Origin of the sequence: Streptomyces sp. NBC_00234, assembly GCF_036195325.1 — a bacterium.
Taxonomy (GTDB): Bacteria; Actinomycetota; Actinomycetes; order Streptomycetales; family Streptomycetaceae; genus Streptomyces.
On the sequence record NZ_CP108101.1, the window covers coordinates 4,513,872 to 4,736,769 of the forward strand.

A 222,898-nucleotide genomic window follows, 5' to 3' on the forward strand; every position below is an offset into this window, starting at 1 on the left:
GATCGCCTCGACGGTCTGCTCGTACGTCGCGTCGGTGTGCCCGATCGCCGCGATCACGCCGTGCTCGGCGAGCAGGCGCACCGATTCGATGCCGCCGGGCAGCTCCGTGGCGAGGGTGAACATCTTCGCCGTGCCGTGCGCGGCGTCCATGAGCTTGCGGACCTCGGCCGGGTCCGGATCGCGCAGCAGGTCCTCGCTGTGGGCGCCCTTGCGGCACGGGGAGATGAACGGGCCCTCGAAGTGGATGCCGGCGAGGTCGCCCTGCTGGACCAGCTCGGAGAGGATGCCGGCCCGCTGGACGAGGAAGTCCATCTCGCCGGTGACGGTGGAGGCCACCAGCGTGGTGGTGCCGTGCTCGCGGTGGGTACGGACGCCGGTGAGGACCTCGTCCACGGTGCCGGAGGTGAAGGACGCGCCACCGCCGCCGTGGTTGTGCATGTCGACGAAGCCGGGCACCACCCAGTGGCCGGACAGATCGACGGTGCGGGCGCCCTCCGGCGTGCTGCCGGCGATCCTGCCGCCCTCGACGATCACCCGGCCGTTCTCGACCGTCCCGGTGGGCAGTACCACCCGGGCTCCTGCGAGAACTGTGCTGTCTGCGCGTCCGGCCATCAGGCGGATACCTCCGTGGAGAGAAGATCCCAGGCGAGCAGCCCTGCGCCCAGGCATCCGGCGGTGTCCCCGAGGGCCGCCGGGACGATGTGAGGCAGCTTCTGGAACGTGACCCGTTCCTCGACAGCCGCACGCAGTGGTGTGAACAAGGTTTCCCCCGCCTCGGCCAGACCGCCACCGATGATGAGCATGCGGGGGTCGAGCAGCGTGAGCGCGGTGACCAGTCCGGCGGCGAGCGCGTCGACCGCGTTCTGCCAGACCTGTACGGCGGCGGGGTCGCCGGACTCGACGGCCTTCGCGCAGTCCGCGGCGTCCGCCTCGGGGTCCCCGGAGGCGAGGGCCCAGGCCCGGGTCACCGCGGATGCGGAGGCCAGGGTCTCCAGACAGCCGCGCTGGCCGCAGCCGCAGTCCGGGCCGTCCGGCCGGACCACGATGTGGCCGATCTCGCCCGCGCAGCCGTGGGCGCCCTCCTCGATGGAGCCCGCGATGCCGATGGCGCCGGCGATGCCGGTGCCCAGCGGTACGAAGAGGAAGCGGTCGGCGCCCCGGCCCGCGCCGATCCGGCCCTCGGCGAGGCCGCCGGTCCTGACGTCGTGGCCGAGGGCGACGGGTACGCCGAGCCGCTCGCCGAGCAGGGCGCGCATGGGTACGTCGCGCCAGCCCAGGTTCGTCGCGTACACGGCGATCCCGTTCTCGGCGTCGACGATGCCCGGTACGGCGACGCCCGCGGCGACCGCGGTGGTGCCGAAGTGCTCCTCGCCGTACGCGCGCAGCTCGGCGGCGAACGCGAGGATCGTCTCCACGACGGCCTCGGGACCGCGCTCCCTGCCGGTGGCCCGGCGTGCCTCGTGGAGCAGGGTGCCGTCTGCCCCGACCAGGGCGGCCTTCATTCCTGTGCCGCCCACATCGAGGGCGATGACATGTCTCACGGAAGACAGTTTCGCCCGCCGACCGCAAAAGGTCTAGTCCACTATCGTGGTTTGTTGCGGCTGCATACAAAATGAGGTCCGTACCGATACGTTGCCGAAGCGAGACTCCTGTGGTGTAGACCTCTTGGTGAACGTGGGGGAAAATCACCATTCGGTGGGGGCGTGCAATCAACGAGGATGGGCGAGGCCGTGCAGCGGCGCTTTATCGGTGTGACCGCGGCAGTGGCCGCACTTGGCATGACGGCAACGTTGTCGGGCTGCTCGAACGGCGGCGAATCCGGTGACGTCACCCTGAAGTTCGTGGCCGCCGACTACGGCACCGGCCCGGAGAACTCGTCCGAGACCTACTGGAACGACCTCGCCCGGAAGTTCGAGACCGCTCACCCCGGGATCAAGGTCGACGTCCACGTCTACGCGTGGAAGGACGTCGACCGCGAGGTCTCCGAGATGGTGAAGCAGGGCAAGGCCCCGGACATCGCCCAGATCGGCGCGTACGCGGACTACGCGAAGCAGGACAAGCTCTACACGACCGACGAGACGCTCGCCATCCGCACCCAGGCCAACTTCCTCCCCTCGCTCAGCGATGCGGGCAAGGTCAACGGCAAGCAGTACGGGCTGCCCTTCGTCGCCAGCACCCGGCTGCTCTTCTACAACAAGAAGCTGTTCAGCCAGGCCGGGCTCGACGCACCCAAGACCTGGGACGACATCCAGAGCGATGCCGCGCAGCTCGACCAGCGCGGCGTCAGGTACCCCTTCGCCCTGCCCCTCGGGCCGGAGGAGTCGCAGGCCGAGACCCTGATGTGGCTGCTCAGCGGCGGCGGTGGCTACACCGACGACGTCGGCGCGTACTCCATCGACTCCCCGGAGAACGTCGCCACGTTCACCTGGCTGAAGGACAACCTCGTCGGCAAGGGGCTCACCGGCCCCGTCGCGCCCGGCAAGCTCGACCGGGCCAAGGCGTTCGAGGCGTTCACCCGCGGCCAGGTCGGCATGCTCAACGGCCACCCGACGCTGATGGAGGACGCCCAGAAGCGGGGCATCCAGGTCGGCATGGTGCCGCTGCCCGGCGTCGACGGGCCGACCCAGGGCTCGATGGGCGTCGCCGACTGGATGATGGGCTTCAAGCAGAACAACCACCGCACGGAGATCGGCACGTTCTTCGACTTCGCGTACAACGACGAGAACGTGCTCGCCTTCGCGGACGAGTACGACCTGCTGCCCGTCACGGACAGCGCCTCCGCGGCGATGGAGGCGGACCCCCGGCACAAGCCGCTGCGCGAGTTCCTGGCGGCGCTGCCGAACTCGCAGTTCTACCCGTTCGCCAAGACGTCCTGGGCGCAGGCCAGCGAGGCCATCAAGGAGCGCATCGGCGCCGCGGTGGCGCCGGACGGCAATCCGGAGGGCGTGCTCGGCGAGATAGCCAACAAGGCCACCGAGGCGGAGCAGGCGGAGTAGGCGGCGCCGGGGGAGTGGCGCGGGTGTCCGTCCGGGCGATTAGGTTGTTCATATGACCGAAGACGCCCCGCTCTCCGACCGGGACCGGGCCCTGCTGGCCCTGGAGCGGCGCTCCTGGGCGGGGCCCGGTGCGAAGGAACGGGCGATCCGCGAAGAGCTGGGGATGTCGCCGGTCCGCTACTACCAGCTCCTGAACGCGCTGATCGACGACCGGCGCGCACTGGAGGAGGACCCGGTGACGGTGAACCGCCTGCGCGGCGTACGGGCCGCGCGCCGGGACCGTCGCTGACGGAAGGCGCTCTTCGACGGTCCTCGGCGGCGGCATCGCTATAGGGTCGACCCATGGGCAGTCACCTCGATCACCTGCCGACCCCGACCACCCCCGCCGGCCGCGAAGGTCTCGCCGCTGTTCTCGCCCGGCCCGACCGCGCCGTGGTCGCTCTCGACTTCGACGGCACGCTCGCCGACATCGTTCCCGATCCGGAACAGGCACGCGCCCACCCCGGCGCCGTTCCCGCGCTCGCCGCCCTCGCGCCGCGTGTCGCGTCCGTGGCCGTGATCACCGGCCGGCCGGCCGGGGTCGCCGTGCGGTACGGCGGCTTCGCCGGGGTGGCCGGGCTCGACCATCTCGTCGTCCTCGGTCACTACGGCGCCGAACGCTGGGACGCCGTGACCGGCACCGTGCACGCCCCCGCCCCGCACCCCGGCGTCGCCGCCGTGCGAGGTGAACTCCCGGGAGTGCTGCACGAGTTGGGTGCCTGGCACGGCACCTGGGTGGAGGAGAAGGGGCAGGCCGTGGCCGTCCACACCCGCCGTGCCGAGGATCCGCAGGCCGTCTTCGAGTCGCTGCGCGGCCCCCTCGGCCAGCTCGCCGCCCGGCACGGGCTGATCGTCGAACCCGGCCGCATGGTCCTGGAGTTGCGCCCTCCCGGCATGGACAAGGGCGTCGCGCTCGCGGAGTACGTACGCCAGACGGACGCCGAGTCCGTCCTGTACGCGGGCGACGACCTCGGCGACCTCGCCGCCTACGCCACGGTGGAGAAGCTCCGCAGCGAAGGCCCGGACGGCATCCCGGGCCTCCTCGTGTGCAGCGGCAGCGAAGTGCCCGAACTGGCCGAGCGGTCCGACCTGTTGCTGCCCGGACCGGAGGCCGTCGTCGGCTTCCTGTCAGCCCTCGCGCAGCGCGTGTAGCTGGTCCAGGAACCACTGCTGAGGCGGCAGCGCCGTCGCCGCCTCGGCCAGCGCCTTCGTGCGGTCCGCCCGCTCGTCGTGCGGCATCGACAGGGCCTGGTGCAGCGCCTCGGCCGTGGCGGACACGTCGTACGGGTTCACCACGATCGCGGCGTCGCCCAGCTCCTCGTACGCCCCCGCCTCCCGGGACAGCACCAGTACGCAGCCGTCGTCGGAGACCACGGGCACCTCCTTGGCGACCAGGTTCATCCCGTCCCGGATCGGGTTGACCAGCGCCACGTCGGCCAGCCGGTACGCCGCGAGCGAGCGCGCGAAGTCGTCCTTGACGTGGAGGACCACCGGGGTCCAGTCGGGCGTTCCGTAGGCCGCGTTGATCTCGTCGGCCAGGCTCTGCACCGCCGCCGTGTACTCCTGGTACACCGTGAGGTCCTGCCGCGAGGGATAGGCGAACGCGATGTGCGTGACCCGCCCGCGCCACTCGGGATACGCGTCCAGGAGCGCCCGGTAGGCGAGCAGGCCGCGGACGATGTTCTTGGAGAGCTCGGTCCGGTCCACCCGCACGATCGTCCGGCGTCCCGGACCCACCTCCTCCCGCAGCGCCGCCATCCGCTCGTCCACGTCCGCCTCGTGCGAGCGCCGGCGCAGGAACTCCGCGTCCGCCCCGAGCCCGTGCACCCCGATCCGGGTGTGGCCGGTGCCGCCCAGGATCTCCGTGCAGCAGCCGATGAAGGCGTCCGCCCAGCGCCGGGTGAGGAACGCCGCCCGGTCGGCGCCCAGGATGCCGCGCAGCAGCTGCTCGCCGATGTCGTCGGGCAGCAGGCGGAAGTAGTCGACGGGCGCCCACGGGGTGTGCGAGAAGTGGCCGATGCGCAGGTCGGCGCGGAGCTCACGGAGCATGCCCGGCACCAGGGCCAGGTGGTAGTCCTGCACGAGAACGGCCGCGCCCTCGCCCGCCTCCTGGGCGAGTGCTTCGGCGAAGGCCCGGTTGTACGCCTCGTAGGAGGCCCACTGGCGCCGGAACTCCGCGTCGAACGCGGGCTCCAGGGGCGTCTGGTACAGCATGTGGTGGACGAACCAGAGCACCGAGTTGGCGATGCCGTTGTACGCGTCGGCGTGGAGGTCGGCGTCGATGTCGAGCATCCGGACGCCCGGTTCGGCGACCCCGCGCCTGACCGCCTCGCGGTCGCCGTCGCTCAGCGCCGCGCACACCCAGAGCTTGTCGTCGACGGCGCTGAGGCCGGAGACGAGGCCGCCCCCGCCCCGTTTCGAAGCGAGCGAGCCGTCCTCGCCCTGTGTGTACGACACGGGGCCGCGGTTGGACGCGACGAGGACCTGGGCTGCGTGCTCGGAGACCATGTAGCGGAATCTAGCCCGTTCCGTAACCCCCCAAACGTGAGTACGGCCGCACTCCGGGGCGGGAGTGCGGCCGTGGGGGCGGGTCCGGTCAGCTGTGGTCGCGTCCGCGTCCGCGGCCCCGGGCCGCCGCGCGGGCGACCGTTCCGGCCGCCGTCAGGGCCAGCGCCAGGCCGCCGAGCAGCCACAACCGCTCACCGTTGCTGCCGGTCGCGGCCATCGAGCCGGGCGCGGAGTCCGCGGGCGTCGGCCTCGGCTGCACCGTGACCGAGGGGGAGGCGGACGGGGCGACGGAGGGTGACGGCTCCGGGGCGGGGGAGTCGGACGGGGACGGGCTCGGACTCGGGTCGGGGCGCTCCACCTGCGGCGTCACTCCGCAGGCCGGGTCCGTGCTGTCCGCGTCGCAGTTGGAGCGCGGTGACTCCACGTCGATGTCGTTGCGCAGCTTCCCGTCCCCGGTGATCGGGTCGTTGACGGTGACGGAGTACGTCACGGTCGCCGTCCGGCCGGCGGGGATGTCACCGAGATAGCCGATCCTCGGCGCGGTGTACGAGACGTCCCCGAGCGTGGCCGAGGCGTCCTGGTTGTAGACCGCGTCGTCGAGGTTGTCGGTCAGGTCGTCGCTGAACTTGGCGTTCGGGTAGTCGAGCCGGCTGATGTTCTTCGCCCGCACCGTGTACGTGATCGTCCCGCCGGGAGCGATCGCGCCGCCGGGCGAGACCGTCTTGGTGATCTCCAGGTCCGGTACGGGGACGGAGAAGGCCAGCGCGGAGGGGACGTAGGTGTCGCCCTTGGTGCCGAAGGTCAGCGTCGTGGAGGTGTCGCCCGGCTGGATCGTCCCCTCGGGTACCTCGAACTCCTTGGCGTCGATGCTGAGGTTGTTGACGTACTTCGGGTCGACCGCCCCGTCGTCCTCGCTGACGAAGAAGTTGTTGGTGTTGCCGGTGTGCGCCTCGGTGACGTTCTTGTCCTCGACGAGGAAGCGGTCGCCGGGGGTGTTCCAGTCGCCCTCGTACGCCGTCACGGAGGCCCGGACGCTGCCGCCGCCCGCCCGGTAGAAGCCGTCCACGCCGATGGTCGTCGCGGGGGAGGTGGAGCGCTGGAGGACGTGGCCGCCGTAGACGTAGACGTTGCGTCGGTCGGGTGCGTACGTGTCGTCGGGGGCGTCGTAGGCGTAGACGACGGTGAGCGACCAGCCCGCGACGCAGCCCCGGCCGTTCGCGGCCCATAGGTCTCCGACGGCCACGGGGAGCGGGGCTCCGTCGCCCGTCATGCCGGTGAACGCGGCGGTGACGTCCGCCTCGCCCGTGTAGTAGTGCGGGCCGTTCGTGCTCGCCGGGTCCTGGACCAGGTGCTCGGGGGCGACCTTCGTGGGCGGGGCACCGGCCAGGCCGAGGGACGGGACGGCTTCGAGCGGCCCGCCGGGGGAGCCGGTCACGTCGGCGCCGGAGATGTCGCAGCGTGCCAGGGTGGCCCCGCTGGGCCCCCGGTAGGTGCCGTCGTTGCCGCCCCAGAAGAGCCGGGCGTAGGCGATCCGGGCGCCGGGCGGCACGGTGACCGCGCCGGTGCTCGACCCGTATCCGTCGGTGGTGCCCGCCGTGTTCAGGCGCCGCATCTCGAAGGTGTTGTTGTTGTCGCCGCCCTGGCCCCCTGCCGAGACCGCGCAGCGGGCGGCCAGGTCGGCGGGGGCCGTGGGGCAGCCCATGACGGTGTTGCCGATGGTCCGGAAATCGCCGTACAGCGACTCGTCGTACCGCTTCTCGAACGGGGCGACGACATCGGCGGCGGCCTGGGCGGGGGCGATCAGCCCGGTCGCCGCGGAGCTCAGCAGGGCCAGGGCTGCGGCGTATACGGGCAGTCGGCGCCTGCGGCGCAGAGCAGCCCTGGTGCGAGAGAAAGCCATAAAAGGGGAATCTATGTACTTTTATGACTAAATCGGTTACGCCGCGCGGCGGGACACGTACTCCGCGATCTCGCGCATCGGGGGCCGCTCCTCCGTGTCCACCGCATGGGTGAGGGGGACGAAGCCGCTCTCGCCCCGCTCGAACTGGGTGAGCGCGGGCCGCACCAGGTGGCCCCGGGAGAGCCGGAGCTGTGCGGTGCGGTAGATCGTCGCCGCCATCCGCCCCAGCGCCTGGCCGTCCTGGTGGCGGTGCCTGCGGACGCCGACGTCGACCTGGCCCAGCGCGTCCAGGCCCACCGTGTGCAGTGCGTCGATGAGCAGGCCCAGCTCCACTCCGTAACCGACGGGGAAGGGCAGCTGTTCGAGCAGGGAGCGCCGCACCGCGTACTCGCCGCCGAGCGGCTGGACGAATCCGGCCAGTTGGGGCCAGTGCAGATTGAGCAGGGGGCGCGCCACCAGCTCCGTGACGCGACCGCCCTGGCCGGTGGTGTTGCCCAGCGGGCGGTCGTACATCGCCTTCACGAACTGCACCGAGGGGTCGGTGAGCAGTGGCCCGATGGTGCCGGAGACGAAGTCGGCGGAGAAGTCCTTCAGGTCCGCGTCGACGAAGCAGACGATCTCCCCGCTCGTGACCAGGAGTGACCGCCACAGGACCTCGCCCTTGCCGGGGACCGCGGGTATCCGGGGCAGGATCGCGTCCCGGTGGACCACTCGGGCACCGGCTTCCGCGGCGACCCTCGCGGTGGCGTCGGTCGAGCCGGAATCGATCACGACCAGCTCGTCGACCAGCGGAACCCGTTCCATCAGCTCGCGCCGGATCGTCGTCACGATCGCGCCGACCGTCGCCTCCTCGTTGAGGGCGGGCAGGACGACACTGACGCTCGCGCGGTGCGGATCCCGTGTCCTGGCGGCTGCGAGACGATCCAGCGGGCGATCGGCAGCCGACCAGGAACGCCTGGTCAGCCAGCGTTCCACCTCTTCCAGCACGGTCGATACTCCCTGTATGTGATCCATCTCGCGGTTCGGACGACTATCTCAACAGTCCGAGGCTTCGGTTACAGTCTTGAACAACGCGGAAGGCCCTTGCATCTCGGGGTCCACCCGCCGACAAATGCCTGGATCGATGATCCAGTGCCACAGCGCTCATCCAGAGGGACTGAGGGAACGGCCCGTTGAAGTCCCGGCAACCCCCCCATCGACCGAGAGGTCACGGTGGGGAAGGTGCCAAATCCGTCTTGTGGCGAAATGCGCCATGAGGAAGATGAGGAGAAAGGGCCTCCGCCAGCATGGCTGTGCAGACTGATCTGACGAACACCCCTTCCACTGTGGACCTCGGTCCCGCCGCGGCGCTTTCCTGCCGCGAGTGCGGCGAGCGATTCGAGCTCGGTCCCCTTTTCGCCTGCGCGTCCTGTTTCGGGCCGCTCGAAGTGGCGTACGACCTGCCGAGCGGCTCCCCCGACGAGCTGAAGAAGCGCATCGAGGCCGGACCCAACAACATCTGGCGCTACGCGCCGCTGCTGCCGGTCCCCGCCGATGTCGCGGACAAGCCCAACATCAACCCCGGCTTCACCAAGCTGGTCAAGGCCGACAACCTCGCCCGCGAGCTGGGCGTCACCGGCGGTCTGTACGTCAAGGACGACTCCGGCAACCCGACGCACTCCTTCAAGGACCGTGTCGTCGCGATCGCCGTCGAGGCCGCCCGCGCCTTCGGCTTCACCACCCTGTCCTGCTCCTCCACCGGCAACCTCGCCGGTGCGGTGGGCGCCGCCGCCGCCCGTGCCGGCTTCCGGTCCTGCGTGTTCATCCCGCACGACCTGGAGCAGGGCAAGGTCGTCATGGCCGCGGTGTACGGCGGTGAACTGGTCGGCATCGAGGGCAACTACGACGACGTCAACCGCTTCTGCTCCGAGCTCATCGGTGACCCGCTCGGCGAGGGCTGGGGCTTCGTCAACGTCAACCTGCGTCCGTACTACGGCGAGGGCTCCAAGACCCTCGCGTACGAGATCTGCGAGCAGCTCGGCTGGCAGCTGCCGGACCAGCTCGTGATCCCGATCGCCTCGGGCTCGCAGCTGACGAAGATCGACAAGGGGCTCCAGGAGCTCATCAAGCTCGGTCTGGTCGAGGACAAGCCGTACAAGATCTTCGGTGCCCAGGCCGAGGGCTGCTCCCCGGTCTCGGTGGCCTTCAAGGCCGGTCACGACGTCGTGCGCCCCCAGAAGCCGAACACGATCGCCAAGTCCCTGGCGATCGGCAACCCGGCCGACGGTCCGTACGTGCTGGACATCGCCCGCCGTACCGGTGGCGCCGTCGAGGACGTGAACGACGAGCAGATCGTCGACGCGATCAAGCTGCTCGCGCAGACCGAGGGCATCTTCGCGGAGACCGCGGGCGGGGTGACGGTCGGCGTGACGAAGAAGCTGATCGAGGCGGGTCTGATCGACCCGACCCTGACCACCGTCGTCCTGAACACCGGTGACGGCCTCAAGACGCTCGACGCGGTGGCCGCGACCTCGCAGGCGACCGCGACGATCCGGCCGAGCCTGGACGCGTTCCGCGCGGCCGGCCTCGCCACCAGCTGACCACCCGAGACCGAAGGAAGGCACCCGCCATGAGCGTCAAGGTCCGCATCCCCACCATCCTCCGCACCTACACGGGCGGTCAGGCCGAGGTCCCGGCCGAGGGCACGATCCTCTCCGAGGTCATCGACTCCCTGGAGAAGAACCACCCGGGCATCGCCGCCCGCGTCCTGGACGACCAGGGCAAGCTCCGCCGCTTCGTGAACGTGTACGTCAACGACGACGACGTGCGCTTCGAGGGTGGCCTGGACGCGGTCACGCCGGACGGTGCCGGTGTCTCGATCATCCCGGCCGTCGCAGGCGGCTGCTGACTTCGCAGCGTCACCCCTGTTGCCCCCTCCGCGAGAGAAGCGGAGGGGGCAATTCTGCATGGTTAGACGCGGTAGAGTTGGGAAGTCCCCTCCGCTGCCTGTGCCGCCCGCATATGAGAATGCGCCCGGACCCGATAAGAAGCAGCCAAAGTGGTCGACCCCCTTGCCTCATAAGTGGCCTTTGTCAGGCCCGACTTGCCCAGGAATCTCATGAATTCCTCATATAGGGGCGATCGAGCGTGCCCAGAATTCTCGTCCGATTGACCTGTTGCAGAGGGCAGTTGGGCAGATACATTCGGCCGCGGTCGACGCGTTCCGGCGCACGCACCCTCTCCTGTCGGAGGGTGTGAGTTCTGACCCGGGCCCGCGAAGTGCGGTCCTGTGCAAGGGCCAGTAATAGGGGAGTTAGGCATGGCTCAGGGCACCGTCAAGTGGTTCAACGCGGAGAAGGGGTACGGCTTCATCGCGGTCGACGGTGGTGCGGATGTTTTCGTCCACTACAGCGCGATCCAGATGGACGGGTACCGCACCCTCGAAGAGGGTCAGCGAGTTGAATTCGAAATCTCGCAGGGCCAGAAGGGGCCGCAGGCGGACATGGTCAAGCTCGCCGTCGGCTGAGCTCGGCGCGGTCGGCCAACGACACTACTCACGCGCGTAGGGCCCGTACCCCCAGGGGTACGGGCCCTCCGTGCGTCCGCGTCTTTGTCCACATCCCGAGGGGGACGCTTGCACTCGCAGGGGTCGAGTGCTAATCATTGGCGTTAGCACTCTCCAGGTGAGAGTGACAGAAACTTGGACCGGGCCGGTGAGGCCCGCAGGCTGCGTGGGGCAAGGAACCACACAGCACGCTGGCCGTCCGTCGCGGGCGCCTCTCGGTCCGGAGAAATCCACCCCTGTCCGGGAGGACCACTTCACATGGCCAAGATCATCGCGTTCGACGAGGAGGCACGGCGCGGTCTCGAGCGCGGGATGAACCAGCTCGCCGACGCCGTCAAGGTCACCCTCGGCCCCAAGGGCCGTAACGTCGTCCTCGAGAAGAAGTGGGGCGCGCCCACGATCACCAACGATGGTGTTTCCATCGCCAAGGAGATCGAGCTCGAGGACCCGTACGAGAAGATCGGTGCGGAGCTGGTCAAGGAGGTCGCCAAGAAGACGGACGACGTCGCCGGCGACGGTACGACCACCGCCACCGTTCTCGCCCAGGCTCTCGTCCGCGAGGGTCTGCGCAACGTCGCCGCGGGTGCCAACCCGATGGCTCTGAAGCGTGGCATCGAGAAGGCCGTCGAGGCCGTCTCCGCCGCTCTGCTGGAGCAGGCGAAGGACGTGGAGACCAAGGAGCAGATCGCTTCGACCGCCTCCATCTCCGCTGCTGACACCGAGATCGGCGCCAAGATCGCCGAGGCTATGGACAAGGTCGGCAAGGAAGGCGTCATCACCGTCGAGGAGTCCCAGACCTTCGGTCTGGAGCTGGAGCTCACCGAGGGTATGCGCTTCGACAAGGGCTACATCTCGGCGTACTTCGCCACCGACATGGAGCGTATGGAGACGTCGTTCGACGACCCGTACATCCTGATCGTCAACTCCAAGATCAGCAACGTGAAGGACCTCCTTCCGCTGCTCGAGAAGGTCATGCAGTCGGGTAAGCCGCTGCTGATCATCGCGGAGGACGTCGAGGGCGAGGCCCTGTCGACCCTGGTCGTCAACAAGATCCGTGGCACCTTCAAGTCCGTCGCCGTCAAGGCTCCGGGCTTCGGTGACCGCCGCAAGGCCATGCTCGGCGACATCGCCATCCTCACCGGTGGCACCGTCATCTCCGAGGAGGTCGGTCTCAAGCTGGAGAACGCCGGCCTGGACCTGCTCGGCAGCGCCCGCAAGGTCGTCATCACCAAGGACGAGACGACGATCGTCGACGGTGCCGGCGAGAGCGACCAGGTTCAGGGTCGCGTCAAGCAGATCCGTGCCGAGATCGAGAACTCCGACTCGGACTACGACCGCGAGAAGCTCCAGGAGCGCCTCGCGAAGCTGGCCGGCGGCGTGGCCGTCATCAAGGCCGGCGCCGCGACCGAGGTCGAGCTCAAGGAGCGCAAGCACCGCATCGAGGACGCGGTGCGCAACGCCAAGGCCGCCGTCGAGGAGGGCATCGTCGCCGGTGGTGGCGTGGCTCTGCTCCAGGCCACGGCCGTCTTCGAGAAGCTCGACCTGACCGGTGACGAGGCCACGGGCGCCAACGCCGTGAAGCTCGCGCTGGAGGCCCCGCTCAAGCAGATCGCCGTCAACGGTGGTCTCGAGGGTGGAGTCGTCGTCGAGAAGGTGCGCAACCTGCCGATCGGTCACGGCCTCAACGCCGCGACCGGTGAGTACGTCGACATGATCGCCGAGGGCATCATCGACCCGGCGAAGGTCACGCGCTCCGCTCTGCAGAACGCCGCGTCCATCGCCGCGCTCTTCCTCACCACCGAGGCCGTCATCGCCGACAAGCCCGAGAAGGCCGGCGCTGCTGCCCCGGGCGGCATGCCGGGCGGTGACATGGACTTCTGATCCCTCAAGGATCAGTAGCTCCATAGCTGTTCAGCTGTTCGCAGCGGAAGTAGTCGTACGTTGCCGACCCCGGCCCCTGGGATTCGTCCCGGGGGCCGGGGTCGTTCTGTCGGTCCGCCCCGGCCGTGCGGTGAGGAGCAGCGGGACCGTGAGGACCGGCAGGAACCAGACCAGGACGATGAGGCGCTGACCGGCCAGCATGTCGAGGTTGGGGTGTCCCGCCTGGTTGAGTACGCCGCCCGCGGCCGTGGCGGCGGCGATCAGGCCGAGGTGCGTGGGGCGCCGGATCATGGAACAGGCGGCCAGGGCCAGCATGATCAGGAGCAGCGGGTCCCTCAGCTGGTGGTCCGTCCAGGCCGACCAGAACGTCCCCTCCGCGGCGAGGAACCTGGGCCAGGGGTCGGGCACGTCCGGGCTTTGGTAATGGTGGGTCAGGAGATCCTGGGCGCTGTCGTATCCGGACGGCCAGTCCAGGACGTACGTGGTCAGCTGCATCGCCAGGGCCAGGCCGCCGCAGAGCAGGAAGAGGCGCAGCGCGGCTCGGTGCGAGCGGCCGTGGCGCCTGCGGTGCAGAGCCAGTCCGGCGCAGGCCGCGGCGAGCGCGACGGCCAGCAGGAGCGCTTGGGAGTAGCGCGCCAGGAAGGCCACGAGGAGACCGCCGGTGACGAGGGCGGTCCCGGCCGTCCTGCGCTCCTCGTCGAGGACCAGCGTGCAGCCGAGTGCCACCGCCGCCGTGCAGGCCAGGGTGAGTCCGTCGGCCATGGGGAGCATCGCGATGGCGGCGTTGGGCAGCGTCAGATAGAGGATCTGTCCGCACAGCGCGGCGGGCCGGTTGGCACCGGCGGCGCGCAGCGTGGCCAGGACGAAGAGGCTGCCCGCCAGGGTGACGGTCACACCGGCCAGCCAGACGCCCAGGACCAGGCCGAAGGCGGCGATGAACGGCACGAGCAGTAAGGGATATCCGGGGCGGGCTTCATAGATCGCCATGAAGCGGGAGTTGAAGAAGGGCCCCGTCATGCCGGAGGTATTGCCGTGCCGCGTCCAGTACGCGGCCGAACGGGTCAGCTTCCGCTCGCATTCCTGTACGAGTCGGCTGTCGGGTTCGTCGGCGCAGGTGTAGTCGATGGCTTCGGCGGTGGCCGCGTCACGGCTCTCGCCGCTCAGCCGGAGGGCGTAGGAGAGGTAGTTCTTGGAATCGGGGGAGTCCCGTCCGGTCAGCGACGTCAGCTGGAAACCGACGAAGACGGCCATGACGAGCAGCGCGCAGAGGATTCCGGCACGGGACCTGGTGGTGCGTCGGCGCATGGGCGTCCTCTGAACGGGGGCATTCGTCGACACCGCCAACGACGGAATCGACGGCAGGTGGTGGCCACGAGTAATTGTCCGCTATCTGACGGTTCGTTGAGGCCGTTCGGGCTGTCGGGGCAGGAGATGTCCGGCGGGTCTCCCCGGCGGCGGGCCGGTGCGCCGGTCGGGCCCGTGGTCACGCCCCGTGTCGAAACGGTGCTGGTCACGGAGGGTTGTTCTGCCTGGTCAGGGGCATGGTGGCTGCCCGTTCGGCCTAGTGTGCCGCGCTGTACGGCGCCGCCGCTCCTAGGGTCGGGTCGAGGCCATCAGGCCAAGGAGGTTCCCCGTGAACTGTCGTACCGCTGTGGCAGGCATAGCGCTGGCTTTCTCTTCCGTCCTCCCTCTCTCCGGAGTCGCGTTCGCGCAGGATCTCAACTGCATCGACTTCCGCTACCAGGAAGACGCGCAGGCCGAGTTCAACAGAGACCCGAGCGACCCGAACCGTCTCGACGAGGACCGGGGCCTGGACGACCAGATCGCCTGTGAGTGGCTGCCCCGCCGCAGCACCGCGTCCCCGCAGTCGGTCGCGCCCACGGCGACCCCCCAGTCGGTCGCGCCCACCGCCACCCCCGAGCTGGTGAACCCCACCTCCACGACCCGGCCCGCCAGCCCGAGCGCCAGTCCCACCGCGGTGCCGTCGCGGGGATCGCAGGGTGGCCTCGGCGGCGCCTCGACGTCGACCGATGACGAGACCGGTTTCGGCCTCGCCCTCGCGATCGGCGGAGCCGCCGGAGCTGTCGGCTACACGCTCACCCGGCGTCGCCGTCACTGACGGGGTGCGGGCGCGGTCACGGCGCGGTCATCGGTAGCCCCGCTCCGACCGGGGGACCAGTGCCGCCCGGACCGCGCTCACGCGGCCCCGCACGTCCGGGGCCTGTACGGCGCCGGGCGGGCCGACGTGCAGGTCGGTATCGGCGCCCCGGCAGGGAGCGCACCGTCCGCCGAGGAGCGCTTCCGGGCGGCCCGGGGCGCGGCACTCGCTGCATTCCAGGGTGCGCAGGACGGTCCGGTGGACCGGGGCGACCCGCTCGGGCGGCATCTTGTCCCGCAGTCGCCTGCGGACGAGCGAGGCGGCGTGATGGACCGGGGTCGGCAGGCCGGCCGTCAGTGCGTGGAGCAGCTCCGCTTCGGTGGCGCCTCGCTCGAACCACTCGCTGACCTGCGGTTCAAGGTCCACGCACTCCGCCGAGGAGAGCGTCAGGGTGGGTGCGGCCCGGCCGAGCGAGGCCAGCAGGATGAACGCCCGTGAGCGGGTGGGCCGTTGCTGCTCCTCCGGTACGTCGCCCCTGGTGAACGCCGTCCACCAGGCGTCGTCGCGGGCGGTGCGGGAGAAGAAGGTCCGGGTCACCCAGAGCAGCACCTCGTCGGTGGCGACGCACTCGCTGCCCCGGCGCAGATGGCCGGCTTCCTGGAGCCGGTTGAGCGTGGTCCGCACGGCGCACTGCCCGTACGGAAGTGCCTTGGCCAGCGCCTTCACGGAGATGTCGGAGCCGTCGGGGAGCCGGTCGATGTAGGCGGCGACGGCGGCGTCGCGGGGGAGCAGATGCGCGAAGTCGCGTTCGGTGCGGGGGCGTTGGTACGGCGCCGAGCGCTTTCCGTAACCCGGGTTGGCCATCGGGTGCGGGGTGGCGGGCGGGGGTACGTGCGGGGCGCAGGGGGCAGCACTAAGCTGGTCGACAGCCATGGGGGATTCCTCTTTAATCCTCGTTGGTCAGACCCCTGTCAGGTGTTCCAGCACCGGCGGGGGTCGATTTTTTTGTCCGTGACGCACGCTAGAGCGTGATGACCTTCCGTGGCAAGCCGGTCACGAAAAGTCAACTCGCCAGGCAGGGTGGGTGGGTGGGACAACTGATCCCTCCACCCCATCCCTGTTAAGAGCGCTCGGAACTCGCCCCTTGAGCTCCGGGCGCATTCCGGAGGAGCGCGATCAGTCGGGCCAGGTGGCGGCCCGCTGACGCCGCCCGTCAGTACCCGGCGGTGAAGCGGGAGCGGTGGTGCTCGGGGTGTTCGGCCTCGTCCAGGAGCGCCACCGCCAAGTCCTCCATGGAGAGGGACGAGGTGCCCTCGGCGTCGACCAGGAGTTCGTCCGTGCCGAGCCTGAAGGTGCCGGTCCTGCGGCCCGGCTCCAGGAGGGCGCTCGGGCTCAGATACGTCCAGTCGACGTCTGTCCCGGTCGTGCGGACGGCGTCGAACTGGGCGTTGGAGGCCAGCGCGATGTGCCGCCAGGCGGTGGGTACGTAGGCCGGGTCGTCGATCGCGAGAACGCCCCGGGTGCCGGGCACCGTCAGGCTGCCCGCTCCGCCGACGACGATCAGCCGGACGCCGGTGCGGTCGAGGCCGGAGAGTAACGCCCGGCTGACGGCCGCGTGTTCGTCCTCGCGGCCGGGGGCGGGACGGGTCGCGTTGACCACGAGATCCTGCCCGGCGCTCAGCTCGGTCACCTGCTCCGGGTTTCCGGCGTCGCCGGTGCGGTGGGTGGCGCCGGGGTGCAGGGCGGCGAAGCGGGCGGCGTCGCGGACGACGGCCGTGACCCGGTGGCCTCGGGCCAGGGCTTCGGCGACCACGCGGGTGCCTACGTTTCCGGCTGCGCCGAAGACGGTGATGCGCATGGGGATCGACTCCTCGTGTACGGGGTGAGGGGGTGGGGTCCGGCGTCCGGGCGGGCTGGTTCAGGCGTCCGGGGGCGTGCGCCGCCGGGCCGGGCGGAGGTTCTGGCCGACCAGGACACTCGCGATCACCAGGGCCAGGCCGCCGATCTGCCAGGCGGTCAGGGTCTGTCCCAGGAGGAGCAGCCCGGCGAGCGTGGCGACGACCGGGTTCGTCAGGCCGAGGAAGGAGACGGAGGAGGCCGGGAGGCGTTCGATGCCGCGGAACCACAGGGCGTACGCGACCGCTGTGCCGATCAGGCCGAGGTAGGCGTAGCCCGCGATGTTCGCGCCGGTGAAGTGGTCGGGCAGGCCCTCGGCGGTGAGCGCGATCGGCGCCAGCACCAGGCCGCCGGCGGTCAGCTGCCAGCCCGTGAGGGCGAGCAGCGAGACGCCCTCGGGGCGGCCCCACCGCTTGCTCAGGACGACGGCGAGGGCCATCAGCACCGTGGCCGTCAGCATGGCCACGATCCCCGCGAGGTCCACCTCGGCGCTCCCGCGCAGCACGAGCAGCCCGACGCCCAGGACCCCGACGAGCCCGGCGACCAGGGTGCGGCGGGTGGGCCGGACCTTGAGCACGCCGGCTCCGAATCCGGCGACCAGAAGTGGCATGACCGCGCTGACCGTCGAGGCGACGCCGCCGGGCAGGCGGTAGGCGCCGAAGAACAGCAGCGGGAAGAACGCCCCGAAGTTGAGCAGTCCGAGCACGGCCGCCTTCCACCACCAGTCGCCGCGCGGCAGGCGCCGGGTGAGGGCGAGCAGGATGAGCCCGGCGGGCAGGGCGCGCAGGGCCGCTGCGAGCAAGGGGCGGTCGGGGGGAAGGAGCTCGGTGGTCGTGACGTAGGTGGTGCCCCAGGTGGCGGGTCCGACGGCGGCGAGGGCGGCGATGCCCAGGGCGGCCTTGGTGGAGACGGGGGCGGGAGTGGAGGTCCGGGGGTCCTGGGCGACCGGGCGCCGGGTCCGGGTGGTGCCGGGCGTGGTGCGAGTGACGGGTGTGGTGCGGGTGGTGGACATGATGCTCCCCCTCGACTTCCTCAACGCTGTTATTCTCAACGTTGAGATAAATATGAACCCGAAGGTCTGCGAACGTCAAGTATCTGAACGTTGAGAGATCTGGTTCGGCTGAGGGAGGAGCGCGGGAATGAGCGAGCGTGAGGCGGACCGGCAGCCCGGTGCGGAGGCCGATGCCATCGACGAGCTGCGCGCCCAGTGGCGCCGCGAACGTCCGGACATGGGCCTCGACGGACTGGACGCGATGGCCCTGGTGGGCCGCATCAAGCGAGCCGACCACCTGTTGAGCAAGGGCATGAAGCCGGTCTTCGCCGAACACGGTCTGGAATTCGCCGAGTTCGACGTGCTCGCCACGCTGCGCCGGGTCGGCGCCCCGCACGAACTCACCGCGGGCGGTCTCCTGAAGTCCGCGATGGTGACCTCCGGCGCGATCACCAACCGCCTCGACAAACTGGAACGCAAGGGCCTGATCGAGCGGCTCCCCGACCCCGCCGACCGCCGGGCCATCCGCGTCCGCCTCACCGACGCGGGCCTGGACCTGGTCGACCGTGCCGTGGTCGACCACGTGGCGAACGAGGAACGGATGCTGGCGGGTCTGACGACCGAGGACCGGCGGGCGCTCGATCAGGCGTTGCGGCGCTTGCTGATGTCCCTGGGGGACACGCACCTGGGCTGAGCGGAATCAGACCGCTCGGTGAACGAGCGTCCAGGTCTGGCCGGGGTCGTCCCCGCACGTCGTGGAGAAGACGTCCCGGCCCCGCGCGGCGAGGCAGAAGCCCGTCCCCGCGTTGACGACCCGCTCGTACGTGTGCGGCCTCCACGTCAGGAGGGGGAGGTCCAGGCACTCCCCGGGGGAGACGGTCCCGGCCTCGTCGCTGTGCAGACAGACGCCCGTGCCGACGTTCTCGAACTGGCCGTCGTCGTTCGCCATCCACAGCTGGGAGTCGGAGCCGTCGCAGCCGAGCACGGCGAGCGTCGAGCCGTCGGTGTCGAGACAGCGGCGGCTCTCGTTGCTCCGGAGGACGAAGCGGGGATCCTCCTGGGCGGGGGAGGCGAAGGCCGTTACCTGGGACGTCGGCACCAGCAGCGCGACGGTCAGGGCGGCGGTGAGCAGGGGTGCGAACACGGGGACTCCTGTTCGGTCGGGTGACGGGTACAGGGCGTGGGGGGACATCGCCCCGTGCCGGTCAGCGTCCCGCGCGGTCGCCACGCGATCACCCCGGCACGCGTACGAGCCCTTCCCGCGCCACCTCATCGGCCCCCGCCCGTCCGGGCACCGGTCCGGGCGCCGGTCATGACCTGACAGGTAATCGACCCCGGTGGCCCGCACTGACAAGCTCGGCGTACGGAGACCGACCGACCGGAAGGACACCATGCCCGCCTACGTCATCGCCCGCCTTCAGGGCGCCGCCCCGCACCCGGACATCGCCGACTACATCGAGCGCATCCCCGGCACCTTCGAGCCGTACGGCGGACGCTTCCTCGTGCACGTCACGCCCCACGAGGTGCTGGAGGGCAGCTGGTCCGGGGCCGTCGTGATGATCGGGTTCCCCGGGATCGCGGAGGCGCGCGCCTGGTGGGACTCGCCCGCGTACCAGGAGATCGCACCGCTGCGCTCGCGGCACATCGAGGGCGACATCATCCTGATCGAAGGCGTTCCCGAGGGCTACGACGCGACCAATACCGCGAAGGCGGTACGGGAGGCCCTGCCGGCCGAGTAGCCGTCGGAGCGCCTGGCTAGGATCCCGCCCATGGACAGCATGGGTGGGGACCTTTCGCGTCAGGACGCAGAGCGTGGCACGGCTGTGGAGTTCGTCTACCGGCCGACGGCCGTGGACTTCGAGGAGGCGCTCCGCGCCCGGGCCCGCCGCACACCGGCGGGCCGCGCCCAGGCCCTGCTGGCCCCGGGCGTCGCGACTGTCGCCGTGGTGGTCTTCTGCGTGCTCCGGGACGCCCACCCGGTCGCGTGGGTCATCTCGCTGGTGCTCTCCGTGGGAATCGCGTGGTGGGGCACCGCACGGGGCCTGCGCACCATGGCCCGCCGGATGTTCAGCATCGTGGAGCCGTACGGCGAGTGCCGCATGGTGGCCGACGACAACGGCGCGGTCAGCACCGGCGAGCGGGTGTCCTTCACCGCCGACTGGTCGGTGTTCCGGGAGTACCTGGAGACGCCCGGCCTCTTCGTCCTGCTGGGCGGCGACCGCGCGGCCGGCGTCGCGGTGGCGCCGAAGCGGGGAGCCCAGGACCCGGCGGACGTGGACCGGCTCCGGGCGATCCTGGACCGGAACCTGAAGCGGCTCTAGGGCCGTGACGGGCTTGGATGTCCAAGCCCGTCCGGCAGTTGAGAACCGTCAGTCGCTCTTGAGGCCGCTCACGAACGTCGTCCATGCCGCAGTCCGGAACACGAGCGCCGGGCCGTCGGTCATCTTGGAGTCCCGGACGGGGACGGCGTCGGGGACGTTGTCGAGGACTTCGAGGCAGTCGCCGCCGCTGCCGCCGCTGTACGTGGACTTCCGCCAGGTGGCGACTTCGAGGCAGTCGCCACCGTCGCCGCCGCTGTACGAGGACTTGTGCCAAGTCGCCGTCGACAGGTCGTAGTCAGAGCTGCTGAGCTTCATGGTCGTAATCCTCCGCCACCGATTCGATCAAGGCCAGAGACGCTGCCGGTGAGGATGCGCTGGCCACCACCAGATCGTAGGTGAGTTCGTACCGGCGGACCGAGGCCGGATCGTCCTGCAACTGGCCTGTGCCCAGGCCCTGGAGGTACGCGAGCGGCGGAGCGTCAGGGAAGGCCATGAGCTTGAGGGAGCCTTCGAGCGCCATGTGGGCCCCCTCGCTGAACGGCAGCACCTGCGCGATGAGCCGATGCTGCCTGACGAGCGCAGCAATGTGACGCAGAACCCCGGCCATTCCCGCAGGTCCGCCCACCCTTCGTCGTAACACCGCTTCGTCCAGCACCACCCACAACACGGGCTTGGTTGGATCGGCGAGGAGTTGCGCACGTTCGAGCCTTGCTGCCACCAGCTCGTCGATCGTGCTTTCCGCGGCGGTCGGCTGGTACTCCCGGAAGACCGCTCGTGCGTACGTCTCCGTCTGCAAGAGGCCGGGGACGAGCTGGGGCGCGTACTCCTTGATGGACTCCGCGCGCGCCTCCGCCTCCGCCGCTTCCGCGAAGTGCTCCGGGTACCTGGACTTCTTCAGCGCCGCACAGTTCCGCACGAAGAAGCCGTCCGAGCCCAGGAGTTCGTCGAACTTCTCCGCCTGATCCAGCTGCATCCGCCGTACCCCTATCTCCAGCTGCCCGATGAACGAGCCGCTGACGAAGAGCGGGGCTCCGAGGTCGTCCTGCGAGAGGCCCGCTCGCTCCCTTCGGTGACGGAGCTCCGCGCCGAGGAGGGCGCGGGGTGAGGAGGAGGGGTCGAGCTTCCGGGGACCGGGCATGGCAACTCCCTGTGACACACGTGCGGTTGTTGGAACTGCGCCTCTTCCAGGCTAGCCACGCGTTGGACACTCTGGGTAGGCATTCCCATTACTCAGAGTGGAAGGTGGAACGGCATGACAGGGACGGAGCGGCGCCGGGCGGCGGCAGTCAGGGTGCGGAGGGCGGAAGACGCCGTGGCGCGGCTGCGGGACGGGCTCGCGGAGGTCGGGGTGAAGCTGCCGTCGCTGCGGATCGACCCGGTGTCGTGCGCGGGGAACGAGCCGTCGCCGCTGGTCGACCTCGGTTGCTGCAACCTCGATACGGCACAGCGGCTGAGCGAGGTACTGGAGGAGAAGGCGGACGGCCATGACGGGTGAGGAGGCGCTTGAGCCGTGTACGCCGGAGCCGGGGTCGTTCGCGGTGGACTCCCGGGACGGACGGGTGGGACGGGTGATGGGGCGCGTCGGACCGTACGTACAACTACGGCCCCCGGGCGGTGGCGCGGAGTGGGACTGTCCGCCCGCCGTCGTACGGCCGGCGCCGCCGGGGGTGGTGCTGCGGGCACGGGTGACGGAGATCAACCGGGAGGGTCAGCTGCCGCGGTGACGGGGTGGTCGGTGCCGTAAAGGTGTCGACGGGGCGCCGGTCGCGCTGGCAGGCTGCGGGCATGACCTATGGAATCGAGACCCACCCCGCCCTGTGAGCCCCCAGGAAGAGCGCGACGCGCTCGTTCCCCCGCTCGCTCTCCATGACCGCGCCCTGCGGCTGTTGCGTGAGGACCCCGACGGGGCTCCGGCACGGCGCGGTTTCACCCTCTCCGAGAAGTCGTCCGGGACATCCCGGACGGACGAGACCCGGCTGCAGCGAAAAGAGCTGGCCGCTGCCGTCCGGGATGCGCTGAACCCCCTGCCCGGCGACTCCGCCGCCGTGCACCGCCGCCTGGACCGGCTCGGTGTGCGGAAGAGGGGTGTGTACATGATCCAGTCCGCTGTCACCGCACTGCCGCTGCCGGAGGAGCAGCGGGAGGCGGCCCGTGCGCTGGCCAGGGAACTGATCCGGACCGGAACGACCGTCCCCGCCGTCACTGTCGGCCTCTATCTGCTCATCCGCCTCGGTGAACCCGAGGACATCGCCCCTGTCTCCGCCCTTGCGCTGTTCCGGGAGCTGGCGGGCCCGGCCGTTCAGACGCTGGAGCGGCTCGATCGCCCGCGCGCGGCCGTGCTGTGGCTCGTCCACCGTGCCCGGTACGAGGAACTGGGCCCGCTCGTCGCCGCGTTGTGGTCCGGGGACCAGGAGACCGTGCGGAGGGAGCTGGTCGCTTTCCCCGCCGTCTACCGGTTCCTCGACACCCGCCTGACCCGCCGGATCGCGGAGGCCGCTCACCTGGCCGAACTGCTCGCCCGGTACCCGGCCGACTCCGCCCTGTCGGCGCGCGCGGCGAGACTGCTCGTCCGGATGGGGTGCTCGAACGACGACCCGACCCAACTCCTCTTCTACCGCGACGCGATCACCGTCTACGAGAGCGTCGTGGAACGTGCCGGTGCGCTGCCGCCGACGCTCGCCCACCACGCCACCCTGCTCTCGCTGGCCTTCGATCTGAGCAGCGGCGTCGGTGTGCTGCTGGACTGGGCTCCGGGGCGGAGGGAGGCGCTGTTGGCCTCGCTGGGCCGGCTGCTGGCCGAGCCCCGCTGGGTCGCGGTGGTGGATGCCGCCGGGAGCGAGGCGGACCGGCGGCTGCGGGCCGGATGGATCCGGCGCACGGGGCGGCAGCCCTTCGAGCGCCCGGAGGTGCCTGCCCGACTGCGTATCGAGGTGGTGGCGGGCGATCCGGTGGACCGGGAACCCGTCGAGACCCGCGTGCTGGTCGACGGGCGGCCGTTGGTCCCGGCGCTCTTCTCCCGGGGGCCTGCCCGCATTCCCGATGTCCTGCTGGACGAGGGGGAGTTGAGGGCCGGTCCCGAGCCCCGCGAGGTCATGCTCGCGGAGGCGGACTGCACCGAGGGGTGCTGTGGCGCGCTCCATGTCACCATCCGTCGCGACGGCGACGAGGTGGTGTGGGAGGGCTGGCGCAGGCCCCCGTACGCGTCGGTTACGCGGGACGCGCCCGCGCCGCCCGCGTACCGTTTCGACGCCGCCGCCTACGACGCCGAGCTGGCGCGCGCGGAGGCGGACGGGTCGTGGTCCTGGCCGGCCCGCACCGTCGCGCGGCTGATCAAGGCGGGGCTGAGGGAGCGGCCGGAGATCCTGGGTCGGTGGGACGCCCGCCGGGGCTGGATCGGCGGCGATGTCGAGGAGCCGGACACCACCGTGGTGACCTTCTGGTACGCGCCGGGGCTCGCCACCGCGGACTCGCTCCGGGACGCCTTCCAGTTCCGCTGGGTCCTGCCGGACGACGGCCGCCCGCCCGAGGCGCAGGCCGCCGCAGCACTGCGACGGCTGGCGGAGGAGGACCCCAAGACATACGCGAAGGTGTCCTGCGGCAGCCCCGAGCGGGCGAAGGAGCTCGGTTTCCCCTGGCCCGGGAGCGACTGAGGTCGGGGGTTCAGACCGGAGGAGCGGCTGCCGCGACGGCGGGGGCCGCTCCTCGGCGGTTCCTGAGACGGCGCGTCAGGACGACGACGGTGGTGACCAGGACGGCGGCCAGGGGCGCGCCGAGCAGGGTGTGGTGCAGACCCACCGGGTGGAGGAGGAGCGGGAGAGCCGCGCCCGCACGTGTCCGTAGATCGCCTCCGCTCTGCCCGACGTCCAGGACTCCGTCCGTCAGGACCGCTCCGTAGATCACCGTTCCGGCGGTGTAGCAGGCCGCCGTACGGATCAGGAGGGCGACGGGTGTTGCCGTCCGCGTGCGAAGGCCGCGCCTGGTCAGCAGGGCGTAACAGGCGACCGCCGACAGGACGAAGCAGGTCTGGTAGGCGTAGAGGCGCGCGTAGGGGAAGACGACGCGGGCCGCGGGTCTCCATGCCGTGTCGGCGTACTGCGGCAGGGAGTGCTGTGCGCCCTGGCCGAGGAAGTAGGTGCAGCTCGCGGTGTCGGGTGAGTCCGTGCACCAGAGCCCGGCCACGCTCCGCGCGGCGTCGGCGGCCGTCTGCGAGTCGAGGAGGGTGAGCACCACGCAGCAGGTCAGGCCCGTGGCGACGGAGACGCCGATACGGCGGTGGAGCGAGCCCGCGGTGCCCCGCCAGGACGCCAGGTGGAAGAGGGCGATGCGGCGCAGATCAGGGGAGTTGGGGCCGTTGGCCGTGGCGACGCGGTGCACGGCGGCTGTGCCCGCGGCTACCAGGGCGAGGAGGAGGGTGTGCGGGGCGGCGACGCGCGCGTCCTGGAGCGTCTGGGCCAGCTGATCGCCGCTGCCGGACCCGGTCAGCTTCGGCAGCCGGAGGATCAGGAGTGCGGCGAGCGAGGCCAGGGGTGCGACGACGACGAGGGCCACCGGCAGGTGCAGGGGGACGCGCGGCACGGTGCTCATGCGCCGGGCGGCGGCGGAGGACGCCAGGCACAGGACGAGGAGGAAGAGCGCCAGCCAGCCCGCCTCGTACAACACGCCCTGTGTTGCCGTGTACTCCCCGTACATCCAGGTGGGGGAGACGGTCAGCAGCCGCAGGGCGTCGAGGGGGCCGAGTTCGGCGCCCGGTGGTGGATGGCCCGGGTAGACGGGCGGCAGGAGCAGGTTGTCGGCCCAGTCGATCTGGGCGGGCAGGATGCCGCCCACCTGTACGAGCGTGACGGCGAGGCAGACGAGGGCGAGCGGGGACCGGCGCAGTGTCATGCGGGGCCCGACGAGACGCGGAACGGGACGCCGTCGTTGTCGATCGAGGCCGTCCGGGTTTCCTTGCCGTCCCACCAGGTGACTTCGGCCTTCCAGGAGCAGTGCGCGCGCTCGGTCATGCCGATGAGGAAGAAGGAGTAGAAGTCGTCCTCGGTGATGGTCTTGGGGAGCTGAATCGGCTCTCCGTACGGCAGCGCCGCCTTGGCGGTTCCCTTCTGGCGGGGGCTGTCCTGGAGGCGGAGTACGGAGACCGAGCGACCCACGGCGATGGCGTCGAGGTTGACGGCGATGGCTTCGGGGACGTTGAAATCGCCTCCTCCGCAGCCGTGCTGGCGTACCGCCTTCTTCCCGGTGGCCGGGTCCGTGCGGTCGGTCACGGTGACGGTCACGTCGCGGATCTGCACGGCCTTGTCCGTGTTGCCGTGGACGGTGATCTGGGCGGCGACCGTCTTCATGTGCACGATGCGGCCCTCGCGCTCCCAGCGGGTGAACTGCCGCTCGTCGCCGTCTTTCAGCTTGCTCTCCAGCGCGGCGTTTCCCTTGCGCAGGATCCAGTCGCTGAAGCAGGGGTCGTTCTCCTGGGCCGCGTCCATGACGACCGCGTCCTCCGGGAAGGCCGCCTTCCAGGCGGCGGACACGGGCCCGGCGAGGACGGGAGCGATGCCGACGGCGGCGATGGCGAGCCCGATGAGGGTCAGCTTCCGCTCGACCCCGAGTGCGGCCACGCGGCGAAGGGTGCGCCGGACGCGGTTGGGGGGTGTGGGTGCGGGGGCCGGCGGGGGTGGGGGTGCGGGTGCCGGGGGCGGCTCGGGTGCCGGGGCCGGGGCCGGGGTCGGCTCGGGTGTCGGTGTGGGGTCCGGGGCGGGTGCCGTGTCAGGCGTCTGCCTCGTGTCTCCGGCCATGCGCGTTCCCCCCGGCGTGTGCGCGCGTCGGGAAGGAGCGCAGGTGGGCGCGACGATGCGCCGGCTGCCCCGACGATCATCATTTTATGCCCTCAACTCCATGGTGATCCCATCGAGTTACCACCCTCGGACATGCCTGTTGCGGAGCCCTTGGCGCGTACGACGCGCCGCGGACTCCGCAACAGAGGGGAAAGCGGGTCAGACCGCTGCCGGTTCCTTGGAGGGGGTGCCGGTGGTGGGGTCCGTCGGGCCGGAGGCGGCGATCTTCGACGCGGCCGGTTCCTGGGAGACGTTGAACTCCGTCAGGAGGTCCTTGCTGAAGCCGAAGAAGTACGTCGCGACGAACCCTGCGACGTAACCGACCAGCAGGCCGCCCGCGTAGATCGCGATCGTCGAGCCCAGGCCGTGGTTGCCGTCCAGGAGCGGGAACAGGGCCCAGCCGGACGGGCCGATGGCCGTGGAGCCGACCGTGTCGCCGAGCTGGTTGAACAGTCCGACGAAGCCGCCGCCGAACGCGCCGCCGATGCACGCCGTGATGAACGGGCGGCCGAGGGGGAGCGAGACGCCGTAGATCAGGGGCTCACCGACACCCAGCAGGCCCGCGGGGAGGGCCGACTTGATGGTGCGGCGGATCGACTCGTTGCGGGGGAGGCGGAGGTAGACCGCCATGGCCGCGCCTACCTGGCCCGCTCCGGCCATCGCGAGGATCGGGAGCAGGACGGTGTAACCCTGCTGCTCGATGAGCGTGGTGTGGATGGGGATGAGGGCCTGGTGCAGGCCCAGCATGACCAGCGGGAGGAAGAAGCCGCCGAGGAGGAAGCCCGCGCCGGCGCCGCCGTTGGAGAGCAGCCAGTCGGCGAACGTACCGATCGCGGTGGAGATCTCCCCTGCCACGTACATCAGGCCGAAGATCGTCACCAGGCCGGAGATCAGGACCGTGAGCGTCGGGGTGACCAGGACGTCCAGGGCCTCGGGGACCCAGCGGCGGCACCACTTCTCCACGTACACCGCGAGCACCGCGGCGCCGAGCGCGCCGAGCACACCGCCCTGGCCGGGCGAGAGCTGCTGGCCGAACGCCTCGATGTTGGCGACGCCGGGGAAGACGATGATCGCCGCGACGGCACCGCCCAGGATCGGCGTACCGCCGAACTCCTTCGCGGTGTTGTAGCCGACGAAGACCGCGATCAGCGCCATGAACCCGGAGGTCATCGCGGCGAGGGCGGGGGTGACCGCGGGCAGCCACTCCAGGTTGACCAGCAGGCCGTTGAGACCGGCGATGATGCCGCAGCCGATGAGGGCCGGGATCAGCGGAACGAAGATGTTCGCGATCTTGCGCAGGAACAGCTTGAAGGGGGTGGCGTTCTTCGCCTTCTGCTGGGCCTTGATCGCCGCGCCCTGCGCGGCCAGCTCCTCGGAGGTGTGGACGGCGGGAGCGGATTCCCGCCCCTCCTCGACCAGCTGCTCGAACTCCGGGGTGACCCGGGCGACCGTACCGGGGCCGAGGACGATCTGGTACGTGTCGTCCTCGACCACGCCCATGACGGCGGGGATCGCCTTGAGCGCTTCGTCGTCGACCAGCGAACGGTCGTGCAGGCCGAGGCGGAGCCGGGTCATGCAGTGGGCGATGGAGCTGACGTTCGCTGCGCCACCGACGAGCGGAAGGATCGCGGCGGCGGTGGCGCGGTTCTTGTCTTCAGTAGCCATGGGGCGTGGTGCCTTGCTGTGCGGGGGGTGCGGGCGTGGTGCGGTGGGTCAGGTGGTGCGTACGGCGGCGAGGGCGGCGCGGAGGTGGCCGTCCGACTCGCTGAGGAGGGTGGCGGCGGTGGGGCCGTCGACCTGGCCGAGGATGGTCAGGATCGCGTCCTTCACCTCGCCGTCGGTGGCGGCGAGCGCCGCCTCGATCTCCTGGTCGGAGGCGCCGGTGGCCAGCGAGACGATGCGGCGCGAGCGGGCCCGCAGCTTCTCGTTGGAGGCGCGGACGTCGACCATCAGATTCCCGTACGTCTTGCCGAGCCGGATCATCGTGATCGTCGAGATCATGTTGAGGACGAGCTTCTGCGCCGTACCGGCCTTGAGGCGGGTGGAGCCGGTGAGCAGCTCCGGGCCGACGACGACTTCGAGGCCGTGCTCGGCGGCTGCGGCGAGTGCCGAGTCCGCGTTGCAGGACAGGCCGATGGTCAGCGCGCCCCGGGTGCGGGCGTGCTCGACGGCACCGATCGCGTACGGCGTGCGGCCGGAGGCGGAGATGCCGACCACGGTGTCGTCCGCCGTGAGGCCGAGTGCGTCGAGGTCCTCGGCGGCCAGCTCCTTGCTGTCCTCGGCGCCCTCCACCGCCTTGACCATGGCGGTCGGACCGCCCGCGATGAGGCCGACGACCTCGGACGGGTCGGTGTTGAAGGTGGGCGGGCACTCGCTGGCGTCGAGGACGCCGAGGCGGCCCGCGGTGCCGGCGCCCGCGTAGATCAGCCGGCCGCCGCGCGCCATGCGCTCGGCGGTGGCGTCGATCGCGGCGGCGATCTGCGGCAGCTTGTCGGCGACGGCGGCGGGGACGGTGCTGTCCTCGCCGTTCATGATCCGCGCGATCTCCTCGGTGTCCAGGCGGTCGATCTCGGCGAGCTCCGGGCGGAACGCCTCGGTCGTGAGCGTGGCGAGTTCGGCGCGCAGCTCCCCGTATCCGTCGGGGGTGGTTGCTCCGGCGCCCGTGGCGGTGTCGGTGTCAGTGGATGAGGTCATGGAGAGCGGCTCTGCTTTCTCGAACTCGTGCGTTCAGCGGTTCAGCGGGTGCGTGGTCAGCGCGTGCGCGGGTTGTGGCGGTGGGCGAGCGCCTCGTACGAAGCGGCGAGGGCCGGGGCGGCCGTCTCGTACGTGCGCTGCGCGATGCCTATGAACAGGCAGTCCACGACGAGGAGCTGGCTCGTCCGGCTCGACATGGCGGCCGGACGGAGCTCGCTCTCGCGGGCCGTGGACGTGGTCAGGAGGTGGTCCGCGTACTGCGAGACCGGGCCGTCGGGGCGGCCGGTGATCGCGACGGTCGTCGCGCCGTGGTCGAAGGCGACCCGGAGCGGCTCGATGACGTCACCGGTGGAGCCGGAGTGGGTGATCGCGATGGCCACGTCGCCGGAGCGGAGCTGCACGGCGTTGGTGACGGCGAGGTGCGGGTCCGTGTGGGCGTGGGCGATCAGGCCGATGCGGAGCAGCTTCTGCGCCAGGTCCTGGCCGACGAGGGAGGAGGCGCCCGCGCCGTAGATGTCGATGCGGCGGGCGGTCGACGCGGCGGCCACGGCGGCGCCGAGCTGCACGGTGTCGAGTCCGGCGGCGGTGTCGGCGAGGGTCTGCTGTTCGTCGTAGGCGAGCTTGGCGACGACGTCGGCGATCGGGTCGTCGACCGTGATGTCGGCGGTGACGGCGGGTGCCCGGCCGGACAGCTGGTGGGCGGCGAGACCGGCGAGCGCGAGACGGAGGTCACGGTAGCCGGGGTAGCCGAGGAGACGGGCGGTGCGGACCACGGTGGCCTCGCTGGTGCCGGTGAGCTCGGCGAGACCGGTGACGGTGAGGGCGGCGCACCCGGCAGGGTCCCCCGCGACGGCTTCGGCTACCCGCTGCATGGAGCGGGTCATGGACGGGGCGAGGGTCCGGACCTTGGCCGCCAGAGCGGCAGGGGCGGGCGGCGAATCGCCCTTGAAACTTTCCTTCACGTCATTGGTCACCTTTGAAAGATATTTTCAAAGGTGTGGTCCGTCAACCCCCCTTTTCGCCCCCTTCCTTCGGGGGACAATGGCTGCATGGAGATGAACCCCTTGGAACAGGCACTGCACACGGCCCGGGCCCTGGTCATGGCCGATCTTGTCGCAGGTGACGTCGCCGAGGCCGAGATCGTCTCGCTGGTCGAGGACGCCGTGACGCACCGGCGCTGGTGGGTCGAGCAGTGGCCCGAGGGCGCGGACTTCGTCGTCGGTCTGATCGCCCAGGACGTGCAGGACGCCCTGCTGGAGAAGTACGGGCGCTGGCCCCTGTGCCCGGTGTGCGTCGAGGAGGGCCCGCACGCACTGGACGTCGAGCCCGAGCTCGGCCCCGACCCGCACTGGGTCTGCACGAAGGCGACCGTCCAGGTGGCCGCGGTGGGCGGGCTGAGCGGGGTGCTGCGGCGTTGACGCTCTACATCGACCCGCCGGACTGGCCGGGGCACGGGATGCTCTGGTCGCATCTGGTCAGCGATGTCTCGTTCGACGAACTGCACGCCTTCGCGGCCTCGATCGGCTGCCCGCCGCGCGCCTTCGAACGCGACCACTACGACGTGCCGGCCGCGCGCTACGCCGACGCGGTGCGTGCCGGGGCGCGGGAGGTCGGCTCGAAGGAGATCGTGCGCCGGCTCACCGCCGCTGGTCTGCGGAGACCGAAGGGACGGCCGGCGCCGGGATAGCGGGGCCGCTCGCGGCCTTCGCCGAGGCGACCAGCCGGGACGGGGTGGCCGAGCGGCGGTGCAGCCGGAGCGAGAACACGACGGCCACCAGGGCCAGCACCGTCATCGCGGCACCCGCCCACGCCGTCGCCGCGAAACCGAAGTCCGCGTCGATCACCGTGCCGCCGAGCCACGGGCCGCTCGTGTTGCCCAGGTTGAACGCGGCCGTCGTCGTCGCGCCCGCCAGGGTCGGGGCCGCGCCCGCCACGTTGAACATGCGGGCGTTGAGCGCGGGCGCCGTGAAGAACGCCGAGAGGCCCAGCAGGAAGGCGAGCGCCACTACGGCGATCTGGCTGGACGCGAACAGGGCCAGCGCCGCCAGGAAGACCGTGGAGGCCGTGATACCGCTCAGCAGCACCCCGAAAAGGTGCGCGTCCGCGACCCGGCCGCCGATCGTCGTACCGATCAGCGCGCCGACGCCGAAGAGCCCCAGCACCCACGGCACCCAGCCCGAGTCCAGCCCCGCCACATCAGTCAGCAGCGGCGCCAGATAGCTGAACGCGCAGAAGACACCCCCCGCCGCGAGCGCCGTGATCACGACCGAGAGCCAGACCTGCCGGTCCCGGTAGATCGACATCTCCCGCTTGAGCTGCGGCTTCTCGTCCGGGAGCGGGATACGGGGGATGAGCGTCGCCACTCCGACCAGCGCCACCGCGGACGCCGCGCCCACCGCCCAGAACGCCGAACGCCAGCCCAGGTGCTCACCGAGGAAGGCGCCCAGCGGCACGCCCAGCACATTGGCGATCGACAGCCCGCCGATCATCACGGCCATCGCCCGGGCCCGCGCGTTCACCGGCACCATCGCGATGGCGACCGCCGCACCGACGGCCCAGAAGCCCGCACACGCGAAAGCGCTGACCACCCGCGAAACGAAGAGCACCTCGTACGACGGAGCCAGCGCACCCGCGATCTGCCCGAGACCGAAGACCGAGATCAGGGCGATCAGCGTCGTGCGTCTCGGCAGCCTGAGCGTGGCCACGGCGAGCAGCGGAGCGCCGACCACCATGCCGATCGCGAAGGCCGATATGAGAAGCCCCGCCTGCGGAATGGACACGTCCATGTCCTCGGCGATCGGTGGCAGGAGTCCGGACAGCATGAACTCGCTGGTACCGAGGGCGAAGACCGAGAGACCCAGGATGTATACGGCCAGGGGCATACGGGCGCGGGCACGGGGACGGCTGGAGGCGGAGTCGGGCATGACAGTCAGCAACACGCATTTCGTCGCTCACATTCCCGTGAGCAGCTCCAGCTCGGTCGTGAGGTTCTGCCGCGCCCGGGGCTCCCACTCCGCGATCCCGTACGGCGTACGGAACAGCCGCGGCAGCCCCAGGAGCTGCCGCAGCACCGCCGCGCGGCCCTCCCGGAACGCCTCGTCGGGGACGAACGCGTACTCCTCGCGCACCTGCGCCGCGTACTCCGCGTACTCCTTCGGGGCGGACGCCAGGATCGCCAGATCCGCGTCGCACAGCACCTCGCCGTCGGTGTCCCCGTCCGCCGGATCGTGGGTGACCGTGAGGCGCACCAGGCGGGCCACCTCCGCCGTGACGCCGGCGGGGACACCGGCCTCGGGCAGGGCGCGCTCGGCGAGCACGGCGCTGCGCTCCTCGTTCTCGGAGCGGTCGGGGCGGTAGACGGCGTCGTGGAACCAGACGGCGAGCCGCACCACGTCCGGGGCCGCCGCATGGTCCGCGAGCGTGTCGACGCGGTCCAGGACCGCGGCCAGGTGGGCGGTGGTGTGGTAGCGCCGCTGGGGTTCGGCCCAGCGCGCCAGGAGGTTGTCGGCGTACGGCAGCGGGTCGGGACCCTCGGCGCCGCCCCGGACGGCTACGAGGGCCGCGTGCCAGCGGGTACGGAGGCTGTTGGTCATGGGGACGACCCTAGGGCCTCTCGTTCGGATCATGCCGGGCTCGCGTGCCCTGGCGCGCGCTCCCCCGAGCTCTCGGCTTCGCTCGAGCAGGGAGGGGCCCCCTCCGGCGTTGTCGTCGGTCGCCGACGCTCCGCGTCGACTCCCTCCTCCGCCTTGCAGCTGCCCACGCCAGACCCCGCTCCCTGATCCGGCCTGATCCAAACGAAAGACCCTAGGGCCTGTCGTTCGGGTCATGCCGGGCTCGCGGGGTCCGGCACGCACATCGGGGTTGAACGCCGTCGGGGCGGCGTACAACCGACGCGGTGTCGGGGTACGCCGCCCTCGGGCGGGACGAGCAGGCGGTACGCCTGCTTACTTCGGGTCGCGGTTGAACTGTGCCTTGGACCAGTAGTAGCCGAGGGCGGAGAGCGCCAGGCACCAGGCCACGGCGAGCCAGCCGTTGTGGCCGATCTCGGTGCCGAGGAGGAGGCCGCGGAGGGTCTCGATGGCGGGGGTGAAGGGCTGGTACTCCGCGATCGGCTGGAACCAGCCGGGCATCGTGTCGGCCGGGATGAAGGCGCTGGAGATGAGCGGGAGGAGGATCAGCGGCATCGCCATGTTGCTGGCCGCCTCCGCGTTCGGGCTGGCCATTCCCATGCCGACGGCGATCCAGGTGAGTGCCAGGGCGAACAGGGCGAGCAGTCCGAAGGCGGCGAGCCATTCCAGGGCGGTGGCGTCCGTGGAGCGGAAGCCGATGGCGACGGCGACGGCGCCGACGAGGACCAGGCTGGCGAGGACCTGCATCACGCTGCCGACGACGTGCCCGATGATCACGGAGCCGCGGTGGATGGCCATGGTGCGGAAGCGGGCGATGATGCCCTCGCTCATGTCGGTCGAGACCGATACCGCGGCTCCGATGACGGTGCTGCCGATGGTCATCATCAGGATGCCGGGAACGATGTAGGCGATGTAGTCGGAGCGGTCCGCGCCGCCGATCCCGGCGCTCATGACGTCGCCGAAGATGTAGACGAAGAGCAGCAGCATCATGATCGGCGTAAGCAGGAGGTTCAGGGTGAGGGACGGGTAGCGCCGGGCGTGCAGGAGGTTGCGGCGGAGCATCGTGGACGAGTCGCGGACGGCGAGGGCGAGAGAGCTCATCGGACGGTCTCCTTCGGCTGGGCGGGGATGTCGGTGGCGGTGAGGGCGAAGAACACGTCGTCGAGGTCGGGGGTGTGCACGGTCAGTTCGTCGGCCTCGATGCCGGCGGAGTCCAACTGGTCGAGGAGAGCGCGCAGTTCGCGCTGGCTGCCGTCGCTGAGGATCTGCAGGGCCAGTGCCTCGTCGTCCCGGGTGGCCTCGTTCAGGGCGGTAGCGGCCGACTGGTAGGCGGCCGGGTCGGTGAAGCGGAGGCGCACGTGGCCGCCGGGGACGATGCGCTTCAGTTCCTCGGCGCTTCCCTCCGCGGCGATCTTTCCGTGGTGGAGCACGGCGATGCGGTCGGCGAGTTCGTCCGCCTCTTCGAGGTACTGGGTGGTGAGGAAGACGGTGACGCCGCCCGTGACCAGCTCGCGGATGATGCCCCACATGGTGTGGCGGGAGCGTGGGTCGAGTCCGGTGGTCGGTTCGTCGAGGAAGATGATCCGCGGGTTGCCGACCAGGGTCATGGCGATGTCGAGGCGGCGCTTCATGCCGCCGGAGTAGGTGGAGGCGGGCTTCTTGGCTGCCTCCACCAGGTCGAAGCGTTCCAGCAGTTCGGCGGCGACCCGCTGTCCCTCGCTCTTGGACAAGTGGTGCAGGTCCGCCATGAGGAGCATGTTCTCCTCGCCGGTGATCAGCCCGTCGACCGCGGAGAACTGACCGGTGACGCCGATGGAGGCGCGGATGGCCTGCGGGTCGGTGGACAGGTCGTGGCCGCCGATGTGGAGGGTGCCGGAACCGGGGTCGGGGGAGACGAGGGTGGAGAGGATGTTGACGGCGGTGGTCTTGCCGGCGCCGTTCGGACCGAGCAGCGCGAAGACCGTTCCTTCGGGGACGGTCAGATCGATGGAGTCGAGGACGGTCTTGTCGCCGTAGGTCTTACGCAGCCCGTTCGCCGCGATGGCCAAGCCGGTCATGGAGGGTTCTCCTTGTAGAGGTGGGGAGTTCAGGGGCTGCGCGCGTTCGGAGGTTGCGGAGTCGGAGGCTGCGGGGTCAGAGGCTGCGGGCGGTGATGTCGCCGTGGGCGGTGGTCGCGTGGATGTTCAGGGCGGCGGCGCCGTCGGTGTTCTTCAGGGCGTTGTGCAGCCGGCCGTAGGTGGTGCCGGCGTCCAGGGAGGCGGAGACGCCGCGGGCGGCGCCGACCGTGATGTCGCCGGACTCCGTGCGCAGCGTGACCGTGCCGTCCACGGCCTCGGTGATGTGGAGGTCGCCCTTCAGCGTGCTGATCTCGGCGGGGCCGCCCAGGCGGCCGACCGAGATGTCACCGGCCTGGAGGGTGAGGCGGGCACTCGCGGTCTCGTCGAGCTTGACCGAGCCCTGCGCACCCTCGAAGGCGACGTCGCCGAGCCGTCCGACGCCCCGGAGTTCGGCGCTCGCCGCCTTCGCCTCGACGCGGGAGCCGGCGGGCAGTTGGACGGTCACCTCGACGGAGCCGGACGTGCCGAGGATCCGGTTCTTCGCCGGGGCGGTCTCGATCCGCAGGACGCCGTCGCCGTATTCGACCGTGGTCTGCTCGGCGGCCTTCACGTCGCGGCTGTTCGAGGCGTCCGCGGGAAGAACCTCGACGGCGGTGTCGGTGCGGTCGGTGGCGATGAGGCGGATGTGTCCGGCCGGGATGTCCAGGACGGCGGTGATCGGGGCGGTGGTGGGGAAGTTCGACATTTTGCTCTCCATCGGTTCGTTCGGTTCGGTGTTTCCGATGAAGGAAAAGCTACGTTGCGTTCACGAGTCCGGCAACAGTCTTGTTGGCCCAACTCCCCATAACCGCAGGTGAAAGAAGGGAAATTGTTGCAATGGTTTTCGAGCTTAATGCAACGATGGCCGTCCTTTCGTTGCAATGGAATGGAAGTGAACGCTAGGGTGACGGCACCCGAGGAGTACGAAGGAGAGCGCGATGCCAGGCGGCAGGCTCACCCCGCAGGAACGTCAGCAGATCGCGTCGGGGCTGGCCGACGGCCTCGCCTACGCGGAGATCGCCCGACGCCTCGACCGTCCGACGTCGACGGTCACGCGGGAGGTGATGCGTAACGGCGGCGCCGGCGGCTACCGCGCGGACCTGGCCCACCGCGCCACCGAACACCGTGCCCACCGGCGCGGTCAGACCGCCGCGCCCCGGGGGTCGGAGGCGCCCCCGCAGGCCCACGGGCGCGACGCCGAGGCCGTGCGCGCGTACGAGGAGGTGCTCACCACCGTCCTCGTCCAGACGGGCATGCCCAAGATGATGGCCCGGGTCATGGCCTGTCTCTTCATCACCGACGCGGGCAGCCTCACCGCGGCCGAACTCGTCCAGCGGCTCCAGGTCAGCCCGGCGTCCGTCTCCAAGGCGATCACGTTCCTCGACGACCAGGGGATGATCCGCCGGCAGCCCGACGAGGGCCGCCGCGAGCGCTATGTCATCGACGCCGACGTCTGGTACCAGTCGATGATGGTCAGTGCCCGGGCCACGGCGCATCTCGTCGAGACCACACGGGAGGGGGCCGGCGTCCTGGGCCCCGGCACTCCGGCCGGCACCCGCATGGAGAACATCGCCCGCTTCCTCGACTTCGTCAGCGAGAGCATCTCCCGCGCCGCGAACCAGGCCCGCGACATCCTCCACACGAAGCCCGAAACGACCTCGGACGGCACGGCCTCGGACACTCCCTAGCGCGAACGCCGAACGGCGGCGGGGCCGCCGTGCAGCCCCACCGCCGTTCGACGAACGCGCCTTCTATGCCCCGGCCTTGAACCCCCGCAGGCGCAGGGAGTTGCCGACCACGAAGACCGAGGAGAACGCCATCGCGGCCCCCGCGATCATCGGGTTGAGGAGTCCGGCGGCGGCGAGCGGCAGAGCGCCCACGTTGTAGGCGAAGGCCCAGAACAGGTTCGTACGGATCGTGCCGAGCGTCCGGCGCGACAGCCGGATGGCGTCCGCCGCGGCCCGCAGGTCTCCGCGTACGAGGGTCAGGTCACCGGCCTCGATCGCGGCGTCCGTGCCCGTGCCCATCGCCAGACCCAGATCGGCCTGGGCGAGGGCGGCGGCGTCGTTGACCCCGTCGCCGACCATGGCGACCGAACGGCCCTCCGCCTGGAGGCGCTTGACCACGTCGACCTTGTCCTCGGGCATGACCTCCGCGTACACCTCGTCGATCCCGACCTCGGCCGCGACCGCCTCCGCCACGGCCCTGTTGTCGCCGGTGAGCAGGATCGGGGTCAGCCCCAGGTCCCGCAGCCGGCGGATCGCCTCCGCGCTGGTGTCCTTCACCGCGTCGGCGACTTCGAGGACCGCCCGTGCCTCGCCGTCCCAGGCGACGGCGATGGCCGTACGGCCCGCGGCCTCCGCCTCGGCCTTCCTGCGGGCCAGTTCCGCCGGCAGGTGGATCTCCCACTCGGCGAGCAACTGCTCACGGCCGACGAGGACGGCGTGGCCCTCGACGATTCCCTGGACGCCGAGGCCCGCGATGTTGGCGAAGTCCTCGGGGGTGGGGAGGGTGCCGACCTGCGCGGCGGCGCCTGCGGCGACGGCCTGGGCGATGGGGTGTTCGGAGGAGTGCTCCAGGGCTCCGGCGATGCGCAGGACGTCCGTTTCGGTGGTGCCGTCGGTGGTGTGGACGCCCAGCAGGGTCATGCGGCCGGTGGTGACGGTGCCGGTCTTGTCGAGGACGATCGTGTCGACGCGGCGGGTGGTTTCGAGGACTTCGGGGCCCTTGATGAGGATGCCGAGCTGGGCTCCGCGTCCGGTGCCGACCATGAGCGCGGTGGGTGTGGCGAGGCCGAGGGCGCAGGGGCAGGCGATGATCAGGACGGCGACCGCGGCGGTGAACGCGGCGGTGAGGCCCGCGCCGTTGCCGAGCCAGAAGCCGAGCGTGCCCAGGGCGAGGGCGATCACGACGGGGACGAAGACCGCGGAGATCCGGTCGGCGAGGCGCTGGGCCGCCGCCTTGCCGTTCTGGGCGTCCTCGACGAGCTTGGCCATCCGGGCGAGCTGGGTGTCGGCGCCGACCCGGGTGGCCTCGACGACGAGCCGGCCGCCCGCGTTGAGGGTGGCCCCGGTGACGGAGTCCCCGGTACCGACCTCGACGGGGACGGACTCGCCGGTGAGCATCGAGGCGTCGACCGCCGACGAGCCCTCGACGACGGTGCCGTCGGTGGCGATCTTCTCGCCGGGGCGGACCAGGAAGCGGTCCCCGACCCGGAGGTCGGCGGTCGCGACGGTGACCTCGCCGCCGTCGCGCAGGACGGTGACCTCCTTCGCGCCGAGCTCCAGGAGCGCCTTGAGCGCGGCCCCCGCCTTCCGCTTGGAGCGGGCCTCGAAGTAGCGCCCGGCCAGGATGAACGCGGTGACCCCGGCGGCGGCTTCGAGGTAGATGTTCCCTGCCCCGTCGCTGCGGCCGATGGTCAGCTCGAAGGGGTGCGTCATGCCGACCATGCCGGCGGTGCCGAAGAAGAGCGCCCACACCGACCAGAGGAACGCGGCCGAGGTGCCGACCGAGATCAGCGTGTCCATCGTCGCGGCGCCGTGCTTGGCGTTGGTCCAGGCGGCGCGGTGGAAGGGCCAGGCGGCGTAGGTGACGACGGGGGCGGTGAGGGTCAGCGAGAGCCACTGCCAGTAGTCGAACTGGAGCGCGGGGATCATCGCCATCGCGATGACGGGCACGGCGAGCGCGACGGCGGTCAGCAGCCGCTGCCGCAGCGGACGGAGCTCGTCGGCCTCCGTCTCCTGCGGGGCGCCCTCCCCGGCGCGTACCGGGGGAGCGGGTTCCTGCGCGGTGTACCCGGTGGCCTCGACGGTGGCGATCAGGTCCTGCACGGAGACGTCCGCGCCCCGGTAGCTGACCTTGGCCTTCTCGGTGGCGTAGTTGACGGTGGCCTCGACCCCGTCCATCCGGTTCAGCTTCTTCTCGATCCGGGCCGCGCACGAGGCGCAGGTCATGCCGCCGATGGCGAGCTCGACCTCGGCAGCGGTGCCGGTTGCGGCGTCGGGTGTGGCGGTCTGCGCGGACACGGGGTTCCTCCCTGGCGTCTGGTACCTGTCTCAGATACCGATTGGATACCCCCTGGGGGTATCCGCTCCTCTTATGTATACCCCCCACCCCTATGAAACGCAAGGGATGATCCACGGGGCGGCCGTGTGGCTCGCACATCACCTCCCCCGCGCGTTTACATGGGGAGCCGCACCTTCCGTCGTGCGACCCGTAGGCTGGCCATTGGACTAGACCTATAGCTGTTATCTGGAGGAATGGGGACCCATGAGCAACCGTGCAGTCCTGGAGGTGATCGCCCTCGACGCGCAGGACGCGGTCGCTGCCCAGGCGGGTGGTGCGGACCGCCTCGAACTGGTCACCGACATGGCCGCGGACGGCCTGACGCCGTCCCGTGAGACCTTCGCGGAGATCCGGGCCGCCGTGGACATTCCGCTGCGCGTCATGCTCAGGGTCGCGGACGGGTTCGCGGCCGGGGACATCGACGTACTGGTGGAGAAGGCGCACGAGATGCGGGCCGAGGGCGCCGAGGAGTTCGTCCTCGGCTTCCTCGACGAGGAGGGGCACCCCGACCTGGTCGCCGTCGAACGGATCGTCGCCGAGCTGGACGGCTGCCGGTGGACCTTCCACCGGGCGATCGACCGCTCCGTCGACCGCGACGGCCTGCGCAAGGCCCTCGCCGACCTGCCCGGCCTGGACACCTACCTCACGGCGGGCGCGGCGGGCGGCGTCGACGAGGGCATCCCGACCCTCCTGGCGGAGGCGGCCCGCTCGGGCTCGCCGGGCTACGAGCCCCAGATCCTGGTGGGCGGCGGCCTCCGCCTGGATCACCTCCCCCGGCTCCTCGCCGGCGGCATCGAGGCCGTCCACATCGGTGGAGCGGCCCGCCCCGGCGGCTGGTCGGCGCCGGTGGACGCGGCGGCGGTACGGGAGTGGCGGGCGGCCCTGGACGGCTGAGCGCAGGACGTGAAGAGCCCCTGGCGGGCGGGTTCCCGGTGAGGGAATCCGCCCGCCAGGGGCTTTGTCACGCATGTGCCGGACCGCGCGCCCGTCCGTCCGTCCGCCTGGCAGGGCGTCAGGGCGTCAGGGTCGGGTCAGGGTGTCAGAGGCACTCGGAACCGTCGGAAGCGCTGAAGATGTAGCCGCCCTTCCAGTTGATCAGGTTCGAGGTGCCGGCCTCGTTCTTCATCAGCGCGGACAGGCCGACGCAACGGCCCCCGGCGGCGGCGGTGCTGCTGTAGACCGGGCCCGCGTACTCGGAGAAGGAGCCCTTGTCGATGTCGGCGCCGCCCGTGTTGTCGCCCGCCCAGATCCGCAGGTCCATGTAATTGGCGCTGCCCGGCGTGTTGTTGTCCAGGATGGCGCAGGCGCTCGTGGCACCGGCGTTGCTGTAGAAGAACAGCGTGCCGTGACGCGTCGTCGAGTTGGGCAGCGGCTTGGCGTCGTCGAGCTCGTACGTGGAACCGCAGATGTTGGCCGCGGCCACCACCGCCGCGCTCTGGCTCTTGGCGATGGCGCGCGTTTCGGCGTCGGCCCTCGGGGACAGCTTGACGGCGGACACCTGCGCCGCGGCCTTCCCCTCGCCCGCGAAGGCGTGCGGTGCCGCCACGAGCGAGGTGGCACAGACGGTGACGGCAGCGGCGAACACGCCTGCCTTGCGAAGAGTGCTCATGTGGTTTCGCCTTCCCCTGTTGTGCATCGAACCTTGCGGATCAGGGCAGCCCCCCGCCGCGAACCAGATAGATGATTAAGGGCAGTTGGGCATCCGACAAGGCCCCGATGGGGCGGATTGTCGGCATATGGCGGCATCGACGATCAAGGATTTTACTGCACTGTGATCCTGCTCGTGCATCCGCGCGTGCGCGCACAACTCCTGCTGCAGAAGCGGAAGTTGGCCGGATTTCGCTCCGGCGCAACCTACGCCTACGCCTGCCCCAGTGCTGCCGGCAACGGCGCCGCGTGCAGCACCACGAGCCCCGAGACCGCACGGGTCAGCGCCACGTACAGGCGGCGCAGGCCGGTGCGTTCGTCGGGTTCCCCGTCGACCACCGCCGCCGGGTCGTCCAGTACCACGTAGTCGTACTCCAGGCCCTTCGCCAGCGAGGCCGGGACCAGAGTCAGGCGCGATTCCGCCGTCGTCTCCTCGCCGGGGGAGAGGTGCACATGACCCGCCGCCTCCAGCGCCGCGGCGAGAGCCGGGATGCGGGCGTCGGCGGCGATCAGGCCGATCGAGCCCTCGTGGGCCAGCGACTCCTCACAGGCCGCGAGGACCGCCGCGTCCAGATCGGCCGGGTCCGCCACCTCCCGTACGGCCATCGAACCCGGCGACTCACGCACCGACTCCACCGGGGCCAGACCCGGTGAGATCGCGGGCAGCAGCCGTGAGGCGTACGCGATCACCTCGCGGGGCACACGGAAGCCCGCCGTCAGCTCCTCGACCAGCGCGTCCGGCTTGCCCAGGTGGAAGAGCGCCTGCTCCCAGCTCTCCGTGGACCACGGCGTCGTGCCCTGCGCGAGGTCGCCGAGCACCGTCGCCGAACCGGTCGAGCAGCGGCGGCCCACCGCGCGGTACTGCATCGGCGACAGGTCCTGCGCCTCGTCGATGACGACATGACCCAGCGAGTGCGTGCGGGCCACCAGGTCGCCCGCCTCGTCGATCAGCACCGCGTCCGCGAGCGACCACTTGGCGGACTTCACGCTGCGCGGCGGCTTGGACCAGAGAATCGTCTTCTGCTCGTCCGCGCCGAGCACGCCGTCCGCGTGCGCGGCCAGGAAGTCCGGGTCGGAGAGGAGCCGCAGCACGAGCTTGGCCGGGTCGACCGCGGGCCAGGCCGCCTTCACGGCCGCCTTCACCGCGGGGTTGCGGGCCACCGCGTTCTGCACCCGGTCGTCGGGTGCCTCGCCCGCCTCCTCCATCCGGGTCAGGACGCAGTGCGCGATGCGCTGGGGGAGCGCCTCGTGGGCGGCGCCGTAGCGGATGTCGCGGGCCAGCAACTCCTTGACGATCTCTTCGAGTTCGTACGCGGGCACCCGCCAGCGGCGCGAACCGCGCACCACCATCACCGGCTCCGTCGGCAGCGTCACGTGCGAACGGATCGCCCGCCGCAGGATCTCCGCCATCCGGGCGTCGCCCTTGACCACGGCGGCGGCTGCCTCGTCCGTGCCCCGGACCTCGACCTGCGCCGTCACCAGGTCGTCGACGGTCGCCTGCTTCACCTCCAGCTCACCCAGCGCGGGCAGCACCTGCTCGATGTAGTGGAGGAAGGAACGGTTCGGTCCGATCACCAGGGTCCCGGTGCGGGCCAGCCGCTCGCGGTGCGCGTACAGCAGGTAGGCGACACGGTGCAGGCCCACGGCGGTCTTGCCGGTGCCGGGTCCTCCCTGCACGCACACCGTCCCGCCGAGCCCGCTTCGTACGATCTCGTCCTGCTCGGGCTGGATCGTGGCCACGATGTCGCGCATCGGACCCACGCGGGGCCGCTCGATCTCCGCCTGGAGGAGCTTGCTGGTCTGCGCCGCCTCGGCCGGGTCGCTGAGGTGCTCGTCCTCGTACGCGGTCAGCTCACCGCCCGTGTAACCGAAGCGGCGCCGCTGGCCGACGTCCTGCGGGTCCTTCTTGGACGCCCGGTAGAACGGCTGGGACACCGGCGCGCGCCAGTCGATGACCATCGGGTCGCCGGCGGCGTCGTGGACGTGGCGCCGTCCGATGTAGAACTGCTCGCCCTCGGCGCCCTCCGCCTGCTCCGCGCCGACCTTGTGCAGATAGTCCAGGCGTCCGAAGAACAGCGGGGTGTGGGAGAGGTCGGCGAGCGCCTTGATGCGGTCGTCGATCTGGGCCTGGAGGACGACGGAGTTCACCCAGTTCGCGGTGACGTCGCGGATGTCGAGGGACTGGACGTCCTCGCGCATGGCGCGCAGCGCGGCGCGGGACTCGGCGAGGTGGGCGCGTTCGCGCGCCAGGGGGTCCTGGGGGGCCAGAGGCTCGGTGGGGTGGTCGCTTGCTGCTTCGTGCGCGGGCACGGTGTTGCCTCCGACTTTTCAACGCAGGACGGCGGACCGCGCTCTCCTCCACGAAGGGAGGCGGCGCGATCCGCTCGGATCCGCTCAGGGATGTATGCGAAGGTGTCGGCCGGTTTCCGTCCGGCCGGCGGCGCTCCCCCGGCTGCCGGCGGAGGCCGGTACCACGGTGCGGGAGGCGGGCAGACCGGCGATTGTAGCCAGCGCGGCCCGCCGGGGCGAACGGTTTGCACCGGCTCCACCCCGTAGGGGACGCCGTGCGACCCGAGGGGGACCCCCGCCCCCGCGGGGTTCAGCCCGCAGGCCGACGCCTCGCCGGGCCGGGCGGAGCACCATGGAATACATGAGCACCGTTTATCTGAACCCCCGCAGAACAGGCCCCGCGCACGGCGCGACCGCGGTCACCGGCCGCCACCCCGGTCACCGCGTCGGCGACGCGTTCCGTGCCGTCACCGTCTTCGTCCGTACCGGGTTCCGGGTGGCCGTCCTCGGCGAGTACGCGGAAGAGGCCGGCGTCCGCCGCCCGCGCTGAGCACGCTGGGCCGGAGCCCCGCGCGGCGGGCCGGCCGCCCGGCTGTCCGCTCAGCTCTCCGCGAGCAGTTCGTCCGCGTCCATGATCCGGTACGCGTACCCCTGCTCGGCCAGGAACCGCTGGCGGTGCGCCGCGAAGTCCTGGTCGATCGTGTCGCGCGCCACCACCGAGTAGAACCGGGCCTCGTGCCCGTCGGCCTTCGGCCGCAGCACGCGCCCGAGCCGCTGGGCCTCCTCCTGACGCGAGCCGAACGTTCCCGACACCTGGATGGCGACGGTCGCTTCCGGCAGGTCGATCGAGAAGTTGGCGACCTTCGACACGACCAGGACGTTGATCTCGCCCTGACGGAACGCCTCGAAGAGGATCTCGCGCTGGGCGTTGCTCGTCTCGCCCTTGATCACCGGGGCGTTCAGGTGCTCACCCAGCTCGTCGAGCTGGTCGATGTACTGGCCGATCACCAGGGTCTGCTCGCCCTTGTGCTTGGCGACCAGTGCCTCCGTGACCTTCCGCTTCGTCGCCGTCGTGGCGCAGAACCGGTACTTCTCCTCGGCCTCGGCCGTCGCGTACGCCAGCCGCTCCGAGTCCGTCAGATTGACCCGTACCTCGACACAGTCGGCGGGTGCGATGTACCCCTGCGCCTCGATCTCCTTCCACGGCGCGTCGAACCGCTTGGGTCCGATGAGCGAGAAGACGTCCGACTCGCGGCCGTCCTCCCGGACGAGGGTCGCCGTGAGGCCGAGCCGGCGCCGCGCCTGGAGGTCGGCGGTGAACTTGAAGACGGGCGCGGGCAGCAGATGCACCTCGTCGTAGATCACCAGACCCCAGTCACGGGAGTCGAACAGCTCCAGGTGCGGGTAGATGCCCTTACGGCGGGTCGTCAACACCTGGTACGTGGCGATGGTGACCGGCCGGATCTCCTTGCGCGTACCGCTGTACTCGCCGATCTCGTCCTCGGTCAGCGAGGTGCGCTTGATCAGCTCGTGCTTCCACTGCCTGGCCGAGACCGTATTGGTGACCAGGATCAGCGTGGTCGCCTTGGCCTCCGCCATCGCACCGGCCCCGACCAGGGTCTTTCCCGCACCACAGGGCAGGACGACGACACCGGAGCCGCCGTGCCAGAAGCCTTCGACGGCCTGCTTCTGGTACGGGCGCAGGGACCAGCCGTCCTCGGCCAGCTCGATGGGGTGGGCCTCCCCGTCGACGTACCCCGCGAGGTCCTCGGCGGGCCAGCCGAGCCTGAGCAGCGTCTGCTTGATCTGCCCGCGCTCGGAGGGATGCACCGCGACGGTGTCCGGGTCGATGCGCTCGCCGACCAGCGGCGCGACCTTCTTCGACCGGAGGATCTCCTCCAGGACGGGACGGTCGGTGGTGGTCAGGACCAGGCCGTGCACCGGGTGCTTGGAGAGGGTGAGGCGGCCGTACCGCGCCATCGTCTCGGCGATGTCGACCAGGAGCGCGTGCGGCACGGGGTAGCGGGAGTACTCCACCAGGGCGTCGACGACCTGCTCGGCGTCGTGCCCGGCGGCGCGGGCGTTCCACAGGCCGAGGGGGGTCACCCGGTAGGTGTGGATGTGCTCGGGCGCACGCTCCAGCTCCGCGAAGGGGGCGATCACACGGCGGCAGGCGTCAGCCAGCTCGTGGTCGACTTCGAGGAGCAGCGTCTTGTCGCTCTGGACGATGAGGGGTCCGGTCACGCGCTTCGGCCCTTTCTGCTCTGCTGCTGGGAACGGCCAAACGTCCAGTGTGCCGCATGCGGAGCGATTGAGGCCGGGTGTGTGACGGAGGCGTCCGTACCCCGGCCGCCGCGAGCCGTCGCGCCCGGCCGCTCAGGCCCGGGAGACCTCCGGCTCCAGGGAGATCGCGACGAGCCGGTCGCTCATCCCCGCGGGGGGCTCGCCGGCCACCAGGGCGCGGTGGTCGCGGATCGCCGGGTCGGTGAGGGTGAGGGTCAGTACGGGGCAGTCGGAGGAGTCGTTGGAGAGCTCCGGCGTGCACCGGGCGACGTCGTTCAGGGTGTAGCCGGGGCACACGGCACCGGCCGGCAGATCCACGTCCAGGAGCAGTTCCTTGCCGGGAGCGACACGGAAGCTGCCGGACTTCGGGGGCCGGACCGGTGCCCCCTCGAAGCTCGCGTCCACCACCACGGCGGAGAGGCCCCGGGCCGAGGCGCGGCGGCCCTCGCCGTGCGGGCCGAAGACATCGAGGGTGACGTTGCCGGCGCGGAGGGGCGCGGCCAGCAGCAGCGGCAGCTGATCGGTGCGGACGGCCAGGTGGACGGTGAAGCGGGCCTTGCCCGGCTGGTCGGGCCCGGGGTCCACGAAGCCCCAGCCGCCGAACGCCAGCTGCGGGTCACGGCTCTTCTCGCCCTTGCCGTGCGCCACCGGCCGCGGCCAGTCGTCGACCCCGCATGCCGAGAGCAGCGCCGTCGGATCGCCCCTGCCCGGGAGCGGGGTGTCCTTGAGCGGTTCGGAAGGGAGGCCGAGGCGCGGCTGTGCGGGCTGCTCGGACGCCGCCGGCCGGTACACCTGCCAGGCCGTCAGGACGAGGAGCGCGAGTACGGGCACGGCGAGGAGGAACACGGAACGCAGGGAGGGACGGAACATGTCTCTTTCTGCGCACGGGAAGCCGAGAACGTCACTTCCGCCAGGTCACGCGCCCGTGTCGTCGGCCAGCTCCGCCACACCCGTGATGCGGTGCAGCGGGTACGTGCGGACCTCGTCGGCCGTGTGGTCGAAGGCCGTGACGAAGCCGCCCTCGACGCGGACCGGGGCGATCACGCGCTGGCTGGCCGCGCCGTCCGCGTTGACGTAGCCGATCCAGACGGCGGAGCCCGTCATCGCGGCGGCCTGGACCGTCGCCAGGGTCTCGGCGGAGGTCGTACGGGGGAGGGAACCGGCCACCGGCACCTCGGTGCCGTCCTTGCGGACGACCGTGGCCGCCGTGTCCCCGGCGCGGATCGCCCGGACCGCGGCGCCCAGCAGGGTGTCGTCGGGGACGGGCGGGCCTTCGGGGACGGGGGCGGGGGCCGAGCGGGGCGGGGTGCGGCGGGCGCCCGCGCGGGTGATCAGGACGTCGCCCTCGGCGGATTCGGCGGCCGGCGCGTATCCGATCTCGCGCAGCCCCTCCAGGAGGGACGCCGGGTCGGTCTGGGCGGCCAGGACGGTCGGCGCGAGCCGGCGCAGCCGCAGGTTCGCCGAACGCTTGTCGGCGAGGATCTCGTTGAGGACGGCCTCGTCGTCGCAGCGCACGTACGCGGAGGCGGCGCCGATCCGCAGGTGACCGTGGCGGCGGGCCACGTCGTCGATGAGGTAACTGAGCGGCTGCGGAACCGGCGTACGGCTGTGCGCGGCCAGGAAGGCGTGCAGATCGGTGGCCGCCTGCCCGGCGTCCAGGGCGCGGCGTACGGAACCGGGGGTGAAGCGGTAGACGGTCGCCCCGCCCTTGGACTCGATGTCCGCGAGCACCGAGAGCATCTCGGCCAGGGGGCGGTTCAGCGGGCCGGGGGCGACGGCCGTCAGGTCGGCCTGGAGCAGCACGTGGTCCAGCGGTTCGGGGACGAGCGGGGCGAGGCGGGCGGCTGCCTCGTCCGGGCCGTCCTCCAGCAGCGCGCGGGCCTGCGAGGAGAGGGCGCCCCGGCCGGTGATGCCGAGGAGTTCCGACTCGTTGAGCGTCCACAGCGCGATCCGGGAGCGCAGGTCGGCGGTGTCTCCGGGGGCGGTGGCCGCGGCGGGGGAGGCGGGAGCGCCGTAGGTCGTCCCGGCCGCCCTGGACGGGGTGCCGGCCGAGGTGCCGGCCGCTGTCCCGCCCTTCGTTCCGGTGCGCAACGGGCGTTCCCAGCGCAGCCGGGCGAGGAGGCTCGCCGGGTCGGGCGCGGTGCCCGGGGGCAGTGCGCCGAGCAGGGCCAGCACCCGGCGGCGTACCTCGGGCGCGGTGGAGCGGTCCAGTTCGGGGCCGAGTGCGGAGAGCGCCCGGCCCTTGGCGTCCTGGCCGCCGACCAGGCCCGCGGTGCGGGTGGCGGCGAGCCAGGCGGTGGCGAGGTGCACCCAGCGGTCCTGGGCGGGGAGTTCGAGCCAGTCGTCGTACGCGGGCGTCGCCGCGTACCGCTCGTCCGTCTCGCCGTCGGAGGCCAGCAGTCCGGCCGCGTAGGCGAGTTCGACCCAGAAGGCGGCGACCGGTTCGGACACGTCCATCGCGCTCGCGGCCCGCTTGAGCTCGCGCACGCTCAGGCCGCCCGCCCGGAGGATGGCGGGGCCGCCGCCGTTCCAGAACTTCAGCAGCTCCTCGATCGTGGACATCGCCATGAACGCCTGGCCGGCGGCGGCTCTGTCCACAGCCTGGGGATCGCGCTCGGCGGTGGCCTCGACGGGCGGCGCCACCGGTTCGGGGACGCGGTGGGCGCGACCGGCCCGCAGATGGAGGGCCGCCTCGCGCGGCAGCACGACGGTCCGCGTCGACACGGGCAGGAGCAGTCCGCGGTCGCGGAGCCACTTCACGGGAGGCGTGGGGTTCGGTGTGACTTCCCCGTACGGCGGGCCCCACACCAGCCGGTCCAGTACGGACAGGGCCTCGACCGGCGCGGTGTCCAGCAGCGCGCCCATCCGGGTCCGGTCGGTGAACAGGCCGGAGAGCGCGGTCACGGCGGAGACCGGGTCGTGCGTGGCGGGCAGCCCGGCGTCGGTCAGGATCTCCTGGAGCCGGCCGGGGGACATGCCCGCCGTGGCCTCGGCGACGGTCGGACCGAGCCCGGTGGGGGAGGGGTGCTGGGGAGAGGGGGCGAGCAGCTCGCGAGCGGTGCGCACCAGGTGCAGCCGCTCGTCCTCGCCCCAGACGAGGGCCTGTTCGCGCAGGTCCTTCAGGGCGACGGGCAGCGCGGCGGCGATCGCGGCGCCCATGTCGTCGCGCTGGTCGCCGTCGTCCTGGCCGTCACCGGTCAGGAGGGAGAGCAGCGTGTCGTACGGAGCCGGGTCCGGCGCGACGGCCAGCGCCTCCGCTGTCTGCAGCGCGAAGCGGTCCAGGTGTTCCAGCGCGCGGACGACGGAGGCCCGGGTGCCCGCACGGGTGGCGAGTTGGGTGATGTCGTTCGGCACGGGGTTGAGCAGGTCGGGGCGGGCACGCAGAAGCCGTGCCAGCGATTCGTCGCCCCTGGCGCGCAGGGCTTCGGCGAGCGTGCGCGGTGGTGTGGTCGTCCCCATCCGTCCCACGGTAGCCCGTCGGAGACCCGGGACCGGAGTGCCGGGCTCGCCGCGATGCGGTGAGGGAGGGTGCCGGGGGCATCGACGGGGGCCCGCGGACCCCCGATCCGTCACCCGCGTTGGGCGATGCCGAGACAGCCGGGGCGCTCCACGCCGTACCTGCGGGATGCGGTCCCCCTGCGGGGAAGCCCTGGGGTTCCTCCACAAGAATCCGCCGAAACGCTACGGTCGGGGCAGGGCGGGTAGAGGGGAACGACCGCGTGGGGATCGAGAGCGACCAGCTCGTCTACGACTATCTGAGCCGGGTCGGGGACCTGGCCCAGCAGCAACAGCTGTCCTCGGGCGCCCGGATGAGACTCGTCTCGACGCTGCGGGGCGAGATCGAGCGGCAGCGCGGGACGGCCGGCGCGGACTCGCCCGCGGTGGTGCGGCGCATCATCGGCAGGCTCGGTACGCCGGACGAACTGGTGGCCGAGGCAGCCGAGTCGGCCGACGGAACGGTGACGCTGCCGTCGCCGCGCACGGCGGCGGAGACGGACGCGAAGCGCCCCCGCGCCGTGCCCCGGCCACGGCGCGGAATGCTCCGCAAAGACACTTCCGGCAAGGGCGCGTCGGCGGAGGCCCCGGCCGAGGAGAGCACCGGCCCGGTGCCGGGCTGGCCGTCCGCGCAGGCACCCCACATGGCGGGCCTTGACCAGGCACCGTCCGGGGCCGGCGCGGACGCGGAGTGGTGGCGCATCGAACCGGGGCCGTTCAGCGAGGGGGTGAGCGTGCCCGGCTTCGTCGGCGGTGTGGAGATCCCCGAGATGCTGAAGCCGCCGCCTCCGGTGCGCCCCGACGAGGCCGAAGAGGAGGAAGCGGGGGACGAGGAAGAGGGCGGCGAGGCCGAGGAGGCGGAGCCCCGCCCCCGCAGGAGACTGCGCCCGCGCCTCCGCAAGAAGGCCGCGCCGGAACCCGAGGAGGCAGCGGCGCCCGCCCGCGCCGGCTTCTCGCACCCTCTCCTGCTCCTGGCCGCCGCCCTGCTGGTCGCCGGCGCGGTCATGGGCTCCTGGCTGGCCCTCGCGGGCGGCTGGCTGCTCGCGTACAGCTCGCGCAAGCTCTCCCGGGCCGAGGCGAAATGGGCGGCCATGGGCCTGCCCGGAGTCGTCGTGGCCGGAGCCCTCGTCTGGCTCTGGGGCCGCCTGGACGGCAGGTGGGGCGCCCCGATCCCGGACGACGGAATGGGCGAGGCCCTGGCCTCCACCTGGCCGGTGGTGGTCCGCACGGCGGCGGTGGCTTCGGCGCTCTATCTGGTGTGGCGGGCCCGGCGGCGTACGGACTGAAGGGGCCGTGCGGCGTCACGTGGCAGCACATGGCACACCGCGTGGCACCGCCCGGCGCCAGCTGGTGTCATCCGGTGCCGCGTGGTGCCATCTCGTGCCCCCGTAGGCGCCGTGACACGCGTGGCGCCACGATTGCGCACCTAGGTGCCAGCATGTTTTCGCAGGTCAGAGCGTTGGTCTCGGTGGTGAACCCGGAGATGTCCCTTCATGGCTTGCGCGTGGCGCCATAGTGGTGCCATGATGGCGCTATGGACCTCACCCCGTATGTCGACTCCCTCCGCCGCGAACTCGCGGTGGCTGCCGAAGCCGGCGGCAACGAAGCCCGCGAACTGGCCGAGAGGCTCACCGCTCCCCTGGAGTCGGCGACCCGCCTGACCATGCTCAACGTGCTCTCCGCCGCGATGGACGAGATCACCCGTGAACTCGCCCCCGGCTCGGTCGACGTACGGCTGCGCGGACTCGACCCCGACTTCGTGGTGACGCCGCCGCCCACCTATGGCGGCGCACCCGCGGAGCCGGCCGGGCCCGCCGAACCGTTCAGGGCCCCGGCCCCGGCCGAGGGCGACGAGGGCGGCACCGCCCGCGTCAACCTGCGTCTGCCGGCCCACCTCAAGGCCCGCGCCGAGGAGGCCGCGGCCCGCGAGGGTCTGTCCGTCAACGCGTGGCTGGTGCGCGCCGTGTCGGCCGCGGTCGACGGCGGCACCCGGCCGCGTACGACGGGGAAGGCCCAGAGCATCGGACAGAACTTCACGGGCTGGGTGCGCTGACCGCATCCCCGCCCGCACCACTTCACCCGCACCACTTCACCCACAGCACGTCCCACCAGCGGGGACGCCCTGAAGACCCAAGAGGACGGGACAGCCATGCCTTCTTTCGACACCCCCGAAGCGATCTCGGCCACGACCCATGTGGAGGCCGGTTCCCTTCAGTTCACCGCAAGCGACCGCCTCGACACCGTCGTCGAGGTGCGGCCCCGCGACCCGAAGAAGGACCTGGACGTGCGGGCGGCCGACCAGACCCAGGTCGCCTGCTCCGGCGGCGCGCTGACCATCAGGACGCCCAAGTCCGGCATGTTCGGCCGCACCGGCGTCGTCGACGTGACGGTCGAACTGCCCACCGGCTCCCGCATCGACGCGACCGGTGCCTGGACCCAGGTCCTCGGCGAGGGCCGGCTCGGCGAGGTCCGCGTCAAGACCTCGTCCGGCGACGCCCGCTTCGACACGACCGGCCCGCTGGTGCTGACCGCGTCGCACGGATCCATCACCGTGGACCGGGTCGAGGGCCTGGCCGAGATCACCACCAGCTCCGGCAGTGTGCGCGTCGACTTCGTCGACGGCCCCGCCGTCCTGAAGAACTCGCACGGCACCACGACCGTCGGTGCCGTGACCGGCGAGCTGCGGGTGAGCGGCGCCAACGGCGACATCCATGTCCAGCGCGCCGAGGACTCGGTCACCGCCACCACCGCCCACGGCACCCTGCGCGTGGGTGAAGTGGCGCGCGGCGCCGTCAAGCTGGAGACCTCCTACGGCGCCATCGAGGTCGGTATCCGCGAGGGCACGGCCGCCTGGCTCGACGTCAGCTCGGGCTCCGGCCAGGTGCGCAACGCGCTCACCGCGTCCGAGACCCCGGAGGAGACCGGGGACACGGTCAAGGTCCACGCCCGCACCAAGTACGGCAACATCGACATCCGCCGCGCCAAGATCTGAGCGCCGCCTTCCGGGCCGTCTCGCCCCCGCTTCCCTCGCTTCGGCACCAGCCCGCTCCATCACCAGCCCGCTCCATCACCAGCCCGCTCCATCTCCCGCCCGCTTCAGCTTCCGAATGGAGGGCTCCATGCCTTCTTCTGTCATGTCCACGCCCATCGGGTCGGACGGTCAGCCGTCGTCCGCCGCCGTCTCCGCCGTCGGTCTGCGCAAGTCGTACGGCGACAAGACCGTCCTCGACGGCATCGACCTGAGCATCCCGGCCGGGTCCGTCTTCGCGCTCCTCGGACCCAACGGCGCCGGCAAGACCACCGTCGTGAACATCCTCTCCACGCTCATCACCGCCGACGGCGGCACGGTCCGGATCGCGGGCAACGACATCACCACCGCACCGGACGCGGTGCGTGCCGCGATCGGCGTCACCGGCCAGTTCTCCGCGGTGGACGGGCTGATCACCGGCGAGGAGAACATGCTCCTCATGGCGGACCTGCACCACTTGTCCAAGAGCGAGGGACGGCGGGTCGCCGCCGAACTGCTGGAACGCTTCGACCTGGTGGAGGCAGCCAAGAAGCCCGCCTCCACCTACTCCGGCGGCATGAAGCGCCGCCTCGACATCGCCATGACCCTGGTCGGCAACCCGCGGATCATCTTCCTCGACGAACCGACCACCGGACTCGACCCACGCTCCCGCCACACCATGTGGGGCATCATCCGCGAGCTCGTCTCCGGCGGCGTCACCGTCTTCCTCACCACCCAGTACCTCGAAGAGGCCGACGAACTCGCCGACCGCATCGCGGTACTGAGCGACGGCAGGATCGCCGCCGAGGGAACCGCCGACGAGCTCAAGCGCCTGATCCCCGGCGGCCACGTCCGCCTCCGCTTCACCGACCCGGCCACCTACCGGTCGGCCGCTACCGCCCTGAACGAGGCATCCCGGGACGACGAGGCACTGGCCCTGCAGATCCTCAGCGACGGCAGCCAGCGCGAACTCCGCTCCATCCTCGACTGGCTCGACTCCGCCGGCATCGAGGCGGACGAACTGACCGTGCACACCCCCGACCTCAACGACGTGTTCTTCGCCCTGACCGGCGCCACCGTGCCCACCCAGCCGAACCAGTCCAAGGAGACCGTCCGATGAGCTCTCTCGCCCTCGCCGTCCGCGACTCGTCCACGATGCTGCGCCGCAACCTCCTGCACGCCCGGCGCTACCCGTCGATGACCCTGAACCTGCTGCTTACGCCGATCATGCTGCTGCTGCTCTTCGTCTACATCTTCGGCGACGCCATGAGCGCCGGGATCGGCGGCGGCGACCGCTCCGCCTACATCGCCTATCTCGTCCCGGGCATCATGCTGATGACCATCGGGTCCACCACGATCGGCACGGCGGTGTCCGTCTCCATGGACATGTCCGAGGGCATCATCGCCCGCTTCCGCACGATGGCCATCCACCGCAGTTCCGTGCTCGTCGGACACGTCATCGGCAGCGTCCTGCAGTCGATCGCCAGCGTGGCCCTCGTCGGCGCCGTCGGCGTGGCCATCGGCTTCCGCTCCACCGACGCCACCCTCCTGGAGTTGCTGGCGGCCTTCGGACTGCTCGCGCTCTTTGCTCTGGCGCTGACCTGGATCGCGGTCGGCATGGGCCTGGTCAGCCCCAACGCAGAGGCGGCCAGCAACAACGCCATGCCGCTGATCTTCCTGCCCCTGATCTCCAGCACCTTCGTGCCGGTCGACTCCATGCCCGGCTGGTTCCAGCCGATCGCCGAGTACCAGCCCTTCACCCCCGCCATCGAGACGCTGCGCGGCCTCCTCCTCGGCACCGAGATCGGCCACAACGGCTGGCTGGCCGTGGCCTGGTGCCTCGGACTCACCGTCCTCGGCTACGTCTGGGCGACCTCGAAGTTCGACCAGGACCCGAAGTAGGCACGCGAAAGCAGCCACGCGAACCGGCTGCTCGTCCCGCCCGAGGGCGGCGTACTCCGACACCGCGTCGGGCGTACGCCGCCCCGACGGCGTTTCTCCCCGCCCACGGGGCCGAAGCCCCTCGGCTCATGCCGCCGGCGGAGTCCAGGGTGCTCCCGGGACCACCAGCGGTGAGCCCGTCACGGGGTCCGGGACGATCACCGCGTCCAGGCCGAAGACCTCGCGGACGAGTTCGGCGGTGACGACCTCCGAGGGGTGGCCCTCGGCGACGATCCGGCCCTCCTTCATGGCGACCAGGTGGTCGGCGTAGCGGGCGGCCTGGTTGAGGTCGTGGAGGACCGTGACGACCGTACGGCCGCGGGTGCCGTCCGGGGCCGGGGCGGCGAGCTGACGGACCAGGTCGAGGACCTCCACCTGGTGGGAGATGTCGAGGTACGTCGTCGGCTCGTCGAGCAGCAGGAGGTCCGTGTCCTGCGCCAGGGCCATCGCGATCCAGACGCGCTGGCGCTGGCCGCCGGAGAGCTCGTCCACCGAGCGGTCGGCGAGCGCGCACACGTCCGTACGCGCCATGGCCTCCGTGACCGCCCGCTCGTCCTCGTCCGACCACTGCTGCCACCAGTGCTGGTGCGGCTGGCGGCCACGGGCGACCAGGTCCGAGACGGTGATCGCCTCCGGGGCCACCGGGGTCTGCGGGAGCAGGCCGATCGACTGCGCGATCTTCTTCGTGGGGATCTTCGAGAGTTCGGTGCCGTCGAGGAGCACCGCCCCGCCGCGCGGCTTCAGCAGCCGGCCGAGCGCCCGCAGGGTCGTCGACTTGCCGCAGGCGTTCGGGCCGACGATGACCGTGACCTGCCCGTCGGGGATCGCCAGGTCGAGCTCGTGGACGACGGTGCGGTCCTCGTAGGCGAGGGTCAGCGCGCGCACCGTGAGCCGGCTGGTCCTGGTGTCGGAGCGGGTGCCGGTGCCGGTTGTGCTCATGCGGTTCCTCCACGGCGGCCACGGTGGCCACGGACGATCAGCCAGATCAGGTACGGGGCGCCGACCGCCGCCGTCAGGACGCCCACCGGCATTTCGACGGGCGAGAAGAGCCTGCGGGCGAGGAGATCGGCGAACACGACGATCACCGCGCCGAGCAGCGCCGAGCAGAGCAGCGGAATCTGCGCGGTACGCGTCATCCGGCGGGCGATCTGCGGGGCCAGCAGCGCCACGAAGTCCACCGGGCCCGCCGTCCCCGTCGCCACGGACGCCAGGACCACACCGGTCATGACGAGCCCCAGCCGTACGCGGCCGAGCCGTACGCCGAGCGCCGTCGCGGTGTCGTCGTCCATCGAGACGGTGCGCTGCGCACGCGCCGCCCACAGCACGGCCGGGAGCAGGACCAGCAGCGTCCAGCCGATCGGCGCGGCCTCGTTCCAGCCGCGCCCGTTCAACGAGCCCGTCATCCAGATCTGCGCCTGCTGGGCGACCAGGTAGTCGCCCTTCGTCAGGAACAGGGTGGTGACCGACCGCAGCGCGATCGCGAAGCCGATCCCGATGAGGACGAAGCGGGTGGCGTGCAGCCCGCCGCGCCACGCGAAGGCGTACACGAGGGCCGCGGCGGCGACCCCGCCGATGACCGAGAGGTAGGGCAGGACGGCGTACGAGGTGATGCCGAACGTCATGGACCCGACCGTCAGCGCGCTCGCGCCCTGGCTGATGCCGATGATGTCCGGGCTGGCGAGCGGGTTGCGGGCCACGGTCTGGATCAGCGCCCCGGCGATCCCGAAGGCAAGGCCGACGAGCAGTCCCACGACCAGGCGCGGCAGCCGCAGCGTGCCCACGACGAGTTCGTCGGGCGACGGCTGCCCGAAGACCACCTTCAGCACCTCGCCGGGCGCGACGAAGTTCTCGCCGACGCACAGGTACGCGACGGAGACCGCCGCGAGGAAGAGCGCGAGGGCCACTGCGACGACGCCGGAGCGCCGGTGGAGCAGGAACCGTCCGCGGGACCCGATCCGTACGAGGCCGTAGCCGGCGGGCCGTACGGGCTTCACGGCCGAGGTCGTGGCGCTCATGCGGGCACCGCCTTCCGGCGCACCAGGGCGACCAGGAACGGCACCCCGATCAGCGCGGTCATCACGCCTGCGGGGACCTCGCTCGGCGGGAACACGATCCGGCCGATCACGTCCGAGACGAGCAGCATCACGGGGCCGATCAGCGCCGCCATCGGCAGGACCCAGCGGTGGTCGCTGCCGACGACGGCGCGGGCGATGTGCGGGACGGCGAGTCCGATGAAGGCGATGGGCCCGGCCGCCGCGACCGCGGCGCCGGTCAGCACGGTGGCCCCGACCCCGCCGACGATCCGTACCGTCGCGACCTTCTGCCCGAGCCCCTTCGCCACGTCCTCGCCGAGCGCGAGCGCGTCCAGACCCCGTGACACGGAGAGGACGAGTACCGCGCCGACGAGGAGGAACGGCCAGATCTGCTGCGCCACCTCGGCCTCGCGGCCGGCGATCGAACCGACCTGCCAGAAGCGGAACTCGTCCATCGCCGAGGCGTTGGTCGTCAGTACGGCGCTGGTCACCGACACCAGCAGGGCGTTGATCGCGGCGCCGCCCAGCGCGAGCTTGACCGGCGTCGCACCACCGCGCCCGCTCGACGCGATGGCGTACACGGCGACGGACGCCGCGGCGGCCCCGGCGAACGCGAACCACACGTACCCGGAGAGCGTGTGGATCCCGGCGTACGCGATGGCCAGCACCACGCCCACCGAGGCGCCCTGGCTGATGCCGAGGATGCCGGGGTCGGCGATCGGGTTACGGGTGATGCCCTGGAGCACCGTGCCCGCGAGGGCCAGCGCCGCGCCGACCATCAGTCCGATGACGGTGCGCGGCACCCGCATGTTCCGGATCACCTCGGCGGCGTCGGAGTGGCCGCCGTGCACGAGGGCGTCGTACACCTCGGAGGGCGGAATGGACCGTGCGCCCACGGCCAGGCTGAGCAGGATCGCCACCAGCAGCGCCACGACGGCCGCCGCCGTCGCGGTTGCGCGTCTGGAGAGGCGTGGAGCGGCGGCTGACATCTGAACCAATCGGGCGGAGTGCACGGCGTGGCGAGGCGGTAAGGCGGACCTAAGTCTAAGCGCCGCCCTACGGCCGAACGGGTGAGGGGGCGCCGCTCGGGGTCGGCACAATGGCCACCATGACCGCACCTGCCCAGACCCCGCCCAAGACCCTGCTCACGGTCGGCTTCGACCTCGACATGACGCTCATCGACTCCCGGCCCGGCATCGGGGCCGCCTTCCGGGCGCTGTCCGCCGAGACGGGCGTCCCCATCGACGCCGACCTGGTCGTCAGTCGGCTCGGACCGCCGGTCGAGGACGAAATGGCGCACTGGTTCCCGGCCTCCGGGGTGACCGCCGCCGCGGACCGCTACCGCGAGATCTATCCCCTGCACGCGATCACCCCGACCCCGGCACTGGCCGGCGCCCGGGAGGCCGTCGCCGCGGTGCGGGCGCTCGGCGGCCGGGCGATCGTCGTCACCGCCAAGCACGAGCCGAGCGCGAAGCTGCACCTCGCCCACCTCGGCATCGAGCCGGACGCGGTCATCGGCCGGCTCTGGGCGGAGGCCAAGGCGCAGGCGCTGCTCGAATACGGTGCGCAGGTCTACGTCGGCGACCACACCGGGGACGTACGGGGCGCGCGGGCGGCTTCCTGCCTGTCGGTCACCGTCACGACGGGCCCGTGCGACGCGGAGGAGCTGCGGGCGGCGGGCGCGGACGTCGTCCTGCCGGACCTCACCGGCTTCCCGGCCTGGCTGTCCTCCTGGTCGGCCTCAGGTGCCGGACGGGTCTGACCTGCTCAGCCACACCGACCGGACGACCCCCGCCCCGGCGATCAGGAAGCCCACGCCCATCAGCATGGAGACCGCGTAGGCGATGGCCGGGAAGGGGTCGGTGCCCAGGAACAGCGGGGCCACAGTGACCAGAGTGGCCACTGCGCCGACGAAGAAAACGATCGCGCCGACCTGTACGAGCCGGTCACCGGCGCCAGAAGGAGTAGTACTCACCCGGCCAGGGTAGTTCCCAGCCCGGAGGAACCATCCGGCGACGTCTTGTCACCGGCCCCTGGGCCATTAGCCTTGGGCATGGCGGGTCATGGGACCCGCTGTACTGCTATCCGGAGCCGATTCCCGGCTCTCCCGCGCACCGACGAGTACGAGGACGAGGACAGACGTGCCCACGGGTAAGGTCAAATGGTTCAATTCGGAAAAAGGCTTCGGCTTTCTTTCGCGTGACGACGGCGGCGACGTCTTCGTCCACTCGTCGGTCCTCCCCGCCGGCGTCGACGCACTCAAGCCCGGCCAACGGGTCGAGTTCGGTGTCGTCGCAGGTCAGCGCGGTGACCAGGCCCTCTCCGTCGCGATCCTCGACCCCACCCCGTCCGTCGCCGCGGCGCAGCGCCGCAAGCCGGACGAGCTGGCGTCGATCGTGCAGGACCTGACGACGCTGCTGGAGAACATCACGCCGATGCTGGAGCGGGGCCGCTACCCCGACAAGGCCGCGGGCGCCCAGATCGCCGGTCTGCTCCGCGCGGTCGCCGACCAACTCGACGTCTAGGGCCTCCCGGGCCTTTCGTTCGGCCCTCAGGGCTCAGAGAGACGTCAGCGCGTCGCGGCCGAGCGGCGGTACCAAGCCCTCGGCCGCGGCGCGCGTCAGCAGTCCGCGGATCGCCGCGTAGCCGGCCTCGCCGAGGTCCGCCGTGAACTCGTTGACGTACAGCCCGATGTGCTGGTCCGCCACGGACGGGTCCATCTCCTGCGCGTGCTCCAGCACGTACGGCCGGGACCGCTCGGGGTCGTCCCAGGCCATCCGGACCGACGTACGGGCCGAATCGGCCAACTTTTCGAGCATTTCCTTGCCCAGCGACCGCTTGGCGATGATCGCGCCGAGCGGGATCGGCAGGCCCGTCGTCCGCTCCCAGTGCTCGCCCATGTCGGCGAGGCTGTGCAGACCGTAGTTCCGGTACGTGAAGCGGGCCTCGTGGATCACGAGCCCGGCATCGACCCTGCCGTCGCGCACGGCGGGCATGATCTCGTCGAACGGCATGGCGACGATCTCGCCGACCCCGCCGGGCACGACCTCCGCCGCCCACAGCCGGAACAGCAGGTACGCGGTGGAGCGCTCGCTCGGCACGGCGACCGTCCGCCCCGTCAGATCGGTGCCCGGCTCCTTCGTCAGGACCAGCGGACCGCAGCCCCGGCCGAGCGCGCCGCCGCACGGCAGCAGCGCGTACTCGTCCAGGACCCACGGCAGAACGGCGTACGACACCTTCAGCACGTCGAACTCGCCGCGCTCGGCCATGCCGTTGGTGATGTCGATGTCCGCGAACGTGACGTCGAGGGCGGGTGCCCCGGGGACTCTGCCGTGCGCCCAGGCGTCGAAGACGAAGGTGTCGTTCGGGCACGGCGAGAAGGCGATGCGCAGCTTCGCGTCGGCGGGCACGGAGTCAGTCGAGGTGTCGGTCATGCAGAGTCCAACCTTCCAGTACGGGGGCGATCTTCCCGAACGCCTCGGTGAGCGCGGCCAGGGCCTCGCCGATGCGCCAGGCGGCCCGGTCGCGCGGACCGACCGCGTTCGAGACGGCCCGCAGCTCCAGCACCGGTACGCCGAGCAGTTCGGCGGCCTCGGCGACACCGAACCCCTCCATCGCCTCGGCGACGGCACCCGGGTGCGCTGCGAGCAGCTCCGCGGCACGCGCCGCGCTGCCGGTCACGGTGGAGACGGTGAGCACCTCGCCGGAGACGGCGCCGGTGGCCGCGGCCACCGCGCGTACCAGCGAGCGAGGCGGCAGATACCAGTCGCGGCCGAAGCCGAGACCGGTCACCGGGACGAACCCGTCGGGGGTCTGCGCCCCCAGGTCCGCGGCGACGATGCGTCTCGCCACGACGAGCGAGCCCACGGGGGCGGCGGGCGCGAAGCCGCCGCCGATGCCGGCGGAGACGATCAGTTCGTACGGGGTGGGGGCGGCGGCCAGCGCGAACGCGGCCGAGGCCGCGGCGGCGGCCGGACCGGCTCCGCCCGCCAGGACGTCGAGGCCACCGGCCCGGTGGATCTCCGCACCCGGCACGGAACGCACCCGCGGCCCGTCCCCGAACGCACGCGTGACCGCGTCCCTCTCCACGGGGACAGCGGTCACGACGAGCACACGCGCGAGGGAGTCCCGCAAGGTCAGTCGGTCTTCTTGAGCTGGAACTGCCAGATGCCCGTGAGCCGCTTGCCCGTGGTCTCCACGATGCTGATCTGCGTCTTGTTGGTGGTCTCGCCGGTCTGGCTGGCGAAGAAGGCGCTGCCCGGGATGGACCGGTAGGTCTTCTTGTAGGGCTCCTGCTCGGCCTGCTGGCCGTTGATGAAGAGCGTCCAGCCGTTGTCGGCGATCTCCGGGTCGACGCCGAAGCGGACCTTGTCGTCCATCGCGACGTCGATGCTGTGCTCTGCCTTCTTGTTCAGGCAGCCCTGGATCAGCGATTCCTTGATGGGATCGCCGTCGTTGTAGCAGGACGCCTCGACGGCCACCGACTTGTCGCCGACCGTCACGGTCGCGAGCGGCGTCGGCTTGTCGCAGGCGGACAGGACGAGGAGTCCCGCGGACACGGCACCAAGAGCGACGCCGATTCGACGGCTCTTACCTGAGAAGAACGCAACGGTCATGGGCGGAAGGCTATCGGTCGCCCGGGCTCACGCCACGCGGGGGTGCGGCGTGCCGCGCCGCGCGGCGCCCAGCAGCCCCCGTACGGAGGTTGCGGCGCCCAGGCCGAGGATGCCCGCGGCGACCGACATGCCGAGTACTCCGTTGAGGGGGAGGGCGATGCCGATACCGCCGCCCACCACCCAGGCCATCTGCAGCAGGGTCTCGGACCGGGCGAAGGCGGACGTGCGCACTTCCTCCGGTACGTCGCGCTGGATCATGGCGTCCAGGGACAGCTTCGACAGGGCCTGGGTGAAGCCCGCGACCGCGCCGAGCGCGGCGACCATGAGGGTGGAGAAGAAGACGGCGGCCAGCACGGCGACGCCGAGTGCGAGACCCAGCACGGTCGCGATGATCACCTCGGGGCCGCGGGCCCTGAGCCAGGAGCCCACCGCCGTACCGCAGGCGTTGCCGACACCGGCCGCGACGCCGACGATGCCGAGGGACACGGCGGCGCTCTGGCCGGCCAGCGGGTGCTCGCGCAGCAGGAACGCCAGGAAGAAGATGAGGAAGCCGGAGAGGGCCCGGTGGGAGGCGTTCGCCTGGAGTCCGTGCAGGACGGACGGCCCGACGGACCGCAGCCCCGGTGGTTTGTCCCGGCCCCGCTTCTCGCCCTCCCCCTTCCGGCTGCCGTCGACCCTGCTGCTTCCGGTCCTGCTCCCGGCCTTCTCGCCCTTGCCCGTCGGACGGTTCCCGGTGGCGGTCTCGCCGTGCGGAACGATCAGCCGGGCCCTGCGCTCGCCCTTCGCCGAGTCCACCTTGTGCGGCAGCGTGAAGGCCAGGAAGGTCCCGGCGAGGAAGATCACGCAGGCTCCGTAGAGCGGCCAGGCGGATCCGATGCTCTGGAGGCCCGCCCCGATGGGCGCCGCCACCCCGGTCGCCAGGAGGCCGGCGAGGGTGACCCGGGAATTGGCCTTCACCAGGGAGAAGCGGGGTGGCAGGAGCCGTGGCACGACGGCGCTGCGCACCACCCCGTACGCCTTCGAGCAGACCAGGACGCCCAGCGCCGCCGGATACAGCTCCAGGCCGCCCGTCGCCACCGCCCCCGACATGGTGATCGCGAGCAGCGCCCGGGCGAGCATCGCGCCCGCCATCGCCGCGCGGCGGCCGTGCGGCAGCCGGTCGAGGAGGGGACCGATCACCGGGGCGAGGAGCGTGAACGGAAGCATCGTGATGGCGAGGTACAGGGCCACGCGCCCGCGCGCCTCGTCCGTCGGTACGGAGAAGAACACCGTGGAGGCGAGCGCGACGGTGATCATGACGTCGCCCGCGCCGTTCACGGCGTGGAGTTCGATCAGCTTCCCGAGCCCCGACTCACCGGCACCATGGGCGTGCGTCGCCTTGCGGATGCCCTTCGCCGTGCCGGTGAACGGCCGGTGCAGGGCACGACCCATCGACCGGCCCGCCGTGCGGAGCGGGCCGGGACCGTCGTGCGACCTGGCGGCAGCCACGTCGTCATAGTGCCCCAACCCGCGCCGCGGTGAACCATGATCGGCGCGGGCGCGCGGAGGACGACGCCCTGTCGGGTCAGTGGTGGAGCCGGGCGAGGGGTGGCCCGGGGTGGTCCGGCGCGGATCGCGAGGCAATTTCCGTGGGGAGAAATCGCCCCCGAACCCGCCCCGGAACGGTCGCGCCGCGGACACGCCGGGGGACGTGAGGCCGGACACGGCACCGGATACGGCCTTCTTTGGGACACGCAGGTGGGCGGAGAGCGGCGGAGAGGGTAGCGTGCGTAACGCGCCACCGGCGGTTGTTCTTGGCCGCGCGCCTCTCGGCGATCCCGCAGAATGGGTGACAGAAGGCGCGCCCGAGGCAGGCACAACGGGTGTGGACGTCGACGCGGCCCCCAGGTCCGCTCCGCCCACAGCTGTCATGGCCGAAATCGGCAATCGTGTAGCAGCTGGCGCGCTCGAGACGGCGTATGGAGAGAAGCGAGACCTGTGAGTGCTGCGACGACGCGAAGCCGTACTGCCCGTACCCCCGCGCCCGACCGCCTGTGCGCCGAGGCGGTAGACCTCGCCCGTGCGGCGGCCGAAGAGGCTGCCGCGCCCGGTGTGGTCGGTGAACATGTGTCCCTGATCGCCGAGGGGGACCGGGTCGTCACGCACTTCTTCGAGTGCAAGGAGCCCGGGTACCGGGGCTGGCGCTGGGCGGTGACGGTCGCCAGGGCCTCCCGCGCGAAGAACGTCACGCTCGACGAGACGGTCCTGCTGCCCGGTTCCGACGCCCTCCTCGCCCCTGAATGGGTGCCGTGGAGCGAGCGGCTGCGCCCCGGCGACATGGGCCCGGGAGACCTGCTGCCCACCGAGGCGGAGGACCTTCGCCTGGAGCCCGGATACACCGGCGAGGACGAGCCCCCGCCGAACTCCGTCGAGTCCGAGGAGACCGAACTCTCCGAGGACCTGGCCGATCTCGTCGACACGGAGGACGCGGAGCTGACGACGCGCCCCGGTACGACGAGCCGCGGCTCGATCGGCGCGGTCGCGGACGAGCTGGGCATGCGGCGTGCGCGGGTGCTGTCCCGGTACGGACTGCATGTGGCCGCCGACCGCTGGGACGAGGCGTTCGGCCCGAAGACCCCGATGGCACAGGCGGCACCAGCCGCGTGCGACACGTGCGCCTTCCTCGTCCCGCTCGCGGGCTCGCTGAAGCAGGCGTTCGGTGTGTGCGCCAACGAGTTCGCCCCGGCGGACGGCCGGGTGGTCTCGCTGTCGTACGGGTGCGGTGGTCACTCGGAGGCGGCGGTCATGCCGAAGCCGCCGAAACCGGCGCCGCACGCCCTGGACACGCTTCAGGTGGACGAGTACCCGCTGCGGCCGGCGCGGGACAGTGGATCGGTGCCGGTGGACGCGGACGTGGCACCGGAGGATCTGGGCCACTCCTAGGGTCTTTCGTTCGGCTCCCGTTCGGTTCATGCCGGGCTCGCGGGGTACGCGTGCGGGGACGCCGGCCCCTGGGTCCGAGGGGCGCCGGCCCCCGGGTCCCGCTGTTCTCGACCGCCGGACGGCTTGATTCCGGCTGAGTGCCCCGCGTCGCCCGCGGCGGGCTCGCGGTACCTTCGGGCGCACACTGGCGTCATGGGTACACCGCGTACCCGCCGGAGAGAGCGGAGTCAGAGCGTGGGCATGAATGCGACCGAGGGCGCCGATCCGTTCGGAACGGCACGGCTGCGGCGCGGGGTGCTCGATGCCTGGGGCGCCGGTCCCGCCCGGTTCCGGGAGGACGCCAACGCCGAGGAGGACCTCGCGCTCGGCGGCTACCGTGACCGCCTCGTCGTCGAGCTGGCCCAGAACGCCGCCGACGCCGCCGCCCGCGCGGGAGTACCCGGCCGTCTCCGTCTGACCCTGCACCCGGCGGCCACCGGCCCCGGCGCACAGGACACCCCCGCCGTCCTCGCCGCCGCCAACACCGGCGCCCCGCTCGACGCGACCGGCGTCGAGTCGCTGAGCACTCTGCGCGCCTCCGCGAAGCGGGAAGGGCACGAGTCCGCCGTGGGCCGCTTCGGCGTCGGGTTCGCCGCCGTCCTCGCCGTCAGCGACGAGCCCGCCGTCATCGGCCGGCACGGCGGCGTCCGCTGGTCCCTTCCCGAGGCCCGCGAACTCGCCCGCCAGGCCGCCGTCGGCAGCCCCGGCCTCGGGGACGAACTCCGCCGCCGCGACGGCCACGTACCGCTGCTCCGGCTCCCGCTGCCCGCCGAGGGCACCGCCCCCGAGGGGTACGACACGGTCGTCGTCCTCCCGCTGCGCGACGGCGGCGCCGAGGACCTCGTCGTCCGGCTCCTCGCCGCGGTCGACGACGCCCTGCTCCTCACGCTCTCCGGGCTCGACGAGATCGTCATCGAAACCCCCGAGGGCGTAAGGGAGTTGCGCCGCTCCCAGCACGGCGCGTACACCCACGTCGACGACTCGGTGCACGGCCTCAACCGCTGGCGCACCGCGTCCGCCCACGGCCCCGTCGAGCCCGCCCTGCTCGCCGACCGGCCCGTCGAGGAACGGCTGCGCCCGCACTGGTCGGTCACCTGGGCCGTCCCCGTGGACGCGGAAGGGGCGCCGCGGACTCCCCGCACCGCCGCCGTCGTCCACGCCCCGACGCCCACCGACGAACCCCTCGGCGTGCCCGCCCTGCTCATCGCCTCGCTGCCGCTCGACACGGCCCGCCGCCACCCCGCCCCCGGCCCGCTCACCGACTTCCTGGTGCAGCGCGCGGCCGACGCGTACGCGGAACTGCTCGCCCAGTGGCAGCCCGTGTCCACCGCCACGATCGGACTGGTCCCCGGCCCGCTGGGCCAGGGCGAACTGGACGGCGCACTGCGCGGCGCCATCCTGGAGCGGCTGCCCCGCATCGCGTTCCTGGAGCCCGCCGCGCCCCACGACCCGTCCGTCGAACCCGACCAGTGGGACAGCTGGGAGGGCCCCGGCGAGGGCGGCCCCGGCCGGACCACCACCGCGCTGCGGCCCATCGAGGCCGAGGTCGTGGAGGGGGTCGGTGCCGAGACCGTGCAGGTCCTCGCCGAGGTGCTGCCCTGTCTGCTGCCCGCCGGACTGGAACGCCGCACCGAACTGCGCAGCCTCGGCGTCGCCCGGGTCCCGCTGACCGAGGCCATCGACCGTCTCGCCGGACTCGAACGGGATCCTGGCTGGTGGCGGCGGCTCTACGACAGCCTGGCCGGTATCGACCCCGACCGGCTCTCCGGGCTGCCCGTGCCGCTCGCCGGGGAGCCCGGCGCGTCGGCCCAGGAGGCCCCGCGCACCACCATCGGCCCCCGCCAGGTCCTCCTGCCCCTCCCGGACGCCCTCACCGGGCCCGTCCTGGCCCGGCTGGCCCGCCTCGGCCTGAAGGTCGCCCACCCGGACGCCGCCCATCCGCTCCTGGAGAAGCTGGGCGCCCTGCCCGCGACGCCGCGTGCCGTCCTGACGACCCCGCAGGTGCGGGCCGCCGTCGCCGGTTCGCTGGACGCGGGGGAGGTGTGGGACGAGGACGCGCTGGACGGCGACGAACTGGCCGAGACCGTCCTCACGCTCGTACGGGACGCGGAGCTCTCACCCGGCGACGAACCCTGGCTGGGGGCGCTCGCGCTCCCCGACGAGGACGGCGAGCCGGCGCCCGCCGGTGAACTCGTGCTGCCCGGCAGCCCGTTCGCCCAGATCATGCGGGAGGGCGAACTCGCCCTGTGCGACGAGGAACTGGCCGACCGCTGGGGCGAGCAGCCGCTCACCGCCTGCGGGGTGCTGGCCACGTTCGCGCTCGTACGGACCACCGACGTGGTCCTCGACCCGGACGAACTGGAGCCGCGCGACAGCGACTTCGCCGAACCGGACGACGCAGGGCTGCTCGACGCCGTGGACGTGTGGTGCGAGGACGTGCTCGACCAGCTGCCGGACACTCCGGTGCCGCCGGTCGCCACCGAACTCGTCGCCGTCCGCGACCTGGACCTCGTCGACGACGACGCCTGGCCGCAGGCCCTCGCCATGCTCGCCAGGCCCCCGCTGCGCGACGCGCTGACCCAGCCGGTGCGGGTGCTGCTCCCGGACGGTACGACCCAGTCGGTGCGCCCGTACACCGCCTGGTGGCTGCGCGACCACCCGGTGCTCGACGGCCGCCGGCCTGCGGGCCTGCGGGCGGCGGGCGGCGACCCGCGGCTGGACGGGCTCTACGACTCGGTCGACGCGAGCGGTTTCGACGACGCCCAGGTGCTGCGTGCGCTCGGGGTGCGGACGTCGGTCGACGCGCTCCTCGACGAACCGGGCGGCTCGGCCGAGCTGTTGGGGCGTCTGGCGGACGAGGACCGTCCCGTCGGACCCGTACAGCTGCACGCGCTCTACACCGCCCTCGCCGAACTCGACCCGGACCAGGTCACGCTGCCGGAGGAGCTGCGGGCCGTCGTCGACGACGAGGTGCGGGTCGTCGACGCGGCGGACGCGGTGATCGCCGACGCACCCGACGTGCTGCCGCTCACCGGCGGGCTTCCGCTGCTGCCGGTGGCCCCGGTGCGCGCTGCCGAGCTCGCGGAACTGCTCCAGGTGCGGCGGCTCGGCGAGACGATCGAGGCCGAGGTGACGAGCGAGGGCGAGGAGCACCGCGTACCGGAATCGGTACGGATCCTGCTCGGCGCCGGGACCCCGGACTCGTACATCGAGCACGGGGAACTGCGCGCGGGCGGCGTCGAGCTGGACTGGCGCCGCACCCCGGACGGAGTGGTGCACGCCGCCACGCTGGAGGGGGTCGCCGCAGGGCTGGCCTGGGCGGCGGGGCAGTGGCCGCGCCGCTTCGAAGTGGCCGCGCTGCTGGAGGACCCGTCCCGCACGGAGGAGCTGGCGCGGGACCGCTGGTTCGACTGAGAGCGTGTGATCTTCACGCCATATCCATCACTCGTACAACCTTTCGGTGCGGGGACTCGTCTGTTCTTTCGAGTCAGCAGACTCATAGACCACACGGGTCCCGCAGGGTGAGCCACATACCGCGGGTCCCCTTTCTCCACTGGGGAACACATGCGTATTCGTGCCACCGTTGCCGCTGTCTCCGGCGCCTTGGCTCTGTCGGCCCTCGTCGTTCCGGCCGCGCAGGCCGATGACGGCCGCTCGTGGTCCAACGACCACCACTTCTCCGTCTCGAAGCCGAGCGGCGCCGAGCGCTTCTCCGGTACGACCGCTGCCGCCGCGGAAGAGCTCCCGGTCTTCACCAAGGCTGTCGTGAACGGCGGCAAGCCCGTCGTCGTGGGTACGAAGTCGAAGCAGACGTACAGCCTCGCCATCACGGCGACCCACCCCTCCGGTGTGTCCGACATCTTCGGTTACGTCTGGACCGGTGCGAGCATCGACGACGAGTACAGCTACGGCATCAACCAGAACGAGGAGACCTCCTCCTGCACGGCGGTCAACGCGACCACCACCACCTGCAAGATGACGGTCACCTTCGACCCGGCCTATCTGATCAACTCGGACTCGGGCACGTGGAAGGTGGGCGCCGCCGCGCTCGCCAACGACGGGGAGATCGGCGACAGCGAGTACATCTCGAAGACCTACCTCCAGCGCTTCTCGAAGCTGACGGCCAACGCGGGTCCCGAGCCCGTGGCGAAGGGCAAGGCCCTCACGGTCACCGGCGCCCTGACGCGCGCGAACTGGAACACCGGCACGTACATGGGCTACACCAACCAGCCCGTGAAGCTCCAGTTCCGCAAGGCCGGCACCTCGACGTACACCACCGTCAAGACGGTCACGTCGAGCTCCACCGGCACGCTGAAGACCTCGGTCACGGCCTCGGCCGACGGCTACTGGCGCTACTCGTTCGCGGGTACGTCCACCACCCCGGCCGTCTCGGCCGCCGGTGACTACGTCGACGTGCGCTAACCAGCGCTAAGCGGGGAAGCGGCGGCTGACCAGTCGCCAGGCGAACTCCAGGGCAGCCGCCGCAACCGCCGCGATCCCCACCGCCGTCCAGGGCATGGGAGCACCCACCAGCTTCAGGGCGAAGAAGTCCTGGAGCCACGGCACGACCAGCACGATCAGGAACGCCAGCCCCATCGCGGCGACCAGGCAGACCCGCCAGAGGGTGTACGGGCGGGCGATGATCGCCAGGACCCACATCGAGACGAGGAACAGCGTGAGTGTGGCCGCGCTCGTCTCGGCGCTCAGGGCGCCCGTACCGGCGTAGTAGTGCCGCGCCACCAGGTAGGTGGCGAAGGTGGCCGCCGCCGCGATGACGCCGGACGGAATCGCGTACCGCATCACCCGGCGTACGAAGTGCGGCCGGGCCCGCTCCTTGTTCGGGGCCAGGGCCAGGAAGAACGCGGGCACGCCGATCGTGAGCGTCGACAGCAGTGTCAGGTGCCTGGGCAGGAACGGGTACTCCACCTGGAAGCAGACGACGAGCACCGCCAGCAGCACCGAGTAGACCGTCTTCGTGAGGAAGAGGGTGGCGACCCGGGTGATGTTGCCGATGACCCGGCGGCCCTCGGCCACGACGGACGGCAGCGTCGCGAAGCTGTTGTTCAGCAGCACGATCTGGGCCACGGCGCGCGTCGCCTCCGAGCCCGAGCCCATCGAGACCCCGATGTCGGCGTCCTTGAGCGCGAGCACGTCGTTGACCCCGTCGCCCGTCATCGCGACCGTGTGGCCGCGCGACTGGAGTGCCGCCACCATGTCCCGCTTCTGCTGCGGGGTGACCCGGCCGAAGACCGCGTTCTGCTCCATGGCCGAGGCCATCTCGTCGGGGTCGGTGGGCAGCCGGCGGGCGTCCAGGGTGTGCTCCGCGCCGGGCAGGCCGAGCTTCTGGGCGACGGCGCCGACCGAGACGGCGTTGTCGCCGGAGATGACCTTCACGGAGACGTTCTGGTCGGCGAAGTAGGCCAGGGTGTCCCCGGCGTCCGGCCGCAGCCGCTGCTCCAGCACGACGAGCGCGGCCGGTGCGGCGCCGTCGGCGACGTCCGGGGCGTCCAGCTCGCCGACCGCCCGCGCGAGGAGCAGCACCCGCAGGCCCTGCTCGTTGAGGTGCTCGATCTCGGCGAGCGCCGGGTCCCGGTCGGGCAGCAGCACGTCGGGGGCGCCGAGCAGCCAGGTCGAGGTCCGCCCGTCGCCCTCGGCGAAGGCGGCCCCGCTGTACTTGCGCGCCGACGAGAACGGCAGCGTCGCGGTGCACTCCCATCCGCCGCCCTCGGGGTAGGCGTCGATGATGGCCTGGAGGCTGGCGTTGGGCCGGGGGTCGGAGGTGCCGAGCGCACCCAGCACCCGCTGGACGTACGCCTCCTCGGAACCGTTGAGCGGCCGGGTCTCCGTGACGTCCATGCCGCCCTCGGTGAGGGTGCCCGTCTTGTCCAGACAGACCACGTCGACGCGGGCGAGGCCCTCGATGGCGGGGAGTTCCTGCACGAGGCACTGTTTGCGGCCGAGGCGCACGACCCCGATCGCGAAGGCGACGGAGGTGAGCAGGACGAGACCCTCGGGGATCATCGGGACGATGCCGCCGACGGTGCGGGCCACCGAATCCTTGACATTGTTGTCCTTGACGACGAGCTGGCTGATGATCAGGCCGATCGAGGTCGGCACCATCATCCAGGTCACGTACTTGAGGATCGTGGAGATGCCGCTGCGCAGCTCGGAGCGGACGAGGGTGAAGCGGGACGCCTCCTCGGCGAGCTGCGCCGCGTACGCCTCGCGGCCGACCTTCGTGGCGGTGAACGCGCCACCGCCCGCGACGACGAAGCTCCCCGACATCACCTGGTCGCCGGGCTGCTTGAGCACGGGGTCGGCCTCGCCGGTCAGCAGCGACTCGTCGATCTCCAGGCTGTCGGCCTCGGCGACGGCGCCGTCCACGACGACCTTGTCGCCGGGGCCCAGCTCGATGACGTCACCGAGGACGATCGAGGAGGTGGGGAGCTCGGCGGCGACCCCGTCGCGCCGCACGGTCGGTTTCGCCTCGCCGATGACGGCGAGACCGTCGAGGGTCTTCTTGGCGCGCCATTCCTGGACGATGCCGATTCCGGTGTTGGCGATGATCACGAAGCCGAAGAGGCTGTCCTGGATCGGCGCGACGAACAGCATGATCACCCAGAGGACGCCGATGATCAGGTTGAAGCGGGTGAAGACGTTCGCGCGGACGATCTCGGTGACCGAGCGCGAGGAGCGCACCGGCACGTCGTTGACCTCGCCCCGCGCGATCCGTTCGGCGACCTCGGCCGTCGTGAGGCCCTCGGTGCGCCGGGCCGAGGCGGGTGGCCGCATCGGGTGTACGGGGTCGAGTTCCGAGCCGGCGTCGATCATGGCCGGCCGGGGATGTCCGGGGGTCTGTTCGCCGGAGGAGTCCAGTGCCCGCTGCGTCATGGTTCCGACCGTAAGGGCGGAACGCCTCATTCACCCGCCGGGAGTGGTCCCGGTCACGCTCACTCGGCGGGGGTGTCCTGCGGCGGGGCGTCGGCTGCGCGCTTGAGGGCGGCCTCGCGTCCCCGTACGTACCAGATACCGATCAGGCCGAGGCCGGCACCGGCCAGCGGAGTCCAGACCCACCAGGTGTGTCCGTGGTCGTCGAACCAGCCGTAGAAGGGGAGCTGCACGAGGAAGAGGACGAACCAGAGGATCGTGCCGCCCGTGATGGTGGCGACGACGGGGCCCTCCAGGGGCTCGGGCGCCTCGTGTTTCGGTGTCCACTTCTCCATGACCTCAGTGTATGGGGCCGCCGTACGGGGGCTGTCGGGCCGGTCGGCCCAAGGGTCTACGCGCGGAGATAGCGATCTTCGACTTATGTATTCATACTGAATCTGCTTCGGAGTGTCTCGATTTATTCGTCTGAACCTCCAAAGCTGACTGCTTTTCACCCCCCTACGCACGACTGAGGTCATACATGTCCCCCTCGGCCACCGCTCAGGTCGACTCCGAGCAGCCGCCGGCTCCCCAGCCGCACGGCGGACTGGATCGCTTCTTCAAGATCTCCGAGCGGGGGTCGTCGGTTGCCCGCGAGGTCCGTGGTGGTTTCGCCACCTTCTTCGCGATGGCGTACATCATCGTGCTGAACCCGATCATCCTCGGCAGCGCCAAGGACATGTACGGGAACCAGCTCGACAACGGTCAGCTGGTCACCGCCACCGTGCTGACCGCCGCGTTCTCGACGCTCCTGATGGGTGTCATCGGCAACGTGCCGATCGCGCTCGCCGCCGGTCTCGGCGTCAACACCGTCGTCGCCCTCCAGCTCGCCCCCCGGATGAGCTGGCCGGACGCCATGGGCATGGTCGTCCTCGCGGGCATCGTCGTGATGCTCCTGGTCGCGACCGGGCTGCGGGAACGCGTGATGAACGCGGTGCCGAAGTCGCTCCGCAAGGGCATCGCGATCGGTATCGGCCTCTTCATCATGCTGATCGGTCTGGTCGACTCGGGCTTCGTCTCCCGTATCCCGGACCTCGCGCACACCACCGTGCCGCTCCAGCTCGGCAGCGACGGCCACCTCAACGGCTGGCCGGTCCTGGTCTTCGTCCTCGGCTCGCTGCTGACCCTTGCGCTCATCGTCCGCAAGGTGCCGGGCGCGATCCTCATCTCCATCGTCGCCATGACCGTCGTCGCGCTGGTCATCGACGCGGTCGCGGACCTGCCGGGCGAGGCGTGGGGGCTGACCGTGCCCGAGTGGCCGGGCAATCCGGTCGCCTCGCCCGACTTCGGGCTGATCGGCCAGGTCAGTCTGTTCGGCGGCTTCGAGAAGGTCGGCTACCTCACCGGCATCCTCTTCGTCTTCACCGTGCTGCTGTCCTGCTTCTTCGACGCGATGGGCACCATCCTCGGTGTCGGCGACGAGGCGAAGCTGATGGACAAGGACGGCAACTTCCCGGGCATCAACAAGGTGCTGTTCGTCGACGGCATCGCCGTCGCCGCGGGCGGTGCGAGCTCCTCCTCGGCGTCCACCTGCTTCGTGGAGTCCACGGCGGGCGTCGGTGAAGGGGCCCGCACCGGACTGGCGAGCGTCGTGACCGGTCTGCTGTTCTCGGTGGCGCTGTTCCTGACGCCGCTGGCGACGATGGTTCCGTCCCAGGCGGCCACCCCCGCGCTGCTGGCGGTCGGCTTCCTGATCCTGGCGGGCTCGGTGCGGGACATCGACTGGAGCGACTACACGCTCGCGATCCCGGCGTTCCTCGCCATGATGATGATGCCGTTCACGTACTCGATCACCAACGGCATCGGTATCGGCTTCATCGCGTTCTGCGTGCTGCGGCTGGCGGCCGGACGGGGCCGCGAGGTCCCGGTCGCCATGTATGTGGTGTCGGCGGTCTTCGTCTTCTACTACGCGATGCCGGCGCTCGGACTCACGTAACCGGCCTCATCCTGCTTCACCCCTACGGGGCGGATCTCCGCTACGTGACCCGGTCTGCCGGGTCCGCGTGGCGAGGATCCGCCCCGTAGAACTTTTCCGTCTCGTCGACGGCCGCCTTGAAGCGTTCGTCGAAATCGTCGCGGACGAGCGTCCGGACCACGTAGTCCTGGACGCTCATTCCCCGTCTGGCGGCGTGCTGCCGGAGCCGGTCGAGCAGCTCACCGTCTATCCGCAGGCTGAGCACTGTCGATCCCATGGGAAGCAGGGTTACGGCCCCGAGGGCCCCTTCGCGTTACTTTCCGGATTCGGCTCACTCGTTTGGGTGATCAGTTTCTTGTTTGCGTACGGCCAAGTGGTCTTTAGAGTAGGTAATGAGTTACGCTAACGAACATGCCTGACCTGATCCACGACGGCGACAGTGCAGCCGCCGTGAGCTCCCTTCGCTCCGCCGTGATGCTGCTGAGCCGACGTCTGAAGCACCAGCGCGTCGACGAGTCGCTGAGCCCCACCGAGATGTCGGTGCTCGGCACTCTCGCCCGCTGCGGTTCCGCCACCCCTGGTGAGCTGGCCCGCAAGGAGCACGTACAGCCCCCGTCGATGACCCGCATCGTCGCGTTGCTGGAAGCGAAGGGACTGGTCCGGCTGGAGCCGCACCCCGACGACCGTCGGCAGAAGATGGTCAGCCAGACCGAGCAGGCGGAAGCCATGCTCGAAGAGAGCCGCTCCAAGCGGAACGTCTGGCTCGCCAACCTCGCCGAGGGCCTGGACGAGGACGAGTGGGCGACGCTGCGGGCCGCAGCGCCCGTGCTGGAGAAGCTCGCCCACATGTGACCTACGGGCGCCACCGGACCGATCACCGGAGCGCCCGCTGTCACGTCCCCGTCACGCAGCACGCCGTATATGCCCGAGGAGGCGAACCCTTTTGAGTACGGGATCCGGAGCAGACTCCGCCCCCGCACCGACTTCCACCCACGAGAGCAAGCCCGGCGGGACCTTCTCGTCGCTGAAGATCCGTAACTACCGCCTGTTCGCCACGGGCGCCGTGATCTCCAACACCGGTACCTGGATGTCCCGCATCACGCAGGACTGGCTCGTCCTGAGCCTCACCGGGTCCGCCACCGCCGTCGGCATCACGACGGCGCTGCAGTTCCTCCCGATGCTTCTCTTCGGTCTGTACGGCGGTGTCATCGCCGACCGTCTCCCGAAGAAGCAGATCCTGCTCGTCAGCCAGGCCATGCTCGGCCTGTGCGGCCTCGCGCTGGCCGCCCTCACGCTCTCCGGCGCCGTCGAGGTCTGGCACGTCTATCTGATCGCCTTCCTGCTCGGCATGGTCACCGTGGTCGACAACCCGGCCCGCCAGTCGTTCGTCTCCGAGATGGTCGGTCCCGCGCAGCTGCGCAACGCGGTCAGCCTGAACTCCGCCAACTTCCAGTCCGCCCGGCTGATCGGCCCCGCCGTCGCGGGTGTACTGATCACGACGGTCGGCAGTGGCTGGGCCTTCATGTTCAACGGGCTGTCCTTCCTCGCCCCGCTCGTCTGCCTGCTGATGATGCGGGCGAGCGAGATGCACGCCTCCGTGACGGTGCCGCGCGCCAAGGGGCAGCTGCGGGAGGGCCTGCGGTACGTCTCCGGCCGCCCGGAGCTGATCTGGCCGATCGTCCTGGTCGGCTTCGTCGGCACCTTCGGTTTCAACTTCCCGATCTGGCTGACGGCCTTCGCGGACGAGATCTTCCACGGCGGCGCCGGGATGTACTCGTTCTTCAACATCCTCATGGCGCTGGGCTCCCTCGCCGGGGCGCTCCTCTCCGCCCGCCGCCGTTCCACACGGCTGAGGATGCTGGTGATCGCGGCCACCGCGTTCGGTCTCCTGGAGATCACCGCGTCCCTGTCCCCGTCCGTCTGGCTGTTCTCGCTCCTGCTGGTCCCGATCGGCATGCTCGGCCTGACGACGAACATCACCGCGAACACGAGCGTCCAGATGGCCGCCGATCCGGAGATGCGCGGCCGGGTGATGAGCCTGTACATGATGGTGTTCGCCGGCGGTACGCCGGTGGGGGCCCCGATCGTCGGCTGGATCAGTGACGCCTACGGCGTCCGGACCGGTATGGCGGCCGGCGGTGTCTTCTCGCTGGTCGCAGCCCTGGGCGTCGGCTTCATGCTGGCCCGCGTCGGCGGCCTGCGCCTGAAGGTCGACCTGCGCCCCGGCCACCCGCACGTGCGGTTCGTCCCGCGCGAGCAACTGGCAACAGCGGCGTGATCCGCTGAACGAACGGCGGCTGCCCCCTCCCGGACCGGGAGGGGGCAGCCGCCGTTCGCGGGCGGAGAGGTCAGTCGCGGGGGAAGTCGCCGGTCTTCAAGGTCAGGCCGACCACGGTTCCCGTCAGGTCGATCGGATCACCGAAGCCGAGGCTCAGCACACTGTGATACCCGTCGTCCTTCGGGAGCGTGTGGAGGTGCCATGTGCCGGTGTAGGGGTCGGCGACGAGGTAGACGGGCACGCCGGCGACCGCGTACGTGGCCTTCTTGGAGCCGTAGTCGTTGGCGGCAGTGTCCTTCGAGATCACCTCGGCCACCAACTCGATGTCCTGATAGCGCCACCGGCCCTTCTCGTCCTTCGCGGCACCCTCCGCCAGGGCGACGACGTCGGAGGCGAAGCCATTGAGCCGCCCGGGGAAGTCGATGCGTACGTCGGACTTCAGTTGCTTCCGCGCGTACCCGGCTCGCAGTTGCTCGACGATGTCGAAGATGATCTCCCAGTGGGTGTCCCGCTGGGGCGACATGAAGATGTTCCCCTCGACGATCTCGACCTTGAATCCCTCGGGGGTGGGCTCAAGCCACTCGAACATCATGTCGAGTGTGCGCTCGTCGCTCTCTTCGGCCATCTCGATCCTGTCGGTGTCGACGACGGTCATCGTGGCGCTCCTCCCCGCCGCCGCACGGGCGCGCGGACAGCCGCGTAGTACAACGATACGCACGGTGACCCGGACACGCCGGGAGCTGCCAGACTCCGCGCATGAGACTGTTCGCCGCCGTCCTGCCGCCCGCCGAGGCCGTCGAGGAGCTGCACCGGGCCGTTGTCCCGGTCCGGGCGCTGCCCGGTGCCGTCAACCTCCGCTGGACCGCCCGGGAGGGCTGGCACTACACGCTCGCCTTTCTCGGCGAGGTGGACGAGGAGCTGCTCCCCGAGCTGTACGGGCGGATGGAACGCGCCGCCCGGCGCACCGAACCATTCCCCCTGCGCGTCCACGGCGCCGGCCGGTTCGACGGACGGGCGCTGTGGGCCGGGGCCGCGGGCGGGCTCGACAGCCTGCGGCGGCTCGCCGAACGGGCCGACGCGGCGGCCCGCAGGTCCGGTGTGCCCATGGAGGAGCACCGCCGCTACACCGCGCACCTGACGCTTGCCCGGAGCCGGGTCCAGGCCGACCTGACCCCGTACACCGCCGCCCTCGAAGGCTTCGAGGGGATGCACTGGGAGGCCGACGAGCTGAGTCTCGTACGCAGCAGGCTGCCCGTGGACGGGGTGCCGGGCGAGCAGCCGCGCTACGAGGTCGTGCGGGCCTGGCCGCTGGGACGCTGAGCGGTGCGGTTACGCTCGACGGGTGGACCCGAAGACCAGAAACCGCATCATGGCCGCCGTGCTCGTGCTCATGTTCGTCGTCGTAGCCGTGGCGGCAGCCGTCGGAGCATGACGACGGCCGCCCGGCCGTATCCGACTACCAGGCGAAGTTCTCCGGGGACGGCCCCGGGCCCGGGAAGATCTCTTCCAGTGAGGCCAGCACCTCGTCCGGAAGCTCCAGCTCGATCGCACGCAGTGCCGAGTCGAGCTGTTCCTGTGTGCGCGGGCCGCTGATCGGCCCGGTCACGCCCGGCCGGGTCAGCAGCCAGGCCAGACCCACCTCGCCGGGTTCGAGACCGTGCTTGTCGAGCAGGTCCTCGTACGCCTGGACCTGCGCCCGCACCTTCGGATCGGCCAGCGCCTCGCCGGACCGCCCCGAGGTGGACCGGGCGCCGCCGCCCTCGCGCTCCTTGCGGAGCGCGCCGCCGAGCAGCCCGCCGTGCAGCGGCGACCACGGGATCACCCCGAGGCCGTACTCCTGCGCGGCCGGAATGACCTCCATCTCGGCACCGCGCTGCATCAGGTTGTAGATGCACTGCTCGCTGACCAGACCGTACGAACCGAGCCGCCTGGCCGTCTCGTTCGCCTGGGCGATCCCCCACCCGGGGAAGTTCGACGAGCCCGCGTACAGGATCTTGCCCTGCTGGATCAGTACGTCGATGGCCTGCCAGATCTCCTCGACCGGGGTCGACCGGTCGATGTGGTGGAACTGGTACAGGTCGATGTGGTCGGTCTGGAGCCGCTTGAGGCTGGCGTCGACCGCCCGGCGGATGTTGAGTGCGGAGAGCTTGTCGTGGTTCGGCCAGGCATCCCCGTCGGCCGCCATGTTGCCGTAGACCTTGGTGGCGAGGACGACCTTGTCGCGGCGGTCGCCGCCCTCGGCGAACCAGGTGCCGAGGATCTCCTCGGTGCGCCCCTTGTTCTCGCCCCACCCATACACGTTGGCGGTGTCGAAGAAGTTGACCCCTGCCTCCAGGGCGGAGTCCATGATCGCGTGGCTGTCGGCCTCGTTGGTCTGCGGTCCGAAGTTCATCGTCCCGAGGACGAGCCGGCTGACCTTGAGTCCCGTGCGTCCGAGCTGCGTGTACTTCATGAGGGCCAAGCCAACGCCTTCGAGCGCGCTCGAAGCAAGAGGCGGACCGGGCCCGTCGGCCGCGTTACGCCTCCTGCGCGAACCGGTCCAGCGCAGCCAGCACCGCCCGCCTGGTCGCCGTCCCGCCCAGATGCCCCGCGTCCTCGATCACCGTCAACTCGGCGTCCGGCCACACCTTGGCCAACTCCCAGGCGGTGACCAGCGGACCGGCCAGGTCGAACCTGCCGTGCACCAGCACCCCGGGAATCCCCGCCAGCCGTCCCGCGTCCCGGATCAGCTGCCCCTCCTCCAGCCAGGCGCCGTGCGAGAAGTAGTGCGAGCAGATCCGGACGAGCGCCGTCTGCGCGGGGCCCGGCCGGCCGCTGTACGGGGGAGGTCCCGTGTACGCCTCCTGGGAGAGCACCGCGTCCTCCCAGGCGCACCAGTCGGCCGTCGCCCGCGCGCGCACCTGCGGATCGGGGCTCTCCATCCTGCGCGCGTACGCGGCGACGAGATCACCGGGCCCCGCCGCCTCTGGCACGCCCGCCCGGAACAGGTCCCACGCCTCGGGGAAGACGGCCCCGGAGCCCCGGTACAGCCAGTCGATCTCGCTGCGCCGGGTCGTCGTCACCGACGCGATCACGATCTCCGAGACGCGCTCCGGGTGCTGCTCGGCGTACGCCAGGATCAGCGTGGAGCCCCAGGAACCCCCGTACAGGAGCCACCTGTCGATCCCGAGGTGGACGCGCAGCCGCTCCATGTCGTCGATCAGATGGCCGGTCGTGTTGAACCGCATGTCGGCGGCCGGGTCGCTCGCGTGCGGGGTGGAGCGCCCGCAGTTGCGCTGGTCGAAGAGGACGACCCGGTACCGCTCGGGGTCGAAGTACTGGCGCGACCGGGCGTTGCACCCCGACCCCGGCCCGCCGTGGACCACCAGCGCGGGCTTGCCGGCCGGGTTGCCACAGACCTCCCAGTACACGAGGTTGCCGTCGCCGACGTCGAGCATGCCGTGGTCGTACGGCTCGATGGGCGGGTACTTCTCGTCCGGCTCGCGGTCCACGGTCAGTAGCCCTTGCACTCGGTCAGGTCGGGCAGGCCGGGCGGGTTCGCCCGGCCCGTGAGCGGAGACAGGTGCTTCGTGTACAGGTCCTCCCAGACCCGGCCGGCCAGGATGCCCTTCAGGGTGGCGCACACCTCGCTCTTGAGGAGCGGGGACTTGGGCCGCATGCCCACGCCGTAGCCCTCCGCGCCCCCGACGTTCTCCAACTGGCGCACCTTGCCCGGGTTCTCCTTGACGTACCCGGCGAGAATGACGTCGTCCGTGGCCACCGCGTAGATGTCCGAGGTCCTGTCGAGGAGCTTGTCCAGGCAGTCCTGGTAGGTGTTGGGCGGGGACTTCACCAGCTTGAACCCGGCTTCGGGCAGCCACTTCTCGTACGTGGAGTCCCGCGCGGTGCACACCTCGACCTGAAGTGTCTGGAGGTCGCTGGTGTCCCGGATGGTGTACTTGCTCGACTTCTCACGCACCAGGAATCCCCGGCTCGCCTCGTAGTACGGACCCGCGAAGTCGACGCTGTACTCGGTGGGCGGTGCGGTCTTCCGTTCCTCGGTGATGCTGTACGAGGCGATGACGAGGTCCACGAGTTTGACCTTCAGAGCGGTGCTCCGGTAGTCCGTGGCGACGGTGGTGAAGTCGACCTCGTCCCGCTCGTATCCCATGCGGCGGGCGATCTCGTAGGCCAGGTCGATGTCGTAACCCGAGTACTTCTTGGTCTTCTTGTCGTACTTGCTCAGGCCCGGCTGATCGTCCTTGACACCGATCTTCAGCATCGGGTGGGTGTCCTTCCACCGCTCCTTCCCGCTGCCCTGACCCGATCCGGCGCCGGTGCTCTCCTTGCCGTCCGGCTCGTCGTCGGCGGACAGGGCGAGCCAGCCCGCACCCAGGAGGGCGACGCACAGCGCCAGGACCCCCGCCTTCAGCAGGGTCCGGCCGCCCGGCCGTCGCGGGCCACCCGCCGGAGCGGGACCGGATGCCGGAACCGGGACGGGCGGGGCGACCGCGGCCGGGACGGGTGTGGCGGGCCTGACCGCCGACGGCGGGTCGAGGACCTGCTGGAGCATCTCCTCGGCCAGGGCCGCGCTCAGGCGCTGCTGCGGATCCCTGGTCAGCAGGCCCTCGATGACGGGCGCCAGGGGGCCCGCGTACTGGAAGGGCGGCACGGGCGACGTCTCGATGGCCACCTGCACCTGCCACTGGTTCGGGCCGGGGAAGGGCGTGCGGCCCTCGACCATCTCGTACAGCGTGATGCCCAGCGCCCACAGGTCGGACGCGGGAGTGGCCGCCGGCGCCGAGGAGTCGAAGAGTTCGGGAGCCAGGTACTCGGGGGTGCCGATGACCGTCCCCGCCTGGGTGACCGGCAGGGCGCCGTCGAACTTGGCGATGCCGAAGTCCACCAGGATCGCGTGCCCGCCCTCGCCGACGACCACGTTGTGCGGCTTCACGTCACGGTGGACGACCTCGGCCCCGTGCACCGCGCGCAGGCCCTGGAGCACCTGGAGGGCCAGGCGTGCCGCCTTCGGAACGGCGAGTGTCCCCTCGCTCCGCAGCAGCTCCGCCAGGCTCTTGGCGTCGACGAGCTTCATCACGATCCAGACCTGGTGATCGGTCTCCACCTGGTCGTGAACCGTCACCACGTTCGGATGCTCGATCTTGGCGATGGCCTGCGCCTCCTGGCGGGCCCGCGCCATCGCCTCGGCCTGCGCGTCACCGGTCAGGGCACTGCGGTCGAGGAGCCCCTTCACGGCGACGAAGCGGCGGAGCTTCGTGTCCTGGGCCCTCCAGACCTCGCCCATGCCGCCGTGGCCGATCAGCGTCAGCAGCTCGTAGCGGCCGTTGATCACCATGCCCGGCACCGGAGGTCCCGTGTGCCGCGCCGTCTCCGGCGGAGCCTGTGCGACCCGTTCGTCGTCCGCCCGCTGGAGACGGGCGTCCGCCCAGCCGTCGGAACCGCTGGCGGAACCGTCGCCCGCACCGCCGTCGGCCATGTCTTCGTCGGGCATACGACCCCCCCTGTGCACTCCGTCGATCACGCCACCCTAGACGTTGTCCAAACCCACGGGCTCTGCGACGACTTGCGATTCGGCAACGACCCGAACGAGTCCCCCGTTCCCCCGTCGATTCCCGAACGGCCCGTTCGCCGAAGGCATCTAGGAGGCCGAACCGCCGTTGCTCTTCAGCAGCTGGCCGTTGACCCACTGGCCCCGGGGCGAGCAGAGGAAGTCCACGAGGTGCGCGGTGTCCCGCGGGGTCCCCAGACGGCCGAGCGGGGTGGCCGTGCGGCAGGCGTCCCGCACCTCGTCGGACATCCAGCCGGTGTCCACCGGACCGGGGTTGATGACGTTGGCGGTGACCCCGAGATGGGCGAGTTCGTGGGCGGCGGCCAGGGTGATCCGGTCCAGTGCGCCCTTGCTCGCCCCGTAGGGGAGGTTGCCGACGGTGTGGTCGCTGGTGAGCGCGACGATCCGGCCGGTCCCGGTGGCGGCGCGGAAGCGGAGACCGTACTCCCGGATCAGCAGCCAGGTGGCGCGGGCGTTGACGGCGAAGTGCCGGTCGAAGCTCTCGACGGTGGTGTCCAGCAGCCCGGAGTCGACGGACTCCGCGTGACTGAGGACGAGCGCGGTGACGGGCCCCAGACCGCGCTCCGCCTCGTCGAAGATCCTGGAGGGGGCGTCCGGGTCCGAGAGATCCGCCTCGATCGCCACGGACCGCGCTCCGGCGGTGTGAAGCTCCTCGGACACGGCCTCCGGGGCGCCTTCCTCGATTCCCCATGTCATGCGCCGGTCGTAGGGCGTCCAGTAGGTGAAGGCGATGTCCCAGCCCGAGGAGGCCAGCCGTCGCGCGATCCCGGCCCCGATGCCGACGGTACGTCCCACGCCGGTGATCAGGGCGATGGGGCGAGGGTGTTCGGTGGTAGTCACGGCAAGCGATCATCCGGGAGGGCCCGGGCGGCGGCAACCCTAGACCGACCGGCACATGGGGGGCGGCGTCGCGGGGCTGGGCACGCACATCTGCAGCGTTGTCGTCAGTCACCAACGCTCCGCGTTGACTCCCTCCTCCGCCTTGCAGCTGCACGCACCCAGCCCCGCTCCTTCTCCCACCCCCCATGTGCCGGTCGGTCTTATTCGGCCCCCCGGGCGTAGCCTGGACGCCGTGAACGCGACCCCCCACGTACTGGCCGTACTCGACGACGTCCTCGCTTCCGTCGCTCCGGGCGACCGCGGTTCTCTCTGGCAACTGGCCGAAAAGAGTCGCGAATTGGACGCGAATCTGGTGCATCTGCCAGCGGATACGGAGGTGGCGGAGCACCAGGAGAACACCCTGGACGTCCTCCTGGTCGTCCTGGCGGGCTCCGGCCGTCTGCTGACGGGCCCGGACACCCTGCCCCTCACCCCCAGCACGGTCACCTGGCTTCCCCGCACCTCGCGCCGTGCCCTGGTGGCGGGCCCGGAGGGCCTCTCCTACCTGACGGTCCACCGGCGCCGCCCCGGTCTGTCCATCGCGTCCCCGGCCACGGCGCCGGTCACGTCCTCCGCCACGGCCGAGGGCGGCGAGGCGCCCTGCCTGCTGGACCGGGTCTGCCCGGGGTGCGGCCGGGTCGCGGAGGGGGCCTCGGTGAACTTCTGCGGCTGGTGCGGGGAGCGGCTGGCGGGGTACTGAGGGGCGGGGCACCGCAGCACCCGCCGCCGTCCCGGCTGTCGCGTTCAGGCTGTCGCGTTCAGAAGCGGAACACGGGCCCGGTCGCCGCGTCCATCACGCAGGCGTTGGGATAGGTCTTCCGCCAGGACACGGGGCGGCCCTGATACGTGCCGGCCGCCTCGGCGGTGACCGGGTCGAACTCCTTCGTGCACAGGTGGGGATCGCCGGGCAGCGCGTCGAAGTCCCCGCGCGCCTCGACCACATCGGCGCAGGCGGCCAGCGGGTCGGGGTGACCGCCGTCGTCGTCGGCGGCCGGACAGGCGAGGACGACGGCACGCGACCGGACCCCGCCCGTTCCGCCGACCGAGAGGGTCAGCTCGAACTCCTCGGCGGCGAAGGACGGGCCAGAGGGGGTGCCGGGCGATGCGATCGCGGGTGTGACGGAGAGCGCGGGGCCGGGGGCGGGGGTGGCGTGGGCCGTACCGGCCAGACCGGTGCCGAGGAGGACGGCCGCGACAGCGGCGCTGATCTTGTTCATGGACGGCTAACGATCTGGCCGTGAACACGTCACCCCGTACGCAGGACGCCGAAGCCGTTGCTCCCGGCCAGCGGGTTTCCGGAGCAGTCGCCTGCGGCGGTCCCGGCGGTGGCCAGGCACAGGGGGGGGCTCGGCTCAGGCGGAGGCGCCGGCCGCGAATCCGACGAAGGACGCCCAGGCGGCGGGGGAGAGGGTGAGGGAGGGGACGGCGAGGTCCTTGGAGTCGCGGACGTGCACGGTGTGGGGGCAGGTGGCGATCTCTACGCAGTTGCCGCTGTTCTCGCCGCTGTAGCTGGACTTTGACCAGGCGAGGGCGATCTCTACGCAGTCGCCGCCCTCGTTGCCGCTGTAGCTGCTCTTGAACCAGTGGAGATCGGTGGTCATTCGGCTGCCATCTTTTCGATCCGTTCCATGGACTCTTCGGGGCCGAGAGCCTGCGCCCGCAGAATGCCATACTTCCCGAACAGATTGCCCAGGGACGGCTGTTCACTGACCAGGAAGCTGTGATCCTGCGCTTCGAGGTAGGCGAGCTGGCGTCGCTCCTTGGTCTCCAGCAGGACGAACGGACCACTGAGCCCTGCATGGGTCTCCCGGTCCGGCGACATCACCTGCATCTGTACATGCCTCAGCTGGGCGATGTCCAGAATGTGGCGGAGCTGTTCCCTGTGCGCGCGGCGGCCTCCGATCGGATGGGAGAGCGCGCTCAGTTCGAGCACGAAGCTGATGGCCGCCGGATTCTTGCGAGTCAGCAAGCTCTGGCGTGCCAGCCGAGCCTGGACCCTTCCTTCGATCTCCTCGTCGTCGACGGGCGGGTAGCCGCTGCCGAGGACGGTGCGGGCGTAGGTCTCCGTCTGCAGCAGACCGGGCACCACGTGGGTCTCGTACTCGTGTCGGGCGGAAGCCGTGGCCTCCTCCTCGGCGAAGTGCTCGAACCACGAGGCCAGATGGCTGAAGGTGAGCTTCTCACTCGTCGCGATCAGTGCACCACGTGCACCTAGCGCCTCGTCGGCGAGTCCGATGAAGCTTCCTCTGGGTGGACGCTGCCCTCGCTCCACCATGGCCACCTGCGACTTGGAGAAGCCGAGCTTCAGGCCCAACGCCTCCTGGGACAGTGCTGCCTGTTCGCGGAAGAAGCGGAGCAGCGCGCCGAACATCTCGGCGTTGCTGCTGCCTTGACCAGTGGAGTGCACAGCCCCTCCTCGTGTACACGACGGTGCACAGACTCTGCACGGCCCTGGTAACAGTACGTGTGGGTCGTAACGCTGTGCGTATGGAACAGCGAAGTTCACTAGATCCGGTCCCGACCTGGGTGCCCGCCTCCGGCCACGCCCTGCGGCACGCGGGAATCCACTTCGACGCGGTACGGGCGATCGGCATGCTCGGTGAGGAAATCGCGTACGAGATCATGCAGTTCACCGACTTCCGGGCGGGGCCGATCGTCCGCTCGGGGATCGGCGAGCGGAGCATGTTCTTCCTCGTGCCGCCGCAGACCGTGGCCGCCTATCGCTGGCCCCCCGGAACGGAGGCCCTGGGCCGGGACGGGCGGGGTGCGGCGTTCGTCGGGGTGCCGGCGCTGGACGGGGCGACCTGGCCGCTCGACTGGCGTTCCCGGCCGACGGCGGATGTGCCGTACGTCGACGCGGAGTTGCTGTACGAGCTGACGCTGGGAGTCGTGGCGCAGCAGAGGTGATGCCGGGGATTCCGTATATCGCGGGCATATCGAAAAGCGCATACGCCCCTGCAACGGCCCTCCGTCTCCAATGGGGGCATGGACCACAACGCATCCCTGTCGGCCCCGCCCCGCCGCACGCGCAGGATCGTGCTGCTCGGCCTGGCGATCCTCGGAATGGCGGGCGCTGTGTTCGTCGTGCGGGGGCCGCTCATGATGGCCGCTCCGAGGTGCATGGCCGGGCGGTGGCACGGCTGCTTCGACACGTTCAACGGTGTGGTGCTCATGACCCTGGTCGCGCTGCCGTTGGCCGTGCTGGCGGTGTGGGCTCTGGCGCACCGTCGGCGGGCCGCCGGCGTCACGTCGGCGTGGCGGATGTCGCTGGCCGAGGTGGGCATGGTCCACGGGACGGTGCCGTTCGTCTGGATGACCATGATGCCGGGCGCCGGGGCCGGTGTCGTCCCCCCGCGGGTGAGCCTGGTGCCGCTGCGGGACCTGGTCGCGATGGGGCCCCTCGGGATCGTGGGCAACCTGCTGGTCTTCGCGGCGCTGGGGTTCTTCGCCCCGATGCGGTTCGCGGCGCTTGCGTCCGTGCCGCGAATCCTGGCTCTCGGGGCGGGCTGCTCGGTCCTGGTCGAAGCCGCGCAGTACGTCCTGGACCTGGACCGGGTGTCCTCCGTGGACGACGTCCTGGTCAACGCCGCAGGCGCGGTGCTGGCCGGGCTGGCGTCGCGCCGCTGGTGGCGCACCGCGGCGGACGGGCCGTCCGACCGGCTTCGCCCGGCGCCGGCACTGGCAGGCAGGGGAACCTGATCCGAGGTGCCGACATCGAAGGGTGGAACACGAGAGCTTCGCCACGGGCACGGTCTCAATTCCCGTGCTGAGCGAGGGCGAGGCCACTCGGCAAAGAGGAAGGCACTCCTCTTCTTTGCGGCGTCTACTGAGGGGGAAACACATGAGCTGGACCAGGCGATCCGCCGGCTTGCTGGTAGCGGCGGCCATGGTGATGTCAGTAGCCGCGTGCACGGCCGACGGCGGTGGCGATGGAGCCTCCTGCGTCGCTCAGTACACCTACCAGGACATAACGTATCAAGACGTGGGGAACGTGAAGTTCACGCTCGGGAAGAAGCTCGGAGTCGCCACCGAACCGCCCTGCGAAGACACCGGCGGCCGGGGCAAGAGCGAGGAGCCGGCCGGTTCGACGGAGACTGCCTACGAAGTGGACGGCATCTCTCCCGAGGTCGCCATCGCCGTTGGGGGCACGCCGGAGACAGCCAGGTTCTTCGCCGTCGACTCCGGCTCAGGGCTCCCGCCCGAGGTGCGGAAACTGATCGACGGTTCCTGATCCGGAACGCGGGGTTCGGTGTGGTTCCACACCTCACCGAGACCGCCGATTGATCACGACTCGATACGCGCCCTAGACGCCTCCGATGCGGCTCTGAGCCGCCGGCACCACCTTGCCGATCGTAGTGGCGAGCGTGGCTCCGAGGGCGCTGACGCCGACCAGGGTCAGCCAGATCGCGGCTGCCCCGATGGACAGCAACCCGGAGAGTGCGGCCGGAGCGACCGCTCCGGCGACAGTCACGGCGAGCTGGTTGAGGGCCAGGTACCGGCCGCGGAGAGCGTCCGGGGCGCTCTCCGCGGCGACCGTCGACGTGATGGGGCCGCCGAGGATTTCACCGAAGGTGTAGCTGCCTGCGCCGAGCAGCACGACGCCGACCGCGAGGGCGAGCGCAGCCACGCGGTCGGCGGCGAGGAACAGGAGGTAGCCGGCCGCGAAGCAGGCGTGTCCGGCGACGAGGACGCGGCTGCGGATCCGCCCGCTGAGCCACCCGACGACGATGCCTTGGCCGAAGCCGACCATCAGGGCGTTGAGCGTGAAGACCGCGCCGGCAGTCCAGCCAGGCAGTCCCAGCACATCCACGGCGTAGACCGGTATCGCGATGTTGAGCACGAACAAGGAGATGGCGAAGCACAGTTGATGCGCGACCAGTGCCAGGTACCGCCGGTCCCGGAGCACGTGCCCCCAGCCTCCGGCAGCGTCCTGGCCCGCCTCGGGACGGATATTCGGCACGGCCCGCATCAGAAGGAAGGCAGTGACATAGGACAGGGCGTTGACGACCACGATCGCGGTATAGGCGCCGTGAGTACCGAAACTGATGGCGACGGCGCAGAGGAGGCCGCCGAGTGCGTAGCCGAGGTTGCGTACCGACCCCAGGAGACCGAACCAGCGCTCGCGTTGGCCGGGCGCGGCCAGCGCCGTGACGGTCACGCCGTAGCAGCTGAACGACACCGCCCGCCCGGCACTGTTCAACCAGGCGCAGATGACGATCTGCCATGTCTGGTCCACGAGGAGGTATCCGGCGAAGCCGAGCGCCTGGGCCAGGTTTGCCGCCTGCAGTACCGGCTTGGCGCCGTACCGGTCGGCCAGTCCTCCGATCAGAGGGCCAGCCGGGAGCGCCAGCAGCCCGGCCGTCGTCAGTGCCGCGCCCACCTGCACCAGCGTCAGCGGCGTCGTGGCCAGGAAATACAGCATCGAAACGGGGACGAAGACGCCGGTGCCGATCGAGTCGATGACGATCGCTGCGACGAAACGGCCGTGCCGGGCTATCGAGGGACGGACCGCGCCATGGGGAGTAGTCACCAGCCGGACGGTATAGATTCTATACCGGTATCTACAACGCTACCGGGAGTCGTGCATGGGTAACGCCTACAACGTCATGGCCGCGACCTGCCCCAGTCGCACCGTTCTGCACCGGATCGGGGCGCGCTGGACGGTGTTCGTCGTCAACGCGCTGGACGACAGGCCGAAGCGATTCACCGAGCTCAAGGCGCACATCCGGGGGATCACACCGAAGGCGCTCACCGAGACGCTTCGCGCGATGGAGTACGACGGTCTGATCTCTCGCACGGAGATTCCCGCGAATCCCCCGCATGTCGAGTACGCCCTCACCGACCTCGGGCGGTCGCTGCTGACACCCCTACGTGCCGTCCGGGAATGGGCCGAGAGCCACGTCCCCGACATCGAACGCGCCCGCGCACAAGCCGATGCGCAACGGTAATCCCGTTCGCCGATGAGTGCGGTTGGCGGTCCTGCCCATGCCCGAGGGGCAGAAACGCCTCCGCAACCGGGCGCAGGCCGGCCCGCGAGAACTAACGTGGTGCCACCGCGGCCACATGATCCGCCGGGCCGGGCTCAGTGATCAAGCCAGTTGAGACGATCTCCTAGGGTTCGGACATGCGCGTACTGATCGTGGAGGACGAGCCCTACCTGGCCGAAGCCGTCCGTGACGGCCTGCGGCTGGAGGCGATCGCCGCCGACATCGCAGGCGACGGCGACTCCGCTCTGGAAATGCTCAGGGTCAACTCCTACGACCTCGCGGTCCTCGACCGGGACATCCCCGGCCCCTCGGGCGACGAGGTCGCCCGGCGCATCGTCGCTTCCGGCAGCGGCATCCCGATTCTCATGCTCACGGCCGCCGACCGGATCGACGACAAGGCTTCCGGGTTCGAGCTCGGCGCCGACGACTACCTCACCAAACCGTTCGAGCTGCGGGAGCTCGTCATGCGGCTGCGGGCGCTCGACCGCAGACGCGCGTACGCCCGGCCCCCGGTCCGCGAGATCGCGGGCCTGCGGCTCGACCCCTTCCGCCGGGAGGTCTTCCGCGACGGACGCTACGTCGCCCTCACCCGTAAACAGTTCGCCGTGCTGGAAGTCCTCGTCGCCGCCGAGGGCGGGGTCGTCAGCGCCGAAGAGCTGCTGGAGCGGGCCTGGGACGAGAACGCCGACCCCCTCACCAACGCCGTGCGCATCACCGTCTCCGCACTGCGCAAACGGCTCGGCGAACCATGGATCATCGCCACGGTGCCCGGCGTCGGCTACCGGATCGACATCGAGCCGGGGGCCGGACACGCGGGAGGAGACCGTGGATAGAGCTCCTGGTCCGAGTGTTCGCCTCAAGCTCACCCTCAGCTACGCCGCCTTCCTCATGATTGCCGGCGCCCTGCTGCTCGCCGCGGTGTGGGTGTTCCTCCTGCGGTACGTCCCCGAGCAGGCGCTCATCGTCCCCGGTTCCACCGGCAACCCCACCGATGGTGTCTTTCCCGTCCGTTCCAACCTCCTGCACGTATTCGCTCCGAGGGCAGCCGCCGTCCTGGCGTTCCTGCTGGTACTCGGCCTCCTGGGGGGATGGCTCCTCGCCGGCCGGATGCTCGCGCCCCTCACGCAGATCACGGATGCGGCACGGGTTGCCGGGGACGGGTCGCTGTCCCACCGGATCCGCTTGAAGGGCCGCCAGGACGAGTTCCGTGAACTCTCCGACGCGTTCGACTCGATGCTCGACCAACTGGAGTCCCACGTCGCCGAGCAGCAGAGGTTCGCCGCGAACGCCTCCCACGAACTGCGCACCCCGCTGGCGATCTCGCGGACGCTCCTCGACGTCGCCCGCAAGGACCCCACGCGGGACCGGGGCGAACTCGTCGAACGCCTGCAAGCGGTCAATACGCGGGCGATCGACCTCACCGAGGCACTCCTGCTGCTCAGCCGCGGCGACCGCGGGAACGTCACCCGCGAGAGCGTCGACCTCTCCCTCGTCGCCGAGGAAGCCGCGGAAACCCTGCTGCCCCTCGCCGAACAGCGCCGGATCACGCTCGACGTCACCGGCGGGGCGGCCCGGACCAGCGGCTCCGCGGAACTCCTGCTGCGGATGGTGACGAACCTCGTCCAGAACGCCATCGTCCACAACCTCCCCGCAGGTGGCACCGTGACGGTTCACACCGAGGTGCAGGGCGACACGAGCGTGCTGCGGGTCGAGAACACGGGCCCTCGGCTCCCACCCGACCTCGTACCGACCCTCACCGAACCCTTCCAGCGCGGCACGGAGCGCGTACGCACCGACGCGTACGCCGGGGCCGGCCTCGGTCTGGCCATCGTCGAGAGCATCGTCCGGGCCCACGACGGGTCCCTCGGCCTCGTCCCCCGCCCCGACGGCGGTCTCCTCGTCACGGTCGGGCTGCCCTCGTCCCCACCGGGCGACTCCCGCTCCGTACGGGAGAACCTCTAGCGGCTCGAACTCCCGCCCCGCGCCTCAGCTGTTGGTCAGGGTGCGGCCGAGGAGGGCGAGCAGGCGGTCCCAGTGGCGCTGCAGCGCGGCGGGGTTGAAGGCGTCGGTGTCGGCCATGGTGAAGCCGTGGACGGTGCCGGGGTAGATCTCCGCGGTGTAGTCGACACCTGCGGCATCCAGGGCCCGGGTGAGCTCGCCGAGGCTCTCCGGCGACATGTCGTTCTCGGAGATGCCGAAGTGGACTTCGGCGGCGAGCCCGGAGGCGAGGCGGTGCGGGCTGTCGGGCGCGTCGGTGACGAGGAACCCGGGGTGGAATCCGGCGAGGGCGGCCACCTGGCCGGGATGGGCGGCCGCGGTGCGCATCGCCAGGACGGCGCCGATGCAGTAGCCGATCACGGCGACCGGTCCTGCGCCGACCTCGGGCCGGGTGGTGAGGAACCCGAGATAGGCGTCGGCATCGCGCAGGACACGCTCGGTGGTGTGCTTCTCGACGAAGGGCATCAGCTGGTCGACGACCGCGGGCCGGATGTCTGTGCCGATGTGCCCGGGAAGGTCGATCACCGGCGTGGGGCCGTGCCGGTAATAGAGGTTGGGCACGAGCACGTAGTAGCCGTGCCCGGCCAGTTCGCGGGCCCTTTCCTCCAGCACGGGCCGCACGCCGAAGACGTCCGTGTACAGCAGCACTCCGGGGTGTCGCTCGCCGTCGTCGGGGAAGGCGGCGAAGGCGTCGGCCCGGCCGTCCGCGGTGGGAATCTGCACTGTCGTGGTGGGCAAGATCTTCCTCTCCTGGAGTTTCGCTCCAATAGCGTTAGTGGCACTAACAGTTCGGCGCGAGTGAAGGTATATCGTTAGTGGGACTAACGCAACGCGGAGGATGGGTCCCATGAGCAGAGCCGAAGCCGCGGACGTGCCCGACGACGGCGCGCTCAAGACGCCCGACAGGCTGCGCCGTTGGGCGAGTCGGCTGTTGTCGCAGCTGACCATGCGGTCGGACCGGCTGATGACCGAGGGGCTGGCCCGGGCCGACGCCCGCAAGTGGCACTACGCCGTGCTCGCCTCGCTGGAGGAGCACGGGCCGGGCAGCCAGGCGGAGCTGAGCAGACGCTCCGGCATCTACCGCAGCGACATGGTCGGCGTGCTCAACGAACTGGCCGAACGCGACCTCGTCGAGAGGGCGCCGGATCCCGGCGACCGGCGCCGCAACGTCATCACCATCTCCTCGGAAGGGCGCCGGCGGCTACGCCGCCTCGACACGGTCCTGGACGACCTCCACGACGAACTGCTCGCGCCGCTGAACCCGGACGAACGCGCGCAGTTCGTCCATCTGCTCACCCGTCTTCTGGAGCACCACACCCGGACCTCCTGAGTCGCACCCGGAGGGCGCCGGCAGTCCAGGTACGGGCCGTCGAGGGTGTGGCGGAGCCACCGCCGGGGCGGTGGGGCGAGGAGAATGTGGGGCTCCCACGGTGGGGGCGATACGGCCCTCTCCTGTGCCCGTGATCCCGAGGAGGACCGGTGATGGACACCAGGGTGAAGCAGCGGACCGGAGCGGCGGGGGGCCGGGTCCGGTCCCGTGTTCGCCAGCAACTGCTCGATGCGGGCCTTGAGTTGTTCGGTGTGCAGGGGTACGCCCACACGACGGTGGGCGCCTTGTGCGAGGAGGCCGGTGTGCCGGAGGAGGTGTTCCGGGAGGAGTACGACTCCCTGGAGGGCCTGCTGATCGCCCTGCACAGCCGGGTGACGACGAACGGGATGCGGGCGGCGGAGAACGTCCAACTGGCCGAGGACATCGACGAGTGCGGGCCGCAGGAGCGGGTGCGGCGGCTCTTCGACGCCTACGTGGACGCCGTGACGCGCGATCCCCGCGAGGCGCGCGTGACGTTCGTCGAGGTGCTGGGCGTGAGCCCGGCCGTGGACGAACACTGCCGGCGCTGGCGGGACACGTGGGTCGAGTTCTACGCCGCCGCGACGGAGCGGGCGGTGGGGCGGGGCGAGGCGGTGAACACGGACCACCGGGCCGACGTCATCGTGATGGTCAACACGATCCACGAACTCATGGCCCACCACGCCCGCCGCCCCCGCCGCGCGAGGCCGGAGGACGTGTCCGGCGAACTGACGTACCTGGCGCTGACGTTGCTGACGGCGGAGTAGGACGGCCGGAGTTACGCGGTGTCCTCGCCCGGGGACGGTCCGGCGGCCTTCGCGCGGGACTTCGCGGCCTTCTCGGGCGTGCCCGCCTCCTCGTAGGCGGCAGCCGAACGGAGCCACGTCTCACGGATCTGTCCGGGGTCGCCGTCGGCCGCCGTGAGGGTGGTGGCCACCTCGCGCAGGGCCTGTCCGGTGAGGAAGTGGTCGTGCGTGTCGATCAGGAGCTCCGCCGCCCGATTGCCCGCGGCGAGTGCCTCGTCGAGACGGCCCAGGGCCCGCAGGACGGTGCCGAGGTTGTTCCACGCCTTCGCTTCGCCGTGGCGATCGCTGGTGTCCAGGTAGATGGTCCGCGAGGTCTCGTGGGCGGTGATGGCCTCCTCGTAGCGCTCGACCTCCTGGAGGGAGAGGCCGAGGTTGTTCAGGGCCTGGCCTTCGGCGTGCTGGTTGCCGGTGGTGCGGTGGATGGTGCGGGCGGTCTCGTGGGCGGTGATGGCCTCCTCGTACCGGTGCACCTGGTGGAACGTCGATCCGAGGTTGCTCCACGCGCTGCCTTCGCCGTGCTGGTCGCCGATGGTCCGCCAGATGGTGCGGGCGGTCTCGTGGGCGGTGATGGCTTCGTCGTAGCGGCCCACTTCGTGCAGCGTGACGCCGAGGTTGCCCCAGGCGCTGGCCTCACCGTGCTGGTTGCCGGCCTTCCGGCAGATGGTGCGGGCCGTTTCGTGGGCGGTGATGGCCTCCTCGAAGCGGCGCACTTCCTGGAGCGCCACCCCGAGGTTGCTCCAGACGCCGCTGATGCCCTCCTGGTCGCCGGACTTCTCGAAGATCGTGCGGGCGGTCTCCAGTGCGGCGATCGCCTCCTCGTGACGGCGCGTCTGCTGCATGGCGGCGCCGAGGTTGGCCCACGCCTGGCCTTCGCCGTAGTAGTCGCCGACGCGTCGGTGGGCCGCCAGCGCCAGCCCGGTGAGGGTGATGAGCTCGCCGAAGTGGCGGCGCCAGGTCAGGTAGTGGGTCAGCCGGTTGGGGAGCAGCATGACCGTCGAGGTGTCACCGAGGGCGTGCGCCATGTGGGTCGCGTTGATCAGGTTGGAGCGTTCCGCGTCCATCCAGTCCAGGGCCTGGAACCGGTTCTCGAACAGGCCGGACAGGGCGACCGATCCGGGCGGCCGGAAATGCGTGCTGGCGGCGTCCGTCATGCGCAGGTAGTACGTCAGCAGCCGGGCGCGGGCCTGTTCGTAGCGGCGCTTCGTGGGGCGTCCCCGGGCCGCGTGCAGGCGCGCCTGCTCCGTCGCGTACTCGCGTACCAGGTCGTGCATCTGCCACCGGCCGCGCAGCGCGCCGCGGTCCAGGAGGTGGGCCTGCGTGAGCCGGGTGAGGAGGCGGTCCACCTCCGTCGCGGGACGGTCGGCCAGGGCGGTGGCCGCCGTGGTGGAGAGGTCGGGGCCGGGGTTGAGGCTGATGAGGCGGAAGAGGTCGGCCTCCTGTGGGGTCAGGCGGTCGGCCGACTGGTCGAAGGCGGCGCGGAGGTTGCGTTCGCCGTCGTCCAGGCCGGACAGCCGGTCGCCCGCGGTGGTGAGCGCCTGGACGCGTTCGGCGAGGGGCTGGCCGGGGTCGCCGGCCATCAGGGCGGCCGTGATCTGCAGGGCGAGCGGCAAGTAGCCGCAGGCCAGCGCCAGTTCCTCGGCGTCCGTCGGAGACCGGTCGACCCGGTCGTCGTCGGGGTCGGCCACCTGGAGGACCTTGCGCAGGACGTCGACCGCCGCCTCGGGCTGGAGGGTGTTGAGGTTCTTCAGCCGGGCGCCGATGCCCGGGAGGGTGTGGCGGGAGGTGATGAGCGCGGCGTGCGGGCGGGCGGGCAGCAGCGTCCGTACCTGCTCGGCCGTGGAGGCGTTGTCCGCGATCAGCAGGATGCGCTCGTTCCTGCGCGCCAGTGCGTCGAGCTGGGAGCGGTAGAGCGCTTCCCGTTCGCTGAGCGTCGGCGGGATGTGTTCGGCGGTGACCCCGAGGGAACGCAGCAGGGCGTCGAGGGCCTCTTCGGGCCGTACGGGTGCGGGGTCGTAGCCGCGCAGGTTGATGCGCTGGACCCCGGTGAACCAGTCGCGGCCCACGGCCGCGTGGGCGACCGCGTGGGCAAGTGTGGTCTTGCCGACGCCGGGGAGTCCGGCGACCGCACCGGCCACCGGCCCCGTACCGCGGGCCGGGTCGAGGAGGGTCATCAGGTCGTCGATCTCGTGGTCGCGGCCCGTGAACTCCTCCGGCAGCGGGGGCAGGGAGGCCAGGGCCGTCGGCACCGGTGCGTACTGCTGCACGTACGTGTTGTTCTGCGTCCCGTCGCCCTGGACCGGGCCGTTGAACGCGCCCTGCCGGAAGTCGTTGGGGCGGCCGGGACCACGCCCGCCGTACCCCTGCCCTCCGGCGGCCCTGCGCCGGCCGGACTTCTTGGCGCCCATCTGCCCCGGCCGCCCTACCGGTTGAACGTGTTGTGCTGGGTGCCGCTGCCCTGCACCGGGCCCTCGAACTTCGCTCCCCGGAAGTCGTTGTGGACCGCTCCGGGAGTGACCGCCTCCGGGTCGATGGCCCGGACCGCCTCCTCCAGCTCCGCCGCCGCCTCCGGGTCCGCGGTGAGCGAGGCATGGAACATCGCCTCCCACACCCGTACCGCCCGGGCGAACGCCTCGTCCGCCTGGACCTGGGCGCGCAGTGCCTGTTCGAGCTCGCCGGCGCGGTTCCGGTCCTCTGGCCGGCCCTCCAGCGCCGTCAGCGCGGTCTCGGTGGTGTCGGGCTCCGCGGGCCCACCGTCCACGGCGTCCGGGCCGGGGTCGCGGCGGCGGCGGACCAGGCCGGTCAGGCCCACCCATGCCTGACGGCCGATCTCGCCGCCCGCACCGCCGGCCAGCGCGGCCAGCACACCCAGTGAAATCGGGTCCATCGAACCCACCCCCGCAACAGATCGACCACAACCGGTGAGGTACCACCGTACGATCGGCCGCCGAGGGGCCGCAGGCGAATTGCGCAGCCTGGAGGGCCTGTTACCCGGCCGCGTAGGGTCCGCCGACGCCCCATGCCTGATGCATCGCGTCGGCGAAGGCGCCGGCCAGCCGGTGTTCGCCGCTCGGGCCGGGATGGGTGCCGTCGTACGTGTCCTCATGGATGTCGTACGCGGTCGGGCGCGAGGCCAGCAGTACGGGCGACATCGGCTGATCGAGGTCGGCCACGGCCTTGGCGAGGAGCACGTTGAAGCGGTCGCACTCGGCGGCGAAGGGGGCGTCGGACTCGGCCCGGATGTTCGGTATGACGGGCAGGAGGACCATCCGGACGTGCGGATTGGCGGCGCGGGCCGCCGCGATGAACGCCCGCGCGTTCGCCGCGGTCTGCTCGCTGTCCGTGTAGAAGCCGAGGTCTATCAGGCCCAGGGAGACGAGCAGGACGTCGGCGCGGGTCGTGGTGACCACGTCCGCGATCGCCGGGGCCATGTGGAGCCAGCCCTCGCCCCAGCCGGCCAGATGGCGGCGGGCGGCTTCGGGGAAGGCGGGGTCGCCGTACGCGTACGAGACGGGGGCGTTCGCCCCGGCGTCGTACAGCTCGGTGCGCGGGCCGACGATCGCGTATCCGCCGGGCAGCGTCGCTTCGAGGTGCTGCCACATCCGGTAGCGCCAGGTGAAGTCGCCGGAGCTCCCGATGGTCATGGAGTCGCCGACGAAGAGAAAACGCATGGCGCAATCATTGCCGATCAACGCTCCGGCCTGCGACGTGACGATGGACACTTGTGCCATGCGTGCCTATCTGACTGCTTCCGGTGCCGCCCTCCTGCTGGTCCTGACGGGGGCGGTCCCGGCCGTGGCCGACGACGGGGCCGACCGGAGCTTCACGATCGAGGACCCCCGGATCACGGAGTCCAGCGGCCTCGCCGCCAGCCGTCTCCACCCCGGCGTCTACTGGACGCACAACGACAGCGAGGACGGTCCCTACGTCTACGCCGTCGACTCCCGGACCGGGAAGACCGTCGCGACGATCACCATGCAGGGGGTGGGAGAGCCGCGCGACGTGGAAGGGATCTCGATCGGGCCGGACGGAGATCTGTACGTCGGTGACATCGGCGACAACCTCGACGGGTCCTGGGACCACGTCTGGATCTACCGCTTCCCCGAGCCGAAACAGCTGCGGGACGCCACGGTGCGCGCGACACAGTTCGACGTGACGTACGCGGACGGGGCGCGCAACGCCGAGGCGCTGATGGTGCACCCGAAGACCGGACGGGTCTACATCGCCTCGAAGAACGAGGACGGCGGCGGGCTGTACGAGGGGCCCGCCCGGCTCTCCACCGGCGGGAACAACGTGTTCCGACGGGTGGGCGAGGTGCCGTGGGTGACGGACGGGGCGTTCTCGCCGGACGGCACGCAGCTGGTCCTGCGGTCCTACTTCAGCGCGCGCGGGTACGCGTTCGAGAACGGCAGGCTCGGTGCCGACCACGGGGTGAGCGCACCGTTCCAGGGGCAGGCCGAGTCGGTGACGTACACGGCGGACGGTTCGGCGCTGATGTTCGGCTCGGAGGGGTCGGGCAGCGACGTGGTGCGGGTGGACGTGGACGGCGGGAGCGGCGGTGACGACACCGAGGCGCCGTCGGACGCTCCCGGGGGCGGCGCCGCCACGAACGGCGGGTCGGACGGGGGCGCGAACGCGGACGGGGGCGAGGGCGGCGAGAAGGGGAGTGCCGCGCTCGGGGCGGTGATCGTCGCCGCGGCGGCGGTCGGCGCGCTGGCGCTGAGGAGGCGCCGCCGGGCGGGCTGAGCCGGCCGGCTCACCAGGGCCTCCCGCTCGGATCACGCCGGGCCTGCGGGGGTCACCCTGCGGCACGCCGCTCGACGAGGACGTCGAAGCCGTCGATCAGGCGCGCGAGCCCGAACTCGAAGTGGTCGAACTCCGAACCGAACGCGTCGTCGGAGAGCTCGGCCATCCGCGGGTACTCCCCGCTGAGCATGGCCCGTTCCAGGTAGGGGCGCTGGCTCTCCCAGAAGGCGGCGTCGCTGAGGCCGGTCTGCCGGGCGGCCTCCGTGGCGTCGTTCTGCGTGCGGGCGAGGCCCTCGACGAAGCTGTTGACGGTGATGATCACGCCGATCAGCTCGGGGTCGCTCAGCCCCATGCCCCCGAGGCCGGCCAGGGCCGAATCGAGGCCGCGCAGGGCGCTGGGGCCGAGCACCGAACGGGCTTGGTTGATCTTGAGCAGCCAGGGGTGGGCGCGGAGGTTGGCCAGGTAGGTGCGGGCCATGAGATCGACGGCCGTCCGCCAGTCCGCCGGCACCTCGGAGGCTTCCGCGGCGAGCGGTTCGCCCAGGACGCGGTCGAGCATCAGATCCAGCAGCTCGGCCTTGCCGGGGACGTACCGGTAGAGCGACATCGTGCCGGTGCCGAGCTCGGTGGAGAGCCTGCGCATCGAGACGGCGGCCAGACCTTCGGTGTCCGCGACGGCGACGGCGGCGGAGACGATCCGGTCGAGGGTGAGGCCGGGCTTGGGGCCGCGGCTGGGACGGTCGCCGGTACCCCACAGGAGTTCCAGACTCCGCGCGATGTCCCCGCTTCCGGTGGTCGTGCCGTCTGCCGCCGCCGCTGGTCCGCTCTTCGTCATGGGCTCAGCGTAATGCTCCGAGAAAGAATTGAGTACGGTGTACTCTCAGTTGGGTACGGTGTACTCAGTTCACCGTTCGTCATGCATCGTTCATGAGGGGAGAGCCATGACCGCGTCCGGATACGCCGTACTGGCCGAAGGGGTCGTGAAGCGGTACGGGGGGAAGCGGGGTGACGCGGAGAAGCGGGCGCTCGACGGCTTCGACCTGGCCGTCCGCCCCGGCACCGTCCACGGTCTGCTCGGGCCGAACGGGGCCGGCAAGACCACCGCCGTCCGGGTCCTCGCCACCCTGCTGCGGTTCGACGGGGGCAGAGCCGAGGTCGCGGGCGTCGACGTGGCGCGCGAGCCCCGGCTCGTACGGAGCAGGATCGGGCTCACCGGGCAGTACGCCGCCGTCGACGAGGTGCTCACGGGCCGCCAGAACCTGGAGATGTTCGGCCGCCTCTTCCACCTCGGCCATGCCGGGGCGCGCCGGCGGGCGGGCGAACTGCTGGAGAGGTTCGACCTGGTGGACGCCGCGGGGAAGGGCGTCAAGGAGTACAGCGGGGGCATGCGGCGGCGGCTCGACCTGGCCGCCTCGATGATTCTCGCGCCGGCGGTGCTGTTCCTGGACGAGCCGACGACCGGGCTCGACCCGCGCAGCCGGGGCGAGGTCTGGGACGCCGTGCGCGCCCTGGTGGCAGGCGGCACGACGGTGCTGCTGACGACGCAGTATCTGGACGAGGCCGACCGCCTCGCCTCGCACATCACCGTCATCGACCGGGGCCGGGCCATCGCCGACGACAGCCCGGACGGACTGAAGGACAGGGTCGGCGGGGACCGGATCGAGGTCGTCGCCGCCGAGCCGGCGGACCTCCCGGCGGTGGCGGAGGCCGTGGACCGGGTGGCCGGCGGCGGGCTCGTCGTCACGGACGCGCCGGGCCGCCGGGTGCACGCCCAGGTCGCCGACCGGGTGGCCGCACTGACCGAGGTGGCGAGAGCCCTCCAGGACGAGGGGATCGCGGTCGACGACATCGGGCTGCGCAGGCCCAGCCTGGACGACGTGTTCCTGCGCCTGACCGGACACAGCACGGATCTGGAGGTCGCGGCATGACCGCGCTCGAACCGCTCGCCCCCGCCGTCCGCGAGCGGAGCCGGCTCCACTGGGCCCTCGCCGACTCCTGGAACATCACCCGGCGCAGCCTCACCCACTACCAGCGCCAGCCCCTCGCCATCATCTGGCAGCTCGGCTTCCCGATCATCTCCGTACTGCTCTACGGATACGTCTTCGGCAGCGCGATGAAGGTTCCCGGGGGCGGCGACTACCGGGAGTTCCTGATGCCCGGGATGTTCGCGACGACCATGACCATGGGCTTCATGAGCACGGCCATGGCGGTGGTCACCGACGTCGGCAAGGGCGTCATCGACCGCTTCCGCTCCATGCCGATGGCCCCGTCCGCCGTCGCCGCGGGACGCGGGGTCGCGGACCTCGTGGTGGCCACCGCCGAGCTGACGATCCTCGCGATCACGGCACTGGCGATCGGCTGGCGGGCGGGCGGCGGCCCGATGGAGGCGGTGGGGGCGTTCGGACTGCTCCTGCTGCTCCGGTTCAGTCTGATCTGGGTGGGTGTCTGGCTGGGGCTCCTGGTCCCGAACGCCGAGTCTGCGGGCGGGCTGTACGCCATCGCGTTCCCGGTCACGATGATCTCCAGCGCCCTGGTCGCCCCCTCGCTGATGCCGGGCTGGCTCGGCACCGCCGCCGCGTGGAACCCGGTCTCCTCGACGGTGACCGCGGCCCGGGAACTGTTCGGCAACCCCGTGGCGAGCGGGGGCACCTGGGTCGAGGAGCACGCGCTGCTGATGGCCCTGGTGTGGCCGCTGGTGATCACGCTGGTGTTCCTGCCGCTGGCGGTGCGCAGGTTCCAGCGGCTCAGCCGCTGACCGGCCGGGGACGGGCCCGGCATAGGGTCGGCTCCCTATGACGACGACCACAGGGCCCGAGCCCTTCTCCACCCCCCGCCTCGACGCGCTGCCGCTCGACACCGCGTACGCCGACGAGATGGCCACCGTCCTCGCGGACCCCGCCCTGCACACCTACACGGGAGGTGCTCCGGAGGACGCGGGTGCCCTGCGCGCCCGCTACGCACGGCAGCTCGCGGGCTCCCCCGACCCCGCCGAACGGTGGTGGAACTGGGTGATCCGGGTACGCGCCGACGGCCGCCTGGCCGGCTACGTCCAGGCGACCGTGCGCGGCACGCGGGCGGAGGTGGCCTGGGTGGTGGGCGCCGGGTGGCAGGGCCGGGGGTACGCCAAGGAGGCGGCGGAGGGCCTGGTCGCGCACCTGCTGGGCGGGGGAGAGGTCCGTACGGTCGTCGCGCACATCCACCCGGACCACGCCGCGTCCGCCGCCGTCGCCGCGGCGGCCGGGCTCGCACCGACGGACGAGTGGGAGGACGGCGAACTGCGGTGGCGCGCGGGCGCGTCCGGCATCTAGGGTGCGCCACCATGACCGAAGCCGACTTCCTGAGCGCGACCCGCGCCTCGTACGACACCTTCGCCGACGCCTACGCGGCCACCTTCCAGGACGAACTGGCGGCCAAGCCCATTGACCGGGCGGTACTGACGAGCTTCGCCGAACTCGTACGGGACGGCGACCGCGGACCCCTGGCCGACGTGGGCTGCGGGACGGGCCGGGTGACGAAGTATCTGCACGAGCTGGGCGCGGACGTGTTCGGCATCGACCTGTCCCCGGGGATGCTGGCCGTGGCCCGGCGCCACTGCCCGGACCTGCGGTTCGAGGAGGGGTCGATGCTCGGCCTCGACCTGCCGGACGGCGGACTGGGCGGGCTGTTGGCCTGGTACTCCACGATCCACGTACCGGACGAGGAACTGCCCCGTGTGTTCGCCGAGTTCTTCCGCGTGCTCGCCCCGGGAGGCCACCTCCTGCTGGGGTTCCAGGCGGGAGACGGGGTGAAGCACCGGACGGAGGCGTTCGGGCACGACATCGACCTCGCGTTCCGGCGTCGCCAACCGGATTGGGTGGCCGGGCTGCTGGTCGAGGCAGGGCTGACGATGACGGCCCGCACGGTGCGCGAGATCGACGAGGAGAGCGACTTCCCCGAGCTGACCCCGCAGGCGTTCCTGCTGGCGCGCAGGCCGATTGTCAGTGGTGCTTGCGAGGATGGTTCCACCGACTGAGGGGGAGCCATGGGGACCTGGGACACCGGCCACTTCGACAACGACACCGCCGCCGATTTCGGCGGCGAGCTGGACGACGCGCCGCCCGGCAAGCGCGAGGCCCTGCTCAGGGACGCGCTGACGGCCGCGGCGGGGACGGGCCGCGAGGACTACCTCGACTCCGACGAGGCCGTGGTGGCGGTGGCCGCCGCCGCGCTGGTCGCCGCGCAGTGCCCGGGCGGAGCCCCGGTGACCACGGCGTACGGACCGGACGACCCCCTGCCGCCGCTCGACCCCGAGCTGCGCGGCCTGGCGGTGCGCGCCCTGGACCGGGTGGTGGGCGAGGAGTCCGAACTCCCGGAGCTGTGGGGCGAATCCGGGGACGGCGCGCAGTGGACGGCGGGCATCGCCGAGCTCAGGGCGGTGCTGGCGGGGGCGGCAGGGGGGTGAAGGCGGACTCAGGCGGGGCGGTGGGTGCCGGTCGCCCCGTCGATCAGTTCGCGGACGATGTCCATGTGGCCGACGTGGCGTACGACGTCCTCCAGCATGTGGATGAGGACCCAGCGCATCGACACCGTCCTCCCGTTCCAGGAGGTGCCCGTGTCGTCCAGGCCGATCTCCTCGATCGCCCGGTCGGCGGCGGCGCGGGCGCGGCCGTAGAAGGCGAGGATCTGCTCGGTCGTCTCGTCCGGGGCGAGCGCCATGTCCTCCGTGGACGGGTCGAACCAGAGCTTCTCCGTCTCGCGGCCGAACGTCGCGCAGAACCAGCCGTACTCGACGGTCGCGAGATGCTTGACCAGGCCCAGCAGATTGGTTCCGGTGGGGGTCATCGGGCGGCGCAACTGCTCGTCGTCCAGACCCTCCAGCTTCCACAGCACCACGTCACGGTGCGCGTCGAGACTGGTGTGCAGGGATTCCTTCTCGCCGCCTGCGGTGTACGGCACGGTCTTCGTCATGGGCGGGAAGGTAGCAACCGCCACTGACAGGGCTTACGGACGGGGGTGGCCCGCCCGGACCAACTCGGCCACGTCAAGGGCGACTTCGGCGCCGATGGAAGCCGGGAGAGGGGCTTCCTGCCCGGGGGCGTACACCTCGTGACGGTCGTATCCGCCGGCCAGGGGCTCGGTCAGGACGTGAATCCGGTCGTGCTTCCGGTCGACGATCACATAGACCGGAACCTTGGCATCGGCGTAGGCGACCACCTTGTTGCGCAGGTCGTTCTGGTAATTGCCGGACGTGACCTCGAGCACCAGGCGGAAGACGGCGGGGTCGTAGCAGTTGTTCTCGATCAGGTGCTCGTCGAGGTCGGCGTCGACGATGGCCAGGTCGGGGATGGCGTAGTCCTCGGGTCCGCCGGGCAGCCACAGGCCGATTCCCTGGAGGACCTCCGATTCTCCGTCGTCAAGCCCAGCAGCGATGAAGGGGCGCATCAGCTTGGTCAGGGCACGGGCGTGCGGGCCGTCCGGGGGTGGGGCCACGGTGATGACGCCTCCGATGATCTCGACGCGGTAGCCCGGAAGCTGCTCCATGAGTCTGTTGGCTGTTTCGAGCAACGCTTCCGGCTCACCGTCACAGGGGTGCTCGACTGCTGCTGCAGACATTGCGGGCCTCCTGGAAGGGCGGGTGTCGAGACCATCATCGTAGGACGGGGCGCGCGCCCATGTCCTGCGCGCGATGCGCCACCCGGTCGAGTGATGCGGAAACGGCCCTGCCCGCCGAAGCGTGCAGGGCCGTTCCCGTAGGCGTAACCGCTACAGCTTCTCGATCACGTAGTCGATGCAGGCCGTCAGCGCCTGGACGTCCGCCGGGTCGATCGCCGGGAACATCGCCACGCGCAGCTGGTTGCGGCCCAGCTTGCGGTACGGCTCGGTGTCGACGATCCCGTTGGCGCGCAGCACCTTCGCGATCGCCGAGGCGTCGATCTCGTCCGCGAAGTCGATCGTGCCGATGACCTGCGAGCGCTTCGCCGGGTCGGTGACGAACGGGGTCGCGTGCTTGGACTCCTCCGCCCAGCCGTACAGGTTCCGCGCCGACTGCGCGGTGCGGCCGGTGGTGAAGTCCAGGCCGCCCTGGGTGTTCATCCACTTCAGCTGCTCGTTCAGGAGGAACAGCGTCGCCAGGGCCGGGGTGTTGTACGTCTGGTTCTTGAGCGAGTTGTCGATCGCCGTCGGGAGCGAGAAGAACTCCGGGACGTGGCGGCCCGACGCGTGGACGCGCGCGGCGCGGTCCAGGGCTGCCGGGGAGAACACCGCGATCCACAGGCCGCCGTCGGAGGCGAAGGACTTCTGCGGGGCGAAGTAGTAGACGTCCGTCTCGGTGATGTCGACCGGCAGGCCGCCCGCGCCCGAGGTGGCGTCCACCAGGACCAGGGAGCCCTCGTCGGCGCCCGCGACACGCTTGATGGGTGCCGCGACACCCGTCGAGGTCTCGTTGTGGGTGAAGGCGTAGACGTCGACGCCCGCCTCGGCCTGCGGCTCCGGGTGGGTGCCCGGGTTGGAGGCGATGACGGTCGGGTCGGCCAGCCACGGGGCGAGCTTGGCGGCCTTGGCGAACTTCGACGAGAACTCGCCGAAGTTCAGGTGCTGGGACTTCGAGTCGATCAGGCCGTGCGTCGCGACGTCCCAGAAGGCGGTGGAGCCGCCGTTGCCGAGGACGACCTCGTATCCCTCGGGGAGGGAGAAGAGGCTGCGCACACCGTCACGTACCTCGCCGACCAGGTTCTTGACCGGAGCCTGGCGGTGGGACGTACCGAGGAGGGAGGTGCCGGTGGCGGCCAGCGCGTCGAGCGCCTCCGTCCGCACCTTGGAGGGCCCGGCGCCGAAGCGTCCGTCGGCGGGCTTGATGTCAGCGGGGATCTGGATATCGGCCACGAGCCGGAGCGTAGTCGGTCCGGTGGACGGTCGAGGACCGTGTCCGTCGGATGAGACGCATGCTCCAGCTCGTGGACGAGGTCCAGGTCAGCCCAGGTCGACCGGGAGTTCGAACAGGTCGTTCTGGGTGACGATCGGCTTGTTGCGCAGTTCGGAGGCCGGCACCGCGAGGTCCAGCTCCGGGAAACGCTCGTACAGCGCCGGCAGGGCCACCCCCGCTTCGAGGCGGGACAGCGCCGCGCCCGGGCAGACGTGCGGGCCGTGGCCGAAGGCGATGTGGCGGTTCGGGGAACGGGTGACGTCGAACTCGCCGGCCGTCGGTCCGTACTGCTCCTCGTCGCGGCCGAGCGCGCCGAAGGAGACGATCAGCGCCTCACCCTTCGGCAGGACCCGGTCGCCGACCTGGACGTCCTCGGTCGCGAAGCGGATCAGGACGTGCGAGGTGGGCGTGTTCCAGCGCAGCGTCTCCTCGATCACGCTCTCCCACGCGACCTCGCCGTTCAGCACGCGCTTGCGCTGCTCCGGGTGGGTCTGGAGGGCCTCCACGACGTTGACGATCAGGCTGATCGTCGTCTCGTGACCGGCCGCGATGATCAGCTGGAGGGTGTTGACGATCTCCTCGTCGCTGAGGTGGTCGCCGTCCTCGGAGGCCGCGATCAGGGCGCTCGTCAGGTCGTCGCCCGGGTTCGCGCGCTTCTCGTCCACGATCTTCGTGAACAGGGCGCCGAGGTCCGCCATCATCTGCGGGACCTCCTCCGGCGGGGTCTGCGTCGAGAAGAACTTCTCGAACAGCTCCTTGAGGCGGGGGTGGTCCGCGGCGTCCACGCCCATCAGCTCGCTGATGACGTTCATGGGCAGCGGGTAGGCGAACTCCGCCTTCAGGTCGACCGTCTCGCCCTTGGGGAGCGCAGCCAGCCGGTCCAGGCTCGCGTTCGTCAGCGCCTCGATCCCCGCCCGCAGCCGCTCCACCCGCTTCACCGTCAGCGCCTGCGCGACCAGCGTGCGCAGCCTGCGGTGCTCGGTGCCGTCCACCGTCAGCATGGAGCGGCCCGGGTTGGCCAGACCGATCAGCGGCCAGTCCATGGGTATCTCGCCGCGCTGCCAGGCGCCCCACACGTTGATGTCCTTCACCACGCGGCTGTCGGTCAGCAGCTGGCGCGCCTCCGCGTGGCGGGTGACGGCGTAGCAGTGCACCCCGCCCGGCAGTTCGACCTCGGCGAGCGGGCCGGCGGCACGCAGCGCGGCGCTCTCCGCGTCGAGGTCGGTGACGAAGGGGTCGAGGACGATCCGGGTCATTTCTGGCCTCCGAGGGCAGGCGTGGGAGTGAAGCGGACCGGCAGGTCGGTGAGACCGCGCAGCCACGGGGACGGGCGCCGCGTCAGCTGCTCCTCCGGGACCGCGAGGTCGACGTCCGGCAGCCGGTCGAGCAGCACCTCGATGCCGGTACGGGCGACGACCTCGGCCGTCTCCTGTGCGGGGAACGGGCAGCGGTGCTCGCCGTGACCGAAGGAGAGGAACGCGTTGTTGCCGCCGGTCAGCGCCGATCCGTCGGTCCGCACCTGCGGGTCGCCGTTGGCCGCGGCGATCCCCAGGAGCAGCAGGTCGCCCGCCTTGATGTGCCGGCCGCCGAGGCGGGTCTCGCGGGCGGCCCAGCGGCCGGCCACGTTCTGGGTGGGGGTGTCCTCCCAGAGCACTTCGTTCATCGCCTCGCCGATGCTGTGCCGGCCGCCGGAGAGCGAGGCCGCGAACCGGTCGTCGGTCAGCATCAGCCGCAGCGAGTTGCCCATCCAGTCGGCGGTCGGCTGGTGGCCCGCCGCCATCATGACCATCAGGTCCTGGGCGATCTCCTCGTCCGAGAAACCGTCGGTGTTGGCGAGCATCCGCGTGACCACGTCGTCGCCGGGCTCGGCGTGCTTGTCGGCCAGCAGCTGGATCATGGACGAGGCGAGATGCATCTGCCCGGCGAGCGCCCGCTCCCGGCCGTCGATCATGTCGTTGATCGAGCCGACGAGCGCGGACCCGGTCTCGTCGGAGAAGCCGTAGATCTTCGCCAGCACGCGGGCCGGGAGCAGCATCGCGTAGTCGGCGATGATGTCCGTACGGCCGGTGGAGCAGAACCGGTCGATGAGATCGTCGGCGAACTCCTCCGCGTACCGCTTGAGCGCGAACGGGTCCACGCCCTCCAGCGCCTCGCTGATCATCGCCGCACGCCGGCTGTGCCGTTCGCCGACGGTGTAGAGGATCGAGGGCTGCTTGCGGCCGATCATCGGCAGCAGGGGCCAGTCGTCCGGGATGCGGTCCCACTGGTTCCACAGGTCGGAGTCCCGGCTGAACAGCACCGGGTCGCTGGTGACCTGGTGCAGTTCGCGGTAGCCGAGGATCAGCCAGGCGGGCACGTCGCCGTCGAGCACGACCGGGGCGACGGCGCCGTGGTCGCGGCGCATGTCCCGGTAGAGCTGTACGGGGTCGGTCTGGAACCGCGGACCGGACAGCGGCACGGAGCCGTGGGACACGGGGCACTCGTTCACGGGGTGGGCTCCGGAGTCATGGATGCCGGGGCTGCCGCCAGGGCGGCTTCCCGGGTACGGGCGGCAGCCAGCTGCTGGAGGTGCTCGACCAGGGTGATCAGCACGTACTTGCTGGACGAACGGTCCCGGGCGTCGCACTCGACGAGCGGTACGTCCGGCGAGAGGTCCAGGGCGTCCCGGATCTGCTGCTCGCTGTGGAGTGGGCCGCCGAAGTCGTTGCACGCGACGATGAAGGGCGTCCCGTGGTGCTCCAGCCGGTCGATGGCGTACCAGGAGTCGGCGAGCCGCCGGGTGTCGACGAGGACGACGGCGCCGAGGGTGCCGGAGAACAGCCGGTCCCACAGGAACCAGAAGCGCTCCTGTCCGGGCGCGCCGAAGAGGTACAGCACCGAGCGTGCGTCGAGAGTGATCCGGCCGAAGTCGAAGGCGACCGTGGTGGACGTCTTCGACTGGACGCCGTCGAGGTGGTCGACGGCCTCGCCCGCGCGGGTCATGGTCTCTTCCGTGTTGAGCGGACGGATCTCGCTCACGGAACGGACCATGGTGGTCTTGCCGACCCCGAAGCCGCCGACGACGACGATCTTCAGTCCGTTGTCGGCCGTCGCCTGCAGGGCGGCACGGTCAGAGGTTGCGGAGTCCAACGAGCACCTGTTCCAGGATGTCGGGGTCGGGGAGCCGGTCCGCGACACGGGCAGTACGGGGGTGCCGGGCGCTGATCCGGCCGGTGTCGAGCAGATCGCACAGCATGATGCGCACGATGCTGACGGGCAGGTCCAGGCTCGCGGCTATCTCGACGACCGCGGAGGGACGCTCGCACATCCGCAGGATCGCGACGTGCTCCGACTGCATGCCGGGGGACGGCTCGCACTCGGAGACGACGAGCGTCACCAGGTCGAAGGCGGCCGAGTCGGACCGGCTGCGCCCACCGGTGAGGGTGTAGAGCCGGTCCGGGTCGTCGTCGCGGCCGGGGCGGCGACGGGGCGCCGCCGTCATACGTCCGCGGTTTCCGCGGCCGAGGCGTCGGCAGCCGCTTCTGCGGGGGTGCGGGGCGGGGCGACGAGGTGCTCGCCGAGCTGCTCGACGAGTTCGCTCATGTTGTGGCCGACGAGGCCGACGTCGGAGTCCTCCGAGGCGACGACCGCGAGATGCGCACCCGCTCCCGCCTCCACGATGAACAGCACCCCGCCGTAGAACTCGGCCATCGCGGACCGTACGCCGCCGGTGCCGTCACCGAACTCGATGGACGCGCCGTGCGACAGGCTCTGGATACCGGCGGAGATCGCGGCCAGCTGGTCGGCCTGGTCGACGGAGAGCTCCGGGGTGCGGCACAGCTTGAGGCCGTCCCGGGACAGGACGAGGGCGTGCCGGGTGCCGGGCGTGCGTTCGAGCAGCCCCTCCAGCAGCCAGTTGAGCTTCTCGTCGGTGGTCGCGGTCATCGGGTGTTGCCTTCCGGGTGCGGGGAGTTGGCTCGTACCGCCTTGCTGAAGGTGCTGAAGCGGGCTGCCTGGACCTTCGGGTCGGTGGTACGGGGCCGGGAGGTGTCGGCGTCGGAACCGACGCCGCCGGTACGGGATTCGGCGGCGGCGAGGGTGCGTCCGCGGCGGCGCTTGGGCAGGCCGCTCTCGCCGAACTGGGGGAGTGAGCCCGTGGTTTCCGACGCGGAGTCGTGCTCTTCGCGCGGCTCGGACCCCTCGGCGGGTTCCGGCGCCGCCCCGGTGTCCGGGGCCGGCGTGGACTCCGCGTCCGGGGTCCGGTCGGATTCCGGCTCCGGATCGGGCGTCGCGGGGAGCTCCGGGGCCGGCGCGAGCGCCGAGGCGCGGGAGATGAGTTCCTGCGGAAGCATCATCAGCGCGCCCGTGCCGCCGCGCGCGGACGGCCGGAACGAGACGGTGAGGCCGTGCTTACGGGCCAGCCGGCCGACGACGGCGAGGCCGAGCCGGGTGCCGGAGATGCCGGTGAGGTCCTGGTTCTCGGACGACACGGCACGTTCGGCGCGGCGCAGCTGCACGTCGCTCATCACCAGGCCGCTGTCCTCGACGGTGATGACGATGCCCGCGGGCACCTCCTCGACGTACACGTGCACCTCGGCGGTGGGCGGCGAGAAGTTCGCCGCGTTGTCGAGGAGTTCGGCGAGCGCGTGCATGATGCCCTCGGCGGCGTGCCCGGCGATCGCGACGTCACTGGTGGAGTGCAGCCGGATGCGCTGGTAGCTGCCGATACGGCCCATCGCGCCGCGCAGGATCGACTCCATGACGATCGGCTTCGCCCAGCGGCGGCCGGAGCGCGCGCCGGTCAGTACGGCGATGGAGTCGGCCAGCCGGCCCGCCTGGGCGGTGCGGTGGTCCAGGTGCAGGAGATCACCGAGGACGTCCTCGGCGGTGTGCCGGTGCTCCATCTCGCGGAGGTCGGCCAGCATGCTCGTGGCGAGGGCCTGCATCCGGCCCGCGGCGTTGGCACAGGCCGCCACGGCGGCGGAGCGCTCGGTCTCGCTGCGGGTGGCGCGGGTGGTCAGCTGCTTCACCTCGGAGGCGAGGCGCTCGCACTCCGCCGTGGCCTCGGAGGTGATCCGTGCCGTCTCGGCCGTCGCCTGGGCGTTGACCCGGGCGGTCTCGGTGGCGGCGGCGGCCCTGATCCGGGCGGTCTCGGCGGTGAAGCGCTGCGCCTCGGCGGCGGACGACGAGACGAGCCGGGAGGTCTCGGCGGTGAAGCGCTGGGCGTCGGCGGCCCGCAGCGCGCGCAGACCGCGCGCCGTGAGCAGGGAGTGGACGGCGACGGTCACCGCGGCGGTCAGCAGGACGGCGGCTGACCCCGCTCCCCAGGCCAGCGGGGTCCGTACCGATGCGGGAGCGGCGGCTACGGCCCACAGACACAGGGAACCGGTGACGGCTGCCGAGACCAGCAGGGCGAGTGCGGTCGGCCGGAATATAGGGCGCAATCGGAGTCCTTGGGGCGGACGGTACGGGGCGGGCAATAGGGGCGCTTCAGTTCATGAAGGGGCGCAATGTCATAACTGGAGCTGACTATTCCTGATCAAGTCTCGGCAACTATAGGAGAATTGACGACTTGTTTGGGGATTCCCTGTGGTCATTTCTGTTTGATTTAACGGCGAAGGCTCCAAGGGGCGGGGTTTCGCCGCCCCTGTGCGCCCGGCGCACGGGCGCCGAGATGTGACGATCTCCGCCCGACGCCGGAACGGCGGTCAAGCCGGGCGGATAGGCTGATGGGCCCGATGGAGGAAGCAGGGGAACCGTGGACGCGCAAGGCCGTGGTCGGGGCGAGGCTGTCGACCCCGCTGACCAGTGGGTACTCAACCCGGACACCGGCGATTACGAACTGCGACTGACTCCCTCCGCAGGGCAGTCGTCCGCCTCCTCGGCGCCGGGCCGCGCCGCGCGCCGCCGGACCGGAAGCGGTGAACGGACCATCGTGCCCGGCCAGCGCGGACGTTCGGACCCGCAGGCGTCCCGTCCGTCCCGCGGGCGCTCCTCCCGGCAGCAGGCCGAGCAGCAGACCGGCCGGCGCCGGCCCAAGCAGAAGAAGAACGGCGGGAAGAAGGCGCTGATCTGGACGGGCGGGGTCATGGCCTTCCTGCTGGTCGCCGTCGGAACCGGCGGCTACCTCGTCTACCAGCACTTCAACGGCAACATCACCGCCGTACCCGACGACGGTGCGGGGACCGGGGGCTTCAGCAAGGACCGGGCGATCAACGTCCTCGTGATCGGCACGGACAAGCGCACGGGCGCGGGCAACGAGGGATACGGCGACAAGGGGAGCGTCGGCCACGCCGACACCACGATCCTGCTGCACGTCTCCAAGGACCGTACGAACGCCACCGCGCTGAGCATTCCGCGCGACCTGATCACCGACATCCCGGACTGCCCGACCACCCAGAGCGACGGCACGACGAAGGACATCGCGGGAACGCCGGGCAAGCGGTTCAACGAGAGCCTGGGGCAGTACGAACGCACGCCCAGCTGCACCATGCGCACCATCACCGACCTGACGGGCGTCAAGGTCGACCACTTCATGGTCGCGGACTTCAACGCGGTCAAGACGCTGACCACCGCGGTCGACGGTGTCGAGGTCTGCCTGGCCAAGGACATCGACGACGAGAAGTCCCATCTCAAGCTCTCCGAGGGCAAGCACACGCTCGACGGCGAACAGGCGCTGGCCTTCCTGCGCACCCGCAAGTCCGTCGGATTCGGCGGCGACCTGAGCCGTATCGAGATCCAGCAGCAGTTCCTCGGCTCGCTGATGCGGAAGCTGAAGTCCAACGAGACGCTCACCAGCCCCACCAAGATGTGGAAACTCGCCGAGGCCGCGACCGAGGCGCTCACCGTCGACGACAAGATCAACGACATCAACCAACTCCGCAAGCTGGGGATGGAATTGAGCTCCGTCGAGATGAACAACATCACTTTCACGACGGTGCCGGTCATCGACAATCCGGCGGAGACGGTCAAGGCCACCGTCGTCCTGGACAAGACGCGGGCTCCGCAGCTCTTCTCGATGATCCGCGAGGACATCTCCCTCACCGAGGTCAAGAAGCAGAAGAAGGCCCAGGCCGCGGCCAAGCTCAAGGGCGCCCGCGCGGCGTCGGCGGACGTCCGGGTGGACGTCTACAACGGCGGCGCCCCGTCCGGTTCCGCGCAGGAGGCCATCGACTGGCTGCAGAACAGCGAGGGCGTCCTGAAGTCGAGCAACAAGGCCAACGCGCCGGAGAAGGTCGCGAAGACCCAGCTCGTCTACGCACCCAACCAGGCGGACCAGGCCCGGCAGCTCGCGGACCTGATGGGCCTGTCGGCCTCGGCCCTGAAGCCGACGAAGACGGACGCGGGCGAGATGGAGCCGATGCGGCTGACCCTCGGCCCGGACTTCACGGAGGCGGGCACCCCGCTGACCCCGCCGAACAAGGCTCCGGAGGGCATCCAGCGGGTGGAGGCGGACAAGTCGGTCTGCGCGAAGTAGCGCCGCGTCGTCCCGGGGCACCCGGGTCGTCACCTGCCCGGTGGTGGGTCGGGCGGGGCCCCTCCGGAGTGTCTCCTCGGGACGGGCGCGGCACCCGGGTACGGAGCGAACGAACCCGGCTCCTACGCCCGCCCCTGCGGGGACCCTCCTGCACGGCCCCACCCGCGTATCGCGGTCATCTGCACCCCGGTGGCACGGCCCGCAGCGACCCTCCGGCACCGATCCCGTCTCCGCTCGCCCGGTGGCACGGGCCGCAGCTGCGTTCCGGCCGGTCCGGGGCCGTGCAGGAGGGTCCCCGCAGGGTGACGAACGGATACCCGGGTTCGTTCGCTCCGTACCCGCCGAACGTTCGTTGCCCGAGGAGACACTCCGGAGGGGCCCCGGACCACCCCCGAACCGGCCACCACGGACCGGGGCACCACAACCAAGCCCGTCCGGCGCTTGAGGACAAAACGGCACCCAAGGGGGCCGGACCCCGAACAGGCCGTCCGGCGTTCAGGGACGGCGCCCCCGGACACGCCATGCTGACCCCATGGCCCGCTCCGACCTCGCCCACGCCCTCGCCGAAGCCCTCCGCGGAGAGGTGGACTTCGGTACCTCCGCCCGCGCGCTCACGACCATGGACGCCTCCAACTACCGCCGCGTCCCCCTCGGCACCGTCGCCCCGCGCGACGCCGACGACGTCGCCGCCGCGCTCGCCGTCTGCCGCGAGCACGCCGTGCCGGTCGTGCCGCGCGGCGGCGGGACCTCCATCGCGGGGCAGGCCACCGGCACCGGCGTCGTGCTCGACTTCACCCGCCACATGCGGTCGATCGTGGACCTGGACCCGGAGGCACGTACCGCCGTCGTCCAGCCCGGCGTGGTCCTGGACGACCTCCGGGACGCCGCGGCCCGGCACGGGCTGACCTTCGGACCCGATCCGTCCACCCACAGCCGCTGCACGCTCGGCGGCATGATCGGCAACAACTCCTGCGGCGCGCACTCCGTGGCCTGGGGCACCACCGCCGACAACGTCCACGACCTGTCCGTCGTCCGCTACGGCGGCGAGCGGCTACGGCTCGGTGCGCCAGGGGCCTCCCAGGAAATCCCCGGGCTCCGCGAGCTGATCGACACCAACCTCGGCCCCCTGCGCACCCGCTTCCCCGACCTCCCCCGCCGCATCTCCGGGTACGCCCTCGACGCCCTGCTCCCGGAGCGCGAGCGCGGTGCCGGCCTCGTCCGTGCCTTCTGCGGCAGCGAAGGCACGCTGGCCGTGCTGACGGAGGCGACCGTACGACTCGTCGAGGCCCCGAGAGCGCGTGCGCTCGCCGTGCTCGGGTACGCCGACGAGTCCGCCGCCGCGGAAGCCGCCTCCGGACTCCTCCCGTACCACCCGCTCACCGTCGAAGGCATGGCCGCCGACCTCGTCCGCGAACCGGCGGGGCTGCCGCGCGGCGCGGCCTGGCTCTTCGTCGAGACGGGCGGTGACACCCCCGCCGAGGCACGCGCCCACGCCGAGCGGATCGTGCGGGCCGCCGACGCCGTCGACGCCGCCGTCGTCATGGGCGCCGCGGAACGGCGTGCCCTCTGGCGCATCCGCGAGGACGCGTCCGGCACCGCCACCCGGATGCCCGACGGCAGCGAGGCGTGGCCGGGCTGGGAGGACTGCGCCGTCCCGCCCGCCCGACTCGGCCCGTATCTGCGCGAGTTCCGCGCCCTGCTCACCGCGCACGGTCTGCGCGGCACCCCGTACGGCCACTTCGGCGACGGCTGCATCCATGTCCGCATCGACTTCGACCTGCTCAGCCCGCGGGGCGTGGCCGGCTTCCGGCGCTTCTCCGAGGACCTGGCCTCCCTCGTCGTCGCGCACGGCGGCTCGCTCAGCGGGGAGCACGGGGACGGGCAGGCCCGCGCCGAACTGCTTCCCCGGATGTACGGAGACGAACTCGTCGCCGTCTTCGCCCGGTTCAAGGACCTCTGGGACCCGGACGGCGGGATGAACCCCGGCATCCTCGTCCGCCCCGCCCGCCTCGACGAGAACCTCCGCTTCGCCGTGCTGCCGAGCCGCCCGGTCGACGTGGCCTTCGGCTACCCGCAGGACGGCGGTGACTTCTCGGCGGCGGTCAGACGGTGTGTGGGCGTCGCGAAATGCCGTACGGCGGAGGCGACGGGACCGGCCGTCATGTGTCCCTCGTTCCGCGTCACGGGGGAGGAGGCCCACTCGACCCGGGGCCGGGCCCGTCTCCTGCACGAAATGCTGGCCGGGGACGTGATCACGGACGGCTGGCGGTCGGAGGAGGTGAAGGACGCGCTCGACCTGTGCCTGTCCTGCAAGGGCTGCCGCAGCGACTGCCCGGTGGGCGTCGACATGGCCACGTACAAGGCGGAGTTCCTGCACCAGCACTACAAGGGACGGCTGCGGCCCGCGGCCCACTACGCACTGGGCCGGCTGCCCCGGTGGCTGCGCCTGACGGCCCCCTTCGCGGGCGTCCTCAACGCGCTGGCCCGGATCGGCCCGCTCGCCGCGCTGGCGAAGCGCCTGGCCGGGATCGCCCCGGAGCGCGCCCTCCCGGTGCTGGCGCGGGAACGGTTCGGGCGGTGGGCGCGGAGGCGCGGACAGCGTGGCGCGGTGATCCCCTCGGACGAGCAGGTCGTGACGGTGTGGCCCGACACGTTCACCGAGCACCTCTCGCCCGAGGTGGGCCGGGCGGCGGTCCGCGTCCTGGAAGCGGCGGGCAGTTCCGTCCGGTACCCGGAACGCGGGGTGTGCTGCGGACTCACGTACGTGTCGACGGGGCAGCTGGACACGGCCCGCCGGGTCATGCGCCGCACCCTGGACCGGATGGGCCCCTCCCTCGGCGAGCCGCTCGTCGTGCTCGAACCGAGCTGCGCCGCCACGCTCCGTACCGACCTGCCGGAGCTGCTTCCCGACGATCCGCGCGCCGCCGAACTGGCCGCGTCGGTGCGTACGTTCGCGCAGTACCTGGAGGAGTACGCGCCCGAGTGGACCCCGCCTCGGCTGGACCGTCCCGTCGCGGGCCAGACGCACTGCCACCAGCACGCGGTCCTCGGCGACGCGGCCGAACGCCGGCTGCGCGCACGGGCGGGTCTCACCGGCGAGCTGAGCGGCGGCTGCTGCGGGCTCGCCGGGAACTTCGGCTTCGAGCGGGGCCACTGGGAGGTGTCGGTGGCCTGCGCCGAGGAGCAGCTCCTGCCCTCCGTGCGGGCGGCGGCGCCCGGCACGGAACTCCTGGCCGACGGCTTCTCGTGCCGCACCCAGCTCGACCAGCTGGCGGGACGCCGGGCCCGGCACCTGGCGGAGGTGCTGGCGGAGGGGCTGGAGGAGTCGGGCCCGGCCGGCGGCTGAGCGGGTCCTTCAACCCTCCGTCCCGTGGGGCTGTTGCCGGGCTCCGCCGACGATCTCCCGTGCCAGGGAGGCGAGTTCCGGCAGTGCCGGGTGCCCGGGGCCGTCCCGCCTGGCGAGGAGGACCGGGACGGCGGGGGCGTCGTCGAGCGGCCGGTAGGCGACCCCGGCGTGCGGGTGCATGGCGGCGGTGGACGCGGCGGAGACCCCGGAACCGCGGCCCGCCGCGATGGCGGTCAGCCAGTCGTCGGTGTTCGCGACGGTGAGGGTGATCGCGGGCCTGTCGTGCGGGGGCCAGAGTTCGAGGGTGGTGATCCCGGAGACCGTGTTGAGGACCACGGGGCCGTCCGTGAGGTCGGAGAGGCTGAGCGAGGTGCGGGCGGCGAGCGGTCCGTCCGCGGTCACGGCCGCGACCCGGTCCTCGGTGAACAGCACCTCGGTGATCAGCCCCGGTGTCCCGACCGGTCCCCGCAGCAGCGCCGCGTCGACCTCGCCGCGGGTCAGGCCCGCGGTGCGGTCGTCGATCCGCAGCAGTTCGAGCGGGGTCCTCGGGTGGCGCTCCTCCCAGGCCCTGAGCAGCGGTGTGGTGTACGGGCCGAAGGCGGACCAGGCGTGCCCGATCCGCAGCGGCCAGTGGCGCAGCCGGTCCGGGTCGATCGCTTCGTCGAAGGCGGCGACCGCGGCGGTGGCCTTGTCGCGGAAGGCGGCGCCCTCGGGGGTGAGGTCGAGGTGGTGGGTGGAGCGGTCGACGAGCCGGACGCCCAGGTGTCTCTCCAGGGCGGCGAGGGTGCGGGAGACGGCCGGCTGGGTGAGGTGGAGGCGGGCGGCGGCGCGGGTGACGTTGCCCTCGTCCGCGACGGCGAGGAAGGCGCGCAGATGCCGGAGTTCGATGGAGCGGCCGGCGGCGGGTCCCGTGTTCATGCGTGCGGAGCATAACCGGAGCGCAAACGGCATTTCACGCGAACCGCCCGGCTCCCTACGGTGGAGGGATGAATCCTGCGCGTTAAGTGCAGTATCTTGGATCGAAGAGTGCAGTGAAGTGCACCGAATCTCTCTTTCGGAAGGCCGGACCCAGGTGGACGTCCCGCGCAGTGCCGCAGAACCGGCAGCAGTCGCCGTACCCGAGGCGGTCGCCGCGCTTCCCGGGTCCGATACCGCCCGGCGGGGCCGGCCCGGTGGCCGGGGAGCGGCGCTCGGCCCGGTGGCACTGGTGGTCGCGGGCGGTCTCTCGGTCCAGTTCGGAGCGGCGGTCGCGGCCCTGCTGATGCCGAGGGCGGGCGCCCTCGGCGTCGTCACCCTCCGGCTCGTCGCCGCCGCGGTGGTGCTCCTGATCGTGTGCCGCCCCAAGCTGCGCGGCCACTCGCGGGCCGACTGGGGCACGGTGCTGGCGTTCGGTGGCGCGATGGGCGCCATGAACATCCTCTTCTACCAGGCACTCGAACGGATTCCGCTGGGCGTCGCGGTCACCCTGGAGGTGCTGGGTCCGCTCGCCCTCTCGGTGATCGTCTCCCGCCGCCTGGTCAACCTCGTCTGGGCGGCCCTCGCCGTCGCCGGGGTCTTCCTGCTGGGCGGCGGCGGTGGCTTCGGCAGCCTGGACCCGGTCGGCGCGGCGTACGCACTCGGCGCGGGCGCCATGTGGGCCGCCTACATCGTCTTCAGCGCCCGCACCGGGCGGCGCTTCCCCCAGGCCGACGGCCTGGCCATGGCGATGGTCGTCGCCGCGGTGCTCTCCCTGCCCCTGGGCATCCTGGACGCGGGCTCGAAACTGCTGGTCCCGTCCACGATCGCGCTGGGTGCCGCGGTGGCCCTGCTGAGCTCGGTCCTCCCGTACACCCTCGAACTCATCGCCCTGCGCCGCCTGCCCGCTCCCACCTTCGCGGTCCTGATGAGCCTGGAACCGGCCATCGCCGCCGCCGCCGGCTTCCTGATCCTCGACCAGGCCCTGTCCTCTACGGACGCCCTGGCCATAGCGCTGGTCATCGGCGCGAGCATGGGCGCGGTACGCAGCCAGGTGGGCGGTCGGCGCAAGGCGTGACCCCCGCCCTCGGGCTCAGTCGTCGACGGGGAGGACGCGGACGGCGGTGAGGCCGGGCGCCAGGGGGTGATCGCCCGGACGTCCGGTCGAGCGCTTCGGAAGCAAAGGCTCCGTTTGCGACTGGGTGCAAACCTCTGGCGTGCGCTCCGCGCTGCCCCTCCAATAGGCATGCACGGCGGAGTGACGGCATGAGCGAGAAGAGGCGAGGGACCATGTCTGTGTACATCAACCCGCGTAGTACCTGGGCCCCGTACGTGGACGAGGAGCACCGGGCGCATGCTGCCGCGCCTCCGGATCCCACCGAGCAGCGCGCGTGGACTCCCCAGGCCGGTGGGGTGTTCATCCACCACCGCGGGGGCGGCAGTGCCGCCGACCTCACGACGGAGGAGGACTGCAGAAGGGACATCGCCGAGGTCTACGCGGACTGGAGAGGCGACGGCGAGGCGGACGAGGACGGCGTCCCGCCCGACATCTGCTACAACTTCCTGATCTGTATGCACGGCAACATCTATGAGGGCCGTGGATACGAACGCGGCGAAGCCAACCACGAAGGTTACGTGGACGGCCTGGGCCGCAACGCCGGGTTCTACTCGATCTGCAGCCTCATGCGCTCCGACGACCTGGCCGACGAGGACACGCTGCGGTCGATGAGGAACCTCATCGAGCACCTGCGCGAGGAGGCTCCCCGGCCGGCCGGTACCCAGATCCGTCCGCATTCGTTCGAGTACGACACCGAGTGCCCCGGGAACCTGCACCTCTACGCGCGGCCGGGTACGACGATCGACCCCGCCGCCTCGTGGCGCGGCGTGGCGGACATCTATGTGTGGGCCGTGCAGAAATGGGTGAACGCCGCCTACGACGGAGTGGCCCCCGGATATGTGCGATGCCCGGACTTCGGATACACGGGCTGGTCCACCGTACTCTCGCTGACCCAGGGGCTCCAGCACGAACTCGGGATATCTCCCACGACGCAGAACTACGGGCCCGGCACCTTCGCGGCGGTCAAGAACCGCAACACGCTGCCCGGCAGCGAGTTCAACGCGAACCTCGTCCGTCTCTACAACAGCGCCTTATGGTGCAAGGGCTACTGGACCTCAAGGAACCTCGGGGTGTGGACCGACGAATCCGAGAGCGCGCTGAGCGATCTCTACGGCGACATCGGCCTGTCGTACGGAAATCTGTCGCAGCGCAACGCCATGTGGCCCCACGTCTCCAAGGCCCTCATGCGCATGGACCAGTTCCGGCTCGTGCCCACCGGGGACATCAACATCAAGAACGTCCAGATGTGGCTGAACTCCCGCTACGTCGCCGGTGTCGGCATCCCCGCGATGAGCCTCGTGCCCTGTGACGGCATCTACTCCCGTGACGTCCAGCAGGGCTTCATGATGTCCATCCAGTACGAGCTGGGCATCGCCCCGTCCGCCATCACCGGGTACTTCGGACCGGGCACCCAGGCGGGACTGAGGGAGAAGGGCTCCGGCTCGCTGACCGGCCATCTGCGCCACCAGTTCCGTGCGGCGTGCTACTTCAACTCGCCCACGATCCTGCCGAACGGCGCACCGCTGATGTACCGGCCGGAAGACATCGGGACGGACACCGAGACCAGTACGCACCTGGAATGGGTGCGCTCGTTCCAGGAGTTCTCGCAGATTCCCGTCACCGGTACCAACGACTACACGACGTGGGCCCAGCTCCTGGTGTCCTCGGGCGACACGGACCGCCCCGCGACCGGCTGCGACTGCATCACCGAGATCACGGCCGCCCGCGGCGAGGCCCTGCGGGCGAGCGGTTACCGGATCGTCGGCCGCTATCTCGACGAGCACCTCCCGCCCTCGGACCCCTACTACCTCGGCAAGGCCCTCAAGCCGGGGGAGCCGCAGCGGATCTACGACGCGGGCCTGCGGCTGTATCCGATCTTCCAGTACAACGGGACGCAGCTGGCGAACTTCACGTACGACAAGGGCTACGACCAGGGCAAGAAGGCCCACGCGAAGTCCGTCGAGCACGGCATCGGTGCCGGTGCCTGCATCTACTTCGCCGTCGACTACGACGCGATGGACTCCGAGATCGAGAGCAACATCCTGCCGTACTTCAACGGTGTCGCGGCCGGTCTCGCCGAGCTGGGCAACCGCTACGACTTCGGTGTCTACGGCTCCCGCAACGTCTGCATCCGCGTCTCGCACGAGGGCGGCGCCCGCTGGTCCTTCGTCTCGGGCATGTCGTGGGGCTTCTCCGGGAACCTGGGGTACCCGCTGCCGGCGAACTGGTCGTTCAACCAGATCAGGGAGTACGAGTTCCAGCCGGGCTGGGGACTGGACCACAACGTCTGGCGCTCGGGCGGCGACCCCGGCGTCTCCGCCGTCTCCTAACGCGTGCGATCGACCCCTCCGCCTCCGCCGAAAGGACCTCAGTGATCACCAGACGTGGCTTCCTCGGTGCCGCCGCCGGCACCGGAGTGCTCGCCCTCGCGCACGGCACCCTGATCCCCGCCCCGGCCGCCGCGGCCGAGACCCGTACGGGCCCCGGCCGGTGGCGCGGCGACGTGTCGGCCAATGGCTGGCCCATCGACCCGGACGCCATCCGTACCCTGCGCATCGAGGGGTCCGGCGCCTCCGCCGCCCTGTGCGAGGGCGCCGCCGCCACGGTGCTGCTGCACGTCGCGCGCCGCTGGCACTACGAGATCGCCCCCCTGGACACCGGCGAGGGCGGCGGCATCACCGCCCACACCGAACGCCGCGCCATCGGCGCCGACTTCGAGTCGAACCACCTGTCCGGCACCGCCGTCGCCCTCCATCCCACCGCCTACCCGCTCGGTGGCGGCGAAGGGATGTGGCCGCACCACGAGTTGATCGTCCGCGACATCCTCGCGGACTGCGAAGGGACCGTGACCTGGGGCGGCGACCTCGACCCCGTCAAGCTCTCGCACTTCCACCTCCGGGCCCGGCCCGGCAGCCCCGTGCTGGCCGCCGTCGCCGCCAGGCTCGACACCGCTCACCACACCGCGTCCCGGCTGCGGACGGCCGGCGCGGCGGAGGATCCGGGCGCACCCGCCCGCCGCGCCGAGGCGCGCCGCGTCAGGCGCGACGGGGCCGGCTGACCCCGGGAGCCGTCACCAACTGCACGGGCGGTCCAGGTCGTTGATCGAGTCCGCCAGCTCGGCGGGGTGGACGGGCCAGCCCGTGCTGTGCCAGTGGGCGATCCGCCAGGAGAGCCGCCGGGGCCACAGGGGGGTCGTGGGGAGGTCCCGCACGGGGACCCACTCGGGGCGGCCCCCGTAGTTGTCCAGGGTCTCGGCGGCGCCGACCTCCCCTTCGGCGGCCATGAGGTAGTAGTGACCCCGGCGGTTCTCCCGCCAGGTCCTGGCCACCTCGCGCACCGGCGTGCCGTGCAGTGCGGTCTCCTCCCGCAGCTCGCGGACCGCCGCCGTCTCCGGGGTCTCGCCGGCCTCGACCCCGCCGCCCGGGATCTCGTAGTGCGTGCCCTCGTCCTCGCACCGGATCAGGAGCATCCGGTCGTCCCGGATCACGACGCAGCCCGCGCGGACGCGGACGGGCGGGACGGTCGTCGGGTCGTAGTGGGGCGCCGTGCCCCGGGGCGGCCGGCCCGTGGACCAGGCGCGCAGGACCTTCTCGGCCGTACCGATCGGGTGGATGCGGGCGTGCAGGGCCTCGGCCCAGGGGAGTGCGGCGCGCGGTCCGGGCGGCTCCGCGGTGTCCGTGAGGGGGAAGGTGTAGAAGGTGCCTGCCTCGTCCCGGTGTTGTTCGAGGATCAGTTTGTCGCCGTCGAAGTGCACGTCCACGGTGTGCGGTTGGTCGTCCATCCCTGAATTGTTCCGTATGTTCCCCGGCGGGGTCCGGCCGAAAAATCATGCAAGCATGCTTGCTTGTTTATCCGCTCGCTGACATGCTCCTGTGCACGCCGCCACGCCCCGAGGGAGTGCACCGTGTCCGATGCCGCAGCCGTTTCCGTGCTCGACGATCTGCGCGAGGAGAGCGACGAACTCGACGCGCTGGTCGCCGGGTTGAGCGCAGAGGCATGGGCGGGACCCACGCCCGCCGAGCGGTGGACCGTCGCCCATCAGATCGCGCACCTGGCCTGGACCGACGAGGTCGCGCTGCTCGCCGTCACCGATCCCGGCGCCTTCGCGGACGAGGTCGGCACGGCGATGGCCGACCCCGACTCCTTCGTCGACCGCGCCGCCGCGGACCTGGTGGCCGTACTGGAGCCCGACGCGCTGCTGGCGCGGTGGCGGGACGGGCGGAACCGGCTCCAGGAAGCGCTGCGGGCGGCTGCGCCCGGCACCAGGTTCCCCTGGTACGGGCCGCCCATGGGGGTGGCCTCCATGGCGACCGCCCGGCTCATGGAGACCTGGGCGCACGGACAGGACGTCGCCGACGCCCTCGGTGTGACCAGGGCCCCGACCGGCCGGCTTCGGCATGTCGCGCGGATCGGGGTGCGGGCCCGCGACTACGCCTACTTCGTACGGGGGACCAAGGCGCCGGAGGAGGAGTTCCGGGTGGAACTCTTGTCGCCCGAAGGTGAGTTGATCACGTACGGGCCCGAGAACGCGGAGCAGCGGGTCACCGGGCCGCTGTACGACTTCTGTCTCCTCGTCACCCAGCGCGCGCACCGCGACGACCTCGCCGTCCGGGCCGTCGGCACCGATGCGGACCAGTGGCTGGACATCGCCCAGGCGTTCGCCGGACCGGCCGGGACCGGCCGCCCCGCACGGAAGGACCGCTGATGCGAGCCCTGCGGATCGGGAACGCCTCCGGGTTCTACGGCGACCGCTTCGACGCCGTGCGCGACATGCTCACCGAAGGCCCCCTCGACGTCCTGACCGGCGACTATCTCGCCGAACTCACCATGCTGATCCTCGGACGGAGCCGGCTCAAGGACCCGGGGCGCGGATACGCCACCACCTTCCTGCGGCAGCTGGAGGAAGGGCTCGGACTGGCGCACGACCGCGGGGTGAAGATCGTCACCAACGCCGGAGGGCTCAACCCGGCCGGACTGGCCGACGCCGTCAGGGAGTTGGCCGAGAAGGTGGGCGTGCCCGTGCGCGTCGCCCATGTCGAGGGCGACAGCCTCCCCGTACCGGACGGGTTCCTCACCGCCAACGCCTACCTCGGCGGCGCCGGCATCGCCGCGTGTCTGCGCGCCGGGGCCGACATCGTCGTCACCGGGCGGGTCACCGACGCCGCCCTCGTCACCGGGCCCGCCGCCGCCCACTTCGGCTGGCGCCCCGAGGACCACGACGCGCTCGCCGGTGCCGTCGTCGCCGGGCACGTGCTGGAGTGCGGGACCCAGGCAACCGGCGGGAACTACGCGTTCTTCGGCGACCACGACATCCGCAGGCCCGGCTTCCCGCTCGCCGAGATCCACGCCGACGGGTCCTGCGTCATCACCAAGCACGACGGTACGGGCGGCGTCGTCGACGTCGGCACGGTGACCGCGCAGCTGTTGTACGAGACCAACGGCGCACGGTACGCCGGGCCCGATGCGACCGCCCGGCTCGACACCGTACGGCTGACGCAGGACGGGCCCGACCGGGTCAGGATCTCCGGGGTGCGCGGCGAGGCCCCGCCGCCCACCCTGAAGGCCGGGCTCGTCCGGCTCGGCGGATGGCGCAACGAGGTCGTCTTCGTCCTCACCGGTCTCGACATCGAGGCCAAGGCGCGGCTCGTACGGGACCAGTTCGACGACGCGTTCGCCCGGTCCGGCAGCCGGCCCGCCGAGGTGCGGTGGGAGCTGGCCCGTACCGACCACACCGACGCCGGAAGCGAGGAGACGGCCAGCGCCCTCCTCCGCCTCGTCGTCCGCGACCAGGACGCGGAGACCGTCGGCCGGGCCGTCTCGGGCGCCGCCGTCGAGCTGGCCCTCGGCAGCTACCCCGGCTTCCATGTCACCGCCCCGCCCGGAAAGGGCGCACCGTACGGGGTGTTCGAGGCCGCGTCCGTGCCCGCGGCCGAGGTGGACCACGTGGCCGTCCTGCCGGACGGCGGACGCGTGCGGGTCGCCGAACCCGTCGCCACGCAGGTGCTCGCCGCGGTGGCGGAGCCCGCGCTGCCGCCCGCACCGCCCGAGGAGGAGACACGGCGCGTCCCGCTCGGCCGGATCGCCGGTGCCCGCAGCGGGGACAAGGGCGGCGACGCCAATGTGGGGGTGTGGGTGCGCGACGACGACGCCTGGTGCTGGCTGGCCCACGAGCTGACCGTCGAGCGCTTCAAGGAACTCCTTCCGGAGACCGCGCCGCTCACCGTCGTACGCCATGTCCTGCCCCGGCTCCGCGCCCTGAACTTCGTCGTCCACGGGCTCCTCGGCGAAGGCGTCGCCGCGCAGGCCCGGTTCGACCCCCAGGCCAAGGCGCTGGGGGAGTGGCTGCGGTCCCGGTACCTGCCCGTCCCCGTATCGCTGCTGGACACCACGGAGGTGAACGCATGACCGTCCTGCCCACCGCACTCGACACCACCGGCCCCGAGTACGCCGCGAACCGCGAAGCCATGCTCGCGAAGCTCACCGAGCTCGACACCGAGCACGCCAGGGCGCTCGCGGGCGGCGGCGAGAAGTACGTGGCCCGGCACAGGAAGCGCGGGAAGCTCCTCGCCCGGGAGCGGATCGAGCTGCTCATCGACCCGGACACCCCGTTCCTGGAGCTGTCGCCGCTCGCCGCCTGGGGCAGTGACCCCGCGTACGCGGTCGGTGCCTCCCTCGTCACCGGGATCGGAGTGGTGGAGGGGGTGGAATGCCTGATCACCGCCAACGACCCGACCGTGCGCGGCGGGGCCTCCAACCCCTGGACGCTGAAGAAGGCCCTGCGGGCGAACGAGATCGCCTTCGCCAACCGGCTGCCCTGCATCAGCCTCGTCGAGTCCGGCGGCGCCGATCTCCCCTCGCAGAAGGAGATCTTCATCCCCGGCGGGGCGCTCTTCCGCGACCTCACGCGCCTCTCGGCCGCCGGTATCCCGACCGTCGCCGTCGTCTTCGGGAACTCGACCGCCGGCGGGGCGTACGTCCCCGGCATGTCCGACCACACCGTGATGATCAAGGAGCAGTCGAAGGTCTTCCTCGGCGGTCCGCCACTGGTGAAGATGGCGACCGGCGAGGAGAGCGACGACGAGTCGCTCGGCGGCGCGGAGATGCACGCCCGGACCTCCGGTCTCGCCGACCACTTCGCCGTCGACGAGCAGGACGCGGTCCGCCAGGCCCGGCGCATCGTAGCCCGCCTCAACTGGCGCAAGGCGCACGCCGATCCGGGACCGGCCGAGCCGCCCGCGTACGACGAGGACGAGCTGATCGGGATCGTGCCGGGGGATCTGAAGGTCCCCTTCGACCCGCGCGAGGTCATCGCCCGGCTGGTCGACGGCTCCGACTTCGACGCCTTCAAGCCGCTGTACGGAAGCAGCCTGGTCACCGGATGGGCGCGCCTGCACGGCTATCCGGTCGGCATCCTCGCCAACGCCCAGGGCGTGCTGTTCAGCGAGGAGTCGCAGAAGGCCGCCCAGTTCATCCAGCTCGCCAACCAGCGCGACATCCCGCTGCTCTTCCTGCACAACACCACCGGCTACATGGTCGGCAAGGAGTACGAGCAGGGCGGCATCATCAAGCACGGCGCGATGATGATCAACGCGGTGGCGAACTCCCGGGTACCGCACCTGTCCGTGCTCATGGGCTCCTCGTACGGCGCGGGGCACTACGGCATGTGCGGGCGCGCCTACGACCCCCGCTTCCTGTTCGCCTGGCCGAGCAGCAAGTCCGCCGTCATGGGGCCGCAGCAGCTCGCGGGCGTGCTGTCGATCGTCGCGCGCGCCTCCTCCGCCGCCAAGGGCCTGCCGTACGACGACGAGGCCGACGCCGGGCTGCGCGCCATGGTGGAGCAGCAGATCGAGTCGGAGTCCCTGCCGATGTTCCTCTCCGGGCGGCTGTACGACGACGGGGTCATCGACCCGCGCGACACCAGGACCGTCCTCGGGATGTGCCTGTCCGCGATCCACACCGCACCGGTCGAGGGCGCCCGCGGCGGCTTCGGCATCTTCCGGATGTGAGGACGAACGTGATCACCACCCTCCTTGTCGCCAACCGGGGCGAGATCGCCTGCCGGATCTTCCGCACCTGCCGTGAGCTGGGCATCTCCACCGTCGCCGTGTACTCGGACGCGGACGCCGACGCCCTGCACGTACGGGAGGCCGACACCGCCGTACGCCTGCCGGGGGCCGCCCCGTCCGACACCTATCTCCGCGGCGACCTCGTCGTCGCCGCCGCGCTCGCCGCGGGCGCCGACGCCGTCCACCCCGGGTACGGCTTCCTCTCCGAGAACGCCGGATTCGCCGCCGCCGTGCAGGACGCCGGGCTCCTCTGGGTGGGACCGCCGGTCAAGGCCATCGAGATGATGGCGTCCAAGACCCGCGCCAAGGAGCTGATGGCAGCCGCCGACGTACCGCTCCTCGCCCCCGTGGACACGGCCCACGCGACCGACGGCGATCTGCCGCTGCTGCTCAAGGCGGCGGCGGGCGGCGGCGGGCGCGGCATGCGGATCGTGCGGGACCTGGGCGCGCTGGCCGCCGAGCTGACCGCCGCATCGGCCGAGGCGACCGCCGCGTTCGGCGACGGCGAGGTCTTCGCCGAGCCGTACGTCGAGCGCGGCCGGCACGTCGAGGTCCAGGTGATGGCCGACGGACACGGGACGGTCTGGGCGCTCGGCACCAGGGACTGCTCGCTCCAGCGCCGCCACCAGAAAGTGATCGAGGAGGCCCCCGCGCCCGGACTCGACGACGCGCTGAGGGACCGGCTGCACGACGCCGCGGTCGCCGCCGCGCGGGCCGTCGGGTACCGCGGGGCGGGCACCGTCGAGTTCCTCGTATCGGCCGACGGGCGCCCCTACTTCCTGGAGATGAACACTCGCCTCCAGGTCGAACACCCGGTGACGGAGGCCGTGTTCGGGCTCGACCTCGTCGCCCTGCAACTGCGGATCGCCGAAGGCGGGCCCCTGCCGGCGGACGGGCCGCCGCAGCCGCGCGGCCACGCCGTCGAGGCCCGCCTCTACGCCGAGGACCCGGCCCGCGACTGGCAGCCGCAGACCGGAGCACTGCTCACCCTGGACGTACCCCGGGAACCCGGGCTGCGCCTCGACACCGGGTACACCGGCGGCGACACCATCGGCGTCCACTACGACCCCATGATCGCCAAGGTCGTCGCCCACGCCCCGACCCGCGCCGAAGCCGTACGCCACCTGGCCCGTGCCCTGGAACGCGCCCGCATCCACGGACCCGCCACCAACCGCGACCTCCTCGTACGCTCCCTGCGCCACCCGGACTTCGCCGCCGCCCGCCTCGATACCGGCTTCTACGACCGCCACCTGGACGAGCTCACCCAGCGGCCGGACGGCCGCGAACTCGCCGCCCTCGCCGCCGCCCTCGCGGACGCCGCGGACCGCCGCTCCGGGGACACGGGCCCCGGCCCCGCCCGCTTCGGCGCCTGGCGCAACGTCGCCTCGCAGCCCCAGACCAAGCGCTACCGCGCCGAACCCGACGGCACCGAGACGGAAGCCTCCTACCGGACCACCCGCAACGGCCCCGTCCCGCTCGCCGACGTCCGGGTCGTCGCCGCCCGCCCGGACCGCGTCACTCTCGAAACCGACGGCGTCACACGGCACTTCACCGTCACCGCCCACCAGGACCGGGTGTACGTCGACACGGCCACCGGCGCGCACACCTTCACCGCGCTGCCCCGCTTCACCGACCCCGCCGAACGCACCGAACCCGGCTCACTGCTCGCCCCCATGCCCGGCACCGTCGTCCGCCTCGCGGACGGCCTCGCACCCGGCGTGGCCGTCGAGGCCGGGCAGCCCCTGATCTGGCTGGAGGCGATGAAGATGGAGCACCGCATCCTCGCTCCCGCCTCCGGCACCCTCACCGCACTCCACGCCGAACCCGGCCGTCAGGTCGAGGTCGGCGCCCTGCTCGCCGTCGTCACCGATCCCGCAGCACCGGAGGAGAACGTATGAGCACCGCCCTCGGCACCGAAGAGCACAAGGACCTGCGCGCCGCCGTCGCCGCCCTCGGCAAGCGCTACGGCCGCGACTACATGACCGCCCTCGTCCGCGACGGGGAGCACCCCCGCGAACTGTGGGCCGAGGCCGCCAAGCTCGGCTACCTCGGGGTGAACCTCCCCGAGGAGTACGGCGGCGGGGGCGGCGGCATGGCCGAACTGTCCCTCGTGCTCGAAGAGCTGGGCGCGGCCGGCTCGCCCCTGCTGATGATGATCGTCTCGCCGGCCATCTGCGGCACCGTCATCGCCCGCTTCGGCACGGAGGCCCAGAAGCAGCGCTGGCTCCCCGGCCTCGCCGACGGCAGCATCACCATGGCCTTCGGCATCACCGAGCCCGACGCCGGGTCCAACTCCCACCGCATCACCACCACCGCCCGCAGGGACGGCGACGAGTGGGTGCTCACCGGGCGCAAGGTCTTCGTCTCCGGAGTCGACATAGCCGAGGCGACCCTGATCGTCGGCCGCACCGAGGACGCCCGCTCCGGCAAGCTCAAGCCCTGCCTCTTCATCGTGCCGCGCGACGCACCCGGCTTCGGGCGCTCGCCGATCGACATGGAACTCCAGGCGCCGGAGAAGCAGTTCGAGCTGGTCCTCGACGACGTACGGCTGCCCGCCGACGCCCTCGTGGGAGGGGGTACCTCCCGCTCGAGCGAAGCCGAGAGTGGGGGAGAGGACGCGGGGCTGCTCCAGCTGTTCGCCGGGCTGAACCCCGAGCGCATCATGACCGCCGCGTTCGCCCTCGGCATGGGCCGCTACGCGATCGCCCGCGCCGTGGACTACGCCCGCACCCGCCAGGTGTGGAAGGAACCCATCGGCGCCCACCAGGCCATCGCCCACCCGCTCGCCCAGTCCCACATCGAACTGGAACTGGCCCGGCTCATGATGCAGAAGGCCGCGCGGCTCTACGACGAGGGCGACGACATGGGCGCGGGCGAGGCCGCGAACATGGCGAAGTACGCCGCCGCCGAAGCCTGCGTGAGGGCCGTCGACCAGGCCGTCCACACCCTCGGCGGCAACGGGCTCACCCGCGAGTACGGCCTCGCGTCGCTCGTCACGGCGGCGCGCGTCGCCCGGATCGCCCCCGTCAGCCGGGAGATGATCCTCAACTACGTCTCCCACCAGTCGCTGGGACTGCCCAAGTCGTACTGACGGCGGACGGTCGCGTCCAGGGGCTCCCCAAGCGGTACGGCAGGCGCGATTCTGGCACTCCGCACCTGTGGAAACACCCGTCGAAACACCGGTCGAAGGGGACTGTCATGGTGTTCAGCAGCGAGTACGCAGACGTTACGGCCCTCGAAGTGCCCATCCACGAAGCCGTACTCGGCCAGGCCGCCGAGTTCGGCGACACCGTCGCCCTGGTCGACGGGACGAACGGCCTCACGGTCACGTACGCCCAGCTCGACACCTTCCACCGGCGCATCGCGGCGGCCCTCGCCGAAGCGGGACTGCGCAAGGGCGACGTCCTCGCCCTGCACAGCCCGAACACCATCGCCTACCCGGCCGTCTTCTACGGGGCGACCAGGGCCGGGGCCGCCGTCACCACCGTCCACCCGCTCGCCACCGCCGAGGAGTTCGCCAAACAGCTCGACGACTCCGGGGCGCGCTGGATCGTCACCATCTCCCTGCTCCTGGACACCGCGCGCAAGGCCGCCGCGCTCGCCGGCTCCGTCCGGGAGATCTTCGTCTGCGACCAGGCGGAAGGGCACACCTCCGTCCTCGACATGCTCGGCTCCACCGCCCCCGAACCCCAGGTGGCGATCGACCCCGTCGAGGACATCGCCGCCCTCCCGTACTCCTCGGGCACCACCGGCGCCCCCAAGGGCGTCATGCTCACCCACCGCTCCATCGCCACCAACCTGGAACAGCTGCGCCCCTTCATTCCGATGGGCCCCGGCGACAGCATCCTTGCCGTGCTGCCGTTCTTTCACATTTATGGGTTGACGGCTCTGATGAACGCCCCGCTGCGCTGCGGCGCCACCGTCGTGGTGCTGCCCCGCTTCGACCTCGCCCAGTTCCTCGGCGCGATCGAGAAGCACCGCATCAGCGGGCTGTACGTGGCCCCGCCGATCGTTCTCGCCCTCGCCAAGCACCCCTCCGTCGGGGAGTACGACCTGTCCTCGCTGGAGTACATCGTCAGCGCCGCCGCACCCCTGGACGCCGGCCTCGCCACCGCCTGCTCCGCCCGCCTCGGCCTGCCGCCCGTCCGCCAGGCGTACGGCATGACCGAGCTCTCGCCCGGCACCCACGTCGTCCCGCTGGCCGCCGACAACCCGCCGGCCGGAGCCGTCGGGAAGCTGCTCCCCAACACCGAGATGCGGATCGTGGCCATCGACGACCCCGGCAAGGACGTCGGCACCGGAACCGACGGCGAAGTCCTCATCCGCGGCCCGCAGGTGATGAAGGGCTACCTCGGCCGCCCCGAAGCCACCGCCGACATGATCGACAGCGAGGGCTGGCTGCACACCGGGGACATCGGGCGCGTCGACGAGGAGGGCTGGCTCTTCGTCGTCGACCGGGTGAAGGAACTGATCAAGTACAAGGGCTACCAGGTCGCCCCCGCCGAGCTGGAGGCGCTGCTCCTGGGCCACGAACGGATCGCCGACGCCGCGGTCATCGGGGTGTACGACGCCGAGGGCAACGAGGTCCCCAAGGCGTACCTGGTGCGCCGGCCGTCCGACGGGGACCACGACGATCCGACGGCGGAGGACATCATGGCCTACGTCGCCGAGCGCGTCTCCCCGTACAAGAAGGTGCGGCAGGCCGAGTTCGTCGACGCCGTACCCCGCGCGGCGTCCGGGAAGATCCTGCGGCGCGAACTGCGCGACCGCGAGAAGCCCCCCACCCCTGATGAGGAGAGCACCGCATGACCCTCGCCGCCCCGACGCACACCCAGGGCATCACCACCCTCACCCTCGACTCACCGGCGAACCGCAACGCGCTCTCCGCGCGGCTCGTCGGTGAACTCGGCGAAGCCCTGGACGCGTGCGCGGCCGACGACACCGTACGGGCGGTCGTCCTCACCCACACCGGCACCACCTTCTGCGCCGGTGCGGACCTGACGGGACCGCCCGACCCGGCGGCGTTCGTCGCGCTCATGCGCCGGATCGTCGCCCTGTCCAAACCGGTGGTCGCCCGGGTCACCGGACACGTCCGGGCCGGCGGCCTCGGGCTGCTGAGCGCCTGCGACATCTCGGTGGCCGGGCCGGACGCCTCGTTCGCCCTCACCGAGTCCCGCCTCGGCCTAGCCCCCGCGGTCATCTCACTGCCCCTGCTGGCCCGCACGGACCAGCGCGCCGCCGCCCGCTACTTCCTCACCGGCGAACGGTTCGACGCCACGGAAGCCGCCCGCACCGGATTCGTCACGCTGGCCGCGGAGGACGTGGACAAGGCGCTCGAACCGGTACTGGACGGACTGCGCAGGGCCTCGCCGCAAGGGCTGCGGGCATCCAAGGAGCTGGTCACGGCTACTGTGCTGAAGGATTTCGACCAGTACGCCGAAGACCTCATCGCCCGCTCGGCAGCCCTCTTCGCCTCAGCCGAGGCACGGGAAGGGATGACGGCCTTCCTCGAACGACGGGACCCCGCATGGGTGTTGTGACACCCCCGAAGACACCGAAGCAGGACCGGAGCCGCGCCACCCGCCTGCGACTCCTCGAAGCGGCCGTCGCCTGCCTCGCCGAACACGGCTGGGCGGGCTCCACGGTCTCCGTCGTCGCCGAACGCGCCGGGGTGTCGCGCGGGGCTGCCCAGCACCACTTCCCGACCCGCGAGGACCTCTTCACCGCGGCCGTCGAATACGTCGCCGAGGAACGCTCCGCGGCCCTGCGCGCCCTGCCCGTGCAGGGCCGCACGGAGGTCGTCGCCGCCCTCGTCGACCTCTACACCGGACCGCTCTTCCGCGCCGCGCTCCAGCTCTGGGTCGCCGCGTCCAACGAGGAACAGCTCCGCCCCCGCGTCACCGAACTCGAAGCCCGCGTCGGCCGCGAGACCCACCGCATCGCCGTCGGACTCCTCGGCGCCGACGAGGAGAGGCCGGGCGTGCGCGAGACCGTCCAGGGACTCCTGGACATGGCCCGCGGCCTCGGCCTCGCCAACCTCCTGACCGACGACACGGCACGCCGCCGCAGGGTCGTCACCCAGTGGGCGGCCCTGCTGGACGGCGTGCTCGACTGACCGGAGCAGGTTCCCCGGCCCGCGGCGTCAGTTCCCCAGATCCGCGATCTGGTCGTAGCCACCGATCTCACGCGGGTCACGCGTCCCCGGGCCGATGTACGTGGCCGACGGACGCACCAGCCGGCCCGTCCGCTTCTGTTCCAGGATGTGCGCCGACCAGCCCGCCGTACGGGCACAGGTGAACATCGACGTGAACATGTGCGCCGGAACCTCCGCGAAGTCCAGCACGATCGCCGCCCAGAACTCCACGTTCGTCGCGAGCACCCGGTCCGGGCGCCGCGCGTGCAGCTCCTCCAGGGCGGCCTTCTCCAGTGCCTCGGCGACCTCGAAGCGGGGCGCGGCCAGTTCCTTCGCCGTACGCCGCAGCACGCGCGCCCGCGGGTCCTCCGCCCGGTACACCCGGTGCCCGAAGCCCATCAGACGCTCACCCTTGTCCAGGGCCTGCTTCACGTACGCCGACGCGTCGCCGGTCCGCTCGATCTCCTCGATCATGCCGAGGACCCGGGACGGGGCGCCGCCGTGCAGCGGACCCGACATCGCGCCCACCGCGCCGGACAGCGCCGCCGCCACGTCGGCGCCGGTCGAGGCGATGACGCGGGCGGTGAAGGTGGAGGCGTTCATGCCGTGCTCGGCGGCCGAGGTCCAGTAGGCGTCGACGGCCTTCACGTGCTTCGGGTCCGGCTCGCCGCGCCAGCGGATCATGAAGCGCTCGACGACGGACTCCGCCTTGTCGATCTCGCTCTGCGGCACCATCGCGAGCCCCTGGCCGCGCGCCGACTGGGCGACGTACGACAGGGCCATCACCGCGGCCCGCGCCAGATCGTCGCGCGCCGTGCGCTCGTCGATGTCCAGCAGCGGCTTGAGGCCCCACACGGGCGCCAGCATGGCCAGGGCGGACTGCACGTCCACCCGGATGTCACCGGAGTGGACGGGGATCGGGAAGGGCTCGGCGGGCGGCAGGCCGGGGTTGAACGCCCCGTCCACCAGCAGGCCCCAGACATTGCCGAAGGACACATGGCCGACGAGGTCCTCGATGTCGACGCCGCGGTAGCGGAGCGAGCCGCCTTCCTTGTCCGGTTCGGCGATCTCCGTTTCGAACGCGACGACTCCCTCGAGTCCGGGTACGAAGGCGGACATGGGGCGGCTCCCTCAGTTCGGCGGCTGGTTCGGCGGCTGTGCGGCGACTGGATTTCGGAACGTCGGCTGTACGAAGGCCACAGGGGCCTGCCCCAAGATATTGGCGGGTTCCCACGATGCGGGGAAGCGTGACATCCGGCACAGGGCCCCATTTCGCCGGTGGACGGTTACGACACCTCCCCGCCGGGCACACTCGGCCCCTGCGGCAGGATGGCCCCGTGCCCACCCCAGACTCCTCACCCTCCTCCGCTCGCACCCCTCGTCACGATTGCACCACCGATCCGGCCGTGATGCGCGAGCACTACCGCTCCGAGGACTTCACCGAGAAGGACCTCGCCGCCGACCCGATGGACCAGTTCGCCCACTGGTTCAGCCAGGTCGCAGCGGGCGGCGTGCTCCACGAGCCGAACGCGATGGTGGTCTCCACGGCCACACCCGAGGGCCGACCGTCCTCCCGCACCGTGCTGCTCAAGCAGTACGACGGGCGGGGCTTCGTCTTCTTCACCAACTACGACTCCCGCAAGGGCCGTGAACTGGCGGCCAACCCGTACGTCTCGCTGCTCTTCCCCTGGCACCCGATGGCCCGCCAGGTCATCGTCACCGGCAGCGCGGCCCGCGTCAGCCGCGAGGAGACGGTCGCCTACTTCCGCACCCGCCCCCACGGCTCCCAGCTGGGTGCCTGGGCGAGCGAGCAGTCGACGGTGGTCGGCTCCCGCAAGGAGCTCATCGACCGCTACGAGGAACTGGCCGCCCGCTACCCGGAGGGCGAGAAGGTCCCGGCGCCCCCGCACTGGGGCGGCTTCCGCGTCGTACCGGACACGATCGAGTTCTGGCAGGGCCACGCGAACCGCCTCCACGACCGCCTGCGCTACGTGCGCTCCACCGAGGACCCGGCCGCCTGGCACGTCGAACGCCTCTGCCCGTAGGGCCCGCGTTCCCGGCCCGGACATGCAGAAACCCGCAGGCTCTGGTCCCTCCTTGCGGAGGAGCCGGCCGGACTTACCGGCGAGCCTGCGGGTCGGTGACTGCTTGGTTTTCGGCAGACAGCCTGCCGAGGTGCACAGTGTGCGACGACGGGCTGTCAGCCCGCAGCCACCTCACGAATCCGATAAGACTGCACTTTTCGGATCACCTCCTTTCAACGTGTACCCCCACCGTAGGAAGGCCGCCGGCTCCGCACAACCGAATTAACAGGCCCTCTCGATTTCCGAATTTCCGGGAAGGGGATGTGCCCTGGGTCACGTTCGAGTTGAATGGTGGGACGTGCGGCAATGGCGAACACCTCCTGCAGGGGGTACGGGATGAACGCTTCCAGCAGCAGTGGGACCACGGACGCCCTCGGGTCCGACGGCGAGCCGGAATCAGGGCCGCCGACGGAGGCGGTTCCCGGGGCGGAGCTGCTCGCGGCCCTGCTCGACGGCATGGACGCCGCGCTCTGCGCCTTCGACGCCGACGGCACGATCACCCACTGGAACCGCGAGGCCGAACGCGTCCTCGGCTGGACCGCCGACGAGGCCGTGGGGCGGAGCGGCTTCGCGGGCTGGGCGGTGCGCAGTGCGGACGCGGGAGACGTGCAGGGGCGGCTGATGGCCGCCATGGACGCCCCCGGCCGCTCGGTCCACGAGTTCGCGCTGCTGCGCAAGGACGGCGGGCGGGTTCTCGTACGGACGCAGTCCGCCGGGGTGCGGGGTGCCGACGGGAAGCCCGCCGGGGTGTACTGCGCGTTCAGCGAGGTGCACGCGCAGATCGACCTGGAGCGTGCGATCGCGCTCAGCGAGGCGCTGTTCGAGGAGGCGTCGTGGGGTGTCGTCCTCGTCGACGTGGACCTGCGCCCGACCGTCGTCAACGCCCATGCGGCCCGCGCGCTCGGCGGGGGCCGTACGGCCATGCTGGGCCGCCCGCTCGGTGATCTGATCGTGCAGGGCGTGGAGGACCTGGAGGGTTCGCTGCACCACGTCCTGGCCGAAGGGCCGCCGGCCGCACCCGCAGAGCTGTGGGTGACGCTGCGGACGCCGGAGGGCGACAAGCGGCGCTGCTGGCGCAGCGGCTTCCTGCGGCTGGCCTCCCCGCTCGCGGAGGAACCGGTTCCGCTCGGCGTCGGCTGGCTGTTCCAGGACGTGACGGCGGCGAAGCTGGCCGAGCAGGAGGCGGACCGGCTGCGTTTCCGGTCGAACCAGCTCCACAGGGCCGCGGCCTCGGCGGCCGAGTGCGAGGACCCGATGGAGGCGGCGACGGCCACGCTGGACTACGCGCTGGCCGGATTCGCCGACCACGTCGTGGTGGACCTGCTGGCGCCCGACGCCGACGCCGAGGACCCCCGTCCGGTGCGCGCGCTCTCGACGCCCGCCGACGGTCCGGGCCCGTGCCTGCCGGTCTCCGGCGGCTCGGGTCCGGTGCGGTACGCGGCCGGGCACCCGGCTCTCCAGTCACTGGACCGGGCCGGTTCGGTACGGGCGAGCGCGGGCGCCGGCACGAGCACCGCCGCCGAGGCGTGGGCGGTGGAGCGCCAGTGGCCCCGGGACTCGGTCCACGCCCTGTGCGCGGTGCTCCGCAGCCGGGGCCGGACGCTGGGCGTGGTCACCTTCCTCCGCGCGGCGAACCGCACCGCTTTCGAACGCCCGGACGCGACGTACGCGGAGACCGTGGCCGCCCGGGTGGCCACGGCGGTGGACCTGTCCCGCCTGACCGCCTAGGCCGTGTCCGCAGGACCCGGACGCCCGGGGTACCGCTCACGCTCAGTGGCGGTAGAAGATCCGGTCCGCGTACTCCGTCATCACGCGCCCGTTCCACTCGTGCCCGCCGTCGACGTTCCCCGAGCGGAGCATCGGGGGCTCGACTCCGCGGGCCACCAGTCCCTCCGCGGCAGCTGCCATCATCGCCTGCATCACCGCACTGGTGACCACAGTCGACGCGGGTGCGAAAGGCGCCTCGACGCCCGGCGTCGTCAGCTCCGCGTCGCCGATCGGGATCTTGCTGTCGAGGACGATGTCGCAGTGGTCGCGCAGGAATCCGCCGGAGGCGTGCCGGGACCTGGTCTCCTCTGCGTACGCCACCGACGTGACGCCGATGACCGTCAGCCCGAGGGCGCGCGCGTTCTGGGCCATCTCCACCGGCAGCGCGTTGCGCCCGGAGAGCGAGATGATCACGAGGAGGTCGCCCGAGCGTGCGGGGCTGGAGTCCAGCACCGCTCCGGCCAGCCCGTCCACCCGCTCCAGCGCGGAGCCCAGCGTGGCCGGCATGACGTCGACCCCCACGGTGCCCGGTACGGCGAGCAGGTTCATCAGGGCGAGCCCGCCCGCCCGGTACACGACGTCCTGGGCGGCGAGCGAGGAGTGCCCGGCGCCGAACGCGAAGAGCCGGCCGCCCGCGGCGACCGTGTCGGCGATCGCGGCGCCGGCGGCGGCGATGCTCTCGGACTCCTCGTCGCGTACGCGCTCCAGCAGGCCGATCGCTGCGTCGAAGAACTGACCGGCCAACTTGCTCTCGCTCATCGCGGAGGGCCCTTTCAGCGGGAGGGAATGTCCGTGCCGCCGATCACGTTGCGGTCTGGACCAGTGGACTGTCAATACCGCGCGGGGTGCCGCGCCGCACGCTCTTCGGTCGGCGCGGCACGGTTGTCAGCGGTATGCGTCAGAATTGGTGCAGGGCCATCGCACGACGACTTCATGTCACAGCATCGAGGGGCACGTATGTCCGGACTGATCGATACCACGGAGATGTATCTCCGCACCATCCTCGAGCTCGAAGAGGAAGGCGTGGTCCCCATGCGCGCCCGGATCGCCGAACGGCTGGACCAGAGCGGTCCGACGGTCAGCCAGACGGTGGCGCGTATGGAGCGCGACGGGCTGGTCCAGGTCGCGGGAGACCGCCATCTGGAGCTGACCGACGAGGGCCGCCGCCTCGCGACCCGCGTCATGCGCAAGCACCGGCTCGCCGAGTGTCTGCTCGTCGACGTGATCGGCCTGGAGTGGGAGCAGGTCCACGCGGAGGCGTGCCGCTGGGAGCACGTGATGAGCGAGGCCGTGGAGCGGAGGGTGCTGGAGCTGCTGCGCCACCCCACCGAGTCCCCGTACGGGAATCCGATCCCGGGCCTGGAGGAGCTGGGGGAGAAGGCCGAGGCTGACCCGTTCCTGGACGAGAGCATGGTGAGCCTGTCCGAGCTGGACCCGGGCAGCGACGGCAAGACCGTGGTGGTGCGCCGGATCGGTGAGCCGATCCAGACCGACGCCCAGCTGATGTACACGCTCCGGCGCGCGGGTGTGCAGCCCGGTTCGGTGGTCAGCGTGACGGCGTCACCCGGCGGCGTGCTGGTCGGTTCCAGCGGCGAGGCGGCCGAGCTGGACCCGGAGGTCGCCTCGCACGTTTTCGTCGCGAAGCGCTGACCAGGCGGGGAAGGGGCGCGGAGCGCGCCCCCGAGCGGTGGCGCGGCGGTGCGGTGGCGGTTGACCGGAGTTCCGGTGGCCGGACCGTAACGCCCGCTTTCTGTTTTCCGTCCGGAATTGCAGCGGCCGGACGAATCGCGTGCCAGGCTGTGGCCAGGCATATGACCTGAGGGTGTCGGCCGGATCGGATCCGGGCCGCGCGGTCGGGGAGGGAGCAGGGAATGCGCCCGTCGTACTGGCATGTGCACCGGGAGGTGGCTGCCCCGGTCGTGTGCGCCCGCGCTCTCGACGTACGAACTGCTGTGCGGGCGCCGAGGCGTCGCGCCGCGCGGCCCCCGGTGACCGCCCCTGCAGGCCCGGTGAACGCCCGGCCTGTCGCGCGAGGTGCCGAGGGGATTCGCTCCGGAACAGGGGCGGGCCCCGGCGCCCATGAGCGCCGGGGCCCGTCCTCCCCTCTGCCGACCTGGAGCCCCGAGCTCTCAAGGTCGGCCCCGACGGACCGTTATCCCCGAGCGGCCCGCCCCCCGGAGAAAATCTCCCCAAGGCGGCCGACGCCAATCCTTGGGGGCCGTCACTCGAACGAGGGGTGTTGTGTGCCGGACGCCGGTTTTCGAATAAGAGTTCGATAGCCTGGCGTGACGCGACCACGCGGTGATCGGGAACGAGAAGGGGGTGCCAGGGCTATGGTGCGGCGCATCGATGTGACCGGATACGACGGGGTACGTCTCGCGGCGTGGGAGTTCGCCGATCCGCCCAAGGAGAGCGCGGAGGCGGCGCGAGCGCCCGGGATCTTAGTGCTCCACGGACTGATGGGCCGGGCCGCCCACTGGGCCTCCACGGCCCGCTGGCTCGCCGAGCGCCACCGGGCGTTCGGACTCGACCAGCGCGGGCACGGCCGCAGCGAGAAGCCGGCCGAAGGCCCGTACACCCGCGAGGCGTACGTCGCGGACGCCGAGGCCGCGATCGAACAGCTGGGACTCGCCCCCGTCACCCTCGTCGGACACTCGATGGGCGCCCTCACCGCCTGGCAGCTCGCCGCGAAGCGCCCCGACCTCGTCCGGGCCCTGGTCATCTGCGACATGCGGGCCTCGGCCCTCGGGGCCGCCTCCCAGCGGGAATGGGAGGACTGGTTCAACGCCTGGCCCCTCCCCTTCGCGACCCTCGCCGACGTCCGCAAGTGGTTCGGCGAGGACGACCCCTGGGTGGAGCGGCCCAACCCCGCCCGCGGCGAGTTCTTCGCCGAGGTGATGGCGGAGCGGGCCGACGGCTGGCGCCCCGTCTTCTCCCGCCGGCAGATGCTGGAGTCCCGGGCGACCTGGGTCTTCGACGCGCACTGGGAGGAGCTGGCCCAGGTGAGGTGCCCGGCCCTCGTTCTGCGCGGCATCGACGGCGAGCTCGGCCGGGCGGAGGCCCAGGAGATGGTCCGCGTCCTGCCGCGCGGGCAGTACGCGGAGGTCGCGGACGCCGGCCATCTCGTCCACTACGACCGGCCGGAGGGCTGGCGGGCCGCCGTGGAACCCTTCCTGGAGCAGCTCGCCGAGGACTCCCGCGAGGACCGCGAACCCGTCTCGCCGTAGCCCCGCTCTCCCCTGCAACCCTTCCCGCGTCGCCCCCGCCCCTCTCCGCCCGACCCTCTCCGCCCACCCCCTCCGCCGAGGCCCGAACCTGGCCCGCCGACCGGTCAGCCCTTGCTGACCGCGGCCAGGATCTCCGGGAGCCGGCGCGCCGTGCGGGGCGCAGCCAGCCGCACTCCGGCCCAGGCGACGAAGGCGCCGTACGCGGCCCCCACCGGCAGCACGATCCACAGCCAGCCCCGCAGATCGCTCACGTGCAGGGCGACCGTCAGGGCGATCACCGGTGCGCAGACCACACCCGCCGACACCATCCCGCCGAGAAGCGAGATCCAGGCGAGTCCGGCCTGCCCCGGCGCCACGTTCTTGAACGCACCGTCCTGCGGGATCGAGTACGGGTACATCGCCGAAGCCAGCGCACCGGTCGCCAGCATCGAGCCCAGTACGCCGAAGGACAGCCCCATCACCTCGGGCAGCGCCTCCCACTTCCCGAGCACCGCGGCGGTCAGCGCGGTCACCAGGACCGTGTACGGCAGCGTGATCAGCAGCAACGCCAGGGCCCGCGCCCGGAGTTCGGCATAGGCGTCCCGGGTCGTCGAGATCGTCAGGGCCACCATCCAGAAGGCGGAGGTGTCCTGGCCGAACTGGTTGTACATCTGGATGCCGAGCATTCCGGCCGCGAAGCACGCGAGGTAGACCGAGCCGGTCCCCTGCAAGGCGTTGAGCAGCGGCACGATCAAGCCGATCGCCAGCGCCGTCACCCAGGTCGCCTTCGTCTTCGGGTCCCGTGCCACGTAGCGCAGGCTGCGCTCCATCACCGTCCCCGTGCGCCCTTCCGGCAGCAGCGCGAAGATCCCCGAGCGGCCGGTCCCGGACTTCGTGCGGGTCGGCTCGGCCGCCGCGAGCGTGGAGCCGTCGGGGGCCGTCATCAGCTTCGTCAGGCTCCGCTGCCACAGCCACACCAGCACGCCCACCGACAGCGCGGAGAGCAGGAGTTGCAGGGCGGCCCTGCTGTACGCGCCCTCCGAAACGGAGTCCACCGCGCCGATCGCCGAGGCCGGCGGCAGCCAGCTCACGACGTCCGCCGCCGGTTCCAGCGAGGAGAGCCCGCCCGCCCGGCCGAGACGCTGGAGGCCGAAGTTGACGAACTGGAAGCCCACCGCGATCACCAGACCGCTGAGGACCGCGAGGTCGCGGCCCTTGCGGGAGGACAGCAGCCGGACATTGGCCGTGGCCACGGACCGCGCCAGCGCGACACAGACCAGGAGCGTCAGCGGGACGGCTATCACCCCGGTCGCCACCGCAGCCGCCCCGTGCGCCACGGCGAGGACCGAGCCGAGGGCGAGACAGAGCGTGAACAGCGGCCCGATGCCGACCAGCGAGGCCACCAGCAGCGCCCCGATCAGCGGACGGGGCCGGAGCGGCAGCATCACCAGACGGCTCGGGTCGAGCGTCTCGTCGCCGCTGGGGAAGAACAGCGGCATGACGGCCCAGCCGAGCGCCAGCACCCCGGTCAGGAGCACCACCACGGCGGCGGCGTGCTCGTTGCCGCGCAGGGCGACGAGCCCGATCACCTGGCCGACGGCCAGCAGCAGGGCGAACACGATGGAGGAGATGTACGCGGCCTTGCGGCCGGAGGACTGACGCAGCCCGTTGCGCAGCAGTGTCAGCTTGAGCCGTACGAAGACGGAGACGATGCCCTCGCTCCGGCCGGCCGGAGCGGCGGTCCCCACAGGGGCGTCGAGCACGGTCATCGGGCGCCGCCCAGCCAGTCCAGGGAGTCCCCGGTGTCACGGCCGCCCGCGCCGACCAGTTCGAGGAAGGCGTTCTGCAGGGAGGGTGCGTCGCCCCGTACCTCGGCGAGCGTGCCCTGCGCGCGAATCCGGCCCGCCACCATGACGGCCACCCAGTCGCACAGCGACTCGACCAGCTCCATCACGTGACTGGAGAAGACGACGGTCGCGCCGGACCGGGTGTACCGCTCCAGAACCCCGCGGATCGTCTGTGCGGACACCGGGTCGACACCTTCGAACGGCTCGTCGAGGAAGAGCACTTCCGGGTTGTGCAGCAGCGCGGCGGCGAGCCCGATCTTCTTCCGCATACCGGTCGAGTAGTCCACGACCAGCTTGTGCTGCGAGCCCGCAAGGTCCAGGACGTCGAGCAGCTGGGTGGCCCGCTTGTCGACCTCGGCACCCGGCAGCCCGCGCAGTCGCCCGGTGTACGCGAGGAGTTCACGCCCCGAAAGCCTCTCGAAGAGGCGCAGCCCCTCCGGGAGCACCCCGATCCGGGACTTCACCTCGACCGGATCCAGCCATACGTCGTGGCCACCGACCTCGATCTTCCCCATGTCCGGCCGGAGGAGGCCCGTCACCATCGAGAGCGTGGTGGTCTTCCCCGCACCGTTGGGACCCACGAGTCCGACGAACTTGCCGGCGGGCAGTTCCAGGTCGATCCCCGCGACCGCGGTCTGTTCCCCGAACCGCTTCCACAGTCCCTGGACGCGGACGGCGGGCGGCGCCGTCCGCGCACCGCCCGCCTCAACTGCCCCGTCGGCATCGACTGTTCGGTCGGCCGCGGTCCTGCCTTCTGCTGCTTCTGCCCGGTCAGGCATGGCACTGCCTTTCGATGTCCCCGATGGTGGGGACCACCCTACGAAAGGCGCGCCTTGGCGTCGGCCGCCTCCCGTGCACAGGCGTAGGCGAGGGGGCTGATCAGCTCCTCCGCGTCCGGCAGCCACCGGTTGGCGGGGGTGGGGCGCCGGGCCCACTGCACCGCGCCCCGGCCGCCGACCCGGGTCGGCGGACCGGCCACGTAATGACCGTCTCCGCGGCTCACCAGGTCGATGGCATCGGCGTTCCACCCGAGGTTCCGTACGAGGTCGGCGGCCTTCGCGGCGGCGCCGGGCAGGACGAAGAAGAGCATCCTGCGGTCGGGGGTGCAGGTGACGGGTCCGAGCGTCAGGGACATCCGCTCCATCCGGGCCAGGGCCAGGAAGCCCGCGGACTCCGGGACGTCGATCGCGTCGAAGGTCCGCCCGGTCGGCAGCAGGATCGAGGACGTCGGCTGTTTGGACCACATCCGGCGGGCCGCCGCCGCACTGCCGGTCGCCTGGCCCGCCCAGTCCGGCCGGGTGGGGTGGGCTCCGGCCGAGACGCAGCCGGCGTCCCCGCACGAGCAGCGTTCGACCCCCTCGACGGCTTCGAGCCAGGTGCCCGGGAACACGTCCCAGTGCCGCTCTTCCGCATAACGCACCGCGGCGTCGAGCAGCTGCTCACCTCGCTGTTGGGGGACCTGGGCGGTTTCCGTGACTCCGATGGGCTCTTCCACGAACAGCACAACTCCCGCCGCCACCTGGGGTTACGGGCGCGGCGAACGCGGTCACGGTGCATCGATCCTGCATATGGGGCGCATCGAGGCATGGACGGGGGCGCGCGTGCGGCGGCGCATCGATGTGCGGGTAGCCACATACAGGACTGTGCGACGACCTGTGCCGAGCATCCGTGACGGCTCGTACCGAATACCGATGAATGTGCGCATTTCTTGTATATGTGCCGGGCAGTGATCCCTTCACCGATCACTGCGGTCTCAGGGGGAAACATGGCAGCCAGACCTCTCGTCGCCCGCCAGCCGAACGAGCGGCTCCAGACACTCATTCAGGAAGCCGCCTGCTCCAACGCGGGCCTCGCCCGCCGCGTCAACATGGTCGGAGCCGAGCGCGGTCTCGATCTCCGCTACGACAAGACGTCCGTCGCCCGGTGGCTGCGGGGACAGCAACCACGCGGCAGGGCACCGGGAATCATCGCCGAGGCGCTCGGCCGCAAGCTCGGCCGTACGGTCACGATCGACGAGATCGGCATGGCCAACGGCAAGAACCTCGCCTCGGGTGTCGGCCTGCAGTTCGCACCGACCGTGCTCGGCGCGATCGAGCAGGTCTGCGAGCTGTGGCGCAGCGACGTGGGGCGGCGCGATCTGCTCTCCGGGTCCGCGGTGGCCGCCTCCGCGCTGGTCGAACCCAGCCGCGACTGGCTGATCACCGGCGCCGACCCCCAGGTGGCACGGGCCGCGGGCGCCCGCGTGGGTATGCCCGACGTGGAGGCGGTACGGGCGATGACGACCGCGCTCGTCGACCTCGACCACCGGTTCGGCAGCGGACACGTGCGGCCCGTCCTGGTCCACTACCTCAACAGCGTGGTGTCCGGGCTGCTTTCGGGGGCGTACCGCGAATCGGTCGGCCGGGAGCTGTTCGGCGCGGTGGCGCGGCTCACCGAACTCGCCGGGTACATGGCGGTCGACACCGGTCAGCCGGGGCTCGCCCAGCGGTACTACATCCAGGCCCTGCGGCTGGCCCAGGCGGCGGGCGACCGGGCCTACGGCGGTTATGTGCTGGCCGCCTCGATGAGTCATCTCGCCGCGCAGCTCGGCAACCCGAGAGAGATCGCGCAGCTCGCGCGGGCGGCGCAGGAGGGTGCGCGGGGGCGGGTGACTCCGCGGGCGGAGGCGATGTTCCACGCGGCGGAGGCGCGCGGGCACGCCCTGCTGGGCGACGTCCGTACCTGCCAGGCGGCGGCGGGCCGGGCGCTGACGGCGCTGGAGCACGCGGACGCGGACACCGGTGACGACCCGCCGTGGATCGCCCACTTCGACGCGGGCTATCTCGCGGACGAGCTGGCGCACTGCCACCGCGATCTGGGGCAGGGCGAGGCGGCGGCCCGCCGGTCGACGGAGGCCCTGGCCGCGTTGCCGGAGAGCAAGGCCCGGCGCAGGGGCATCGGCCTGGTGCTGCTGGCGAGCGCGCAGGTGCAGATGAGAGAGGTGGAGCAGGCGTGCCACACGGGGAACCGGGCGGTGGAGCTGCTGGCGACGGTGCGGTCCAGCCGGGGTGCGGAGTATCTCGATGACCTCCAGCAGCGGCTCGTGCCGTACGGGGACGAGCCCGCGGTCCGTGAATTCGGTGCCCGGCTCGAACTCCAGGCGGCCTGAGAGGCGGGGTGCGGAGGGCCGTCCGCCAGGGCGAACCGGGACAGCGCGATGCCTGCTGCCATGTGAAGGGGTGGTGAGCGGCATCACGCGCTTGGCGGAGTGCGGCAACCACCCGATAGCGTGAGCCGACGATTCCGTAGGTTTACACGTAGGAGTCCCGGTGACGCAGAGCGGACAGGGTGACGAACAGCAGTCCCCTGCTGTACGGCCCGCGCACGAAGGTGTCGTGCTGCCCGCGGAGGGCGGTACCCCCTGGACCGTGGGTCCGCCCGCAGCAGGGCCGGCCGGCCAGGCCGCACCCGCGGGAGGGCAGCCGTGGGGATCGCCCTGGGGCCCCCAGGACGGCGGGCCGCACCCGGACGCCCCGGCCCCCGCGCAGCTGCCGCCGGCCGGCCACGCCGGGCAGCTGCCGCCCGCACAGCCGTACGCGGGCGCGCCCGGTCCGTACGGGAACGGCGCGGCGCAGCCCCAGCAGGGGGCGTATCCCTCCCAGCCGGGGGAGTACCAGCAGCAGAGCCAGTACCAGCAGCCGGGGCCGTACGAGCCGCAGCAGGGCCAGTACCAGGCCCAGCCCGGCGGCTACCCGTCGCAGCCCCAGCCGTATGCGCAGCCGCTGCCGCCGGAGGCCGTGCCCGGTCTCCCGCCGGGGGCGGGCGGCGACGCGGACGCCACGCAGTTCATCGCGCCCGTGCCCGGTGGCTCCGGTCCCGGCGGGCTGCCGCCCGAGCGTCCCGCCGAGTCCACCCAGTTCCTGGGGCAGGCGGCGCCCGGCGACGCCGACGCGACCCAGTACATACCCCCGGTGCCCGGTGGCGCCCCGTACGGGATCAGGCCCGGGACCCCCGGTGAGCGGCAGCCGCCCGCCGAGTTCGACAACCTGTTCCGCAGCGAGGCGCCCGCGGGCGCTACGCAGCAGATGCCCCGCTTCGATCCCTCGCAGCAGGCGCGCCAACAGCAGCACCAGCCGCCGCAGCACCAGCAGCACCAGCCGCCGCACAGCCCGCAGGGCTACCAGTCCGGCCTGCAGGGACTGCAGGGCACGCAGGGCATGCAGGAGCCCGACCAGGACTACGAACCCCGGCGCAAGAGGCCCGCGCACGTCCCGCTGATCGCCGCGGTCGTCATCGGCTGCGCCGTCATCGGACTCGGGGCGGGCGCCCTCATGAGCAGCGGCGACGACAAGCCGGACGACAAGAAGCCGGTGGCCTCGCAGAGTTCGGCCGCCGAGCAGCCCAGCGCGGAGCCGGCGGCCGATCCCGCCGAGCCGCAGGCACAGGCGCTCGACAAGCTGCTCGCCGACAGCAACAACAGCCGGGCGGCCGTGATCAGCGCGGTCGAGAAGATCAAGTCGTGCCAGGCGCTGGACCAGGCCACGAGCGATCTGAAGGGAGCGGCCCAGCAGCGCCGCGACCTGGTGACCCGGCTCAAGGACCTCACCATCGACAAGCTGCCGCAGCACGCCGAGCTGTCGTCCTCGCTGACGAGGGCCTGGCAGGCGTCCGCCTCGGCCGACGACCACTACGCCGCCTGGGCCGTGCAGGCCAAGAACAACAAGAAGATCTGCAAGGGCGGCCACGCCAGGTCGACCAACGAGACGGCGCAGGCCACCGTACGGAGCGGCGAGGCCACCACGGCCAAGCGGCAGGCGTCCGGACTGTGGAACTCCGTCGCGACGAAGTACGGACTGACGAAGCGCACCCCGCAGGAGCTCTGACGCGCGTGCGCGAACGGCCCGGCCCCGGACATCCGGGGCCGGGCCGTTCGCGCGGGTGCCGCGTCGGTCAGCCGTTGCGGGCGCCCGACAGGGTCTCGGAGACGTCCACGAAGCCCTTCCGCTCGGCGACGAGGCGACCGTCGCGGACCACCTGGAACGTCACCTGGCCGTTGACGATGCGCGGGTACGCCGAGGTGCCGAGCATGTCCTTGAAGCGCCAGCGCAGCACCGGGGTGAGCCCGCCGGTGTCCACCTGGGTGCCCTGGTTGAGGCTGGCCGAGACCTTGCCGGCCGTGATCCGCGGCTCGTCTATCTCCTCGATGACCGCCTTGAGCACCGTGTAGGCGATCCAGGTGGTCTGCACGCCGGTGTCCTCCGGGTCGACCCGGTTGTCGGCGAACGCGTACTGGCGGATCACCTTGCGCATCTCGGCCCAGCGGGAATCGCTCGGTTCCGGGTACCAGCCGGTGACGTACGCCCCCTCGAACGGGCTGTTCCGTCCGCCCGTGCGGTCGATGAGCGGCTGGCCGACGCTGCCGAGGACGGACGAGACCCGTACCCGGCTGCCTTCCGGTTCGAGCCGGCGGAAGGAGTCGAAGAACGTTTCCGTACGGTCTCCGAGCACCGCCGTCACACAGCCGTCGCCCGCCTTCTCCAGCGCCTGGGCGGCCTGCGCGTCGTACGAAGTGGCCTCCTCCGGCGCCAGGATGTCGACGGACCTGGGCCGACGGGACTCCGCGAGGCTGGTGTTGAGGAGCGGGGGCATGACGTCGCCGCCGATCGAGTCGGGACGTACGAGGGAGACCCGCTCGCAACCGGCCGCCAGCTGCTTGCCGTTGCCCGCCAGGAGCGCCGACTGGCCGCCGTTGACCGGGTAGGAGTTGTAGCTCGTGAACTCCTCGGTGGAGGCCCCGTAGCCGCCGATGTACGGGATTCCGGCGGCCTCCAGCGGGGCCATGAACGCCTGTCCGTGCCGGCTGTACGAGCCGACCACCGCCGCCGCGTCCTGCTTGACCGCCTCGCGGGCGCACTTGCCCGCGCCGAGGAGGGTGTCGCCCTCGTCGCAGGTGATCACGCGCAGTTCGTGACCGTCGATGCCGCCCTGTTCGTTGACCCAGCGGGCGTACGTCGTCGCCATGGCCGAGACGCCCGCCATCTTCTGGGTGGAGCCGTCCGCGGCGTGGTCGGGTGCCCAGGTCATCACGGTCACGGTCTCCGCGGAGCCGCCCGAGGTCCCCGGAATCACACCGCAGCCGGAGGTGAGCAGGGCCACGGCCGCGGCCGTGACGGTGAGGAGTCGGAAGGGGCGGAGTGGGGTGAGGCGTCGCCGTCCGGTCATGGGCATGAACATTTCCGGCTCCGGGGTAACGCCGCAGTGTGCTCGGGGCAACGCTCGGTGACGTCCAGGTGAATTACGGGGGGCCGTACGCACACGGGGAAAGGGAACGTACGATCGACAACCGTGCAGCAAGGTTCGGAGAACACTTCCCGTCGCGGCCGTCGCTCCTCCACCATGGGCGGCATGCCGCTCAATGACATGCCATGGTGGCGCTGGCGCAGCAACGTGCGCTCGGCGCTGCACATGCTCTCCGACCCCGTCTTCCACCGCGAGTGCTGGCTGGCCGGCCGGGAAGGGTACGGGGACGTCACCGACGCCGTGTACCGCCTGGTCGAGGACACCTGGCTCGACAACTGGTCCGCCGAGAAGTACGTCGGCACGATCTTCCGCGACTCCGGCGAGGCCGCCCTCGTGGACGTCGCCGCGCTCCGGGTGCTGCGGATCATGCACCAGGTCGGCGCCGACGCCCCCGTCTCCGCCTATCTGGAGCACCACGGCTGGCCGGAGGCCGTACGCGCGGCCCACGACGCCCATGTGATGCTCGCCACGAACGACGGCGAGGACCCGGACACTCCGCCTCGTTCGCTGGACGTGCTCCGCATCATGACCAGATCGGCCTGAGAGCGGGCGGGTGTGGCACCCTACGGGCATGACCGCGCCGCAGCCTGCCGACTCCGCCCTCGCCACTGCCTCGGACGCCGAGTCCGAGCAGTACATCCTCACGCTCTCCTGCCCTGACAAAAAGGGCATCGTGCACGCCGTGTCGAGCTATCTCTTCATGACCGGCTGCAACATCGAGGACAGCCAGCAGTTCGGGGACCACGACACCGGTCTGTTCTTCATGCGGGTCCACTTCACGGCGGACGTCACGGTCACGGCGGAGAAGCTGCGCGCCAGTTTCGCCGCGATCGGCGAGGCGTTCCGGATGGACTGGCAGATCCACCGCTCCTCGGACCGGATGCGGATCGTCCTCATGGTCAGCAAGTACGGGCACTGCCTCAACGACCTGCTGTTCCGCTCCAGCAGCGGGGCGCTGCCGGTCGAGATCGCGGCCGTCGTCTCCAACCACCAGGACTTCGCCGAGCTCGTCGCCTCGTACGGCGTGCCCTTCCGGCACATCCCGGTGACCCGGGACACCAAGGCGGACGCGGAGGCGCAGCTGCTGGAGCTGGTCCGCGAGGAGGGCGTCGAGCTGGTCGTCCTGGCCCGCTACATGCAGGTGCTCTCGGACGATCTCTGCAAGCAGCTCAGCGGCCGGATCATCAACATCCACCACTCCTTCCTGCCGAGCTTCAAGGGCGCGAAGCCGTACCACCAGGCGCATGCGCGCGGGGTGAAGCTGATCGGCGCGACCGCGCACTACGTGACGGCCGACCTCGACGAGGGGCCGATCATCGAGCAGGAGGTCGAGCGGGTCGCTCACGGCGTCACGCCGGACCAGCTGGTCGCCGTGGGCCGCGACGTGGAGTGCCAGGCGCTGGCGCGCGCGGTGAAGTGGCACGCGGAGCGGCGCATCCTGCTGAACGGCCGGCGCACGGTGGTCTTCGCCTAGGGCCTGTCGTCGAACTGCCGTCGTTCGGCCGCTACAGGCGGCTCAGCGCCGCCGCGGCGAAGAGCACGTCGCGGATCGCCTCGCGGTCCCCCTCCTGGCCCGCCGCCGCTTCCACCGGTGAGATGTGGCCGGCGACGAGCTGGCAGAACTCCACGCCGTCGAGCGCCACCTGCGCGACCGTGTGGTCGGGGGAACCGACCGCGGCCGGGGAGTCCAGCGCGATGTACCAGTCGCCGCCGCCGAGGCCCTCGACCTCCAGATGGAGCGAGCGGCCCGGGGAACCGGCCGTGACGAGATGGCGGGCCGGTCCCGCCAGGCCCGCGCGGCGCCGCTCGGCGAGAGCGGCCGGCAGCATCCGGGCGGCCAGGTCGATCATCCGGTGGAGATGGGCCGGGGACGGGGCCTCGTACGGATAGTCCACCGCCGCCGCGATGTCGCCGCCGTGCACCCAGCACTCGAAGGCCCGGTCGAGCAGGGAGTCCTGGAGCGGGAGGGCGAAGTCGCCGTACGGGACGGAGAGCTCCGCGACCCCGCGGCCGGCGAAGGACACGGTCCGGATGAGTGTGTGGCTCTGGTCGCGCCACGGCTCGCGGACGCTCCGGGTGAGCGGCCGGTAAGCGGCTGCCCAGTATGTTTCGGTCCGCTCGGCCGGCGACCGGAGCCCTCCACCGTCGTCGCCGAGCGGGTCGTCCAGGCCGAGGGCCGTGGAGACGAGACCGTCGACGGTCATCAGATGCCCTATCACTCCGGCGACCGTCGTCTTGCGGTTCACGGCGCGCTCGCCCTCGAACCACCTCAGCCGGACCGGCGCGTGCCACTCCGAGTCCCCGATGTCGCTGAGGAGGGCGTCGAGCCGGGCGGTCTCCGCGTCGTACGGTGCGGCCCAGACGGGCACCGGGATCTTGGCCGGGCGGCGGCCCAGGCAGCCTTCGATGACCCGGGTGCGGAGCAGCGGGTCGAGGTCCAGACTGCGGTCCGTGTGCAGCAGACCCACCGCGTCGCGCAGCCGCAGGGCCTCGTCCGCGCAGGGGGCGCACCCGGTGAGGTGCTCCTCGACGGCGGCGGTCTCCTCGGCGGAGCAGGCGGCCAGGGCCCAGGCGCCCAGCAGGGCCTTGAGGACCTTGTGGGTGAGGGCCGGGGCGGATGGTGGTGCCACGGCTGATTCCGGTTCCGGTGTCCGAGCTGGTGTGTGCTCTTCGGGAGGGGAGGTGGGTGCGGCGGGCTGCGGGGCGGGTACGGATTCGAGGTCGAAGTCGTCCGCGGCGGCCCGGGGGCCGGGTATGCGCCGGGCGCCCCGCACCTCCTCGGTGCGCTCCTCGTCCTCGCGGCCGTCGCCGTCGCCTTCGTGGCCGGTCACAGGGACCGCCCGTATCCGGGCGGGGAGAAGCCTTCCAGCGGGCGGGCGTTCGCGGTGGAGAGCAGCTGGAGGCCGAGTCGCAGCCGCCGCCGGGCCTCGTCCTCGGTGACTCCGAGATCGGCGGCGGTCTGGCGGTAGTCCCGGCGCTGGATGTACGCGAGTTCCAGAGCGGCGCGCAGGGGTGCGGGCATGGACGCCACGATGTAGTCGGCGCGGGCCGCCGCCGTCGCCCTGCGGACCCGTTCCTCCAGGTCCTCCGGACCCGCCGTCCCGTCCTCGTCGCCCTCGGCGGGCCCGTACGGGGATGCCTCCGCGTCGCGCAGCCGCTGCACGGACTGGCGGTGGGTGAGCCGGGCCACCCAGGACCGCATCGAGCCCTGCTTCGGGTCGTACGCGTCCGGGTTCTCCCAGACGTAGCCGAAGACCTCGCGGGTCACGAGGTCCGCGGCGTCCTCGTCGTCGAGCATCCGGTGGGCCTGGCTGTGGACGAGCGAGGCGAAACGGTCGTAGAGCTCGCCGAGGGCAGCCGCCTCGCCGCGCGCCAGCCGCTGCTGCATCCTGCGGTCCCAGCGGGGTGGTGCGTCCTTTGCCATGAGTCCCCCAGCCCTGTACCCCTCGTCCCCTCGAATGTAGTCGCGCTCATCGTCCGGGGCCCGCCTTTGCACCAAGTAAGCCAAGTACGCCCCCGGGACGGCCACGGGTGATAGGGAAACTATGCGGGCTCGGTGTTTCGTGGTGGTTCAGATGGGCAGCCGCGATTAAGGAACGGAAACTTCCGGATCGTTGGGCTCCCTGAACGAGAGGTCCAGTCGCGTGACGCTGAAGGTGGACGAAACCGAGCAGGGTGAGTGGACCGTGCTGCGCATACGCGGCGAACTCGATCTCGTGAGCTCACCCGTCGTACGCCAGTCCGTCCACGAGGCGGTGGCCGAGGGGCAGCACGACGTCGTGCTCGATCTCACCGGAGTGTTCTTCTGCGATTCCAGCGGGGTCGGGGTGCTGATCGCCTCCCGCCGCCTGATGAAGTCCTGCGGAGGCCGGCTGCGGCTCGTCCTTCCGGCCCGCGGCGCCGAGGACGGGTCCCACGTCAACAAGGTGCTCGGGGCCCTGGGAGTACGCAGGCTCTTCGAGGTCTACCCCGACGCGGCCTCGGCCGTAGTGGACGAAGCCCATCCGCTCTCGGCGTGACCAAGACCATGTTGTAACACCGGCAGTGTGCGTTAGTGACACGTGACGCCTGTGGGCGTCGTACGCTCCCCGCATGGACAGCGCAGAGTACGAGCGCAAGATCGCACACCGTTTCGCCGCCTTCGACCAGGACGGCAACGGCTACATCGATCGCGCCGATTTCAACGCCGCCGCCGCCCGGCTGCTCAAGGAGTTCGGTACGACGGCCCGTTGCGACAAGGGGCAGTCGCTCTACACCGGGGCCGAGGCGTTCTGGCAGGGCATGGCGGGTATCGCGGACGTGGACGGGGACCAGCGGGTCACCCGTGAGGAGTTCGTCGGCGGGGCGGTCAAGCGGCTGCGTGACAACCCCGAGCGTTTCGCGGAGATCGCCCGCCCCTTCCTGAGAGCGGCGATCGCCGTCGCGGACAGCGGGAACGACGGCGCGGCCTCGCTGGCGGCCGTCGAGCGGGCGCTGCGGGTGCTGGGCGCCGACGCGGAGACCGCGAGCCTCGCCGCGCAGCAGCTGGACACCGACCGGGACGGGCGGGTGGCGGAGGCCGAGGCGGTCGCCGCCTTCGCCGCGTACTTCACGGTGATCCTGCCGGACGCGTGACAGGCGGGGGACCGGACGGGGTCCGTACGGCCCCGTCGGTCCCACCGGAGGCTGCGGGCCGGAAGGGCTCCCGGGCGAACCGTTCGCGCAGCTTGTACTTGAGCACCTTGCGCAGGGCCTCGTTGCGCGGCAACGCCTCCAGCACCTCCAGCTGCTCCGGCAGCTTGTGCACCGACAGGCCCTGAGCGCGCAGATGGCCGGTGATCTCCGCCAGGGTCAGGGGCGCGGCCCCGGCGGGCTGCTCGACGACCGCGCAGACGCGTTCCCCGCGCTCCGGGTCCGGCAGGCCGATCACCGCCGCGTCGCCCACCCCGGGGTGGGCGTGCAGCAGGTCCTCGATCTCCTTGGCGGAGATGTTCTCGCCCTTGCGGATGATGACGTCCTTGATCCTTCCGGTCAGCGTCAGATGCCCGCTCTCCTGGAGATGACCGATGTCACCGGTGACGAGGAAACCCTCGGAGTCGAAGACCGGGGCGGCGGCCCCGGGATTCAGATAGCCCTGGCAGACGGCCTCGCCCCGCAGCCGTACCTCGCCGTCCGTGCCGTGCGGCAGGGGCTTGCCCTCCTGGTCCGTGATCCGTATCTCCATGCCGGCGGGCGGCCGGCCCTCCGTCGTGGCGAGGTTCTCCGCCGTGTCGTCCGGGGCACCCATGGTGATCATGGGGACCTCGGTCATGCCGTAGCCGTGGGTCAGCTGCACCCCCATCTCCCGTACGACCGCGTGGTACAGCTCCGGCGGCTTCGGCGCCCCGCCGCCCGCGAGCAGGCGCAGGCTGGGGACGAGCGGGCGGTCCGGGGCCTTGCGCTGCTCGGTGAGGAACATCGAGTAGAAGGCGGTCGAGCCGCCGGCCACCGTCACGCCGTGGCGCCGGTAGTCCGCCAGGGCGGCGGGCAGGGCGAACTGCTCGAAGAGCACGGCGGGGAAGCCGTACAGCAGCAGCATCACGGCGTAGTCGGGTCCGCCGATGTGGGCGAACGGGAACGCGACCGAGCCGACGTCGTCCGCCGTCAGCCGCAGTGCGTGGGCCAGGCAGGAGCCGCCCGCGAGGAGGCTGCGGTCGGTGTGCAGCACCCCCTTGGGGTCGGAGGTCGTGCCCGAGGTCCAGTAGATCCAGCGCGGCGCCGTGCCCTCCGCGGGCGGGGGCGGCAGTACGGCGGGATCGCCGTCCGGCAGTGACGCGTATGCGTCGAAGATCAGCGGCGGACGGTCCGTTTCCGCCGCCAGCCGGTGCGCCATCGCGGTGTGGTCGAAGCCGCGCCAGGTGCCCGGTACGGCGAAGAACTCCGCCTTCGACTCGCGCAGCGCGAACCCCACCTCGCGGTCCCGGTAGAAGGGGATCACCGGGGTCTGTACGGCTCCGATGCGGGTGAGCGCGAAGGAGAGCAGCACCGTCTCGATCCGGGTCGGCAGCTGCCAGGCGACGACGCTGCCGGGCCGGACCCCCAGCCCGTGCAGGCCGGCCGCGACGCGTTCGCACCGCTCGCGCAGCTCGCCGAAGGTCAGGGTGCGGTCGTCCTGGAGGAGCACGGGGCGGTCCGGGCTCATGGCTGCCCGGCGTTCGACGAGTTCCCAGAAGGTGCGGGATGCGCCCAGGGCGTGTGCGGTATCGGTCACGACGGTCCCCTCGTAGCTGACGATTAGTCAGATAGTGCGGAGAGCGTAGGACTCCGCGCCTTGTCGGTCCAGGGGTGCGGGGCTAGCCTGAGAGCCGCAACTGAATCTGACGCACCATCAGATACGTGCCGAGTGCGCCGAAGGGAACACCATGACGGAACTGCCTCGGATCGTCAGCGTCGACGACCATGTGATCGAGCCGCCGCACCTCTTCTCGACCTGGCTGCCGGCCAAGTACCGCGAGCGCGGGCCGCAGCCGCTCACCGCGGGCATCGGTGAGCTGGCGTACACGGGAGGCAAGTACGTCATCACGATGGACCCGGACGGGCCGCCCACCGACTGGTGGATCTACGAGGACCTCAAGTTCCCGTACAAGCGCAACATCGCGGCGGTCGGCTTCGACCGGGACGACATGACGCTGGAGGGCATCACCCGGGCCGAGATGCGCCGCGGCTGCTGGGACCCGGCCGAACGGCTCAAGGACATGGACCTCAACCACGTCGAGGCGAGCCTCTGCTTCCCGACCTTCCCGCGCTTCTGCGGCCAGACCTTCGCCGAGGCGCACGACAAGGAGGTCGCCCTCGCCTGCGTGCGCGCCTACAACGACTGGATGGTGGAGGAGTGGTGCGGCGACAGCGGCGGCCGGCTGATCCCGCTCTGCATCATCCCGCTCTGGGACATCGGTCTGGCGGTGGCGGAGATCAGGCGCAACGCCGCACGCGGGGTGCGGGCGGTGACCTTCTCCGAGATCCCCACGCACCTGGGGCTGCCGTCGATCCACAGCGGCTACTGGGACCCGTTCTTCGCGGTCTGCCAGGAGACCGGGACGGTCGTGAACATGCACATCGGGTCCAGCTCGCAGATGCCCGCCGCGTCCCCCGACGCCCCGCCCGCCGTGCAGGCCGCGCTCTCCTTCAACAACGCGATGGCCTCGATGATGGACTTCCTGTTCAGCGGGGTGCTGGTGAAGTTCCCGACGCTGAAGCTCGCCTACAGCGAGGGCCAGATGGGCTGGATCCCGTACGCGCTCGAACGCGCCGACGACGTGTGGGAGGAGCACCGCGCCTGGGGCGGGGTGCGCGACCTGATCCCCGAGCCGCCCTCCACGTACTACTACCGGCAGATCTTCTGCTGCTTCTTCCGGGACAAGCACGGAGTGGCGTCCCTCGACGTCGTCGGGCGCGACAACGCCACCTTCGAGACCGACTACCCGCACGTCGACTCGACCTTCCCGCACACCAAGGAGGTCGCGCTCGACCACGTCAAGGGACTGGACGACGAGACCATCTACAAACTGATGCGCGGAAACGCCATCCGCATGCTGGGTCTGGACCTGGACCGGTGACCGATCTGTCGTACAGCGAGGAGGAGCAGGAGTTCCGGGCACGGCTGCGCACCTGGCTCGCCGGGGCGCTCCCCGGGCTGCCCCCGAAGCCCTCGCCCGACGACTGGCCGGGGCGGCGGGCGTACGACACCACCTGGCAGCGGATGCTGTACGACGCCGGGTACGCGGGCCTGCACTGGCCGGTCGACGCGGGCGGGCAGGGGGCGACGCCGACCAGGCAGCTGATCTTCCTGGAGGAGACGGAGAAGGCGGGTGCCCCCTATGTCGGGGCGAACTTCGTCGGGCTGCTGCACGCGGGGCCCACCGTCGCCGCCGAGGGGACCGCCGCGCAGCGCTCCCGCTGGCTGCCGCCGGTCCTGCGCGGCGAGGAGATCTGGTGCCAGGGCTTCTCCGAGCCCGAAGCGGGCTCCGACCTGGCCGCGCTGCGGACCCGCGCCGTGCGCGACGGCGACCACTACGTCGTCAGCGGCCAGAAGATCTGGACCTCGCACGCGGAGGTCGCCGACTGGTGCGAGCTGCTGGTGCGTACGGACCCGGAGGCGCCGAAGCACCGGGGGATCAGCTGGCTCGCGATGCCCATGGACGCCCCCGGTGTCACCGTCCGCCCGCTGCGGACGCTCGCCGGGTCCACGGAGTTCGCCGAGATGTTCCTCGACGAGGTCCGGGTGCCGGTCTCCCACCGCGTCGGCGAGGAGAACGACGGCTGGCGGGTCACCATGGTCACCCTCTCCTTCGAGCGCGGTACGGCGTTCGTCGGCGAGGTCGTCGCCTGCCGGCGCACCCTGGCGGCCCTGGCCGCCGACGCCCGCGCGACGGGGCGGTGGGACGACCCCGTGCTGCGCCGGAGGCTCGGCAGGCTGAACGCGGAGTTCGGCGCCCTGTGGCGGCTCACCCAGTGGAACGTCAGCGAGGCGCAGCGCAGCGGGGGCGTGCCGGGCACCGGGGGCTCCGTCTTCAAGCTGCGCTACTCGCAGGCGCGCCAGGAGCTGTACGAGGCGGCGGCCGAGGTCCTCGGCGCCGACGCGTCCGACCTGGACCGGGAGTGGGTGCTCGACCGGCTCTCCTCCCTCTCGTACACGATCGCCGCGGGCACCTCGCAGATCCAGCGGAACATCGTCGCCGAGCGGATACTCGGCCTGCCGAAGGGGCGCTGATCGACTGTGGACTTCTCGTTGTCGGAGGACCAGCGGGCCCTGCGCTCGGGCATGCGGGAGCTGCTCACCGGCCGGTTCGGCCGCGAGCGGATGCGGGCGGCGGCGGAGAGCGGGGAGGGTGTCGACCGGGGTCTCTGGGCGGAGCTCGGCGCGGCCGGGTTCTTCGCGCTGCGGCTGCCGGAGGCCGAGGGCGGGGTGGGGCTCGGGCTGCCCGAATCCGTACTGCTGTTCGAGGAGGCGGGGCGGGTGCTGCTCCCGGGCCCCCTCGTCGCCACGCATCTGGCCGCCGGGGCGGTGAAGGGTGCGGCGGAGGGCCGTGCCGTGGTCACGGTCGCGGACGGGAACGGGCCGGTGGCGGACCTGGGGGACGCGGACGGGCTGCTGGTGCTCGGGGACGGGGTCCGCCTGAGGGCGGGGGAGCCCTTGCGGGACACCGTGCGCGCGGCGGTGCCGGTGCGGTCCCTCGATCCGCTCACGCCACTGCACCGGCCGGCCGGGCCCGTCGCCGGTACGGAGCCGCTGCCGTCCCTGTCCCCGCACTCCCTGCGCCGCGAGGGCGCCCTGCTCACCGCGGCCGAACAGCTCGGCAGCGCCGCGCGGACCACGGAAATGGCGGTTCAACACGCCCGTGGACGTGAACAGTTCGGCGCAGCGATCGGTTCCTTCCAGGCGGTCAAGCACCTCTGCGCCGAGATGCTGGTCCGTGCCGAACTGGCCCGCGCGGCCGTGTACGCGGCGGCCGTGACCGGGGACCCGGCCGAGGCCGCGGGCGCCAAGCTCCTGGCCGACGAGGCCGCCGTGCGCAATGCCCGGGACTGCCTCCAGGTCCATGGGGGCATGGGCTTCACCTGGGAGGCAGACGTCCACCTGCATCTGAAGCGGGCCTGGCTGCGCTCCGGAAGGTGGCTGACGGCGGCGGAAGCGGAAGAGGCTCTGGCGGCCGGTCTGGGCGCTGCGGACCGCGCGGACGGCGGGCCTGACGGCTCCGGGGGCTCATGACCGGGCTCCGGGCCCGGCTGTCACACAGTGCAGCCGGTCTGCGTCGATACCGGGTTGTGTCCTTTGCGTGATTCGTCACCGGCCGGAGTCGGCGCCCCGCTCGGGTACGCTCCGTTGGATGCGAGTGGTTCTGGAACCGGACGATCCGGGTGTTGCCTGTGCGGCGACTCCGGTTCGGGTGCGGTGCCCTGCTCGCGGTCCGAGGAGCTGTGCCGGGCCTGGCCGGGAAGCGATTCCCGCGGTGCCGGTCCGCTCCTGTTCGACTCCCCGCAATGCGCGTCGCACAGTATGCAGCACGCGTACTCCTTCGCGCTGGAATATGCCCGAAGCGCTTGTTGCGGTGACTGTACGTCAACCATGCTGTCTCGCAAGGGAATCACGTTCCGTGACCCTGAGGAGGCGCGAGGCGATGTGTCCGCCGGTTCGGATGGTGTGAGCGGTGCAGGTGCTTCAGGTTCAGCTGGAGGTCGGGCCGGATCCCGCGGAAGTGGGACGAGCCCGCAGATGGGCGCGGTCGAGGCTGGTCGGGTCCGGAATAGGAGACGACGAGCCACTCGCGGAGACGCTCATTCTGCTGATCTCCGAGCTGGTCACCAACGCGGTCGTCCACACCGGCTGTCCGGCTGTCCTGCGGATGCTGTTCGGCTCGGCCGGAGCGGTCGGGACGGTCAGGGTCGAGGTCGCGGACGCCAGCGGCTGTCCGCCGCAGCCGCGGCACGCCGAGGGTGACGACACCAACGGGCGCGGCCTGGAGCTGGTGGACGGCCTCGCGGACCGCTGGGGCTGGCAGCCGGAAGGCGCCGGGAAGCAGATCTGGTGCGAGGTCGACAGCGGCGGACCGCTGACGACCCCGGCGGCGGTGGTTCCGGCGGGGCCCGTGGTGGTCCAGGGAGCGCTGTTCGGCGTTCAGAGGACCGCGACCGGCGCGACGGGAGTGCCGGTGGCGCCGGTGAACGGCTCGGGCATCGCGCAGAGCAGGAACGCGTAGCGCCGGTCCTCCGCACAGGCTGTGGACAGCGTTTCGAGATTCCAGTTCTGGCCTTGGAGCATGCCCATCTCGACGAGGTCGAGGGCGTGCACCGGCAGCCACAGATTCTCGATCTCCGGCGGGAAGATCTCGAAGGTCAGGGTGTCGTTGGCGACCGCGGCCACGTCCCGCGCGTGGAACCACTCGGGCGTGCGCACCGAGAGGCCGGGTGACGGATAGGCGTACGCGTGCTTGTCGCCCGCCAGATAGACCTGGATCTGCCCCGTCCGTACGAGGACGATGTCACCGGCCCCGACCCGGACGCCCGCGAACTCCTCCGCCGCGTCCAGGTCCTCGGGTGTCACGGCGTGGTCGCCCGGCAGCCGGTCGACGCCGTGGGCGCGGGCCACGTCCAGCAGAACCCCGCGCGAGACGAGCGGCGGCGCGGAGGCGATCGAGCTGAACTGCGCGCCGCCGTGCGCGGTGACCGTGTCGGCCGGCCGGCCGTTGTAGATCTTCCCGCCGTGCGAGGCGTGGGTGAGCGCGTCCCAGTGGGTGGCCGCCTGGAGGCCCATGGTCACGGCGTCGTCGCTGGTGGCGACGGTTCCCGGGCCGAAGAGCTCCTGGTTGATCTGGACCATCGTGTGGAGCGGGTTGACCCGCCCCGGGATCATTCCGCTCTGCACGCCGTCCTGCTGGAGCGGGAGCGCGAGCGGAATCCGGCGGCCCGTGCGAACGGTGGCCGCGGCCTCCCGTACGACGTCGGCGGTGATCAGGTTGAGCGTCCCGATCTCGTCGTCGGCGCCCCAGCGGCCCCAGTTGTTGACCCGCTTCGCGATGGCGTGGAACTCGGCCGGCAAGGACATGGGGGCCTCCTGGGGCTTGTGCCGGGGCATCGGACTACCCGTAAAATCTAACGGTCCGTCAGAAACCGCGGGAAGGGGCCGGGCATGGGGAACTTCTTGGCAGGCAAGGTGGTCGCCGTCACGGGCGCCGGGCGCGGCATCGGGCGGGCGGTCGCACGCGCGGCCGCCGCCGATGGGGCGAGGGTCGTCGTCAACGACTACGGCGTCTCCGTCGAGGGCGGCGAACCGACCTCGGAGATCGCCGAATCCGTCGTCGAGGAGATCGAGGCGGCGGGCGGGGAGGCCGTCGCGGTCGCCGACGACATCTCCACGATGGCCGGCGGGCAGCGGATCGTGGACACCGCACTCGCGCGGTACGGGCGCATCGACGGCGTCGTGTGCGTGGCGGGCATCCTGCGGGAACGGATGCTGTTCAACATGTCCGAGGAGGAGTGGGACCCGGTGGTCGCCACGCACCTCAAGGGCACGTTCACGGTCTTCCGTGCCGCGTCCGCGGTGATGCGGAAGCAGGAGGGCGGCGGCACGCTGATCGGCTTCACCAGCGGCAACCACCAGGGCAGCGTCGCGCAGGCCAACTACAGCGCGGCGAAGGGCGGGATCATCTCGCTGGTACGGAGCGCGGCGCTCGGCCTGCACAAGTACGGGGTCACGGCGAACGCGGTCGCCCCGGTCGCACGCACCCGGATGTCCGCCAACGTCCCCATGGAGCTCAAGGAGATCGGCGAGCCGGAGGACGTGGCCGCGCTCGTCGTCTACCTGCTGAGCGAACGGGCCCGCGCCGAGGGGATCACCGGGCAGGTGTACACCGTCGCAGGACCGAAGATCGCGGTCTGGGCCCAGCCGAGGGAGCTGCGCGCGGGATACGCGGAGGGGGCGTGGACGCCGGAGCGGATCGCGGACTTCCTGCCGGGGACGGTGGGGGTGGACCCGATGCCGATGCTGGTGCGCCTGGAGGAGATGGCGGCGGCTGCGGCTGCGGGCGCCCGTCCCAACACCTGACCCGGACGACGAGAAGGAGGCGCACCGTGGACTTCCGCTTCGGTCCCGAGGACGACGCGTTCCGGGCGCGGGCCCGCTCCTGGCTGGACGCCCACGCCGGAGCCGGCCGCGCCACCGGCCGGGACTGGGAGCGCGAGCTCGGGCGGGACGGGTGGATCGGGCTCGGCTGGGAGGAGACCGGCGGGCCCGGCTACGGCAACCGGCGGGCCGGGCTGACCCAGCAGGTCGTCTGGGCCGAGGAGTACGCCCGCGCCGACGCCCCCGCCCGCGTCGGCCACATCGGCGAGAACCTGCTCGCGCCCACGCTGATCGCGTACGGCACCGAGGAGCAGCGCCGGCGCTTCCTGCCCCCCGTGGCCCGCGGCGAGGCGCTCTGGTGCCAGGGGTACAGCGAGCCGGGCGCCGGATCGGACCTGGCCGCGGTCCGGACGGCCGCGGTACGGGACACCCGGCACGGCGGGTACACCGTCACCGGCCAGAAGATCTGGACCTCGCTCGCCCTGGACGCCGACTGGTGCTTCGTCCTCGCGCGCACGGAGCCCGGTTCGGCCCGCCACCACGGGCTGTCGTTCCTGCTGGTGGAAATGGACCAGCCGGGCCGGGTCGAGGTGCGGCCGATCCGGCAGATGTCGGGGACCAGCGAGTTCAACGAGGTGTTCTTCGACGGGGCGCGGGCCGTGGAGGCCGTGGGCGGCGAGGGGAACGGCTGGACGGTCGCGATGGGCCTGCTGGCCCTGGAGCGCGGCGTCTCCACCCTCGTCCAGCAGATCGGTTTCGCCGCCGAGCTGGACCGTGTCCTGCGCGCCGCCGTCGACGGCGGCGCGGTCACCGACCCGGTCCTGCGCGCCCGCCTTGTCGCCCAGTGGGCCGAACTGAAGACCATGCGCTGGAACGCGCTGCGCACCCTCGGCGGCACGGGCGGGCCCGGCGCGCCCAGCGTCGCCAAGCTCCTCTGGGGCGGCTGGCACCAGCGGCTCGGCGAACTCGCCGTGGAGATCAGGGGCGCCGCGGGAGCCGTCGGCCCGCACGCCTGGTCGCCGGATTCGCCGTACGAACTCGACGACGTACAGCGCCTGTTCCTGTTCACCCGGGCCGACACCATCTACGGCGGCTCGGACGAGATCCAGCGGAACATCATCGCCGAGCGGGTGCTCGGCCTACCGAGGGAGACCGGATGAGGGGCGTCGTTTTCGACGGCACACGGACCGAGGTCGTCGACGATCTGGTGATACGCGATCCGGAACCCGGCGAGGTGCTGGTGGCCGTCGCCGCCGCGGGGCTGTGCCACAGCGACCTCTCGGTGATCGACGGGACGATTCCGTTCCCGGTGCCGGTGGTCCTGGGGCACGAGGGCGCGGGAGTGGTGGAGGCGGTCGGCGCGGGAGTCACCCATGTGGGGCCCGGCGATCACGTGGCGCTGTCGACCCTGGCCAACTGCGGGGCGTGCGCACAGTGCGACCGGGGCAGGCCCACGATGTGCCGGAAGGCGATCGGTATGCCGGGCCGGCCGTTCTCCCGTGCGGGGGAGCCGCTGTTCCAGTTCGCCTCCAACTCGGCCTTCGCGGAACGCACGCTGGTCCGCGCCGTCCAGGCGGTGAAGATCCCGGAGAGCCTGCCGCTGACCTCCGCGGCCCTGATCGGCTGCGGGGTGCTGACCGGGGTCGGGGCCGTGCTCAACCGGGCGAAGGTCGGCCAGGGGGAGACGGTCCTCGTGATCGGCACCGGCGGGATCGGGCTCAACGTCATCCAGGGCGCCCGGATCGCGGGCGCGGCGACGATCGTCGCCGTCGACACCAACCCGGCGAAGGAGGCGGTCGCCCGGCAGTTCGGCGCGACGCACTTCCTGACCTCGACGGAGGGCGTGCGCGACGTCCTGCCGACCGGTGCCGACCACGCCTTCGAGTGCGTGGGCCGGACCGAGCTCATCCGCCAGGCGATCGACCTCCTGGACCGGCACGGCCAGGCGATCCTGCTGGGGGTCCCGGCGGCGTCGGCCGAGGCGTCGTTCCAGGTCTCGTCCATGTACCTGGACAAGTCGATCCTGGGCTGCCGGTACGGCTCCTCGCGCCCGCAGCGCGACATCGCGCTCTACGCGGACCTGTACCGCGAAGGTCGGCTGCTGCTCGACGAACTGGTGACGGAGACGTACCCGGTGGAGGACTTCGCCAAGGCGGCGGACGACGCGCACCACGGGCGGGTGGCGCGCGGGGTGCTGGTGTTCTAGGACAGGCCCTGGCGCCTGGGACGACCTAGGGTCTTTCGCCCGCCGTCGAGCGGAACGTCCTGCGGTAGACCGTCGGCGGCACGCCCAGCGTCGCCTGCAGGTGCTGGCGCAGGGAGGTCGGGGTGCCGAAGCCGGCGTCCCGGGCCACCTGGTCGATGGACAGGTCCGTCGACTCCAGGAGGTGCCGGGCCCGCTCCACCCGTTGCAGGGTCAGCCACTGGCCGGGGCTGACACCGACCTCCTCGCGGAAGCGGCGGGTGAACGTCCGGACGCTCATGGACTCCTGCCGGGCCATGTCGCGCAGCTGGATCGGCGTCTCAAGGCGGTCGAGTGCCCACGCGCGGGCGGCCGTCGTGGTCGCGAACTGCGGCTCCGGCACGGGGCGTTGGATGTACTGCGCCTGTCCGCCGTCCCGGTGGGGAGGGACGACGGTGCGGCGGGCGATCTCGTTGGCCACGGCGGTGCCGTGGTCCCGGCGCACGATGTGCAGGCAGAGGTCGATCCCGGCGGCGACCCCGGCGGAGGTGAGGACGTCCCCGTCGTCGATGAAGAGAACGTCGGGATCGACCAGGACCCGGGGGAACAGCTTCTGGAAGTGGTCGGCCGCCGACCAGTGCGTGGTGGCGGGCCTGCCGTCGAGATAGCCCGCGGCGGCGAGGACGTAACCGCCGGTGCAGATGGAGACCATCCGGGTGCCGGGCCTGATGTACGCGAACGCGGCGGCGAGTTCCTCGGTGAGCCGGCCCTCCGCGTGGACGGGGCCGAGTTCGTACGAAGCGGGGATGATCACCGTGTCGGCGCTCGCGAGGGCTTCCGGGCCGTGCTCGACGGTGATCGTGAAGTCCGCGTCCGTGCGGACGGTGCCGGGAGGGCGGACGGAGCAGGTCACGACTTCATAGAGTTTCCGGCCGGCGCCGTGCGGTCCGGCGGGCAGGGTCCGGCCGAATATCCTTTGGGGGATGCCGAGTTCGAACGGGAGCAGCCCGTCGAGGGCCAGGACGACGATCCGGTGCGGCACGGCGGACTCCCTTCGCTACTAGCTGGTATAGACCATAAGCTGATACATGTCACCGCTGTGATGGAGAAGCCGGCAGACAGCGTCTGCATTCCCGAAGCGATACGTGACCTCGAACCGCCCCCGACCGGGATGAAGGGGGCAGGGCGGACCGGGGAGCTCTGGAACCGCAACTTCAGGCTCTTCTTCGCGGCCCGCACCGTCGCCCTGTTCGGCGACGGCATGATTCCCGTCGCGCTCACCGCCGGTCTGCTGGGCGCGGGCCGCCCCGCGTCCTCCGTCGGCTTTGCGCTGGCGGCCTGGATGGGCCCGCTGGCGTTCTTCGTGCTCTTCGGCGGTGTGCTCGCGGACCGCTTCACCCCGCGCCGGATGATGATCATCGCCGATGTGTTGCGGCTGTTCGGGGCGGCCGTCCTCGCCGTGACCTTCGCGACGGGCAATCCGCCGCTGTGGGCGGTGTACGCGCTGAGCTCCGTGGCCGGGGTCGGCGCCGCGCTCTTCCAGCCGGGCGTCGCCTCGACCGTCCCCCGGGTCGCCTCCGACGTGCAGCGCGCGAACGCCGTGCTGAGGGTCGCGGAGGCGCTGATGACGATGGCGGGCCCGGCCTTCGCGGGAGCGCTCGTCGGGCTGGCGAGTGCCGGGGCGGTCTACGCGGCGAACGCGGCGACGTTCGCCGTGTCCGGCGCCTGCCTGTTCCTGCTGCGGCTCGCCCCGGCCCCGTCCGACGAGGCGGAGCGCGGCACGTTCGTCGCGGAACTCGTCGACGGATGGCGGGAGTTCCGGGCCCGTTCGTGGCTCTGGGGAGTGATCGCGATCTGGACGGTGTACGGATTCACGGTCCTCGGTCCGATGCTCCCGCTCACCGCCGTCCTGGTCACCGAGGGGCACGGCTCGGGGACGTACGGCGTGATGATGGCGGTGAACGGCGCGGGCAGCGTGCTCGGCGGTCTGCTCGCCCTGCGGCTGCGGCCCCGCCACCCGCTCGCGGCGGGTGCGGTCGCCCTGTCGGGAGTGGCGCTGAACCTGCTGGTGCTGGGATTCGACCTGCCGGTACTCGCGCTCGGGGCCGGGCAGTTCGTCTCGGGTGCGGTGTTCGCGTTCTGGCTGGTGATGTGGTCGACGACGGTGCAGACCCATGTGCCGCCCGAGGCCCTGAACCGGCTGCACGCCTACGACGTGGCGGGATCGCTCCTGATGCTCGCGGCGGGCCGCGCGCTGGCCGGGCCGGTCGCCGAGGCGGTGGGGGCGCAGGAGGTGCTGCTGGCGGGCGCGGTGATCAACATGCTGGCGGTGGCGGTGCTGTTGGGGGCGCGGCCGATCAGACGGCTGGAACGGATCGGATGAGGGGAGTGGGGGCGATGAGCGGAGTGGGGCGCGTGCGGCTCGTGGCGGCCGGGGCGGCGGTGCTGACCGTCGCCGCCGGGCTGGGTGTCCGGGCGGTGGCGGGCGGGGACGTGGCCAAGTACGCGGGGGACGCGCTGTACACGGTCCTGATCCACGTACTCGTGGTGCTGATCGCACCCCGGGTTTCGCCGCGGGTGGCGGCGGGGACGGCGCTCGCCTTCAGCTGGGCCGTGGAGTTCGCGCAGCTGACGGGGCTGCCCGCGGAGCTGTCGGCGAGGAGCACGGCGGCCCGCCTGGTGCTCGGTTCGACCTTCAACGCCCCCGACCTGCTCTGGTACGGGGTCGGGGCGCTCGCCGCCGGGTGCGTGCACGCGTGGGCGGGGCGCCGCCGTGCGGCCGGGGCCGCCGCGGTGTGACTGATGCGGCAGCCGGTCGTACGCACCGGCCATCCGTGCGGGCCACGGCGGTGGCCCGATCCCTGCGAACCGTGTCCTCCGGGCCACTCGTACGTCCACCGGCCCCGGCCCGATGCTGGGTGACGTGACCCAGACAACCGATCCCACCGCCCCCGCGGTCCCCCTGGTGAAGCCCGGCCGGTCCTCCCGTCCGCGTATCCACCGTGCCTGGATCGTCGCCGCCGTCACGTTCGTGACGATCATCGGCGGCGCGGCCTTCAACTCCCTTCCCGGTCTCCTGATCGACCCGCTCCACACGGAGTTCGGCTGGTCGCGCGGGGAGATCGGCCTCGCGGTCTCCATCGACATGGCGCTGTACGGGCTCACCGCCCCGTTCGCCGCCGCGCTGATGGACCGGTTCGGCATCCGCCGGGTGGTCGTGGTGGCGCTGAGCGCGGTCGCCGCGGGCGCCCTGGCCTCCGTCTGGATGACGGCCTCCTGGCAGCTGATGATCTATTGGGGGCTGCTGGTCGGCCTGGGCACCGGGTCCATGGCGATGGCGTTCTCCGCCACGGTCACCAACCGCTGGTTCGTGGCCAGGCGCGGTCTGGTCACCGGCATCCTCACCGCGGCCGGCGCCTCCGGCCAGCTGGTCTTCCTGCCGCTCTGCGCCTGGATCGTCGACGAACACGGCTGGCGGCCCGCCTCGGTGACCGTCGCCCTCGCCGCCCTGGTGGTCGTCCCGTTCGTCTGGCTCCTGATGCGCGACCATCCGGCCGACGTGGGCCTCGCCCCGTACGGCGGCGCGTTCGTCGAGAAGCCCGTCCCGGCACGCGGGGCGGCGGCCCGCACCGTACGGGTGCTCCTCGACGCCGCGCGCACCGGCCCGTTCTGGCTGCTCGCGGGGACGTTCGCGATCTGCGGGGCGTCCACCAACGGCCTGATCCGCACGCACTTCGTGCCCTCGGCCCACGATCACGGCATGCCGATCACCGCCGCGGCCTCCCTGCTGGCCGTCATCGGGATCTTCGACGTCATCGGCACGATCTTCTCCGGCTGGCTCACCGACCGCTTCGACGCCCGCCGTCTGCTCGCCGTCTACTACGCGCTGCGCGGCGTCTCGCTGCTGTTCCTGCCGATGCTGATGGCTCCGTCGGTGCACCCGCCGATGGTCTTCTTCATCGTCTTCTACGGCCTGGACTGGGTCGCCACGGTGCCGCCGACGCTGGCGCTCTGCCGCGAGCAGTACGGCGAGGACAGTGCGATCGTCTTCGGCTGGGTCCTGGCCTCGCACCAGGTCGGAGCGGCGGCGGTGGCCTTCCTCGGCGGGGTGGCCCGCGACGCGTTCGGCTCGTACGACGTGGTCTGGTACGCGGCGGGGGCGCTGTGCGCGACAGCGGCCCTGATGGCGCTGGTGATCCGGCGGCGGGAGGCGGCGGTCAGCTCCTGAAGCCGCCGAACCGCCCCTGGTGGAACAGCAGCGGACCGGCGGCCGCCCCGGCCGCGCCGAGCGCCTCCACCCGTCCCACGACGATGAGATGGTCGCCGCCCGTGTGGACGGCGTGGATACGGCAGTCGATCCAGGCGGGTACGGCGTCCAGGAGCGGTGATCCGGTCGCGGGCGCGGGCTCGAACGCCACCCCGGCGAACTTGTCGGCCCCGCTCACCGCGAACCCCCGGCACAGCGCGCCCTGGTCCGCGCCCAGGATGTTGACGCAGAAGGCCCCGGCGCGGGCGATGCGCGGCCAGGTCGTCGACGTACGGGCCACCATGAACGTGATCAGCGGCGGGTCGAGGGAGAGCGACGCGAACGACTGGCAGGCGAAGCCGGCGGGGCCGTCCGGATCGTCGGGGTCGTGCGCCGTGACGACCGTGACCCCGCTCGCGAAGTGCCCCAGCACCCGCCGGAATTCCGCCGCCTCGACCGGCGGTCGCTCGTCCGCGCCCACGGCTCTGAGGTCGGGCCGGGGCAGCGGTTCGACGGGCGCCGCCGGTCCTGCGACCGTGGCGGCGCCGACGGAGCGGAGGTACCTGACGGCGGTGGCGGCCATGCCTGCGTGTCCCATCACCCCTCCATTGAAACTGACGGTGCGTCAGTTGGGAAGGGCGCCGACCACGCGGAAGCGCGCGCCCCGCGTTCGTCCTGGGGTCCTGCACACCGTGGCGTTGTCCATGCCGGCCGCACCGTACGACGTCCGGGAGGGCCCGGAGGGGCGCTGTGACGGGGAGGGCGCCTGGACGTACACGCCGAACTCCGGGGACGTCCGCGGCTCGGTCGGGTTCGAGGCCCAGGGCCGGGAGGCCGATGCCTGCGACCTGGGCGTGTGGAAGCTCGGCGGCACCACCGAACACCCGGAGTTGTACGCGCTGTTCGGCGACCCGGACGTGGGGGACGTCAGGGTCCTGGTCAAGCGGTCCTGACCCGGGGCCGGTCAGCGTCCCAGGTACTTCGGCGGGCGGCGTTCCACGAAGGCGGCCACGCCCTCGTTCGCGTCGTGGGTCGTCATGTTGATCTCCTGGGCCATGGCCTCCGCGGCGAACGCCGTCGCCCGGTCGCTGTCCAGGGAGGCGTTCACCAGCTGCTTCGTTCCGGCCAGGGCGCGCGTCGGCCCTTCGGCCAGCCGCTGGGCCCACTCCCGGGCCGTGGCCGCCAGTTCGGCGTCCGGAAGCACCCGGTTGACCAGGCCGAGGCGTTCCGCCTCCGCCGCCGGGAGCGCGTCGCCGAAGAAGAGCAGTTCCTTGGCGCGGTGCGGGCCGATCAGGCGGGGGAGCAGATAGGCGCCGCCGCCGTCCGGCACGAGGCCCCGGCGTACGAAGACCTCGATGAACCTCGCCGACTCGGCGGCCAGGACCAGATCGCAGGCGAACGCGAGGTGCGCGCCCAGGCCGGCCGCGGTGCCGTTGACGGCGGCGATCACCGGCTTCTCGCAGTCGAGGACCGCCGCGATCAGCCGCTGCGCGCCGAGCCGGATCGTCCGGGCGACGTCGCCGGGGACCCGGTCGCCGCCGCCGGACGGGCCGGAGCGCAGGTCGGCGCCCGCGCAGAAGCCGCGGCCGGTCGCGGTGAGGACGACGGCCCGCACCGCCGGGTCGGCGGAGGCTTCGGCGAGCAGCGCGATGACGCGTTCGCGCTGGTCCCACGTGACGGCGTTCATCGCCTCGGGGCGGTTGAGCGTGATCCACGAGACACCGTCGTCGATGCGGTGGAGTACGTCCAGGGCGTCGTCGGACGCGTGGGGTGCGTCGGGGGAGGGCGGCATGGAGGAGCTCCTTCGGGGCGGGCGTCGGTTCAACGACAGAGGGCGAGTGCGTCCAGGGCCACCGCGCCCTGGCCGCGGCCGAGGACGACCAGGGGGTTGATGTCCAGTTCCACGAGGTCGTCGCCCAGTTCCAGGGCCATCCGCTGGACCCGCAGGATCACTTCGACGAGTGCGTCGACATCGAGCGGCGGCCCGCCGCGTACGCCGTCCAGGAGTGCACGGCCGCGCAGTTCGCCGAGCATCGCCCGCGTCTGGTCCTCGCCGAAGGGCGGCACCCGGACCGCCGCGTCGTGCAGGACCTCCACGAGCACACCGCCGAGCCCGACCGTGACGGTCGGCCCGAACAGGGCGTCCTGGGTGACACCGACCATCATCTCCACGCCCCGCTCGACCATCTGGCACACCAGGACCCCGTCCAGGTCGACGGATTCGAAGCGAGCGATGTCGGTGAGTTCGCGGTAGGCGTCGCGGACCTGGCTGGCGGAGGTGAGCCCGACCTTGACCAGGCCGAGTTCCGTCTTGTGCGCGAGCCGGGTGCCGGACGCCTTCATGACGACCGGGTATCCGACCAGACCGGCCGCCCGGACCGCCGCCGCGGCGCTGGTCACCAGCTGCTCGCGCGGCACGCGGATGCCGTACGCGCGCAGGAGCTGCTTCGCCGCGTGCTCGCTCAGCTGCTGGCCGGGGCGCAACAGGGCCTGGGCCTTGCGGAACGAGGGCGACGGCGTGCGCGGTGCGTCGTCGAAGGGCGAGCGGTAGGACGTGGCGAAGCGGTGGTGGTCCAGATACGCCTTCACGGCGCCGATGCAGTTGCGGAACGTACGGAAGGTGGCGACCCGGGACGAGCCGAGCAGCGTGGTGCGGTAGGCGTCCTCCGTACCGACGGGCGAGCCCCACACCACGCAGATCAGCTTGTCCGTGGCCTCCGCCGCGTCCACCAGGTCCTGGGCGAGCCGGTCGCTCATCGGGGGGAACGGGCCGGTGATCGGGCAGATCAGGACGCCGACGTCCGGATCGGCGAGGATCGCGTCGATGATCTTCCGGCCGCGCCAGTCGCCGACGGGATGTCCCCCGTTGTCGACCGGGTTCGCCACGTTCAGGTAGTCGGGTATCCACTCGTGCAGCTCGCGCTGCTTCGCCTCGGACAGGGTGGGCAGGCTCAGTCCCGCGCCGGTCGCCAGGTCCGAGAAGTGCGCGCCCGTGCCGCCCGAGATCGAATAGACGACGACACCGTCGGCGCGCGGCGGGCGCGCCCGGGCCAGCAGGGCCGCGGTGTCCTGGAGTTCGTCGAGCCCGTCCACGCGGATCACCCCGAACTGCCGCATCGCCGCGTCCACCACCTGGTCAGTGCCGGTCAGCTTGCCGGTGTGCGAGGCGGCCGTCCTGGCTCCCGTTTCCGTACGCCCCACCTTGACCGCCACGACCGGTACGCCGGCCCGCGCCGCCCGGTCGGCGGCGAGCAGGAAGGAGCGGCCGTCCTTGAGCCCCTCGACGTAACAGGCGATGGCTCCGACCTCGGGGCGCCCGGCGAAGTACGAGATGAAGTCGGCGGTCTCCAGGTCGGCCTCGTTGCCGGTGGGTGCCCAGTGGGAGAGCCGGATGCCCAGTTCCTGAAGGGTGTGGACGGGGCGGCCCTGGTGCCCGGACTGGGTGATCAGCGCGATGGCGGGCCCGTCCAGGTCCTCCCGGAACGACTCGAAGGCGTTGAGGTTGGTGTTCGGCCCCAGGAGCCGGAGCCCCGACCGCTCGACGGCGGCCGACAGCCGCGCCTGGGCCGCGGTCCCCGCCTCGCCGGTCTCGGCGAAGCCGGAGGCGAAGGCAACGGCGAACTTCACCTTGGACGCGGCCAGTTCCTCGATCAGGGGCAGCGGGTCGGCGACCAGCAGGACGGCCAGATCGACCTGTTCGGGCAGGTCGGCGACGGAGGGGGAGCAGGCCAGTCCGAAGACGGACTCCCGTGTGGGGTGCACCGGATGCAGTCGCGCCCCGACCCGCTCGGCCCAGGCGACGAGCTGGCGGGTGATCCCGGTGTTGGGCCGCCCCTCGGTGTCGGACGCGCCGACGACGGCCACGGACTCGGGCCGGAAGAACCGGTCCAGATCGGGTACGGGCGCGTGCAGCGGTCGTCCGCTGACATCGAGACCGCCCTCCGCCGTCGCTGTCGCCATGCTGTGGACGGCGGCGTGCGGCTCCTCGCCGCAGGCATCCACCCTGGCGCGGAAGTGTGTGGTGAGGGTGCCGTGAGTCGATCCAAGCATCGTTCCGCCCACTTCTGCTCGATGTGTCCGAACGGGAGCCCCGGGGTCGTCCGGGACCCGCATTCCATAACTGACGCCTTGTCAGGTTACTGAACTGACGGCCCGTCAGGAATGGGTGTGCAGGCAAAGGCTGCCGGAGATGCCGGAGCCGGCAAGATCCACTCGCCCTACAACCTCGCGCCCCGCCCGCTGGTCCAACGGGATGCCGGCTTTTCCGGCACCGACCGTCCGAGCTCCGCCCATGGGGGATTTCATGAGACCTGTCCCGACCCGTCGTGCCGTACACCTCGGGACCTGCGCCGTTGCCGCCGGCGTCCTGCTGATGGCCGGCCAGGCCGCGCCCGCCGTCGCCGCGGCCCAGAGCGACACGCTGTGGATCAACGCCCCGAGCGAGCAGAGCCTGCCGCTCGGCACGGCCGGCGGCGCTCCGGAGGAGCGCCGGCTCGACATCGGCCTCACGCACGACAACGAGAACTACACCGTCACCGACGGCCGCCTCACGGTCGACATCACCGGGATCGCCGGGATCGCCGAGGTGACCTGGCCCGAGAACTGCGCGCCGAGCGGTACCACGGCCGTGTGCAGCGTGCCCGAAGTCCCCGTCGGCTGGGGCGACTACACCCCGCAGGTGCACCTGACGGTCCGCGCCGCGGACGGTGCCGTCGCCGGTGCCCAGGGCCGGATCGTCTACTCCGCCGTCGCGACCGGCCCGGCGGGCGAGATGCGGGCCCCGCTCGACTCGTTCGACACGACCCTGTCGGTGGCGTCCGGCCCCGACCTCGCGCTCGGCGGGCTCGCCCCGGTCACCGGCACCGTCCCGGGGGCCGTCCACGACGTCCCCCTGACCGTGACGAACAAGGGCAACGAGCGGTCCGACGGCTTCTCCCTGCGCATGTCCGCCTCGTACGGGCTCGGCTTCGCCGCGCGGCACCCCGAGTGCACGTACCGGGAAACGGCCGGCGACTACGCGCCCATGACCCACGTGGACTGCGCGTTCGGCGAGGCGATCGAGCCGGGTGAGACGTTCACCCTCCCCGGCGGACTGGACCTCGCGCTCGCCGCGTACGCGATGAACGAGCGGCTCGACGTCACCGTCGAGCCCGGCGCCGGCGCCACGGACCTCTCGGGCGAGGACAACTACGGCATCGTCGCCTTCGAGGCCGCCGGCACCGCGGACTTCGCCGTCCGCGGCGCCCGGGTGGAGGGCGCCGCCGGTGACACGGTCGATGCCGCGCTCACCTTCCGCAACAAGGGACCGGCCTGGGTCGGCAACCTGGGATCCGGCGACTCCGTCGCGGTCGTCGACTTCACCGTCCCGCAGGGCGTGACGGTCACCGGCGCCCCCGAAGGCTGCGAGGCCCGGACGCTGGCGGGCGCGTACCACCCGCAGCACCTCGGCGCCCCGCGCTACTCGTGCGCGATGCCGTACTGGGTGTCGGAGAGCGCGAAGCGTTCCTTCGCCTTCCAGCTGCGCATCGACGAGGTCGTCCCGGATGCCGAGGGCCGCCTCTACCTGCGCCCCGAGAGCCCCGGCCTGCCCGCGTTCCCGTTCGACCCCAACACCCGTAACAACACGGCGAAGGTCGTCGTGAACGCCACGCCCGAGGCGTAGGCGCCGAGGCGGCGGCGGACGTCCGGACATCCATCCCGGACGGTGGGACATGGGCACGGGCCGGTGCTCAGGAGCACGCTCGGATCATGACAAACGAATCCGTAGTGGTGATCGGCGGCACCGGCAAGACCGGGCGCCGCGTCGTGGCCCGGCTCCGCGCCCAGGGTGTGGAGACACGGGCCGCCTCGAGGTCGGGGGAGACCCCGTTCGACTGGGCGGACCGGGCCACCTGGCGGCCCGCACTCGCCGGGGCCACCGCCGCCTACCTCGTCCCGCTCGACACCTCGCCCTCCCCGGCGCCCGCCCTCGTGGAGGAGGCCGTGGCGAGCGGGGTGCGGCGGCTGGTGCTGCTCTCCGCACGCGGAGTGGACGTCCCCGGATACTTCGGGGCGTCCTACGACGGCACCGGGCCGCACACGGAGGCGGAGGCCGCGGTACGGGCCTCGGGTGTGGCCTGGACGATCCTGCGCCCCGGCTGGTTCGCCCAGAACTTCAGTGAGGGCGTCTTCCTGGACGACGTGAACGCCGGCGAACTCGCGCTGCCCACCGCGGACGGCGCCGCCGCGTTCGTCGACGCCGAGGACATCGCGGCGGTGGCCGTCGCCGCACTGACCGGCGACGGCCACGCGGGCGAGGTGTACGAACTGTCCGGCCCCCGGGCGCTCACCGTCGACGAGGCGCTCGCCGAGATCGCGAAGGCGACCGGGAACCGGGCCGCCTATGTCCCGACGGACGAGGACGCGTTCCGCTCGGGCCTGATCGCCCAAGGAGTGCCCGAGGACGAGGCGGAGCTCTGGACGGCCGCGCTGGAACCGTTCCGGACCGGCCGCGAGGCCGCGGTGGCCGACGGGGTCCGGCGCGCACTCGGCCGCGCGCCCCGCGACTTCTCCGACTTCGTGCGGGACGCGGCGGCGGAGGGCGCCTGGCGGGTCTGACCGGACGCCCCCGCCGCTCAGCCCGCCGGGGCCTCGTGCTCCCGGCGGGCTTCGGGCACGGCCCGGCGGTACGCGCTGGGGCTCTCGCCCCGCAGCCGCTTGAACGCGGCGCTGAAGCCGAACGCGTCCGCGTACCCCACGCGGCGCGCCACGGACGCCACCGTCAGCTCGGGGCGGCTCAGCAGATCGGCGGCGAGCGTCATCCGCCACTCCGTCAGATACGCCACCGGGCCCTCCCCGACCAGCTCCGTGAACCGCTTGGCCAGGGTCGTGCGCGACACCCCGGCCCGGCTCGCCAGCTCCGCGGTCGTCCACGGGTGCGCCGGGTCCTCGTGCATCGCGCGCAGCGCGGGCCCCGCCACCTCGTCGCCCAGCGCCTGGTACCACTTGGGCGGCTCGGCCTCCGGCCGGTCGAACCAGTCGCGCAGCGTGCACACCAGCAGCCAGTCGAGCAGCCGGTCGAGCACGATCTGCCGGCCCGGCCGCGCCCCGGTGATCTGCGCCTCCAGGTAGTCCCGCATCGGCGCGCAGTCGTCGCCGTCCGGTACGACGAGCGCCGGTGGCAGGACGCGCAGCAGCCGTTGCGGAGCCTCGGCCTGTACGTCGTAGGCGGCTGCCAGCAGCACGGTGGGGCCGGTGATCTCATCGGCGGGGGCCTGGTCGCCGCCCGTGGCGGTCAGCCAGCGCACGTCCCGTACCGCAGCCCCCGCCCCCGTCCCGTCACCCGTGCCCGGCTCCGGGTCGTCGGTGAAGACGAACGGCGCCGGCCCCCGTACGATCGCCGCCTCACCGAGCCCCACCCGTTGCGGCGCACCACCCTCCGGGACGATCCACCCGGCGCCCCGCAGCGGCACGCACAGGGTCAGATACGCCCCGTCCGTGAACCGCAGCGACCACGGCGGCCACAGCACCGAACGGCCGAACACCGCGCCCTTGCCCCGGACGCCGCGCAACAGTTCATCGAACACATCCATGGCGCCACGATAGGCAGACGCACGGGCGGGGCGGACGATCTCCTATGCACCGCGGACGGACGGCCATGGTTCCGTACCCCGTCACGCGATGGACTTGCCCCATGACAACGAAGACGACGCAGGCACCGCAGAGCACGCGCACCACCTCCTCCGACATCCTCGTCCTGGGCGCGACCGGCAAGACGGGCCGCCGGGTCGTCCGGCACCTGCGCGCCACCGGCACGGCCGGGGTCCGGGCGGCCTCGCGCTCCGGCGACGTCACCTTCGACTGGACGCTCCCGGCGACCTGGCGGCCCGCGCTGGACGGTGCCGCGGCCGTCTACCTGGTGTCGCCCGAAGACCCGTCCCCCGTCGAGGAGTTCGTCGCGGAGGCGGTGAACGCGGGGGTGCGCCGCTTCGTGGCGCTGTCCGGGCACGGGATCGAGGCGGCCGGGGACGGTTTCGGGCAGGGCATGGCGGCGGGCGAGGCGGCCGTACGGGAGTCCGGCGCCGAGTGGACGATCATCAGGCCCAACAACTTCTTCCAGAACTTCGACGAGGACCTGTGGCTCGCCCCGCTGAGGGCGGGCCGCCTGGCCCTGCCGATCGGTGCGATGCCCGAGCCGTTCGTCGACGCCGAGGACGTGGCCGAGGTCGCGGCGGCTCTCCTCACCCGCGACGGTCACGCCGGCCGGACCTACGAACTGACGGGACCGCGTGCGCTGACGTTCGCCGAGGCCACGGAGACGATCGCGCGTGCGGCGGGCCGCCCGATCCGTTACGAGGAGCTGACCCCGGAGGCGTACCGCGCCGAACTCCTGGGCGAGGGGTGGCCGGTGGCGATGGTGGACCTCCTGGACGCCATGTTCGCCGTGCACCGCGGGGGCCACGCGGCCGGCCTCGGGGACGGCGTCCAGCAGGTCCTCGGCCGCGAACCGGGCGACCTGGACCCGTGGGCCCGGCGGATCGCGGCCGGAGGGGCCTGGGCGTAACGCGCCCTGGGGCCTCTCGTTCGGATCGGGCGGAAAAACCCTAGGCAGTGTCCGTGCCAGTCGCCGCCGACCAGACGCGACTTCGCGGACACGGTCTAGCCGCTGTGCGCCAGCCGCTTCGCTATCTTCCGGGCATCCAGCGCCATTTCGCGGAACATGCCGCTGATCGGGTTGGTGAACCCGGTGAAGTACAGGCCCGGGGCCTTCTCCGGGGTGCGCCCGCCGTGCACCACCGGCCGGCCCCGCGCGTCCAGGACGCCGAGGTGGCCGACCAGATCCTCCAGGGCCCGCCGGTACCCGGTCGCGGCGATCACCGCGTCCGGGGTGAGCCGGGTCCCGTCGGCCAGGACGACCGCGTCCCCGTCGAAGGACTCCACGGTCGCCACGGGCAGCACCCGGCCCGTCCGCACCGCGTCGATCAGCCCCACGTCCTGGACCGGGATCGCCCCGTCCTTGACCCGGGAGTACAGGCCCGTCGCGGGCCGGGGCAGCCCCTGGGCGGAGAGGTCCGGGACGGCGAGCTTCGCCATGACCCCGCCCGCCCGGTCCACGAGCCGCACCGGCAGCCGCCGTACGAGAATGCCGGTCGCCTGCGCGGGCCAGCCCGCCGTGGAGCGCCGCACGATGTGCGGAACGGTGCGGACCGCGATGCGGACCCGGGAGGCGCCGCCCTCCACCAGGTCCACCGCGATCTCGGCCCCCGTGTTGCCGATGCCGACGACGAGGACGTCCTTGCCGGCGTACGGGGACGGGGCGCGGTACTCCGAGGCGTGCAGCAGCTCACCGGTGTACGTCTCGCGCCCGGACCAGTCCGGCACGCGCGGGGTGTGGTTGTAGCCCGTGGCCACGACGACGGCCCGCCCGGTCAGCACCCGGCCGCCGCTCGCGGTCAGTTGCCAGCCGGTGCCGTCGGTGGTCCGGTCGACGCGGGAGACCTCCACGCCGGTCACCACTTCGAGTTCGTGGTGCTCGGCGTACTTCTCCAGGTAGCGCACCACGTCCGCGCGGGCGACCCAGCGTCCGAACCGGCGGGGCATCGCCAGGCCCGGCAGCGCGGACCAGTGGCGGGTGGTGTGCAGGCGCAGCCGGTCGTAGTGGCGCCGCCAGGAGGCCCCGACGCTCTCGGACTTCTCCAGCACGACGGCCCGGACGCCCTGCTCCCGCAGGGCGGCGGCGACGGCGAGACCACCGGGGCCACCGCCGATGACGTAGACGGGCCGGGGGTCGGTACGTGAGCTTTCGGACATGGTTATGGAGCGTAATCGCGCGCTCACTTGATGGGTCTCGGTCATGGTCGGAATCGGTTGCGAATTGATCACGGGGCACCTCTTGCGCGGGGCGGTCCGATCGGGTGAACTGACGTACCGTCAGATCGTGGGTCGTGACCGGAGGGAGCGCCGATGCAGTCGATCGTGCTCGGTGGGGCGGAGTGGCTCGCCGTCCTGCGCATAGGGCTCGGCCTGTGGTGGCTGGAGAGCTGGCGCCACAAGGACCGCAAGGGCTGGTTCGAGCGCGGTACCGGCATCGCCTGGGCGGCGGACGTCGCCGGGAAGCACCGCTGGCCGGTGGTCCGCACGGGCTTCCGGCGCGTGGTCGCACCCCGCCCCCGGCTCATGGCGTACGTCGTCGTCTACGCCGAACTCGCCCTGGGCCTCGGGCTGGTCGCCGGATTCCTCACCCCGGTCGCGCTCGCCGCGGGCCTGCTCCTGAACGTCCTCTACCTGGTGCTGATGATCCACGACTGGGCCGAGCAGGGGCAGAACGCGATGATGGCGCTGATCTCGCTCGTCGCGCTGTTCGCGATGTCCTGGCAGACCTGGTCGCTCGACGCGGCGTTCGGACTCTTCCTGTGACGGCGGCGGCGCGTTTCGACCTCCCCGAACCGGACGCCTTCACCCGCCCCTACTGGGACGCGGCGGCCGAGGGCCACCTGCTGCTGCGCCGCTGCGGCGCCTGCGGCCGGGCCCACCACTACCCGCGGGAGTTCTGCCCCCGCTGCTGGAGCGAGGACGTCACCTGGGAACGCGCGAGCGGCCACGCGACGCTCTACACCTGGTCCGTCGTCCACCGCAACGACCTGCCCCCGTTCGCCTCCCGCGTCCCGTACACGGCGGCGGTCGTCGACCTCGCCGAGGGCCCGCGGATGATGACGGAGCTCGTGGACTGCGATCCGTCGTCCCTGGAGGTCGGCATGCGGCTCCAGGTCGCCTTCCGGCAGCAGGAGGACGGGGAGGCGGTAGCGGTCTTCCGGCCGCGGCACTGACCTGTGCGTCACCGGCCGGCCGCTCACAGCCCCGGCGCTCCCCACACCGGGAACCACCGGGCGAGGTCCTTCTCCAGTCGGAGGTCGTCGCCCAGGACTGCCCGGGCCTGCAGCTCCAGCTGGTTGTCCCGCTTCTCGGCGGCGGGGCCGTCCGGAACGGGGGCGAACGGATAGAACGTGCCGCGCTTGTAGAGGTAGACCAGGGCGAGCGGGCGCCCGTCCGGGTGGTGGAAGCCGATCAGCGAACACAGCAGGTGCGGGCCGAAGCCGCCGTCCTGGAGCAGGGTGTTGACCGCGTGCAGGTCGTTGACCAGGGACGCCGTGTCGGCGGCCGGCCGGTGGGCGAGCAGCCAGGTGTAGCCGTACGCGTCCCGGCTGAACTCCACCGGGATCCCGCCCCGGCCGGTGTCCGCGTCGAGCAGTTCGCGTACGTCCTCCTGGAGACGGGCGAAACCGCCGCCCTCCACGCCCGCGAAGCAGACCGAGCCGCGTCCGGTGGGGGCGAAGCCCGTGCCCGCCTGGAGGGTGAGCGCGGCGGAGGGGACGGCGAAGAGCTGGTCGAGGTCGGGGCGGACCGGCTTGCTGCGGCCCAGGATCGTGTCGAGGAGGCCCATGGGCGTTCCTTACGGCCGGGACAGGTCGGCGGAGATGCGGGCGAGCTGGTCGAGGCGCTGTTCGAGCGTCGGGTGGGAGGCGACGAGCCGGCCGAGGCTCTCCTTCGAGGCGAACGCCGGCATGAAGTAGAAGGCGTTGTACGGCTCCGCCTTCCGCAGGTCCTCCGTCGGTATCCGGGCCATCTGGCCGCTGATCTTCGTCAGCGCGGAGGCGAGTGCCGAGGGGCGACCGGTGAGGAGGGCGGCCGTGCGGTCGGCGGAGAGCTCGCGGTAGCGGGAGAGCAGCCGGGTCAGCAGGAAGCTCAGGGCGTAGACGACCGCGCTGATCAGCGGGATGAGCATGACGACGATGCCGACGGGATCGCTGCTGCGGCTGTTGCGTGCGAAACCGCCCCAGAGGGCGATCCGGGTGATGACGCCTGCCAGGACGCCGAGGAACGAGGCGATCGTCATCACCGCGACGTCGCGGTGCGCGACGTGCGACATCTCGTGGGCGAGGACGCCCTCCAGCTCCTCGGGTTCGAGCCTGCGCAGCAGGCCCGTGGTGGCGCAGACCAGGGCGGTCCGTTCGCTGCGGCCGGTGGCGAAGGCGTTCGGCACGTCGCTTCGGGCGATCGCCACCCGGGGTTTCGGCATGTCGGCGAGGGCGCAGATCCGGTCGACGGCGCCGTGCAGCTCGGGCGCCTCCTCGGGGGTGACCTCCCGGGCGCCCATCCCGTACGCCGCGATGCGGTCGCTGAACCAGAACTGGGCGACGAAGAGGGCGCCCGCGACGATCAGGACGAGGGGCCAGGAGTCGCGCAGGACCACCAGGAGCACGCCGACGAAGACCACGTACAGCAGGCCGATGAAGAACATCGTCGACACCATGCGCGTCGTCAGACCGCGGTCCGGGGCGTAGCGGGAACGGACACGTGCCATGGCTGCCTCCCTGCGGCTCACCTGCCTCCCATAGTGCCCCTTTTCTGTTGAAATCGAAGAGACGATCCCGTGCCGTCCCGGCTCAGGGCCAGAGCAGCTCCCGTACCCATGACCCGCCCTCCCGGCGGTAGCGCAGGCGCACGTGCTGCCGCCGGGCGTCGCCCTGGAAGAACTCGGCCTCCGTCGGCTCGACGACGTACCGGGTCCAGCTCGGCACGTCCGCGTCCGGTGCGGAGCGGGCGCGTTCCCAGGCGGCCTCCGAGGCCCGCACCAGCTCGTCACGGGTGTCCAGGACCTCGCTCTGCCGCCCCACCAGCGCCGACGCCAGGGCGCCCGTCGAGCGGGCGTGCAGATCGGCCAGGCTCTCCGCCGGGCCCGCGGCGACGACCGGGCCCCGCACCCGGACCTGCCGCCCCTGGGCCGGCCAGTAGAAGCCGAGTGCGGCGTGCGGACGGGCGGCGAGCTGGTGGCCCTTGGCGCTGGTGGCGTGCGAGGCGAAGTGCCAGCCGCGCTCGTCCGCGTCGTGCAGCATCAGTGTCCGGACGTCGGGGCGGCCCTCCTCGTCGACGGTGGCGAGGGACATGGTGTGCGGCTCGGGCTGCCCGGCAGCCACCGCCTCGGCGAACCAGGCGTGGAAGAGGGGGAGCGGGTCCGCGGGCGCCGCGTCCGGGTCGAAGGCGGGGAGGTCGACGTCCCACACGCGCTGGGCGTGGAGCAGGTCGAGGAAGCTGCTGTGCGAATCGGGCATGGGGTCATTCCATCGCAGGCCCGACGGCCGCGGGCGCGCCGCCTCCCGGGAGGCGCCCCGGCGCCGCGCGGCGTTGCCTCAGCCCCGTCCCAGCACCACCGTCCCCGAGGAGCAGAACCAGCCGCCCGTCCCCGAGGCCACGGCCAGCTCCGGCAGCCGCCCGCCCGCCCGGCGCACCTGGCGCTCGCCCGCCTCGCCGCGCAGCTGCCGTACCGCCTCCACCAGCAGGAACAGTCCCCGCATCCCCGGGTGGCAGGCCGACAGCCCGCCGCCGTCCGTGTTGACCGGGAGCTCCCCCCGCAGCCCCGTCCGGCCCTTCTCCATGAACGGGCCGCCCTCGCCCTTCGCGCAGAAACCCAGGTCCTCCAGCGTCACCAGCGTCATATAGGTGAACGCGTCGTAGATCTCGGCGAGGTCGATGTCGGCGGGACGCACCCCGGCCCGTTCGAAGGCCAGCCGGCCCGAGACCGCCGCGGGGGAGACGGTGAAGTCCTCCCACTCGGACATCGTGGAGTGCGAGACGTACTCACCCGTGCCGAGAATCCAGACCGGGTCCTTCGCCGTGTCCGGTACGTACTCCTCGGCGGCCAGCAGCACCGCGCATCCGCCGTCGCTGCGGATGCAGCAGTGCAGTTTGGTGAACGGGTCGGCGACCATCGGTCCCGACAGGACGTCGTCCACCGTGATCGGGTCCCGGAACATCGCGTCCGGGTTGGCCGCCGCGTTCGCCCGCGCCTGGACCGCCACCTCGGCGAGCTGCTCCGCCGTCGTCCCGTACTCGTGCATGTGGCGGCGTGCGGCCATCGCGTACTTGGCGATCAGCGAGTGCCCGTACGGCACCTCGAACTGGAGCGGGCCGCGTGCCCCGAACGACAGGTTCGACGTCCGGCGCCCCGCCTTGATGTCGGCCCGGGCCGTCGACCCGTACACGAGCAGGACGACGTCGGCGCGACCGGCGGCGATGGCGTCCGCCGCGTGGGCCGCCATGACCTCCCAGGTCGCGCCGCCGACCGCGGTGGAGTCCACCCAGGTGGGGGTGAGGCCGAGGTACTCGGCGACCTCGACGGGGGCGAGCGTCCCGAGCCCCGCGGAGGCGAAACCGTTGATGACGGACCGGTCCAGGCCCGAGTCGGCGAGCGCCCTGCGGGCGGCCTGGGCGTGCAGCGCGTACGGGGTGGCCTCGTCGACGCGACCGCAGTCCGCCAGCGATATGCCGACTGCGGCGACCCGGCGCGGGGCGGTGGAGGATGAGGAAGGCATGAATCTGACGGTACATCAGATACCTTGCTCGGCAAGAGGCTTGTGTCGCAGCGAGGATGCGCGGCACTGGGATTCTGGGACCTTCCCACCTAGCATGACGCCCCGTCAGGTCGGGGCGCAGGTCCCTGACCGAGGGGAAGGAGCCCGACGATGGACGCCGCCTTCACCGCGGAACAGGACGAGATCCGCCGCACGCTGCGCGAACTGCTGGCCAAACGCTGCGGACCGGAGGAGGTCAGGGCCGCCGTACGGACCGCCGACGGGTACGACACCGGCCTGTGGCGGCAGCTCGCCCGCGATCTCGGTCTTCCGGGGCTCGCGATCCCCGAGGCGTACGGAGGTGTCGGCTGCGGGACCGCGGAGCTCGCCCTCGCCTGCGAGGAGACCGGCCGCGCCCTGCTGCCCTCGCCGCTGCTCGCCACGGCGGCCCTCGCCGCCCCCCTGATCACCGCACTCGGCACCGGGGCCCAGCGCACCGCCCTGCTCCCGGGCATCGCCTCGGGCGAGCTGACCGCCACCCTCGCCGTCCCGGGCACCGGTCTCTCCACCGCGCTCGGCCTCACCGGCGACGACAGCGGCGGCGACTGGGCGGGCGGCGGCCGGGCCGGCGGCGTACAGGCCAGGCCGGCCGGCGGCGGGGAGGGCTGGCGGCTGTACGGCGAGGCGGCACAGGTCCTCGACGGCCACAGCGCGGGCCTTCTCGTGGTCGCCGCGCACACGGGTGGCTTCCCGCGCAGCCGCACGCTCCTCTTCCTCGTCCGCACGGACACGGCGGCGGGGCTCGTCCGCACCCGGCAGACCTCGATGGACGAGACACGGCCGCTCGGGCGCATCGAACTGCGCGACACGGAGGCCGAACTCCTGGGCGCGGACAGCGCCGTCGAGACGGCGGCGGCCCTGGTCGCGGCCGGGCGCACGGCCGCCGCCGTGCTGGCGGCGGAGGCGGCCGGGGCGGCGGCGAGCGCGCTGGACCGCACCGTCGACTACGTGAAGACCCGCGAGCAGTTCGGCCGGGCGATCGGTTCCTTCCAGGCGGTGAAGCACCGCCTCGCGGACGCCTACGTACGGGTGCAGGCGGCCCGCTCGGCGGCCTACTACGCGGCCTGGGACCCGACGGCGGCCGGCCTGGCCCTCGCGCAGGCGCTGGAGGCGCTCCGGGTCACCGCCGCCGAGGCCGTCCAGTTGCACGGCGGCATCGGCTTCACCTGGGAGCACGAGGCACATCTCTACTTCAAGCGGGCCACCGCCGACGAACTGCTCTTCGGCCCCGTCCACCGGTTGCGCGACCGCGCGGCCCAGCAGGCAGGGCTGTTCCTGACCGGTACCACCGGGGCAGAGGAGGCCGTCTGATGGCGCCCGGAGTCCGGCTGGTCCAGAAGATCTCGTCGACCCGCTCCTTCGCGCGGATCGCCCCGCACGTCATCCCCGTCATGGACCGCACGGTTCACCGCCTCACCCGGGGCAGGGTGATGCTCAGCGCGCAGATGCTGCCGGGGCTGGTGCTCACCGTGCCCGGCGCGAAGAGCGGGCAGCCGAGAACGGTCCCCCTGGCCTGCATGCCGCAGAAGGGGCCGCCGGAGAGCTGGGTCCTGGTGGGCAGCAACTTCGGCCGGACCGGGCATCCGGCCTGGACCGCGAATCTGCTCGGCAGCCCGGACGAGGCCGTCGTCAGCTGGAAGGGCCGGGACATCCCGGTGCGCGCACGGCTGCTCCAGGGGCCGGAGCGGGCCGAGGTGTGGAAGGCGGCGCTGGCGTTCTGGCCGCCCTATGCGACCTACCAGGCGAGGATCGAGCGGGAGATCCGGCTGTTCCGGCTGGAGCGCCGGGAGGTGCCGGACTGAGGGCCCGTACGGCCGGGGCCGCGGGCGCCGACGGCGGACCACAGGAGGCGGTCCGCCGTCGGTGAGACAGGACAGGGGCGCCCCGATTGCGGATGGGCGCCCGGTGTGTGAGGGGGAGCCGGCGCCGCGTCTACCTCGTCGGCTTCTTGCCGGTGATGCCCAGATGCACCAACAGGGCGAGGTTGGGCTTGAGTTCCGCCTGCTTGACGCCCCAGGTGGTGAAGCCCTTCTGGTGCGAGGCGACCGCGGCCAGCATCGCGACCAGGGAGCCCGCCATCGCCGCGGGGCTGACGTCCTTGTCGACCTTGCCCTTGGCCTGGAGCTCCTTCACCGACTCCGTAAGGGAGTTGGTGACCGAGTTCAGGATCTTCATGCGGATCTTGTAGAACCGCTTGTCGCCTTCGGCCGCGCCGAGGTCGACCACCCGGAGGATGGCGTCGTGACGGCGCCAGAAGTCGAGGAATCCCTCGACCAGTTCCTCGGAGGTCTGCCAGCCGGCCTTGCCGACCCAGGAGCGGCCGGCGACCAGTTGGGTCAGTCCGGCACCCTCCTTGGCCATCTCCTCGGCGATTTCGAGGACGGCGCCCTCGACGTCGGGGAAGTACTGATAGAAGGTCGCGGGTGAAGTCCCCGCCTTCCGGGCGACGTCGATGACTTTGACGTCCCGGTACGGCGAGGAGCTGAGCATCTCGCTGAGGCAGTCGAGCAGCTTCTGCCGCGTCGCCTGACCGCGTCGACCGGCCACGCGGCCGTCGACGGTGCGTACTTGTCCTGTCATGCCGTCAGCTTACCGAGGGGTGATCGGAGCGCGATTCGGCCGACTGCAAATGGGGAACGCCGCAGGACCGGCGGGGTGTGTGGTGGATTTTCGGCCACGCAGGGGGAGGGGGATGCCGGGCCTCCTGTGTGCAGTGGATAAGTGTTATCAACAGCCTGTGGACAACTTCGGTGGACAACTCTGTCCACGCCGGGCACCGGACCTTCACGATTAGGGCGAATGTTCTATATAGGCGCGTCGGGGCGCGCCCCGACGCGCCCGCCGTTACGTTGACTGTGACGGGCGTCACTCCTACGGAAGGACCCGGGCCCATGGCCGCATTCGCGCACTCCGTGCCGTGCTGGGTGGATGTGCAGCTCTCCGACCTCGAAGCGGGCAAGCGCTTCTACGGCGGGCTCTTCGGATGGACCTTCCGGGCGGGCGACGGCCTGCCCTTCGCGGACGCCTACAGCGACGGCAGGCTCGTCGCCGCACTCGCGGCGAAACAGGACGGCCGGATGCCGACCGCCTGGGGCGTCTACTTCTCCACCGACGACATCACCGCCACGGTGGCCCTGATCAGGGAAGCGGGCGGCCAGGTGATCACCGATCCGGTGCGCGCGGGCCGGGCCGGGGTGCTGGCCCAGGCCGCCGACCCCGGGGGCGCGGTCTTCGGTCTGTGGCAGGCGGGCGACCGGGCGGGCTTCGAGAAGCAGAACGAGCCGGGTGCCTTCTGCTGGACCGAGGTCTACACCCGGCAGCCGGCGGCCGTCGACGCCTTCTACGAGCGGGTCTTCGGTTTCCGGGGCACGGACATGGACGAGACCGCCGTCGGGGCCACCGGCACCGCCGAGTCCGGCATCGACTTCCGGATGTGGTCGCCCGCGGACGCCGAGCCGGGGCCCGACACGGCGGTCGGCGGGCGCAGTGTCATCACGGACGCCTTCCCCGCCGTGATGCCCAGCTACTTCCTCACCTACTTCGCCGTCGCCGACTGCGACCGGGCCGCCGAGACCGTCGTCCACCTGGGCGGCCGGGTCACCGCGCCGCCGTTCGACATCCCGTACGGGCGGATGGCGGTCGTCCAGGACGACCAGGGCGCCGCCTTCGCCGTACTCCAGCCGACCGAACTCCTGCCCTGACACCCGGCCCGACGGCTCCCGGTGACCGGATTTCCGCCCTGCCCCCGCGTCCCCGGTGTCCCGGTACCGGACGAAGTGACATGAGACACCCCGATCCGCCCCCGGGTTCGCAACCAGGGCCTCAGGCAGGAAGAATCGGGGTGCGCACCGCCAGGTGGTGCCCAGTGGTGAGACGCTGCACATGGCGGGATTTCGCGGGCCTCTGTTCTCTGAGGTCCGTACGGGGAGGTGGCAGGCAAGTGGTGGAGCAGCTGACGCAGCACGACCCGAGGCGGATCGGCCCGTTCGAGGTGCTGGGACGACTCGGGGCCGGCGGCATGGGGCTGGTCTATCTCGCGCGCTCGGCGTCGGGCCGGCGGGTGGCGATCAAGACGGTACGCACGGAGCTCGCGGAGGACCAGCTGTTCCGGGTCCGCTTCACGCGCGAGGTGGAGGCCGCCCGCGCGGTCAGCGGGTTCTACACGGCGGCCGTGGTGGACGCCGACCCGCGAGCGGCGGTGCCGTGGCTGGCCACCGCCTACGTACCCGCCCCCTCGCTCGAGGAGATAGTGAATGAGTGCGGGCCGATGCCGACCCAGGCGGTGCGGTGGCTCGCGGCCGGGATCGCCGAGGCGCTCCAGTCCATCCACGGCGCGGGCCTCGTCCACCGCGACCTGAAGCCGTCCAACGTGCTCGTCGTCGAGGACGGGCCGCGCGTGATCGACTTCGGGATCGCGTCCGGGGTCTCCAACACCCGGCTGACCATGACGAACGTGGCGGTGGGCACGCCCGCCTACATGTCTCCCGAGCAGGCACGTGACTCACGGAGCGTGACCGGGGCCAGCGACGTGTTCTCGCTCGGCTCGACGCTGGTGTTCGCGGCGACCGGGCACGCGCCGTTCCACGGTGCCAACCCCGTCGAGACGGTGTTCATGCTGCTGCGGGAGGGCCCCGACACGGAGGGCCTGCCCGACGACCTGAGACCGCTGATCGAGTCCTGCATGCAGATGGACGCCACGCGGCGGCCGAGCCCGGCCGATCTGCAGGCCCAGCTCGCCCCGCACCTCTTCGCCTCCGGCAGCGACGACAGCGGTACGGCGTCGGCGTGGCTGCCGCACCGGGCCACCGCGATGATCGAGCAGCGGCGCGGCGGTGGTCGCACGATCGCACCGGCCGCCCCGGTCCCCGCGCACGCCCCCGCGCCGGTGGCCGCGCCCCCGCAGCCGCCGAACCCGCCGCAGGGCGCGGACTGGGAGACGGCCTGGCGCAGCGGTGCCGACCTCCGTTCCCCTTCCCCCGGCCCGGCCCCCTCGCCCGACGGCGGCCCCGTACGGCTGGCCGGTGCGAAGGTGCCGATCGGTCCCGGGCTGCGGCCCGGCGAGGTCCGGGGCGCAGCGGCTGCGCACGCCGATCCGGCCACCGGCTGGGTGCGCCCGCCCGCAGGGGTGAACGGCGCCACCGCGCCGACCGCTCCCGTGCCCGCCCCCACGCCCGCCCCGGATGCGGCGCCCGCCGCTCCGGACCGCTGGCGGCCCTGGCGTTTCCGCATGTCGAACGATGTGTGGGGCACGCCGGTCGTCGCCGGTGACCTGCTGTACGTGACGTCCTTCGAGGTCCACGCGCTCGATGTGGGCAACGGAAGGCGCCAGTTCAAGACCCGGGACGTGGCCTGGGCGATGGCGGTCGACGGCGGCCGGATACACGGTTCGGACGGCCCGTCCCTGTACGCGCTCGACGCGGCGACCGGCGCCGAACGGTGGCGGTTGCAGACGGACGCCTGGGTCTACTCCCTGAAGGCCGACCGCGGCACCGTCCTGACCGGGACGAGGGGCGGCGGCGTACAGGCGTGGGAGGCGTCCAGCGGCGAGAAGCTGTGGGAGACCTCGGGCGTCCAGACGGACTTCGAGACGCCGGAGGCGGGGCCCGCGATCCACGACGGCACGGTGTACCTGTGGCAGGACGCCCGGCTGCGCGCCGTCGACGCCCGTACGGGTGGCGAGCGGTGGTCGTACCCGATCGGTGACGCGGCCTCCTGCGGCGGTGTGCCGGTACGGGTGACCCCGGCGCCGGACGGCTGCGTGTACGTCTCCGCGGGGACCCGGGTGCTGGCCGTGGACTCGGTCTCCGGCCATGTGCGCTGGCACTTCGAGTCGCCGGCCGTCTTCCTCTCCCCGCCCGCGTTCGCCCCGGGACCCGCGGTCACCGGGGGCGGGGTGTACCTCGCCGACTACCTCGGCACGGTGTACGCACTCGACGCCACGACCGGCAAGGACCGCTGGCGGATCGCCACGGAGGCGCGCCAGTCCATCGAGCCGGTGCTGGTGGCGGCGGGGAACGTCCATGTCGGCAGCGGGAGCGCGCTGTACACGCTGGACGCGGTGACGGGCACCCCGAAGTGGCGGTTCGCGGCGGGCGGCGACGTGGTGGGCGCACCGGTGGTCGCGGACGGCCGCGTGCACTTCGGCTCCGCCGACCACGTGCTCTACACGCTGGACGCGGCGGGCGGCCAGCTCCGCTGGAAGCTCGCCACGGGCGGCGAGATCACGGGCTCGCCGGTGGCGCGGGCGGGTGTGGTGTACGCGTGCAGCAAGGACCGCTGTGTGTACGCGCTGGACGCGCTGAAGGGCACGGGCACGGGGAACCGGGCGCGGGCCTAGGGTCTTTCGTTCGGATCAGGCCGGATCAGTACTGCGGGGGCGGGCGCCGGTGGTCGGGCGGCTCGTCCTGGACCGGGTACGAGCGGGTTTCCTGGTCCTCGCGGGGGCCGGGGTCCGGGCCCACGTACGGGTCCATCTCCCGCTCCGGCCAGGGAGACGTCTGCGCGGAAGGCCCCGGCTCCTGCGTGGGCGGCCAGGTGTCCGGGTGGTCCGACCCCGGCGGGGGATAGGGCGCCGTGCGCTCGGCCCGGCGCAGACGCGCACCCTGCCGCCCCGACATCAGCGCCGCACCCATCAGCATCAGCAGTCCGCCCGCCCCCGCGATCGCCACGCCCATCTGCAGCCCGGTGCCGTCCGCGCCGACCGTCAGACCGTTGGCCGCCTGCCCCAGGCGGACCATCCACAGCACGGTGAAGCCCAGCACCAGCACGCCCGCGAACGCCACCGCGAAGCGTGACCGGAACACGACCCCGACCAGGGTCAGCAGCGCGGCGAAGAGGAAGGGCAACAGGATCGAGCCCAGCACCGCTGACTCCGTCGCGGTGATGCCCTCGAAGAGGTCCTGAATCCGGTAGTCGTGCCCGAGACGGCCCTCGTACCAGACACGGAAGGGGCTCAGGACGGCAGCCGCCGCCCCGGCGAGGGCGAGGACGGAACCGAGGACGTTGCGGATCACCGGCGGCCTCCAGAGGAGCGTGCGAGATGCGCGGCGCACGCCGACCGGCGTACGCGCCTCTCCGGAATCCGACGCTACGCCCGGCCGAACACGCCCGCGACCGGAGCCGGTCGCCCCGCCGGGGGCCGGCCGGCGCGGACGATGACACAACCGTGACAGGGTCATGACCGGGTTGCCGGTCACGGCCGGAATGCTGTGGGTTACGGTGTCGCGCGGTCCGCTCGGCGACCGGAGGACGTGTCAACAACACAAGGGGGCTGCGTCGATGATGCGGCGACGTATGAGGTTCGCGGCAGTGCTGGTCGTGGTGGTGCTCGCACTCACCGGCTTCTCGACCTCCAGCAGTGGAGGCAAGGGCGGCGGGAAGAGCCGGAGCGGCAAGAGCAGCGGTTCGAGCGGCGGTGGCTGCTCCAGCTCCAAGAAGAGCAACAACGACTACGACTACGACGACAACGACTACGACGCGTCGAGCAGCTCGTCCGGCGGCACCGACTACGGCACGCCGACCGCGGTCTCCACGGCCCCCGGCGCCCCCGAGGTGCGGGTCATCCGCTGCGCCCAGCCCCGCAAGGGCAAGCGCAGGGCCACCACCTCGTCCGTCGTCGAGCTCAGGTCCACGGCGTCCGGCACGGCGAAGACGTACGACATCGAGGTGACCTTCCTGGACGCGCTCGGGAACACCGTCGACACGGGCGAGACCACCGCGGAGCTGGCGTACGGCGACGTCAAGAGCCTCACCGTCCGCATGGACAGCCCCCGCAAGGTGTCGAAGGTGAAGAAGTGCCGGGTCACGGCGGAAGTGCGCTACTGACCCGGCCCCGCCCCCTCACCGCAGCCGGTACGTCCCGCCTGCGCCCCGCTTCCCGAACAGCTCGGCCTGCTGCTCCGGAGCCAGATTGCCCAGCGCGATCAGCTGCGGGGCGTGGGCCAGTGCCTGCGCCCGCGCGGCCTCCTTCGCCGACCACACCGCCCGTACGGTGCCCTGGACGGCAGCCGTCGGGTACGAGGCGATGACCGCCGCCGCCCGCAGCGCCGCGTCCACCGCGCCGCCGACCGGGGTGACCTCGCTGACCAGCCCGGTCTCGTACGCGCGCCGGGCCGTGACCCGTTCGGCGGTGCCCATCAGCGACATCCGGGCGACCTCGCCGAACGGCATCCGCTGCGCCATCGAGATCGCCTCGTACGCGCTGACCATGCCGTACGTCGTGTGCGGGTCGAAGAACGTCGCCTCCTCGGAGGCGATGACGAACTCGGCCTCGCCCAGCAGGTAGAACGCCCCGCCGCAGGCCATCCCCTCCACCGCGACGATCACGGGCTTCCACAGATCGTTCGCCTTCGGGCCGATCGCGATCAGCGGATCGTCGATCGTGTACGGGGAAGGCGGCTGCGGCACCTCGGCCCCCCGGTCGATCCCGGTACAGAAGGCGCGCCCGCCCGCCCCGGTGAGGACGACCGCCCGTACCGCCTCGTCGTAGCGGAACGCCCGCCAGGCCGCGGCGAGTTCGTCCGCCGTAGCGAGGTCGATCGCGTTGAGTTTCGCCGGCCGGTCGAGGGTGACGAGCGCGACCCCGGTGCCGTCATCCGTCTCCGTGCGCAGCACCCCGCTCACCGCTCCAGCAGCCAGCGGACCACGGTCGGACCGGGGGCGTCGGGGCCGGCCGGGCAGAAGACCGCCCTCACGGCCGCTCCGATCCGTAGCCGCCCCGGATCGACCGAGTTCAGCGGTGCGTCCGGTCCGCTCACCACATTGCCGACCAGCCGGATCCGTGGGGCCTCGGCCAGTTCGACGACGACGGCGTTGTACGGGGCCTGTTCGGCGTACGCGGGCAGCAGGGGCGGATGAGGCACCACGTACGACCAGATCCGGCCGCGTCCGCTCATCGGCCGCCACTCGCTGTCGAAGGACTGGCAGCGCGGGCAGCAGGGCCGGGGCGGGAAGCGGAGCTCGCCGCAGTCGGGGGCGGCGCAGGACTGGACGCGGAGTTCGCCACGGGCGGCGTACTCCCAGAAGGGGGCCCCGTCCTCGTCGACGACGGGCACGAGCAGGGAATCCATCTCAGCTCCTCAGCAGGACGGCGGAGGTGGGGACGCCCTCCCCGGCGGTGACCAGGCAGGTCGCGGCGTCGGGGACCTGGGCGGTGGAGACGCCGCGCAGCTGCTTCACGCCCTCGTTGATGAGGTTGAAGCCGTGCACGTACGCCTCGCTGAGCCCGCCGCCGCCCGTGTTGAGCGGCAGCCGTCCGCCGATCTCCAGGGCACCACCCTCGGTGAACGCGGCGCCCTCGCCGCGCCCGCAGAACCCGTAGCCCTCCAGGGAGAGCGGGATGAGCGGGGTGAACGCGTCGTAGATCTGGGCCACATCGACGTCTCCCGGCCCGAAGTCGGCCTGCTTCCACAGCTGTCGGGCCGCCGTCCAGGCGGGCCCGGTGAGCGGGTCGTCGTTCCAGTAGTTGACCATCCCGTGGTGCTGCGCGGGGAGGCCCTGGGCGACGGAGTGGATGTAGACGGGCTTCTGCCGGCAGTCGCGGGCCCGTTCGGCGGAGACGATGACGCAGGCGAGCGCTCCGTCCGTCTCCAGGCAGTTGTCGAAGAGGCAGAGCGGCTCACTGATCCAGCGCGAGGTCATATACATGTCGCGGGTCAGCGGCCGTTCGTACATCATCGCGTCGGGGTTCTGGTTGGCGCGGTTGCGGCAGGCGAGGGCGACGTTGAAGAGGTGGTCGCGGGTGGCCCCGTACTCGTGCATGTAGCGCCGCGCCAGCATCCCGATCTCGTCGGACGGCCGCAGCAGCCCGTAGGGCCGGGTCCACTGGGCGGGGGTCGGCAGCTGGACGGCGGTGTTCTTCCAGGGCCGGGGCCCCGACCCGCGCTTCCGGGACCGCCAGGCCACGCCCACGCTCGCCTGTCCGGTGGCGACGGCCGCGGCGAGGTGCGCGATCGTCGCGCAGGAGCCGCCGCCCCCGTACCCCACCTTGCTGAAGAAGGTGACGTCACCGGCGCCGATGGCCTTGGCGACCTCGACCTCGTCGGTCTCCTCCATCGTGTACGAGGCGAACCCGTCGACCTCCGACGCCGCGATCCCGGCGTCGTCGAGCGCCGCGACGATGGCGCGACAGGCCAACACCTTCTCGCTCTCCGGTAGTTGTTTCGCGAAGGCCGTCTGTCCTATACCGGCTATCGCTGTCACGTCTTTGAGCGTCGCCACCGCCACCTCCGGGACCGTCATGACTGCTGACAGCGCCAGAGGCTACAGCTAATCTGACGGATAGTCAGCTACTGTGCGGGTGCGGCAGGGAGGACAGGCGATGCGCGGCGACGAGGAATGGTCCACCGTCCCGGAGCTGGTACGGGCGGCGGCGCAGCGGTACGGGGACCGCGAGGCGGTCGTCGAAGGCCGCACCCGCATCACTTACACGGAACTCGGCGAACGCGTCGAACGGGCCGCGGCGGCCTGCATCGCGACGGGTGTCGAACCCGGGGACCGGGTCGCCGTCTGGGCGCCGAACACCCTGGACTGGATCGTCTCCGCACTCGGGGCGGTCACCGCGGGCGCGGTCCTCGTTCCCCTCAACACCCGCTTCAAGGGCACGGAAGCGGCGTACATCCTGCAACGGAGCCGGGCCAAGCTGCTCTTCGTCACCGGCACCTTCCTGGGCACCTCGTACGTGGCGTCCCTGCGCCGGTCCGAGGTCCGGCTGCCGGCCCTGGAACGCGTGGTGGTGCTGGCCGACACCGCGCCCGACGACTACCTGACCTGGAAGGACTTCCTGGCCTCGGGGGAGGGGATATCTCCCGAGGCGGTACGGGAACGGGCGGACGCGATCACCCCCACCACCCCCTCCGACATCATCTACACCTCGGGCACCACGGGCCGCCCGAAGGGCGCGGTCATCACCCACGCACAGACCCTGCGCTGCTACGCGATCTGGAGCGACCTGGCCGGCCTCCGCGAAGGCGACCGCTACCTCATCGTGAACCCCTTCTTCCACACCTTCGGCTACAAGGCGGGGATCATCGCCTGCCTCATGCGCGGGGCGACGATGGTCCCGCAACCGGTCTTCAACGTGGACACGGTCCTCGCGAACATCGCCGCCGAACGCATCTCGGTCCTGCCCGGCCCGCCCACGCTCCACCAGTCCCTGCTGGACCACCCGTCCCGCAGCGCCCACGACCTCTCACCGCTCCGCCTCGTCGTCACGGGCGCTGCGGTGGTCCCGCTCCAACTGGTGGAACGCCTGCGCACCGAGCTGGGCATCGCGACGGTCCTCACCGCGTACGGCCTCTCCGAGGCGAGCGGCATCGTCACCATGTGCCGCACCGGCGACCCCGCCGACGTCATCGCCTCCACCTCCGGCCGCGCGATCCCCGGCACGGAGGTCCGCGTCCTGGCCGACCCGGGCGCCCCCGGCGAGGTCCTGGTCCGCGGCTTCAACGTCATGGCGGGCTACTTCGAGGACCCGGACACGACGGCCGCCACGATCACCCCCGACGGCTGGCTCCGCACGGGCGACATCGGCGTCCTGGACGACGCCGGCAACCTCCGCATCACGGACCGGATCAAGGACATGTTCATCGTCGGCGGCTTCAACGCGTACCCGGCGGAGATCGAACAACTCCTGGGCCTGCACCCGGACGTGGCGGACGTCGCGGTGGTCGGAGTCCCGGACCCGAGGCTGGGCGAGGTCGGCAAGGCGTACGCGGTGCGGCGGCCGGGCGCGACGGTGACGGCGGACGACCTGATCGCGTGGTCGCGGCGGGAGATGGCGAACTACAAGGTGCCGAGGGCGGTGGAGTTCGTGGCGGAACTCCCGAGGAACGCGAGCGGCAAGGTGCTGAAGGGGGAGCTGCGCGGCAGAGGCTGACGAGGTGGCCCTGCTGCCCGGTGCGACCGGGCGGCAGGGCCCCGCGTACGTCATCGGCCCGGCGAACCCGTCCGCGCGCGGACATGCAACGGCCGCGACGGCACCCCCTCCGCGCCGCCGCGGCCGTTCCCCGTGCGGGTGAGGTCTACTTCGGCGTCGGCGTCGACGCGTGGGCGTCCAGGGTGGTGATCTCCTCGCCGGATGCGTGCGCGTCCGCCGGCTTGATGGGCTCGCTCGACGCGTGGGCGTCCTGAGTGGTGATCTCCTCGCCGGATGCGTGGGCGTCCGCCGGCTTGAGGATGTCGTTGTTGTCGGCCATGACAGTCAACTCCTGGAATGGGGTGGGACGTGTGAGGGGATGCGTCCGCCCGGCGGTTCCCCCGTGGATCGCCGGACGGACGCATCAGGGCCGTTCACCCTAACGGTGAGGCCTCTCGCCGATCCGTCTGCCCCCCGACGCGACGGTTCGACAGGTATGAGACTGCCGTGGCGTGATAAACGATTGATGAACGCCTGTCCATGACAAGCCGCCGGGCAGGGCGGGCAGGGCGGAACGGGGTCAGACCACCACGGCCGGGTGCAGCAGGGCGCGTACGGATTCGGTCTCGTCCGAGCCGAGTTCCTCGAACACCGTGAGCGCCTCCCGCCAGCACGCCTGTGCGCGCACCGTCTGCCCTATGGCATCGAGGCTGTGGCCCAGCACGGTGAGCACGTTCGCGCGCCGCCAGTCCCCGCCGATGCCGTGCAGGACGGCCAGAGCCTGCTCGGCCTGCGCGGCGGCCTGCGCCGGCATGCGATCGGCCAAGTCCACCTCGGCCAGCCGGAACAGGGTCATCCCCTGCCAGAATCGCTGCCGGTTGTCACAGAAGATGTCCAGGGCCTCGGTGAGCACGTCGCGGGCCTGGGCGGTCTGGCCCGCACCGGTGAAGGCCAGGCCAAGGGCGTACTTGCCGTTGGCCAGACGCAGGGCGAGGCCGGTTCCGTCCGACTCGTAGAGCGCGATCCCCTGCTGGGCCAGACTCACCGCGCTCGCCTGCCGGTCCGTGGCGAGGTGGACCCTCGACATATTGCAGAGGGCGGACGCCTCCCCCGACTTGTTCCCGTCGGCCTTGAACGCGTTGAGCGCCTGGGTGAAGTGGTTCTCGGCGTCGGCGTGCCGGTTCTCGTAGAGGGCGATGATGCCCAGTTGGTTGGGGGCCTGGCTCGTCGAGACGGGATCTCCGGCGGCGAGGCCCAGTTCGAGTGCGCGGCGCGCATCGTTCTGGGCCTCCGCGAACTGGCCCGAGATGCTGTGGACATGAGTGAGCATCGTTCGGGCACGCCCCTCCGCCCGGGTGTCTCCCGCGGCCCGGGCCGCCTCGCTCACAGCCGTCGCCGCCTGCGTGAACTGGTGCGAGTTGGCACCGGATTCACCCAGGTCCACGGCGGCCATGAGGAGATCCGCCGCTCTGCGGAGCATGCCGCCCGCCGCGGACTGCCGTGCGCAGGCGAGGAGGCCACTGGACTCGTTGAACAGCCAGTCCAGTGCGGCCTCCCTGGTCGAGAAGGGGAGGCCCGGACGGCGGGTCGGCTCGAAGTGATCGAGCACCCGCTCTCCCGGCCGTTCCAGCGCGTAGACCCCCGCGGCCGTCGCCAGATAGAAGTCGAGCAGCCGCGACAACGCCAGCTCCCGCTCCTGCGGCTGCTGTTCGTCCCGCTCCGCACATGCACGCGCGTAGAGGCGGACCAGATCGTGGTAGCGGTAGCGGCCCGGGGCAGCCGACTCCAGGAGGGAGGTGTCGACCAGGGTCTCCAGGAGGTCCTCCGCCACGTGGACGTCCAGGTTCAGCAGGGCGGCTGCCGCCGCCAGGGAGATGTCCGGGCCGTCCGCCAGGCCCAGCAGACGGAACGCGCGGGCCTGGGCCGGCTCCAGCTGGCCGTAGCCGAGCTCGAAGGTGGCCTTCACCGCGAGGTCGCCCGCCTGGAGTTCGTCCAGGCGGCGGCGCTCGTCGGCGAGCTTGGCGGCGAGGACCGAGACCGTCCAGGTGCGACGGGCGGCCAGCCGCGAAGCGGCGATACGGATGGCCAGCGGGAGGAAACCGCAGGCGGCGACCACGTCCAGGGCCGCGTCGCGCTCCGAGGTGACGCGTTCGGCGCCGACTATGCGGGTGAAGAGCTGCAGGGCTTCCTCGGGGGACATGACGTCCAGATCCACGAGGTGCGCGCCCGCCAGGTCGACCATGCGGACGCGGCTCGTGACCAGGGCCGCGCAGCCCGCGGTACCGGGCAGCAGGGGGCGGATCTGGGCCGCGTCGTGGGCGTTGTCCAGGAGGACCAGGATGCGGCGGCCGTCCAGGGTGGAGCGGTACAGCGCGGCCCGTTCGTCCAGGGAGTCCGGGATCGAGGAGTCCGGGGTACCCAGGGCGCGCAGGAACGCGCCGAGGACCGTCTCGGGCTCGGCCGCGCGGGCGCCGGCGCCCTGGAGGTCCACGTACAGCTGCCCGTCCGGGAAGTGCGGGCGGGCCTCGTGGGCGACGTGCACGGCGAGGGTCGTCTTGCCGACGCCCCCGATGCCGGCCAGCGCGGAGACGGCCATGACGGACGCCTCGGCGGTGGCGAGCCGGTCGCCCAGTTCCCGCACGAAGGAGGCACGTCCCGTGAAGTCGGGCACCGTCGCGGGGAGTTGGGCGGGGCGGACCGCTGCGGGCGCCGGGGCGGAGTCGTCGGCGGGGCGGGCCAGTTCCTCGTCGGCCCGCAGGATGCGCTGCTGGAGCTGTGACAGCTCGGGGCGCGGGTCGACGCCCAGCTCCTCGGCGAGCAGTCGGCGCGTGTCCGCGTACACCGCGAGCGCCTCGGCCTGCCGGCCGCTGCGGTACAGGGCGACCATCAGCAGCTCGCGCAGCCGCTCCCGCAGCGGGTGCGCGGCGGTGAGCGCGGTCAGTTCGGAGACGGCCTCCGCGTGGCAGCCGGCCTCCAGGTCCAGGTCGAGCCGCGTCTCGGTGAGCTGGAGGCGCCACTCCTCCAGGCGGGTGCGCTGGTTCTCCGCATAGGGGCCGGGCACGGAGGCGAGGGCCTCGCCGTCCCACAGGCCCAGGAGCTCGTTGATCAGGGTCCGGGCCCGGTTCCGGTCCCCGGCGGCCCGCGCCTTGTCCGCCTCGACGGCCAGATCCTCGGCGAGCGTGACGTCGAGCGCGTCACGGCCGATCCGGATCGCGTACCCGCCGGACTCGCTGACCAGGGTGTCCTGGCCGAGGATCTTGCGGAGCCTGGAGGCGTACGTCCGGATGGTGGCCAGCGCCTGGGAGGGCGGGTCCTCGCCCCAGAACGCGTCGATGAGTTCGGCCGCGGTGGCCGTGCGGCCGTCGCGCAGGAGCAGTGCGGTCAGCAGGGCCCGCTGCTGAGGCGATCCGGAGGGCAGCGCCTCCCCGCCCCGCCAGGCCCGTACGGGTCCGAGCACGGCGAAACGCAGCGCGCCGCCGGCTTCCCCGCCCTGCGGCGCGCGCTGCTCCGGAACGCGCACGCGTGGCCCGATGTCACGGTCCATTGATGCCCCCTGTCCTGCTCGCCCCGCCGGTCCCACCGGTCCCGCTCGGTCACGCCTGTTCGGTATGCCCGCCTGTGTGTCGATGTGCGGCGTGCATCCGGATCGCTCCTTACCACTGGTATCGCGGTCAACAGTCTGCCTTGTTTTGGGCCGAGTCGTCAGCAGTGGGTGACGCTCTGCACAACCCCTCGACAACGATTGGGAACCGGAGCCCCGTTCGGATAGCTGACGGTTCGTCAGATCAGCGCTACCGTGGAAGGCATGGAGACCTTCCCGAAGATCATCTCGGTGGACGACCACACGGTGGAGCCCGCTCATGTCTGGCGGGACCGGCTCCCGTCCAAGTACGCGGACTCCGGTCCGCGGATCGTCAGGGCGCCGCTCAAGGAAATGACCTTCCTGGGCGGCAAGTTCGCGCCCGTCATGGGGGAGAAGGGTGACGACGGGCCGGTCGGTGACTGGTGGGTGTACGAGGATCTGCGCCGCCCGCTCACCCGGCTGGACACCGCCGTCGGCTACGACCGCGACGAGATCAAGCTCGAAGTCATCACGTACGAACAGATGCGGCCCGGCTCCTTCTCGGTGCCCGAGCGGCTCGCCGACATGGACGTCAACCACGTCCAGTCCGCGCTCTGTTTCCCCACGTTCCCGCGCTTCTGCGGGCAGACCTTCACCGAGGCGAAGGACCGTGAGCTGGGGCTGCTGGGCGTGCGCGCGTACAACGACTGGATGGTGGAGGAGTGGTGCGGCCCCGATGCCCGGGGCCGGCTCATCCCGCTCACCCTCGTGCCCCTCTGGGACGCCCGGCTCGCGGCGGAGGAGGTCCGGCGCAACGCCGCGCGGGGTGTGCGCGCGGTCGCGTTCTCCGAGATACCTCCGCACCTCGGGCTGCCGTCCATCCACACGGACGAGTGGGACCCGTTCCTGCAGGCGTGCGACGAGACGGGCACGGTGATCGCCATGCACATCGGCTCGTCGTCGCGGATGCCGTCGACCTCGGCCGACGCGCCGCCCGCCGTCGGGTCCACCATCACCTTCGCCAACTGCTGCTTCTCGATGGTCGACTGGCTGATGAGCGGCAAGTTCGAGCGCTTCCCCAACCTCCGCATCATGTACGCGGAGGGGCAGATCGGCTGGATTCCGTACATCCTCGAACGCGCCGACGTGGTCTGGGAGGAGAACCGCGCCTGGGGCGGGGTCGCCGACAAGGTGCACCGGCCGCCGTCCGAACTCTTCACGGAGCATGTGTTCGGCTGCTTCTTCGACGACCCCTTCGGGCTGAAGAACCTCGACGCGATCGGCGTCGGCAACGTCCTGTACGAGACGGACTACCCGCACTCCGACTCCACCTGGCCCCGCTCGCGCGAGGTGGGGGAGTCGCAGATGGGGCACCTGGACGCGGACGTCGTGGACCGGATCGTGCGCCGCAACGCGATCGACCTGCTGGGGCTGACCGACGAAGGGCTGTGGGCGGGGGCGTAGCGCGGGGGTGGGGAACGGGGTGGGGGCGTTCGTGCGGGACGCGCGGACGCCCCCACCGCACCGGAGTCAGGCCCTGGCCACCGGCTCCTGGAGCTCCGTCACCCACGCGTCCCTGTCCTCGGGGCACTCCAGGTTGACCTCCCGGGTGTACCCCAGGGACCGGTATCCGTTGGTGTCCAGCCAGCGGGCGAGTGTCTGTTCCGTGGTGAGGACCCCGTCCATCGCACCGCGGTGGACGATGGTCGCCGCCTCGAACGCGGGCAGCTCGACCACGGTGACGCCGGTGTCCCCGACGGGGCCGACCGGCGCGGAGACCGTCACCCCGGCGTGCACGGTGATCGCCCCCTCGCCCGCCGGGGCGTCCTCGTACCGTGCGACGCCCGGTCCCGTGGGGCTGATTCCGGCCGCCTGCAGCAGCGGGAACAGCCGGTCGTACAGCGGTCCGATCACCGGGGTGATGGCCTGCGGCTGGTAGCTCTCCGCCGTACCGGTCAGCTCCGCCACCCGTACCGCGGGCACCTGCTTGACGACGACATCGTTCGCGGACATGTGTCCCTCGCTCTCGATCGACCGGAGCCTCGCCTCGACCTGGGCCAGCCGTGCCGCCGCCGCGGCCACGGCCGCCTCCAGTTCCGCGCGCCGCAGCCGCAGCATCCCCCGCAGCTCCTCCGGGCCGACCTGCTCGTCGAGGATGGCCCGCACCTGCTGGAGCGTGAAGCCGAGGTCCTTGAGGGCGATGACACGGTTGAGGCGGGCGAGCTGGGCGGCGCCGTAGAAGCGGTAGCCGGTCGTGGGGTCGGTGCGGTCGGGGCGCAGCAGCCCGATGGCGTCGTAGTGGCGCAGCATCCTGGCCGACACCCGCCCGTACCTGGCGAAGTCTCCGATGGTGAACATGATGTCTCCCAGTGCACGGCCTCACACGGTGTGAAGGTCAAGGGAGGCCGTGCGGACGGTCGTCCGGCCGGCTGTTCAGCCGCGTCGCTTCGGGTTCAGCAGCTGCTCCCGCAGGGCTGTGAGCTGGTGCGAGGACTCCACCGCGCGGGTCTCGTCGAGCGTGGCCAGCGCCAGGATCAGCGCATCCGCGACGAGCAGTCCCGTCAGTGACTCCGCGGTGATCCCGGTCGGGGTGTGCGGCGCGGTCAGGACGGCCTCGACGCGATCGGCGTACGCCTCGCCGAGCTCGTCCGTCACGAGGATCACCTTGGCGCCGACGGCCCGCGCGCGTTCCATCATCACGGTGAGTTCCACCAGCCGGCGGCCCGGCTGGAAGATCACCACGGCGTCGCCCTGTCCCAGGGCCAGCAGCTGGTCGGCGAGGGCGAAGCCCGTCTCGGAGACGAAGCGGGCGCGGCGGCCGATCCGGCCGAGTGCCAGGGACAGGTGGCGGGCGCCGGGTTCCGAGGCGGCGATGCCGTAGCAGAACACCTCGTGGGCCTCGGCGAGCACGGTCACCGAGCGTCTCAGGGCCTCCGGTCCGGTGAGGCGCCGGCAGTGGTCGATGCGCTCGCGTGCCTCGTCGAAGACGTCGCCCCAGATGGAGTCGAGGTCGCGGCCGACGTGCGCGATGCGCTGTTTGAGGCGTACCTCGGGCGGGACGGCGGAGGTGAAGTCGTTGGCCAGTTCGCGCTTGAGGGCGGGCAGGCCGGCGTATCCGAGGCGCTGGAGGGCGCGTACGACGGTGGCGTTGCTGGTGGAGCTGGCGGCGCCGAGCTCCTGGGCGCTGGCGAAGAGCAGCTGCTCGACGGGGGCGCTGACCAGGTACTGGGCCACGGCCCGTTCGGATGCGGACAGTTCCTCCCATTGGTCGCGAATCGCTGCGCGCAGCCGCGTCACTCCGGTCTCGTTCTCTGGAATTTCCATTACAACCATTGACTTCCGTGTGACCGGCGTTACTGTCCTGGGCAGAACGTTCCAAAGGGAACGCATCCTGAAATCGACGTTACAGGATCGTGGTGATCCTCCGACGCCGCTCGCGGGAGCGTTCCGTCGCGAGGAGAAGAATGGCACCCCGTCCCACGGAACCCGTCCCCGCCCGGGTCCTCCCGGTCATCGAGATCTCCGGCAGCCCGCTCGAACGCGGGAGCCAGTACGGCGAAGCCGTGCGCCCCCAACTGCGAGCCGCCCTCGACTACTACGAGGAGGCGTTCGGCCGGTCCGCAGGGCTGACCTGGGACCGGGTCACCGCCCGCGCCGCCCGCTGGCTGGACCCGGTGCGCGCCTACGCGCCCCACCTCGTCGAGGAGATGCAGGGCATCGCGAACGGTGCCGGGGTCGGCCTGCTCGACGTCCTCGCCCTGAACGCCCGCGGCGAGGTCATCTACGACAAGTCCTTCGCGCAGATGGAGGTTGACGGCCGGCCGGCCGACGAGGAGCCCGCGGAAGGCTGCACCTCCTTCGCCGCCTTCGGCGAGGCCAGCGGCGACGGACACGTCTACGCCGGACAGAACTGGGACTGGCGGGCGGGCGTCGCCGACACCGTCGTCATGATCCGGATCGTCCAGCCCCCCAAGCCGACCCTGATCATGCAGGTCGAGGCCGGACAGATCGGCCGCCAGGGCGCCAACTCCGCCGGGATCGCCTTCAACGCCAACGGCCTCGGGGGCCGCTTCGACGACGCGATCGGGCTGCCGCAGACCGTCGTGCGCCGCAGCGTCCTGGACCAGAGCACCATCACCGACGCCCTCGACGTGCTCTGCCGCACCCGGGCCCACATCGCGAGCAACGCGCTGCTCACCTGCCGCGAGGGCTTCGCCATCGACCTGGAGACCACCCCGGCCGGGCACGGCTGGATGTATCCGACCGACGGCCTGCTGGTGCACGGCAACCACTACCAGGCGGGCATCCCCGGCCCGCTGGCCTCGGCCGGCTACCGGCCGATGTCCTCCGACTCGCTGGTCCGTGTCCCCCGGGCCGAGCAGGGACTCAGGGCGCTGCGCGACTCCACCGGACCCGAGGAGTCCCGCACGATCATCCGCCGGGCGATGTCGGACCACCTCGGCCACCCGGAATCCCTGTGCACCCACCCGGATCCGCGCCGGCCCCTCGTCGAGCACTGGGCCACGCTCGTCTCCTCCCTGGCCGACCTGACCACCGGGGACTACCACGTGACCGCCGGAACCCCCTGCGACCGCGCGTACCAGCACCTCCCCTGGAACCTCTACGACGGCCCGTACGGCCAGAACTGACGGGAAATCAGTGATGAACCGCATCTCCGCAGGTAAGACGGCTCTGGCCGCGGGTCTCGTCGTGGCGACGGTCGTCGCGGCCACGGGCTGCAGTGGAGCCACCCAGAACACCGGGGGCGGCGCCGGAAAGACCGAAGCCGCCGCCCTCGCCCTCACCCCGACGACCCCGCCGGCCAAGGGCGAACTCGCCAACGCCAACTGGCTGCTGGAGGACGAGCCGGACTCCCTGGACCTGGACACCCAGGGCTCCAGCGCGGGCCGCGTGGTCCTCACCAACGTCTGCGAGCGGCTCTACCAGCTCCAGCCGGACATGTCGACGAAGCCCTTCCTCGCCGAGAAGGCCGAGACACCGGACGACAGGACCCTCGTCCTCACCCTCCGTTCCGGGGTCACCTTCCACGACGGCACCCCGATGACCGCCGACGACGTGCTGTGGAGCCTGGAGCGGCACGCCGACCCGGACATGGAGCAGGGCGACGAGTTCGGCAACATCGCCGCGATGAAGAAGACCGGCGACCGGCAGATCACGATCACCTTCAAGGCGCCGGACGCCATGTTCTTCAAGGCGCTCGCCGGTGACGCGGGCATCATCTGGAACAAGGAGCAGGTCGAGAAGGCGGGCGAGGACTTCGGCACGCCGGGGCAGCCCGACGCCTGCACGGGCCCCTACGAGCTGGGCGACTGGAAGTCCGGTGACTCGATCACCATCCGGCGCCACGACGCGTACTGGGGCGCGAAGCCGCTGACGAAGCAGGTCACCTTCCGGTGGGCCGCCGACAGCGCACTCGTCAACGCCCTCACGACCGGGGCCGCCGACGGCGCGTACGCCGAGTCGCCCAACACCGCCGCCGCACTCGACGGCAAGAAGGGCATCGAGCAGCACTACGGGCCCTCCACGGCCTCCCTCGTCCTGATCCCCACCGAGCGCGGCGGCCTGAAGGACCCGAAGATCCGCCGGGCTCTCTCGCTCGCGCTCGACCGCAAGGGAATCGCGGCCTCCGGTTACGGCTCCATGGTCCAGCCCTGGGGCACCCCGGTCGGCTCCGGCGCCTGGGGCTACGAGAAGGACGTCTTCGAGGCCGCGCAGAAGGACATCGCCTACGCCCCCGAGAGCCCCACCGCGGACGACCTCGCGGCGGCCAGGAAACTGGTGAAGGAGGCGGGCCCCGCCCCCACCGACGCGATCGTGATCGGTACGGACGCCAGCCAGGGCCGCACCGTCGTCGCCAACGCCGTGCGCTCCGCGCTCCAGCGGATCGGCCTCAAGGGGCAGATCAAGACGGTCCCGACCTCGCAGTTCGAGCAGTACTACAGCGACCCCGAGAGCCGCGGCGAGATCGACGTGCTGGTCGGCGACTGGTACATCTCCAAGGCCGACCCCATGGGCTTCTACGACAACGCCCTCTCCGACTCCTCCAACAACTGGGTCGGTTTCGAGGACGCGGCGTACGACGCCAAGGTCAAGAAGGCACTCGCCACCCTCGACGACGCCGAGCGCGCGAAGCTCACGGTCGACGTCCAGAAGACCTTCACCGACGCGGCCGTGTGGATCTCGGTCGCCCAGGTGCCGTCCGTCCTCGTCCTGAACGAGAAGCTGACCGGCCCGCCGGCCTCCATGGCGTACCTCTACTACCCGTGGGCCGCCGGACTCGGCGCGAAGAAGGGCTGATCACCGATGCTCGCCCGGATCTCACGGCGGCTGGCCGGACTGCTGGCCACGCTCCTCGCCGCCTCCTTCGTCATCTTCGCCGCCGTCTACGCGGCACCCGGTGACCCGGCCGTCTTCCTGGCCGGGGGCCGCGACAAACTCACCCCGGAAAAGCTGGAACTGGTCCGGGCGCAGTACCACCTCGACGAGCCGCTGGTCGTGCAGTACGGGCGCTGGCTCGGCGACTGCCTGCAGTTCGACCTCGGCCGGTCCTTCAAGTACAGCGACCAGGTCGCCGATCTGCTGGCCGCCCGCTTCCCGACGACGCTCGCCCTGGTGGCGTACGCGACCGTGCTCTTCGTCGTCCTGGGCGTCGGCGCCGGCATCCTCGCCGCGGTCCGCCGGGGCACCTGGATCGACTCGACCGTCGTCGGCGGGACCACCCTGGCGGCCTCCGTCCCCTCGTTCGTCTCGGCCATCGCCCTGGTCGCGCTGTTCGGCGTCCAGCTCGGCTGGTTCCCCGTGACCGGCAGCGGCGAGGGCTTCGCGGGCACCCTGCACCATCTGACGCTGCCCGCCCTGTCGCTGGCGCTCGGCGCACTCGCGCTGATCAGCCGGGTGACCCGGCAGTCGATGGCCGACGCGGGCGCAGCCGACCACGTGGAGGTGGCCCGCGCCTCCGGCGTCCCCGAGCGCGAGATCGTGGTCCGCCACGTCCTGCGCAACGCGCTGGGACCGATCGTCACCATGTGCGGCCTGGTCATGGCGGGCATGCTCGCCGGCACGGTCGTCGTGGAGACGGCCTTCGGGATCAGCGGTATCGGCTCGCTGCTCGTCGGCGCCATCAACACGCACGACTTCCCCGTCGCACAGGCCGTACTCCTGCTCATGGTCACCGGCTACATCGTGGTCACCACGCTCGTCGACCTGGTGCACCCGCTGCTCGACCCGCGTGTGAAGGAGGCCGCCGCATGAGCGCCCCGACCCTCGCCCTCAACGGGCTCACGACCGGTGCGCGCCGGCCGCCGAGCGTCATGATCGCGGGCGCGGTGCTCGTCCTCGTGGTCCTCGCCGCCGTACTCGCACCGCTCGTCGCCCCGTACGCCCCCGACGCCATCGACCTCTCGGCGTCCCTGGTCGGCACGGGCGGCGACCACCTCCTCGGCACCGACTCCTCCGGGCAGGACCTGCTCTCCCGGGTGCTGCACGGCGCGCGCACCAGCCTGATCGCGCCGATCCTGCTGCTCTCCATCGCGGCCGTCCTCGGCGTCGCGCTCGGCACGCTCGCCGCCTGGCGCGGCGGCTGGACCGACACCCTGGTCTCCCGGCTCACCGACGTCATGTACGCCTTCCCCGGGCTGCTGTTCACCGTCCTGATCATCGCGGTCTTCGGTGCCGGCATCACCACCTCGGTGCTCGCGCTCGGCCTCGCCTACACCCCGACGGTCGCGAAGTACACCCGCTCCGTGGCGCTCGCCGAACGCCGCAAGCCGTACATCGACGCCTACCGCGTCCAGGGCATGGGCGGCGCCCGGATCTGCGCCCGCTATCTGGTCCCCAACCTGGGCCGTTCGGTCCTCGGCTATCTGGTGGTGCTGTTCGGCGAGGCCCTGATGTCGCTGGCCACGCTCTCCTATCTGGGCTTCGGCGCCCAGCCGCCCAGCTCCGACTGGGGCCTGATGGTGCAGGAGGGCCAGGCGGCCGTCGTGCAGGGCGCGCTGCTGCCGGCCCTGGTGCCCGGCACCGCCATCGCCCTCGTCGTGGTGTCCTTCAACGTCGTCGGGGTCTGGGCCGCCGACCGACTCGACAGCAGGAGGTAGCCGCATGCTCCTCGACATCGAGAACCTCACCCTCGAACTCCCCGGCACCGCCCGCCCCGTCCTCACGGACGTCTCCCTGCGGGTGGCGGCCGGCGAGGTGGTCGGCCTGGTCGGCGAATCGGGCTCCGGCAAGTCGACGACGGCCAGGGCGGCGCTCCGTACCCTCCCCCCGGGCACGGCCGTCTCCGGGTCGGTACGCGTCGACGGCACGGACGTCCTGGCCCTGAGCGGCGAGGCGCTGCGCCTGCACCGGGCGCGTACGGTCGCGATGGTCCACCAGGACCCGCGCTCCGCCCTCAACCCGGTCCGCCGCATCGGCGACTTCCTGGTGGAGCGGCTCGCCGGCACCGGCCTCGACAGGAGGGCGGCCCGCGCCCGGGCCGTCGAACTCCTCGACACGGTCGGCCTCCCGGACCCCGCGCGCCGGATCCGCCAGCGCCCGCACGAGCTGTCCGGCGGCATGCTCCAGCGCGTCGTGATCGCGGGCGCGCTGGCCGCCGAACCGAGACTGCTGCTCGCCGACGAGGCGACCAGTGCCCTGGACGTCACCACGCAGGCCGAGATCCTCGCCCTGCTCCGCACCCTGCGGGCCGAGCGGAGCCTCGGGCTCCTGTTCATCACCCACGATCTGCACCTGGCCTCCGCCTACTGCGACCGCGTGTACGTCATGTACGCGGGCCGGGTCGTCGAGCAGCAGCCCGCCGCGGCCCTCTTCGAGCGGCCCGGTCACCCGTACACCCGGGGCCTGCTCGACTGCTCGCCGACGCTCGGCGAGACCGGCCGCGAGATCCGTCCGATTCCGGGCCGTCCGCCGTCGCTGGCGGACACCTTCGGCGGCTGCGAGTTCGCCGACCGCTGTCCGGACGCCGAGCCGGAGTGCGCCACCTGGCGGCCCGAGCCGGTGGCACTGGACGGCGGGGGCACCGCGACCTGCCGCCGTCTGCCCGTCCTGACCGGGCCGGTGGCGGGTTCCGGCGGGAAGAAGAGGAGTGTCCGATGACCGGGAACACCCAGGAGCGCGCACCGCTGCTGACCGTGGAGGGTCTGCGCAAGACGTACGGACTGCCGGGCGGCGCCACTCTCACCGCCGCCGACGGCATCACCTTCACGGTCCCGGCCGGCGGTTCGCTGGGGATCGTCGGCGAGTCCGGCTCCGGCAAGACGACCGTGGCCCGGATGCTGGTGGGGCTCGTACGGCCCGACGCGGGCACCGTCTCCGTGGCGGGGCGCGCCCGCACCCCGCGTACCCCGCGCGGCCGGACCGCCCGGCTGGCCCGCGCCCGGGAGATCCAGATGGTCTTCCAGGACCCGTACGTCTCCCTGGACCCGCGCCTGACCGCCCGCCAGTGCCTGACCACGGCGCTGCGGCTGCACGGCCGGGAGGAGACCCTGGCCGACGGGCTGCTCGACCGGGTGGGGCTCGGCGCCCGCGAGGCCGGCGCGCTGCCGCACGGTCTCTCCGGCGGTCAGCGCCAGCGGCTGGCCATCGCGCGGGCTCTGGCGGTGGACCCCCGGGTGCTGGTCCTCGACGAGGCGGTGGCCGCGTTGGACGTCTCGATCCAGGCGCAGATCCTCTCGCTGCTCGGCGAGATCCGCCGGGACACCGGGGTCGCCCTGGTCTTCGTCAGCCACGATCTGGCGGTCGTCCAGCACATCACGGACGAGGTGCTGGTGATGCGCCGCGGCACCGTGGTGGAGCAGGGGCCGACGGAGACCGTCCTGGCGGGTCCGCGCGACCCGTACACCCGGCTGCTGCTGGCCTCGGTGCCGCGGGCGGGCTGGGACCCGGCGGACGCGGTCACGGCGAGGGCGGCCATGGAGCTCGGGGGCGTCTGAGCCGCGTACAGGACAAAAGGCAGGAGCCCCGTTCCCCGCCGAGGCGGAGGAGCGGGGCTCCTTGGGTACTGCTTTACCGGCCGCGATCGACCGACCCGGGCAACTAGGCCGGGGTGACGTTCTCAGCCTGCGGACCCTTGGGTCCCTGAGTGACGTCGAAGTTCACGACCTGGTTCTCCTCGAGGGAGCGGAACCCGGACGCGTTGATCGCGGAGTAGTGAACGAAGACATCCGGGCCGCCGCCGTCCTGGGCGATGAAGCCGAAGCCCTTTTCAGCGTTGAACCACTTGACGGTTCCGGTAGCCATAAGCCCTCCTTGGGCCAAAGGGTTGCCCTGCTCCAGAACCTGCAAACAAGTCTGAAAACTACAAAAGCCTGCGGGTTACATGCTCCGCAGGCTCTGTACTGCAAGGGAAACCAAACTGCAACTTGCGGCGAGCCTAGCACGCACTCTGCGGGGAGCGGTAGGGGGAAAGATCACTTCATCCGGATGTTTGATTAGCGTCACTCACGGGCCGGCGGAGAGGGGCTCCGGGAGAGGGTGGCGGCCCACTCGGGGGAGCGGTCGGGACGCCCCGCTGATGCCGCCCGACGGGTACGGGTCTAGCCTCGCGATGTGGACAATTCAACCGTCTCTCCCGTCGAAGGCGACGACCGTCGCAGCCGGCCGCGCGTCGGCCACATCCAGTTCCTCAACTGCCTCCCGCTGTACTGGGGACTGGCACGGACCGGGACCCTGCTCGACCTGGAGCTCTCGAAGGACACCCCGGAGAGACTCAGCGAGCAACTGATCAGGGGCGATCTCGACATCGGCCCCGTCACGCTGGTGGAGTTCCTCCGCAACGCCGATGACCTGGTCGCCTTCCCCGACATCGCCGTCGGCTGCGACGGGCCCGTGATGTCGTGCGTGATCGTTTCGCAGCTCCCGCTCGAACAGCTCGACCGGGCCCGGGTGGCGCTCGGTTCGACCTCGCGCACCTCCGTACGCCTGGCCCAGCTGCTGCTCGCGGAGCGGTACGGGGTCGAGCCCGACTACTACACCTGCCCGCCCGACCTCGGCCTGATGATGCAGGAGGCGGACGCCGCCGTGCTGATCGGCGACGCCGCGCTGCGCGCCAACCTGCACGACGCTCCCCGCCTCGGCCTCCAGGTCCACGACCTCGGGCAGATGTGGAAGGAGTGGACGGGGCTGCCGTTCGTCTTCGCCGTCTGGGCGGCCCGCAAGGACTATCTGGCCGCGCATCCCCAGCATGTGGCCAAGGTCCACGAGGCGTTCCTGGCCTCGCGGGACGTCTCCCTGGAGGAGGTCACCAAGGTCGCGGAGCAGGCCGCGCGCTGGGAGGCGTTCGACGCGGAGCTGCTGGAGCGGTACTTCACGACGCTGGACTTCCGCTTCGGCCCGGACCAGTTGGAGGGGGTCCGGGAGTTCGCCCGGCGCACCGGGGCGACGACCGGCTTCCCCGCCGACGTGAAGGTCGAACTGCTCGGCGGCTGACCCCCGCGCTCCGGTATCCGGTACGGGGGTAATGGGCCGGGAATGGGGGAATCCCGGACCCTGCCGACTGTTTATCGCCTTACCCGTCGGGGGCGGGCCGGAGCATTCCCTTCCGGTGAATGGAACGAAAGGGATACACGTCCGCCGGGTGTACCGGGACGTCGAATAGGGGACGCCATCCGGCGGGAGTCCGTTCGCGTCCCGGTATCGACCGGACCAACGACACATTCACGCCTTTCGTCGTGGCGAAAACCGCCCTTCGTTCCCTATAGGGGTGAAATCGGCAGAACGTTTCCCTGTGACCGGGTGACCCATGCCCCTAGGCTTCGGGTCGCAGGTCGGGGACGGGCCACAGGGGGAGTCCATATATGCAGCCGCTGGAAGCCGGCGAACCGCACACCATCGGTGCCTACCGGCTGCTCGGCAGGCTCGGCGCGGGCGGGATGGGCCGGGTCTATCTCGGGCGCAGCGCGGGCGGGCGCACCGTCGCCGTCAAGGTCGTCCATCCGCACTTCGCGCTCGACGAGCAGTTCCGCGCCCGGTTCCGCCGCGAGGTCGAGGCGGCCCGGCGGGTCGGCGCGCAGTGGACGGCCCCGGTGCTGGACGCCGACCCGGACGCCGCCGTGCCGTGGGTGGCGACCGGTTACGTGGCGGGGCCCCCGCTGTCGCAGGCCGTCACCACGCACGGACCCCTGCCCGAGTACGCCGTGCGGACCCTGGGCGCCGGTCTCGCCGAGGCGCTCGCCGCCGTCCATGCCGAGGGCCTCATCCACCGGGACGTGAAGCCGTCCAACGTGCTGCTCGCCCTCGACGGCCCCCGGCTGATCGACTTCGGCATCGCCCGCGCCACCGGCGCCACCGTCTCGCTCACCTCCACCGGGGTGTCGGTCGGCTCGCCCGGCTACATGGCGCCGGAGCAGATCCGCGGCCTGGACATCTCCGGCGCGGCCGACGTCTTCTCGCTCGGGGCGGTCCTGGCGTACGCGGCGACCGGCAGCGCCCCCTTTCCCGGTGACTCCTCCGCCGTACTCCTCTACAAGGTGGTGCACGAGGAGCCCGAGCTGGGCGATCTGGAGGGCGAGCTGCGCGACGTGGTCGCCGCGTGCCTGACCAAGGACCCCGCGGGCCGGCCCGACCCTGCGGACCTGGCCCGGCTGCTCGCGCCCGGCGGCGCCGCCTCGATGGTGGCCTCGGGCTGGCTGCCCAACCCCCTGGTGCGCGAGGTCAGTCGCGCGGCCGTGGCCCTGCTGGACCTGGAACCGCAGGAGGCCCCGGTGGAGTCGGGGCCGGTGCCGTTCAGCAACGCCTCGCTGGGGAATCCGGTGCTGGGTGTGTTCGGACCGCCGATCGCCTCGACGCCGCCCCGGCCGACCGTGCCGCCCTCGAACGGGGGGGCCGTCGGCGAAGTGCCCTCGCAGCGCCCCGCCGATCCCCGGTTCGCCGTCACCGTGAACGCCGACGCGCAGCCCGGGGCCCTCCGGGGCCGACGGGTGAGCTGCACCGTCGCGCTGGCCGTGGCGGGCGCGCTCGCCGCCGTGACCGTGGGCAGCGGACTGCTGTCCGGCCTGCTGCCGGACAGCGACGCCACGAAGAAGCCGAGCACGGACGCCGCCGCGCCCTCCCGCTCCGGCTCGCCCTCCTCGCCTGCGCCCGGTGGCCAGTTGGGCGGGCTCCCGAAGGCGTTCGCCGGTACCTGGAAGGGGCCGTTGACCGAACGGTCCGGCGCCCCGCACGGCACGCTGACAGCGGTGTTCACCGAGGGACGGAAGGGGTCGGACGTGGCCCGGATGAAGGTCTCGCTCACCGTTCTCGGCACCACCGTCACCTGCAACAGCATCGGCGCGCTCTCCTCGGCCACCGCCCGGGTGGTGAAGATCCGTGAGCGCCTGGACCCCGGTAAACCGAGCAGCGCGGGTCTGTGCACGGGCGACGCGGCCGACATCGCCTTCACCCTGACTCCGGAGGGCACCCTCGCCTACCAGTCGTACGAAGAGGGCGCCGGCCGGCCGCACGGCACGCTGACCCGGTCCGGCGGCTGAGCCCGACAGGGCCTGGCGTAGGCTGGATCGGTCCGTGGATCCGATGTAAAACCACCGAAAGGTGACAGCCCGGTGACCGAGAAGGCCGACCTTCAGACCGTCCTCGACCGCGCCGCCGAGGGTGGGCGGATCTCCCCGGAGGAGGCGCTCGACCTCTACCGGTCGGCACCGCTGCACGCGCTGGGAGCGGCGGCCGACGCCGTACGCCGGCGCCGTTACGCGGGTACGGAGCACATCGCCACGTACATCATCGAGCGCAACATCAACTACACCAACGTGTGTGTCACCGCGTGCAAGTTCTGCGCCTTCTACGCGGCGCCCAAGGACACGGACAAGGGCTGGACCCGCGACCTCGACGACATCCTGCGCCGCTGCGCGGAGACCGTCGAACTGGGCGGCACCCAGATCATGTTCCAGGGCGGCCACCACCCGGACTACGGCGTCGAGTACTACGAGACGCACTTCTCCGCCATCAAGAAGGCGTACCCCCAGCTGGTCATCCACTCCCTCGGCGCCTCCGAGATCGAGCACATGGCCCGGATCTCCAAGGTGTCCGCCGAGGAGGCCATCCGGCGCATCCACGCCGCCGGTCTCGACTCCTTCGCGGGCGCGGGCGCCGAACTGCTGCCCGCCCGGCCGCGCACCGCGATCGCCCCGCTCAAGGAGTCCGGCGAGCGCTGGCTGGAGATCATGGAGATCGCCCACGGCCTCGGTGTCGAGTCCACCTCCACCATGCTGATGGGCACCGGCGAGACCAACGCCGAGCGCATCGAGCACCTGAGCATGATCCGGGACGTGCAGGACCGCACGGGCGGCTTCCGCGCGTTCATCCCGTACACGTACCAGCCGGAGAACAACAAGCTGAAGGGACAGACGCAGGCCACGCTCTTCGAGTACCTGCGGATGATCGCCATCGCGCGGCTCTTCCTCGACAACGTCGCCCACATCCAGGGCTCCTGGCTGACCACCGGCAAGGAGGTCGGCCAGCTCTCCCTGCACTACGGGGCGGACGACCTCGGCTCGATCATGCTGGAGGAGAACGTCGTCTCCTCCGCCGGTGCGAAGCACCGCTCCAACCGCCTGGAGATCATCGACCTGATCCGCAAGGCGGACCGGGTCCCCGCCCAGCGCGCCACGACGTACGAGCACCTCGTCGTGCACGACGACCCGGCGAACGACCCGGTCGACGAGCGCGTCGTCTCGCACATCTCGTCCACCGCCATCGAGGGCGGCACGGCCCACCCGGAGCTGAAGCTCCTCAGCGCCAACTAAGGGCCTTTGCCGTCTTGCTGACGATCCACGCCGCCGACGCGGTGCTCGGCGCCCCGCAGGGGGCGGACTCCGTGGCCGTGGACGGCGGTGTGGTCGTCGCCGTCGGACCGTACGCGGAGCTGACCGCCGCCCGTCCGTCGGCGCGGGTGCGGCGCTGGTCCGGGCTGCTCACCCCCGGCCTGGTGAACGTGGGGGCGGCGGCCCTGCTGGAGACCGTCTACCACCCCGACCCCCGCGAGGCGGACGTGCTCGGCACCGAACCGCTGACCGGGGACGCGGTCGCCGCGCTCGGCATGGACGACGCCCGGTGGGGCGCCAGCGCCCGGCGCGGGCTGCAGAGGATGCTGCGCCACGGCACGACCGCCGTCGCCGGAACCTTCACCCGCCCCGCCGTGCGCACCGTCGTCGTCCGCTCGGGACTGCGCCTCCACCCTCCGCGCCCGGGGGACGGAACCGGCCGGCTCTCGCTGGACCCCCTGGCGGGGGTACGGGAGGCGGCGGACGCGTTCGCGGGGACGCCGGAGGTCGGCGCCCCCGCCGACCTGGCGGTCTTCGCGGTCCGGGACGCGGAGCAGCTGACCGCGGAGGGCGCGGGCAGCTGCGTCGCCACGGTGCTCGGCGGGCGCCTGGTGTTCCGCGCCTCCTGAACGTACGGGTTGGGGTGCGCGCCGTGCGGCTCAGCATGGTCCCGCCCCTGTACTGAGCGCTCCCGGACCCGAAAGGTTGAAGCCGCCCGGCCGCTGCGGATCAGGAGGGGGTGGGCTGCTTGAATGGGCGGGTGACCCGAGCATCCCTGGAAAAGCAGCCGCACGAAGTCGCCTCGATGTTCGACGACGTGGCGGCGAAGTACGACCTCACCAACGATGTGCTCTCGCTCGGCCAGGCCCGGCTGTGGCGCAAGGAGGTCGCGAAGGCCGTGCACGCGCGGCCGGCCGAGAAGATCCTCGACCTCGCCGCGGGCACGGCGACGTCCTCGCTGCCGTTCGCCGCGACCGGTGCCTACGTCGTGCCGTGCGACTTCTCGATCGGCATGCTCCGGGAGGGCAAGAAGCGCAACTCCTGGCTGCCCTTCACCGCGGGCGACGCGACGAAACTGCCCTTCCGCGACGAGACCTTCGACGCCGTGACGATCTCCTTCGGGCTGCGCAACGTCCAGGAGACCGAGCAGGCGCTGCGCGAGCTGTACCGGGTGACCAAGCCCGGCGGGCGCGTGGTGATCTGCGAGTTCTCCCAGCCGACGTGGGCGCCGTTCCGCACGGTCTACACCGAGTACCTGATGCGCGCCCTGCCGCCGGTCGCCCGCGCGGTGTCCTCCAACCCCGACGCGTACGTCTACCTCGCCGAGTCCATCCGCGCCTGGCCCGACCAGGCGGGCCTGGCCGGGCTGCTCCAGAAGGCCGGCTGGTCCGACGTCGCCTGGCGCAACCTCACCGGTGGAGTGGTGGCGCTGCACCGGGGCGTACGCCGCTGACCTCCGGTCCCCTCACAGCTCCAGCCGGAAGCAGTACGCCTGCTGCCCCGGCACCGGAGTAGTGAAGGTCTCGGCCTGCCGCATGCCGAGACGCCGGGCGACCGCGAGCGAGCGCGCGTTGCGCGCGTCCACCATCGCGACCACCTCCGTCACCCCCGCCGCACGGACCCGCTCCAGCGTGGCGCGGGCGGCGGCGGTCGCGTACCCCCGGCCCCAGGCCGCCCGCCCCAGCCGCCAGCCGATCTCGATCTCACCGACCGGGCCGTAGCCGGTGTGCGGCCACGGCTGGGCGCCGGTGAAGCCGAGCACCGTGTCCGTGTCGTCCAGGACGGTCCACAGACAGAGGCCGAGCTCCGCGTCGTGCCGGCGCTGCCGGGCGGTCAGCTCCTCGTACACCGAGAACTCCGCCGGCCTGCCGCCCAGGAACTCCATCACCTCGGGGTCGGCGAACACCCGGTGCCAGGCGAGGGCGTCCTCGTCGGTCGGTACACGCAGACGTACGGCGGGGGTCGGACCAGGCGCGATCGGCATCGGGGAGCCCTTCGGGAAGTTGACCGGCATGCCCCCATAGACTGCATGGGACCTGTGCCGAGCGGCACGCGATTTCGAGTCTTCGGGAGATCCGACCGTGACCGAGCCCCTCTCCGAACACAGCGCGGATGTGATCGTCGTCGGGGCGGGCCCAGCCGGCTCCACGACCGCGTACTACCTCGCCAAGGCCGGGCTGGACGTGCTCCTCCTGGAGAAGACCGCCTTCCCCCGCGAGAAGGTCTGCGGCGACGGCCTCACGCCCCGCGCCACCAAGCAGCTCGTCTCCATGGGCATCGACATCTCCGAAGAGGCCGGCTGGCTCCGCAACAAGGGCCTGCGCATCATCGGCGGCGGCGTCCGCCTCCAGCTGGACTGGCCGGATCTCGCCTCGTACCCGGACTACGGTCTGGTCCGCAAGCGCGACGACTTCGACGAACAACTGGCCCGGCAGGCGCAGAAGGCGGGCGCGCGGCTCTACGAGCGCTGCAACGTCGGCGCCCCGATCCTCGACGAGCGCACCGGCCGCATCACGGGCGTGAACGCGAAGCTCGGCGAGGAGAAGACCGAAGTCACCTTCCACGCCCCGCTCGTCGTCGCCGCCGACGGCAACTCCACCCGGCTCTCCCTCGCGATGGGTCTGCACCGGCGCGAGGACCGCCCGATGGGCGTCGCGGTGCGTACGTACTTCACCTCGCCCCGCCACGACGACGACTACCTGGAGTCCTGGCTGGAGCTGTGGGACCGCCGCGGCGCCGAGGACCGGCTGCTGCCGGGCTACGGCTGGATCTTCGGCATGGGCGACGGTACGTCCAACGTCGGCCTCGGCATCCTCAACTCCTCCTCCGCCTTCAAGGAGCTGGACTGGCGCGAGGTCCTCAAGGCGTGGTGCGCCTCGATGCCCGAGGACTGGGGCTACACCCCCGAGAACATGACGATGCCGATCCGCGGCGCGGCCCTCCCGATGGCCTTCAACCGCCAGCCGCACTACACCAAGGGCCTGCTCCTGGTCGGTGACGCGGGCGGCATGGTCAACCCGTTCAACGGCGAGGGCATCGCGTACGCCATGGAGTCGGGCCAGATCGCCGCGGACGTCATCGTCCAGGCCCACGCCCGCGCGACCCCCGCCCAGCGCGAACTGGCCCTGAACAACTACCCGAAGGTCCTCAAGGAGACCTACGGCGGGTACTACACGATGGGCCGCGCCTTCGTGAAGCTCATCGGCAACCCGAAGGTCATGAAGATCGCGACGCAACGCGGCCTGACCCACCCGGTCCTGATGAAGTTCACCCTGAAGATGCTCGCCAACCTGACCGACCCGACGGGCGGCGACGCGATGGACCGCATCATCAACGGACTGTCGAAGGTGTCGCCGAAGTCCTGACCGGGCGGCCCTGCCGTCACATGTCGTGCACCGCGGTCTTCGCGGTGGCGACGAAGGTCAGGACCGACTTCCAGAACGGGTCGTAGCCGGCGTCGAACTCACGGGCGGCGCCGGCATCGCCCGCGATCGACGCCTCCAGCGCCCTGAACGGCGGCTGGGTCGCGAGCCGCAGCTGCTCCGCCGCCTCGGCGACGTGGTCGGGGCCTTCGAGCGCCACCACCCAGACGAAGTGGCGCAGCTTGCTGTACTCCTCGCGCAGCCGGCTCCGGACCTCCCGCAGTTCGGGGGTGCGGGCGTCGGGGGCTGCGGACTCGTGGATGTCCGAGACCCGCCAGTACAGGTCGGCCATGCGGTGGGCCTGCTCGATGAGACTCACGTACGCGGCCCTGCGGGTCTCCCGGATGCGGACGCCGCGCTGCGTGTTCGCGGCGGCTTCGGCCTGCGTCCTGGCGGCCTGGGCCGTACCCCGGCTGGTCACCCAGCTCGCGAGGACTGCGGTGCCCGCGGTGAGCGAGGCGATCCAGAGAGCGCTGTCGGCCATGCGCTCCAGTTTGCCTGCTCATGCCAACCGGCTGCCTCCCGCTTCGCCGACAGTGGCCTGATCTCTCCGTGGCCGAAAGCGGTGGAGGCCCGGACGCCGCCCTGGTAGCGTCCGGCCCATGTCGACCCCCGAGTCGGACAGACGGTAGCCACCGGTCCGCCGGTGGCCGGGACTCTGCCGCACCGAACCGAGCGACCCCCGCGGTCGCGGACCTCGGCGACGGCGTCCCCGCCCACGGCCGGGCCCTCGCGGTGTGGGCCGTGCGTTTCCCTCTCCTCGCCACGTCGTCCGTGGCCGAGTCACGCCCGGCCGCCCTGGGGCGGCCGGGCGTTCCACCGCGTTGCCGCCGGACTCCGACCGCTGTCGGCTCCGCGGGCGCGGCCCACCCCCTCGCACACCGGTCGTTCCACCGACGGTTCCGTCCAAGGGGTCCTCTTCATGCCATTCGTCGTCTACGTGCTCGGGCTGGCGGTCTTCGCCCAGGGCACTTCGGAGTTCATGCTGTCCGGTCTGGTCTCCGGCATCGCCACCGATCTGGGGGTGTCCCTCCCCGCCGCCGGGCTGCTCACCTCGGCGTTCGCCATCGGGATGGTGATCGGAGCGCCGCTCACCGCGCTGCTCAGCCGCACCTGGCCCCGGCGCCGCGCGCTGCTGCTCTTCCTCTCCGTCTTCGTCGCCGTCCATGTGGTCGGGGCGCTCACCCCGGGGTACGGGGTGCTGCTCGCGACCCGGGTCGTCGGGGCCCTGGCGAACGCCGGGTTCTGGGCCGTCGCCCTGATGACCGCCCTGGCCGCTGTGGAGCCGCACGCCAGGGCGCGGGCCACCGCCGTCGTGGTCGGCGGGGTCACCGTCGCCTGCGTCGTCGGAGTCCCGGCCGGGGCGGCGCTCGGCGAACTCTGGGGCTGGCGGTCGGCCTTCTGGGCGGTGGCCCTCGTCTCCGTACCGGCCCTCGTCGCCCTTGCCGTGGCGGTACCGGCCGGCCGGCCCGATCTCGGGACCACCGGCGCCCGCGGTGAACTGGGGTCCCTGCGCAGCCCGCGGCTCCTGTTGACCCTGGCCGTCATGGCGCTCGTCCAGGGCGCGACGTTCTGCACCTTCTCCTACCTGGAACCGCTGGTCACCCGCGTCACCGGCGTCGGCCCGGGGTGGGTGCCCGCCGTCCTCGCGCTCTTCGGCGTGGGCTCCTTCCTCGGCGTCACCGTCGCGGGCCGGGTCGCGGACACCCGGCCGGGCGCGCTCGTCGCCGCCGGCACGATCGCGCTGGCCCTCGGCTGGGCGGCGCTCGCGCTCACGGCGGGCCATCCGGTGGCGGCCCTCGTCCTGGTGCTCCTCCAGGGCGCACTGGCCTTCGCCACGGGGACGGCGCTGATCACCCGGGCCATCCGGCTGGCCCCCGGCGCCCCGACCCTGGCCGGCTCCTTCGCCACCGCCGCCTTCAACGTCGGCGCCGCGCTGGGCCCGTGGCTCGGCGGCCTGGCCCTCGGCGCGGGCTTCGGCTTCCGCGCACCGGTCTGGGTCAGCGTGCTCCTGACGGCGGCGGCGCTCACCCTGTCGGCGCTGCTGGCCCTCGTACGGACCGGTGACGGGAAGGCGCGGGAGGGGGCGGTGGTCCGGGAGGTACGCGACCGGCCGGTCCCCGACCGTCGCCGAACCGGACGGCGCGCATCTCGTTTCCCCCGATGAGCTCGGCCTTTGCACCCAGGCGCAACAGCATGGCCCGGCCCGGCGCCGCTCGGCGATGGTGGACGCACAGCACACGGACACCCGGGCCGCAGGGCCCGAACGGCCGTTCGTGAACATCTCGTCCAGGGGGAATCACATGAAGCGCAAGCTCGCGGCGTGGGGAAGCGCCGCCGTCCTGTTCGCCGGGCTCGGAGCCGCGGCCCCGGCCGCGGTCGCGGCACCCGTCTCCGGATCGGCCACCGCGCAGGAGTCCCGGCTCGCCGCGCTGGCCTACTGCACGACGTGGGTGAAGATCACGAAGACCTCCACCACCTATATCCGGCTGCCGGGAGCCGGGTCCAGCATCTCCTGCACGATGGGCGAGGGAGCCACCGGCCTTCACGTCGCGGCGCTGCAGAACGCCCTGAAGATCTGCTACGGGCGGAGCATCACGGTGGACGGTGAGTTCGGCCCGGCCACGAAGTCGGCCCTCAAGTACGCACAGGGCCAGGCCGGCGCGGGGGTCGACGGGATCTACGGCTCGGAGAGCCGTGACAAGCTCGAGTGGCCGCGCTTCGACAACAGTGGTGTCCACACCGGCTACTGCGCCACGCGCTGACCGGACCCGTGCACGACGAAGGGCCGCCACTCCCGAGCGGGGGAGTGGCGGCCCTGAGCCGTGTTCAGGCGTGCGGGTGCGCTTGTGAATCAGAGAACGCGGACCGCACCGGTCGGCATGTCGTAGTCCAGCGAGCGCTGCACGGTGCCCGTGCTGGAGTTCTGCGCGCCGACGAACTCGCCGCCGCCGACGTAGATCGCGACGTGGTACGCGCTGCCCGCGCTGCCCCAGTACAGGATGTCGCCCGGCTGGAGGTTGCTCAGCGAGACCTGGGTACCGACGGTCGACTGGCTCTGCGAGACGCGCGGCAGGTCGATGTTGACCGACTTGAACGCGGCCTGGACGAGCCCGGAGCAGTCCCACGAGTTGGGGCCCGTGCCACCGGGCACGTACGCGTCGCCGACCTGGGCCTTGGCGAAGGCCACGACAGCGGCTGCGGAGCCCGTGGCGCTCGACGAGGAGTACGAGGGCGCGGAGGAGCCGGTGGAGGCGCTGAGCGTCGTGCGCTCGGCGGTGCGGGAGGCGCGCTCGGCGGCCTCCTCGGCGGCCTCGGCCCTGGCCTTCGCCGCGGCCTCCGCCTTCTTCTTCGCCTCAGCCTTGCGTACCGCCTCCGCCTTGGCCGTCTTGGCCTTCTTGGCGGCGGTCTCCGCTGCGGCGTCCTCGTAGGCCTGCGTCTCCAGGTCGAGGGCGACCTGCTGCGTGGCCTCTGCGGACGCCGCGACGGCGGGGGAGAGCCCGGAGGTGATGGTGGGCATCTCGATGGTCTGGGTCACCGGCTCGGCCTGGGCCGGGCCGGCGGCACCGGCGACCGCGATGGTGCTGAGGACGCCACCGGCAACTCCGGCTCGCAGTGCCGTCTTCGAGGCACTCTGACGGGGCTTCCGGTGGCTGGGTATGTGAGCGGTATGGGACATGAGGACTAGCGCTATCAGGGCATCCGGGGTCCCTTCAAGAAACGTGTGTTGCGACACAGTTACGTCCGGAACCTGTGAATCCGCTTTCTGATGGCCCTTATTGACGCCGTAACGGGCAAATCGGGCATGCGCGATCACCGCTGTGATCACCAGCTTTCAGTAATACGTCCGAATTGCCCGGCGCTTACCATCCGTTCACACCGATGGCCAAGCCCGCTTTAGTTGAAGCGCGTGTGGTGTGACGCAGGTCACGGCATGACTCGGCCATGGCGGGCAACCGGCCGGGCCGACGGTGGATGCGCCGAGTGGGGTCCTCGTGAGTCGACTGACGGGCCGTCAGGGCGGGGTGGGCCGACCGCGTGGGCGTCGCTCGTACGTCCGGAAGTTCGTGAATGGATGCACATGTCCACATCGCACCCCGCGAACCCCTCTTCCGGGTGAGCGCGGGATGCCGCGGGGCCCTTTACCACCCCGCGTCGTCCATCTCCAATTTGCCTGAGCGCCCGCTCGGTTGATATCGCGGCAGGGCTTTGACCAGCGGTAACCGCATCAGATGTCACGTCTCGTGATCACTCGGCCGCTTCGCGTACGAAGATCACCCCTCATCCGGCTTCATGATCCTTCGTCAGGTGGTGGAGATCACAAAGACGTTGTCGTACCCCGTGTCGCAGATCACAGGACGGCAGGCATAGGATGCGGGGCAGTCGGGCTTGTGAACTGCCTCACATGTGCACGATCTTGGTGAGGTGGCGAGCCGGTCGCCCGATGCGGTCCAACGGTCAAGGACGACTGGAAGGAGCGAGGAGCGTGAATGCCTACGCGCCCATCCTCGTGCTCGGCGCCCTCGGGGCAGGGTTTGCGATCTTCTCCGTGGTCATGGCCACGCTTATCGGCCCAAAGCGGTACAACCGAGCAAAGCTCGAAGCGTACGAGTGCGGTATCGAACCCACCCCCACTCCAGCCGGAGGCGGCCGTTTCCCGATCAAGTACTACCTGACGGCGATGCTTTTCATCGTCTTCGACATCGAGATCGTCTTCCTCTATCCCTGGGCGGTCACCTTCGACGCCCTGGGGATCTTCGGGCTCGTCGAGATGCTGCTCTTCGTGCTCACCGTCTTCGTCGCCTACGCGTATGTATGGCGCCGCGGCGGCCTGGAATGGGACTGAGGGGCTGAGGGGCACCATGGGACTCGAAGAGAAACTGCCAAGCGGCTTTGTGCTGACCACGGTGGAAGAGGCCGCCGGCTGGGTGCGGAAGTCCTCCGTCTTCCCCGCCACCTTCGGCCTCGCCTGCTGCGCCATCGAGATGATGACGACCGGGGCCGGGCGCTACGACCTGGCCCGTTTCGGTATGGAGGTCTTCCGCGGCTCGCCGCGGCAGGCCGATCTGATGATCGTCGCCGGACGGGTCAGCCAGAAGATGGCGCCCGTCCTGCGGCAGGTCTACGACCAGATGCCGAACCCCAAGTGGGTCATCTCCATGGGGGTTTGCGCATCATCGGGCGGAATGTTCAACAACTACGCCATTGTGCAGGGTGTTGATCATATTGTGCCGGTTGATATCTATTTGCCGGGATGCCCGCCGCGTCCCGAGATGCTGATCGACGCCATCCTCAAACTCCACCAGAAGATCCAGGGCTCCAAGCTCGGGGTCAACGCGGAGGAAGCCGCCCGCGAGGCGGAGGAGGCGGCCCTCAAGGCACTCCCCCTCATCGAGATGAAGGGGCTGCTGCGATGAGCGACGAGCAGAACACCGACAACGGTCAGGTGCCCGCCCCGCGCGAGGACACCGGCGACGTCATCGGCGTACGCAAGGGGATGTTCGGCGCCGCCAACGGCGGCGACACCTCCGGCTACGGCGGTCTCGTCCGCACCGTGACCCTCCCGGGGGCCACGGCCCGCCCGTACGGCGGCTGGTTCGACGAAGTGGCGGACGAGCTCGAGGGGGCCCTGGAGGAACAGGACCTGCTTCCCGCCAACGCCATCGAGAAGACCGTCGTCGACCGGGACGAACTCACCTTCCACATCGCCCGGGAACATCTCGTCCAGGTCGCCAGGACCCTGCGCGACGACCCGGCCCTGCGCTTCGAGCTCTGTACGGGCGTCAGCGGCGTCCACTTCCTCGGGGACAAGGGCCGCGAGCTGCACGCCGTCTACCACCTGCGCTCGCTCACCCACGGCCGGCTGATCCGCCTGGAGGTGTCGGCCCCGGACAGCGATCCGCACATCCCGTCCCTCGTCGCGGTCTACCCGACCAACGACTGGCACGAGCGCGAGACGTACGACTTCTTCGGGCTCGTCTTCGACGGGCATCCGGCCCTGACCCGGATCATGATGCCGGACGACTGGCAGGGCTTCCCGCAGCGCAAGGACTATCCGCTCGGCGGCATCCCCGTCGAGTACAAGGGCGCCCAGATCCCGGCTCCGGACCAGCGGAGGTCGTACTCCTGATGACCACTCCCCACGCAACTCCCCGCGCCACGACGGAGGGGACTGTATATACAGTCACCGGCGGCGACTGGGACGAGGTCGTCGAGTCGGCGGTCAAGGCCGACGACGAGCGCATCATCGTCAACATGGGCCCCCAGCACCCGTCCACGCACGGCGTGCTCAGGCTCATCCTGGAGATCGACGGCGAGACCGTCACCGAAGCCCGCTGCGGCATCGGCTACCTCCACACCGGCATCGAGAAGAACCTCGAATTCCGGAACTGGACGCAGGGCACCACCTTCGTCACGCGCATGGACTACCTGACGCCGTTCTTCAACGAGGCGGCGTACTGCCTCGGCGTCGAGAAGCTGCTCGGCATCGAGGACCAGATCCCCGACCGGGCCACCGTCCTGCGCGTCCTGCTGATGGAGCTCAACCGGATCTCCTCCCACCTGGTGTGCATCGCCACCGGCGGCATGGAGCTCGGCGCCACCACGATCATGATCTACGGCTTCCGCGATCGTGAACTCGTTCTCGATCTCTTCGAGCTGATCACCGGCCTCCGGATGAACCACGCGTTCATCCGGCCCGGCGGACTCGCCCAGGACCTGCCCCCGGGCGCGGTCGACCAGCTGCGCGAGTTCGTGAAGACCATGAAGAAGAACCTGCCGGAGTACGACAAGCTCGCCACCGGCAACCCCATCTTCAAGGCCCGCATGCAGGACGTCGGCTATCTCGACCTGACCGGCTGCATGGCGCTCGGTGCCACCGGACCCGTCCTGCGCTCCGCCGGACTCCCGCACGACCTGCGCAAGAGCGACCCGTACTGCGGCTACGAGAACTACGAGTTCGACGTTCCCACCGCGGACACCTGCGACGCCTACGGCCGCTTCCTCATCCGCCTGGAAGAGATGCGCCAGTCGCTGCGGATCGTCGAGCAGTGCCTGGACCGGCTCGCGCCGGGCCCGGTCATGGTCGCCGACAAGAAGATCGCCTGGCCCGCGCAGCTCGCGCTCGGCCCGGACGGACTCGGCAACTCGCTCGACCACATCAAGAAGATCATGGGCACCTCCATGGAGGCCCTGATCCACCACTTCAAGCTGGTGACCGAGGGCTTCCGGGTCCCGGCCGGACAGACGTACACCGCCATCGAGTCGCCCAAGGGCGAGCTCGGCGTGCACGTCGTGTCGGACGGCGGAACCCGCCCCTACCGGGTCCACTTCCGTGACCCGTCCTTCACCAACCTTCAGGCCATGGCAGCGATGTGCGAGGGCGGCCAGGTCGCCGACGTCATCGTCGCCGTCGCGTCCATCGACCCCGTGATGGGAGGCGTCGACCGGTGACCGGTACCAATCAAGAGGTCAGTCTGGGGATGCCGCAGCTCCCCGCCCCCGGCTATCCGGCCGAGGTGCGCGCCCGGCTCGAAGCGGACGCGAAGGAGGTGATCGCCCGCTACCCCGGCAGCCGCTCCGCGCTGCTGCCGCTGCTCCACCTCGTGCAGTCCGAGGAGGGGTACGTCTCCCGTACGGGCATGGCCTTCTGCGCCGAACTCCTCGACCTCACCACCGCCGAGGTGAACGCGGTCGCGACGTTCTACACGATGTACCGGCGCAGGCCGAGCGGCGACTACCAGGTCGGTGTCTGCACCAACACCCTGTGCGCGGTCATGGGCGGCGACGCCATCTTCGACCGGCTCAAGGAGCACCTGGGCGTCGGCAACGACGAGACGACCGAGGACGGCAAGGTCACCCTCGAGCACATCGAGTGCAACGCGGCCTGCGACTTCGCCCCCGTCGTGATGGTGAACTGGGAGTTCTTCGACAACCAGACGCCCGAGAGCGCGACGCGGCTCGTCGACGACCTCATCGCCGGCCGGACCGTCGAGCCCACCCGCGGCGCTCCGCTGTGCACCTACAAGGACACGGCCCGCATCCTCGCCGGATTCCCCGACGAGCGCCCCGGCGCGGTCGAGGCCACCGGCGGGGCGGGCCCCGCCTCGCTCATCGGGCTGAAGCTCGCCAGGGGCGAGGCCCCGCACGCGCGCGTGGTCGGCCCCCGTGGCGAGGTCCCGCGCGACGAACCGCACAAGGGTGCCGAGCACCTCAGCTCCCACGACGCACCGCAGCAGACTTCGGCTTCCGACCCGGACCACCCGGCCGGTCCCGCCGCCGAGGAGGGGGAGTGATGACGTTGGCCGCCGAGATCGACAAGAACGGGACCAGTCCCGAGAAGCTTCTGGCTCCGGTCCTGTCCGCCTTCTGGGACCAGCCGGATTCCTGGACCCTGGAGACCTACCGGCGTCACGACGGGTACGAGGGTCTGCGCAAGGCCCTCGCCATGTCGCCGGACGACCTCATCGCGTACGTCAAGGACTCCGGTCTGCGCGGACGCGGCGGCGCCGGCTTCCCCACCGGGATGAAGTGGCAGTTCATCCCGCAGGGCGACGGCAAGCCGCACTACCTGGTCGTCAACGCCGACGAGTCGGAGCCCGGGACCTGCAAGGACATCCCGCTCCTCTTCGCCAACCCGCACAGCCTCATCGAGGGCATGGTGATCGCCTGCTACGCGATCCGCTCCTCCCACGCCTTCATCTACCTGCGCGGTGAAGTCGTCCCCGTCCTGCGACGTCTTCACGAGGCCGTCCGCGAGGCGTACGCCGCCGGATACCTCGGGAAGAACATCCTGGGCTCCGGGCTCGACCTGGAGCTCACCGTGCACGCGGGCGCCGGCGCGTACATCTGCGGTGAGGAAACCGCACTGCTCGACTCGCTCGAAGGACGGCGCGGCCAGCCTCGGCTGCGACCGCCCTTCCCCGCGGTCGCCGGTCTGTACGCCTGCCCCACTGTGGTGAACAACGTCGAGTCCATCGCCTCGGTTCCCGCGATCCTGAACCGCGGCAAGGACTGGTTCAAGTCGATGGGCAGCGAGAAGTCCCCGGGCTTCACGCTGTACTCGCTGAGCGGGCACGTCACCAGCCCCGGCCAGTACGAGGCCCCGCTGGGCATCACCCTCCGGCAGCTGCTCGACATGAGCGGCGGCATCCGGGCCGGTCACCGCCTGAAGTTCTGGACCCCCGGCGGATCGTCCACCCCGATGTTCACCGAGGAGCACCTCGACGTCCCCCTCGACTACGAGGGCGTCGGCGCCGCCGGTTCCATGCTGGGGACCAAGGCGCTCCAGTGCTTCGACGAGACCACCTGTGTGGTCAGGGCCGTCACCCGCTGGACCGAGTTCTACGCCCACGAGTCCTGCGGCAAGTGCACGCCCTGCCGCGAAGGCACCTACTGGCTGGTCCAGTTGCTCCGCGACATCGAGGCGGGCAAGGGCCGGATGTCGGACCTGGACAAGCTCAACGACATCGCCGACAACATCAACGGCAAGTCCTTCTGTGCCCTCGGCGACGGCGCCGCCTCGCCGATCTTCTCCTCGCTGAAGTACTTCCGCGAGGAGTACGAGCAGCACATCACGGGCAAGGGCTGCCCCTTCGATCCCGCCAAGTCGACCGTCTGGGCCGACGACAAGAACGCTCACCGGGGGGTGAACGCATGACAGTCACCACGAGTGCGCCCTCCGGGGGCGGCGAGGCGGCGGTTCCGCCCGAGGACCTTGTCACGCTGACCATCGACGGCATCGAGATCAGTGTGCCCAAGGGCACCCTCGTCATCCGGGCCGCCGAGCTCCTCGGCATCGAGATCCCGCGCTTCTGCGACCACCCGCTCCTCGACCCCGCCGGTGCCTGCCGTCAGTGCATCGTCGAGGTCGAGGGACAGCGCAAGCCGATGGCGTCCTGCACCATCACGTGCACCGACGGCATGGTCGTGCGGTCGCAGCTCACCTCGCCCGTCGCGGAGAAGGCCCAGAAGGGTGTGATGGAGCTGCTGCTCATCAACCACCCGCTGGACTGCCCCGTCTGCGACAAGGGCGGCGAGTGCCCGCTGCAGAACCAGGCGATGTCGCACGGCGGCAGCGACTCCCGGTTCGACGGGAAGAAGCGCACGTTCGAGAAGCCCGTTCCGATCTCCACCCAGGTGCTGCTGGACCGCGAGCGGTGCGTGCTCTGCGCGCGCTGCACCCGGTTCTCCAACCAGGTGGCGGGCGACCCGATGATCGAGCTGATCGAGCGCGGCGCGCTCCAGCAGGTCGGTACGGGACAGGGCGACCCCTTCGAGTCGTACTTCTCCGGCAACACCATCCAGATCTGCCCGGTCGGGGCGCTGACCTCGGCGGCGTACCGATTCCGCTCCCGGCCCTTCGACCTCGTGTCGACGCCCTCGGTGTGCGAGCACTGCGCGGGCGGCTGCGCCACCCGCACCGATCACCGGCGTGGCAAGGTCATGCGGCGCCTCGCCTCCAACGATCCCGAGGTCAACGAGGAGTGGCTCTGCGACAAGGGCCGCTTCGGCTTCCGGTACGCCCAGCAGCGCGACCGGCTCACCACGCCGCTCGTACGCACCGCGGACGGTGTGCTGGAACCGGCGAGCTGGCCCGAGGCACTGGAGGCCGCGGCCCGTGGGCTCGGCGCCGCCCGGGGCCGTACCGGCGTCCTCACCGGCGGCCGGCTGACCATCGAGGACGTGTACGCGTACAGCAAGTTCGCGCGGATCGCCCTCGACACGAACGACATCGACTTCCGGGCCCGTGTCCACAGCAGCGAGGAGGCCGACTTCCTGGCCGCTCGCGTGGCCGGGCGCGGCCGTGACCTGGACGGCAGCGGTGTCACGTACACCTCGCTGGAGAAGGCCCCGGCCGTCCTGCTCGTCGGATTCGAGTCCGAGGAGGAGGCCCCGGGCGTCTTCCTGCGGCTGCGCAAGGCCAACCGGAAGCACGGCCAGCGGACCTTCGCCCTCGCCACGCACGCCACACGCGGTCTCACGAAGGCGGGCGGCACGCTCCTTCCCGCCGCCCCCGGCACCGAGACCGAGTGGCTCGACGCGCTCGCGGGCGGCGTCGGACTGGACGGCGACGGAGCCGTCGCGGCCGAGGCGCTGCGCGGCTCCGGCTCGGTGATCGTCGTCGGCGAGCGGCTGGCCGCAGTGCCGGGCGCGCTGAGCGCCGTCGTACGTACCGCCGCCGCCACCGGCGCCACGCTCGTCTGGATTCCGAGGCGGGCCGGCGAACGGGGCGCGGTGGAGGCGGGCGCACTGCCCTCGCTGCTGCCCGGTGGCCGTCCGGCGACGGACCCGCGGGCCAGGGACGAGGTCGCCTCCGTCTGGGGCGTCGCCGAACTCCCCACCCGCTACGGCCGCGACACCGGCCAGATCGTCGAGGCCGCGGCCACCGGTGAACTGGGCGCCCTGCTCGTCGCCGGCGTCGGGACCGAGGACCTGCCCGACCCGGCCCGCGCCCTGGAGGCGCTGGACCAGGTCGGTTTCCTGGTCTCGCTGGAGCTGCGGCCCAGCGCGGTCACGGACCGGGCCGACG

At 71.6% G+C, this 222,898-nt stretch carries 212 protein-coding genes and 1 riboswitch (2 of these 213 only partly in view); of the genes, 115 read left to right on the forward strand and 97 right to left on the reverse strand.

Annotated elements, in window-relative coordinates; translation table 11 throughout:
• A protein-coding gene (gene nagA, locus OG230_RS19890; protein WP_328905066.1) for an N-acetylglucosamine-6-phosphate deacetylase crosses the window boundary here: on the reverse strand, positions 1-612 show its 5' portion. Its footprint begins 543 nt before the window's first position; the window shows 612 of its 1,155 coding nt (coding positions 1-612); the start codon lies at positions 610-612; its stop codon lies off the left edge, out of view.
• Positions 612-1,541, reverse strand: coding sequence for an ROK family protein (locus OG230_RS19895; RefSeq protein ID WP_443051342.1), 930 nt, complete (start codon positions 1,539-1,541; stop codon positions 612-614). The genes nagA and OG230_RS19895 overlap by 1 nt, the downstream gene beginning before the upstream one ends.
• A 177-nt stretch (positions 1,542-1,718) precedes the next feature.
• Here OG230_RS19895 and OG230_RS19900 point away from each other — a divergent pair, with 177 nt between their 5' ends.
• Genes OG230_RS19900 through otsB form a run of 3 tightly spaced genes read left to right on the forward strand, consistent with a single transcriptional unit; the run spans position 1,719 to position 4,187 of the window.
• Complete coding sequence (locus tag OG230_RS19900) at positions 1,719-2,996, forward strand: ABC transporter substrate-binding protein (protein ID WP_328911459.1); 1,278 nt, start codon at positions 1,719-1,721, stop codon at positions 2,994-2,996.
• A gap of 52 nt (positions 2,997-3,048) precedes the next feature.
• A complete protein-coding gene (locus OG230_RS19905; RefSeq protein WP_328905067.1) occupies positions 3,049-3,285 on the forward strand; it encodes a DUF3263 domain-containing protein in 237 nt (78 codons plus the stop codon).
• A gap of 53 nt (positions 3,286-3,338) precedes the next feature.
• Positions 3,339-4,187 (forward strand): trehalose-phosphatase, encoded by an 849-nt coding sequence (gene otsB, locus OG230_RS19910; RefSeq protein WP_328905068.1) that lies wholly within the window; start codon positions 3,339-3,341, stop codon positions 4,185-4,187.
• Here otsB and OG230_RS19915 read toward each other — a convergent pair.
• From OG230_RS19915 to OG230_RS19925, 3 genes are all read right to left on the reverse strand, one after another.
• Positions 4,164-5,543: an alpha,alpha-trehalose-phosphate synthase (UDP-forming) gene (locus tag OG230_RS19915; protein ID WP_328905069.1), complete on the reverse strand. Its 1,380-nt coding sequence runs from the start codon at positions 5,541-5,543 to the stop codon at positions 4,164-4,166. The genes otsB and OG230_RS19915 overlap by 24 nt on opposite strands.
• An 88-nt stretch (positions 5,544-5,631) precedes the next feature.
• A complete protein-coding gene (locus OG230_RS19920; protein ID WP_328905070.1) occupies positions 5,632-7,443 on the reverse strand; it encodes a DUF7927 domain-containing protein in 1,812 nt (603 codons plus the stop codon).
• 36 nt (positions 7,444-7,479) lie between these two features.
• Positions 7,480-8,430 carry a glucosyl-3-phosphoglycerate synthase gene (locus OG230_RS19925; protein WP_328905071.1) on the reverse strand — a complete coding sequence of 317 codons (951 nt, stop codon included), beginning with the start codon at positions 8,428-8,430 and terminating at the stop codon, positions 7,480-7,482.
• Positions 8,431-8,583: 153 nt separating this feature from the next.
• A riboswitch (SAM riboswitch) is annotated at positions 8,584-8,711 on the forward strand.
• A gap of 18 nt (positions 8,712-8,729) precedes the next feature.
• Here OG230_RS19925 and thrC point away from each other — a divergent pair.
• From thrC to groL, 4 genes are all read left to right on the forward strand, one after another.
• On the forward strand, positions 8,730-10,022 hold the full coding sequence (thrC, locus tag OG230_RS19930; RefSeq protein WP_328905072.1) for a threonine synthase: 1,293 nt from the start codon (positions 8,730-8,732) through the stop codon (positions 10,020-10,022).
• A gap of 29 nt (positions 10,023-10,051) precedes the next feature.
• Positions 10,052-10,330 carry a MoaD/ThiS family protein gene (locus OG230_RS19935; RefSeq protein ID WP_328905073.1) on the forward strand — a complete coding sequence of 93 codons (279 nt, stop codon included), beginning with the start codon at positions 10,052-10,054 and terminating at the stop codon, positions 10,328-10,330.
• A gap of 411 nt (positions 10,331-10,741) precedes the next feature.
• Positions 10,742-10,948, forward strand: coding sequence for a cold-shock protein (locus tag OG230_RS19940; protein WP_003967346.1), 207 nt, complete (start codon positions 10,742-10,744; stop codon positions 10,946-10,948).
• 297 nt (positions 10,949-11,245) lie between these two features.
• Positions 11,246-12,868 (forward strand): chaperonin GroEL, encoded by a 1,623-nt coding sequence (gene groL, locus OG230_RS19945; RefSeq protein WP_328905074.1) that lies wholly within the window; start codon positions 11,246-11,248, stop codon positions 12,866-12,868.
• A gap of 30 nt (positions 12,869-12,898) precedes the next feature.
• Here the strand turns inward: groL and OG230_RS19950 are convergent, their stop codons facing one another.
• Positions 12,899-14,173 (reverse strand): hypothetical protein, encoded by a 1,275-nt coding sequence (locus OG230_RS19950; protein WP_328905075.1) that lies wholly within the window; start codon positions 14,171-14,173, stop codon positions 12,899-12,901.
• A 328-nt stretch (positions 14,174-14,501) separates the two neighbouring features.
• On the opposite strand from OG230_RS19950, the gene OG230_RS19955 reads away from it, so the two are divergent.
• The gene (locus OG230_RS19955) at positions 14,502-14,987 is read left to right on the forward strand and encodes an excalibur calcium-binding protein (protein WP_328905076.1); all 486 of its coding nucleotides are present in this window, start codon (positions 14,502-14,504) and stop codon (positions 14,985-14,987) included.
• A gap of 27 nt (positions 14,988-15,014) precedes the next feature.
• On the opposite strand, the gene OG230_RS19960 is transcribed toward OG230_RS19955, so the two are convergent.
• The 3 genes from OG230_RS19960 to OG230_RS19970 form a co-directional block, all read right to left on the reverse strand.
• The gene (locus tag OG230_RS19960) at positions 15,015-15,830 is read right to left on the reverse strand and encodes a hypothetical protein (protein ID WP_328911460.1); all 816 of its coding nucleotides are present in this window, start codon (positions 15,828-15,830) and stop codon (positions 15,015-15,017) included.
• A 349-nt stretch (positions 15,831-16,179) separates the two neighbouring features.
• Positions 16,180-16,824, reverse strand: coding sequence for an NAD(P)-dependent oxidoreductase (locus OG230_RS19965; protein WP_328905077.1), 645 nt, complete (start codon positions 16,822-16,824; stop codon positions 16,180-16,182).
• A gap of 60 nt (positions 16,825-16,884) precedes the next feature.
• The gene (locus OG230_RS19970; protein ID WP_328905078.1) at positions 16,885-17,874 is read right to left on the reverse strand and encodes an EamA family transporter; all 990 of its coding nucleotides are present in this window, start codon (positions 17,872-17,874) and stop codon (positions 16,885-16,887) included.
• Positions 17,875-18,001: 127 nt separating this feature from the next.
• Between OG230_RS19970 and OG230_RS19975 the strand changes: the two genes are divergently transcribed.
• On the forward strand, positions 18,002-18,547 hold the full coding sequence (locus OG230_RS19975; RefSeq protein ID WP_328905079.1) for a MarR family winged helix-turn-helix transcriptional regulator: 546 nt from the start codon (positions 18,002-18,004) through the stop codon (positions 18,545-18,547).
• Between the two features lie 6 nt (positions 18,548-18,553).
• Here the strand turns inward: OG230_RS19975 and OG230_RS19980 are convergent, their stop codons facing one another.
• Positions 18,554-18,997 (reverse strand): RICIN domain-containing protein, encoded by a 444-nt coding sequence (locus tag OG230_RS19980; protein ID WP_328905080.1) that lies wholly within the window; start codon positions 18,995-18,997, stop codon positions 18,554-18,556.
• A gap of 247 nt (positions 18,998-19,244) precedes the next feature.
• On the opposite strand from OG230_RS19980, the gene OG230_RS19985 reads away from it, so the two are divergent.
• A complete protein-coding gene (locus OG230_RS19985) occupies positions 19,245-19,592 on the forward strand; it encodes a DUF1330 domain-containing protein (RefSeq protein WP_328911461.1) in 348 nt (115 codons plus the stop codon).
• A gap of 30 nt (positions 19,593-19,622) precedes the next feature.
• Entirely contained in the window at positions 19,623-20,174 is a 552-nt protein-coding gene (locus OG230_RS19990; protein WP_328905081.1) for a YcxB family protein, read from the forward strand.
• 48 nt (positions 20,175-20,222) lie between these two features.
• Here OG230_RS19990 and OG230_RS19995 read toward each other — a convergent pair whose 3' ends face one another.
• Both OG230_RS19995 and OG230_RS20000 read right to left on the reverse strand, forming a co-directional pair.
• Positions 20,223-20,489: a DUF397 domain-containing protein gene (locus tag OG230_RS19995; RefSeq protein WP_328905082.1), complete on the reverse strand. Its 267-nt coding sequence runs from the start codon at positions 20,487-20,489 to the stop codon at positions 20,223-20,225.
• Positions 20,470-21,312, reverse strand: coding sequence for a helix-turn-helix domain-containing protein (locus OG230_RS20000; protein WP_328905083.1), 843 nt, complete (start codon positions 21,310-21,312; stop codon positions 20,470-20,472). The genes OG230_RS19995 and OG230_RS20000 overlap by 20 nt, the downstream gene beginning before the upstream one ends.
• Positions 21,313-21,426: 114 nt before the next feature.
• On the opposite strand from OG230_RS20000, the gene OG230_RS20005 reads away from it, so the two are divergent.
• From OG230_RS20005 to OG230_RS20015, 3 genes are all read left to right on the forward strand, one after another.
• Complete coding sequence (locus OG230_RS20005) at positions 21,427-21,669, forward strand: hypothetical protein (RefSeq protein ID WP_328905084.1); 243 nt, start codon at positions 21,427-21,429, stop codon at positions 21,667-21,669.
• On the forward strand, positions 21,659-21,898 hold the full coding sequence (locus tag OG230_RS20010; RefSeq protein ID WP_328905085.1) for a hypothetical protein: 240 nt from the start codon (positions 21,659-21,661) through the stop codon (positions 21,896-21,898). Before OG230_RS20005 ends, OG230_RS20010 begins: the two co-directional genes overlap by 11 nt.
• Positions 21,899-21,991: 93 nt before the next feature.
• Complete coding sequence (locus tag OG230_RS20015) at positions 21,992-23,824, forward strand: hypothetical protein (protein WP_328905086.1); 1,833 nt, start codon at positions 21,992-21,994, stop codon at positions 23,822-23,824.
• A 10-nt stretch (positions 23,825-23,834) separates the two neighbouring features.
• On the opposite strand, the gene OG230_RS20020 is transcribed toward OG230_RS20015, so the two are convergent.
• From OG230_RS20020 to OG230_RS20040, 5 genes are all read right to left on the reverse strand, one after another.
• Positions 23,835-25,058, reverse strand: a complete 1,224-nt coding sequence (locus tag OG230_RS20020) for a hypothetical protein (RefSeq protein WP_328905087.1) — start codon at positions 25,056-25,058, stop codon at positions 23,835-23,837.
• Positions 25,055-25,783 carry a hypothetical protein gene (locus OG230_RS20025; RefSeq protein WP_328905088.1) on the reverse strand — a complete coding sequence of 243 codons (729 nt, stop codon included), beginning with the start codon at positions 25,781-25,783 and terminating at the stop codon, positions 25,055-25,057. Before OG230_RS20025 ends, OG230_RS20020 begins: the two co-directional genes overlap by 4 nt.
• Positions 25,784-26,158: 375 nt before the next feature.
• On the reverse strand, positions 26,159-27,664 hold the full coding sequence (locus tag OG230_RS20030; protein ID WP_328905089.1) for a PTS transporter subunit EIIC: 1,506 nt from the start codon (positions 27,662-27,664) through the stop codon (positions 26,159-26,161).
• Positions 27,665-27,712: 48 nt separating this feature from the next.
• Positions 27,713-28,693, reverse strand: a complete 981-nt coding sequence (murQ, locus tag OG230_RS20035; protein WP_328905090.1) for an N-acetylmuramic acid 6-phosphate etherase — start codon at positions 28,691-28,693, stop codon at positions 27,713-27,715.
• A 56-nt stretch (positions 28,694-28,749) separates the two neighbouring features.
• The gene (locus OG230_RS20040) at positions 28,750-29,667 is read right to left on the reverse strand and encodes a MurR/RpiR family transcriptional regulator (RefSeq protein ID WP_328905091.1); all 918 of its coding nucleotides are present in this window, start codon (positions 29,665-29,667) and stop codon (positions 28,750-28,752) included.
• Positions 29,668-29,742: 75 nt separating this feature from the next.
• On the opposite strand from OG230_RS20040, the gene OG230_RS20045 reads away from it, so the two are divergent.
• Both OG230_RS20045 and OG230_RS20050 read left to right on the forward strand, forming a co-directional pair.
• Complete coding sequence (locus tag OG230_RS20045) at positions 29,743-30,111, forward strand: hypothetical protein (protein WP_328905092.1); 369 nt, start codon at positions 29,743-29,745, stop codon at positions 30,109-30,111.
• Positions 30,108-30,380, forward strand: a complete 273-nt coding sequence (locus OG230_RS20050; protein ID WP_328905093.1) for a DUF4031 domain-containing protein — start codon at positions 30,108-30,110, stop codon at positions 30,378-30,380. Before OG230_RS20045 ends, OG230_RS20050 begins: the two co-directional genes overlap by 4 nt.
• On the opposite strand, the gene OG230_RS20055 is transcribed toward OG230_RS20050, so the two are convergent.
• From OG230_RS20055 to OG230_RS20075, 5 genes are all read right to left on the reverse strand, one after another.
• The gene (locus OG230_RS20055; protein WP_328911462.1) at positions 30,331-31,575 is read right to left on the reverse strand and encodes a Cmx/CmrA family chloramphenicol efflux MFS transporter; all 1,245 of its coding nucleotides are present in this window, start codon (positions 31,573-31,575) and stop codon (positions 30,331-30,333) included. The genes OG230_RS20050 and OG230_RS20055 overlap by 50 nt on opposite strands.
• A 69-nt stretch (positions 31,576-31,644) precedes the next feature.
• Positions 31,645-32,286, reverse strand: a complete 642-nt coding sequence (locus OG230_RS20060; RefSeq protein ID WP_328905094.1) for an HD domain-containing protein — start codon at positions 32,284-32,286, stop codon at positions 31,645-31,647.
• A 351-nt stretch (positions 32,287-32,637) separates the two neighbouring features.
• Positions 32,638-33,423, reverse strand: a complete 786-nt coding sequence (locus tag OG230_RS20065) for an ABC transporter permease (RefSeq protein WP_328905095.1) — start codon at positions 33,421-33,423, stop codon at positions 32,638-32,640.
• The gene (locus OG230_RS20070; protein WP_328905096.1) at positions 33,420-34,379 is read right to left on the reverse strand and encodes an ATP-binding cassette domain-containing protein; all 960 of its coding nucleotides are present in this window, start codon (positions 34,377-34,379) and stop codon (positions 33,420-33,422) included. Before OG230_RS20070 ends, OG230_RS20065 begins: the two co-directional genes overlap by 4 nt.
• Before the next feature lie 76 nt (positions 34,380-34,455).
• Entirely contained in the window at positions 34,456-35,124 is a 669-nt protein-coding gene (locus OG230_RS20075) for a DUF4097 family beta strand repeat-containing protein (protein WP_328905097.1), read from the reverse strand.
• A gap of 232 nt (positions 35,125-35,356) precedes the next feature.
• Between OG230_RS20075 and OG230_RS20080 the strand changes: the two genes are divergently transcribed.
• Complete coding sequence (locus tag OG230_RS20080; RefSeq protein WP_328905098.1) at positions 35,357-36,106, forward strand: GbsR/MarR family transcriptional regulator; 750 nt, start codon at positions 35,357-35,359, stop codon at positions 36,104-36,106.
• Positions 36,107-36,169: 63 nt separating this feature from the next.
• Here the strand turns inward: OG230_RS20080 and OG230_RS20085 are convergent, their stop codons facing one another.
• Positions 36,170-38,443 carry a heavy metal translocating P-type ATPase gene (locus OG230_RS20085; RefSeq protein WP_328905099.1) on the reverse strand — a complete coding sequence of 758 codons (2,274 nt, stop codon included), beginning with the start codon at positions 38,441-38,443 and terminating at the stop codon, positions 36,170-36,172.
• Between the two features lie 244 nt (positions 38,444-38,687).
• Here OG230_RS20085 and OG230_RS20090 point away from each other — a divergent pair, with 244 nt between their 5' ends.
• Positions 38,688-39,377 (forward strand): copper homeostasis protein CutC, encoded by a 690-nt coding sequence (locus OG230_RS20090; protein WP_328905100.1) that lies wholly within the window; start codon positions 38,688-38,690, stop codon positions 39,375-39,377.
• A gap of 145 nt (positions 39,378-39,522) precedes the next feature.
• Here the strand turns inward: OG230_RS20090 and OG230_RS20095 are convergent, their stop codons facing one another.
• Positions 39,523-40,092, reverse strand: a complete 570-nt coding sequence (locus tag OG230_RS20095; protein ID WP_328905101.1) for a hypothetical protein — start codon at positions 40,090-40,092, stop codon at positions 39,523-39,525.
• A 251-nt stretch (positions 40,093-40,343) separates the two neighbouring features.
• Positions 40,344-42,440 (reverse strand): HelD family protein, encoded by a 2,097-nt coding sequence (locus tag OG230_RS20100; protein ID WP_328905102.1) that lies wholly within the window; start codon positions 42,438-42,440, stop codon positions 40,344-40,346.
• A gap of 340 nt (positions 42,441-42,780) precedes the next feature.
• Here OG230_RS20100 and OG230_RS20105 point away from each other — a divergent pair, with 340 nt between their 5' ends.
• Complete coding sequence (locus tag OG230_RS20105; protein ID WP_328905103.1) at positions 42,781-42,969, forward strand: hypothetical protein; 189 nt, start codon at positions 42,781-42,783, stop codon at positions 42,967-42,969.
• Positions 42,970-43,019: 50 nt separating this feature from the next.
• Here the strand turns inward: OG230_RS20105 and OG230_RS20110 are convergent, their stop codons facing one another.
• The 3 genes from OG230_RS20110 to OG230_RS20120 form a co-directional block, all read right to left on the reverse strand.
• The gene (locus tag OG230_RS20110; protein ID WP_328905104.1) at positions 43,020-44,663 is read right to left on the reverse strand and encodes a DNA repair helicase XPB; all 1,644 of its coding nucleotides are present in this window, start codon (positions 44,661-44,663) and stop codon (positions 43,020-43,022) included.
• 132 nt (positions 44,664-44,795) lie between these two features.
• A complete protein-coding gene (locus tag OG230_RS20115) occupies positions 44,796-45,572 on the reverse strand; it encodes a hypothetical protein (protein ID WP_328905105.1) in 777 nt (258 codons plus the stop codon).
• A 45-nt stretch (positions 45,573-45,617) separates the two neighbouring features.
• Positions 45,618-48,161 (reverse strand): helicase C-terminal domain-containing protein, encoded by a 2,544-nt coding sequence (locus OG230_RS20120; RefSeq protein WP_328905106.1) that lies wholly within the window; start codon positions 48,159-48,161, stop codon positions 45,618-45,620.
• 260 nt (positions 48,162-48,421) lie between these two features.
• Here OG230_RS20120 and OG230_RS20125 point away from each other — a divergent pair, with 260 nt between their 5' ends.
• The 5 genes from OG230_RS20125 to OG230_RS20145 all read left to right on the forward strand — a co-directional run bounded on the left by OG230_RS20125 (position 48,422) and on the right by OG230_RS20145 (position 53,106).
• The gene (locus OG230_RS20125; protein ID WP_328905107.1) at positions 48,422-49,483 is read left to right on the forward strand and encodes a hypothetical protein; all 1,062 of its coding nucleotides are present in this window, start codon (positions 48,422-48,424) and stop codon (positions 49,481-49,483) included.
• Positions 49,484-49,731: 248 nt separating this feature from the next.
• Positions 49,732-50,250, forward strand: a complete 519-nt coding sequence (locus OG230_RS20130; protein WP_328905108.1) for a toxin-antitoxin system HicB family antitoxin — start codon at positions 49,732-49,734, stop codon at positions 50,248-50,250.
• A gap of 96 nt (positions 50,251-50,346) precedes the next feature.
• Complete coding sequence (locus OG230_RS20135; protein ID WP_328905109.1) at positions 50,347-51,189, forward strand: DUF4097 family beta strand repeat-containing protein; 843 nt, start codon at positions 50,347-50,349, stop codon at positions 51,187-51,189.
• A 127-nt stretch (positions 51,190-51,316) separates the two neighbouring features.
• Positions 51,317-52,324 (forward strand): ATP-binding cassette domain-containing protein, encoded by a 1,008-nt coding sequence (locus OG230_RS20140; RefSeq protein WP_328905110.1) that lies wholly within the window; start codon positions 51,317-51,319, stop codon positions 52,322-52,324.
• Positions 52,321-53,106 (forward strand): ABC transporter permease, encoded by a 786-nt coding sequence (locus OG230_RS20145; protein ID WP_328905111.1) that lies wholly within the window; start codon positions 52,321-52,323, stop codon positions 53,104-53,106. Before OG230_RS20140 ends, OG230_RS20145 begins: the two co-directional genes overlap by 4 nt.
• Before the next feature lie 126 nt (positions 53,107-53,232).
• On the opposite strand, the gene OG230_RS20150 is transcribed toward OG230_RS20145, so the two are convergent.
• Genes OG230_RS20150 through OG230_RS20160 form a run of 3 tightly spaced genes read right to left on the reverse strand, consistent with a single transcriptional unit; the run spans position 53,233 to position 56,167 of the window.
• Positions 53,233-54,084 carry an ABC transporter ATP-binding protein gene (locus OG230_RS20150; RefSeq protein ID WP_328905112.1) on the reverse strand — a complete coding sequence of 284 codons (852 nt, stop codon included), beginning with the start codon at positions 54,082-54,084 and terminating at the stop codon, positions 53,233-53,235.
• A complete protein-coding gene (locus OG230_RS20155; RefSeq protein ID WP_328905113.1) occupies positions 54,081-55,160 on the reverse strand; it encodes a FecCD family ABC transporter permease in 1,080 nt (359 codons plus the stop codon). Before OG230_RS20155 ends, OG230_RS20150 begins: the two co-directional genes overlap by 4 nt.
• A complete protein-coding gene (locus OG230_RS20160) occupies positions 55,157-56,167 on the reverse strand; it encodes a FecCD family ABC transporter permease (RefSeq protein WP_328905114.1) in 1,011 nt (336 codons plus the stop codon). The genes OG230_RS20155 and OG230_RS20160 overlap by 4 nt, the downstream gene beginning before the upstream one ends.
• A 119-nt stretch (positions 56,168-56,286) precedes the next feature.
• Here OG230_RS20160 and OG230_RS20165 point away from each other — a divergent pair, with 119 nt between their 5' ends.
• Positions 56,287-56,940: an HAD family hydrolase gene (locus tag OG230_RS20165; protein WP_328905115.1), complete on the forward strand. Its 654-nt coding sequence runs from the start codon at positions 56,287-56,289 to the stop codon at positions 56,938-56,940.
• Here OG230_RS20165 and OG230_RS20170 read toward each other — a convergent pair.
• Positions 56,920-57,153 (reverse strand): hypothetical protein, encoded by a 234-nt coding sequence (locus OG230_RS20170; protein ID WP_328905116.1) that lies wholly within the window; start codon positions 57,151-57,153, stop codon positions 56,920-56,922. The two genes, OG230_RS20165 and OG230_RS20170, sit on opposite strands and share 21 nt — an antisense overlap.
• A gap of 166 nt (positions 57,154-57,319) precedes the next feature.
• Here OG230_RS20170 and OG230_RS20175 point away from each other — a divergent pair, with 166 nt between their 5' ends.
• Complete coding sequence (locus tag OG230_RS20175) at positions 57,320-57,703, forward strand: cold-shock protein (RefSeq protein ID WP_328905117.1); 384 nt, start codon at positions 57,320-57,322, stop codon at positions 57,701-57,703.
• Positions 57,704-57,736: 33 nt separating this feature from the next.
• Here the strand turns inward: OG230_RS20175 and OG230_RS20180 are convergent, their stop codons facing one another.
• From OG230_RS20180 to OG230_RS20195, 4 genes are read right to left on the reverse strand one after another with little or no spacing between them, the layout of a single operon-like run.
• A complete protein-coding gene (locus tag OG230_RS20180) occupies positions 57,737-58,612 on the reverse strand; it encodes a 1,4-dihydroxy-6-naphthoate synthase (RefSeq protein WP_328905118.1) in 876 nt (291 codons plus the stop codon).
• Complete coding sequence (locus tag OG230_RS20185) at positions 58,593-59,312, reverse strand: futalosine hydrolase (RefSeq protein WP_328905119.1); 720 nt, start codon at positions 59,310-59,312, stop codon at positions 58,593-58,595. The genes OG230_RS20180 and OG230_RS20185 overlap by 20 nt, the downstream gene beginning before the upstream one ends.
• A 2-nt stretch (positions 59,313-59,314) precedes the next feature.
• On the reverse strand, positions 59,315-59,794 hold the full coding sequence (locus tag OG230_RS20190) for a DUF2771 domain-containing protein (protein WP_328905120.1): 480 nt from the start codon (positions 59,792-59,794) through the stop codon (positions 59,315-59,317).
• Between the two features lie 27 nt (positions 59,795-59,821).
• Positions 59,822-61,282, reverse strand: coding sequence for an MFS transporter (locus tag OG230_RS20195; RefSeq protein WP_328905121.1), 1,461 nt, complete (start codon positions 61,280-61,282; stop codon positions 59,822-59,824).
• 489 nt (positions 61,283-61,771) lie between these two features.
• Between OG230_RS20195 and OG230_RS20200 the strand changes: the two genes are divergently transcribed.
• The 3 genes from OG230_RS20200 to OG230_RS20210 all read left to right on the forward strand — a co-directional run bounded on the left by OG230_RS20200 (position 61,772) and on the right by OG230_RS20210 (position 67,177).
• Positions 61,772-62,716: a DUF3027 domain-containing protein gene (locus tag OG230_RS20200; RefSeq protein WP_328905122.1), complete on the forward strand. Its 945-nt coding sequence runs from the start codon at positions 61,772-61,774 to the stop codon at positions 62,714-62,716.
• A gap of 240 nt (positions 62,717-62,956) precedes the next feature.
• On the forward strand, positions 62,957-66,169 hold the full coding sequence (locus tag OG230_RS20205; protein ID WP_328905123.1) for a sacsin N-terminal ATP-binding-like domain-containing protein: 3,213 nt from the start codon (positions 62,957-62,959) through the stop codon (positions 66,167-66,169).
• A 150-nt stretch (positions 66,170-66,319) separates the two neighbouring features.
• On the forward strand, positions 66,320-67,177 hold the full coding sequence (locus tag OG230_RS20210) for a DUF5707 domain-containing protein (protein ID WP_328905124.1): 858 nt from the start codon (positions 66,320-66,322) through the stop codon (positions 67,175-67,177).
• Positions 67,178-67,183: 6 nt separating this feature from the next.
• Here the strand turns inward: OG230_RS20210 and OG230_RS20215 are convergent, their stop codons facing one another.
• Together OG230_RS20215 and OG230_RS20220 are read right to left on the reverse strand one after the other, a co-directional pair.
• A complete protein-coding gene (locus tag OG230_RS20215; protein WP_328905125.1) occupies positions 67,184-69,646 on the reverse strand; it encodes a cation-translocating P-type ATPase in 2,463 nt (820 codons plus the stop codon).
• 59 nt (positions 69,647-69,705) lie between these two features.
• Entirely contained in the window at positions 69,706-69,978 is a 273-nt protein-coding gene (locus OG230_RS20220; protein ID WP_328905126.1) for a DUF2530 domain-containing protein, read from the reverse strand.
• Between the two features lie 185 nt (positions 69,979-70,163).
• On the opposite strand from OG230_RS20220, the gene OG230_RS20225 reads away from it, so the two are divergent.
• Complete coding sequence (locus OG230_RS20225; protein ID WP_328905127.1) at positions 70,164-71,618, forward strand: NCS2 family permease; 1,455 nt, start codon at positions 70,164-70,166, stop codon at positions 71,616-71,618.
• A gap of 40 nt (positions 71,619-71,658) precedes the next feature.
• On the opposite strand, the gene OG230_RS20230 is transcribed toward OG230_RS20225, so the two are convergent.
• On the reverse strand, positions 71,659-71,874 hold the full coding sequence (locus tag OG230_RS20230; RefSeq protein ID WP_328905128.1) for a hypothetical protein: 216 nt from the start codon (positions 71,872-71,874) through the stop codon (positions 71,659-71,661).
• A 134-nt stretch (positions 71,875-72,008) separates the two neighbouring features.
• On the opposite strand from OG230_RS20230, the gene OG230_RS20235 reads away from it, so the two are divergent.
• Positions 72,009-72,449 (forward strand): MarR family winged helix-turn-helix transcriptional regulator, encoded by a 441-nt coding sequence (locus OG230_RS20235; protein ID WP_328905129.1) that lies wholly within the window; start codon positions 72,009-72,011, stop codon positions 72,447-72,449.
• 91 nt (positions 72,450-72,540) lie between these two features.
• Positions 72,541-73,875 (forward strand): MFS transporter, encoded by a 1,335-nt coding sequence (locus OG230_RS20240; RefSeq protein WP_328905130.1) that lies wholly within the window; start codon positions 72,541-72,543, stop codon positions 73,873-73,875.
• Between the two features lie 70 nt (positions 73,876-73,945).
• On the opposite strand, the gene OG230_RS20245 is transcribed toward OG230_RS20240, so the two are convergent.
• Positions 73,946-74,530: a Uma2 family endonuclease gene (locus tag OG230_RS20245; protein ID WP_328905131.1), complete on the reverse strand. Its 585-nt coding sequence runs from the start codon at positions 74,528-74,530 to the stop codon at positions 73,946-73,948.
• A gap of 101 nt (positions 74,531-74,631) precedes the next feature.
• On the opposite strand from OG230_RS20245, the gene thpR reads away from it, so the two are divergent.
• A complete protein-coding gene (gene thpR, locus OG230_RS20250; RefSeq protein ID WP_328905132.1) occupies positions 74,632-75,195 on the forward strand; it encodes an RNA 2',3'-cyclic phosphodiesterase in 564 nt (187 codons plus the stop codon).
• 136 nt (positions 75,196-75,331) lie between these two features.
• Here thpR and OG230_RS20255 read toward each other — a convergent pair whose 3' ends face one another.
• The 4 genes from OG230_RS20255 to OG230_RS20270 form a co-directional block, all read right to left on the reverse strand.
• Positions 75,332-76,327, reverse strand: coding sequence for an aldo/keto reductase (locus tag OG230_RS20255; protein WP_328905133.1), 996 nt, complete (start codon positions 76,325-76,327; stop codon positions 75,332-75,334).
• A 64-nt stretch (positions 76,328-76,391) separates the two neighbouring features.
• Positions 76,392-77,366, reverse strand: coding sequence for a prolyl aminopeptidase (pip, locus tag OG230_RS20260; RefSeq protein WP_328905134.1), 975 nt, complete (start codon positions 77,364-77,366; stop codon positions 76,392-76,394).
• A gap of 2 nt (positions 77,367-77,368) precedes the next feature.
• Positions 77,369-79,366, reverse strand: a complete 1,998-nt coding sequence (locus OG230_RS20265) for a serine/threonine-protein kinase (RefSeq protein WP_328905135.1) — start codon at positions 79,364-79,366, stop codon at positions 77,369-77,371.
• A gap of 147 nt (positions 79,367-79,513) precedes the next feature.
• Positions 79,514-80,284, reverse strand: coding sequence for an SDR family oxidoreductase (locus OG230_RS20270; RefSeq protein WP_328905136.1), 771 nt, complete (start codon positions 80,282-80,284; stop codon positions 79,514-79,516).
• Between the two features lie 232 nt (positions 80,285-80,516).
• Here OG230_RS20270 and OG230_RS20275 point away from each other — a divergent pair, with 232 nt between their 5' ends.
• Positions 80,517-81,023: a hypothetical protein gene (locus tag OG230_RS20275; RefSeq protein ID WP_328905137.1), complete on the forward strand. Its 507-nt coding sequence runs from the start codon at positions 80,517-80,519 to the stop codon at positions 81,021-81,023.
• A gap of 58 nt (positions 81,024-81,081) precedes the next feature.
• Here OG230_RS20275 and OG230_RS20280 read toward each other — a convergent pair whose 3' ends face one another.
• The 3 genes from OG230_RS20280 to OG230_RS20290 all read right to left on the reverse strand — a co-directional run bounded on the left by OG230_RS20280 (position 81,082) and on the right by OG230_RS20290 (position 82,694).
• Positions 81,082-81,540 (reverse strand): SSI family serine proteinase inhibitor, encoded by a 459-nt coding sequence (locus tag OG230_RS20280; protein ID WP_328905138.1) that lies wholly within the window; start codon positions 81,538-81,540, stop codon positions 81,082-81,084.
• Positions 81,541-81,675: 135 nt separating this feature from the next.
• Positions 81,676-81,924 (reverse strand): DUF397 domain-containing protein, encoded by a 249-nt coding sequence (locus tag OG230_RS20285; RefSeq protein ID WP_328905139.1) that lies wholly within the window; start codon positions 81,922-81,924, stop codon positions 81,676-81,678.
• Positions 81,921-82,694 (reverse strand): helix-turn-helix domain-containing protein, encoded by a 774-nt coding sequence (locus OG230_RS20290; protein WP_328911463.1) that lies wholly within the window; start codon positions 82,692-82,694, stop codon positions 81,921-81,923. The genes OG230_RS20285 and OG230_RS20290 overlap by 4 nt, the downstream gene beginning before the upstream one ends.
• Before the next feature lie 116 nt (positions 82,695-82,810).
• Between OG230_RS20290 and OG230_RS20295 the strand changes: the two genes are divergently transcribed.
• From OG230_RS20295 to OG230_RS20305, 3 genes are all read left to right on the forward strand, one after another.
• Positions 82,811-83,230 carry a hypothetical protein gene (locus tag OG230_RS20295; protein WP_328905140.1) on the forward strand — a complete coding sequence of 140 codons (420 nt, stop codon included), beginning with the start codon at positions 82,811-82,813 and terminating at the stop codon, positions 83,228-83,230.
• 78 nt (positions 83,231-83,308) lie between these two features.
• Complete coding sequence (locus OG230_RS20300) at positions 83,309-84,022, forward strand: VanZ family protein (RefSeq protein ID WP_328905141.1); 714 nt, start codon at positions 83,309-83,311, stop codon at positions 84,020-84,022.
• Between the two features lie 142 nt (positions 84,023-84,164).
• Complete coding sequence (locus OG230_RS20305) at positions 84,165-84,554, forward strand: DUF6281 family protein (protein WP_328905142.1); 390 nt, start codon at positions 84,165-84,167, stop codon at positions 84,552-84,554.
• Positions 84,555-84,626: 72 nt separating this feature from the next.
• On the opposite strand, the gene OG230_RS20310 is transcribed toward OG230_RS20305, so the two are convergent.
• On the reverse strand, positions 84,627-85,853 hold the full coding sequence (locus OG230_RS20310; RefSeq protein ID WP_328905143.1) for an MFS transporter: 1,227 nt from the start codon (positions 85,851-85,853) through the stop codon (positions 84,627-84,629).
• Between the two features lie 55 nt (positions 85,854-85,908).
• On the opposite strand from OG230_RS20310, the gene OG230_RS20315 reads away from it, so the two are divergent.
• The 3 genes from OG230_RS20315 to OG230_RS20325 all read left to right on the forward strand — a co-directional run bounded on the left by OG230_RS20315 (position 85,909) and on the right by OG230_RS20325 (position 88,272).
• Positions 85,909-86,271, forward strand: coding sequence for a winged helix-turn-helix transcriptional regulator (locus OG230_RS20315; RefSeq protein WP_328905144.1), 363 nt, complete (start codon positions 85,909-85,911; stop codon positions 86,269-86,271).
• Between the two features lie 176 nt (positions 86,272-86,447).
• Complete coding sequence (locus tag OG230_RS20320; protein WP_328905145.1) at positions 86,448-87,143, forward strand: response regulator transcription factor; 696 nt, start codon at positions 86,448-86,450, stop codon at positions 87,141-87,143.
• Positions 87,136-88,272 (forward strand): sensor histidine kinase, encoded by a 1,137-nt coding sequence (locus OG230_RS20325; RefSeq protein ID WP_328905146.1) that lies wholly within the window; start codon positions 87,136-87,138, stop codon positions 88,270-88,272. The genes OG230_RS20320 and OG230_RS20325 overlap by 8 nt, the downstream gene beginning before the upstream one ends.
• Positions 88,273-88,296: 24 nt before the next feature.
• On the opposite strand, the gene OG230_RS20330 is transcribed toward OG230_RS20325, so the two are convergent.
• Entirely contained in the window at positions 88,297-89,046 is a 750-nt protein-coding gene (locus OG230_RS20330) for a dienelactone hydrolase family protein (RefSeq protein ID WP_328905147.1), read from the reverse strand.
• A 109-nt stretch (positions 89,047-89,155) separates the two neighbouring features.
• On the opposite strand from OG230_RS20330, the gene OG230_RS20335 reads away from it, so the two are divergent.
• Both OG230_RS20335 and OG230_RS20340 read left to right on the forward strand, forming a co-directional pair.
• Positions 89,156-89,638 carry a MarR family winged helix-turn-helix transcriptional regulator gene (locus OG230_RS20335; RefSeq protein ID WP_328905148.1) on the forward strand — a complete coding sequence of 161 codons (483 nt, stop codon included), beginning with the start codon at positions 89,156-89,158 and terminating at the stop codon, positions 89,636-89,638.
• Between the two features lie 149 nt (positions 89,639-89,787).
• A complete protein-coding gene (locus tag OG230_RS20340; protein ID WP_443051343.1) occupies positions 89,788-90,423 on the forward strand; it encodes a TetR/AcrR family transcriptional regulator in 636 nt (211 codons plus the stop codon).
• 11 nt (positions 90,424-90,434) lie between these two features.
• On the opposite strand, the gene OG230_RS20345 is transcribed toward OG230_RS20340, so the two are convergent.
• From OG230_RS20345 to OG230_RS20355, 3 genes are all read right to left on the reverse strand, one after another.
• Positions 90,435-92,867, reverse strand: coding sequence for an ATP-binding protein (locus OG230_RS20345; RefSeq protein ID WP_328905150.1), 2,433 nt, complete (start codon positions 92,865-92,867; stop codon positions 90,435-90,437).
• A gap of 14 nt (positions 92,868-92,881) precedes the next feature.
• Positions 92,882-93,346 carry a hypothetical protein gene (locus tag OG230_RS20350; protein WP_328905151.1) on the reverse strand — a complete coding sequence of 155 codons (465 nt, stop codon included), beginning with the start codon at positions 93,344-93,346 and terminating at the stop codon, positions 92,882-92,884.
• Between the two features lie 100 nt (positions 93,347-93,446).
• The gene (locus tag OG230_RS20355) at positions 93,447-94,130 is read right to left on the reverse strand and encodes a GDSL-type esterase/lipase family protein (RefSeq protein ID WP_328905152.1); all 684 of its coding nucleotides are present in this window, start codon (positions 94,128-94,130) and stop codon (positions 93,447-93,449) included.
• 58 nt (positions 94,131-94,188) lie between these two features.
• Here OG230_RS20355 and OG230_RS20360 point away from each other — a divergent pair, with 58 nt between their 5' ends.
• On the forward strand, positions 94,189-95,205 hold the full coding sequence (locus tag OG230_RS20360; RefSeq protein ID WP_328905153.1) for a WD40 repeat domain-containing protein: 1,017 nt from the start codon (positions 94,189-94,191) through the stop codon (positions 95,203-95,205).
• Positions 95,206-95,257: 52 nt separating this feature from the next.
• Here OG230_RS20360 and OG230_RS20365 read toward each other — a convergent pair whose 3' ends face one another.
• The gene (locus OG230_RS20365) at positions 95,258-96,040 is read right to left on the reverse strand and encodes a TetR/AcrR family transcriptional regulator (RefSeq protein ID WP_328905154.1); all 783 of its coding nucleotides are present in this window, start codon (positions 96,038-96,040) and stop codon (positions 95,258-95,260) included.
• Between the two features lie 106 nt (positions 96,041-96,146).
• Here OG230_RS20365 and OG230_RS20370 point away from each other — a divergent pair, with 106 nt between their 5' ends.
• The 5 genes from OG230_RS20370 to OG230_RS20390 are packed head-to-tail and all read left to right on the forward strand — an operon-like array spanning position 96,147 to position 99,646.
• Positions 96,147-97,133 carry an ATP-binding cassette domain-containing protein gene (locus tag OG230_RS20370; RefSeq protein WP_328905155.1) on the forward strand — a complete coding sequence of 329 codons (987 nt, stop codon included), beginning with the start codon at positions 96,147-96,149 and terminating at the stop codon, positions 97,131-97,133.
• Positions 97,130-97,960: an ABC transporter permease gene (locus tag OG230_RS20375; protein ID WP_328905156.1), complete on the forward strand. Its 831-nt coding sequence runs from the start codon at positions 97,130-97,132 to the stop codon at positions 97,958-97,960. Before OG230_RS20370 ends, OG230_RS20375 begins: the two co-directional genes overlap by 4 nt.
• A gap of 37 nt (positions 97,961-97,997) precedes the next feature.
• Entirely contained in the window at positions 97,998-98,513 is a 516-nt protein-coding gene (locus OG230_RS20380; RefSeq protein ID WP_328905157.1) for a GNAT family N-acetyltransferase, read from the forward strand.
• A gap of 11 nt (positions 98,514-98,524) precedes the next feature.
• Positions 98,525-99,217 (forward strand): class I SAM-dependent DNA methyltransferase, encoded by a 693-nt coding sequence (locus OG230_RS20385; RefSeq protein WP_328905158.1) that lies wholly within the window; start codon positions 98,525-98,527, stop codon positions 99,215-99,217.
• A gap of 9 nt (positions 99,218-99,226) precedes the next feature.
• Positions 99,227-99,646, forward strand: a complete 420-nt coding sequence (locus OG230_RS20390) for a DUF4259 domain-containing protein (RefSeq protein WP_328905159.1) — start codon at positions 99,227-99,229, stop codon at positions 99,644-99,646.
• An 8-nt stretch (positions 99,647-99,654) separates the two neighbouring features.
• Here OG230_RS20390 and OG230_RS20395 read toward each other — a convergent pair whose 3' ends face one another.
• The 9 genes from OG230_RS20395 to OG230_RS20435 form a co-directional block, all read right to left on the reverse strand.
• On the reverse strand, positions 99,655-100,152 hold the full coding sequence (locus OG230_RS20395; RefSeq protein ID WP_328905160.1) for a DinB family protein: 498 nt from the start codon (positions 100,150-100,152) through the stop codon (positions 99,655-99,657).
• 33 nt (positions 100,153-100,185) lie between these two features.
• Positions 100,186-100,797 (reverse strand): Uma2 family endonuclease, encoded by a 612-nt coding sequence (locus OG230_RS20400; protein ID WP_328905161.1) that lies wholly within the window; start codon positions 100,795-100,797, stop codon positions 100,186-100,188.
• Positions 100,798-100,947: 150 nt separating this feature from the next.
• Positions 100,948-102,066, reverse strand: a complete 1,119-nt coding sequence (gene serC, locus OG230_RS20405) for a phosphoserine transaminase (RefSeq protein WP_328905162.1) — start codon at positions 102,064-102,066, stop codon at positions 100,948-100,950.
• Positions 102,067-102,153: 87 nt separating this feature from the next.
• Positions 102,154-103,362 (reverse strand): cytochrome P450 family protein, encoded by a 1,209-nt coding sequence (locus tag OG230_RS20410; protein ID WP_328905163.1) that lies wholly within the window; start codon positions 103,360-103,362, stop codon positions 102,154-102,156.
• Positions 103,359-104,594, reverse strand: a complete 1,236-nt coding sequence (locus OG230_RS20415) for a cytochrome P450 (protein ID WP_328905164.1) — start codon at positions 104,592-104,594, stop codon at positions 103,359-103,361. Before OG230_RS20415 ends, OG230_RS20410 begins: the two co-directional genes overlap by 4 nt.
• Positions 104,591-105,235, reverse strand: a complete 645-nt coding sequence (locus tag OG230_RS20420; RefSeq protein ID WP_328905165.1) for a GTP-binding protein — start codon at positions 105,233-105,235, stop codon at positions 104,591-104,593. The genes OG230_RS20415 and OG230_RS20420 overlap by 4 nt, the downstream gene beginning before the upstream one ends.
• Positions 105,216-105,587, reverse strand: coding sequence for a DUF742 domain-containing protein (locus OG230_RS20425; RefSeq protein WP_328905166.1), 372 nt, complete (start codon positions 105,585-105,587; stop codon positions 105,216-105,218). The genes OG230_RS20420 and OG230_RS20425 overlap by 20 nt, the downstream gene beginning before the upstream one ends.
• Entirely contained in the window at positions 105,584-106,030 is a 447-nt protein-coding gene (locus OG230_RS20430) for a roadblock/LC7 domain-containing protein (protein ID WP_328905167.1), read from the reverse strand. The genes OG230_RS20425 and OG230_RS20430 overlap by 4 nt, the downstream gene beginning before the upstream one ends.
• The gene (locus tag OG230_RS20435; RefSeq protein WP_328905168.1) at positions 106,027-107,529 is read right to left on the reverse strand and encodes a sensor histidine kinase; all 1,503 of its coding nucleotides are present in this window, start codon (positions 107,527-107,529) and stop codon (positions 106,027-106,029) included. The genes OG230_RS20430 and OG230_RS20435 overlap by 4 nt, the downstream gene beginning before the upstream one ends.
• A 314-nt stretch (positions 107,530-107,843) precedes the next feature.
• On the opposite strand from OG230_RS20435, the gene OG230_RS20440 reads away from it, so the two are divergent.
• Together OG230_RS20440 and OG230_RS20445 are read left to right on the forward strand one after the other, a co-directional pair.
• Positions 107,844-109,562 carry an LCP family protein gene (locus OG230_RS20440; protein WP_328905169.1) on the forward strand — a complete coding sequence of 573 codons (1,719 nt, stop codon included), beginning with the start codon at positions 107,844-107,846 and terminating at the stop codon, positions 109,560-109,562.
• A 532-nt stretch (positions 109,563-110,094) separates the two neighbouring features.
• Positions 110,095-112,908 carry an FAD-binding and (Fe-S)-binding domain-containing protein gene (locus OG230_RS20445; RefSeq protein ID WP_328905170.1) on the forward strand — a complete coding sequence of 938 codons (2,814 nt, stop codon included), beginning with the start codon at positions 110,095-110,097 and terminating at the stop codon, positions 112,906-112,908.
• 9 nt (positions 112,909-112,917) lie between these two features.
• Here the strand turns inward: OG230_RS20445 and OG230_RS20450 are convergent, their stop codons facing one another.
• The gene (locus OG230_RS20450; protein ID WP_328905171.1) at positions 112,918-113,826 is read right to left on the reverse strand and encodes a LysR family transcriptional regulator; all 909 of its coding nucleotides are present in this window, start codon (positions 113,824-113,826) and stop codon (positions 112,918-112,920) included.
• Between the two features lie 154 nt (positions 113,827-113,980).
• Here OG230_RS20450 and OG230_RS20455 point away from each other — a divergent pair, with 154 nt between their 5' ends.
• From OG230_RS20455 to OG230_RS20465, 3 genes are all read left to right on the forward strand, one after another.
• Positions 113,981-114,940 (forward strand): EamA family transporter, encoded by a 960-nt coding sequence (locus OG230_RS20455; RefSeq protein WP_328911464.1) that lies wholly within the window; start codon positions 113,981-113,983, stop codon positions 114,938-114,940.
• 212 nt (positions 114,941-115,152) lie between these two features.
• Positions 115,153-117,309: a glycoside hydrolase domain-containing protein gene (locus OG230_RS20460; RefSeq protein WP_328905172.1), complete on the forward strand. Its 2,157-nt coding sequence runs from the start codon at positions 115,153-115,155 to the stop codon at positions 117,307-117,309.
• Positions 117,310-117,350: 41 nt separating this feature from the next.
• Positions 117,351-118,037 (forward strand): hypothetical protein, encoded by a 687-nt coding sequence (locus OG230_RS20465; RefSeq protein WP_328905173.1) that lies wholly within the window; start codon positions 117,351-117,353, stop codon positions 118,035-118,037.
• 12 nt (positions 118,038-118,049) lie between these two features.
• Here OG230_RS20465 and OG230_RS20470 read toward each other — a convergent pair whose 3' ends face one another.
• Positions 118,050-118,760 (reverse strand): NUDIX domain-containing protein, encoded by a 711-nt coding sequence (locus tag OG230_RS20470; protein WP_328905174.1) that lies wholly within the window; start codon positions 118,758-118,760, stop codon positions 118,050-118,052.
• Between the two features lie 123 nt (positions 118,761-118,883).
• Between OG230_RS20470 and OG230_RS20475 the strand changes: the two genes are divergently transcribed.
• The 8 genes from OG230_RS20475 (at position 118,884) to OG230_RS20510 (ending at position 129,160) form a co-directional block, all read left to right on the forward strand.
• Positions 118,884-119,684 carry a TIGR03084 family metal-binding protein gene (locus OG230_RS20475; protein ID WP_328905175.1) on the forward strand — a complete coding sequence of 267 codons (801 nt, stop codon included), beginning with the start codon at positions 118,884-118,886 and terminating at the stop codon, positions 119,682-119,684.
• On the forward strand, positions 119,684-121,384 hold the full coding sequence (locus tag OG230_RS20480) for an acyclic terpene utilization AtuA family protein (RefSeq protein WP_443051344.1): 1,701 nt from the start codon (positions 119,684-119,686) through the stop codon (positions 121,382-121,384). The genes OG230_RS20475 and OG230_RS20480 overlap by 1 nt, the downstream gene beginning before the upstream one ends.
• Complete coding sequence (locus OG230_RS20485) at positions 121,381-122,985, forward strand: acyl-CoA carboxylase subunit beta (protein WP_328905176.1); 1,605 nt, start codon at positions 121,381-121,383, stop codon at positions 122,983-122,985. Before OG230_RS20480 ends, OG230_RS20485 begins: the two co-directional genes overlap by 4 nt.
• An 8-nt stretch (positions 122,986-122,993) precedes the next feature.
• Positions 122,994-124,943 (forward strand): acetyl/propionyl/methylcrotonyl-CoA carboxylase subunit alpha, encoded by a 1,950-nt coding sequence (locus OG230_RS20490; RefSeq protein ID WP_328911466.1) that lies wholly within the window; start codon positions 122,994-122,996, stop codon positions 124,941-124,943.
• Positions 124,940-126,136, forward strand: coding sequence for an acyl-CoA dehydrogenase family protein (locus OG230_RS20495; protein ID WP_328905177.1), 1,197 nt, complete (start codon positions 124,940-124,942; stop codon positions 126,134-126,136). The genes OG230_RS20490 and OG230_RS20495 overlap by 4 nt, the downstream gene beginning before the upstream one ends.
• Positions 126,137-126,243: 107 nt before the next feature.
• Complete coding sequence (locus tag OG230_RS20500) at positions 126,244-127,854, forward strand: 4-coumarate--CoA ligase family protein (RefSeq protein WP_328905178.1); 1,611 nt, start codon at positions 126,244-126,246, stop codon at positions 127,852-127,854.
• Positions 127,851-128,585, forward strand: coding sequence for an enoyl-CoA hydratase family protein (locus tag OG230_RS20505; protein ID WP_328905179.1), 735 nt, complete (start codon positions 127,851-127,853; stop codon positions 128,583-128,585). Before OG230_RS20500 ends, OG230_RS20505 begins: the two co-directional genes overlap by 4 nt.
• Positions 128,573-129,160 carry a TetR/AcrR family transcriptional regulator gene (locus tag OG230_RS20510; protein ID WP_328905180.1) on the forward strand — a complete coding sequence of 196 codons (588 nt, stop codon included), beginning with the start codon at positions 128,573-128,575 and terminating at the stop codon, positions 129,158-129,160. Before OG230_RS20505 ends, OG230_RS20510 begins: the two co-directional genes overlap by 13 nt.
• A gap of 27 nt (positions 129,161-129,187) precedes the next feature.
• Here OG230_RS20510 and OG230_RS20515 read toward each other — a convergent pair whose 3' ends face one another.
• Positions 129,188-130,297: a citrate synthase 2 gene (locus tag OG230_RS20515; RefSeq protein WP_328905181.1), complete on the reverse strand. Its 1,110-nt coding sequence runs from the start codon at positions 130,295-130,297 to the stop codon at positions 129,188-129,190.
• Positions 130,298-130,587: 290 nt separating this feature from the next.
• Here OG230_RS20515 and pdxH point away from each other — a divergent pair, with 290 nt between their 5' ends.
• On the forward strand, positions 130,588-131,223 hold the full coding sequence (pdxH, locus tag OG230_RS20520; RefSeq protein WP_328911467.1) for a pyridoxamine 5'-phosphate oxidase: 636 nt from the start codon (positions 130,588-130,590) through the stop codon (positions 131,221-131,223).
• Between the two features lie 375 nt (positions 131,224-131,598).
• Positions 131,599-132,990 carry a PAS domain-containing protein gene (locus tag OG230_RS20525; RefSeq protein WP_328905182.1) on the forward strand — a complete coding sequence of 464 codons (1,392 nt, stop codon included), beginning with the start codon at positions 131,599-131,601 and terminating at the stop codon, positions 132,988-132,990.
• Between the two features lie 42 nt (positions 132,991-133,032).
• Here OG230_RS20525 and OG230_RS20530 read toward each other — a convergent pair whose 3' ends face one another.
• The gene (locus tag OG230_RS20530) at positions 133,033-133,788 is read right to left on the reverse strand and encodes an SIS domain-containing protein (protein WP_328905183.1); all 756 of its coding nucleotides are present in this window, start codon (positions 133,786-133,788) and stop codon (positions 133,033-133,035) included.
• Between the two features lie 198 nt (positions 133,789-133,986).
• On the opposite strand from OG230_RS20530, the gene OG230_RS20535 reads away from it, so the two are divergent.
• Both OG230_RS20535 and OG230_RS20540 read left to right on the forward strand, forming a co-directional pair.
• The gene (locus OG230_RS20535; protein WP_328905184.1) at positions 133,987-134,679 is read left to right on the forward strand and encodes a metal-dependent transcriptional regulator; all 693 of its coding nucleotides are present in this window, start codon (positions 133,987-133,989) and stop codon (positions 134,677-134,679) included.
• 683 nt (positions 134,680-135,362) lie between these two features.
• Positions 135,363-136,256 carry an alpha/beta fold hydrolase gene (locus OG230_RS20540; RefSeq protein WP_328905185.1) on the forward strand — a complete coding sequence of 298 codons (894 nt, stop codon included), beginning with the start codon at positions 135,363-135,365 and terminating at the stop codon, positions 136,254-136,256.
• Positions 136,257-136,360: 104 nt separating this feature from the next.
• Here the strand turns inward: OG230_RS20540 and OG230_RS20545 are convergent, their stop codons facing one another.
• Genes OG230_RS20545 through OG230_RS20555 form a run of 3 tightly spaced genes read right to left on the reverse strand, consistent with a single transcriptional unit; the run spans position 136,361 to position 139,586 of the window.
• The gene (locus OG230_RS20545; protein ID WP_328905186.1) at positions 136,361-138,004 is read right to left on the reverse strand and encodes a transporter; all 1,644 of its coding nucleotides are present in this window, start codon (positions 138,002-138,004) and stop codon (positions 136,361-136,363) included.
• The gene (locus tag OG230_RS20550; RefSeq protein WP_328905187.1) at positions 138,001-138,861 is read right to left on the reverse strand and encodes an ABC transporter ATP-binding protein; all 861 of its coding nucleotides are present in this window, start codon (positions 138,859-138,861) and stop codon (positions 138,001-138,003) included. The genes OG230_RS20545 and OG230_RS20550 overlap by 4 nt, the downstream gene beginning before the upstream one ends.
• A 38-nt stretch (positions 138,862-138,899) precedes the next feature.
• Positions 138,900-139,586: a bifunctional DNA primase/polymerase gene (locus OG230_RS20555; RefSeq protein WP_328905188.1), complete on the reverse strand. Its 687-nt coding sequence runs from the start codon at positions 139,584-139,586 to the stop codon at positions 138,900-138,902.
• Between the two features lie 261 nt (positions 139,587-139,847).
• Here OG230_RS20555 and OG230_RS20560 point away from each other — a divergent pair, with 261 nt between their 5' ends.
• Together OG230_RS20560 and OG230_RS20565 are read left to right on the forward strand one after the other, a co-directional pair.
• Positions 139,848-141,230 carry a transcriptional regulator gene (locus OG230_RS20560; protein ID WP_328905189.1) on the forward strand — a complete coding sequence of 461 codons (1,383 nt, stop codon included), beginning with the start codon at positions 139,848-139,850 and terminating at the stop codon, positions 141,228-141,230.
• A 160-nt stretch (positions 141,231-141,390) separates the two neighbouring features.
• Positions 141,391-142,944 (forward strand): hypothetical protein, encoded by a 1,554-nt coding sequence (locus tag OG230_RS20565; RefSeq protein ID WP_328905190.1) that lies wholly within the window; start codon positions 141,391-141,393, stop codon positions 142,942-142,944.
• 67 nt (positions 142,945-143,011) lie between these two features.
• Here the strand turns inward: OG230_RS20565 and OG230_RS20570 are convergent, their stop codons facing one another.
• On the reverse strand, positions 143,012-144,283 hold the full coding sequence (locus tag OG230_RS20570) for an ABC transporter substrate-binding protein (protein ID WP_328905191.1): 1,272 nt from the start codon (positions 144,281-144,283) through the stop codon (positions 143,012-143,014).
• A 174-nt stretch (positions 144,284-144,457) separates the two neighbouring features.
• Between OG230_RS20570 and OG230_RS20575 the strand changes: the two genes are divergently transcribed.
• Complete coding sequence (locus OG230_RS20575) at positions 144,458-144,904, forward strand: SCO4402 family protein (RefSeq protein WP_328911468.1); 447 nt, start codon at positions 144,458-144,460, stop codon at positions 144,902-144,904.
• A 28-nt stretch (positions 144,905-144,932) separates the two neighbouring features.
• Positions 144,933-145,835, forward strand: a complete 903-nt coding sequence (purU, locus tag OG230_RS20580; protein WP_328905192.1) for a formyltetrahydrofolate deformylase — start codon at positions 144,933-144,935, stop codon at positions 145,833-145,835.
• A gap of 31 nt (positions 145,836-145,866) precedes the next feature.
• On the opposite strand, the gene OG230_RS20585 is transcribed toward purU, so the two are convergent.
• Together OG230_RS20585 and OG230_RS20590 are read right to left on the reverse strand one after the other, a co-directional pair.
• Complete coding sequence (locus OG230_RS20585) at positions 145,867-147,192, reverse strand: zf-HC2 domain-containing protein (protein ID WP_328905193.1); 1,326 nt, start codon at positions 147,190-147,192, stop codon at positions 145,867-145,869.
• On the reverse strand, positions 147,189-147,785 hold the full coding sequence (locus OG230_RS20590; RefSeq protein WP_328905194.1) for an RNA polymerase sigma factor: 597 nt from the start codon (positions 147,783-147,785) through the stop codon (positions 147,189-147,191). The genes OG230_RS20585 and OG230_RS20590 overlap by 4 nt, the downstream gene beginning before the upstream one ends.
• 220 nt (positions 147,786-148,005) lie before the next feature.
• Here OG230_RS20590 and OG230_RS20595 point away from each other — a divergent pair, with 220 nt between their 5' ends.
• Complete coding sequence (locus OG230_RS20595; RefSeq protein WP_328905195.1) at positions 148,006-148,380, forward strand: STAS domain-containing protein; 375 nt, start codon at positions 148,006-148,008, stop codon at positions 148,378-148,380.
• A gap of 73 nt (positions 148,381-148,453) precedes the next feature.
• Positions 148,454-148,975, forward strand: a complete 522-nt coding sequence (locus tag OG230_RS20600; RefSeq protein WP_328905196.1) for an EF-hand domain-containing protein — start codon at positions 148,454-148,456, stop codon at positions 148,973-148,975.
• Here OG230_RS20600 and OG230_RS20605 read toward each other — a convergent pair.
• Positions 148,950-150,590, reverse strand: coding sequence for a class I adenylate-forming enzyme family protein (locus tag OG230_RS20605; protein ID WP_328905197.1), 1,641 nt, complete (start codon positions 150,588-150,590; stop codon positions 148,950-148,952). The genes OG230_RS20600 and OG230_RS20605 overlap by 26 nt on opposite strands.
• A 151-nt stretch (positions 150,591-150,741) precedes the next feature.
• On the opposite strand from OG230_RS20605, the gene OG230_RS20610 reads away from it, so the two are divergent.
• The 4 genes from OG230_RS20610 (at position 150,742) to OG230_RS20625 (ending at position 155,076) form a co-directional block, all read left to right on the forward strand.
• Positions 150,742-151,935, forward strand: a complete 1,194-nt coding sequence (locus tag OG230_RS20610) for an amidohydrolase family protein (protein WP_328905198.1) — start codon at positions 150,742-150,744, stop codon at positions 151,933-151,935.
• The gene (locus tag OG230_RS20615; protein ID WP_328905199.1) at positions 151,932-153,089 is read left to right on the forward strand and encodes an acyl-CoA dehydrogenase; all 1,158 of its coding nucleotides are present in this window, start codon (positions 151,932-151,934) and stop codon (positions 153,087-153,089) included. The genes OG230_RS20610 and OG230_RS20615 overlap by 4 nt, the downstream gene beginning before the upstream one ends.
• A 6-nt stretch (positions 153,090-153,095) precedes the next feature.
• On the forward strand, positions 153,096-154,088 hold the full coding sequence (locus OG230_RS20620; protein ID WP_328905200.1) for an acyl-CoA dehydrogenase family protein: 993 nt from the start codon (positions 153,096-153,098) through the stop codon (positions 154,086-154,088).
• 439 nt (positions 154,089-154,527) lie between these two features.
• Positions 154,528-155,076, forward strand: coding sequence for an ATP-binding protein (locus OG230_RS20625; RefSeq protein ID WP_328905201.1), 549 nt, complete (start codon positions 154,528-154,530; stop codon positions 155,074-155,076).
• On the opposite strand, the gene OG230_RS20630 is transcribed toward OG230_RS20625, so the two are convergent.
• Complete coding sequence (locus OG230_RS20630) at positions 154,995-155,921, reverse strand: cyclase family protein (protein WP_328905202.1); 927 nt, start codon at positions 155,919-155,921, stop codon at positions 154,995-154,997. The genes OG230_RS20625 and OG230_RS20630 overlap by 82 nt on opposite strands.
• Positions 155,922-156,005: 84 nt before the next feature.
• On the opposite strand from OG230_RS20630, the gene OG230_RS20635 reads away from it, so the two are divergent.
• Genes OG230_RS20635 through OG230_RS20645 form a run of 3 tightly spaced genes read left to right on the forward strand, consistent with a single transcriptional unit; the run spans position 156,006 to position 159,144 of the window.
• Entirely contained in the window at positions 156,006-156,920 is a 915-nt protein-coding gene (locus tag OG230_RS20635; RefSeq protein WP_328905203.1) for an SDR family oxidoreductase, read from the forward strand.
• 26 nt (positions 156,921-156,946) lie between these two features.
• Positions 156,947-158,098, forward strand: coding sequence for an acyl-CoA dehydrogenase family protein (locus OG230_RS20640; RefSeq protein ID WP_328905204.1), 1,152 nt, complete (start codon positions 156,947-156,949; stop codon positions 158,096-158,098).
• Positions 158,095-159,144 (forward strand): Zn-dependent alcohol dehydrogenase, encoded by a 1,050-nt coding sequence (locus OG230_RS20645; protein ID WP_328905205.1) that lies wholly within the window; start codon positions 158,095-158,097, stop codon positions 159,142-159,144. Before OG230_RS20640 ends, OG230_RS20645 begins: the two co-directional genes overlap by 4 nt.
• Before the next feature lie 25 nt (positions 159,145-159,169).
• Here OG230_RS20645 and OG230_RS20650 read toward each other — a convergent pair whose 3' ends face one another.
• Positions 159,170-160,162, reverse strand: a complete 993-nt coding sequence (locus tag OG230_RS20650) for a GlxA family transcriptional regulator (protein ID WP_328905206.1) — start codon at positions 160,160-160,162, stop codon at positions 159,170-159,172.
• A 60-nt stretch (positions 160,163-160,222) separates the two neighbouring features.
• Here OG230_RS20650 and OG230_RS20655 point away from each other — a divergent pair, with 60 nt between their 5' ends.
• From OG230_RS20655 to OG230_RS20665, 3 genes are all read left to right on the forward strand, one after another.
• Positions 160,223-161,503, forward strand: coding sequence for an MFS transporter (locus OG230_RS20655; RefSeq protein WP_328905207.1), 1,281 nt, complete (start codon positions 160,223-160,225; stop codon positions 161,501-161,503).
• A 14-nt stretch (positions 161,504-161,517) separates the two neighbouring features.
• Positions 161,518-161,919 carry a ribosomal maturation YjgA family protein gene (locus tag OG230_RS20660; RefSeq protein WP_328905208.1) on the forward strand — a complete coding sequence of 134 codons (402 nt, stop codon included), beginning with the start codon at positions 161,518-161,520 and terminating at the stop codon, positions 161,917-161,919.
• Between the two features lie 112 nt (positions 161,920-162,031).
• Positions 162,032-163,348, forward strand: coding sequence for an MFS transporter (locus OG230_RS20665; protein WP_443051345.1), 1,317 nt, complete (start codon positions 162,032-162,034; stop codon positions 163,346-163,348).
• Here the strand turns inward: OG230_RS20665 and OG230_RS20670 are convergent.
• The gene (locus tag OG230_RS20670) at positions 163,338-163,949 is read right to left on the reverse strand and encodes a flavin reductase family protein (protein WP_328911470.1); all 612 of its coding nucleotides are present in this window, start codon (positions 163,947-163,949) and stop codon (positions 163,338-163,340) included. The two genes, OG230_RS20665 and OG230_RS20670, sit on opposite strands and share 11 nt — an antisense overlap.
• A gap of 121 nt (positions 163,950-164,070) precedes the next feature.
• Here OG230_RS20670 and OG230_RS20675 point away from each other — a divergent pair, with 121 nt between their 5' ends.
• Positions 164,071-164,319: a hypothetical protein gene (locus tag OG230_RS20675; RefSeq protein WP_328905209.1), complete on the forward strand. Its 249-nt coding sequence runs from the start codon at positions 164,071-164,073 to the stop codon at positions 164,317-164,319.
• 11 nt (positions 164,320-164,330) lie between these two features.
• Here the strand turns inward: OG230_RS20675 and OG230_RS20680 are convergent, their stop codons facing one another.
• Both OG230_RS20680 and OG230_RS20685 read right to left on the reverse strand, forming a co-directional pair.
• Positions 164,331-165,158 (reverse strand): enoyl-CoA hydratase/isomerase family protein, encoded by an 828-nt coding sequence (locus OG230_RS20680; protein WP_328905210.1) that lies wholly within the window; start codon positions 165,156-165,158, stop codon positions 164,331-164,333.
• A gap of 29 nt (positions 165,159-165,187) precedes the next feature.
• Positions 165,188-167,416, reverse strand: a complete 2,229-nt coding sequence (locus tag OG230_RS20685) for an acetate--CoA ligase family protein (protein ID WP_328905211.1) — start codon at positions 167,414-167,416, stop codon at positions 165,188-165,190.
• 253 nt (positions 167,417-167,669) lie between these two features.
• Here OG230_RS20685 and OG230_RS20690 point away from each other — a divergent pair, with 253 nt between their 5' ends.
• Both OG230_RS20690 and OG230_RS20695 read left to right on the forward strand, forming a co-directional pair.
• Positions 167,670-169,028 (forward strand): hypothetical protein, encoded by a 1,359-nt coding sequence (locus tag OG230_RS20690; RefSeq protein ID WP_328905212.1) that lies wholly within the window; start codon positions 167,670-167,672, stop codon positions 169,026-169,028.
• Positions 169,029-169,114: 86 nt separating this feature from the next.
• A complete protein-coding gene (locus OG230_RS20695; protein ID WP_328905213.1) occupies positions 169,115-169,963 on the forward strand; it encodes an NAD(P)H-binding protein in 849 nt (282 codons plus the stop codon).
• A 17-nt stretch (positions 169,964-169,980) separates the two neighbouring features.
• On the opposite strand, the gene OG230_RS20700 is transcribed toward OG230_RS20695, so the two are convergent.
• Positions 169,981-170,937 (reverse strand): AraC family transcriptional regulator, encoded by a 957-nt coding sequence (locus OG230_RS20700; RefSeq protein ID WP_328905214.1) that lies wholly within the window; start codon positions 170,935-170,937, stop codon positions 169,981-169,983.
• 101 nt (positions 170,938-171,038) lie between these two features.
• Between OG230_RS20700 and OG230_RS20705 the strand changes: the two genes are divergently transcribed.
• Positions 171,039-171,908, forward strand: coding sequence for an NAD(P)H-binding protein (locus OG230_RS20705; protein WP_328905215.1), 870 nt, complete (start codon positions 171,039-171,041; stop codon positions 171,906-171,908).
• 95 nt (positions 171,909-172,003) lie between these two features.
• Here OG230_RS20705 and OG230_RS20710 read toward each other — a convergent pair whose 3' ends face one another.
• Entirely contained in the window at positions 172,004-173,155 is a 1,152-nt protein-coding gene (locus tag OG230_RS20710; RefSeq protein WP_443051346.1) for a flavin-containing monooxygenase, read from the reverse strand.
• Between the two features lie 153 nt (positions 173,156-173,308).
• On the opposite strand from OG230_RS20710, the gene OG230_RS20715 reads away from it, so the two are divergent.
• Together OG230_RS20715 and OG230_RS20720 are read left to right on the forward strand one after the other, a co-directional pair.
• On the forward strand, positions 173,309-173,761 hold the full coding sequence (locus tag OG230_RS20715; protein ID WP_328905217.1) for a DoxX family protein: 453 nt from the start codon (positions 173,309-173,311) through the stop codon (positions 173,759-173,761).
• A complete protein-coding gene (locus OG230_RS20720) occupies positions 173,758-174,171 on the forward strand; it encodes a Zn-ribbon domain-containing OB-fold protein (RefSeq protein WP_328905218.1) in 414 nt (137 codons plus the stop codon). The genes OG230_RS20715 and OG230_RS20720 overlap by 4 nt, the downstream gene beginning before the upstream one ends.
• A 23-nt stretch (positions 174,172-174,194) precedes the next feature.
• On the opposite strand, the gene pspAB is transcribed toward OG230_RS20720, so the two are convergent.
• The 4 genes from pspAB to OG230_RS20740 form a co-directional block, all read right to left on the reverse strand.
• The gene (gene pspAB / locus OG230_RS20725) at positions 174,195-174,785 is read right to left on the reverse strand and encodes a PspA-associated protein PspAB (protein ID WP_328905219.1); all 591 of its coding nucleotides are present in this window, start codon (positions 174,783-174,785) and stop codon (positions 174,195-174,197) included.
• A 9-nt stretch (positions 174,786-174,794) separates the two neighbouring features.
• Entirely contained in the window at positions 174,795-175,706 is a 912-nt protein-coding gene (gene htpX / locus OG230_RS20730) for a zinc metalloprotease HtpX (protein WP_328905220.1), read from the reverse strand.
• A gap of 82 nt (positions 175,707-175,788) precedes the next feature.
• The gene (locus OG230_RS20735; protein WP_328905221.1) at positions 175,789-176,454 is read right to left on the reverse strand and encodes a pyridoxine/pyridoxamine 5'-phosphate oxidase; all 666 of its coding nucleotides are present in this window, start codon (positions 176,452-176,454) and stop codon (positions 175,789-175,791) included.
• A gap of 78 nt (positions 176,455-176,532) precedes the next feature.
• The gene (locus OG230_RS20740; RefSeq protein ID WP_328905222.1) at positions 176,533-177,714 is read right to left on the reverse strand and encodes a thiolase C-terminal domain-containing protein; all 1,182 of its coding nucleotides are present in this window, start codon (positions 177,712-177,714) and stop codon (positions 176,533-176,535) included.
• A gap of 150 nt (positions 177,715-177,864) precedes the next feature.
• Here OG230_RS20740 and OG230_RS20745 point away from each other — a divergent pair, with 150 nt between their 5' ends.
• Together OG230_RS20745 and OG230_RS20750 are read left to right on the forward strand one after the other, a co-directional pair.
• Entirely contained in the window at positions 177,865-179,064 is a 1,200-nt protein-coding gene (locus OG230_RS20745; protein WP_328905223.1) for an acyl-CoA dehydrogenase family protein, read from the forward strand.
• Entirely contained in the window at positions 179,064-179,555 is a 492-nt protein-coding gene (locus OG230_RS20750) for a nitroreductase family deazaflavin-dependent oxidoreductase (protein WP_328905224.1), read from the forward strand. The genes OG230_RS20745 and OG230_RS20750 overlap by 1 nt, the downstream gene beginning before the upstream one ends.
• A 130-nt stretch (positions 179,556-179,685) precedes the next feature.
• Here the strand turns inward: OG230_RS20750 and OG230_RS20755 are convergent, their stop codons facing one another.
• Positions 179,686-180,333, reverse strand: coding sequence for a TetR family transcriptional regulator (locus OG230_RS20755; protein ID WP_328905225.1), 648 nt, complete (start codon positions 180,331-180,333; stop codon positions 179,686-179,688).
• A 311-nt stretch (positions 180,334-180,644) separates the two neighbouring features.
• Between OG230_RS20755 and OG230_RS20760 the strand changes: the two genes are divergently transcribed.
• Both OG230_RS20760 and OG230_RS20765 read left to right on the forward strand, forming a co-directional pair.
• Positions 180,645-181,454: a VOC family protein gene (locus tag OG230_RS20760; protein WP_328905226.1), complete on the forward strand. Its 810-nt coding sequence runs from the start codon at positions 180,645-180,647 to the stop codon at positions 181,452-181,454.
• 239 nt (positions 181,455-181,693) lie between these two features.
• On the forward strand, positions 181,694-184,090 hold the full coding sequence (locus tag OG230_RS20765) for an outer membrane protein assembly factor BamB family protein (RefSeq protein ID WP_328905227.1): 2,397 nt from the start codon (positions 181,694-181,696) through the stop codon (positions 184,088-184,090).
• Between the two features lie 25 nt (positions 184,091-184,115).
• On the opposite strand, the gene OG230_RS20770 is transcribed toward OG230_RS20765, so the two are convergent.
• Complete coding sequence (locus OG230_RS20770) at positions 184,116-184,766, reverse strand: hypothetical protein (RefSeq protein WP_328905228.1); 651 nt, start codon at positions 184,764-184,766, stop codon at positions 184,116-184,118.
• A 265-nt stretch (positions 184,767-185,031) separates the two neighbouring features.
• Here OG230_RS20770 and OG230_RS20775 point away from each other — a divergent pair, with 265 nt between their 5' ends.
• Entirely contained in the window at positions 185,032-185,577 is a 546-nt protein-coding gene (locus OG230_RS20775; RefSeq protein ID WP_328905229.1) for a hypothetical protein, read from the forward strand.
• Between the two features lie 15 nt (positions 185,578-185,592).
• On the opposite strand, the gene OG230_RS20780 is transcribed toward OG230_RS20775, so the two are convergent.
• Genes OG230_RS20780 through OG230_RS20790 form a run of 3 tightly spaced genes read right to left on the reverse strand, consistent with a single transcriptional unit; the run spans position 185,593 to position 187,971 of the window.
• Entirely contained in the window at positions 185,593-186,366 is a 774-nt protein-coding gene (locus OG230_RS20780) for an enoyl-CoA hydratase/isomerase family protein (protein ID WP_328905230.1), read from the reverse strand.
• A 5-nt stretch (positions 186,367-186,371) separates the two neighbouring features.
• On the reverse strand, positions 186,372-186,821 hold the full coding sequence (locus OG230_RS20785) for a Zn-ribbon domain-containing OB-fold protein (RefSeq protein ID WP_328905231.1): 450 nt from the start codon (positions 186,819-186,821) through the stop codon (positions 186,372-186,374).
• Between the two features lies 1 nt (position 186,822).
• Entirely contained in the window at positions 186,823-187,971 is a 1,149-nt protein-coding gene (locus tag OG230_RS20790) for a lipid-transfer protein (RefSeq protein ID WP_328905232.1), read from the reverse strand.
• Positions 187,972-188,071: 100 nt separating this feature from the next.
• On the opposite strand from OG230_RS20790, the gene OG230_RS20795 reads away from it, so the two are divergent.
• The gene (locus OG230_RS20795) at positions 188,072-189,628 is read left to right on the forward strand and encodes a FadD3 family acyl-CoA ligase (protein ID WP_328905233.1); all 1,557 of its coding nucleotides are present in this window, start codon (positions 188,072-188,074) and stop codon (positions 189,626-189,628) included.
• Positions 189,629-189,773: 145 nt separating this feature from the next.
• On the opposite strand, the gene OG230_RS20800 is transcribed toward OG230_RS20795, so the two are convergent.
• Entirely contained in the window at positions 189,774-189,947 is a 174-nt protein-coding gene (locus OG230_RS20800) for a hypothetical protein (RefSeq protein WP_328905234.1), read from the reverse strand.
• 240 nt (positions 189,948-190,187) lie between these two features.
• Complete coding sequence (locus tag OG230_RS20805) at positions 190,188-193,151, reverse strand: AfsR/SARP family transcriptional regulator (RefSeq protein ID WP_328905235.1); 2,964 nt, start codon at positions 193,149-193,151, stop codon at positions 190,188-190,190.
• A 261-nt stretch (positions 193,152-193,412) separates the two neighbouring features.
• Here OG230_RS20805 and OG230_RS20810 point away from each other — a divergent pair, with 261 nt between their 5' ends.
• Positions 193,413-194,633, forward strand: coding sequence for an amidohydrolase family protein (locus OG230_RS20810; RefSeq protein ID WP_328905236.1), 1,221 nt, complete (start codon positions 193,413-193,415; stop codon positions 194,631-194,633).
• 66 nt (positions 194,634-194,699) lie between these two features.
• On the opposite strand, the gene OG230_RS20815 is transcribed toward OG230_RS20810, so the two are convergent.
• Together OG230_RS20815 and OG230_RS20820 are read right to left on the reverse strand one after the other, a co-directional pair.
• Positions 194,700-195,527, reverse strand: a complete 828-nt coding sequence (locus OG230_RS20815; protein WP_328905237.1) for a MerR family transcriptional regulator — start codon at positions 195,525-195,527, stop codon at positions 194,700-194,702.
• Positions 195,528-195,602: 75 nt separating this feature from the next.
• Positions 195,603-196,502 carry a MurR/RpiR family transcriptional regulator gene (locus tag OG230_RS20820; RefSeq protein WP_443051347.1) on the reverse strand — a complete coding sequence of 300 codons (900 nt, stop codon included), beginning with the start codon at positions 196,500-196,502 and terminating at the stop codon, positions 195,603-195,605.
• Between the two features lie 131 nt (positions 196,503-196,633).
• Here OG230_RS20820 and OG230_RS20825 point away from each other — a divergent pair, with 131 nt between their 5' ends.
• Genes OG230_RS20825 through OG230_RS20850 form a run of 6 tightly spaced genes read left to right on the forward strand, consistent with a single transcriptional unit; the run spans position 196,634 to position 203,122 of the window.
• The gene (locus OG230_RS20825) at positions 196,634-197,818 is read left to right on the forward strand and encodes a C45 family peptidase (RefSeq protein WP_328905239.1); all 1,185 of its coding nucleotides are present in this window, start codon (positions 196,634-196,636) and stop codon (positions 197,816-197,818) included.
• Positions 197,819-197,831: 13 nt separating this feature from the next.
• On the forward strand, positions 197,832-199,487 hold the full coding sequence (locus OG230_RS20830; RefSeq protein ID WP_328905240.1) for an ABC transporter substrate-binding protein: 1,656 nt from the start codon (positions 197,832-197,834) through the stop codon (positions 199,485-199,487).
• Between the two features lie 6 nt (positions 199,488-199,493).
• Positions 199,494-200,441 carry an ABC transporter permease gene (locus OG230_RS20835; RefSeq protein WP_328905241.1) on the forward strand — a complete coding sequence of 316 codons (948 nt, stop codon included), beginning with the start codon at positions 199,494-199,496 and terminating at the stop codon, positions 200,439-200,441.
• Positions 200,438-201,286 (forward strand): ABC transporter permease, encoded by an 849-nt coding sequence (locus OG230_RS20840; protein WP_328905242.1) that lies wholly within the window; start codon positions 200,438-200,440, stop codon positions 201,284-201,286. Before OG230_RS20835 ends, OG230_RS20840 begins: the two co-directional genes overlap by 4 nt.
• Before the next feature lie 4 nt (positions 201,287-201,290).
• On the forward strand, positions 201,291-202,286 hold the full coding sequence (locus OG230_RS20845; protein ID WP_328905243.1) for an ABC transporter ATP-binding protein: 996 nt from the start codon (positions 201,291-201,293) through the stop codon (positions 202,284-202,286).
• Positions 202,283-203,122, forward strand: coding sequence for an ABC transporter ATP-binding protein (locus OG230_RS20850; protein ID WP_328905244.1), 840 nt, complete (start codon positions 202,283-202,285; stop codon positions 203,120-203,122). Before OG230_RS20845 ends, OG230_RS20850 begins: the two co-directional genes overlap by 4 nt.
• A gap of 103 nt (positions 203,123-203,225) precedes the next feature.
• On the opposite strand, the gene OG230_RS20855 is transcribed toward OG230_RS20850, so the two are convergent.
• Complete coding sequence (locus tag OG230_RS20855; protein ID WP_003967102.1) at positions 203,226-203,429, reverse strand: cold-shock protein; 204 nt, start codon at positions 203,427-203,429, stop codon at positions 203,226-203,228.
• Between the two features lie 309 nt (positions 203,430-203,738).
• Between OG230_RS20855 and OG230_RS20860 the strand changes: the two genes are divergently transcribed.
• The 5 genes from OG230_RS20860 to OG230_RS20880 all read left to right on the forward strand — a co-directional run bounded on the left by OG230_RS20860 (position 203,739) and on the right by OG230_RS20880 (position 209,399).
• A complete protein-coding gene (locus tag OG230_RS20860) occupies positions 203,739-204,617 on the forward strand; it encodes a menaquinone biosynthetic enzyme MqnA/MqnD family protein (protein WP_328905245.1) in 879 nt (292 codons plus the stop codon).
• Between the two features lie 368 nt (positions 204,618-204,985).
• Entirely contained in the window at positions 204,986-206,656 is a 1,671-nt protein-coding gene (locus tag OG230_RS20865; protein WP_328905246.1) for a serine/threonine-protein kinase, read from the forward strand.
• Positions 206,657-206,728: 72 nt separating this feature from the next.
• Positions 206,729-207,928, forward strand: coding sequence for a cyclic dehypoxanthinyl futalosine synthase (gene mqnC / locus OG230_RS20870; RefSeq protein WP_328905247.1), 1,200 nt, complete (start codon positions 206,729-206,731; stop codon positions 207,926-207,928).
• 14 nt (positions 207,929-207,942) lie between these two features.
• The gene (locus OG230_RS20875) at positions 207,943-208,575 is read left to right on the forward strand and encodes an imidazolonepropionase-like domain-containing protein (protein WP_328905248.1); all 633 of its coding nucleotides are present in this window, start codon (positions 207,943-207,945) and stop codon (positions 208,573-208,575) included.
• A 131-nt stretch (positions 208,576-208,706) separates the two neighbouring features.
• A complete protein-coding gene (locus OG230_RS20880; protein ID WP_328905249.1) occupies positions 208,707-209,399 on the forward strand; it encodes a demethylmenaquinone methyltransferase in 693 nt (230 codons plus the stop codon).
• Positions 209,400-209,411: 12 nt separating this feature from the next.
• Here OG230_RS20880 and OG230_RS20885 read toward each other — a convergent pair whose 3' ends face one another.
• Positions 209,412-209,930, reverse strand: a complete 519-nt coding sequence (locus OG230_RS20885; protein ID WP_328905250.1) for a GNAT family N-acetyltransferase — start codon at positions 209,928-209,930, stop codon at positions 209,412-209,414.
• Between the two features lie 97 nt (positions 209,931-210,027).
• Between OG230_RS20885 and OG230_RS20890 the strand changes: the two genes are divergently transcribed.
• Positions 210,028-211,311, forward strand: a complete 1,284-nt coding sequence (locus tag OG230_RS20890) for a geranylgeranyl reductase family protein (RefSeq protein ID WP_328905251.1) — start codon at positions 210,028-210,030, stop codon at positions 211,309-211,311.
• A 16-nt stretch (positions 211,312-211,327) separates the two neighbouring features.
• On the opposite strand, the gene OG230_RS20895 is transcribed toward OG230_RS20890, so the two are convergent.
• Positions 211,328-211,852, reverse strand: a complete 525-nt coding sequence (locus OG230_RS20895) for a hypothetical protein (protein WP_328905252.1) — start codon at positions 211,850-211,852, stop codon at positions 211,328-211,330.
• Positions 211,853-212,290: 438 nt separating this feature from the next.
• Here OG230_RS20895 and OG230_RS20900 point away from each other — a divergent pair, with 438 nt between their 5' ends.
• Both OG230_RS20900 and OG230_RS20905 read left to right on the forward strand, forming a co-directional pair.
• Positions 212,291-213,535: a Cmx/CmrA family chloramphenicol efflux MFS transporter gene (locus OG230_RS20900; protein WP_328905253.1), complete on the forward strand. Its 1,245-nt coding sequence runs from the start codon at positions 212,291-212,293 to the stop codon at positions 213,533-213,535.
• Between the two features lie 136 nt (positions 213,536-213,671).
• Entirely contained in the window at positions 213,672-214,133 is a 462-nt protein-coding gene (locus OG230_RS20905) for a peptidoglycan-binding domain-containing protein (RefSeq protein WP_328905254.1), read from the forward strand.
• 89 nt (positions 214,134-214,222) lie between these two features.
• Here the strand turns inward: OG230_RS20905 and OG230_RS20910 are convergent, their stop codons facing one another.
• The gene (locus tag OG230_RS20910; RefSeq protein ID WP_328905255.1) at positions 214,223-215,047 is read right to left on the reverse strand and encodes a C40 family peptidase; all 825 of its coding nucleotides are present in this window, start codon (positions 215,045-215,047) and stop codon (positions 214,223-214,225) included.
• A gap of 807 nt (positions 215,048-215,854) precedes the next feature.
• Here OG230_RS20910 and OG230_RS20915 point away from each other — a divergent pair.
• The 7 genes in view from OG230_RS20915 to OG230_RS20945 are tightly spaced (at most 29 nt apart) and all read left to right on the forward strand, a layout consistent with a single transcriptional unit that may run on beyond the window.
• Entirely contained in the window at positions 215,855-216,214 is a 360-nt protein-coding gene (locus OG230_RS20915) for an NADH-quinone oxidoreductase subunit A (RefSeq protein ID WP_003992243.1), read from the forward strand.
• A gap of 16 nt (positions 216,215-216,230) precedes the next feature.
• Positions 216,231-216,785 carry a NuoB/complex I 20 kDa subunit family protein gene (locus OG230_RS20920; RefSeq protein ID WP_328905256.1) on the forward strand — a complete coding sequence of 185 codons (555 nt, stop codon included), beginning with the start codon at positions 216,231-216,233 and terminating at the stop codon, positions 216,783-216,785.
• The gene (locus OG230_RS20925) at positions 216,782-217,498 is read left to right on the forward strand and encodes an NADH-quinone oxidoreductase subunit C (protein WP_328905257.1); all 717 of its coding nucleotides are present in this window, start codon (positions 216,782-216,784) and stop codon (positions 217,496-217,498) included. Before OG230_RS20920 ends, OG230_RS20925 begins: the two co-directional genes overlap by 4 nt.
• Positions 217,498-218,820: an NADH-quinone oxidoreductase subunit D gene (locus OG230_RS20930; RefSeq protein ID WP_328905258.1), complete on the forward strand. Its 1,323-nt coding sequence runs from the start codon at positions 217,498-217,500 to the stop codon at positions 218,818-218,820. The genes OG230_RS20925 and OG230_RS20930 overlap by 1 nt, the downstream gene beginning before the upstream one ends.
• Before the next feature lie 29 nt (positions 218,821-218,849).
• Positions 218,850-219,662: an NADH-quinone oxidoreductase subunit NuoE gene (nuoE, locus tag OG230_RS20935; RefSeq protein ID WP_328911471.1), complete on the forward strand. Its 813-nt coding sequence runs from the start codon at positions 218,850-218,852 to the stop codon at positions 219,660-219,662.
• Entirely contained in the window at positions 219,662-221,026 is a 1,365-nt protein-coding gene (nuoF, locus tag OG230_RS20940) for an NADH-quinone oxidoreductase subunit NuoF (protein ID WP_328905259.1), read from the forward strand. The genes nuoE and nuoF overlap by 1 nt, the downstream gene beginning before the upstream one ends.
• A protein-coding gene (locus tag OG230_RS20945) for an NADH-quinone oxidoreductase subunit G (protein ID WP_328905260.1) crosses the window boundary here: on the forward strand, positions 221,023-222,898 show its 5' portion. Its footprint extends 629 nt past the window's final position; 1,876 of the gene's 2,505 nt are visible here — the first part of the coding sequence; it begins with the start codon at positions 221,023-221,025; its stop codon lies off the right edge, out of view. Before nuoF ends, OG230_RS20945 begins: the two co-directional genes overlap by 4 nt.

What these genes read in the sequence shown, in the direction of transcription:
- OG230_RS19900 (WP_328911459.1), top strand. Translation starts at nt 1,719, where the DNA reads ATGGGCGAGGCCGTGCAGCGGCGCTTTATCGGTGTGACCGCGGCAGTG.
- OG230_RS19905 (WP_328905067.1), top strand. Translation starts at nt 3,049, where the DNA reads ATGACCGAAGACGCCCCGCTCTCCGACCGGGACCGGGCCCTGCTGGCC.
- otsB (WP_328905068.1), top strand. Translation starts at nt 3,339, where the DNA reads ATGGGCAGTCACCTCGATCACCTGCCGACCCCGACCACCCCCGCCGGC.
- OG230_RS19915 (WP_328905069.1), bottom strand. Translation starts at nt 5,543, where the DNA reads ATGGTCTCCGAGCACGCAGCCCAGGTCCTCGTCGCGTCCAACCGCGGC.
- OG230_RS19920 (WP_328905070.1), bottom strand. Translation starts at nt 7,443, where the DNA reads ATGGCTTTCTCTCGCACCAGGGCTGCTCTGCGCCGCAGGCGCCGACTG.
- thrC (WP_328905072.1), top strand. Translation starts at nt 8,730, where the DNA reads ATGGCTGTGCAGACTGATCTGACGAACACCCCTTCCACTGTGGACCTC.
- OG230_RS19935 (WP_328905073.1), top strand. Translation starts at nt 10,052, where the DNA reads ATGAGCGTCAAGGTCCGCATCCCCACCATCCTCCGCACCTACACGGGC.
- OG230_RS19940 (WP_003967346.1), top strand. Translation starts at nt 10,742, where the DNA reads ATGGCTCAGGGCACCGTCAAGTGGTTCAACGCGGAGAAGGGGTACGGC.
- groL (WP_328905074.1), top strand. Translation starts at nt 11,246, where the DNA reads ATGGCCAAGATCATCGCGTTCGACGAGGAGGCACGGCGCGGTCTCGAG.
- OG230_RS19950 (WP_328905075.1), bottom strand. Translation starts at nt 14,173, where the DNA reads ATGCGCCGACGCACCACCAGGTCCCGTGCCGGAATCCTCTGCGCGCTG.
- OG230_RS19960 (WP_328911460.1), bottom strand. Translation starts at nt 15,830, where the DNA reads ATGGCCAACCCGGGTTACGGAAAGCGCTCGGCGCCGTACCAACGCCCC.
- OG230_RS19965 (WP_328905077.1), bottom strand. Translation starts at nt 16,824, where the DNA reads ATGCGCATCACCGTCTTCGGCGCAGCCGGAAACGTAGGCACCCGCGTG.
- OG230_RS19970 (WP_328905078.1), bottom strand. Translation starts at nt 17,874, where the DNA reads ATGTCCACCACCCGCACCACACCCGTCACTCGCACCACGCCCGGCACC.
- OG230_RS19975 (WP_328905079.1), top strand. Translation starts at nt 18,002, where the DNA reads ATGAGCGAGCGTGAGGCGGACCGGCAGCCCGGTGCGGAGGCCGATGCC.
- OG230_RS19985 (WP_328911461.1), top strand. Translation starts at nt 19,245, where the DNA reads ATGCCCGCCTACGTCATCGCCCGCCTTCAGGGCGCCGCCCCGCACCCG.
- OG230_RS19990 (WP_328905081.1), top strand. Translation starts at nt 19,623, where the DNA reads ATGGACAGCATGGGTGGGGACCTTTCGCGTCAGGACGCAGAGCGTGGC.
- OG230_RS19995 (WP_328905082.1), bottom strand. Translation starts at nt 20,489, where the DNA reads ATGAAGCTCAGCAGCTCTGACTACGACCTGTCGACGGCGACTTGGCAC.
- OG230_RS20000 (WP_328905083.1), bottom strand. Translation starts at nt 21,312, where the DNA reads ATGCCCGGTCCCCGGAAGCTCGACCCCTCCTCCTCACCCCGCGCCCTC.
- OG230_RS20005 (WP_328905084.1), top strand. Translation starts at nt 21,427, where the DNA reads ATGACAGGGACGGAGCGGCGCCGGGCGGCGGCAGTCAGGGTGCGGAGG.
- OG230_RS20010 (WP_328905085.1), top strand. Translation starts at nt 21,659, where the DNA reads ATGACGGGTGAGGAGGCGCTTGAGCCGTGTACGCCGGAGCCGGGGTCG.
- OG230_RS20020 (WP_328905087.1), bottom strand. Translation starts at nt 25,058, where the DNA reads ATGACACTGCGCCGGTCCCCGCTCGCCCTCGTCTGCCTCGCCGTCACG.
- OG230_RS20030 (WP_328905089.1), bottom strand. Translation starts at nt 27,664, where the DNA reads ATGGCTACTGAAGACAAGAACCGCGCCACCGCCGCCGCGATCCTTCCG.
- murQ (WP_328905090.1), bottom strand. Translation starts at nt 28,693, where the DNA reads ATGACCTCATCCACTGACACCGACACCGCCACGGGCGCCGGAGCAACC.
- OG230_RS20045 (WP_328905092.1), top strand. Translation starts at nt 29,743, where the DNA reads ATGGAGATGAACCCCTTGGAACAGGCACTGCACACGGCCCGGGCCCTG.
- OG230_RS20055 (WP_328911462.1), bottom strand. Translation starts at nt 31,575, where the DNA reads ATGCCCCTGGCCGTATACATCCTGGGTCTCTCGGTCTTCGCCCTCGGT.
- OG230_RS20060 (WP_328905094.1), bottom strand. Translation starts at nt 32,286, where the DNA reads ATGACCAACAGCCTCCGTACCCGCTGGCACGCGGCCCTCGTAGCCGTC.
- OG230_RS20065 (WP_328905095.1), bottom strand. Translation starts at nt 33,423, where the DNA reads ATGAGCTCTCTCGCCCTCGCCGTCCGCGACTCGTCCACGATGCTCCGC.
- OG230_RS20070 (WP_328905096.1), bottom strand. Translation starts at nt 34,379, where the DNA reads ATGACCGGCTTGGCCATCGCGGCGAACGGGCTGCGTAAGACCTACGGC.
- OG230_RS20075 (WP_328905097.1), bottom strand. Translation starts at nt 35,124, where the DNA reads ATGTCGAACTTCCCCACCACCGCCCCGATCACCGCCGTCCTGGACATC.
- OG230_RS20080 (WP_328905098.1), top strand. Translation starts at nt 35,357, where the DNA reads ATGCCAGGCGGCAGGCTCACCCCGCAGGAACGTCAGCAGATCGCGTCG.
- OG230_RS20090 (WP_328905100.1), top strand. Translation starts at nt 38,688, where the DNA reads ATGAGCAACCGTGCAGTCCTGGAGGTGATCGCCCTCGACGCGCAGGAC.
- OG230_RS20095 (WP_328905101.1), bottom strand. Translation starts at nt 40,092, where the DNA reads ATGAGCACTCTTCGCAAGGCAGGCGTGTTCGCCGCTGCCGTCACCGTC.
- OG230_RS20105 (WP_328905103.1), top strand. Translation starts at nt 42,781, where the DNA reads ATGAGCACCGTTTATCTGAACCCCCGCAGAACAGGCCCCGCGCACGGC.
- OG230_RS20115 (WP_328905105.1), bottom strand. Translation starts at nt 45,572, where the DNA reads ATGTTCCGTCCCTCCCTGCGTTCCGTGTTCCTCCTCGCCGTGCCCGTA.
- OG230_RS20120 (WP_328905106.1), bottom strand. Translation starts at nt 48,161, where the DNA reads ATGGGGACGACCACACCACCGCGCACGCTCGCCGAAGCCCTGCGCGCC.
- OG230_RS20130 (WP_328905108.1), top strand. Translation starts at nt 49,732, where the DNA reads ATGGACCTCACCCCGTATGTCGACTCCCTCCGCCGCGAACTCGCGGTG.
- OG230_RS20135 (WP_328905109.1), top strand. Translation starts at nt 50,347, where the DNA reads ATGCCTTCTTTCGACACCCCCGAAGCGATCTCGGCCACGACCCATGTG.
- OG230_RS20140 (WP_328905110.1), top strand. Translation starts at nt 51,317, where the DNA reads ATGCCTTCTTCTGTCATGTCCACGCCCATCGGGTCGGACGGTCAGCCG.
- OG230_RS20145 (WP_328905111.1), top strand. Translation starts at nt 52,321, where the DNA reads ATGAGCTCTCTCGCCCTCGCCGTCCGCGACTCGTCCACGATGCTGCGC.
- OG230_RS20150 (WP_328905112.1), bottom strand. Translation starts at nt 54,084, where the DNA reads ATGAGCACAACCGGCACCGGCACCCGCTCCGACACCAGGACCAGCCGG.
- OG230_RS20155 (WP_328905113.1), bottom strand. Translation starts at nt 55,160, where the DNA reads ATGAGCGCCACGACCTCGGCCGTGAAGCCCGTACGGCCCGCCGGCTAC.
- OG230_RS20160 (WP_328905114.1), bottom strand. Translation starts at nt 56,167, where the DNA reads ATGTCAGCCGCCGCTCCACGCCTCTCCAGACGCGCAACCGCGACGGCG.
- OG230_RS20165 (WP_328905115.1), top strand. Translation starts at nt 56,287, where the DNA reads ATGACCGCACCTGCCCAGACCCCGCCCAAGACCCTGCTCACGGTCGGC.
- OG230_RS20180 (WP_328905118.1), bottom strand. Translation starts at nt 58,612, where the DNA reads ATGACCGACACCTCGACTGACTCCGTGCCCGCCGACGCGAAGCTGCGC.
- OG230_RS20190 (WP_328905120.1), bottom strand. Translation starts at nt 59,794, where the DNA reads ATGACCGTTGCGTTCTTCTCAGGTAAGAGCCGTCGAATCGGCGTCGCT.
- OG230_RS20205 (WP_328905123.1), top strand. Translation starts at nt 62,957, where the DNA reads ATGAATGCGACCGAGGGCGCCGATCCGTTCGGAACGGCACGGCTGCGG.
- OG230_RS20210 (WP_328905124.1), top strand. Translation starts at nt 66,320, where the DNA reads ATGCGTATTCGTGCCACCGTTGCCGCTGTCTCCGGCGCCTTGGCTCTG.
- OG230_RS20215 (WP_328905125.1), bottom strand. Translation starts at nt 69,646, where the DNA reads ATGACGCAGCGGGCACTGGACTCCTCCGGCGAACAGACCCCCGGACAT.
- OG230_RS20220 (WP_328905126.1), bottom strand. Translation starts at nt 69,978, where the DNA reads ATGGAGAAGTGGACACCGAAACACGAGGCGCCCGAGCCCCTGGAGGGC.
- OG230_RS20225 (WP_328905127.1), top strand. Translation starts at nt 70,164, where the DNA reads ATGTCCCCCTCGGCCACCGCTCAGGTCGACTCCGAGCAGCCGCCGGCT.
- OG230_RS20230 (WP_328905128.1), bottom strand. Translation starts at nt 71,874, where the DNA reads ATGGGATCGACAGTGCTCAGCCTGCGGATAGACGGTGAGCTGCTCGAC.
- OG230_RS20235 (WP_328905129.1), top strand. Translation starts at nt 72,009, where the DNA reads ATGCCTGACCTGATCCACGACGGCGACAGTGCAGCCGCCGTGAGCTCC.
- OG230_RS20245 (WP_328905131.1), bottom strand. Translation starts at nt 74,530, where the DNA reads ATGACCGTCGTCGACACCGACAGGATCGAGATGGCCGAAGAGAGCGAC.
- thpR (WP_328905132.1), top strand. Translation starts at nt 74,632, where the DNA reads ATGAGACTGTTCGCCGCCGTCCTGCCGCCCGCCGAGGCCGTCGAGGAG.
- OG230_RS20255 (WP_328905133.1), bottom strand. Translation starts at nt 76,327, where the DNA reads ATGAAGTACACGCAGCTCGGACGCACGGGACTCAAGGTCAGCCGGCTC.
- OG230_RS20265 (WP_328905135.1), bottom strand. Translation starts at nt 79,366, where the DNA reads ATGCCCGACGAAGACATGGCCGACGGCGGTGCGGGCGACGGTTCCGCC.
- OG230_RS20280 (WP_328905138.1), bottom strand. Translation starts at nt 81,540, where the DNA reads ATGAACAAGATCAGCGCCGCTGTCGCGGCCGTCCTCCTCGGCACCGGT.
- OG230_RS20285 (WP_328905139.1), bottom strand. Translation starts at nt 81,924, where the DNA reads ATGACCACCGATCTCCACTGGTTCAAGAGCAGCTACAGCGGCAACGAG.
- OG230_RS20290 (WP_328911463.1), bottom strand. Translation starts at nt 82,694, where the DNA reads ATGTTCGGCGCGCTGCTCCGCTTCTTCCGCGAACAGGCAGCACTGTCC.
- OG230_RS20295 (WP_328905140.1), top strand. Translation starts at nt 82,811, where the DNA reads ATGGAACAGCGAAGTTCACTAGATCCGGTCCCGACCTGGGTGCCCGCC.
- OG230_RS20300 (WP_328905141.1), top strand. Translation starts at nt 83,309, where the DNA reads ATGGACCACAACGCATCCCTGTCGGCCCCGCCCCGCCGCACGCGCAGG.
- OG230_RS20305 (WP_328905142.1), top strand. Translation starts at nt 84,165, where the DNA reads ATGAGCTGGACCAGGCGATCCGCCGGCTTGCTGGTAGCGGCGGCCATG.
- OG230_RS20315 (WP_328905144.1), top strand. Translation starts at nt 85,909, where the DNA reads ATGGGTAACGCCTACAACGTCATGGCCGCGACCTGCCCCAGTCGCACC.
- OG230_RS20320 (WP_328905145.1), top strand. Translation starts at nt 86,448, where the DNA reads ATGCGCGTACTGATCGTGGAGGACGAGCCCTACCTGGCCGAAGCCGTC.
- OG230_RS20335 (WP_328905148.1), top strand. Translation starts at nt 89,156, where the DNA reads ATGAGCAGAGCCGAAGCCGCGGACGTGCCCGACGACGGCGCGCTCAAG.
- OG230_RS20345 (WP_328905150.1), bottom strand. Translation starts at nt 92,867, where the DNA reads ATGGGCGCCAAGAAGTCCGGCCGGCGCAGGGCCGCCGGAGGGCAGGGG.
- OG230_RS20350 (WP_328905151.1), bottom strand. Translation starts at nt 93,346, where the DNA reads ATGGACCCGATTTCACTGGGTGTGCTGGCCGCGCTGGCCGGCGGTGCG.
- OG230_RS20355 (WP_328905152.1), bottom strand. Translation starts at nt 94,130, where the DNA reads ATGCGTTTTCTCTTCGTCGGCGACTCCATGACCATCGGGAGCTCCGGC.
- OG230_RS20360 (WP_328905153.1), top strand. Translation starts at nt 94,189, where the DNA reads ATGCGTGCCTATCTGACTGCTTCCGGTGCCGCCCTCCTGCTGGTCCTG.
- OG230_RS20365 (WP_328905154.1), bottom strand. Translation starts at nt 96,040, where the DNA reads ATGACGAAGAGCGGACCAGCGGCGGCGGCAGACGGCACGACCACCGGA.
- OG230_RS20370 (WP_328905155.1), top strand. Translation starts at nt 96,147, where the DNA reads ATGACCGCGTCCGGATACGCCGTACTGGCCGAAGGGGTCGTGAAGCGG.
- OG230_RS20375 (WP_328905156.1), top strand. Translation starts at nt 97,130, where the DNA reads ATGACCGCGCTCGAACCGCTCGCCCCCGCCGTCCGCGAGCGGAGCCGG.
- OG230_RS20380 (WP_328905157.1), top strand. Translation starts at nt 97,998, where the DNA reads ATGACGACGACCACAGGGCCCGAGCCCTTCTCCACCCCCCGCCTCGAC.
- OG230_RS20385 (WP_328905158.1), top strand. Translation starts at nt 98,525, where the DNA reads ATGACCGAAGCCGACTTCCTGAGCGCGACCCGCGCCTCGTACGACACC.
- OG230_RS20390 (WP_328905159.1), top strand. Translation starts at nt 99,227, where the DNA reads ATGGGGACCTGGGACACCGGCCACTTCGACAACGACACCGCCGCCGAT.
- OG230_RS20395 (WP_328905160.1), bottom strand. Translation starts at nt 100,152, where the DNA reads ATGACGAAGACCGTGCCGTACACCGCAGGCGGCGAGAAGGAATCCCTG.
- OG230_RS20400 (WP_328905161.1), bottom strand. Translation starts at nt 100,797, where the DNA reads ATGTCTGCAGCAGCAGTCGAGCACCCCTGTGACGGTGAGCCGGAAGCG.
- OG230_RS20410 (WP_328905163.1), bottom strand. Translation starts at nt 103,362, where the DNA reads ATGACCCGGATCGTCCTCGACCCCTTCGTCACCGACCTCGACGCGGAG.
- OG230_RS20425 (WP_328905166.1), bottom strand. Translation starts at nt 105,587, where the DNA reads ATGACGGCGGCGCCCCGTCGCCGCCCCGGCCGCGACGACGACCCGGAC.
- OG230_RS20430 (WP_328905167.1), bottom strand. Translation starts at nt 106,030, where the DNA reads ATGACCGCGACCACCGACGAGAAGCTCAACTGGCTGCTGGAGGGGCTG.
- OG230_RS20445 (WP_328905170.1), top strand. Translation starts at nt 110,095, where the DNA reads ATGGCCCGCTCCGACCTCGCCCACGCCCTCGCCGAAGCCCTCCGCGGA.
- OG230_RS20450 (WP_328905171.1), bottom strand. Translation starts at nt 113,826, where the DNA reads ATGAACACGGGACCCGCCGCCGGCCGCTCCATCGAACTCCGGCATCTG.
- OG230_RS20460 (WP_328905172.1), top strand. Translation starts at nt 115,153, where the DNA reads ATGTCTGTGTACATCAACCCGCGTAGTACCTGGGCCCCGTACGTGGAC.
- OG230_RS20470 (WP_328905174.1), bottom strand. Translation starts at nt 118,760, where the DNA reads ATGGACGACCAACCGCACACCGTGGACGTGCACTTCGACGGCGACAAA.
- OG230_RS20480 (WP_443051344.1), top strand. Translation starts at nt 119,684, where the DNA reads ATGCGAGCCCTGCGGATCGGGAACGCCTCCGGGTTCTACGGCGACCGC.
- OG230_RS20485 (WP_328905176.1), top strand. Translation starts at nt 121,381, where the DNA reads ATGACCGTCCTGCCCACCGCACTCGACACCACCGGCCCCGAGTACGCC.
- OG230_RS20495 (WP_328905177.1), top strand. Translation starts at nt 124,940, where the DNA reads ATGAGCACCGCCCTCGGCACCGAAGAGCACAAGGACCTGCGCGCCGCC.
- OG230_RS20500 (WP_328905178.1), top strand. Translation starts at nt 126,244, where the DNA reads ATGGTGTTCAGCAGCGAGTACGCAGACGTTACGGCCCTCGAAGTGCCC.
- OG230_RS20505 (WP_328905179.1), top strand. Translation starts at nt 127,851, where the DNA reads ATGACCCTCGCCGCCCCGACGCACACCCAGGGCATCACCACCCTCACC.
- OG230_RS20510 (WP_328905180.1), top strand. Translation starts at nt 128,573, where the DNA reads ATGGGTGTTGTGACACCCCCGAAGACACCGAAGCAGGACCGGAGCCGC.
- OG230_RS20515 (WP_328905181.1), bottom strand. Translation starts at nt 130,297, where the DNA reads ATGTCCGCCTTCGTACCCGGACTCGAGGGAGTCGTCGCGTTCGAAACG.
- pdxH (WP_328911467.1), top strand. Translation starts at nt 130,588, where the DNA reads ATGCGCGAGCACTACCGCTCCGAGGACTTCACCGAGAAGGACCTCGCC.
- OG230_RS20525 (WP_328905182.1), top strand. Translation starts at nt 131,599, where the DNA reads ATGAACGCTTCCAGCAGCAGTGGGACCACGGACGCCCTCGGGTCCGAC.
- OG230_RS20530 (WP_328905183.1), bottom strand. Translation starts at nt 133,788, where the DNA reads ATGAGCGAGAGCAAGTTGGCCGGTCAGTTCTTCGACGCAGCGATCGGC.
- OG230_RS20535 (WP_328905184.1), top strand. Translation starts at nt 133,987, where the DNA reads ATGTCCGGACTGATCGATACCACGGAGATGTATCTCCGCACCATCCTC.
- OG230_RS20540 (WP_328905185.1), top strand. Translation starts at nt 135,363, where the DNA reads ATGGTGCGGCGCATCGATGTGACCGGATACGACGGGGTACGTCTCGCG.
- OG230_RS20545 (WP_328905186.1), bottom strand. Translation starts at nt 138,004, where the DNA reads ATGACCGTGCTCGACGCCCCTGTGGGGACCGCCGCTCCGGCCGGCCGG.
- OG230_RS20550 (WP_328905187.1), bottom strand. Translation starts at nt 138,861, where the DNA reads ATGCCTGACCGGGCAGAAGCAGCAGAAGGCAGGACCGCGGCCGACCGA.
- OG230_RS20560 (WP_328905189.1), top strand. Translation starts at nt 139,848, where the DNA reads ATGGCAGCCAGACCTCTCGTCGCCCGCCAGCCGAACGAGCGGCTCCAG.
- OG230_RS20570 (WP_328905191.1), bottom strand. Translation starts at nt 144,283, where the DNA reads ATGACCGGACGGCGACGCCTCACCCCACTCCGCCCCTTCCGACTCCTC.
- OG230_RS20575 (WP_328911468.1), top strand. Translation starts at nt 144,458, where the DNA reads ATGGGCGGCATGCCGCTCAATGACATGCCATGGTGGCGCTGGCGCAGC.
- purU (WP_328905192.1), top strand. Translation starts at nt 144,933, where the DNA reads ATGACCGCGCCGCAGCCTGCCGACTCCGCCCTCGCCACTGCCTCGGAC.
- OG230_RS20590 (WP_328905194.1), bottom strand. Translation starts at nt 147,785, where the DNA reads ATGGCAAAGGACGCACCACCCCGCTGGGACCGCAGGATGCAGCAGCGG.
- OG230_RS20600 (WP_328905196.1), top strand. Translation starts at nt 148,454, where the DNA reads ATGGACAGCGCAGAGTACGAGCGCAAGATCGCACACCGTTTCGCCGCC.
- OG230_RS20610 (WP_328905198.1), top strand. Translation starts at nt 150,742, where the DNA reads ATGACGGAACTGCCTCGGATCGTCAGCGTCGACGACCATGTGATCGAG.
- OG230_RS20630 (WP_328905202.1), bottom strand. Translation starts at nt 155,921, where the DNA reads ATGTCCTTGCCGGCCGAGTTCCACGCCATCGCGAAGCGGGTCAACAAC.
- OG230_RS20635 (WP_328905203.1), top strand. Translation starts at nt 156,006, where the DNA reads ATGGGGAACTTCTTGGCAGGCAAGGTGGTCGCCGTCACGGGCGCCGGG.
- OG230_RS20645 (WP_328905205.1), top strand. Translation starts at nt 158,095, where the DNA reads ATGAGGGGCGTCGTTTTCGACGGCACACGGACCGAGGTCGTCGACGAT.
- OG230_RS20655 (WP_328905207.1), top strand. Translation starts at nt 160,223, where the DNA reads ATGGAGAAGCCGGCAGACAGCGTCTGCATTCCCGAAGCGATACGTGAC.
- OG230_RS20660 (WP_328905208.1), top strand. Translation starts at nt 161,518, where the DNA reads ATGAGCGGAGTGGGGCGCGTGCGGCTCGTGGCGGCCGGGGCGGCGGTG.
- OG230_RS20665 (WP_443051345.1), top strand. Translation starts at nt 162,032, where the DNA reads ATGCTGGGTGACGTGACCCAGACAACCGATCCCACCGCCCCCGCGGTC.
- OG230_RS20670 (WP_328911470.1), bottom strand. Translation starts at nt 163,949, where the DNA reads ATGGCCGCCACCGCCGTCAGGTACCTCCGCTCCGTCGGCGCCGCCACG.
- OG230_RS20675 (WP_328905209.1), top strand. Translation starts at nt 164,071, where the DNA reads ATGCCGGCCGCACCGTACGACGTCCGGGAGGGCCCGGAGGGGCGCTGT.
- OG230_RS20680 (WP_328905210.1), bottom strand. Translation starts at nt 165,158, where the DNA reads ATGCCGCCCTCCCCCGACGCACCCCACGCGTCCGACGACGCCCTGGAC.
- OG230_RS20685 (WP_328905211.1), bottom strand. Translation starts at nt 167,416, where the DNA reads ATGCTTGGATCGACTCACGGCACCCTCACCACACACTTCCGCGCCAGG.
- OG230_RS20690 (WP_328905212.1), top strand. Translation starts at nt 167,670, where the DNA reads ATGAGACCTGTCCCGACCCGTCGTGCCGTACACCTCGGGACCTGCGCC.
- OG230_RS20695 (WP_328905213.1), top strand. Translation starts at nt 169,115, where the DNA reads ATGACAAACGAATCCGTAGTGGTGATCGGCGGCACCGGCAAGACCGGG.
- OG230_RS20700 (WP_328905214.1), bottom strand. Translation starts at nt 170,937, where the DNA reads ATGGATGTGTTCGATGAACTGTTGCGCGGCGTCCGGGGCAAGGGCGCG.
- OG230_RS20705 (WP_328905215.1), top strand. Translation starts at nt 171,039, where the DNA reads ATGACAACGAAGACGACGCAGGCACCGCAGAGCACGCGCACCACCTCC.
- OG230_RS20710 (WP_443051346.1), bottom strand. Translation starts at nt 173,155, where the DNA reads ATGTCCGAAAGCTCACGTACCGACCCCCGGCCCGTCTACGTCATCGGC.
- OG230_RS20715 (WP_328905217.1), top strand. Translation starts at nt 173,309, where the DNA reads ATGCAGTCGATCGTGCTCGGTGGGGCGGAGTGGCTCGCCGTCCTGCGC.
- pspAB (WP_328905219.1), bottom strand. Translation starts at nt 174,785, where the DNA reads ATGGGCCTCCTCGACACGATCCTGGGCCGCAGCAAGCCGGTCCGCCCC.
- htpX (WP_328905220.1), bottom strand. Translation starts at nt 175,706, where the DNA reads ATGGCACGTGTCCGTTCCCGCTACGCCCCGGACCGCGGTCTGACGACG.
- OG230_RS20735 (WP_328905221.1), bottom strand. Translation starts at nt 176,454, where the DNA reads ATGCCCGATTCGCACAGCAGCTTCCTCGACCTGCTCCACGCCCAGCGC.
- OG230_RS20740 (WP_328905222.1), bottom strand. Translation starts at nt 177,714, where the DNA reads ATGCCTTCCTCATCCTCCACCGCCCCGCGCCGGGTCGCCGCAGTCGGC.
- OG230_RS20745 (WP_328905223.1), top strand. Translation starts at nt 177,865, where the DNA reads ATGGACGCCGCCTTCACCGCGGAACAGGACGAGATCCGCCGCACGCTG.
- OG230_RS20750 (WP_328905224.1), top strand. Translation starts at nt 179,064, where the DNA reads ATGGCGCCCGGAGTCCGGCTGGTCCAGAAGATCTCGTCGACCCGCTCC.
- OG230_RS20755 (WP_328905225.1), bottom strand. Translation starts at nt 180,333, where the DNA reads ATGACAGGACAAGTACGCACCGTCGACGGCCGCGTGGCCGGTCGACGC.
- OG230_RS20760 (WP_328905226.1), top strand. Translation starts at nt 180,645, where the DNA reads ATGGCCGCATTCGCGCACTCCGTGCCGTGCTGGGTGGATGTGCAGCTC.
- OG230_RS20775 (WP_328905229.1), top strand. Translation starts at nt 185,032, where the DNA reads ATGATGCGGCGACGTATGAGGTTCGCGGCAGTGCTGGTCGTGGTGGTG.
- OG230_RS20785 (WP_328905231.1), bottom strand. Translation starts at nt 186,821, where the DNA reads ATGGATTCCCTGCTCGTGCCCGTCGTCGACGAGGACGGGGCCCCCTTC.
- OG230_RS20795 (WP_328905233.1), top strand. Translation starts at nt 188,072, where the DNA reads ATGCGCGGCGACGAGGAATGGTCCACCGTCCCGGAGCTGGTACGGGCG.
- OG230_RS20800 (WP_328905234.1), bottom strand. Translation starts at nt 189,947, where the DNA reads ATGGCCGACAACAACGACATCCTCAAGCCGGCGGACGCCCACGCATCC.
- OG230_RS20805 (WP_328905235.1), bottom strand. Translation starts at nt 193,151, where the DNA reads ATGGACCGTGACATCGGGCCACGCGTGCGCGTTCCGGAGCAGCGCGCG.
- OG230_RS20810 (WP_328905236.1), top strand. Translation starts at nt 193,413, where the DNA reads ATGGAGACCTTCCCGAAGATCATCTCGGTGGACGACCACACGGTGGAG.
- OG230_RS20815 (WP_328905237.1), bottom strand. Translation starts at nt 195,527, where the DNA reads ATGTTCACCATCGGAGACTTCGCCAGGTACGGGCGGGTGTCGGCCAGG.
- OG230_RS20820 (WP_443051347.1), bottom strand. Translation starts at nt 196,502, where the DNA reads ATGGTTGTAATGGAAATTCCAGAGAACGAGACCGGAGTGACGCGGCTG.
- OG230_RS20825 (WP_328905239.1), top strand. Translation starts at nt 196,634, where the DNA reads ATGGCACCCCGTCCCACGGAACCCGTCCCCGCCCGGGTCCTCCCGGTC.
- OG230_RS20830 (WP_328905240.1), top strand. Translation starts at nt 197,832, where the DNA reads ATGAACCGCATCTCCGCAGGTAAGACGGCTCTGGCCGCGGGTCTCGTC.
- OG230_RS20835 (WP_328905241.1), top strand. Translation starts at nt 199,494, where the DNA reads ATGCTCGCCCGGATCTCACGGCGGCTGGCCGGACTGCTGGCCACGCTC.
- OG230_RS20840 (WP_328905242.1), top strand. Translation starts at nt 200,438, where the DNA reads ATGAGCGCCCCGACCCTCGCCCTCAACGGGCTCACGACCGGTGCGCGC.
- OG230_RS20845 (WP_328905243.1), top strand. Translation starts at nt 201,291, where the DNA reads ATGCTCCTCGACATCGAGAACCTCACCCTCGAACTCCCCGGCACCGCC.
- OG230_RS20850 (WP_328905244.1), top strand. Translation starts at nt 202,283, where the DNA reads ATGACCGGGAACACCCAGGAGCGCGCACCGCTGCTGACCGTGGAGGGT.
- OG230_RS20855 (WP_003967102.1), bottom strand. Translation starts at nt 203,429, where the DNA reads ATGGCTACCGGAACCGTCAAGTGGTTCAACGCTGAAAAGGGCTTCGGC.
- OG230_RS20865 (WP_328905246.1), top strand. Translation starts at nt 204,986, where the DNA reads ATGCAGCCGCTGGAAGCCGGCGAACCGCACACCATCGGTGCCTACCGG.
- OG230_RS20885 (WP_328905250.1), bottom strand. Translation starts at nt 209,930, where the DNA reads ATGCCGATCGCGCCTGGTCCGACCCCCGCCGTACGTCTGCGTGTACCG.
- OG230_RS20895 (WP_328905252.1), bottom strand. Translation starts at nt 211,852, where the DNA reads ATGGCCGACAGCGCTCTCTGGATCGCCTCGCTCACCGCGGGCACCGCA.
- OG230_RS20900 (WP_328905253.1), top strand. Translation starts at nt 212,291, where the DNA reads ATGCCATTCGTCGTCTACGTGCTCGGGCTGGCGGTCTTCGCCCAGGGC.
- OG230_RS20905 (WP_328905254.1), top strand. Translation starts at nt 213,672, where the DNA reads ATGAAGCGCAAGCTCGCGGCGTGGGGAAGCGCCGCCGTCCTGTTCGCC.
- OG230_RS20910 (WP_328905255.1), bottom strand. Translation starts at nt 215,047, where the DNA reads ATGTCCCATACCGCTCACATACCCAGCCACCGGAAGCCCCGTCAGAGT.
- OG230_RS20920 (WP_328905256.1), top strand. Translation starts at nt 216,231, where the DNA reads ATGGGACTCGAAGAGAAACTGCCAAGCGGCTTTGTGCTGACCACGGTG.
- OG230_RS20925 (WP_328905257.1), top strand. Translation starts at nt 216,782, where the DNA reads ATGAGCGACGAGCAGAACACCGACAACGGTCAGGTGCCCGCCCCGCGC.
- OG230_RS20930 (WP_328905258.1), top strand. Translation starts at nt 217,498, where the DNA reads ATGACCACTCCCCACGCAACTCCCCGCGCCACGACGGAGGGGACTGTA.
- nuoE (WP_328911471.1), top strand. Translation starts at nt 218,850, where the DNA reads ATGCCGCAGCTCCCCGCCCCCGGCTATCCGGCCGAGGTGCGCGCCCGG.
- nuoF (WP_328905259.1), top strand. Translation starts at nt 219,662, where the DNA reads ATGACGTTGGCCGCCGAGATCGACAAGAACGGGACCAGTCCCGAGAAG.